The 230,686-nt window shown below is 68.1% G+C and carries 191 protein-coding genes and 2 pseudogenes (2 of these 193 cut by a window edge); 102 read left to right on the top strand and 91 right to left on the bottom strand.

Annotated features, from left to right (window positions below; translation table 11 throughout):
• Window positions 1-284, top strand: partial view of a non-ribosomal peptide synthase/polyketide synthase gene (locus tag OYT95_RS11115; RefSeq protein ID WP_268791471.1) — the 3' portion only. It extends 26,473 nt beyond the left edge of the window; the window shows 284 of its 26,757 coding nt (coding positions 26,474-26,757); the start codon falls outside the window, past its left edge; it ends in the stop codon at window positions 282-284.
• Between the two features lie 164 nt (window positions 285-448).
• Window positions 449-27,031 carry a non-ribosomal peptide synthase/polyketide synthase gene (locus OYT95_RS11110; RefSeq protein ID WP_268791470.1) on the top strand — a complete coding sequence of 8,861 codons (26,583 nt, stop codon included), beginning with the start codon at window positions 449-451 and terminating at the stop codon, window positions 27,029-27,031.
• 6 nt (window positions 27,032-27,037) lie between these two features.
• Here OYT95_RS11110 and OYT95_RS11105 read toward each other — a convergent pair whose 3' ends face one another.
• Window positions 27,038-27,733, bottom strand: coding sequence for a 3'-5' exonuclease (locus OYT95_RS11105; RefSeq protein WP_112301077.1), 696 nt, complete (start codon window positions 27,731-27,733; stop codon window positions 27,038-27,040).
• A 305-nt stretch (window positions 27,734-28,038) separates the two neighbouring features.
• On the opposite strand from OYT95_RS11105, the gene OYT95_RS11100 reads away from it, so the two are divergent.
• Window positions 28,039-29,169: a magnesium and cobalt transport protein CorA gene (locus OYT95_RS11100; RefSeq protein ID WP_112301076.1), complete on the top strand. Its 1,131-nt coding sequence runs from the start codon at window positions 28,039-28,041 to the stop codon at window positions 29,167-29,169.
• A 46-nt stretch (window positions 29,170-29,215) separates the two neighbouring features.
• On the opposite strand, the gene lppU is transcribed toward OYT95_RS11100, so the two are convergent.
• Window positions 29,216-29,812 (bottom strand): LppU family putative lipoprotein, encoded by a 597-nt coding sequence (gene lppU / locus OYT95_RS11095; RefSeq protein ID WP_037232942.1) that lies wholly within the window; start codon window positions 29,810-29,812, stop codon window positions 29,216-29,218.
• Window positions 29,813-29,960: 148 nt separating this feature from the next.
• Between lppU and OYT95_RS11090 the strand changes: the two genes are divergently transcribed.
• From OYT95_RS11090 to OYT95_RS11040, 11 genes are all read left to right on the top strand, one after another.
• Entirely contained in the window at window positions 29,961-31,004 is a 1,044-nt protein-coding gene (locus tag OYT95_RS11090) for an ATP-dependent DNA ligase (protein ID WP_037232780.1), read from the top strand.
• Complete coding sequence (locus OYT95_RS11085; protein WP_037232782.1) at window positions 31,005-32,033, top strand: DNA polymerase domain-containing protein; 1,029 nt, start codon at window positions 31,005-31,007, stop codon at window positions 32,031-32,033. It abuts the gene before it with no gap.
• Between the two features lie 53 nt (window positions 32,034-32,086).
• Window positions 32,087-32,602, top strand: a complete 516-nt coding sequence (locus tag OYT95_RS11080) for a DUF6764 family protein (protein WP_128639792.1) — start codon at window positions 32,087-32,089, stop codon at window positions 32,600-32,602.
• Window positions 32,603-32,695: 93 nt separating this feature from the next.
• Window positions 32,696-33,901 (top strand): serine hydrolase domain-containing protein, encoded by a 1,206-nt coding sequence (locus tag OYT95_RS11075; RefSeq protein ID WP_112301073.1) that lies wholly within the window; start codon window positions 32,696-32,698, stop codon window positions 33,899-33,901.
• Window positions 33,902-33,918: 17 nt separating this feature from the next.
• Complete coding sequence (locus OYT95_RS11070; protein WP_037232790.1) at window positions 33,919-34,140, top strand: dodecin; 222 nt, start codon at window positions 33,919-33,921, stop codon at window positions 34,138-34,140.
• Window positions 34,141-34,233: 93 nt separating this feature from the next.
• Window positions 34,234-35,913, top strand: a complete 1,680-nt coding sequence (locus OYT95_RS11065) for an FAD-dependent oxidoreductase (RefSeq protein WP_037232793.1) — start codon at window positions 34,234-34,236, stop codon at window positions 35,911-35,913.
• Between the two features lie 169 nt (window positions 35,914-36,082).
• Window positions 36,083-37,003: a L,D-transpeptidase gene (locus OYT95_RS11060; RefSeq protein ID WP_105421182.1), complete on the top strand. Its 921-nt coding sequence runs from the start codon at window positions 36,083-36,085 to the stop codon at window positions 37,001-37,003.
• A gap of 57 nt (window positions 37,004-37,060) precedes the next feature.
• Window positions 37,061-38,032 (top strand): carbohydrate ABC transporter permease, encoded by a 972-nt coding sequence (locus OYT95_RS11055; protein ID WP_442972566.1) that lies wholly within the window; start codon window positions 37,061-37,063, stop codon window positions 38,030-38,032.
• Entirely contained in the window at window positions 38,029-38,928 is a 900-nt protein-coding gene (locus tag OYT95_RS11050) for a carbohydrate ABC transporter permease (RefSeq protein WP_128639790.1), read from the top strand. The genes OYT95_RS11055 and OYT95_RS11050 overlap by 4 nt, the downstream gene beginning before the upstream one ends.
• 18 nt (window positions 38,929-38,946) lie before the next feature.
• Window positions 38,947-40,266, top strand: a complete 1,320-nt coding sequence (locus OYT95_RS11045; protein WP_268791469.1) for an ABC transporter substrate-binding protein — start codon at window positions 38,947-38,949, stop codon at window positions 40,264-40,266.
• Window positions 40,267-40,283: 17 nt separating this feature from the next.
• Window positions 40,284-41,348, top strand: a complete 1,065-nt coding sequence (locus OYT95_RS11040) for an ABC transporter ATP-binding protein (protein ID WP_268791468.1) — start codon at window positions 40,284-40,286, stop codon at window positions 41,346-41,348.
• 3 nt (window positions 41,349-41,351) lie between these two features.
• Here the strand turns inward: OYT95_RS11040 and OYT95_RS11035 are convergent, their stop codons facing one another.
• From OYT95_RS11035 to OYT95_RS11025, 3 genes are all read right to left on the bottom strand, one after another.
• On the bottom strand, window positions 41,352-43,301 hold the full coding sequence (locus OYT95_RS11035; protein ID WP_037232814.1) for a M13 family metallopeptidase: 1,950 nt from the start codon (window positions 43,299-43,301) through the stop codon (window positions 41,352-41,354).
• A gap of 76 nt (window positions 43,302-43,377) precedes the next feature.
• Window positions 43,378-44,343, bottom strand: coding sequence for an intradiol ring-cleavage dioxygenase (locus tag OYT95_RS11030; protein ID WP_268791467.1), 966 nt, complete (start codon window positions 44,341-44,343; stop codon window positions 43,378-43,380).
• Window positions 44,344-44,434: 91 nt separating this feature from the next.
• A complete protein-coding gene (locus OYT95_RS11025) occupies window positions 44,435-45,199 on the bottom strand; it encodes a pirin family protein (RefSeq protein ID WP_112301066.1) in 765 nt (254 codons plus the stop codon).
• Window positions 45,200-45,543: 344 nt separating this feature from the next.
• On the opposite strand from OYT95_RS11025, the gene OYT95_RS11020 reads away from it, so the two are divergent.
• The gene (locus tag OYT95_RS11020; protein WP_005243850.1) at window positions 45,544-45,723 is read left to right on the top strand and encodes a hypothetical protein; all 180 of its coding nucleotides are present in this window, start codon (window positions 45,544-45,546) and stop codon (window positions 45,721-45,723) included.
• A 51-nt stretch (window positions 45,724-45,774) separates the two neighbouring features.
• Here the strand turns inward: OYT95_RS11020 and couM are convergent, their stop codons facing one another.
• The 3 genes from couM to couN are packed head-to-tail and all read right to left on the bottom strand — an operon-like array spanning window position 45,775 to window position 48,081.
• Entirely contained in the window at window positions 45,775-46,248 is a 474-nt protein-coding gene (gene couM / locus OYT95_RS11015) for a p-hydroxycinnamoyl-CoA hydratase (RefSeq protein WP_112301065.1), read from the bottom strand.
• A gap of 34 nt (window positions 46,249-46,282) precedes the next feature.
• Window positions 46,283-47,173, bottom strand: a complete 891-nt coding sequence (gene couO / locus OYT95_RS11010; RefSeq protein WP_268791465.1) for a 4-hydroxyphenyl-beta-ketoacyl-CoA hydrolase — start codon at window positions 47,171-47,173, stop codon at window positions 46,283-46,285.
• Window positions 47,170-48,081, bottom strand: coding sequence for a 4-hydroxyphenyl-beta-hydroxyacyl-CoA dehydrogenase (gene couN / locus OYT95_RS11005; protein WP_037232827.1), 912 nt, complete (start codon window positions 48,079-48,081; stop codon window positions 47,170-47,172). Before couN ends, couO begins: the two co-directional genes overlap by 4 nt.
• 114 nt (window positions 48,082-48,195) lie before the next feature.
• Between couN and couR the strand changes: the two genes are divergently transcribed.
• The 5 genes from couR (at window position 48,196) to OYT95_RS10980 (ending at window position 53,298) form a co-directional block, all read left to right on the top strand.
• Window positions 48,196-48,636, top strand: a complete 441-nt coding sequence (gene couR / locus OYT95_RS11000) for a MarR family transcriptional repressor CouR (RefSeq protein ID WP_037232830.1) — start codon at window positions 48,196-48,198, stop codon at window positions 48,634-48,636.
• Between the two features lie 6 nt (window positions 48,637-48,642).
• On the top strand, window positions 48,643-49,119 hold the full coding sequence (locus tag OYT95_RS10995) for a DUF3237 domain-containing protein (protein WP_268791464.1): 477 nt from the start codon (window positions 48,643-48,645) through the stop codon (window positions 49,117-49,119).
• A 6-nt stretch (window positions 49,120-49,125) separates the two neighbouring features.
• A complete protein-coding gene (locus OYT95_RS10990; protein ID WP_037232836.1) occupies window positions 49,126-50,034 on the top strand; it encodes a LysR family transcriptional regulator in 909 nt (302 codons plus the stop codon).
• A gap of 172 nt (window positions 50,035-50,206) precedes the next feature.
• The gene (locus OYT95_RS10985) at window positions 50,207-51,532 is read left to right on the top strand and encodes an MFS transporter (protein WP_268791463.1); all 1,326 of its coding nucleotides are present in this window, start codon (window positions 50,207-50,209) and stop codon (window positions 51,530-51,532) included.
• Window positions 51,529-53,298: a CocE/NonD family hydrolase gene (locus OYT95_RS10980; protein WP_328286544.1), complete on the top strand. Its 1,770-nt coding sequence runs from the start codon at window positions 51,529-51,531 to the stop codon at window positions 53,296-53,298. The genes OYT95_RS10985 and OYT95_RS10980 overlap by 4 nt, the downstream gene beginning before the upstream one ends.
• A gap of 46 nt (window positions 53,299-53,344) precedes the next feature.
• Here OYT95_RS10980 and OYT95_RS10975 read toward each other — a convergent pair.
• The 7 genes and pseudogenes from OYT95_RS10975 to OYT95_RS10945 all read right to left on the bottom strand — a co-directional run.
• Window positions 53,345-53,443, bottom strand: a pseudogene (locus OYT95_RS10975) (DJ-1/PfpI family protein); the annotation flags it as partial.
• 43 nt (window positions 53,444-53,486) lie between these two features.
• Complete coding sequence (gene couL / locus OYT95_RS10970) at window positions 53,487-55,025, bottom strand: p-hydroxycinnamoyl-CoA synthetase (protein WP_268791461.1); 1,539 nt, start codon at window positions 55,023-55,025, stop codon at window positions 53,487-53,489.
• Window positions 55,026-55,083: 58 nt separating this feature from the next.
• Window positions 55,084-56,412 carry a p-hydroxycinnamate MFS transporter gene (gene couT, locus OYT95_RS10965; RefSeq protein ID WP_112301059.1) on the bottom strand — a complete coding sequence of 443 codons (1,329 nt, stop codon included), beginning with the start codon at window positions 56,410-56,412 and terminating at the stop codon, window positions 55,084-55,086.
• A gap of 127 nt (window positions 56,413-56,539) precedes the next feature.
• Window positions 56,540-57,706 (bottom strand): dihydro-p-hydroxycinnamoy-CoA dehydrogenase, encoded by a 1,167-nt coding sequence (gene couH, locus OYT95_RS10960; RefSeq protein ID WP_268791460.1) that lies wholly within the window; start codon window positions 57,704-57,706, stop codon window positions 56,540-56,542.
• 129 nt (window positions 57,707-57,835) lie between these two features.
• Window positions 57,836-57,991 carry a DUF6131 family protein gene (locus OYT95_RS10955; RefSeq protein ID WP_005263616.1) on the bottom strand — a complete coding sequence of 52 codons (156 nt, stop codon included), beginning with the start codon at window positions 57,989-57,991 and terminating at the stop codon, window positions 57,836-57,838.
• Window positions 57,992-58,022: 31 nt separating this feature from the next.
• Window positions 58,023-58,229, bottom strand: a complete 207-nt coding sequence (locus OYT95_RS10950) for a hypothetical protein (RefSeq protein ID WP_037232854.1) — start codon at window positions 58,227-58,229, stop codon at window positions 58,023-58,025.
• Window positions 58,230-58,288: 59 nt separating this feature from the next.
• The gene (locus tag OYT95_RS10945) at window positions 58,289-58,825 is read right to left on the bottom strand and encodes a hypothetical protein (RefSeq protein WP_037232857.1); all 537 of its coding nucleotides are present in this window, start codon (window positions 58,823-58,825) and stop codon (window positions 58,289-58,291) included.
• A gap of 112 nt (window positions 58,826-58,937) precedes the next feature.
• Here OYT95_RS10945 and OYT95_RS10940 point away from each other — a divergent pair, with 112 nt between their 5' ends.
• The 5 genes from OYT95_RS10940 (at window position 58,938) to OYT95_RS10920 (ending at window position 63,893) form a co-directional block, all read left to right on the top strand.
• Complete coding sequence (locus tag OYT95_RS10940; RefSeq protein WP_268791459.1) at window positions 58,938-59,843, top strand: LysR family transcriptional regulator; 906 nt, start codon at window positions 58,938-58,940, stop codon at window positions 59,841-59,843.
• 125 nt (window positions 59,844-59,968) lie between these two features.
• Window positions 59,969-61,315: an MFS transporter gene (locus OYT95_RS10935; RefSeq protein ID WP_268791458.1), complete on the top strand. Its 1,347-nt coding sequence runs from the start codon at window positions 59,969-59,971 to the stop codon at window positions 61,313-61,315.
• A gap of 48 nt (window positions 61,316-61,363) precedes the next feature.
• Complete coding sequence (locus OYT95_RS10930; protein ID WP_268791457.1) at window positions 61,364-62,299, top strand: alpha/beta hydrolase; 936 nt, start codon at window positions 61,364-61,366, stop codon at window positions 62,297-62,299.
• Between the two features lie 26 nt (window positions 62,300-62,325).
• Complete coding sequence (locus OYT95_RS10925) at window positions 62,326-62,955, top strand: alpha/beta hydrolase family protein (RefSeq protein ID WP_442972557.1); 630 nt, start codon at window positions 62,326-62,328, stop codon at window positions 62,953-62,955.
• A gap of 41 nt (window positions 62,956-62,996) precedes the next feature.
• Window positions 62,997-63,893, top strand: a complete 897-nt coding sequence (locus OYT95_RS10920; RefSeq protein WP_112301053.1) for an alpha/beta fold hydrolase — start codon at window positions 62,997-62,999, stop codon at window positions 63,891-63,893.
• 1 nt (window position 63,894) lies between these two features.
• On the opposite strand, the gene OYT95_RS10915 is transcribed toward OYT95_RS10920, so the two are convergent.
• Entirely contained in the window at window positions 63,895-64,482 is a 588-nt protein-coding gene (locus tag OYT95_RS10915) for a phosphoribosylanthranilate isomerase (RefSeq protein WP_037232875.1), read from the bottom strand.
• Between the two features lie 67 nt (window positions 64,483-64,549).
• Here OYT95_RS10915 and OYT95_RS10910 point away from each other — a divergent pair, with 67 nt between their 5' ends.
• The 4 genes from OYT95_RS10910 (at window position 64,550) to OYT95_RS10895 (ending at window position 68,372) form a co-directional block, all read left to right on the top strand.
• Complete coding sequence (locus OYT95_RS10910; RefSeq protein ID WP_037232878.1) at window positions 64,550-65,854, top strand: alpha/beta hydrolase; 1,305 nt, start codon at window positions 64,550-64,552, stop codon at window positions 65,852-65,854.
• 27 nt (window positions 65,855-65,881) lie between these two features.
• On the top strand, window positions 65,882-66,607 hold the full coding sequence (locus OYT95_RS10905) for an ABC transporter substrate-binding protein (protein WP_268791455.1): 726 nt from the start codon (window positions 65,882-65,884) through the stop codon (window positions 66,605-66,607).
• A gap of 77 nt (window positions 66,608-66,684) precedes the next feature.
• Complete coding sequence (locus OYT95_RS10900; protein ID WP_268791454.1) at window positions 66,685-67,923, top strand: acyl-CoA dehydrogenase family protein; 1,239 nt, start codon at window positions 66,685-66,687, stop codon at window positions 67,921-67,923.
• A 71-nt stretch (window positions 67,924-67,994) separates the two neighbouring features.
• Window positions 67,995-68,372, top strand: coding sequence for a VOC family protein (locus tag OYT95_RS10895; protein WP_005263638.1), 378 nt, complete (start codon window positions 67,995-67,997; stop codon window positions 68,370-68,372).
• 3 nt (window positions 68,373-68,375) lie between these two features.
• Here OYT95_RS10895 and OYT95_RS10890 read toward each other — a convergent pair whose 3' ends face one another.
• Genes OYT95_RS10890 through OYT95_RS10880 form a run of 3 tightly spaced genes read right to left on the bottom strand, consistent with a single transcriptional unit; the run spans window position 68,376 to window position 70,624 of the window.
• Window positions 68,376-69,179: an alpha/beta fold hydrolase gene (locus OYT95_RS10890; protein WP_268791452.1), complete on the bottom strand. Its 804-nt coding sequence runs from the start codon at window positions 69,177-69,179 to the stop codon at window positions 68,376-68,378.
• 3 nt (window positions 69,180-69,182) lie between these two features.
• The gene (locus tag OYT95_RS10885) at window positions 69,183-70,196 is read right to left on the bottom strand and encodes an aldo/keto reductase (RefSeq protein ID WP_268791451.1); all 1,014 of its coding nucleotides are present in this window, start codon (window positions 70,194-70,196) and stop codon (window positions 69,183-69,185) included.
• A gap of 17 nt (window positions 70,197-70,213) precedes the next feature.
• Window positions 70,214-70,624, bottom strand: a complete 411-nt coding sequence (locus tag OYT95_RS10880) for a MerR family transcriptional regulator (protein WP_268791450.1) — start codon at window positions 70,622-70,624, stop codon at window positions 70,214-70,216.
• 140 nt (window positions 70,625-70,764) lie between these two features.
• On the opposite strand from OYT95_RS10880, the gene OYT95_RS10875 reads away from it, so the two are divergent.
• The gene (locus OYT95_RS10875; RefSeq protein ID WP_268791449.1) at window positions 70,765-72,189 is read left to right on the top strand and encodes a purine-cytosine permease family protein; all 1,425 of its coding nucleotides are present in this window, start codon (window positions 70,765-70,767) and stop codon (window positions 72,187-72,189) included.
• Here OYT95_RS10875 and OYT95_RS10870 read toward each other — a convergent pair.
• Window positions 72,154-73,683, bottom strand: coding sequence for a PucR family transcriptional regulator (locus OYT95_RS10870; protein ID WP_268791448.1), 1,530 nt, complete (start codon window positions 73,681-73,683; stop codon window positions 72,154-72,156). The two genes, OYT95_RS10875 and OYT95_RS10870, sit on opposite strands and share 36 nt — an antisense overlap.
• A gap of 104 nt (window positions 73,684-73,787) precedes the next feature.
• On the opposite strand from OYT95_RS10870, the gene OYT95_RS10865 reads away from it, so the two are divergent.
• Together OYT95_RS10865 and OYT95_RS10860 are read left to right on the top strand one after the other, a co-directional pair.
• A complete protein-coding gene (locus OYT95_RS10865) occupies window positions 73,788-74,267 on the top strand; it encodes a nucleoside deaminase (protein WP_052024015.1) in 480 nt (159 codons plus the stop codon).
• Window positions 74,264-75,220, top strand: a complete 957-nt coding sequence (locus OYT95_RS10860; protein WP_268791447.1) for an isopenicillin N synthase family dioxygenase — start codon at window positions 74,264-74,266, stop codon at window positions 75,218-75,220. Before OYT95_RS10865 ends, OYT95_RS10860 begins: the two co-directional genes overlap by 4 nt.
• 33 nt (window positions 75,221-75,253) lie before the next feature.
• Here OYT95_RS10860 and OYT95_RS10855 read toward each other — a convergent pair whose 3' ends face one another.
• On the bottom strand, window positions 75,254-76,852 hold the full coding sequence (locus OYT95_RS10855; protein WP_268791446.1) for an ABC-F family ATP-binding cassette domain-containing protein: 1,599 nt from the start codon (window positions 76,850-76,852) through the stop codon (window positions 75,254-75,256).
• A 141-nt stretch (window positions 76,853-76,993) separates the two neighbouring features.
• Window positions 76,994-77,560, bottom strand: a complete 567-nt coding sequence (locus OYT95_RS10850) for a hypothetical protein (RefSeq protein WP_037232898.1) — start codon at window positions 77,558-77,560, stop codon at window positions 76,994-76,996.
• 95 nt (window positions 77,561-77,655) lie between these two features.
• On the opposite strand from OYT95_RS10850, the gene OYT95_RS10845 reads away from it, so the two are divergent.
• The 3 genes from OYT95_RS10845 (at window position 77,656) to OYT95_RS10835 (ending at window position 82,031) form a co-directional block, all read left to right on the top strand.
• On the top strand, window positions 77,656-79,464 hold the full coding sequence (locus OYT95_RS10845) for a penicillin-binding transpeptidase domain-containing protein (RefSeq protein WP_268791445.1): 1,809 nt from the start codon (window positions 77,656-77,658) through the stop codon (window positions 79,462-79,464).
• 96 nt (window positions 79,465-79,560) lie between these two features.
• Complete coding sequence (locus tag OYT95_RS10840) at window positions 79,561-81,240, top strand: NTF2-like N-terminal transpeptidase domain-containing protein (protein ID WP_081792393.1); 1,680 nt, start codon at window positions 79,561-79,563, stop codon at window positions 81,238-81,240.
• A gap of 53 nt (window positions 81,241-81,293) precedes the next feature.
• The gene (locus OYT95_RS10835; protein ID WP_268791444.1) at window positions 81,294-82,031 is read left to right on the top strand and encodes a sulfite exporter TauE/SafE family protein; all 738 of its coding nucleotides are present in this window, start codon (window positions 81,294-81,296) and stop codon (window positions 82,029-82,031) included.
• 3 nt (window positions 82,032-82,034) lie between these two features.
• On the opposite strand, the gene OYT95_RS10830 is transcribed toward OYT95_RS10835, so the two are convergent.
• Both OYT95_RS10830 and OYT95_RS10825 read right to left on the bottom strand, forming a co-directional pair.
• Window positions 82,035-83,507 (bottom strand): peptide MFS transporter, encoded by a 1,473-nt coding sequence (locus tag OYT95_RS10830; RefSeq protein ID WP_268791443.1) that lies wholly within the window; start codon window positions 83,505-83,507, stop codon window positions 82,035-82,037.
• 56 nt (window positions 83,508-83,563) lie between these two features.
• A complete protein-coding gene (locus OYT95_RS10825; RefSeq protein WP_268791442.1) occupies window positions 83,564-83,944 on the bottom strand; it encodes a DUF3054 domain-containing protein in 381 nt (126 codons plus the stop codon).
• Window positions 83,945-84,050: 106 nt separating this feature from the next.
• Here OYT95_RS10825 and OYT95_RS10820 point away from each other — a divergent pair, with 106 nt between their 5' ends.
• Both OYT95_RS10820 and OYT95_RS10815 read left to right on the top strand, forming a co-directional pair.
• The gene (locus OYT95_RS10820) at window positions 84,051-84,686 is read left to right on the top strand and encodes a TetR/AcrR family transcriptional regulator (protein WP_112301039.1); all 636 of its coding nucleotides are present in this window, start codon (window positions 84,051-84,053) and stop codon (window positions 84,684-84,686) included.
• 34 nt (window positions 84,687-84,720) lie between these two features.
• Window positions 84,721-85,704, top strand: a complete 984-nt coding sequence (locus OYT95_RS10815) for a lysylphosphatidylglycerol synthase transmembrane domain-containing protein (protein WP_268791441.1) — start codon at window positions 84,721-84,723, stop codon at window positions 85,702-85,704.
• Window positions 85,705-85,727: 23 nt separating this feature from the next.
• Here the strand turns inward: OYT95_RS10815 and OYT95_RS10810 are convergent, their stop codons facing one another.
• Entirely contained in the window at window positions 85,728-86,282 is a 555-nt protein-coding gene (locus OYT95_RS10810) for a YceI family protein (RefSeq protein ID WP_268791440.1), read from the bottom strand.
• Between the two features lie 148 nt (window positions 86,283-86,430).
• Window positions 86,431-87,009, bottom strand: a complete 579-nt coding sequence (locus OYT95_RS10805) for a TetR/AcrR family transcriptional regulator (RefSeq protein ID WP_128639764.1) — start codon at window positions 87,007-87,009, stop codon at window positions 86,431-86,433.
• A gap of 87 nt (window positions 87,010-87,096) precedes the next feature.
• On the opposite strand from OYT95_RS10805, the gene OYT95_RS10800 reads away from it, so the two are divergent.
• Complete coding sequence (locus OYT95_RS10800; RefSeq protein ID WP_268791439.1) at window positions 87,097-87,927, top strand: alpha/beta fold hydrolase; 831 nt, start codon at window positions 87,097-87,099, stop codon at window positions 87,925-87,927.
• A 21-nt stretch (window positions 87,928-87,948) separates the two neighbouring features.
• On the opposite strand, the gene OYT95_RS10795 is transcribed toward OYT95_RS10800, so the two are convergent.
• A complete protein-coding gene (locus tag OYT95_RS10795; protein WP_268791438.1) occupies window positions 87,949-89,652 on the bottom strand; it encodes a 2-isopropylmalate synthase in 1,704 nt (567 codons plus the stop codon).
• Window positions 89,653-89,819: 167 nt separating this feature from the next.
• On the opposite strand from OYT95_RS10795, the gene OYT95_RS10790 reads away from it, so the two are divergent.
• Complete coding sequence (locus tag OYT95_RS10790; RefSeq protein WP_268791437.1) at window positions 89,820-90,500, top strand: FadR/GntR family transcriptional regulator; 681 nt, start codon at window positions 89,820-89,822, stop codon at window positions 90,498-90,500.
• 7 nt (window positions 90,501-90,507) lie between these two features.
• Here the strand turns inward: OYT95_RS10790 and OYT95_RS10785 are convergent, their stop codons facing one another.
• Both OYT95_RS10785 and OYT95_RS10780 read right to left on the bottom strand, forming a co-directional pair.
• Window positions 90,508-91,641, bottom strand: coding sequence for a lysylphosphatidylglycerol synthase transmembrane domain-containing protein (locus OYT95_RS10785; RefSeq protein WP_128639760.1), 1,134 nt, complete (start codon window positions 91,639-91,641; stop codon window positions 90,508-90,510).
• A 28-nt stretch (window positions 91,642-91,669) separates the two neighbouring features.
• A complete protein-coding gene (locus OYT95_RS10780) occupies window positions 91,670-93,127 on the bottom strand; it encodes an adenylate/guanylate cyclase domain-containing protein (protein WP_005258596.1) in 1,458 nt (485 codons plus the stop codon).
• A gap of 188 nt (window positions 93,128-93,315) precedes the next feature.
• Between OYT95_RS10780 and OYT95_RS10775 the strand changes: the two genes are divergently transcribed.
• The 5 genes from OYT95_RS10775 (at window position 93,316) to OYT95_RS10755 (ending at window position 99,036) form a co-directional block, all read left to right on the top strand.
• Complete coding sequence (locus tag OYT95_RS10775; RefSeq protein WP_128639759.1) at window positions 93,316-94,557, top strand: AI-2E family transporter; 1,242 nt, start codon at window positions 93,316-93,318, stop codon at window positions 94,555-94,557.
• Complete coding sequence (macS, locus tag OYT95_RS10770; RefSeq protein ID WP_112301032.1) at window positions 94,541-95,743, top strand: MacS family sensor histidine kinase; 1,203 nt, start codon at window positions 94,541-94,543, stop codon at window positions 95,741-95,743. The genes OYT95_RS10775 and macS overlap by 17 nt, the downstream gene beginning before the upstream one ends.
• Window positions 95,736-96,404: a response regulator gene (locus OYT95_RS10765; protein ID WP_037232927.1), complete on the top strand. Its 669-nt coding sequence runs from the start codon at window positions 95,736-95,738 to the stop codon at window positions 96,402-96,404. Before macS ends, OYT95_RS10765 begins: the two co-directional genes overlap by 8 nt.
• Before the next feature lie 61 nt (window positions 96,405-96,465).
• Window positions 96,466-97,116: a DUF1707 SHOCT-like domain-containing protein gene (locus OYT95_RS10760; RefSeq protein ID WP_037232929.1), complete on the top strand. Its 651-nt coding sequence runs from the start codon at window positions 96,466-96,468 to the stop codon at window positions 97,114-97,116.
• Window positions 97,117-97,182: 66 nt separating this feature from the next.
• Window positions 97,183-99,036 (top strand): DUF2339 domain-containing protein, encoded by a 1,854-nt coding sequence (locus OYT95_RS10755; protein WP_268791436.1) that lies wholly within the window; start codon window positions 97,183-97,185, stop codon window positions 99,034-99,036.
• Here the strand turns inward: OYT95_RS10755 and OYT95_RS10750 are convergent.
• From OYT95_RS10750 to trmB, 3 genes are read right to left on the bottom strand one after another with little or no spacing between them, the layout of a single operon-like run.
• Window positions 99,011-102,034 (bottom strand): MMPL family transporter, encoded by a 3,024-nt coding sequence (locus tag OYT95_RS10750; protein ID WP_268791435.1) that lies wholly within the window; start codon window positions 102,032-102,034, stop codon window positions 99,011-99,013. The two genes, OYT95_RS10755 and OYT95_RS10750, sit on opposite strands and share 26 nt — an antisense overlap.
• Window positions 102,035-102,044: 10 nt before the next feature.
• Entirely contained in the window at window positions 102,045-102,776 is a 732-nt protein-coding gene (locus OYT95_RS10745) for an NYN domain-containing protein (RefSeq protein ID WP_112301029.1), read from the bottom strand.
• A complete protein-coding gene (gene trmB / locus OYT95_RS10740) occupies window positions 102,773-103,549 on the bottom strand; it encodes a tRNA (guanosine(46)-N7)-methyltransferase TrmB (RefSeq protein ID WP_268791434.1) in 777 nt (258 codons plus the stop codon). The genes OYT95_RS10745 and trmB overlap by 4 nt, the downstream gene beginning before the upstream one ends.
• A gap of 121 nt (window positions 103,550-103,670) precedes the next feature.
• On the opposite strand from trmB, the gene OYT95_RS10735 reads away from it, so the two are divergent.
• The 5 genes from OYT95_RS10735 to OYT95_RS10715 all read left to right on the top strand — a co-directional run bounded on the left by OYT95_RS10735 (window position 103,671) and on the right by OYT95_RS10715 (window position 109,154).
• Window positions 103,671-104,546 carry a hypothetical protein gene (locus tag OYT95_RS10735; RefSeq protein ID WP_268791433.1) on the top strand — a complete coding sequence of 292 codons (876 nt, stop codon included), beginning with the start codon at window positions 103,671-103,673 and terminating at the stop codon, window positions 104,544-104,546.
• The gene (locus tag OYT95_RS10730) at window positions 104,543-105,991 is read left to right on the top strand and encodes a hypothetical protein (protein WP_268791432.1); all 1,449 of its coding nucleotides are present in this window, start codon (window positions 104,543-104,545) and stop codon (window positions 105,989-105,991) included. Before OYT95_RS10735 ends, OYT95_RS10730 begins: the two co-directional genes overlap by 4 nt.
• A gap of 95 nt (window positions 105,992-106,086) precedes the next feature.
• Window positions 106,087-106,398: a DUF6802 family protein gene (locus OYT95_RS10725; RefSeq protein WP_081792402.1), complete on the top strand. Its 312-nt coding sequence runs from the start codon at window positions 106,087-106,089 to the stop codon at window positions 106,396-106,398.
• 274 nt (window positions 106,399-106,672) lie between these two features.
• Window positions 106,673-108,502, top strand: a complete 1,830-nt coding sequence (locus tag OYT95_RS10720; RefSeq protein WP_037232979.1) for a phosphoenolpyruvate carboxykinase (GTP) — start codon at window positions 106,673-106,675, stop codon at window positions 108,500-108,502.
• Between the two features lie 151 nt (window positions 108,503-108,653).
• Window positions 108,654-109,154 (top strand): hypothetical protein, encoded by a 501-nt coding sequence (locus OYT95_RS10715; RefSeq protein WP_037232982.1) that lies wholly within the window; start codon window positions 108,654-108,656, stop codon window positions 109,152-109,154.
• A 34-nt stretch (window positions 109,155-109,188) separates the two neighbouring features.
• Here the strand turns inward: OYT95_RS10715 and OYT95_RS10710 are convergent, their stop codons facing one another.
• The 6 genes from OYT95_RS10710 to OYT95_RS10685 all read right to left on the bottom strand — a co-directional run bounded on the left by OYT95_RS10710 (window position 109,189) and on the right by OYT95_RS10685 (window position 115,737).
• Window positions 109,189-110,148, bottom strand: a complete 960-nt coding sequence (locus OYT95_RS10710; RefSeq protein ID WP_268791431.1) for a cation diffusion facilitator family transporter — start codon at window positions 110,146-110,148, stop codon at window positions 109,189-109,191.
• A gap of 73 nt (window positions 110,149-110,221) precedes the next feature.
• Window positions 110,222-111,670, bottom strand: a complete 1,449-nt coding sequence (locus OYT95_RS10705) for an aldehyde dehydrogenase (protein ID WP_268791430.1) — start codon at window positions 111,668-111,670, stop codon at window positions 110,222-110,224.
• A gap of 29 nt (window positions 111,671-111,699) precedes the next feature.
• Window positions 111,700-112,845 carry a hypothetical protein gene (locus OYT95_RS10700; RefSeq protein ID WP_268791429.1) on the bottom strand — a complete coding sequence of 382 codons (1,146 nt, stop codon included), beginning with the start codon at window positions 112,843-112,845 and terminating at the stop codon, window positions 111,700-111,702.
• A complete protein-coding gene (locus tag OYT95_RS10695) occupies window positions 112,842-114,011 on the bottom strand; it encodes a phosphotransferase family protein (RefSeq protein WP_112301024.1) in 1,170 nt (389 codons plus the stop codon). Before OYT95_RS10695 ends, OYT95_RS10700 begins: the two co-directional genes overlap by 4 nt.
• An 80-nt stretch (window positions 114,012-114,091) precedes the next feature.
• Complete coding sequence (locus OYT95_RS10690) at window positions 114,092-114,979, bottom strand: ROK family protein (RefSeq protein ID WP_037232997.1); 888 nt, start codon at window positions 114,977-114,979, stop codon at window positions 114,092-114,094.
• A 2-nt stretch (window positions 114,980-114,981) separates the two neighbouring features.
• Window positions 114,982-115,737, bottom strand: coding sequence for a class I SAM-dependent methyltransferase (locus OYT95_RS10685; protein ID WP_037232999.1), 756 nt, complete (start codon window positions 115,735-115,737; stop codon window positions 114,982-114,984).
• Between the two features lie 174 nt (window positions 115,738-115,911).
• On the opposite strand from OYT95_RS10685, the gene OYT95_RS10680 reads away from it, so the two are divergent.
• The gene (locus OYT95_RS10680) at window positions 115,912-117,132 is read left to right on the top strand and encodes a glycosyltransferase family 4 protein (protein ID WP_037233268.1); all 1,221 of its coding nucleotides are present in this window, start codon (window positions 115,912-115,914) and stop codon (window positions 117,130-117,132) included.
• Here OYT95_RS10680 and OYT95_RS10675 read toward each other — a convergent pair.
• Window positions 117,073-118,794 (bottom strand): hypothetical protein, encoded by a 1,722-nt coding sequence (locus tag OYT95_RS10675; RefSeq protein WP_268791428.1) that lies wholly within the window; start codon window positions 118,792-118,794, stop codon window positions 117,073-117,075. The genes OYT95_RS10680 and OYT95_RS10675 overlap by 60 nt on opposite strands.
• Before the next feature lie 54 nt (window positions 118,795-118,848).
• Between OYT95_RS10675 and OYT95_RS10670 the strand changes: the two genes are divergently transcribed.
• The gene (locus tag OYT95_RS10670) at window positions 118,849-120,057 is read left to right on the top strand and encodes a polysaccharide biosynthesis protein (protein ID WP_081792394.1); all 1,209 of its coding nucleotides are present in this window, start codon (window positions 118,849-118,851) and stop codon (window positions 120,055-120,057) included.
• A gap of 128 nt (window positions 120,058-120,185) precedes the next feature.
• Here OYT95_RS10670 and OYT95_RS10665 read toward each other — a convergent pair whose 3' ends face one another.
• The gene (locus OYT95_RS10665; RefSeq protein WP_112301019.1) at window positions 120,186-121,340 is read right to left on the bottom strand and encodes a DUF3068 domain-containing protein; all 1,155 of its coding nucleotides are present in this window, start codon (window positions 121,338-121,340) and stop codon (window positions 120,186-120,188) included.
• 220 nt (window positions 121,341-121,560) lie between these two features.
• On the opposite strand from OYT95_RS10665, the pseudogene OYT95_RS10660 reads away from it, so the two are divergent.
• A pseudogene (locus OYT95_RS10660) lies at window positions 121,561-122,559 on the top strand (acyltransferase family protein); the annotation flags it as partial.
• A gap of 71 nt (window positions 122,560-122,630) precedes the next feature.
• Here OYT95_RS10660 and OYT95_RS44430 read toward each other — a convergent pair.
• The 4 genes from OYT95_RS44430 to OYT95_RS10640 form a co-directional block, all read right to left on the bottom strand.
• A complete protein-coding gene (locus OYT95_RS44430) occupies window positions 122,631-126,944 on the bottom strand; it encodes an alpha-(1->3)-arabinofuranosyltransferase (RefSeq protein ID WP_328286543.1) in 4,314 nt (1,437 codons plus the stop codon).
• Window positions 126,945-126,990: 46 nt separating this feature from the next.
• Complete coding sequence (locus tag OYT95_RS10650) at window positions 126,991-127,164, bottom strand: DUF2613 domain-containing protein (protein WP_005258546.1); 174 nt, start codon at window positions 127,162-127,164, stop codon at window positions 126,991-126,993.
• A 127-nt stretch (window positions 127,165-127,291) separates the two neighbouring features.
• Complete coding sequence (locus OYT95_RS10645; RefSeq protein ID WP_112301344.1) at window positions 127,292-128,383, bottom strand: isochorismate synthase; 1,092 nt, start codon at window positions 128,381-128,383, stop codon at window positions 127,292-127,294.
• Between the two features lie 29 nt (window positions 128,384-128,412).
• Complete coding sequence (locus tag OYT95_RS10640; RefSeq protein ID WP_005243718.1) at window positions 128,413-128,880, bottom strand: universal stress protein; 468 nt, start codon at window positions 128,878-128,880, stop codon at window positions 128,413-128,415.
• Window positions 128,881-128,998: 118 nt separating this feature from the next.
• Between OYT95_RS10640 and OYT95_RS10635 the strand changes: the two genes are divergently transcribed.
• Window positions 128,999-130,180: a glycoside hydrolase family 3 N-terminal domain-containing protein gene (locus tag OYT95_RS10635; RefSeq protein ID WP_112301017.1), complete on the top strand. Its 1,182-nt coding sequence runs from the start codon at window positions 128,999-129,001 to the stop codon at window positions 130,178-130,180.
• A gap of 102 nt (window positions 130,181-130,282) precedes the next feature.
• Entirely contained in the window at window positions 130,283-130,882 is a 600-nt protein-coding gene (locus tag OYT95_RS10630; RefSeq protein ID WP_268791426.1) for a TetR/AcrR family transcriptional regulator, read from the top strand.
• Window positions 130,883-130,930: 48 nt separating this feature from the next.
• Here OYT95_RS10630 and OYT95_RS10625 read toward each other — a convergent pair whose 3' ends face one another.
• Together OYT95_RS10625 and OYT95_RS10620 are read right to left on the bottom strand one after the other, a co-directional pair.
• Window positions 130,931-131,794, bottom strand: a complete 864-nt coding sequence (locus OYT95_RS10625; RefSeq protein WP_268791425.1) for a MaoC/PaaZ C-terminal domain-containing protein — start codon at window positions 131,792-131,794, stop codon at window positions 130,931-130,933.
• The gene (locus tag OYT95_RS10620) at window positions 131,794-133,140 is read right to left on the bottom strand and encodes a 3-oxoacyl-ACP reductase (RefSeq protein ID WP_112301015.1); all 1,347 of its coding nucleotides are present in this window, start codon (window positions 133,138-133,140) and stop codon (window positions 131,794-131,796) included. The genes OYT95_RS10625 and OYT95_RS10620 overlap by 1 nt, the downstream gene beginning before the upstream one ends.
• A gap of 130 nt (window positions 133,141-133,270) precedes the next feature.
• Here OYT95_RS10620 and OYT95_RS10615 point away from each other — a divergent pair, with 130 nt between their 5' ends.
• Together OYT95_RS10615 and OYT95_RS10610 are read left to right on the top strand one after the other, a co-directional pair.
• Window positions 133,271-134,605 carry an acetyl-CoA C-acetyltransferase gene (locus OYT95_RS10615; protein ID WP_112301014.1) on the top strand — a complete coding sequence of 445 codons (1,335 nt, stop codon included), beginning with the start codon at window positions 133,271-133,273 and terminating at the stop codon, window positions 134,603-134,605.
• Window positions 134,606-134,935: 330 nt separating this feature from the next.
• Window positions 134,936-137,206, top strand: coding sequence for a VanW family protein (locus tag OYT95_RS10610; RefSeq protein ID WP_268791424.1), 2,271 nt, complete (start codon window positions 134,936-134,938; stop codon window positions 137,204-137,206).
• Between the two features lie 72 nt (window positions 137,207-137,278).
• On the opposite strand, the gene OYT95_RS10605 is transcribed toward OYT95_RS10610, so the two are convergent.
• The 4 genes from OYT95_RS10605 to OYT95_RS10590 form a co-directional block, all read right to left on the bottom strand.
• Window positions 137,279-138,262 (bottom strand): type IV toxin-antitoxin system AbiEi family antitoxin domain-containing protein, encoded by a 984-nt coding sequence (locus tag OYT95_RS10605; protein ID WP_268791423.1) that lies wholly within the window; start codon window positions 138,260-138,262, stop codon window positions 137,279-137,281.
• A 229-nt stretch (window positions 138,263-138,491) separates the two neighbouring features.
• Complete coding sequence (locus OYT95_RS10600; RefSeq protein ID WP_268791422.1) at window positions 138,492-140,327, bottom strand: acyl-CoA dehydrogenase; 1,836 nt, start codon at window positions 140,325-140,327, stop codon at window positions 138,492-138,494.
• Between the two features lie 82 nt (window positions 140,328-140,409).
• Complete coding sequence (locus OYT95_RS10595) at window positions 140,410-141,033, bottom strand: class I SAM-dependent methyltransferase (protein WP_112301012.1); 624 nt, start codon at window positions 141,031-141,033, stop codon at window positions 140,410-140,412.
• A gap of 21 nt (window positions 141,034-141,054) precedes the next feature.
• Window positions 141,055-142,170, bottom strand: coding sequence for a DUF4185 domain-containing protein (locus OYT95_RS10590; RefSeq protein ID WP_037233036.1), 1,116 nt, complete (start codon window positions 142,168-142,170; stop codon window positions 141,055-141,057).
• A gap of 285 nt (window positions 142,171-142,455) precedes the next feature.
• On the opposite strand from OYT95_RS10590, the gene OYT95_RS10585 reads away from it, so the two are divergent.
• Both OYT95_RS10585 and OYT95_RS10580 read left to right on the top strand, forming a co-directional pair.
• Window positions 142,456-143,475 (top strand): beta-ketoacyl-ACP synthase III, encoded by a 1,020-nt coding sequence (locus OYT95_RS10585; RefSeq protein WP_037233040.1) that lies wholly within the window; start codon window positions 142,456-142,458, stop codon window positions 143,473-143,475.
• 34 nt (window positions 143,476-143,509) lie between these two features.
• Window positions 143,510-144,133, top strand: a complete 624-nt coding sequence (locus tag OYT95_RS10580) for a DUF3060 domain-containing protein (protein ID WP_268791421.1) — start codon at window positions 143,510-143,512, stop codon at window positions 144,131-144,133.
• On the opposite strand, the gene OYT95_RS10575 is transcribed toward OYT95_RS10580, so the two are convergent.
• From OYT95_RS10575 to OYT95_RS10565, 3 genes are all read right to left on the bottom strand, one after another.
• Window positions 144,134-144,895, bottom strand: coding sequence for an HNH endonuclease family protein (locus OYT95_RS10575; RefSeq protein ID WP_037233046.1), 762 nt, complete (start codon window positions 144,893-144,895; stop codon window positions 144,134-144,136).
• A gap of 73 nt (window positions 144,896-144,968) precedes the next feature.
• A complete protein-coding gene (locus OYT95_RS10570) occupies window positions 144,969-146,129 on the bottom strand; it encodes an alkaline phosphatase family protein (RefSeq protein ID WP_037233049.1) in 1,161 nt (386 codons plus the stop codon).
• Window positions 146,130-146,201: 72 nt separating this feature from the next.
• Window positions 146,202-147,560 (bottom strand): cytochrome P450, encoded by a 1,359-nt coding sequence (locus tag OYT95_RS10565; protein ID WP_268791420.1) that lies wholly within the window; start codon window positions 147,558-147,560, stop codon window positions 146,202-146,204.
• An 87-nt stretch (window positions 147,561-147,647) separates the two neighbouring features.
• Between OYT95_RS10565 and OYT95_RS10560 the strand changes: the two genes are divergently transcribed.
• Window positions 147,648-148,265, top strand: coding sequence for a TetR/AcrR family transcriptional regulator (locus OYT95_RS10560; RefSeq protein ID WP_112301007.1), 618 nt, complete (start codon window positions 147,648-147,650; stop codon window positions 148,263-148,265).
• Between the two features lie 49 nt (window positions 148,266-148,314).
• Window positions 148,315-149,244 carry an alpha/beta fold hydrolase gene (locus OYT95_RS10555; RefSeq protein WP_011597417.1) on the top strand — a complete coding sequence of 310 codons (930 nt, stop codon included), beginning with the start codon at window positions 148,315-148,317 and terminating at the stop codon, window positions 149,242-149,244.
• Window positions 149,245-149,277: 33 nt separating this feature from the next.
• On the opposite strand, the gene OYT95_RS10550 is transcribed toward OYT95_RS10555, so the two are convergent.
• Window positions 149,278-150,051 (bottom strand): VOC family protein, encoded by a 774-nt coding sequence (locus tag OYT95_RS10550; protein WP_268791419.1) that lies wholly within the window; start codon window positions 150,049-150,051, stop codon window positions 149,278-149,280.
• Between the two features lie 115 nt (window positions 150,052-150,166).
• On the opposite strand from OYT95_RS10550, the gene OYT95_RS10545 reads away from it, so the two are divergent.
• Window positions 150,167-151,453 carry a lactate 2-monooxygenase gene (locus OYT95_RS10545; RefSeq protein ID WP_037233058.1) on the top strand — a complete coding sequence of 429 codons (1,287 nt, stop codon included), beginning with the start codon at window positions 150,167-150,169 and terminating at the stop codon, window positions 151,451-151,453.
• Window positions 151,454-151,457: 4 nt separating this feature from the next.
• Here OYT95_RS10545 and OYT95_RS10540 read toward each other — a convergent pair whose 3' ends face one another.
• Together OYT95_RS10540 and OYT95_RS10535 are read right to left on the bottom strand one after the other, a co-directional pair.
• Window positions 151,458-151,754: a response regulator transcription factor gene (locus OYT95_RS10540; RefSeq protein WP_174233852.1), complete on the bottom strand. Its 297-nt coding sequence runs from the start codon at window positions 151,752-151,754 to the stop codon at window positions 151,458-151,460.
• Window positions 151,755-151,860: 106 nt separating this feature from the next.
• Window positions 151,861-152,949 (bottom strand): GmrSD restriction endonuclease domain-containing protein, encoded by a 1,089-nt coding sequence (locus tag OYT95_RS10535; protein WP_112301005.1) that lies wholly within the window; start codon window positions 152,947-152,949, stop codon window positions 151,861-151,863.
• 855 nt (window positions 152,950-153,804) lie between these two features.
• On the opposite strand from OYT95_RS10535, the gene tnpB reads away from it, so the two are divergent.
• The 4 genes from tnpB to OYT95_RS10515 all read left to right on the top strand — a co-directional run bounded on the left by tnpB (window position 153,805) and on the right by OYT95_RS10515 (window position 157,393).
• Window positions 153,805-155,280 carry an IS607 family element RNA-guided endonuclease TnpB gene (gene tnpB / locus OYT95_RS10530; protein WP_442972565.1) on the top strand — a complete coding sequence of 492 codons (1,476 nt, stop codon included), beginning with the start codon at window positions 153,805-153,807 and terminating at the stop codon, window positions 155,278-155,280.
• Window positions 155,281-155,338: 58 nt separating this feature from the next.
• Window positions 155,339-156,328: an alpha/beta hydrolase gene (locus tag OYT95_RS10525; protein ID WP_268791417.1), complete on the top strand. Its 990-nt coding sequence runs from the start codon at window positions 155,339-155,341 to the stop codon at window positions 156,326-156,328.
• Window positions 156,325-156,786, top strand: coding sequence for an alternative ribosome rescue aminoacyl-tRNA hydrolase ArfB (gene arfB / locus OYT95_RS10520; protein WP_052033224.1), 462 nt, complete (start codon window positions 156,325-156,327; stop codon window positions 156,784-156,786). Before OYT95_RS10525 ends, arfB begins: the two co-directional genes overlap by 4 nt.
• 124 nt (window positions 156,787-156,910) lie before the next feature.
• Window positions 156,911-157,393 (top strand): sigma factor-like helix-turn-helix DNA-binding protein, encoded by a 483-nt coding sequence (locus OYT95_RS10515; protein ID WP_268791416.1) that lies wholly within the window; start codon window positions 156,911-156,913, stop codon window positions 157,391-157,393.
• A gap of 6 nt (window positions 157,394-157,399) precedes the next feature.
• Here OYT95_RS10515 and OYT95_RS10510 read toward each other — a convergent pair whose 3' ends face one another.
• The 4 genes from OYT95_RS10510 to OYT95_RS10495 are packed head-to-tail and all read right to left on the bottom strand — an operon-like array spanning window position 157,400 to window position 159,319.
• Window positions 157,400-157,750, bottom strand: coding sequence for a VOC family protein (locus OYT95_RS10510; protein ID WP_037233068.1), 351 nt, complete (start codon window positions 157,748-157,750; stop codon window positions 157,400-157,402).
• A 40-nt stretch (window positions 157,751-157,790) separates the two neighbouring features.
• The gene (locus OYT95_RS10505) at window positions 157,791-158,354 is read right to left on the bottom strand and encodes an SRPBCC family protein (RefSeq protein WP_037233071.1); all 564 of its coding nucleotides are present in this window, start codon (window positions 158,352-158,354) and stop codon (window positions 157,791-157,793) included.
• Window positions 158,351-158,668, bottom strand: a complete 318-nt coding sequence (locus tag OYT95_RS10500) for an ArsR/SmtB family transcription factor (protein WP_268791415.1) — start codon at window positions 158,666-158,668, stop codon at window positions 158,351-158,353. Before OYT95_RS10500 ends, OYT95_RS10505 begins: the two co-directional genes overlap by 4 nt.
• Before the next feature lie 33 nt (window positions 158,669-158,701).
• Window positions 158,702-159,319, bottom strand: a complete 618-nt coding sequence (locus OYT95_RS10495) for a TetR/AcrR family transcriptional regulator (RefSeq protein WP_268791414.1) — start codon at window positions 159,317-159,319, stop codon at window positions 158,702-158,704.
• 125 nt (window positions 159,320-159,444) lie between these two features.
• Here OYT95_RS10495 and OYT95_RS10490 point away from each other — a divergent pair, with 125 nt between their 5' ends.
• The 10 genes from OYT95_RS10490 (at window position 159,445) to OYT95_RS10445 (ending at window position 171,022) form a co-directional block, all read left to right on the top strand.
• Window positions 159,445-160,371: an AurF N-oxygenase family protein gene (locus OYT95_RS10490; protein WP_268791413.1), complete on the top strand. Its 927-nt coding sequence runs from the start codon at window positions 159,445-159,447 to the stop codon at window positions 160,369-160,371.
• Window positions 160,368-162,179 (top strand): DUF4873 domain-containing protein, encoded by a 1,812-nt coding sequence (locus OYT95_RS10485; RefSeq protein WP_268791412.1) that lies wholly within the window; start codon window positions 160,368-160,370, stop codon window positions 162,177-162,179. The genes OYT95_RS10490 and OYT95_RS10485 overlap by 4 nt, the downstream gene beginning before the upstream one ends.
• A 51-nt stretch (window positions 162,180-162,230) precedes the next feature.
• Entirely contained in the window at window positions 162,231-163,373 is a 1,143-nt protein-coding gene (locus OYT95_RS10480) for an XdhC family protein (protein ID WP_268791411.1), read from the top strand.
• 76 nt (window positions 163,374-163,449) lie between these two features.
• Window positions 163,450-164,355: an FAD binding domain-containing protein gene (locus tag OYT95_RS10475; RefSeq protein WP_268791410.1), complete on the top strand. Its 906-nt coding sequence runs from the start codon at window positions 163,450-163,452 to the stop codon at window positions 164,353-164,355.
• A 2-nt stretch (window positions 164,356-164,357) separates the two neighbouring features.
• The gene (locus OYT95_RS10470; RefSeq protein WP_037233084.1) at window positions 164,358-164,942 is read left to right on the top strand and encodes a (2Fe-2S)-binding protein; all 585 of its coding nucleotides are present in this window, start codon (window positions 164,358-164,360) and stop codon (window positions 164,940-164,942) included.
• Window positions 164,939-167,341, top strand: a complete 2,403-nt coding sequence (locus OYT95_RS10465) for an aerobic carbon-monoxide dehydrogenase large subunit (protein ID WP_268791409.1) — start codon at window positions 164,939-164,941, stop codon at window positions 167,339-167,341. The genes OYT95_RS10470 and OYT95_RS10465 overlap by 4 nt, the downstream gene beginning before the upstream one ends.
• 29 nt (window positions 167,342-167,370) lie before the next feature.
• Window positions 167,371-168,261 carry an XdhC family protein gene (locus OYT95_RS10460; RefSeq protein ID WP_268791408.1) on the top strand — a complete coding sequence of 297 codons (891 nt, stop codon included), beginning with the start codon at window positions 167,371-167,373 and terminating at the stop codon, window positions 168,259-168,261.
• A complete protein-coding gene (locus OYT95_RS10455; protein ID WP_112300998.1) occupies window positions 168,258-169,145 on the top strand; it encodes an AAA family ATPase in 888 nt (295 codons plus the stop codon). The genes OYT95_RS10460 and OYT95_RS10455 overlap by 4 nt, the downstream gene beginning before the upstream one ends.
• A gap of 12 nt (window positions 169,146-169,157) precedes the next feature.
• Complete coding sequence (locus OYT95_RS10450) at window positions 169,158-169,808, top strand: SRPBCC family protein (protein ID WP_268791407.1); 651 nt, start codon at window positions 169,158-169,160, stop codon at window positions 169,806-169,808.
• Window positions 169,805-171,022: a vWA domain-containing protein gene (locus OYT95_RS10445; protein WP_268791406.1), complete on the top strand. Its 1,218-nt coding sequence runs from the start codon at window positions 169,805-169,807 to the stop codon at window positions 171,020-171,022. Before OYT95_RS10450 ends, OYT95_RS10445 begins: the two co-directional genes overlap by 4 nt.
• 398 nt (window positions 171,023-171,420) lie before the next feature.
• Here OYT95_RS10445 and ligD read toward each other — a convergent pair whose 3' ends face one another.
• From ligD to OYT95_RS10405, 8 genes are all read right to left on the bottom strand, one after another.
• Window positions 171,421-172,392 carry a non-homologous end-joining DNA ligase gene (ligD, locus tag OYT95_RS10440; RefSeq protein WP_268791405.1) on the bottom strand — a complete coding sequence of 324 codons (972 nt, stop codon included), beginning with the start codon at window positions 172,390-172,392 and terminating at the stop codon, window positions 171,421-171,423.
• Between the two features lie 113 nt (window positions 172,393-172,505).
• Window positions 172,506-172,940 (bottom strand): PAS domain-containing protein, encoded by a 435-nt coding sequence (locus OYT95_RS10435; protein WP_037233108.1) that lies wholly within the window; start codon window positions 172,938-172,940, stop codon window positions 172,506-172,508.
• 58 nt (window positions 172,941-172,998) lie between these two features.
• The gene (locus OYT95_RS10430) at window positions 172,999-174,600 is read right to left on the bottom strand and encodes a serine/threonine-protein kinase (RefSeq protein WP_268791404.1); all 1,602 of its coding nucleotides are present in this window, start codon (window positions 174,598-174,600) and stop codon (window positions 172,999-173,001) included.
• 98 nt (window positions 174,601-174,698) lie between these two features.
• Window positions 174,699-175,931, bottom strand: coding sequence for a class I SAM-dependent methyltransferase (locus OYT95_RS10425; protein ID WP_268791403.1), 1,233 nt, complete (start codon window positions 175,929-175,931; stop codon window positions 174,699-174,701).
• Window positions 175,915-176,724: a glucose-1-phosphate cytidylyltransferase gene (rfbF, locus tag OYT95_RS10420; protein WP_112300992.1), complete on the bottom strand. Its 810-nt coding sequence runs from the start codon at window positions 176,722-176,724 to the stop codon at window positions 175,915-175,917. Before rfbF ends, OYT95_RS10425 begins: the two co-directional genes overlap by 17 nt.
• Window positions 176,721-177,911, bottom strand: a complete 1,191-nt coding sequence (locus OYT95_RS10415) for a DegT/DnrJ/EryC1/StrS family aminotransferase (RefSeq protein ID WP_268791402.1) — start codon at window positions 177,909-177,911, stop codon at window positions 176,721-176,723. Before OYT95_RS10415 ends, rfbF begins: the two co-directional genes overlap by 4 nt.
• Window positions 177,908-178,936, bottom strand: coding sequence for an NAD-dependent epimerase/dehydratase family protein (locus OYT95_RS10410; protein WP_268792229.1), 1,029 nt, complete (start codon window positions 178,934-178,936; stop codon window positions 177,908-177,910). Before OYT95_RS10410 ends, OYT95_RS10415 begins: the two co-directional genes overlap by 4 nt.
• Before the next feature lie 48 nt (window positions 178,937-178,984).
• Window positions 178,985-179,914, bottom strand: coding sequence for a hypothetical protein (locus tag OYT95_RS10405; RefSeq protein WP_268791401.1), 930 nt, complete (start codon window positions 179,912-179,914; stop codon window positions 178,985-178,987).
• Window positions 179,915-179,967: 53 nt separating this feature from the next.
• On the opposite strand from OYT95_RS10405, the gene OYT95_RS10400 reads away from it, so the two are divergent.
• Window positions 179,968-180,252, top strand: coding sequence for a hypothetical protein (locus OYT95_RS10400; protein WP_268791400.1), 285 nt, complete (start codon window positions 179,968-179,970; stop codon window positions 180,250-180,252).
• Here OYT95_RS10400 and OYT95_RS10395 read toward each other — a convergent pair.
• From OYT95_RS10395 to OYT95_RS10365, 7 genes are all read right to left on the bottom strand, one after another.
• Complete coding sequence (locus OYT95_RS10395; protein WP_268791399.1) at window positions 180,236-182,359, bottom strand: hypothetical protein; 2,124 nt, start codon at window positions 182,357-182,359, stop codon at window positions 180,236-180,238. The genes OYT95_RS10400 and OYT95_RS10395 overlap by 17 nt on opposite strands.
• Window positions 182,352-183,197, bottom strand: coding sequence for a glycoside hydrolase family 16 protein (locus OYT95_RS10390; protein WP_409372722.1), 846 nt, complete (start codon window positions 183,195-183,197; stop codon window positions 182,352-182,354). The genes OYT95_RS10395 and OYT95_RS10390 overlap by 8 nt, the downstream gene beginning before the upstream one ends.
• Window positions 183,181-184,515 carry a lipopolysaccharide biosynthesis protein gene (locus OYT95_RS10385; RefSeq protein WP_268791398.1) on the bottom strand — a complete coding sequence of 445 codons (1,335 nt, stop codon included), beginning with the start codon at window positions 184,513-184,515 and terminating at the stop codon, window positions 183,181-183,183. The genes OYT95_RS10390 and OYT95_RS10385 overlap by 17 nt, the downstream gene beginning before the upstream one ends.
• Window positions 184,512-185,897, bottom strand: a complete 1,386-nt coding sequence (locus tag OYT95_RS10380; protein WP_268791397.1) for a glycosyltransferase family 2 protein — start codon at window positions 185,895-185,897, stop codon at window positions 184,512-184,514. Before OYT95_RS10380 ends, OYT95_RS10385 begins: the two co-directional genes overlap by 4 nt.
• Complete coding sequence (locus OYT95_RS10375; RefSeq protein ID WP_268791396.1) at window positions 185,897-186,901, bottom strand: glycosyltransferase family 2 protein; 1,005 nt, start codon at window positions 186,899-186,901, stop codon at window positions 185,897-185,899. The genes OYT95_RS10380 and OYT95_RS10375 overlap by 1 nt, the downstream gene beginning before the upstream one ends.
• Window positions 186,891-187,745 carry a glycosyltransferase family 2 protein gene (locus OYT95_RS10370; RefSeq protein ID WP_442972564.1) on the bottom strand — a complete coding sequence of 285 codons (855 nt, stop codon included), beginning with the start codon at window positions 187,743-187,745 and terminating at the stop codon, window positions 186,891-186,893. Before OYT95_RS10370 ends, OYT95_RS10375 begins: the two co-directional genes overlap by 11 nt.
• Window positions 187,746-187,891: 146 nt before the next feature.
• On the bottom strand, window positions 187,892-188,848 hold the full coding sequence (locus tag OYT95_RS10365) for a glycosyltransferase family 2 protein (RefSeq protein ID WP_112299019.1): 957 nt from the start codon (window positions 188,846-188,848) through the stop codon (window positions 187,892-187,894).
• Window positions 188,849-189,211: 363 nt separating this feature from the next.
• Between OYT95_RS10365 and OYT95_RS10360 the strand changes: the two genes are divergently transcribed.
• Complete coding sequence (locus tag OYT95_RS10360) at window positions 189,212-189,700, top strand: FBP domain-containing protein (protein ID WP_037233112.1); 489 nt, start codon at window positions 189,212-189,214, stop codon at window positions 189,698-189,700.
• Window positions 189,701-189,904: 204 nt separating this feature from the next.
• Here the strand turns inward: OYT95_RS10360 and OYT95_RS10355 are convergent, their stop codons facing one another.
• The gene (locus OYT95_RS10355) at window positions 189,905-191,011 is read right to left on the bottom strand and encodes an AbrB family transcriptional regulator (RefSeq protein ID WP_268791394.1); all 1,107 of its coding nucleotides are present in this window, start codon (window positions 191,009-191,011) and stop codon (window positions 189,905-189,907) included.
• 93 nt (window positions 191,012-191,104) lie between these two features.
• Here OYT95_RS10355 and OYT95_RS10350 point away from each other — a divergent pair, with 93 nt between their 5' ends.
• Window positions 191,105-191,803, top strand: a complete 699-nt coding sequence (locus OYT95_RS10350; protein ID WP_037233116.1) for a GntR family transcriptional regulator — start codon at window positions 191,105-191,107, stop codon at window positions 191,801-191,803.
• Window positions 191,804-191,812: 9 nt separating this feature from the next.
• On the opposite strand, the gene OYT95_RS10345 is transcribed toward OYT95_RS10350, so the two are convergent.
• The 6 genes from OYT95_RS10345 to OYT95_RS10320 all read right to left on the bottom strand — a co-directional run bounded on the left by OYT95_RS10345 (window position 191,813) and on the right by OYT95_RS10320 (window position 199,610).
• Window positions 191,813-193,192, bottom strand: coding sequence for a tripartite tricarboxylate transporter permease (locus OYT95_RS10345; RefSeq protein WP_268791393.1), 1,380 nt, complete (start codon window positions 193,190-193,192; stop codon window positions 191,813-191,815).
• The gene (locus OYT95_RS10340) at window positions 193,189-193,665 is read right to left on the bottom strand and encodes a hypothetical protein (protein ID WP_112299016.1); all 477 of its coding nucleotides are present in this window, start codon (window positions 193,663-193,665) and stop codon (window positions 193,189-193,191) included. Before OYT95_RS10340 ends, OYT95_RS10345 begins: the two co-directional genes overlap by 4 nt.
• A 32-nt stretch (window positions 193,666-193,697) precedes the next feature.
• Window positions 193,698-194,666, bottom strand: coding sequence for a hydroxymethylglutaryl-CoA lyase (locus OYT95_RS10335; RefSeq protein ID WP_268791392.1), 969 nt, complete (start codon window positions 194,664-194,666; stop codon window positions 193,698-193,700).
• A gap of 1 nt (window position 194,667) precedes the next feature.
• The gene (locus tag OYT95_RS10330) at window positions 194,668-195,942 is read right to left on the bottom strand and encodes a hydroxymethylglutaryl-CoA reductase, degradative (RefSeq protein ID WP_268791391.1); all 1,275 of its coding nucleotides are present in this window, start codon (window positions 195,940-195,942) and stop codon (window positions 194,668-194,670) included.
• A 149-nt stretch (window positions 195,943-196,091) separates the two neighbouring features.
• Window positions 196,092-197,996, bottom strand: coding sequence for a helix-turn-helix domain-containing protein (locus OYT95_RS10325; protein WP_268791390.1), 1,905 nt, complete (start codon window positions 197,994-197,996; stop codon window positions 196,092-196,094).
• A 117-nt stretch (window positions 197,997-198,113) separates the two neighbouring features.
• On the bottom strand, window positions 198,114-199,610 hold the full coding sequence (locus tag OYT95_RS10320) for an aldehyde dehydrogenase family protein (RefSeq protein WP_268791389.1): 1,497 nt from the start codon (window positions 199,608-199,610) through the stop codon (window positions 198,114-198,116).
• Window positions 199,611-199,912: 302 nt separating this feature from the next.
• Here OYT95_RS10320 and OYT95_RS10315 point away from each other — a divergent pair, with 302 nt between their 5' ends.
• Window positions 199,913-200,956: a helix-turn-helix domain-containing protein gene (locus OYT95_RS10315; RefSeq protein WP_128639731.1), complete on the top strand. Its 1,044-nt coding sequence runs from the start codon at window positions 199,913-199,915 to the stop codon at window positions 200,954-200,956.
• On the opposite strand, the gene OYT95_RS10310 is transcribed toward OYT95_RS10315, so the two are convergent.
• Both OYT95_RS10310 and OYT95_RS10305 read right to left on the bottom strand, forming a co-directional pair.
• A complete protein-coding gene (locus OYT95_RS10310) occupies window positions 200,914-202,167 on the bottom strand; it encodes an acyl-CoA dehydrogenase family protein (protein WP_268791388.1) in 1,254 nt (417 codons plus the stop codon). The two genes, OYT95_RS10315 and OYT95_RS10310, sit on opposite strands and share 43 nt — an antisense overlap.
• Window positions 202,168-202,316: 149 nt before the next feature.
• Window positions 202,317-203,243: a LysR family transcriptional regulator gene (locus OYT95_RS10305; RefSeq protein ID WP_268791387.1), complete on the bottom strand. Its 927-nt coding sequence runs from the start codon at window positions 203,241-203,243 to the stop codon at window positions 202,317-202,319.
• Between the two features lie 159 nt (window positions 203,244-203,402).
• Here OYT95_RS10305 and OYT95_RS10300 point away from each other — a divergent pair, with 159 nt between their 5' ends.
• From OYT95_RS10300 to OYT95_RS10290, 3 genes are all read left to right on the top strand, one after another.
• Window positions 203,403-204,464: a PrpF domain-containing protein gene (locus tag OYT95_RS10300; RefSeq protein WP_268791386.1), complete on the top strand. Its 1,062-nt coding sequence runs from the start codon at window positions 203,403-203,405 to the stop codon at window positions 204,462-204,464.
• 39 nt (window positions 204,465-204,503) lie between these two features.
• Entirely contained in the window at window positions 204,504-205,889 is a 1,386-nt protein-coding gene (locus OYT95_RS10295; protein WP_037233139.1) for an SLC13 family permease, read from the top strand.
• 76 nt (window positions 205,890-205,965) lie between these two features.
• Window positions 205,966-207,033 (top strand): LacI family DNA-binding transcriptional regulator, encoded by a 1,068-nt coding sequence (locus tag OYT95_RS10290; protein WP_268791385.1) that lies wholly within the window; start codon window positions 205,966-205,968, stop codon window positions 207,031-207,033.
• Window positions 207,034-207,046: 13 nt separating this feature from the next.
• Here OYT95_RS10290 and OYT95_RS10285 read toward each other — a convergent pair whose 3' ends face one another.
• Window positions 207,047-208,231, bottom strand: coding sequence for an FAD-dependent monooxygenase (locus tag OYT95_RS10285; RefSeq protein WP_268791384.1), 1,185 nt, complete (start codon window positions 208,229-208,231; stop codon window positions 207,047-207,049).
• Window positions 208,232-208,503: 272 nt separating this feature from the next.
• On the opposite strand from OYT95_RS10285, the gene OYT95_RS10280 reads away from it, so the two are divergent.
• Both OYT95_RS10280 and OYT95_RS10275 read left to right on the top strand, forming a co-directional pair.
• Window positions 208,504-209,682: a Gfo/Idh/MocA family protein gene (locus tag OYT95_RS10280; RefSeq protein ID WP_011597451.1), complete on the top strand. Its 1,179-nt coding sequence runs from the start codon at window positions 208,504-208,506 to the stop codon at window positions 209,680-209,682.
• 65 nt (window positions 209,683-209,747) lie between these two features.
• Window positions 209,748-210,749 (top strand): sugar phosphate isomerase/epimerase family protein, encoded by a 1,002-nt coding sequence (locus tag OYT95_RS10275; RefSeq protein ID WP_112299007.1) that lies wholly within the window; start codon window positions 209,748-209,750, stop codon window positions 210,747-210,749.
• Here the strand turns inward: OYT95_RS10275 and OYT95_RS10270 are convergent.
• Window positions 210,746-211,624 (bottom strand): LysR family transcriptional regulator, encoded by an 879-nt coding sequence (locus OYT95_RS10270; protein ID WP_037233150.1) that lies wholly within the window; start codon window positions 211,622-211,624, stop codon window positions 210,746-210,748. The two genes, OYT95_RS10275 and OYT95_RS10270, sit on opposite strands and share 4 nt — an antisense overlap.
• 83 nt (window positions 211,625-211,707) lie before the next feature.
• Between OYT95_RS10270 and OYT95_RS10265 the strand changes: the two genes are divergently transcribed.
• From OYT95_RS10265 to OYT95_RS10235, 7 genes are read left to right on the top strand one after another with little or no spacing between them, the layout of a single operon-like run.
• Complete coding sequence (locus OYT95_RS10265; RefSeq protein ID WP_268791383.1) at window positions 211,708-212,643, top strand: EamA family transporter; 936 nt, start codon at window positions 211,708-211,710, stop codon at window positions 212,641-212,643.
• On the top strand, window positions 212,640-213,224 hold the full coding sequence (locus OYT95_RS10260; RefSeq protein ID WP_112299005.1) for a biotin transporter BioY: 585 nt from the start codon (window positions 212,640-212,642) through the stop codon (window positions 213,222-213,224). The genes OYT95_RS10265 and OYT95_RS10260 overlap by 4 nt, the downstream gene beginning before the upstream one ends.
• Entirely contained in the window at window positions 213,221-214,342 is a 1,122-nt protein-coding gene (locus tag OYT95_RS10255) for a class I adenylate-forming enzyme family protein (protein ID WP_268791382.1), read from the top strand. Before OYT95_RS10260 ends, OYT95_RS10255 begins: the two co-directional genes overlap by 4 nt.
• Window positions 214,339-215,466, top strand: a complete 1,128-nt coding sequence (locus OYT95_RS10250) for a thiolase family protein (protein WP_268791381.1) — start codon at window positions 214,339-214,341, stop codon at window positions 215,464-215,466. Before OYT95_RS10255 ends, OYT95_RS10250 begins: the two co-directional genes overlap by 4 nt.
• Window positions 215,463-216,143 (top strand): energy-coupling factor ABC transporter ATP-binding protein, encoded by a 681-nt coding sequence (locus OYT95_RS10245; RefSeq protein ID WP_037233164.1) that lies wholly within the window; start codon window positions 215,463-215,465, stop codon window positions 216,141-216,143. The genes OYT95_RS10250 and OYT95_RS10245 overlap by 4 nt, the downstream gene beginning before the upstream one ends.
• A complete protein-coding gene (locus OYT95_RS10240; RefSeq protein ID WP_037233166.1) occupies window positions 216,140-216,742 on the top strand; it encodes an energy-coupling factor transporter transmembrane component T family protein in 603 nt (200 codons plus the stop codon). Before OYT95_RS10245 ends, OYT95_RS10240 begins: the two co-directional genes overlap by 4 nt.
• Window positions 216,735-218,129, top strand: a complete 1,395-nt coding sequence (locus tag OYT95_RS10235; RefSeq protein WP_268791380.1) for an AMP-binding protein — start codon at window positions 216,735-216,737, stop codon at window positions 218,127-218,129. The genes OYT95_RS10240 and OYT95_RS10235 overlap by 8 nt, the downstream gene beginning before the upstream one ends.
• A gap of 4 nt (window positions 218,130-218,133) precedes the next feature.
• Here the strand turns inward: OYT95_RS10235 and OYT95_RS10230 are convergent, their stop codons facing one another.
• From OYT95_RS10230 to OYT95_RS10220, 3 genes are all read right to left on the bottom strand, one after another.
• The gene (locus tag OYT95_RS10230; RefSeq protein ID WP_037233170.1) at window positions 218,134-218,454 is read right to left on the bottom strand and encodes an AtuA-related protein; all 321 of its coding nucleotides are present in this window, start codon (window positions 218,452-218,454) and stop codon (window positions 218,134-218,136) included.
• Window positions 218,451-219,824, bottom strand: a complete 1,374-nt coding sequence (locus tag OYT95_RS10225) for an acyclic terpene utilization AtuA family protein (protein ID WP_268791379.1) — start codon at window positions 219,822-219,824, stop codon at window positions 218,451-218,453. The genes OYT95_RS10230 and OYT95_RS10225 overlap by 4 nt, the downstream gene beginning before the upstream one ends.
• A 65-nt stretch (window positions 219,825-219,889) precedes the next feature.
• On the bottom strand, window positions 219,890-221,200 hold the full coding sequence (locus OYT95_RS10220; RefSeq protein ID WP_037233173.1) for a CitMHS family transporter: 1,311 nt from the start codon (window positions 221,198-221,200) through the stop codon (window positions 219,890-219,892).
• A gap of 122 nt (window positions 221,201-221,322) precedes the next feature.
• Here OYT95_RS10220 and OYT95_RS10215 point away from each other — a divergent pair, with 122 nt between their 5' ends.
• From OYT95_RS10215 to OYT95_RS10205, 3 genes are all read left to right on the top strand, one after another.
• Window positions 221,323-222,243, top strand: a complete 921-nt coding sequence (locus OYT95_RS10215) for a LysR family transcriptional regulator (RefSeq protein WP_112298999.1) — start codon at window positions 221,323-221,325, stop codon at window positions 222,241-222,243.
• A gap of 9 nt (window positions 222,244-222,252) precedes the next feature.
• Complete coding sequence (locus OYT95_RS10210) at window positions 222,253-222,618, top strand: VOC family protein (protein ID WP_037233176.1); 366 nt, start codon at window positions 222,253-222,255, stop codon at window positions 222,616-222,618.
• Between the two features lie 81 nt (window positions 222,619-222,699).
• Entirely contained in the window at window positions 222,700-223,080 is a 381-nt protein-coding gene (locus OYT95_RS10205) for a VOC family protein (protein ID WP_112298998.1), read from the top strand.
• Window positions 223,081-223,125: 45 nt separating this feature from the next.
• Here OYT95_RS10205 and OYT95_RS10200 read toward each other — a convergent pair whose 3' ends face one another.
• Complete coding sequence (locus OYT95_RS10200; protein ID WP_268791378.1) at window positions 223,126-224,151, bottom strand: LacI family DNA-binding transcriptional regulator; 1,026 nt, start codon at window positions 224,149-224,151, stop codon at window positions 223,126-223,128.
• Between the two features lie 142 nt (window positions 224,152-224,293).
• Here OYT95_RS10200 and OYT95_RS10195 point away from each other — a divergent pair, with 142 nt between their 5' ends.
• Window positions 224,294-225,349 (top strand): Gfo/Idh/MocA family oxidoreductase, encoded by a 1,056-nt coding sequence (locus OYT95_RS10195; protein WP_128639722.1) that lies wholly within the window; start codon window positions 224,294-224,296, stop codon window positions 225,347-225,349.
• 5 nt (window positions 225,350-225,354) lie between these two features.
• Complete coding sequence (locus OYT95_RS10190) at window positions 225,355-226,137, top strand: TIM barrel protein (protein ID WP_268791377.1); 783 nt, start codon at window positions 225,355-225,357, stop codon at window positions 226,135-226,137.
• A gap of 11 nt (window positions 226,138-226,148) precedes the next feature.
• Here OYT95_RS10190 and OYT95_RS10185 read toward each other — a convergent pair whose 3' ends face one another.
• Window positions 226,149-226,577 carry a hypothetical protein gene (locus OYT95_RS10185; RefSeq protein WP_037233188.1) on the bottom strand — a complete coding sequence of 143 codons (429 nt, stop codon included), beginning with the start codon at window positions 226,575-226,577 and terminating at the stop codon, window positions 226,149-226,151.
• A gap of 16 nt (window positions 226,578-226,593) precedes the next feature.
• Between OYT95_RS10185 and OYT95_RS10180 the strand changes: the two genes are divergently transcribed.
• The 6 genes from OYT95_RS10180 to katG form a co-directional block, all read left to right on the top strand.
• Window positions 226,594-227,934 (top strand): sensor histidine kinase, encoded by a 1,341-nt coding sequence (locus tag OYT95_RS10180; RefSeq protein WP_328286541.1) that lies wholly within the window; start codon window positions 226,594-226,596, stop codon window positions 227,932-227,934.
• A gap of 17 nt (window positions 227,935-227,951) precedes the next feature.
• On the top strand, window positions 227,952-228,620 hold the full coding sequence (locus OYT95_RS10175) for a response regulator transcription factor (protein WP_268792228.1): 669 nt from the start codon (window positions 227,952-227,954) through the stop codon (window positions 228,618-228,620).
• Window positions 228,621-228,676: 56 nt separating this feature from the next.
• Window positions 228,677-228,832 (top strand): hypothetical protein, encoded by a 156-nt coding sequence (locus OYT95_RS10170; protein ID WP_167344037.1) that lies wholly within the window; start codon window positions 228,677-228,679, stop codon window positions 228,830-228,832.
• A 94-nt stretch (window positions 228,833-228,926) separates the two neighbouring features.
• Entirely contained in the window at window positions 228,927-229,538 is a 612-nt protein-coding gene (locus OYT95_RS10165; protein ID WP_268791375.1) for a hypothetical protein, read from the top strand.
• Between the two features lie 115 nt (window positions 229,539-229,653).
• Window positions 229,654-230,097 carry a Fur family transcriptional regulator gene (locus OYT95_RS10160; protein WP_005243590.1) on the top strand — a complete coding sequence of 148 codons (444 nt, stop codon included), beginning with the start codon at window positions 229,654-229,656 and terminating at the stop codon, window positions 230,095-230,097.
• Between the two features lie 36 nt (window positions 230,098-230,133).
• Window positions 230,134-230,686, top strand: the start of a protein-coding gene (gene katG, locus OYT95_RS10155) for a catalase/peroxidase HPI (protein WP_268791374.1). Its footprint extends 1,676 nt past the window's final position; only the first 553 of its 2,229 coding nucleotides appear in the window; its start codon is at window positions 230,134-230,136; its stop codon lies off the right edge, out of view.

Below are 230,686 nucleotides of genomic sequence, written 5' to 3'. Positions count from 1 at the left end.
ACGGCGGATACGAGAATTCACGAAAACTGGTCCACCGGTTCGAGCCGCAGGTTTACGATGGCGAGCTGCTGATCTTCCCCGCGACCGGCGACGACGACGGCACCACGCGCGCCCGGTCGGCGGACGAGTGGAGACCGCTGGTGACCGGTCGAATCGTGGAGCACCGGGTGGACTGCGGACACAACGACATGATCGAGCCACAGTCCCTCGCCGTCATCGGGCCGGTGCTGTCGAGGTATCTCGAAGCCGGTCGCACCCCGCGCCGCGACGACCGAATCCGCTGAACAGAGCCGCGCCGCTGTGCAACGATGGGGTCTGTGCGCCCTGTGGACGGCGAACGAGTTTTCTGGGGGGCGGGGAAAAGCTACCGCCTCCCGCATTCGCGAGCCAGGATTCGGACGCGGACACGCTGTGAGCGGTCGGGGATACCTTATGGGGAGGAACCGCCGTGAAGCCCGTCGACACGCGGAAGCCGGCCACACACGATTCCGAAGGGGAGCCGTTCCCGCTGTCCGCGGCACAGCGTGCCACCTGGTTCGCCCAGCAACTCGATCCCGCGGTGCCGATCTCGGTAGCGCACTACGTGGAACTGCGCGGCGACCTCGACATCGACCTGCTGCGACGGGAGACCATCGCGGTGGCCCGCGAGTTCCAGTCGCCGTTCCTCAAGGTCGTCGAGGTCGACGGCCGACCGATGCAGTACGTCGACCACGCCACCGATACGTCCATCGCCTTCATCGACTTTCGCGGTGAGGACGATCCGGTCGCTGCAGCCCACGCGTGGATGGACCGGGACTACCAGGCCCCACTAGATCTCGACACGGATCGACTGTTCGAGACCTCGATCCTGTGCGTGGGAGAGTCGCACTACCTGTGGTACAGCCGCATTCACCACGTCGCGCTCGACGGATACGGCGCCATGACGCTGATCAATCGCATCGCGCACCGGTACTCGGCCGCGGTGGCCGGTCGCGAACCGGATCCGAATCGCGCCGCGACCCTGCGTGAGCTGTACGACGTCGACGCCCGCTACCGGTCGTCCGACCGCTTCGTGGCGGATCGGGAGTACTGGGCGAAACGAGTCGAGGCAGTCGACGGATCGACCCTGGCCGACGCGCCCGCGCCCGCGCTCGCCAGGAGCAAGGTCGAGAGTGCCCTGCTGTCCGAGGCGGCCGTGTCCGGTATCAACAGCGCCGACAGTCAGGCAAATGCCACCGCGGCCGTCACGATCATCGCCGCCTTCGCCTGCTACCTGTCGCGGATCACGGCGAAAACCGAAGTCCTCGTGAATGTTCCGATGTCCGGCCGGACCACGTCGGTGCTACGCAACTCCGGCGGCATGATGGTCAGTGTCGCACCGTTGCCGATCACGGTCGACGAGGACGAGACGGTCGCGGACCTCGTGTCGCGGGTCCGGCGAGAGCTGATGGGCGCGTTGCGGCATCAGCGGTGCAGTATCGAGGACATCCGCCGCGACGCGGGCACGGGCGGTGGCGCCGAACTCCACGGACCCATGGTCAACGTCATGCTGTTCCACCAGAACGTGCAGCTGGGCCCACTGGTCGGCGAATACCACATCGTCACGTCGGGTCCGGTGGAAGACCTCCTGGTCAACGTGTACCCGAGCGGGACGCCGGCCGACATCTTCGTCGATTTCCGGGCCAACCCGAACCGATACGAGGATCCTGCACTGCGCCTGCATCACCGGCACTTCGTCGCACTGCTGGAAGAGTTCATCTCGGCCGACCCGCAGGCCCGGGTCGCGACGATCCACGAGGACACGGCCCGCGACGGTGAGCGACGGCGCCTCGAGGCGCATCACCTCGAGTACTGGACGGATCGCCTGTCGGGGATGCCCGAAGTGCTGAACCTGCCGTCCGATCGGCCCCGGCCCGTCGCACAATCCGGGCGGGAAGATCGCGTCGACGTTCCGATCGGCGCAGAGACACATGCCGCAGTGGCGGCACTCGCGCGGGAACACGACACCACCACGTTCGCGGTTCTGCACGCAGCCTTCACCGTTCTGCTGAGCCGGCTGTCGGGTGCCTCGGATGTGGCGATCGGAACCACGACCACGGTGGACCACGGCCGGGACCTCGTGGTTCTCCGTACCCGCGTCGAACCGGGCACGTCCTTCGCGCATCTCCTCGGCCACGTCCGCGACGTCGACCGGGAGGCGTTCGAGCACGGCGACGTTTCTTTCGAACAGGTGGCCCGGACGCTCGCCATAGGTGATTCGCCCGCGTACTCGCCGATCGTCCAGGTCCTGCTCGAGTGCCGGGATGCGGCGGAGACGCCCGGGATCGGCCGACTCGACCTACGGGTGACCGCGGCCGAGACCTTCGACGCCGACGGCAACCCGTCCGGCGTCACCACGACTCTCGGGTTCGCGACCGACCTGTTCGACCCCGACTCCGTACGTCGCCTCGGCGAACGGCTCCGCCGAATTCTGGAGTCGGTCACCGGCGACCCCGGGCTCGCCGTCGGCGACATCGACATCCTGTCCCATACCGAACGGGCCACCCTCGTTCCGGTCTCCGGCGTGCCGGGGCGAGCGGGTCGCACACTGCCCGAACTGTTCTCAGCGGCGGCACGAGCCAATCCCACCGGTGTGGCGCTCTCGTATCGCGGTGTCGAGGTGACGTACCGCGAAGTGGACGAGCGCTCGAACCAGCTGGCACACGTCCTCGCCGAACGGGGCATCGGGCCGGAGAACCTCGTGGCACTGGGCATGACTCGCTCGATCGAGTCGGTGGTGTCGATGCTGGCGGTGGCCAAGTCGGGTGCGGCCTACGTGCCGGTGGACCCGAACTACCCGGCCGAACGGATCGAGCACATGCTCGACGATTCGGGCGCCGCCCTGGGCGTGACAGTGTCCGCCGTCCGTTCCCGGCTACCGGACGCGGTTCCGTGGCTGGTGCTCGACGACGAAGAATTCCGGACCCTCTGCGCGAGGCAGCCCGTGTCCGTCGTGACCGATGCCGAGCGGGCGCGGCCGCTCCGCGTGGAGAACCCGTCCTACGTGATCTACACGTCCGGTTCCACGGGCCGGCCCAAAGGCGTCGTGGTCACGCACGGTGGCCTGGACAACTTCGCGGCCGAGCAGCGCTCACGATTCGGAGCGACGCAGGAATCACGGATTCTGCACTTCTCCACACCGAGTTTCGACGCGTCCGTCTCCGAGTACCTGCACGTGTTCGCCGCGGCGGCCACCATGGTGATCGTGCCGCCCACGATCTACGGCGGAACCGAGTTGTCCCAGCTCCTGAAGTCGGAGCGGGTCACTCACGGATTCGTCACCACTGCCGCGCTCGGAACGGTCGAACCGGACGGACTCTCCGACTTTCGGGACGTGGTGTTCGGCGGCGAGGCGTGCCCGCCGGAACTGGTGAAGCGGTGGGCGCCCGATCGCAGATTGTTCAACGCGTACGGGCCCAGCGAGGCCACCGTCATGTCCAACATCAGTGCACCGATGTCACCGGCCGGGGCCATCACGGTGGGCGACCCGCTCCGCGGATTCCACGAGGTCGTCCTCGATGCGCGGTTGATGCCGGTGCCGGCCGGTGTGGCCGGGGAGCTGTACGTCGCGGGCGACGCCCTCGCTCGCGGGTATCACGGAAAATCAGCGCTGACGGCGGAACGGTTCGTGGCCAACCCCTTCGGCGGCCCCGGTGAGCGGATGTATCGAACCGGGGACGTGGTGCGGTGGCGTACCGACCGCACACTGGAGTACCTGGGCCGCAGCGATTTCCAGGTGAAGATACGCGGCTTCCGTATCGAGCTCGGCGAGATCGACTCCGTCCTCCACGCCCATCCGCGCGTGCGGACCGCGGTGACGATGCCGCGAACGGCACCGTCCGGCGACACGGTGCTCGTGTCGTACGTGCTGCCGGCAGCCGGGCACCAGCTCGCGACTGACGAGTTGATCGACTATGCCGCAGAACAATTGCCGACGTACATGGTGCCTGCGGCGATCGTGGTACTGGACGAGATCCCGATGACACCGGTGGGGAAGCTCGATCGTGCGGCATTGCCGGCGCCGGAATTCCTCTCCACGTCCACCGAGTTCCGTGCTCCCGCCACTCCGGTGGAGCGGGCCGTGGCGCGAGTGTTCGCCGACGTGCTGGGCGTGGAGCGCATCGGGCTCGACGACAGCTTCTTCGACCTCGGCGGAAACTCACTGGTCGCGACGAAAGTGGTCGCGCGGGTCAACGCCGCACTCGGCGTCGACCTCGTGGTGCGGACCTTGTTCGAGGCACCGACGGTGGAGGCGTTGGCGGACCGCATCGAGGGTACTCACGCGAGGCGTCTCGACCGCCCGGACCTGGTGGCGCAGACACGTCCCGACCGGATCCCGCTTTCGCTTGCCCAGCAACGTATGTGGTTCGTCAATCAGTACGACACCTCGTCGCCTGCCTACAACATTCCGATGGCGCTGCGCCTGTCCGGAACTCTCGACGTGGAGGCGCTCCGGGCGACGGTGGCGGACGTCCTCGAACGACAAGAATCGCTGCGCACGGTGTATCCGGCGTCGGTGGACGGACCGCATCAAGTGATCCTGCCGCCGGGGGAGGTGCTTCCGGATCTGGTGCCGACGGTCTGCGACGACGAGGACGCGGCGCGCGCGCGAATCGCCGAGTCGACTGCTCGCGGTTTCGACGTGAGCACCGAGGTGCCCGTGCGTGGTGCCCTGTTCCGGACCGGCCACGACGAGCACGTCCTGATGCTGGTGGTGCACCACATTGCGGCGGACGGAGCGTCGCTGGCCCCGCTCGCCCATGACCTGATGGTGGCGTACTCGGCGCGGGTACAGCAGCAGGCGCCGGCCTGGCAGCCACTCCCGGTGCAGTACGCCGACTACAGCCTGTGGCAGCGGGCGGCCCTCGGCAGTGACGACGATCCCGACAGCGTGATGTCGGCGCAGTTGAAGTACTGGAAGCAGACGCTGTCCGGGCTCCCCGACGCCACGGATCTTCCATTGGACCGGCCGAGGCCCGCGGACAGAGCACTCCAGGGTGGGATCGTCCGGTTCTCGGTGTCGGCGGAACGGCATCGGGAGCTTATCCTCCTCGCGCGGCAACACAATTCCACGATGTTCATGGTGATGCACGCGGTGCTGGCCCTGCTGGCGGCGCGGCTGAGTGGTTCCGGAGACATCGCGATCGGAACGCCGATCGCCGGGCGCGGCGAGGAAGCCCTCGACGACGTGGTGGGGATGCTCGTCAACACCCTGGTCTTGCGGACGACCGTCGACCCCGCCGCACCGTTCGCCGAGGTGCTGTCGCGGGCGCGGGAGGCGGATCTGGCGGCGTTCGGCCATGCCGAGGTGCCGTTCGAGAGCGTGGTGGACGCGGTCGCGCCGACCCGCTCGACCGCGTATTCACCGCTGTTCCAGGTTCTGCTGGAGTTCCAGAACACCGCCCCGGCGCACCTCGACCTGCCGGGACTGTCGGTGGAGATCCTCGACGTCGAACCCGGTGTGTCCAAGTTCGATCTGCAGTTGACGCTCGCGGAGCGCTACGACGCGTCCGGGACGGCAGCAGGCATCGACGCGTCGTTCACGTTCGCGTCGGACGTGTTCGATCCGGAGACGGTCACGGGATTCGGGGAACGGTTCCTCCGGATTCTGGCGGGTGTGGTTGCGGATCCGGATGCGCCGGTCGGTGATGTGGAGGTTCTGGGGCCGGGTGAGCGGGTGTTGGTGGTGGGTTCGTGGAATGTGACGGGTCACCCGGTGCCGTACACCACTCTCGTGGACCTGCTCGGCGCGCAGGTGGGGCGGACTCCGGACGCGGTCGCGGTGGTGTGTGGTGATGTGGTGTTGTCGTACGCGGAGTTCGATGCGCGGGTGAATCGGTTGGCGCGGTTCCTGATCGCGGCCGGGGTGGGTCCGGAGTCGTCGGTGGGTGTGGCGGTGCGTCGTTCGGTGGAGATGTTGGTGGGGTTGTATGCGGTGGTGAAGGCGGGTGGGGCGTATGTGCCGATAGATCCGGATCTGCCTGTCGAGCGGGTGGGGTATGTGGTGGGGATTGCGGATCCGGTGCTGGTGTTGACGATGTCCTCGGGTCGGGTGGTGGTGCCTGCGGAGGTCCCGATCGTGGAACTCGACACTGTCGATGTGTCGGCCTTCTCGGCGGATCCGGTGCGGGATGGGGAGCGGCGTGCGCCGTTGCGTCCTGCTCATCCGGCGTATGTGATGTTCACGTCGGGGTCGACGGGTCGGCCGAAGGGGGTGGCGGTGCCGCACGAGGGCATCGTGAATCGGTTGGTGTGGATGCAGGATCGGTATGGGTTGTCGTCGGATGATGTGGTGTTGCAGAAGACGCCGGTGACGTTCGATGTGTCGGTGTGGGAGTTGTTCTGGCCGTTGATCGTCGGTGCGCGGTTGGTGATCGCGGAGCCGGACGGGCACCGCGATCCGGCGTATCTCGAGCGGGTGATCCGCGAGGAGTCGGTCACCACTGTGCATTTCGTGCCGTCGATGCTCGAGGTGTTTCTGGCGGGGGCGAATGTGGAGGGGTGCGGTGCGCTGCGCCGGGTGTTCGCCTCGGGTGAGGCGTTGCCGTCGGCAACGGCGGCACGTCTGCGCGGGGTGAGCGAGGCGGAGCTGCACAACTTGTACGGTCCGACGGAGGCTGCGGTGGATGTGACGTTCCACGAGGTCACCGAGGCGGATCGGGCGGTGGTGCCGATCGGGGTGCCGGTGTGGAATACGCAGACGTTGGTGCTCGATTCCCGTCTGCGGCCGGTGCCGGTGGGGGTGGCGGGGGAGTTGTATCTCGGTGGGGTGCAGTTGGCGCGGGGGTATCAGGGTCGGCCGGATTTGACGGCGGATCGGTTCGTGGCGAATCCGTTCGGTGTGGGTTCGCGGTTGTATCGGTCGGGGGACCGGGTTCGGTGGTTGCCGGGTGGGGAGTTGGAGTATCTGGGGCGTACGGATTTTCAGGTGAAGTTGCGGGGTCAGCGGGTCGAGTTGGGGGAGATCGAGGCGGTGTTGTTGCGCCGGGAGGAGGTGGCGCAGGCGGTGGTGGTGCTGCGCGGGGACGGGTCGTCGGGTGATTATCTGGCGGGGTATGTGGTGCCGGTGGCGGGTGCGGTGGTGGACGAGCGGGCGGTGCGGGAGTCGGCCACGGGGGTGTTGCCGGGGTTCATGGTGCCGTCGGTGGTGGTGGTGCTGGCGGAGTTGCCGGTGACGGTGAACGGCAAACTCGACCGCAAGGCCCTGCCCGAACCGGATTTCGGCAGCGCAACTGTGGGTTTCGTCGCACCCCGGACCCCGATCGAGGAGATAGTGGCCGCCGTGTGCGCAGACCTGCTCGGTCTCCCGAGGGCGGGCGTGAACGACAACTTCTTCGCGCTCGGCGGAAACTCCCTGATCGCCACCAGGTTGGTCGCGCGGATCAATGCGGCCGTCGGAGACAGGATCGGCATTCGCGACGTGTTCGACGCCCCCACCGTGGCCGGTCTGGCGGCGCTGGCGGCGTCGCAGGAAGGGCTGGAGGCCCGGCCACCGCTCAAGCCGAGGGAAGGTACCGCGGAAGTCCCCGTGTCGCCGGCCCAGCAGCGGATGTGGTTCATCAACCAGTTCGACACCTCCTCGTCCGCATACAACGTCGCGTTCGCGCTCCGGCTCGAGGGCCGGCTCGACCTGCATGCGCTCCAGGCGGCGGTTGCCGACGTCATCGAACGGCACGAGGCTGTACGCACCCTCTTCCCACTCACCGAGAACGGGCCGCGCCAGGTGATCCTGCCCGCTGCGAGCGCGGTGCCCGACCTCGTACCGGTCGCGCTGTCGGGGGAAGCCGAGTTCCGTGAACAGTCGCGGAAAGTGCTGTCCGCAGGATTCGACGTGACGACGCAGGTGCCGTTGCGTTCGCGATTGTTCAGCCTCGCCGAGGACGTGCACGTGCTCGCGGTGGTGGTGCATCACATCGCGGCCGACGGTTTCTCGATGGCACCGTTGGCCCGCGACGTCATGGACGCATACGGGGCCCGGGTGAACGGGTCGGCCCCGGACTGGGCCCCGCTCGAGGTGCAGTACGCCGACTACGCGCTGTGGCAGCGCGACTGGCTGGGATCGGAATCCGATGAGAATTCGCCCATTTCGCGACAGCTGGCCTACTGGACCACCACGCTGTCGGACCTGCCCGAAGTGCTGGAGTTGCCCACCGATCGCCCTCGCCCCACCGTGCGGTCACTTCGCGGCGGCCACGTCGAGTTCGTGATCGGGCCGGAGGTTCATGCCGGTGTGGTCAGGCTGGCGCGGCAACACACCACGACGGTGTTCATGACGTTGCATGCCGCGTTGGCGATCATGCTGGCACGCGTGAGCGGTGCGGACGACATCGCCGTCGGAACGCCCATCGCCGGTCGCGGCGAGCGCGAACTCGACAACGTGGTGGGCATGTTCGTCAACACCCTCGTCCTGCGCACCCACGTCGACGGAGGCGCCACCTTCTCCGAGTTCCTGGACAGTGTTCGGGAAACCGATCTCGGCGCCTTCACCCACGCGGAGGTCCCGTTCGAACGTGTGGTGGAAGTGCTGAGTCCGTCCCGGGTGACGGCATACGCGCCGCTCTTCCAAGTGATGCTGGAGTTCCAGGACATCGAGCGCCCCACACTGGAATTGCCGGAACTGCAGGTCCGGAACATCGACCTCGAGATCGACACCACCAACTTCGATCTGCAGTTGACCCTGGCCGAGACCGTCGACGTCGACGGCAACCCGACCGGCATTGCCGCCGGGCTGGGCTACGCGACCGATCTCTTCGACGAGGACACGGTGCTCGGCTTCGCGGAACGGCTCCTGCACATCCTCGAGGCGGTCACGGCCGACCCCGGCGCCCGGGTCGGAGACATCGACATTCTCGGACCGCTGGAACGTGCCGTACTGTCCCCGGTGACGGGCGGTGCGGCGGTAGAAGCACGGACACTGCCGGACCTGATGGCCGAGGCGGCCGCGAACGATCCGGACGCCCCGGCGTTGGTCCTCGACGGGCGTGTCGTGCGCTACGGGGACCTCGACAGGCGGTCGAACCAGTTGGCCCGCATGTTGATCGAGCACGGTGTCGGCCCGGAATCCGTCGTCGCACTGTGTGTGCCGCGGTCCGTCGAATCCGTCCTGGCCGTCTGGGCGGTGGCAAAGTCGGGGGCCGCGTTCCTTCCGGTGGATCCGGACCATCCGGCCGCACGGATCGAATTCATGCTCACCGACTCCGGTGCCGTGTGGGGTGTGACGGGCTCGGCGCAGCGCAGCGCGCTTCCGGAAGCGGTGCCGTGGCTGGTGCTGGATGACCCGGCCTTCGAGGACCGGCTGTCGCACTACCTGTCGTCGCCGGTCACCGATGGCGAGCGGACAGCGACGATCCGGATCGACAATCCCGCCTACCTCATCTACACCTCGGGGTCGACCGGCAGGCCCAAGGGTGTGGTCACCACCCACCGCGGCCTCGCCTCCTTCGCCACCCAGGAGCGGGAGACGTTCGGCACGACGCCCGAATCCAGAACGCTGCACTTCGCATCGCCGAGCTTCGATGCGTCCGTTCTCGAACTGCTGCTGGCGATCGGCGCGGCAGCCACGATGGTGATCGCACCGCCGTCCGTCTACGGCGGTGCCGAATTGGCGCAGTTACTGGAATCCGAGCGGGTCACGCACTGTTTCATCACCCCGGCAGCACTCGCGTCGGTCGATCCCGATGGTCTCACTGCCCTCGAGTGCGTGGTGACGGGCGGCGAGGCGTGTCCGCCCGAACTGGTCGCACGATGGGCGCCGGGCCGTCGCATGTTCGACGCCTACGGGCCGACCGAGTCGACGGTCGTGTCGAGTATCAGCGACGAACTGGTACCGGGGGTTCCGGTCACCATCGGCACACCCACGCTCGGTTTCGCCGAGGTCGTGCTGGACTCGCGACTGCACCCGGTGCCCGCCGGTGTCGTAGGGGAGTTGTATCTCGCAGGCCCGGCCCTCGCACGCGGGTACCGCCTGCGGTTCCCGCTGACCGCCGAACGATTCGTCGCCGATCCCTTCGGCCCGCCGGGAAGCCGGATGTATCGCACCGGCGACCGGGCGCGCTGGCTTCCCGACGGTCAGTTGGAGTACCTCGGGCGCACCGATTCCCAGGTGAAGATCCGGGGCTTCCGGATCGAACTCGGTGAGGTCGAGTCGGCGTTGCTCGCCCACGGCCCCGTGGCCCACGCGGTCGTGAGCGTGTGGAACGGGGACGGCGGCGGCGATCGGTTGATCGGTTACCTGGTGCCCGAACCGGGTGCGACGCTCGATTCGAGGGCAGTCCTCGACTTCGTCGGCGGCCGGTTGGCGTCGTACATGGTGCCGTCGGCGCTCGTGATGCTCGAATCGCTTCCGCTGACGGTGCACGGAAAGCTGGACCGCGCAGCGCTTCCGGCCCCCGACTTTGCGGGTTACGGGAGTCGGCCGCCGCGAACCGAGACCGAGGAGCTTCTCGCCGGACTGTTCGAGGAGGTGCTCGGACTGGACTCGGTGGGTGTGGACGATTCGTTCTTCGCGCTGGGCGGCGACAGCATCATGTCGATACAGTTGGTGGCCCGCGCACGGGCCGCCGGTGTGATCCTCTCTCCCCGAGACGTCTTCGATCACCGGACCGTCGCCGGCCTCGCCGGGTCGGCGCGATTCGACAGCGAGGGCGCAGTCGCTCTCGACGAGCTGCCGGGCGGTGGCGTCGGCCCCCTGCCGCTGACACCCGTCGCGCGCTGGATGGTCGAGCGTAGCGGGGGACGGCTCGACCGGTTCTCTCAGGCGCTGTTGCTGGCGGCGCCCGCCGATCTGACCCGCGCGGTGCTCGTTCGCGCCGTCGAGGCGGTACTGGACCGGCACGACATGCTCCGCGCGCGTGTGTCCGTGGAAGGCATGGACGTGCTGCCTGCGGGCGCGGTGCCGGCGGAAGAACTGGTCCGTCGGGTGCCGGTCGACACGGTGGCGCGAGACAGCTTCACCGCTCTTGCGACCACGGAACTCGATGCTGCGGCCGACCACTTGGACCCCGCCGCGGCCCGCATGGTGCGGGTGGTCTGGTTCGACGTCCCAGGCGACGCCGGGCGACTGCTCGTGGTGGTACACCACCTCGTGGTCGACGGTGTCTCGTGGCGCATCCTCGTCGCGGATCTCGCGTCGGCGTGCGGCCAACTCCGGGCCGGTCTCACACCCGCGCTGCCGGCGGTCGGAACGTCGATGCGGCGGTGGTCGCACGGCCTGTCCGACGCGGTGCGGCACCGGACCGGCGAACTGGCCTCGTGGGAGAAGATCCTCGACGGACCGGACCCGCTGATCGGTTCGCGCCCACTGGATCCCGCGATCGACGTCGACGCGACCGTCGGCACCGTCAGGGTCGACGTATCGTCGGCGACGAGCGGTGCCCTGCTCACCACGCTTCCGGACGCGTTCCACGGGAGTGTGGGCGACGGGTTGCTCGCCGCGCTCGCATTGGCACTGATCAGCTGGCGACGGGAACGGGACGCCCCCGTGTCGGACGCACTGATCACCCTCGAAGGCCACGGCCGCGAGGAGCAGGTCGTCGCCGGCGCGGACCTGTCCCGCACAGTCGGCTGGTTCACCACCGTGTATCCGGCACGGTTGGATCTCGCCGGAATCGATGTCGACGACGCCATGGCAGGTGGTGTCGCGGCAGGGCAGGCGGTCAAGGCCGTCAAGGAGCAGTTGCTCGCGATCCCGGATCACGGGATCGGCTACGGACTATTGCGCTACCGGGGCGATGAGACGTCGGAGTCCCTCAGCCGATTCCCGGCTCCGCAAGTGAGTTTCAACTACCTCGGTCGAGTGACCACCACGGACGGAGCCGAGGACTGGCTGCCGGTGGAGAGCACGCTCGGCGGCACTCGGAATCCCGACATGCCCGTCGCATCCGTGATCGACGTCAACGCCGTCGTCTCCGACAGTCCCGAGGGACCCCGTCTGATGGCGTCGTTCGTCTTTCCGACCGGGGTCCTCCGCGAGGTCGAGGTCGCGGCGTTTGCGGATCTGTGGCGCCGCGCCCTCGACGGACTTGCCGCGCACGCATCACGACCGGATGCGGGCGGGCTGACGCCGTCCGACGTTCCGCTGGTGTCGGCGAACCAGCAGCAGATCGAGCGCTGGGAGGAGCGTTTCCCGGCACTGCGGGACGTGTGGTCGCTGTCTCCACTGCAGTCCGGATTGCTGTTCCATGCTTCCCTGGCCGCGGAGTCGATGGACGTCTACACCGCGCAACTGCGCATCGACCTCGAGGGTGCGGTCGACGCCGAACGTCTGCGCGCCGCCGCGGCGGGGCTGCTCGCGCGTCACCCCAGCCTGCGGACCGCGTTCGTCTACGACGACGGGGTGCCCGCCCAACTGGTGGTCGACACGGTGGACGTGCCGTGGCGGGAGGTAGATCTCGACGGGCCGGCCCCCGACACGGAACTCGCGCGCCTCCTCGACGAGGACCGCAGCGCCCGATTCGACCTCACCCGACCGCCGCTGCTCCGGCTGACCCTGTTCCACACCGCACCGGATCGCTTCGTGCTGGCGGTCACGAATCATCACATCATCCTCGACGGCTGGTCGATACCGCTGCTGGTGCGGGAACTGCTGACTCGCTATGCCGCCGACGGCGACCCCGCCGGAGTGCCGGAGCCGCCCTCGTACCGCACGTATCTGGAATGGGTAGCGACCCGGGACGCGGAGGCGTCGGCGCGGGCCTGGGAACGAGCGCTCGAGGGTGTCGAGGAGCCGACGCTGGTGGCGCCCCACGCCTCCGCGGCGCTCTACGGTGTGCCCCACGAACTCGACGTCGAACTGCCCGCCCCCCTGCTCGATGGACTCGCGGCGGCGGCGGAGCGCGCCGGCGTCACCATGAACACGGTGATCCAGGCGGCGTGGGGGATGCTGCTGTCCCGGTTGCTTTCTCGCGACGACGTGGTCTTCGGTGCCACCGTGTCCGGACGCCCGCCGCAGCTGTCCGGTGTCGAGAACATGCTGGGACTGTTCATCAACACGGTGCCCGTGCGCGTGCGGGTGGACCCGGACGAGAGTGTCGCGCGGCTGCTCGCCCGCCTGCAGGACGAGCAGACGTCCCTGCTCGACCACCATCATCTCGGCCTCGGTGAGATTCAGTCGCGGGTGGGTCGGGGCAATCTGTTCGACACGCTGTCGGTGTTCGAGTCGTTCCCGATCGACACGTCCGGACTGGACGAGAACACCGACATCGGGGGCATGCGGGTGACCGGTCTCGATGCCCGCGACGCCACGCACTATCCGCTCACTCTGCTGTCGATCCTCGAACCACGGCTGCGATTGAGTCTGCGCTACCAACCGGGAGCCGTCGACCGCGGCAGTGCCGGAGCGCTCGCCGACCGCCTCGTCCGGATTCTGGTGACGATCGCCGGTGACGTCGACACCGCGGTCGGTGATGTGGAGGTTCTGGGGCCGGGTGAGCGGGTGTTGGTGGTGGGTTCGTGGAATGTGACGGGTCACCCGGTGCCGTACACCACTCTCGTGGACCTGCTCGGCGCGCAGGTGGGGCGGACTCCGGACGCGGTCGCGGTGGTGTGTGGTGATGTGGTGTTGTCGTACGCGGAGTTCGATGCGCGGGTGAATCGGTTGGCGCGGTTCCTGATCGCGGCCGGGGTGGGTCCGGAGTCGTCGGTGGGTGTGGCGGTGCGTCGTTCGGTGGAGATGTTGGTGGGGTTGTATGCGGTGGTGAAGGCGGGTGGGGCGTATGTGCCGATAGATCCGGATCTGCCTGTCGAGCGGGTGGGGTATGTGGTGGGGATTGCGGATCCGGTGCTGGTGTTGACGATGTCCTCGGGTCGGGTGGTGGTGCCTGCGGAGGTCCCGATCGTGGAACTCGACACTGTCGATGTGTCGGCCTTCTCGGCGGATCCGGTGCGGGATGGGGAGCGGCGTGCGCCGTTGCGTCCTGCTCATCCGGCGTATGTGATGTTCACGTCGGGGTCGACGGGTCGGCCGAAGGGGGTGGCGGTGCCGCACGAGGGCATCGTGAATCGGTTGGTGTGGATGCAGGATCGGTATGGGTTGTCGTCGGATGATGTGGTGTTGCAGAAGACGCCGGTGACGTTCGATGTGTCGGTGTGGGAGTTGTTCTGGCCGTTGATCGTCGGTGCGCGGTTGGTGATCGCGGAGCCGGACGGGCACCGCGATCCGGCGTATCTCGAGCGGGTGATCCGCGAGGAGTCGGTCACCACTGTGCATTTCGTGCCGTCGATGCTCGAGGTGTTTCTGGCGGGGGCGAATGTGGAGGGGTGCGGTGCGCTGCGCCGGGTGTTCGCCTCGGGTGAGGCGTTGCCGTCGGCAACGGCGGGACGTCTGCGCGGGGTGAGCGAGGCGGAGCTGCACAACTTGTACGGTCCGACGGAGGCTGCGGTGGATGTGACGTTCCACGAGGTCACCGAGGCGGATCGGGCGGTGGTGCCGATCGGGGTGCCGGTGTGGAATACGCAGACGTTGGTGCTCGATTCCCGTCTGCGGCCGGTGCCGGTGGGGGTGGCGGGGGAGTTGTATCTCGGTGGGGTGCAGTTGGCGCGGGGGTATCAGGGTCGGCCGGATTTGACGGCGGATCGGTTCGTGGCGAATCCGTTCGGTGTGGGTTCGCGGTTGTATCGGTCGGGGGACCGGGTTCGGTGGTTGCCGGGTGGGGAGTTGGAGTATCTGGGGCGTACGGATTTTCAGGTGAAGTTGCGGGGTCAGCGGGTCGAGTTGGGGGAGATCGAGGCGGTGTTGTTGCGCCGGGAGGAGGTGGCGCAGGCGGTGGTGGTGCTGCGCGGGGATGGGTCGTCGGGTGATTATCTGGCGGGGTATGTGGTGCCGGTGGCGGGTGCGGTGGTGGACGAGCGGGCGGTGCGGGAGTCGGTTGCGGGGGTGTTGCCGGGGTTCATGGTGCCGTCGGTGGTGGTGGTGCTGGCGGAGTTGCCGGTGACGGTGAACGGCAAACTCGACCGCAAGGCCCTGCCGAAGCCCGAATTCGGCACGACCACGGTCGGGTATCGCGTACCCGTCACCCCCGCGGAGGAAGCGATCGCCACGGCCTTCGCCGCCGTCCTCGGTGTCGATCGCGTCGGGGCCGACGACAGCTTCTTCGACCTCGGCGGAGACTCGCTCAGTGCCACCCGAGCGGTCGGACGCATCAACAGCGCGCTCGACACGACTCTGGGCGTCGCGGCGTTGTTCGACGCACCCGTGGTGTCCGATCTGGCCGTCCGGATCGACTCGGACGTGATGACGAGTTCCGCCCCCGCGCTCACCGCGACGGCGCGGCCCGAGCGGATTCCCCTTTCCCTCGCGCAGCAGCGGATGTGGTTCGTCAACCAGTTCGACACCTCCTCGCCTGCCTACAACATCCCGGTCGCCCTGCACCTGGACGGAGTGGTGGACCTGGCTGCACTGCGCGCGGCACTCGGCGACGTCATGGAACGGCACGAGTCGCTGCGGACCGTGTTCCCCGGCTCCGCCGACGGACCCCGGCAGGTGATCGTCGATTCCGCGCCCGCCACCCCTGATCTCGATCCGGTCCCGGTTGCCGAAGGAGACCTGCGCGTCTCGCTCGCCGCATTCTTCGGCGTGGGATTCGATGTCACCGAGGACCTTCCGATCCGGGTGCGGCTGTGGGAACTCGCTCCCGAACGGCACGTCCTCGCCCTCGTCGCGCACCACATCGCGGCCGACGGCTTCTCCATGGCACCCCTGGCGCGGGACGTGATGCTCGCCTACACCGCCCGCGTGCAGCAGCAGGCACCCGGCTGGGCGCCGCTGCCCGTGCAGTACGCCGACTACAGCCTGTGGCAGCGGGAGGTCCTGGGCACCGAAGACCAGCCCGATTCGATGATGTCCGGTCAGCTCGGCTACTGGGCGCGGACGTTGTCCGGCATCCCGGACGTGTTGCCACTGCCTCTGGATCGGCCACGACCCCTCCAGCGGTCGTTCCTCGGGGACGTCGTCCCGCTCGACATCCCACCCTCCGTCCACAAAGCTTTGACCGAGCTTGCACGCCAGCATAATTCGACGCTGTTCATGGTGGTGCACGCCGCGCTGGCCGTGCTGCTCGAGAGAGTGTCGGGATCGGACGACGTGGTGGTGGGAACCCCGATCGCGGGCCGGGGCCACGCGGCACTCGACGACGTCGTGGGAATGTTCGTCAACACATTGGTGCTCCGCACAGCGGTGGCACCAGGATCGTCGTTCGCCCACGTGCTCACCGACGTGCGGTCGGCGGACCTCGGCGCGTTCGAGCACGCAGACCTCCCCTTCGAGCGGCTGGTGGACGAACTCGCACCCGAGCGGTCCACCGCGCACCCACCCCTGTTCCAGGTGTTGCTCGAATTCCAGAACGCCACCCGCACCCATCTGGAACTGCCCGGGTTGACCGCCCGGTCTCTCGACGTCGATCTGGACGTCGCGAAGTTCGATCTGCAGCTGAGCCTGGTGGAGCGAGTCGACGAGCAGGGGGTTCCGGCCGGGATCGGTGCCGGCCTCCGCTACGCGACCGACGTGTTCGATCGTGCGTCGGTGCAGAGTTTCGCGGAGCGCTTCGTGCGCGTGATCGAGGCCGTGACCACCGACCCGGCCACACCCGTCGGGGACATCGACATCCTGCACGCGCGCGAACGCGAACTCCTGCTCACCGCAGCGCATCGGCCGGGGACCGACGTCCCACCGCTGTCGCTGGTGGACGCGTTCGATCGCATGGTGGCATCCGCGGGCGACGCCGTCGCGGTGCGCTGCGACGGCGCGTCGACGACATACCGCGAACTCGACGACCGGGCCAACCGACTTGCGAGGCTGCTCGTGGCCCAGGAAGTAGGTGCGGAAACGCTGGTGGCGGTGGGAATGACGCGGTCGATCGACCTCGTCGTGGCACTGCTGGCGGTGGTGAAGTCGGGTGCCGGTTACCTTCCCGTGGACGTGGCCTCTCCCGCCGAGCGGTTGGCCTTCCTGCTCGGCGACGCCCAGCCGAAGTGTGTGCTCACCACGACCGCGGACGCCGAGACCTTCCGCGGCGCCGGGATTCCGGTGGTTGTCGTGGACGACCCCGAGATCGTGACTGCGCTGCAGCGGTTCTCGTCGCTGCCGGTGACCGACGACGACCGCCGTGCTCCACTGCACCTGGACTCGGTGGCGTACGTGATCTACACGTCGGGCTCCACCGGCCGGCCGAAGGGCGTGCAGGTCTCGCACCGCAACGTGATCACGTTGCTGGCGAACACCCAGACGCTGTTCGGATTCGGACCGGGCGACGTGTGGACCATGTTCCATTCCGCCGCGTTCGACTTCTCGGTGTGGGAAATGTGGGGAGCGCTCGCACACGGCGGCCGACTGGTGCTGGTGGACTACTTCACGGCGCGCTCACCCGAGAAGTTCCTCGAACTCCTCCGCGACGAAACAGTGACGGTCCTGAATCAAACCCCCACCGCCTTCTACCAATTGGCGGAGGCCGATCGCCTCGCCGGTGGTCCCGGACTGTCGCTGCGGTACGTCATCTTCGGCGGGGAGGCCCTCGAATTCGGACAGTTGCGGCGCTGGTACGCCCGCCGGGGCGACACCGCGCCGGTCCTGGTCAACATGTACGGCATCACGGAAACGACCGTGCACGTCAGCCACCTGCCGATCGACCGGGACCTCGTCGAGGAGGAGTCCGCATCGGTGATCGGCCGGGGACTGCCCGGACTGCGCGTGTACGTGCTCGACGGACGACTCCATCCGGTGCCGCCGGGGGTGCTCGGGGAGATGTACGTCTCCGGGCCGCAGGTCTCGCGCGGGTACCTCGGCCGGTCCGCCCTCACATCCGGTCGATTCGTCGCCGACCCCTTCACTCCCGGGGCCCGGATGTACCGGTCGGGCGACCTGGGCAGGTGGAACGGGAACGGCCAGTTGGAGTATCTCGGCCGCAACGACCTCCAGGTGCAGGTGAAGGGCTACCGGATCGAACTCGGTGAGGTGGAAGCGGCGCTGCTCGCGTGCGAGGGGGTGGCGCAGTCGGCCGTCGCGGCCCGCGGGGACCGGTTGGTGGGGTACGTGGTGCCGGAGACCGGCGCCGCGATCGACCCGGCGGCGATCATCGATGTGGCCGCGGTGCGATTGGCATCGCACATGGTGCCGGTCGCGGTGGTGGTTCTCGACGAGTTGCCGCGGACGGTGAACGGCAAACTCGATCGGAAAGCGCTGCCCGAGCCGGACTTCGGACAGCGAGTGACCGCGGGCCGCGGCCCGGTCACCGAGACCGAACGGATCCTCGCCGACCTGTTCGCGGAGGTTCTCGGCCTCGACTCGGTGGGGGTCGACGACTCGTTCTTCACACTCGGCGGGGATTCGATCATGTCCATCCAACTGGTCACCCGCGCCAAGGGCGCCGGGATCCTGATCTCACCGCGCGAGGTGTTCGAGCGCAAAACCGTTGCCGGGCTGGCCGCGGCGGCCGGGACGGAAGACGAGACCGCTGTTCTCGACGAACTGCCGGGAGGCGGGATCGGCGAGATTCCACTGACTCCGATCGTGCGGTGGATGCTCGCCCGGGGTGGGGATTTCCGTCGCTACTCGCAGTCCGCACTGTTCACGCTGCCCGCCACGGTGGACGAACGCACCCTGACGGAAGCTCTGCAGGCCGTGCTGGATCGGCACGACCTGTTGCGGGCGCGGTTGTACCGCACGTCCCGCACCGAAGAGGGCTGGTCGATGGAGGTGCAGGCGGAAGGGTCGGTGCGGTCGGCGACCCTTCTCCGCCGGGGACTGATGGACGATGTCGGCGCCGAACTGGACAGTGCCCTCGACCGGCTGGACCCGGAGTCGGGCGTGATGATGCAGGCGGTCTGGCTGGACGGGGCCGACCATCCGGGGCGCGTGCTGATCGTCGTCCATCATCTGGCGATGGACGGTGTGTCCTGGCGGATCCTGATCCCCGACCTCGCGGCGGCGTGCGCGCACCTGCAGTCCGGCGCGGCACCGGCGCTGGAGCCATCGGGGACGTCGATGCGCCGGTGGGCGCACGCACTCGCCGACGCCGCGCGTGAACCCCGGCGCACCGCCGAGGTCGAACTGTGGCAGGGAATGCTGAACGCACCCGACCCGCTGCTGGGGTCGCGCCCGGTGACCGACTCGGACACCGCTGCCACCGTCGCGGATGTCGAGGTTCACGTGCCTGCCGGGTTGACCGAGACGCTCCTGACGACCGTGCCGCGGGCCTTCCACGGCGGCGTGGGCGACGCGCTGCTGACGGCACTGGCCATGGCGCTGACGAGCTGGCGGCGGCGCCGCGGGATCGAACTCTCCGGCGCGCTGGTGGGTCTCGAGGGACACGGTCGTGAGGAGCAGGTGGTGCCCGGCGCCGATCTCGCGCGCACCATCGGCTGGTTCACGACCCTCTTCCCGGTGCGACTCGATCTGAGCGGGGTCGACCTCGACGACGCGTTCGCCGCGGGCCCGTCCGCGGGGGCCGCGATGAAGACCGTGAAGGAGCAACTCCTCGCCGTTCCCGACCACGGCATCGGTTTCGGACTTCTCCGGTACCTGAACAACGAGACGGCGCAGGTTCTTTCGCGGCTGCCGATGCCTCAGGTCAGTTTCAACTATCTCGGGAGAATGGGCCGGACCGCCACGAAGACCGACCAGGGGTGGGTGCCGGTCGACGAACCCGGACTGCGCGAGAAGTCGGCGGTGCCCGTCGCGGCCGTCGTCGACGTCAACGCGATGACCGTCGACTCGGGCGACGGCCCCCAGCTGAACTCCACGTGGACCTACCCTCCGGGCGTCCTCACCCGCGAAGAGGTCGAGGAACTCGCACAGCTGTGGGTGCAGGCACTCGCCGCTCTCGGCGCTTACGCGGAGTCGGGTGGCACCGGGTTCACGCCGTCGGATTTCGATCTCGTCGAACTCCGGCAGGAAGCCATCGAGGACCTCGAACACGCCTGCCCGGACCTGACGGACGTATGGCCGCTGTCACCCCTGCAGTCCGGCATGCTCTTCCACTCCGAACTCGCCGACGACTCCCTCGACGCCTACCTGGTGCAGGTGAGCATCGAACTCGACGGCGCCGTGGATCCGCGTCGACTGTGCCGCGCGGCCGATGCCCTGCTGGACCGCCACGCCAATCTGCGCGCCGGCTTCGTGCACGACGCCGAGGGCAACGCCGTCCACGTGATCCGGCGACGGGTGGCCGCGCCCTGGCGCGAGATCGATCTTCTGGACGACGACGACGCGGCGTCCGCGGTCGCGCGACTGCTGGCCGAGGACCGGGTCCGCCCGTTCGACATGACACGTGCCCCGCTGATCCGGTTCATGCTGATCGCGACCGCGCCGAACCGCTACCGGCTGGTGTCGACCAACCACCACATCCTCCTCGACGGCTGGTCGATGCCGTTGCTGGTCCGGGAGTTGCTGACGCTCTACGCCACCGACGGGGACCCGTCGCCGCTGCCGCGCGTACGCGGATACCGCGACTACCTGGCGTGGATGGGCCGCCGGGATCAGGGCGCCTCCCGCGAGGTGTGGGCGCGGGCCCTCGCCGGGATGGACGGACCGACGTTGCTGGCCCGCTCGGACGTGGGACGGCGACTGTCCACGATGTCCGACGAGTTCGTCTTCGACCTGGACGAGGACCACACCACCCGCCTGCGCGACGTCGCGCGTTCTCGTGGACTGACCGTCAACACGCTCGTTCAGGCCTCGTGGGGAATTGTGCTGGGTACGTTGACCGCCCGGGACGACGTGCTGTTCGGCGCCACCGTCTCGGGGCGGCCGCCCGAACTGGCCGGCATCGAGACGATGGTCGGACTGTTCATCAACACCCTGCCCGTCCGGGTGAGGCTGCGCCCCGACGACACGGTGGGTGCTCTGCTGGAACGGGTGCAGGCCGAGCAGGCGGCGTTGCTGGATCACCACTACCTCGGGCTGGCCGAGATTCAGAGTGCCGCCGGCCCGGAGGTCGGATTCGACACGCTGACAGTGTTCGAGTCGTATCCCGTCGACCGCGCCGGGCTCTCCACCGAGACCGACATCGCCGGAATGCGCGTCACCGGAGTGGATGCGCGCGATGCGGCCCATTATCCGCTGAGTCTCGTGGCATCCGTCGACTCCCGTCTGCGCCTGAAATTCGAGTACCTGCCGGACGTCTTCGACGCGGACACCATCGACGACATCGCCGGGCGCGTGCTGCGGGTGCTCGACGCCTGCACTCGTCCGGACCAGCCGCTGGCCGCGTTGTCGCTGTTGACCGACCGGGAGCGCGCCGATCTGGTGCCGGTCCGCGGCCGCCCGGGCGGATCGACCCGCACCCTGCCGCAGATCCTCGAAGAGGGGGCCGCGCTGGATCCGGGCGCAATCGCACTCTCCTATGGGGACGACGACGTGCGCTACGGCGATCTGGACGAGCGGTCGAATCGCCTGGCGCGCGCACTCATCGCCCGTGGGGCGGGCCCGGAGACGTTCGTGGCCATCGGCATACCGCGGTCCCTCGACTCGATACTGTCGGTGTGGGCGGTGGCGAAGACCGGTGCGGCGTTCGTGCCGATCGACCCGAACTACCCCGACGAGCGCATCACCCACATGCTCGCCGATTCCGGAGTCACCCTCGGCGTGACCACATCCGCACACCGAGACCGGCTCCCGGGCACCGCACACTGGCTGGCCCTCGACGAACCCGGCTTCGCGACGGAGTGCGCCGAGCGCCCGGGGGCACCCGTGACCGACGCCGACCGGAGCGGTCCGGTCACGTTGGACACCGCCGCGTACGCCGTCTACACGTCCGGGTCCACGGGTGTCCCCAAGGGCGTCGTGGTCGCCCATCGCGGACTCGACAACTTCGCACTCGACCAGCTCGAACGATTCGGGGCGACACCGCAGTCCCGGACTCTGCACTTCTCCACACCGAGTTTCGACGGGTCGGTGTTCGAGTACCTGCAGGCCTTCGGTGCCGGCGCGACGATGGTGATCGCGGCGCCCACCGTCTTCGGCGGCGAGGAACTCGCGAGGCTGCTGGCCGACCGGAGCGTCACCCACGCGTTCATCACGACCGCCGCGCTGGCGTCACTCGATCCGGCCGGGCTGGTGCATCTCACGGACCTGGTGTTCGGCGGCGAGGCATGCCCACCCGAACTCGTCGCCCGCTGGGCACCGGGCCGTCGGCTGTACAACGCGTACGGACCGACCGAGACGACGATCATGTCGAACATCAGCGACCCGATGGTTCCCGGGGACCCGATCACCATCGGCGGCCCGATCCGCGGGGTGACGGAACTGGTGCTCGACTCCCGGCTGCAGCCGGTCCCCGTGGGAGTTCCCGGTGAGTTGTATCTCGCCGGCGCCGGCCTGGCCCGCGGCTACCACCGCCGACCGGCACTGACCGCCGAACGGTTCGTCGCCCACCCCGTCCGCCCCGGCGAGAGGATGTACCGCACCGGCGACATCGTGCGGTGGACGGCAGACCACAGCATCGAGTACGTGGGCCGCAGCGACTTCCAGGTGAAGGTGCGCGGGTTCCGCATCGAACTCGGCGAGATCGACTCTGCCCTCATGTCGGAGCCGGACGTCGGATTCGCCGCCACGCTCGCGCACCGCGGTCCCGCGGGGGACACCCTGCTGGTGTCGTACGTCGTTCCGGCGTCGGGGCGCTCCCTCGACCCGGTCGTACTCACCCGGCATCTGGCGGACCGCCTGCCGTCCCACATGGTGCCCACCTCGATCACGGTGCTGGAGAGCATTCCGCTGACGGCGGTCGGCAAGCTGGACCGCACGGCACTGCCCGAGCCCGACCTGCTGTCCGGGCCAGGGCACGACCGGGTGCCGGTCGGTCCGATCGAGGATGCGGTGGCCGTCGTCTTCGCGGAGGTGCTCGGACTGGCGCGCGTCGGCGCCGACGCCGGTTTCTTCGACATCGGTGGCAACTCCCTGAGCGCCACCCGGGTGATGGCACGGCTGCGCGCGCTGCTCGGCACCGAGTGTGGGGTGCGGGATCTGTTCGAGGCGCCGACGGTCGCCGCGCTCGCGGCGCGGATCGAGCACGCCGGTGCCGGGCTGTCCGGACGTCCGGTGCTCGCGGCCCGCACCCGGCCCGAGGACATCCCGCTGTCGTACGCGCAGCAGCGGATGTGGTTCGTCAACCAGCTCGACACCACCTCGGCTGCCTACAACATCCCGGTCGTGGTGACACTCGGCGGGGACCTCGATGTGGACGCGCTGAACTCGGCGCTCACCGATGTCGTCGCCCGGCACGAGTCGCTGCGCACGATGTTCCCGGTCCGCGGGGACTGGCCGGTTCAGCAGATCCTGCCCGCCGAGGGTGCGGTGCCCACTCTGACCCCGGTCCCTGTCGCGGACGAGCACAGCCTGCGGGAGGAGCTGACCCGGCTGGTCTCGGCGGGTTTCGATGTCACCGAGCGGATCCCGCTGCGGGCCGGGCTGTATTCGCTGAGCGCCACCGAGCACGTATTCGCCGTGGTGGTGCATCACATCTCGGCGGACGGGTTCTCGATGGTTCCGCTGGTGCGCGACGTGATGACGGCGTACGGCGCCCGCATCGGCGGCGGCGCGCCCGACTGGGCGCCCCTGCCGGTGCAGTACGCCGATTACGCCCTGTGGCAACGGGAGTCGCTGGGTTCGGACGACGATCCCCGTTCGTTGCTCTCACGGCAACTCGACTACTGGACGACCGCGCTCGCGGGCGCCCCCGATCTCCTGGAACTCCCCACGGATCGGGATCGGCCGTCCCAGCAGTCCTTCCGCGGCGCGCGCGTCCACTTCTCCGTCGGCAGCGACCTGCACCGTCGCATCGGCGAGCTGTCGCGACGTCTCGGCTGCACCGAATTCATGACCGTGCACGCCGCCCTGGCGGTGTTGCTCAGTCGTCTCGGTGGAACCCCGGACGTCGCCGTCGGCACCCCGATCGCCGGGCGGGGAGAGCTCGCACTCGACGATCTGGTGGGCATGTTCGTGGGCACGCTCGCCCTGCGCACGCAGGTGGATGCGGCCGAGTCGTTCACCGCCCTGGCCGCGCACTGTCGCGATGTCGACCTCGGAGCCTTCGCCCATGCCGACGTTCCGTTCGAGCGGGTGGTGGAGGCGGTCGGCCCGACCCGATCCACGGCGTATGCGCCGCTCGTCCAGGTCTCACTGGAGTTCCAGAACAACGAACGACCGGTCCTGACACTGCCGGGACTGGAAGTCCGTGGAATCGATCCCGGGCTCGCCGTGGTCAAGGTGGATCTCGAATTCCTCCTGGCGGAGGAGTTCGACGCGAACGGTGCTCCGGCCGGGATGAACGGCGCCGTCGACTTCGCCACCGATCTCTTCGACCCCGACACGGTCCGCGGCTTCGCCGACCGCTTCGTGCGCATCCTCGACGCCGTCACCGAGAATCCGGACCGGCCGATCGGCGACCTGCCCCTCCTCGACGAGGAGGAGTTGCGGGCGATGGTGCCTGCCCGCGGCGAGCCGGAGGTGCGCCCAGCACTGTGGCCCGATCTGCTGACGGCGGCCGCCGCACTCGACCCGGACTCGGTGGCCCTGTCGTTCGAGGACCGGCGGGTCAGCTACCGCGAACTCGACGAGTGGTCGAACCGGGTGGCCCGGGTCCTGCGCCGCCGCGGGGTGGGACCGGAGACGTTCGTGGCAGTCGGAATGCCCCGGTCGATCGAGTCGGTGGTCTCGATCTGGTCGATCACCAAGGCCGGCGCGGCGTTCGTTCCCGTCGACCCCACGTACCCGCGCGATCGTCTCGACTACATGCTCACCGATTGCCGGGCCGCGCTCGGCCTCACGGTGAGAAGTCGCCGGAGCACCCTGCCCGACACCGTTCCGTGGCTGATGCTCGACGACGAGGACTTCGCCGCCCAGGCGGCGGACGTGTCGTCCGCACCGATCACCGACGGGGATCGGACGAGTCCGTTGCACCTCGCCCACCCGGCCTACCTCATCTACACGTCGGGGTCGACGGGAAGGCCGAAGGGCGTGACCGTCACACACCGGGGCATGGCCGATTTCACCGCGGAGACGCACGAACGGTTCCAGGTCACGCACGAGTCCCGGGTCTCGCAGCTGGCGTCCCCGAGTTTCGACGCGTCGGTGTTCGAGCTGATGATGGCGTTCAGCGCGTCGGCGCGGGTGGTGATCGTGCCGCCTGCCGTCGTCGGGGGCAGCGAACTGGCGGATCTGTTCCGTCGCGAGCAGGTGACCCATGCGACCATCACGCCGACCGCGCTTTCCGCCCTCGACAACGACGGACTCGATTCGCTCCGGGTCCTGGACCTGGTGGGCGAGGCGTGCCCGCCGGAGGTGGTGGCGCGGTGGGCGCCGGGGCGGAGCCTGCACAGCGGGTACGGGCCCACCGAGACCACGATCCAGGCGAGCGTCAGTGCCGCGATGCGTCCCGGCGAGGGTGTGAACATCGGGTCACCCGCACGGGGATTCGCGTTCCTGGTCCTCGATGAGCGGCTGCAGCCGGTCCCGGTCGGTGTGCCCGGCGAGTTGTACATCGCCGGACCGGGTACGGCACGGGGGTACCACAACCGGTCGGCGCTCACCTCGGAACGATTCGTGGCCTGTAACTTCGGGGAACCGGGCACCCGGATGTACCGGACCGGTGACGTGGTGCGCTGGCAGAAGTCGGCGAGCGCGGCGACGGGGAATGTCGCACGCGACGGCACGCTCGAGTACGTCGGGCGCAGTGACTTCCAGGTGAAGGTCCGTGGTTTCCGCATCGAACTCGGGGAGATCGACGCCGTGCTCGCCGGTCACCCGGCGGTTGCCTTCGCCGCCACCATCGGTCACACCGGCCCGTCCGGCGACACCGTGCTCGCCTCGTATGTGCGGGCTCAGGACGGGCAGGAGGTGGAGCCGGCGGGGCTGCGCACCTACGCGTCCGAGCGCCTGCCCGCCCACATGGTGCCGTCCGCGGTGGTCGTACTCGATCGGATTCCGATGACGCCGGTGGGCAAACTCGACCGGAAGGCGTTGCCCGCCCCGGAGTTCGGGTCGACCGCTGCGGCGTTCCGGGCACCGGCCACGGAAAACGAGCGCATCGTCGTGGACGCCTTCGCGGAGGTTCTCGGGGTGGACCGGGTGGGCACCGCGGACAGCTTCTTCGATCTCGGCGGAAATTCCCTCCTCGCCACCAGGATCGTCAGCGCCCTGCAGGCAGAACTGGACCGGAGGGTTCCGCTGCAATGGATGTTCCTCGACCCGACACCGGCGGGGATCGCCCGTCGCCTCGACCTGCCACACCGGAGCGCCGGAATGGAAGAGGCATTCGCCGTGGTGATTCCGCTGCGCGCGCAGGGAGGCGGGCGACCCTTGTTCTGCGTGCATCCGGGGATCGGCCTGTCCTGGGGGTACGCCGGTCTGGTGCAGTATCTCCCTCCCGACCGACCGGCCTACGGACTGCAGCTGCCCACGATCAGCGGTGACGGCGATTACCGGACGATCGAGCAGCTGGCCCACCGCTACATCGAGGAAATGCAGGCCATCCAGCCCACCGGCCCGTACGACCTGCTCGGCTGGTCGCTCGGCGGAGTCATCGCGCACGCCATGGCCGTCGAACTGCAGAGAGCCGGCGAAGAGGTCGCCACCCTCGCCGTCATGGACAGCTACCCCGTCGGCGGCGAGGACCCGCTGGCGGGCAGGCTGGAGATCCGGGACCTCCTGCGCGGGCTGGGACTCCAGACCGAGGGCGACGGCGAGATGACCTACGAACATGCCGCGCGGTTGATCGACGAATCGTTCGGGACCGAGACCGGAGTGCGAGGGCACGACCTCGAACGGATCGCCGCGGGATACGAGAATTCGAGGTGGCTCGCCCACCACTTCGTGCCCCGGGTATACGACGGTGACCTGCTCATCTTCCCCGCCACACGCGACGGGGACGGGGCGACGCGTGCCCGGTCGACGGACGAGTGGCGGCCGCTCGTGACCGGCCGGATCGACGCGCGGCCCGTGGACTGCGGGCACAACGAGATGATCGAGCCGCAGTCCCTCGCCGTCATCGGGCCGCTGCTGTCGCGCGTGCTCTCCGAACGGCCGTGAATCGGATCAGGCGATGCGGAACTGCGCGAGACCGCGAATCGGCCACTCGCCGTTGACGTCCGATGCGTCGCGACCCTGCCGGACGAGGTAGTCGGCGAAGTCGCGTTGCCGTTCGGCGTGCCAGCCGGCCTGATGCGTCATGATGTCGAGGGCCCGCAGATTCGGGTACTCCTGCGCGAGGGTCCGGGCGAGGTGTGCGGCGGCGATCGCGTCGGCCTCGGCCTCGTGGGCGTCCTCCAGCGCGATGCCGTAGTGCTCGCACACCGCGCCGAGTGTGCGCCTGCCCTTCCGGTACCGGTCCATCTCGCGATCGATGACGTAGGGGTCGACCACGATGCCGGTGACGAGTTCGGTCAGCCCGAGGCGCAGTCCCTCGGTGTGCATGACGGTCAGGTCGTAGGAGGCGTTGAACGCGACGACGGCATGGTCGCGGGTCCATGCATCGTGCAATGCCTCACGGATCTCGCCGTATCCGGTGGCGTAGTCCTGTCCGTGGGCCCGGGCGTACTCCGTGGAGATTCCGTGCACGTCCGAGGCCTCCTGCGGGATGGGGACCTCCGGGTCGAGCAGCCAGGTTCGCGACTCGAAGTGGTGAGCGTCGACGACGGCGATACACGCGGAGACGATGCGGGCATCGGTGGGGTCGGGTCCCGTCGTCTCCAGGTCGAACGCGCAGATCGGTCTGTCCGACCAGCTGGTCATGGGGCCCTCTCGGTGGTGATTCGGTGCCCGCCCAGTATCTGCCGCGGGACCCGCCGGATCCGGGACCGACACGGCGGGGATGCCAGGTTGTCGTGGCCGGTCGCCGGGGGTATCGTGTCCTCCGGTCTGCAGTTCGCCGAGGTCGTGAACTGCCCTTTCGAGAGAGCAAGGAGGTGTGGCATCCGAATGAGAAGCCAACCTCCGAGTACCAACTGAAACCGTTCCACCGGTAGGTGCGCGGTTTCACGGTCCGTGTTCCTCAGCGCCGTTCCGCGCTGCCCACTTTCCCTCGAAAGCCCCGTGTCATGCCTCAGCTGCGTCCGATCCGTTCCCTCCTCCCCAGCCGTTCCGCCGGTCTGTCCGACGCCGACGCCGGTCACGCGGTGACCCGCCGGCCCGTCGAACCGACGCCTGCAGAGGAAACGGTGGTCAACAGCGCCGTCTACCGCGACGGCCGGAAGACGGCCACCCCGGCCACCCTGTCGGAGGCCCTCGCGAGCCTGCCGGACGCGTCGTCGATGGCGTGGATCGGGATGTACCGGCCGAACGACACCCAGTTGTATGCGGCAGCAAAGCAATTCGACCTCCACGAGCTGGCCGTCGAGGACGCGATCGTCGCCCACCAGCGGCCCAAGCTGGAGCGCTACGGCAAGACGCTGTTCGTGGTCCTGCGCGCCGCGCGGTACTGCGACGAGACCGAGCGCGTCGAATTCGGTGAGCTGCACGTCTTCTGCGGTCCGACGTTCGTGCTCACGGTCCGGCACAGCGAATCCCCCGACCTGTCGGCGGTCCGCCGCCGGATGGAGAGCAACCCGGACCTGCTCCGGCTCGGACCCGAGGCAGTCCTCTACGCCATCCTCGACGCGGTGGTCGACGGGTACGCACCGGTGGTGGCCGGACTGCAGAACGACATCGACGAGATCGAGACCGAGGTGTTCAGCGGAGCACCGGGCGTGTCACGGCGCATCTACGAACTCACCCGCGAGGTCATCGAATTCCAGAGGGCCACAAGGCCGCTGCTCGGGATGCTGCGCGGGTTGTCGGCGGGATTCGAGAAGTACAACACCGACGAGGAACTGCAGCGTTATCTGCGTGACGTCACCGACCATGCGACGGTCGTCGTGGAGCGGGCCGACAACTTTCGTCAGCTGCTCGGGAACATCCTCACCGTCAACGCCACCCTGGTGTCGCAGGAACAGAACGAGGAGATGCGCAACCTGACCCAGGCCAGCTATGCGCAGAACGAGGAGATCAAGAAGGTGTCGGCGTGGGCGGCGATCCTCTTCGCGCCCACCCTGATCGGGACCGTGTACGGCATGAACTTCGACCACATGCCCGAACTGCACTGGGTCGGTGGGTATCCGTTCGCCCTGTCGCTGATGATGCTCACCTGTGCCGGCCTGTACACGATCTTCAAACGCCGCGGCTGGTTGTGAGCGGGGCCGGCTGCGGGCGGTGCCCGCAGCCGGCCGGCGCCTGCCGTCAGAGTTCGTCGACGCAGACGACGAACTTGCGCTCGGAGTATTCGTAGCCGTTGGACGACGTGCTGCACGAGTCCACGGACGTGGCGCCCTGCACGATCTCCGTCACCTTCACACCGTCGACGGCCGTGGTGTCGCCGCAGTCGATGCGCGCGGGATCCTCGCCACCGACGTCCATGCACCCGCCGACGACCCAGTCCACGTCGAGGCAGATCGCGCCCTGCTCGACGCCGCCGAGGGTTTCGTAGTAGTACGAGTCGGCGTCGCTGATGCACTGGCTGTTCTTCGCGGCCTTGGCGATCACCTTGTAGTTCGAATCGGCGCTGCCGCACACCGCCTTGTCGATCTCGGCGTCCGTGACGGTGCCGCCGAGCTTCACGCACTCACCGATCGCGACCTCGAAGTCGACGTCGCCGCCGGCGTCCTCGCCTTCCTGCCCATCGATCACGGTGGTCGATTCGCTGGACGTGGTGGCCGCGGAGGCACCCGACTCCGGCACCGCGGTGGGCGTCGTGTCCGAACCGCACCCGGCCACCAGAACTGCCGTCGCCGACAACGCGACGACTGCGGTACACACCCGCCGAACTAACCCTGTCATGTCTGACCCCTCCGTCAGGTGACCGTCCGCCACCCGTTCCTCCGAGATGACCGCTGCCACCTCGATCGTGTCCACCGCGATTGCCGTGTCGCGCATTATTTGATTACATCGCTGTCCGATTTGCCAATCGTGGTGACAGTATGGACGGGTGGATCTCCCCGTGATGCCTCCGTTACAGCCGATGCTCGCGAAGGCTGCGTCGTCCGTTCCGGCGCAACCGGAGTCCGGGCTCGCCTGGTCCTACGAACCGAAATGGGACGGTTTCCGCACCCTCGTCTTCCGCGACGGCGACGAGGTGGTGCTCGGGTCCCGCGGCGGAAAGGATCTGGCCAGGTACTTTCCCGAACTCGTCCGGGCGGTGAAGGACGAACTGCCGGAGCGGTGCGTGGTGGACGGCGAACTCGTCGTCCCACGCAGCATCGACGGCCGCACCCGGCTCGACTGGGAGTCGTTGTCCGAGCGCATTCATCCGGCCGAGAGCCGGGTGACGATGTTGTCGGAGAAGACCCCGGCCCAGTTCGTCGCGTTCGATCTGCTCGCCCTGGGCGACCGCGACCTCAGCCGGGAGGACTTCTCCGTGCGCCGTGCGCAGCTCGTCGACACCATCGGCGGCGGACCCAGCTGCCACGTCACCGCGGCCACCGAATCCAGTGCGACGGCCACCGAGTGGTTCGAGGCGTTCGAGGGGGCCGGCCTCGACGGGGTGGTGGCGAAGAAGCTGGTCGGCCCGTACCTGCCGAACAAGCGGGAAATGGTGAAGGTGAAGCACGCCCGCACCGCCGACTGCGTCGTCATCGGATACCGGCCGCACAAGAGTCAGCCGGGGATCGGGTCGATGCTGCTCGGACTGTACGACGGCGACCAGATGGCGATGGTCGGCGGTGCATCGGCGTTCACGGCGGCGCGACGGATCGAACTGCTCGCCGAACTCGACGAGCTACGCGTCGGCGACGACGTCGTCGCGGACGGGGCGCCGACGCGGTGGCAGTCGGGCAACGACCGAACCTGGGTGCCGTTGCGCCCCGAACGCGTCGTCGAGGTGGCGTACGACCAGATGGAGGGTGCCCGGTTCCGGCACGCCGCGCGGTTCCTGCGCTGGCGCCCGGACCGGACGCCCGACGAGTGCACGTTCCAACAATTGGAGGTCCCGGTGCGATACGACCTTGCCGACGTCCTGGCCGGAGGTTCCTAGATGGCGAGTCCTGCCGAAGAACTCGACGTCGACGGCGTCGCCGTGCGGCTGTCGAATCCCGACAAGATCTACTACCCGAAACTCGGCGCCGAGGGTGGCACGAAACGGCACCTGGTGGAGTACTACCGGACCGTGGCTCTCAACGGTGCGCTGCTGACCGCCCTGTTCGATCGGCCGACGCATCTGCAACGGTTCCCGGACGGGATCGAAGGCGAGGAGATCTACCAGAAGCGGGTTCCCGCGAAGCGCCCCGACCACGTCGACTCGTGCGAGGTCACGTTCCCGTCCGGCCGCAAGGCCGACGTGCTCCGCGTGCGTAGCGCCGCGAACATCGTGTGGGCGGCGAACCTCGGCAACATCACGTTCCATCCGTGGGCGGTCCGGTGCCCCGACGTCGATCACCCCGACGAACTGCGCATCGACCTGGACCCGCAGCCGGGGACCGGATTCGACGACGCCCGGGCGGTCGCGCTGGACGTGCTCCGGCCGCTGCTGGACGAACTCGGCCTCGTCGGCTACCCCAAGACCTCGGGCGGCCGCGGGCTGCACGTGTATCTCCGCATCGAACCGCGCTGGGACTTCATCGAAGTGCGGCGTGCCGGCATCGCCCTCGCGCGGGAGATCGAGCGGCGCAGCGGCGACCGGGCCACCACGTCCTGGTGGAAGGAGGAACGCGGCGAACGCATCTTCCTCGACTTCAACCAGAACGCCAGGGACAAGACGATCGCGTCCGCCTACTCGGCCCGCAAGACGCCGATCGCGACCGTGTCGACACCGGTCACCTGGGAGGAACTCGTCGACGTCGACCCCGACGACTTCACCATCGCGACCGTGCCCGCGTTGCTCGAGAAGCGCGGCGATCCCATGGCGACCATGGGTGACGTGGCGCAATCGCTGGACGTGCTGCTGGAGATGGCGGAGCGGGACGCCGCGAACGGTCTCGGCGATCTCCCGTACCCACCCAATTACCCGAAAATGCCGGGGGAACCCAAGCGGGTACAACCGAGTCGGGACCGAGACCGCAAATAGCCGGCGCTCACGTAGGCTCGGGACGGTCGGGTCGGGAACAATGTGAGGTCGCCATGGAACGTACGACAGTCGGTACTGCCGGACTGGTCCTCGGTGTCGTCGCGACGGCACTCGGGACTCTGATGATCGCGCCGGCCACCGCGTCGGCCGTCTCCCTGTCCTGTGTGTCACCACCGGGCCGGGGTGACACCACGGTCGTCGACCGCACCGCGTGCGGGGCCAACGCCGACACGAGCAGTAATTCGGCGGCGTTCGGCACGGACGGTGTCGGTTTCGCCGATGCAGCGCACGCGGGTGCGGCGCTCGGCGCCGGACTGGGCGGCGGTGTCGGTGCGGCCGAGGCGCGTCGTGGCGCCGTCGCCGCGGTGGCGGTCGGGCCAAAGAGCGTCGCGATCGGAACGGTCGACACCGCCGGTCCCGCGCTGGTGCTGAGCGGTCCGGGAGGGCAGGCGCTCGTCGCGGATCCGGCGAAGGGCGTGGTGTGCGCCGGTGGACCGTCGCTCGCGATCAATTTCCTTGCAGGTCAAGCGTGTCTGAGCGACGGCATAACAGTGTGGCGGCTTCCCTGAACGACACCCCGGTCCGCGTCGTATGGTGACGGTAGTCACAATGGGCTGACGCAACTGCCGTAGGACATACGGCAGCGAGATCGGAGGTGGTCGATGACGACCAGCGTTCGAGTTCCCCGGCCCGCGTCCGCACCGCGGACGGAGCTGCACGTCGACCCGCGGTTCCTGCCGCTCGCCGACCGGTTCTTCGCGATGTACCGGCAACCTCAGCACGGCGGCGGGGCGCTCACCGCGTACTTCCGGGGTGAGAAAGTCCTCGACATCTGGGCGGGCTGGGCAGACCGCGACCGCCGGTGGGACCGCGACACCGTCGCCCTGTCGTTCTCGACGGGAAAGGGCGTGGCCAGCACGGTCGTCCACCGGCTCGCCGAGCGTCGGCTGATCGACTACGACGCGCCCGTCGCGCGCTACTGGCCCGAGTTCGGCGCCGCAGGCAAGGACGGCATCACCGTCCGCGAACTGCTCACCCACCGGGCCGGGCTGCACAAGGTCCGGGGTCTGATGCGGAGCCCGCTCGATCTCCTCGACTACGACGCCGTCGTCCGGGCCCTGGCTGCCACCCCGGCGGATCCGCGCAGGCTCCGCGGTCCCGGGTATCACGCCGTCACCTACGGGTGGCTGGTGGCCGAACTGATCGCACGCGTCACCGGAAAGCCGTTCGTCCAGGTCGTGCAGGACGAAATCGCAGGCCCGCTCGGCGTCGACGACTTCTGGTATCAGGTTCCCGGACAGCACCGTCCGCGGATCGCGAAGCTGTTTCCGCACATCAACCCGGCCGGACTCAACTGGGAGCTCACGTCGAACGTGCTCTCGCTCGTCGGTCCCACCCGCGGCCTCGCCGAGGCGGCGATGCCGCAGGGGTTCGACGTGCTGGTCCGGAATCCCGCGGTGCACGACGCGGTGATGCCCGGCTGGAACGGCGTGTTCAGCGCGCGGGCGCTCGCGCGCATGTACGGCGCCATCGCCAACGGGGGCAGGCTGGACGGGCACCGGTTCCTGCGCAAGTCCACCATCGCGCAGATGTCGCAGGTGCAGACACACGACCGCGACTACGTCCTCGGTATCCGGCCGCAGTGGTCCCTCGGCTACCACCGGCCGATCCTCGCGTCCCGGGAACAGCCGCGGAACGCGATCGGGCACTACGGCGTCGGCGGGTCCGGTGCCTACGCAGACCTCGACAGCGGACTGTCCCTGGGCTTCGTCACCAACCGCCTCGGCAGTTCCCTCACGGCTCTCGGTGATCTTCGTCTGGCCCGGCTCGGTGTCGAGGCGCAGGCGATCGTCCGGAACGGCAAGTAACCACGAAAGGAATCCTGATGAGTGATCACGTGTACCGAGTTGTCGAGGTCGTCGGTTCGTCGAGCGACAGCACCGACGCGGCCATCAAGAACGCCATCGCGCGGACCAACGAGACCGTGCGCAACGTCGAGTGGTTCGAGGTCGTCGAGACCCGGGGTCACGTCGAGAACGGCGCCGTCGCGCACTACCAGGTCACAGTGAAGGTCGGATTCCGTGTGGAGCCGGGCGACGCGGTCTGACATCGCGCACGGTTCTCGCGCAAAATTGGAACACGTTATAGTCTGGTGTCACATCTCGACGTTGGACTGCGCGTACTCAGGTAGGGGAGAACCGTGGCTTATGTGATCACGCAGCCGTGCTGCAACGACGCATCGTGCGTCGATGTCTGTCCGGTCAATTGCATCCATCCCACACCGGACGAGAAGCCGTTCGCCACCACGGAAATGCTGTACATCGACCCGGACACCTGCATCGACTGCGGGGCCTGCGTCGAGGAGTGCCCGGTGGAGGCCATCTACGCGGAGAACGACCTCGACGAGGTCGACGAGCCGTACCTCGACATCAACGCGCAGTACTACACCAAACACCCCATCGGCCCCGACTGGCCCGAGCCGCTGAAGCTGCCTCAGATCGACGCAGCCCTCGGCACGCTCCATGTCGCGGTCGTGGGGTCGGGTCCGGCCGCCTGCTACGCCGCGATGGAACTGACCGCGAAGCCGCGCATCGAGGTCGACATCTTCGACCGCCTGCCCACCCCGTACGGGCTGGTGCGCGCCGGTGTCGCGCCGGACCATCCGGGCACCAAGGGCGTCACGGACCAGTTCCGCTCCGTCGTCGGCAAGCGCACGGTGCACTGTCACTTCAACGTCGAAGTGGGCCGGGACGTGAGCCACGAGGAACTGCTCGCACACCATCACGCCGTCATCTACGCGGTCGGCGCGGCGGGCGACCGCGCGCTGGGCATTCCCGGCGAGGATCTGGTCGGCAGCCACGCCGCCACCGAGTTCGTGGCCTGGTACAACGGTCACCCCGATTACGCCGACCGCACGTTCGACCTGTCGGGGGAGCGGGCCGTCATCGTCGGCAACGGCAACGTGGCGCTCGACGTGGCCCGCATCCTCGTCACCGATCCGGAGATCCTGGCCAAGACGGACCTCGCGGACCACGCCCTCGAGGCCCTGCGGGCGAGCAACATCCGTGAGGTCGTCATTCTCGGGCGACGGGGCCCCGCCCAGGCCGCCTACACCAATCCCGAACTCCTGGCGCTCGGGCGCATGCCGAACGTGGACATCGTCGTCGACCCGGAGGAAGCGGTGCTCGACCCGGCGAGCCGCGCGTTCGTCGACGGTGACGAGGCCGAGCCGTCGCACCGCCACAAGGTGCGGCAGGTCGAGGAGTTCGCCCGGCGCACCGCCGATCCGGCGAAGAAGCGGATCGTGCTGCGTTTCCTGACGTCACCCGTGGAGATTCTCGGCACCGACGCCGTCGAATCGGTGCGCGTCGCGAAGAACGAGTTGGTCGCGGACGCGTCCGGCAGGCTCAGCGCCAAACCGTCCGACGTCACCTCGACCCTGGACACCGGCCTGGTGCTGCGCTCGATCGGCTACCGCGGTCAGCCCGTGGCCGGTATCCCCTTCGACGACCGTCGCGGCGTCGTCCCCAACGAGAACGGCCGGGTGATCGATCCGGAGACCGGCGCGCCGGTGCCCGGCGTGTACGTGGCGGGCTGGATCAAGCGCGGACCGACGGGCGTGATCGGCACCAACAAGTACTGCTCCGCGGAGACGGTCACGATGCTGATCGACGACTTCTCCGCCGGGCGGCTCGACGCGCCCGCCGAACGTGAGGCCCTCGACCGGCTGATCGCCGAGCGTGCGCCCGACGCCGTCGACTACCAGGGCTGGCAGCGGATCGACAAGACCGAGCGTGCCGGGGGCAGGGCGGCCGGTCGGACGCGCACCAAGTTGATCACCATCGAGAGCATGCTCGCCGCCGCTCGTGCCGAGACCTGATCGTGAGCGCTTCTTGACCACTCGGTGACACCACCACCCCGCAGGCCGCGGAGCGGCAACGATTGCGGGCAAATTGCTCGCGGCCGGATGATGTGTGTTAATGGCAGTGCGCGATTGGTAGGTCCGTCGGGGACGCGCGTTGCACACGTCGTCGAACGAGAGTGGTCATATGGGCAAGTCAGGAATCGGTTTTTCCAGGAACAAGCACTGGTCTTCGCGCGTTGCTGTCGCACTGACCGGGGCCGTCGTCTCCGGAACTGCGCTGGTCGGGGCCGCACAGGCCGCACCGCTCTTTCCCGGTGGACCGGAGATTCCGAGTCTTCCCACCCTGCCCGGACTGCCCGGCGCGCCGCAGCTGCCGCTTCCCGAACCGGCACCCGCGCCCGCGAACTTCTCGGCTCCGTCCCTCAACCCGGGTGCGGGCGAGGTCGTCGGTGTCGCGCAACCGGTGATCATCCGCTTCAACGAGGCGATCGGCGACCGCGCCGCCGCCGAGCGTGCGATCAAGGTCACCACCAGCCAGCCCGTCGAGGGTGGTTTCTACTGGATCAACGACAGTCAGGTCCGCTGGAAGCCCACCGAGTTCTGGCCCGCGAACACCGAGGTGACCGTGGACGCCGGCGACTCGCACTCCACGTTCACCATCGGCGACGCACTGGTGGCGACCGCGGACGACAACACCAAGCAGATCACCGTCACCCGGAACGGCGAAGTGGTCAAGACCATGCCGACGTCGATGGGTAAGACCGATCACGAGACGCCGAACGGCACGTACATCATCGGCGACAAGTTCCGTGACATGTACATGGATTCGTCCACGTACGGGGTCCCGGTCGACTCGGCCGAGGGGTACCGCACGTACGTCGAGTACGCCACCCGCATGTCGTACAGCGGCATCTTCGTCCACGCCGCACCGTGGTCGGTGGACGCCCAGGGCAACACCAACGTGAGCCACGGCTGCCTCAACGTGAGCACCGAAGACGCCAAGTGGTTCTACGAGAACTCGAAGAAGGGCGACGCCGTGGTCGTGCAGAACACCGCGGGCGGCGTGCTGAGCGGCTCCGACGGTCTCGGCGACTGGAACCGCTGACCCGATCCGACCACGTTCTTCCCGTAGCCCGCACAGTTCAATGTGCGGGCTACGGCAATTTACCGGCTATTCGTAAACGGTCGTCAGACTGCCGCAGTGAGATCGAGTCCGGAACGAACCCTGCCGTCGCCGGGAAAGCAGGGATTGCTCGGGCGTCCGTGGCGGGACTACGCGCTGTTCGCAGCGCTGGTGGGTCCCAATCTGGTTCTGCTCGTTCTGTTCACCTACCGGCCCCTGGTCGACAACATCCGGCTGTCGTTCTTCGACTGGAACATCGCCGACCCTGTCGCCACATTCGTCGGCTGGGGCAACTACCGCGAGTGGTGGAGTCGTCCCGACACCTGGCAGATCGTCGGGAACACCGTGGTGTTCACCGTCGCGACCGTGGCGGGATCGATGGTCGCCGGTCTCGCGCTCGCCATGCTGCTGGACCGTAACCTGCACGGCCGCAACCTCGTCCGCTCGGCTATCTTCGCGCCGTTCGTCATCTCCGGCGCCGCGATCGGCGTGGCGTTCCAGTTCGTGTTCGATCCCCGGTTCGGGTTGATCCAGGATCTGCTGCACCGTGCCGGGGTCGGCTCCGTCCCCGACTTCTATCAGGATCCGCACTGGGCGCTGTTCATGGTGACGGTCACCTACATGTGGAAGAACCTCGGCTACACATTCGTGATCTACCTTGCGGCACTGCAGGGTACGCGACGTGAGCTGACGGAGGCCGCGGAGATCGACGGGGCGGGCCGGTGGACGACGTTCCGCCGGGTCATCCTCCCGCAGCTGCGTCCGACCACCTACTTCCTCTCGATCACGGTGATGCTGGGCTCCCTTCAGGTGTTCGACATCATCAACGTGATGACCCGGGGCGGTCCACTCGGTACCGGAACCACCACCATGGTGTACCAGGTCTACAACGAGTCGTTCCGCAACTTCCGGGCCGGTTACGGCGCCACCGTGGCCACGATCATGTTCCTGGTCCTGCTCGGGATCACCGTCTACCAGGTGCGGATCATGGATCGCGGTGACGGCCGGTGACCGCGGACACGGTGCGCGATCAGCGCACCGCGGATGTGCCGGTGACGGAAGACCCGGCCCGTGACCATCGCCGGCGGGAAGCGCTCGCGACGGCGCTGGGATACGCCGCGATGGTGGCGGTGCTGGTCATGGTGGCCCTGCCGCTGTACTGGATCGTGATGACGTCCTTCAAGGATCGCCCGGACGTCTACACCATGCCGGTCACCTGGTGGCCCGGAACGTTCCATCCCGAGAACTACTCGGAGGCCACCACGTCGGTGCCGTTCTGGACGTTCCTGCGTAACTCGGTGATCATCACCGGGGTGCTGGCCGTCGTGAAGTTCGGGCTCGGCGTGTTCAGCGCCTACGGGCTGGTGTTCCTGCGGTTCCCGGGCAAGAACCTCGTCTTCCTCGGCATCATCGCCGCATTGATGGTGCCCAACCAGATCACGGTCATCTCCAACTACGCACTCGTCGCCGAATGGGGCTGGCGGAACAGCTTTCACGGCATCATCGTCCCGCTGGCCGGGGTCGCGTTCGGAACGTTCCTGATGCGCAACCACTTCCTGTCGATACCCACCGAGATCATCGAGGCCGCACGGATGGACGGCGCAGGCCACTTCCGGCTGCTGTGGCGGGTGGTCCTGCCGGTGTCGGGCCCCACCATGGTGGCGTTCGCGATCATCACCGTCGTCACCGAATGGAACGAATACCTGTGGCCGTTCCTGATGGCCGACGACGCCTCCGTCGCGCCGCTGCCGATCGGGCTGACCCAACTCCAGAACAACGACGGGCTCACCAACTGGGGTCCGGTCATGGCGGGAACGGTACTCACGATGCTGCCGATTCTCGTGGTTTTCCTTGTGCTGCAACGGCACATGATCAAGGGCCTCACGTCGGGTGCGGTCAAGGGATAGCGGAGAACGAGGAGAGACATGAATCGGATGAACCGTCGGGGATTCCTCGGGCTGGCGGGTGCGGTGGCCGCCGGTGCCGCGCTGACGGCGTGCGCCGGGTCGGGGTCGGGCACGTCGGCGCCGTCCGGTGCGGCGGGCGACGCGAACACCATCACGTTCTGGTCCAACCACCCCGGCAAGTCGCAGGACGTCGAACGTGAACTGATCAACCGGTTCCAGGCGAAATACCCCGACCTCACCGTGAACCTCGTCGACGGCGGAAAGAACTACGAGGAGGTGTCGCAGAAGTTCAACGCGGCCCTGTCGGGTGGCGAACTGCCCGACGTCGTGGTCCTGTCGGACGTCTGGTGGTTCAACTACGCCCTGACCGGCGCCATCGAACCGCTCGACGGACTGTTCGGGGAGGTCGGTGTCGACTCCGCCGACTACGTCGACTCGCTGCTCGCCGACTACCTGTTCGAGGGCAAGCACTTTGCCCTCCCGTACGCACGGTCGACGCCGCTGTTCTACTACAACAAGCAGGTGTGGGCGCAGGCCGGTCTGCCCGATCGCGGGCCCGCCACCTGGCAGGAGTTCGACGAGTGGGGTCCCGAACTGCAGCGGGTGATGGGCGGCGGCAAGCTGGCCCACGGCTGGGGTGACGCCAAGAACTACCTCGGCTGGACGTTCGAGGGACCGGTCTGGACGTTCGGCGGGGCGTACTCGGACCAGTGGGACCTGAAGTTCGGCGACGAGAAGACGCTCGCCGCGGGGACGTTCCTGAAGGACATGATCCACACGAAGAAGTACGCGGCCGTGTCGAGCGACATCGCCAACGAGTTCGGCGCCGGCATCCTCGCCTCGACCATCGCGTCGACCGGTGACCTGTCGGGGATCACCAAGTCGGCCGCGTTCGACTTCGGCACCGCGTTCCTCCCCGCGTCGGGCGCGCCGGGCTGCCCGACCGGCGGCGCGGGCCTCGCGATTCCGGCGCGGATCTCCGACGAGCGCAAGAAGAACGCGCTGACGTTCATCGACTTCGTGACCAACGGCGAGAACACCGCGTACTTCTCCCAGAACGTCGGGTACATGCCCGTCCGCAAATCCGCTGTCGAGGACCCGGCCATGAAGGCGTACCTCGACGCGAACCCCGACGCGCGCACCGCCGTCGACCAACTCGCGAAGACCCGGTCGCAGGACTACGCCCGTGTGTTCGTCCCCGGCGGCGACCAGATCATCGGTACCGGACTCGAACAGATCGCGCTGCAGAACGCGGACGTGGCGACGACGTTCGCGGGCGTCGGGACGCAACTCCAGCAGATCATCGACCGCCAGATCACACCCAAGTTGCCTCAGTAGGAGGAGAAGGAACATTCATGGCCCACGTGCAGTTCGCAGGTGTCACCCACCGCTATTCCGGAGCGGATCGACCCGCCGTCGATCGACTGGACCTCGACATCGCGGACGGCGAGTTCCTCGTCCTCGTGGGTCCGTCCGGGTGCGGTAAGTCGACCAGCCTGCGGATGCTGGCCGGCCTCGAGGCCGTCGAGGCGGGCCGCATCGAGATCGGCGGCACCGACGTCACCGCGCTGCCGCCCCGGGCGCGGGACGTGGCCATGGTGTTCCAGAGTTACGCGCTCTACCCGAACATGACCGTCGCCGACAACATGGGTTTCGCGCTCCGCAACGCCGGCGTCGGGAAGGTGGACCGCACCGCGCGGGTGCTGGAAGCGGCACGGATGCTCGAACTGGAACCGCTGCTGGATCGCAAACCGGCGAAACTGTCCGGCGGGCAACGTCAACGGGTCGCGATGGGCCGGGCCATCGTGCGGCACCCCAAGGTGTTCTGCATGGACGAACCGCTGAGCAATCTCGACGCGAAGCTGCGGGTGAGCACCCGCTCGCAGATCGCGGGCCTGCAGCGCCGGCTCGGCACGACCACCGTGTACGTCACCCACGACCAGGTGGAGGCCATGACGATGGGCGACCGGGTGGCGGTCATGCAGGGCGGCCGCCTCCAGCAGGTCGCCCGGCCCCGCGATCTGTACGACAACCCGGTCAACACGTTCGTCGCCGGGTTCATCGGTTCGCCCGGAATGAACCTCATGGACACCCCGATCCGCGACGGCGTCGCCGAACTGGGCGACTTGCGTATTCCCGTGCCGCGCTCGGCGATCGGAGACGGTTCCGTGATCGTCGGAGTGCGCCCGGAGTCGTGGACGCTGGTGGGGTCTTGGCGCAAGGACTCGTACACGGTCGATACCGACCTGCTCGAGGAACTCGGGGCGGAGTCCTTCGTGTACGCCTCCGGGACATCCGGGAAGGTGGTGGTGCGGGTGGACCGCACCCGCACCGTCGCCGCGGGGGAGAGGGTGCACCTGCAGCCGAAGCCCGGCGAGGTGTACTTCTTCTCCGCGGCGACGGGGAACCGTCTGCGGTAGTCGCTACCAGATCTTGACGCGCTCCTCCGGATCGAGGTACAGCGCGTCACCGGGCTGGACGTCGAACGCGTCGTGGAACGTGTCGAGGTTGCGGACCACACCGTTGCAGCGGAACTCCGGCGGCGAGTGCGGATCGACGGCGAGCCTACGGAGCGCCTCGGCGTCCCGGGCCTTGGTGCGCCACACCTGCGCCCAGCCGAAGAACACCCGCTGGAGACCGGTGAGACCGTCGAGAACCTCGGGGTCGGACCCTTCCGTCGCGATCCGGTACGCCGCGATGGCGATGGACAGGCCACCGAGGTCGCCGATGTTCTCACCGATGGTGAACTCACCGTTCACTGCGTGGCCGGGCAGCGCCTTCGGCTCGAACTCGTTGTACTGCTCGATCAGCGCCTTCGTGCGCTTGCCGAACTCGGTCCGGTCGTCGTCGGTCCACCAGTCGACCATGTTGCCGTCGCCGTCGTACTTGGCGCCCTGATCGTCGAAGCCGTGGCCGATCTCGTGACCGATGACGGCACCGATTCCGCCGTAGTTGGCGGCGTCGTCGGCTGCGGCGTCGAAGAACGGCGGCTGCAGAATGGCTGCGGGAAAGACGATTTCGTTCATACCCGGGTTGTAGTAGGCGTTGACCGTCTGGGGTGTCATGAACCACTCGTCGCGGTCGACGGGGCCACCGAGCTTCGCGAGGTCGCGGTCGTACTCCGCGGCGTAGCCGCTGCGGTAGTTGCCGACCAGGTCGTCGCGGGAGATGGTGACGGCCGAGTAGTCGCGCCACTTGTCGGGGTAGCCGATCTTGGGCGTGAACTTCTCCAGCTTGCGCAACGCGGCCTGCCGCGTCTCCGGGCTCATCCAGTCCAGGTCGGAGATGTTGCGCCGGTACGCCTCCTGCAGGTTGGCGACGAGTTCCTGCATGCGGGCCTTCGCGTCCGCCGGGAAGTGGCGTTCGACGTAGAGCTTGCCGACCGCTTCGCCCAGCAGATCCTGAACCAGGGACACGCCGCGCTTCCAGCGCTCACGGATCTCCTCGGCGCCGGTCAGCGTCTTCCCGTAGAACGCGAAATTCTCGTCGACCAGGGCCTGCGTGAGGTACGGGGCGCGGGAGCGGATGACGTTCCACGTCGCCCACGCCTTCCAGTCGTCGAGATCCTCGGACGTCCACAGCTCGGTCAGGGTAGTGAGGAAGTCGGGCTGGCGGACCACGATCTCGGCGAACTGCTCGGACGTGCCGCCGAGTGCGCCGATCCACGACGACCAGTCCAGCCCGGCCGGGAGCTGGTCGAGGGTGAGCAGGTTGTAGCTCAGCTCGGCGTCGCGACGCTTCACGACGTCCCAATGACCTGCCGCGATCTTGGTTTCCAGTTCGAACACGCGCTGCGCGTCGTAATCGACGCCGGCGAGGGCGAACATCTTCGCGATGTGCTTCACGTACGCGGTGCGGATCTCCGCGTAGTCGTCCTGACGGTAGTACGACTCGTCGGGCAGGCCGATGCCCGACTGACTGAAGTGGACGAGGTAACGCTCGGAGTTCTTGGCGTCCGTGTCGACGTAGTGACCGACCGCCCCGCCGACCCCCGTGCGCTGCTGGCGGCCGATGACGGCGGCGAGCGCGGAGAGGTCGGCGGCCGAGGCCACGTCGGCGAGCTCACCGGCGATCGGTGCGAGCCCCGCGGCCTCGACCACGTCCGCGTCCATGAAGCTGCCGTACAGGTCGCCGATGCGCTGGGCGTCGGTCCCCGGCGCCGCGCCGGAGTCCGCCGCCTCCTCGATGATGGTCTGGACGTCGACCTCGGCCTTGTCGTACAGCGTTCGGAACGCGCCGTCGATCGCCCGATCCGCGGGAATCTCGTAGTCGTCGATCCACTTGCCGTTCACGTGGACGAAGAGGTCGTCCTGGGCGCGGGTGTCGTTGTCGAGGTGAGTGAGGTCGATGCCGGAGCGCTGAGCCGTGGTCATGCGTTCCATCCTTACACCGTTCCGCGCCGGGAGGTCCACCACTGCGCTCAGGGCGAAACCAAGGGCCGGGGATCGATCAGACGTCGATGCCGAGGTTGATCGCCGCGAGGTAGCCGTCCGACTGCTTGGCGACGGTCAGCAGGCCGGCGTCGTCGTAGATGCTGTCGGTGGAGTTGTTCACGTTGTTCTCCCGTCCGGTGTGATCGGAGTACGGCGCGGTCGCGTACACCTCGTCGAGCAGGGCCTCGTCGAAGAACAGCTGGGTGGTGAGCACCGTCTTCTTGTCGATGTGCACCTTGAGGTGGATGTGGGTGGTCCGGCTGATGTACCAGCCGGGGAAGACGGTGGTGAACTGGGCGATGCCGTTCGCGTCCGTGGTCTGGGCGCCGCGCAGGTAGGTGCCGTCGTCCGTGGTGGTGGCCTCGCTGTCGCCGACGCTGTAGGACCCGTCGGACGTCTCACCGGAACCGCCGGACATGTCGCCGCCGGGGCCACCCGCACCGGGACCACCGGGACCACCGGCCGGGGGCTGGCCGCCACCGGGTCCGCCTGCCGGCGGCGCGCCTGCGGGGGCGCCGTTGCCGCTGAGGTCCGCGGCCTTGGAACCCGACTCGAAGCCGGAGTACACGCCGCCCGCGTCGCAGTGCCAGATCTCCACGACGGCATTGCTCACCACCGCGGCGGAGCCGTCCGCGGAACAGTTCGTCAGGTCCTGCACCCGCAGTGCAAGCTGCAGGTCCGTGCCCGGCCGGTCTTCGCGGATGTCGCTGCGGATGGAGTCGACGTCGAACCAGTACGGTCCCTGCGTCTCCTCGACGGCCAGGACGCACTGCGGTGCCTGGTCGAGCAGGGCGGTCACCGTGTCGGCGCTCGTCGTCGTGGCACTGGATGCGGTTGCGGTCGACGTGGCCGATGCCGACGTGCTGCTGCTCCCGTTTCCGGTGCAGGCGGCGATGAGCCCACCCAGACTCACCGTTCCACCGACCGCCAGCGCGCGGCGGCGGCTGATGCGCAGACGGCTCTTCTCGACGTCCTTGTTCACTATGCGTACCTCTCCATGATCGGGCTGTGACCCGATCGTGGCGCACGAACCTGCGCGCAGCGTGCCGTCCGGCTGTGAACTTGCTGGGAACTCACCCGCCGAGGCGGGCGTGCATCTCCCAGACGAGGACCTCGGCGCCGGAGTGCGAGGTGACCTGCTGGCCACCGGAGGCGCTCAAACGGACGGCGTCCCCCTCGTACAGGGTGCCGACACCCTCCATCTCGGCGGTGCCCCGGGCCACGAAGACATGGAGGAACGGCGCTTCGGGAAGCGTCACCGATGCGCCGGGGAAAAGTCGCGCGACATGCAGAGCCGCGTGCTTGTTGCTGATCCGGATCGCCGAATTATCCTTGTATTCCGGCATTCCGGACGCAACGGGCACGAGCCCGCCCTTGAGGATCTCGTCCTCGATCTCGAGTTGTTCGTAACCCGGAGTGAGGCCGGCTTCGTCGGGTACCACCCACATCTGGACGAAATGCACCGGCTCGTGGTGCTGCTCACCGTCGAGGCGCCAGCTGTCGTTCTTCTCGGAATGCATGATGCCCTTGCCTGCGCTCATGCGTTGCGCAAGGCCGGGATAGATGATGCCGGAGTGGCCGATCGAGTCCTGGTGCACGAGCGAGCCGCGCAGCACCCACGTGACGATCTCCATGTCCTTGTGCGGATGCGTGTCGAATCCCTGACCGGGGAGCACGGTGTCGTCGTTGTTCACGAGAAGCAGACCGTGGTGTGTGTTGTCGGGGTCGTAGTGCTGGCCGAAGGAGAACGAATGCTTCGAATCCAACCAGGAAATCTTGGTTTTCAGCCGATCGCCGGCGCGATGAACATAGACGTGAGGGGTGGTGACTGCTGGCATATCGGTCCTCCTTCGGGTGGTACCCGGTCCAGAGTACGAGGTGCCGGCTGCGGGTACTCGCAAGACGGTGTCGATTGTGCATCGAATTCATCGCCTACCGGCAGCGGTGGAGGACCCGCGTCGAAGGCGAAATGAGGTTGCGCAGTGCGACATTGGAGTACCGAGCGCTCGTAAGGCGATGTTCGGCAACAGCTTTCGCCGACGGTGGGAAAAGCGTGAAAGACGGGCGTCCAGTTCGTGCCGCCGCGAATGCCCGCTTCGGCCGGGCCCGCGGCGTACAGTTCGAATTGTGCGTCCGGAAGTCGCAGGATTTCCGGTTCGTCGCAGACAGCGGAAGGAGCGTGATGAAGGCGAATTCGGATCGACACGATCAGCACCTCCCCGAGCACCAGCGGATCGCAGACCTCGTCGACGACATGGAAGACCGGCTGGTGGCCGAGCGTGAGGCGAAGGGAATCGCGGGCAACGCGTCCGAGCGGAAGCAGGCGGAACAGGTCGAGCCCGACGACCAGGCTCCCGAATAACACCCGTGAGTACTTGTTAACCGCGGGCGGTTGACAAGTACTCACAGGGGGTTACTCGAAGAAGCGGTACACGGCCTCGACGACTACCGCGGGACGTTCGCTGCCCTCGAGTTCGATCTGTCCGGCGACGGTCACCTGGACGCCGCCCTTGGGCAGCTCCTCGACGGACTGCAGCGTGGCGTTCAGCCGGACGCGTCCCTCGGCGGGCACGGGGTTGGTGAATCGGACCTTGTTGAGACCGTAGTTGACGGCCATGGTCACGCTGTCGACGGTCAGGACCTCGTCCCACATGGGGATGATCAGCGACAACGTGAGGTAGCCGTGCGCGATGGGCCCGCCGAACGGGCTCTCCGCGTTGGCGCGCTCGGGGTCGACGTGGATCCACTGGTGATCGTCGGTGGCGTCGGCGAACGTGTTGATCCGCTGCTGGGGGATGTCGATCCACGAGCTGGTGCCCAGCGGCCGGCCCTCGAGTGCGGCCAGGTCGGCGAGGGTGGCGACGCGGGTGGTGGTTGCGGTGGTCACGATAAGTCTCCTGGTGGTTCGGTGGGGCCGGGGGTCAGTGCTTGATGCCGAGGACGCGCAGCGCGTTCTGCTTGAAGATCAGCGGCGCGACCTCAGGTTTGATGTCGAGGTTCTCGAAGTCCTTCATCCAGCGGTCGACCTGGATGACGGGGAAGTCGGAGCCGAACAGCACCTTGCCGCGGAGCATGCTGTTCGCGGCCTTGACCAGCTGCGGCGGGAAGTACTTCGGCGACCACCCGGACAGGTCGATGAAGACGTTGGCCTTGTGGGTGGCGATGGAGATCTGCGAGTCGACCCACGGCACCGACGGGTGGGCCATGATCACGGTGAGGTCCGGGAAGTCGGCGGCGACGTCGTCGAGCAGCATCGGGTCGGAGTAGCGCAGTTTGATGCCGTGGCCGCCGGGCAGCCCGGCGCCGATCCCGGTCTGACCGGTGTGGAACAGGGCGGGGACCCCGGCCTCGGTGATGGCCTCGTAGAGCGGGTAGAACTTCCGGTCGTTCGGTTCGAATCCCTGCATGCTGGGGTGGAACTTGAACCCCTTCACGCCGTAGTCGTCGACGAGCCGGTGGACGCGCCGCACAGCGGCCTTGCCCTGCCAGGGGTCGACGGACCCGAATGGGATCAGGACGTCGTTGTGGCGGGCCGCGCCCTCGGCGATCTCCTCGACGGAGTTGGTCGAGTGTCCGCTGGCCGAGGCCGCGTCGACCGTGAACACGACGGCGGCCATGTTGCGCGAGCGGTAGTGGTCGGCGATCGCGTCGATGGACGGGGTGCGTTCCTCCCCGGACTTGAAGTACTTCTCCGAAGCGGCCATGAGTTCGTCGTCGAGGGACCGGTGGCCGCAGCCGTCGATCTCGACGTGGGTGTGGATGTCGATGGCATCGATCGTGTCGAAGTCGATGCCGTACTCGTAGCGGCTCACTTCGCCATCAGCTCCTCGGGGAATTCCTCGCCGACGGACTGGACGGCGTCGCCGAACGTGCCAGTCCACTGAGCCGCGATGTCGTCGGCCGACCAGCCACCGTCGTGGTACTCGACCGCGGTCAGGTCGGGGTGCGACCACAACGCGAGGCGGTCGCCACCGACGGCGAAGGCCTGGCCGGTGATCTCGGCTGCCGCGTCGGACGCGAGGAACGAGATGATGCCAGCGGCGTCCTCGGGGGTGCCCAGGCCCACCTCGCGGCGGATGATGTCGGGCAGCGGCTCGCCGTTCTTCATGCCCTCGATGTAGGGGGCGAGGAAGGGGACGGTCTCGGTCATCGCGGTCGCGGCGACGGGGCAGACGGCGTTCGCGGTGATGCCCGCACGCTGCAGTTCCATCGCCCAGGTGCGGACCATGCCGACGATGCCGGACTTGGCGCCCGAGTAGTTGGTCTGCCCGAAGTTGCCGCGCTGGCCGGCGGGGGAGCCGATGCAGATGATGCGACCACCGTCGCCCTGCTCGCGGAACTTCAGGACCGCTTCTCGGACGCAGGTGAACGTGCCGCGCAGGTGCACGTTGATGACGGCGTCGAAGTCGTCGTCGGTCATCTTCCACAGCACTTTGTCGCGGAGGATGCCGGCGTTGGTGACCATGACGTCGAGGCGTCCGAACGCGTCGATCGCGCCGGCGACCAGCTTCTGGGCGGTTTCGGTGCTGCCGACCGGGGCGACGACGGCGACGGCCCTGCCGCCCGCGGCGGTGATCTCGGCGACGGCGGCGTCGGCGGTGGCCTGGTTGACGTCGTTGATCACGACCGCGGCGCCGTGGCGCACGAGGTCCTTGGCGTACGCCAGTCCGAGGCCCTGTCCGCTGCCGGTGACTACGGCGACTTTGTTGCTGAGGTCCATGTCGGGATTCTCCTAAGGTCGTGTTCGCTGAATCACACGTAATCATTGATGATTGAGAATGTCAATGATTAAGGTCTGCTACTCTACCGACAATCATCAGAAGGGGGTCGTCGCATGGCAGAGTCGCAGGCGTTATCGGACGACATCGGGTTCCTGCTCTCGCGCGTCGGCGGAATGGTGCTGGGCGCGGTGAACAAAGCCCTCGTACCCACGGGCCTGCGGGTGCGTTCCTACTCGGTCCTGGTCCTCGCCTGCGAACAGGCCGAGGGCGTCAACCAGCGCGGGGTGGCCGCCACCATGGGTCTCGACCCCAGTCAGATCGTGGGGCTGGTCGACGAGCTCGAAGAACGCGGACTCGTCGTGCGCACCCTCGACCCCTCGGATCGCCGCAACAAACTGATCGCTGCCACCGACGAGGGACGCCGGCTCCGCGACGACGCCAAGGCGCGGGTCGACGCCGCGCACGGACGCTACTTCGTGGGCATCCCCGACACGGTCGTGAATCAGATGCGGGACACGTTGCAGAGCATCGCCTTTCCCACCCTCGTCGAGTAGGGCGCAATGACCGAGCTCCTCGCCCCGGCCCCGCCCGGCATGTCGTTCCTCGCCACGTTCGTCGTGGAGGTGGCCGAGCCGGTGGAGATCGGTTCCACGCCCGAAGGCACACGGCGCATCATTCCCATCGTCGGTGGTCGAGTGGAGGGCCCCGAGCTGCGGGGCACCGTGTTGCCGGTCGGGGCGGACTTCCAGTTGCTCAGCTCGTCCACGCTCACCGAACTCGAGGCCAAGTACGCCATCGAGACCGACGAGGGCGACCGCATCTACGTCACCAACTTCGGGCTCCGCTCGGGTACCGCCGAAGACATCGCCCGGTTGGTCGACGGCAAGCCCGTCCCACCCGAGCGCATCTACTTCCGCTGCACACCACGGCTCACCGCCCCCGAGGGCCGATGGTCGTGGCTGCGCTCGCGGATCCTCGTCGGCACCGGGGAACGCCTCCCCGGCGAGGTGCGTCTCACGGTGTTCGTGGTGGACTGACCGGCCGTGGAGATCCGCTGGATGAAGTCGTTCGTCGCCGTCGCCGAGGAACTCAACTACGGCCGGGCCGCCGAGGTCCTGCACATCGCGCAACCAGCGGTGAGCCAGCAGGTCCAGCAGCTCGAGAAACGCCTCGGCGTGAAACTGTTCGACCGCACCACGCGGTCGGTCCGGCTCACCGCGGCGGGGGAGCGCTTCCTGCAGCCGTGCAAGGACGCGCTCGCCGGGATCGATCGGGCCGTCGATGCCGCGGTGATCGCGGATCCGGCGGTCGAGGGTCGCGTCCGGGTCGGTTTCAGCGGCGCCTACGGGCAGACCGAATTGTCCTCTCTGGCAAGGTCGGTGCGCCGTCGGTACCCCCTGATCGATCTCGTCCTCGAGGGAGCGACGGTCAGCGGGCAGATCCTCGACGAAATCTGGGAGGGACAACTCGACCTCGGCATCGTCTCGGACGCGGTGTCCCACCCCCACGTGCTCACGCGGCAGATCTCGGTGGAGTACCTCAGTGCACTGCTCCCGAGCGATCACCCACTCGCCGACCGGAAGTCGATCGACCTCGCGGAACTGCGCGACGAAACATTCGTCGCGAATCCCGCCGCCACCGGATCCACGCTCCGCCGCGATCTGCTCGCCGCGTGCCGGGATGCCGGGTACACGCCGAACATCGTGCAGGAGACCACCGACGGCATCGTGCTGACCGCCCTCGTCGCGGCGGGGGTCGGTGTGGCGCTCGTTCCGGGTGACGTGCAGACGTATCCCAATCGGGTGGTGCTCGTTCCCCTCGATACCGGACGATACGAAGTCCGGGCCGCGCTGGCCTGGTCGGACCGTCCCGTGTCGCCCGTAGTGCAGACGGTTCTCGACCTCGCCGCCGAGGTGCTGCCGTCGCCGGATGCCGTCCGCGACGAGCAATAACGATCGCTTATCAATCGGTGCCGATACTGCTCTTGGACGGTGATCGGTTTCTTTGGCAGAGTCTCCCTCGGCGGCAGCGGATGTGACCTGGACAACTCCGATCCCCGGTGCCGCACCCGCCTCGAGGCCTCTCCGAACTCCCGGATGCCCTTCACATTCAGGTAGGAACCACATGACTTCCACATTCGACGGCCGCGCCGTACGCGCCGACACGAGCGTCCGGTCGCCCCACGCGCGCCGGGCAGCCCTGGCCTCCTTCGTGGGCAGCACACTCGAGTACTACGACTTCTTCATCTACGCCTCCTTCTCCGCGCTCGCGTTCAACAGCCTGTTCTTCCCGGATCTCGGTTCGTTCTGGGGGACCATCGTGTCGATGGCCACCATCGGGATCGGTTACGTCGTCCGGCCTCTCGCGGCCCTCGTCTTCGGGCACTTCGGGGACACGCTCGGCCGTAAGCGGATGCTGGTGGTGACACTCGTGATGATGGGCGTGGCCACGTCGCTCATCGGCTGCCTGCCGACGTACGGGGCGATCGGCGTCGCGGCGCCGATCCTGCTCGTGCTGCTCCGGGCCGTCCAGGGTGCGTCGGCGGCGGGCGAGTCGGCGGGCGCTGCGTCCCTGGCGCTCGAACACGCACCCGCCCACCGCCGGGCGCTCGCGGCCAGCTGGGTGAACACCGGCGCCGCCGCGGGAATGCTGCTGGCATCGCTGGTCGTTCTCGTGTTCTCCGGACTGCCCGAAGACGCCTTCCTCAGCTGGGGATGGCGTATCCCGTTCCTGCTCAGCATCTTCGTCGCACTCGCCGGGCTGGTGATCCGCCGGATGCTGCCCGAGAGTGAGGTGTTCGAGGACGCCGTGTCGAGCGACGAGCCGAAGGAGATGCCGGCGAAGGTGATCTTCCGCGACCATTGGCCGAGCGTGCTGCGGGTCGTGGGTTGCGGACTGTTCGCCGTGGTGTCCACCATCTTCAGTGCCTTCGCCCTGTCGTGGGGCACCCACGAGGCCGGTGTGTCCCGGACGGTCATGGTCGGCGCGACCGTGCTCACCGCCGCCCTCGCGCTCGTGGCCCAGCCCGCCGCGGGGATCCTCGCCGACCGGATCGGGCGCAAACCGATCTTCATCACCGGCAATCTCGTCTGCGCCGTCGCCATCTCCGGATTCTTCTGGGCGGTCAGCCAGCGTTCGACGGCCCTGATCCTGGTCACGGCGTGCATCGTGATGGTGGCCGGCTATTCGCTCGTCAACGCCGTCGGTCCCGCGCTGTACGCCGAGATGTTCGAGACGCGCATCCGGTATTCGGGCATGGCGATCTCCGGGCAGTTGGCGCTGGTGGCCACCGGATTCGCCCCCACCATCGCCGCGGCCCTCGTCCGGCCCGGACCGAACGGCTGGATCCCGGTGGCCGTGTTCACCGCGTGCTGCTGCCTGGTCAGCGCGCTCACCACGCTCACGGTCCGCGAAACCTACCGGACCAGCACCACCGACCTCGGCAAATGACCGATCTCCCATCGAAAGTGACCGAAACTGTGAAACACGATGTACTGATCGAGAACGACGTCGAGGCGACGATGCGGGACGGGATGGTCCTGCGCTCGACCGTGTACCGCCCGAACGGATCCGGACGCTTCCCGGTACTGCTCACCCGCACCCCGTACGGCCGCGACCTGTCCGTGAACTCGGGCTACCTCAACCCCACCACCGTCGCGGCTGCCGGATTCGTCGTGATCATGCAGGACGTCCGCGGCAGATTCGGCTCGGACGGCGAGTTCGTGCCGTCCGAGAACGAAGGTCCGGACGGCTACGACACGGTGCAGTGGGCCGCCGAACTGCCGTACTCGACCGGCGCCGTGGGCATGTGGGGACGGTCGTACTTCGCCGAAACCCAGTGGCGTGCAGCCCAGGAGAAGCCGCCCGCCCTGCGCGGCATCGCCCCCGGCATCTCCGCAGGCGGCAATGCGCGGTCCGGTGGGCTCGTGCGCGGCGGCGCCGTGGAGTTCGGTGCCCGGCTCGGGTGGGGGCACCACTCGGCCGGACCGCCCGAGATCGCGAAACTGTCCCGCACCGACCCGGTCCGCGCGGAACGCGAATGGGCGTCGTGGGCGCGGATCGATCGGGCGATGTCCGAGGACACGTTCTTCGACGTCCTGCCCGTCCGCGACATGGCCGTGGACGCCCCGGCGTTCTTCGCGTCGCCGATCGTCGAATCGCTCGGATTCCCGATCGATCACCCCACCCGCGACCTGTGGGACAGCGCGAGCGACCGGGCCGTCGACCTCCCCTCGCTGCACATCGGCGGGTGGTACGACATCTTCGTGAACAGCACCCTCGACCAGTACTTCGGCCAACTGGCGCACAGCGATTCCGGGGCGGCCCCCGCTCCGTACCTGATCGTGGGCCCGTGGAGTCACACCAACTTCTCCGGGCTCGGTGGGTCGGTCGTATTCGGCAGTCCCGCCAACCAGGCGGTGCTCGACTCGGGCCAGGACCTGTCGTCGGTCCACGCGCAGTGGTACACGTCGGTGCTCGGCGACGAGGAACCCGACATGCCCCGGGTCCGGATCTTCGTGATGGGGGAGAACCGGTGGCGGACGTACGACCGTTTCCCGGAGCCCGCGCGGACGGCCGAACTCTTCCTCGCACCCGGCGGAACCCTCGTCGCGGAAGCCGAGGAGACCGACGGGTGCGTCGATTACGACTACGACCCGGCGGATCCTGTGCCGACGGTCGGTGGGGCGACGATGATGCCGGGAACGTTCGCGCCGGGCGCACTGGAACAGAGCCGCGTCGAATCCCGCGACGACGTCCTCGTGTTCACCGGTGAGGCACTCACCGAGCCGTTGACGGTGATCGGCCGGGTGTCCGCGACGCTGTTCGCGTCGTCGAGTGCGGTCGACACCGATTTCGTCGTGCGACTGTGCCGGGTGACCGCGGACGGTACGTCGATCACGCTCACCGACGGCATGGTCCGGGCCCGCTACCGCGACGCCTACCGGACCCCCGGGACGTATATGTCCGCCGAACCGAGCCTGCTCGTGCCCGGGGAGGTGTACGAGTACGCGATCGACCTGTGGTCCACGGCTGTCACCTTCCAGCCGGGTGAGCGGATCCGGATCCACGTGACGTCCAGCAGCCATCCCCGCTGGGACCGCAACCTCAACACCGGCGAATCCGCCTACGAATCATCGGAATTCGTGGTCGCTCACCAGACCGTGCACACAGGTCTGCGTCACCCCAGCCGCGTGTCGCTGTCCGTGGTGCGCTGACGCGCCCGTGAGTACTTGTTAACCGCCGGAGGTTAATAAGTACTCACGGGTCGCGAAGCGGCAAGGACGCCCAATGCGTTGTAGCCGGCCTGCCTTTCAGCAGGCCGGCTTTCGCGTAGACCAGGGAGCCCGTGCACACGCTGGTCATCAACGGAACGTCGATGCGCTGACGCGCCCGTGAGTACTTGTTAACCGCCCGCGGTTAACAAGTACTCACGGGCGGAGGTTCGCAGGTCGGGTTTGCGGATCTTGCCGGTGGCGGTGCGGGGGAGTGCCTCCGCGATCTGGATGAACGTGGGAATCTTGAACCCCGCGAGCTTTTCTCGCAGCCGGGCACGTACCGTCTCCGCGTCGAGTGTCGTGCCGTCGGCGGCGACGACGAAGGCCATCCCGGTCTCACCCCACTTCTCGTGGGGGACGCCGATCACCGCCGCCTCCCGGATGCCGTCCAGTCTCAGCAGGGCCGCCTCGACCTCGGCGGGGTAGACGTTCTCGCCGCCGGAGATGTACATGTCCTTGTAGCGGTCGCAGATGAAGAGGAAGCCTTCGTCGTCGAAGTAGCCGGCGTCGCCGGTGTGCAGCCAGCCGTCGACGATGGTGCGGGCGGTCGCCTCGGGCTGATTCAGGTAGCCGAGCATCACGTTCGGGCCCTTGGCGACGATCTCGCCGATCTCGTTCGGTTCGGCGCTCGACCCGTCCGGGCGTACGACGTCGACGTCGGTGAAGAACGTCCGCTTTCCGGCGGAACCGATCTTGGTGCGCACGTCGGCACTCGACAGCATCGTCACCGAGGGCGCGGTTTCCGTCAGCCCGTATGCCTGCGTGATCGCGACGTCACGGTCCTGCCACGGGGAGATCAACGCTTCGGGCAGCGGAGCCCCGGCGACGCAGATGGCCCGCAGGCTGGACAGGTCGGCGTCCGCGAACCGGGGGTGGTGCCAGAGTTCCTGGATCATCGTGGGGACCGCGAAGAACGTGGTGATGCGTTCCTTCTCGATCGTGTCGAGGACGACGCCGGCATCGAACTTGCGCAGCAGCACCACGGTGCCGCCGTTGAGCAGTGTCGGTGTGACGGCGCCGCCGATGCCGCCGATGTGGAACAGCGGCGCCACCGACAGCGTGCGTTCCTTCGACGTCATGTCCTGGGCGAGAAGCTGGTTCAGCGCGTTCCACAGCATGTTGCCGTGGCTGAGCATGACGCCCTTCGGTGCGCCGGTGGTGCCCGACGAGTACATCAGCACGGACAGGTCGTCGAGGCCGACCTGCTCGTCGATGCGGGTGTCCGGCTGCCCGGCGCGCACGCCCTCGTACGTGTGGCTGGACCACGAGTCGCCCAGGCCGATCCAGGTGGTGACCGGGGTGTCCGACTGCGCCAGCTCCTGCGCGACGTCGGCCTGCTGATCACCGAAGATCACTGTGGTGCACCGTGAATCGCCCAGCACGTAGCGCGCTTCCTCGGCGGTGAGGCGTGCGTTGAGCGGGAGATATGTGGCGCCGAGCAGCCCGGCCGCGAACATCACCTCGAGCGCCGCCGGGTCGTTGAACCCGAAGAAGCCGACGCAGTCACCCTTCTCGACGCCGAGGGCGCGCAGGCCGTGGGCGAGTCGGCGGGTCCGCAGGGCCATCTCCTCGTAAGTGACGGCTCGTCCGTCGAAGACGAGCGCCTCGTTCTTCGGCGTCATGGCGATGCGGCGCTCGAGCCACGAGCCGATGCCTTCGTTGTCCATGGTGACTCCTCGTTCTCTTTCGAAACTACTCTCGAGCTTGTGGCGGGATGGGTGTGTGTCAGGCAGACGGGGTCTCGGCGCTCAGGTCGTTGTCCTTGCTCTCCTTTGTCGCGACGAGGAAGACGGCGCTGACCACGCACAGTGCGATGATGAACAACCCGACCGGGATGATCGATTTGCCGGACGACGCGAACAGCGACGCCAGGATGACGGGGGTGAATCCCGCGCCGATGAGGGTGGCGAGCTGGTATCCGAGCGACGCCCCGGTGTAGCGCGCCCGGGTGCCGAATTGTTCGGAGATGAACGCCGCCATCGGACCGTAGGTCGCCGAGTGGCAGATGGTGTATCCGACGAAGGCGAGCGCGATGAACAGGAACTGTCCCGTGCTCAGCAGTAGGAACAGTGGGTAGACGCTGAGGATCATCGCGCCGAGACCCGCGAGCATGACCGGCCGGCGGCCGATCCGGTCGGACAGTCGCGCAGATCCGAGAACCAGGAAGATCGCGCAGAACTGGCAGAAGGAGAACGCCAGCAGCGCGTCGGACCGCTGGGCGCCGCTCGCCACGGCGTAGGTGATGGCGAACGTGGTGAACGCGGTCTGCATTCCGAAGCTCGCGATGCAGCTCATGGACGCCACGACGACCGCGCGGGGCCGCTTCAGGATGGTGACGATCGGCGGGGCGGTCTCCTTCTTCGCCGATTCCTTCAGCGCCGCCGTGAACAGCGGGCTCTCCGACACCTTGGACCGGATGAACAGGCCGAGGGCCAGCATGAACGCGGAGATCAGGAACGGGATGCGCCACCCCCACGTCAGGAACTGCTCGTCGGGGAGGAGCGATACGGCCGCCAGTGCGAGGGTGCCGAGCAGTGCGCCGGTCGGGGCGCCCGCGTTGGTGAACGCCGCGGCGAAACCGCGCTTGCCGGATTCCGCGTGTTCCAGCGACATCAGCGCTGCGCCACCCCATTCGCCGCCGACGGCGAGTCCCTGGCAGACGCGGAGGAGGACGAGGATCACCGCGGCCCAGGACCCGATCATCTCCGGCGGCGGAATGAGCCCGATCGCGAACGACGCGATGCCCATGACGGTCATCGAGATCAGCAGCATGGCCTTGCGGCCGACGGTGTCCCCGAAGTGACCGAAGACGATTCCGCCCAGTGGGCGCGCGACATAGCCGGCGGCGAACGTTCCCATCGACGCGATGCTCGCGGCCAGGGGGTCCAGATCGGCGAAGAACACCGGACCGAAGACGAGGGACGCTGCGGTGGCGTAGAGCAGGAAGTCGTAGAACTCGATGGTGCTGCCCAGGTAGCTCGACAGGATCACCCTGCGAACTTCCGTCTTGCGTTGGGTGGCCGACATGGTGCCGGCGGTGGCGGTGACCGTCATCGATACTCCTTGGCCGAGCGTGGGACAACAGAGCGGTTCGCGTGTGTAGCGCGGATCACAATTAAACATTAATCATTGAACTTGTCAATGGAAGAGATCGCCAACGCTTCTGCGGTTATCGCGCCCGTCACGCACGTGTGAGCTTGCGCCCGATGATTTCCTTCATGATCTCGGTGGTGCCGGCGTAGATCGGCCCGCCGCGGCAGTCGAGATAGTCCTGGGCGACGTCGTACTCGCGCATGTATCCGTAGCCGCCGTGCAGTTGGACCGCGCGCTGCACGACCCGTTGCTGCAGCTCGGTGATCCACCATTTGGCCATCGCCGCGGTCACCTCGTCGAGCGTGCCGTGTGCGGCGTCGAGGATGCAGCGGTCGGTGAAGCACTGCGCGATCTCGATCTCGGTGGCGAGTTCCGCGAGGTAGAACCGGTTGGCCTGGAAGTCGGCCACCCTCTGGCTGAATGCCGTGCGGTCGCAGCTGTACGTCAGGGCCTGGTCGAACGTGCGTCGCATCGACGCCATGGACGTGACGGCAACGCTGAGGCGTTCCTGGGGCAGATTGTGGCGCAGGTAGCCGAAGCCGTCGTTCAGCTCGCCCAGGACGTTCTCGCGGGGGACGCGGACGTCGTCGAACACGAGCTCGGCGGTGTCCTGGGCGGTCAGGCCGACCTTGTGCAGCGGTCCGTTGCGGGTGAATCCGGCCGTCCCGTCTTCGACCACCAGCAGGCTGACGCCCTGCTTGCCCGCTGCCGGATCCGTCTTGGCCACGACGATCACGAAGTCGGCGAGCATTCCGTTGCTGATGAAGATCTTGGTGCCGTTGAGGAGCAGATCGTCCCCGTCCGGGAGAGCGGTCGTGGAGATCGCGGCCAGGTCGCTACCTGCGCCCGGCTCGGTCATGGCGATGGCGCCGATCTTCTCGCCGGTGCACAAGGGTGTCAGGAACCGATGCTTCTGCTCCTCGTTCGCCAGCGAGACGAGGTAGGGCGTGACGAGGTCGTTGATGCCCGCCAGGCCCATCACGACGGCGGGGGCGCCGACGCGGCAGAGCTCTTCGATGACGATGGCGTTGAAACGGAAGTCGTCGATTCCGCCGCCGGCGAATCGTTCGTCGACGTTGATCCCGAGTAGCCCGAGCTTGCCGGCCTGACGGTAGACGTCACGGTCGACCTGTCCCGCATCGGCCCAGTCGCGAAGATGCGGGGCCACGTCCCGTTCGGCGAACCGGCGCACCGTTTCCCGGAACGCATCGTGATCGGCGTCGAAGATGGTCCGTTCCAGTGCAACCGAAGACATGCAAGGTTCCTTTCGTCGGCACACGTGCGACGCACGCGTGCATACCCGAAAGGAACCTATCTATCAATCATTGATAATGTCAATGGTTGAGGATGTCCGACAACTGGGCGCCGGTGTCAAAGGCTGGTGTCAATACCAGTACTTCCGCCCGCCGACCGCGCGACCCGTCGTGCCCAGCAGCAGTAGCACGAGGCCGATGACGAGAAGGATGATTCCGATCGTCGTGAGGATCGAGATCCCCGCGACGAGGCCGATGACGAGCAGGATGATTCCGAGAACGATCACGGTCTTCCCTCTTTCGGTTGACGGTCTGGAACTACTGACTCGGTTGCGGCACTTCACAATCGATCTTCGGGTTCACGCCCGCGTAATTGAGTGGGCCGGCGATCACGGTGACCGCGATCGTCCCGGCGCTGGCGCAATCAGCCGTCGCGTCCTTGAAGTAACCGCGCTGCCACACGGCAATGGCGCCGATGATCAGCCAGATGATCACGATGAGCGTCACGAGTCGTCCGATACGCATTTCCGACCTCCCGTGTGGGCACCGGCGCCGAGCCGGTGCGCGTGACGTAATCTCGAACGCTATGTCGACGACGTGTCGGTCGGCTTCGCGTGCGCTCCATGGGTATTGGTGGAGTCCGTGCCGTTGGGGCGAGCGTTGGCGGGCCCCGTTCCGGTGGTTCGAGCGTCGGTGACGCGAGCGTTCGTGGGTCCCGCTCCCGTGGTTCGAGCGTCGGTGGCCCTGGCGTCGTTCGTCGGAGTGTCCGTCGTCTTGACGTCGGGATCGAGCTCGTCGGCCCGCTGCCACTCGTGCTTCAGGTCGTCACGAGACGTGGTCGCCGTGTTCTGGTGCGTCTGTGCATCGACCTGCAGCCTCTTGGCCTCTGCCGCCTTGGCCTCGGCTTCTGCTTGAGCCCTTCTGGCGTTGGCCGCAGTTTCCTCCGCGATCGCCTCGCGCTTCTCGACGACGGACGTCTGCTCCTGCGCCTTCGCGCGGATGCTGTCGGCCTGCTGACGGTTGCGCTCGTTGCGCTTGCGTGATGCCGCAACGGCCAGCGCGATCAGGGCGAGAACGACGACGATCGCGACGATGATCCAGATGACAGTCATGGTGTCCATTGGTTACTCCCAGCGGTTGTGTTGTTAAAGTACCCCGCGTCGAAACCCGGCAAACAGACCGAGAGCCAATCGCAATCAACCGTCGAATTTCGGCACGACATAGGGTGCGGGCATGGAGATCCGCTGGATGCGCGCGTTCCTCGCCGTGGCCGAGGTGTCGAACTACGGCCGGGCCGCCGAGTCGTTGCGCATAGCCCAGCCGGCGGTCAGCCAGCAGATCCAGCAGCTCGAGAGGCATCTCGGAGTGAGGCTGTTCGACCGGGGTACGAGACCCATTCGGCTGACTTCCGCGGGCGAGCAATTTCTCGAGCCGTGCCGGGCCGCGCTGAAAGCCGTTGCCTGGGCCGAGCAGTCGGCGTCCGCGGGCAATCCCGCGGAAGAGGGTCGCGTGCGTGTCGGATTCAGCGGCGCCTACGGACAGTCGAAGCTGCCTCTGTTCGCCCGCACCGTGCGCAAGAGATATCCGAAACTCGAGTTGGTTCTCGACGGGGCGAGACCGAGCGGGCTGATCCTCGACGACATCTATTCCGGCAAGCTCGATCTCGGTTTCGTCTCGGCGGCGCTGTCGCATCCCGAAGTTTCGACGAGGCTGATCTCGGTCGAGCCTCTGGGTGCGCTGCTCTACGCCGACCACCCACTGGCGACACGCTCGGAGATCTCGCTGTCCGAACTGCGCGACGATCCGTTCGTCACCAACCCGGCGGCGTCCGGATCGACTCTGCGTCTGGACGTGCTGGCTGCATGCCACGACGCGGGATTCACGCCGGAGATCGCGCAGGAGACGTCCGATGGAACGACGCTGACCTCGCTCGTGGCGGCGGGTGTGGGCGTCTCGCTCATCCCCGTCAGTTCCCATCGCACCGGAGCCGTCGACGCCGTCGTCGTGCCCACGGACGGCGGACGCCACCGAATCCGCGGTGCGCTGGCGTGGGCCGACAGGCCCCGGACACCGTTGCTCGAGACCGTCCTCGCGGTCGCGGAGGAGCTCATGCCGACGATCGACGAGTTCGATAAGTAATTCTTATCGAAAGTATGCCAAGTTGATCTTGGACTGTGATGAAGGCGTTTGGCAGAGTCGTCGGCGCAGCGGTGGTGTGATCCGCGGCACCTCATCATCCTCACTCCGGTCCGAAAGGTCCTCCCATGAGCGTACGAGCTGGTTCGGCTGCGCCCCCGAACTCGCAGCAGCCTGTCGGCACCCCGGCGAGCGTGCCCGCGCGTCAGCCCTGCAAGGCGGCTTTCGCAAGTTTCCTCGGCAGCCTCGTCGAGTACTACGACTTCTTCATCTACGGGTCGGCGGCCGCCCTGATCTTCCCGACGGTCTTCTTCCCGTCGGAGAGTCCGGCGACCGGCACGTTGGCGGCACTGGCGACCTTCGGCGTCGGATATATCGCCCGCCCGATCGGGGCCGTCGCGCTCGGACACTACGGCGACCGCATCGGACGCAAACGTGTGCTCGTCTTCACGCTGGTCCTGATGGGAGTCTCGACGTTCCTCATCGGATGCCTGCCGGGCTTCGGGAGCATCGGGATCGCGGCGCCGATCCTGCTGGTGGTCCTGCGGCTCATGCAGGGTGCTTCGGCGGCGGGCGAGCAGAGTGGCGCGAACTCGCTGACCCTCGAGCATTCGCCGGAGGGTTCCAGGGCGTTCTACACCAGCTTCACGATGAGCGGCACCCAGGCGGGGCAGCTCGTCGCGACCCTGGTGTTCATTCCCGTCGCCGCGCTGCCCGAGGACATGCTGATCACCTGGGGTTGGCGAATCCCGTTCCTCGTCAGCGGAATCCTGACGATCGTCGCGCTGTTCGTCCGCCGGACGATGGAGGAGACACCGGTGTTCCGGGAGGCGGAACGCGACAACGATCTGGTGGAGATACCCGTCGTCGAACTGTTCAAGAACTATCGGCTGCAGATGCTCCGGGTGATCGCGTGCTCGCTCTTCGCCGTGTCGGGCACGATCATGACGGTCTTCGCGCTCGCCTACGGAACCGGTGAGGCCGGTCTCGAACGCCAGATCCTGCTGTGGGCGGGCGTCATCGCAAACATCATGCAGCTGTTCGCCATTCCGCTCTGGGCGATGCTGGGCGACAAGATCGGCCGCCGCCCCGTGTATCTCGCCGGAATCGTCGGCGCCATCGCCGCGTTCTTCTTCTACTTCGAGGCGATGAGCACAGGTTCCGTTCCCCTGATCTTCGCGGTGTCGGCCTTCTTCGGTGCCGCCGCATCCGGTGTCAGCGGGGTCGGTCCGACGTTCTTCGCGGAAATGTTCGACACCCGAGTGCGGTTCTCCGGCATCGCCATCTCGACACAGATCGGGTTCGCCTTCGCGGGCTTCGCCCCGAGCATCGGCTACGCGCTGCTCGGAACCGGCACGCACGGGTGGATACCGGTGGCGGCTTTCGGCTCCGTCTGCCTGCTGGTGGCCGGTCTCTCGGCGGTGACCGCTCCGGAGACGCGCAGCGTCGCGATCACCGATCTGGGCAAGAAGTAAATCGACCCCCGAACCGCCTCGGTGCGGTACCCCATCACGAGGAGAATCATGAAGCTCGACCCCGACATGTCCGTCCTGCTGGACAAGCTGAACGACTGGGACGCCGCCGCAGGTCCCCAGACGACGATCGAAGGCGCCCGCAAGCGCATCGAGGAGATGCGTGCCCTCTACTTCGAGCCCGAACTGCTCGAGGTACGAGAAGTCGAGAACGTCACCATCCCGTGCCCGGCCGGTGACATCCCCGCCCGGATCTACCGGCCCGACACGGAGGAGCGGACTCTCTCGACCGTCCTGTACCTGCACGGTGGCGGCTGGGTGATGGGCGGCCTCGACTCGCACGAGTCGCACGCTCGACGCGTCTGCGCCCGCACCGGCTCCGTCGTCGTCGCCGTCGACTACCGGCTCGCGCCGGAACACCCGTTCCCCGCCGGCTACGACGACTGCCTCGCATCACTCCACTGGATCCACGACACCATCGAACAGCTGGGCGGCGACGCGTCCCGAGTCGCCGTCGCCGGAGACAGCGCGGGCGCCAATCTCGCGGCGTCGGTGGCCTTGGCGGCCCGCGACGCGGAACTTCCTGTGCGGGCACAGCTGCTGCTGTACGTGCCGGTGCATCTCGCGAAGCGTTACCCGTCGATGGACGAACTCGCCGAAGGGTATTTCCTCAGGGTGCCGGCGGATGAGGACATGGGTGCCGGCTACCTCGAAGATCGCAGCCTGGCCCTCGACCCCCGTGTCTCGCCGATCGAGGGTGACCTGAAGGGGGTGGCACCCGCCATCGTGTGCGGGGCCGAATGTGATCCGCTCCGCGATCACGCCCCCGCGTACGCCGCTGCGCTGGAGGCCGCCGGCGTGCCGGTTCGACTCCGGATCTCCCCGGGCATGCTGCACGGGTACTGGAGCATGGGCGTCGTGCCTCGTGCCAACGAACTCGCGAACCAGCTGTGCGAAGAACTGGCGGAACTGCTCGCGCCGGAGTAGCTCGACATTCCACTACCGTGAACCGCATGAGCGAGTTGCTGGAACGTGACGGTGTGCGCGGACATCTCCACCGCCCTGCGGGTGACGGGGTGGCGGGGCTGGTCCTGACTCATGGAGCGGGAAGTGACTGCAACACAAAGCTGTTGCGCGCCGTGACCGACGGGTTCGTGGAACGCGGCATCGTCGTCCTGCGGTTCGATCTCCCGTTCCGTCAGCGCCGCGCGTCGGGCCCGCCGCACCCGTCGAAGGCGGCGGAGGATCGGGACGGTGTCGCGGCCGCGGTGGCAGTGATGCGGGAGTTGGTGTCGGTGCCGGTGTGGGCCGGCGGGCACTCGTACGGCGGGCGGCAGGCGTCCATGCTCGCTTCGGAGCGTCCGGGTCTCGTCGACGCCCTCTTGTTGCTGTCGTACCCGCTGCATCCGCCGGCCAAGCCGGAGAAGCTCCGCACCGAGCATCTGCCTGGTCTCCGCACCCCCTCCGTGGTGGTGCACGGTTCGAAGGACCCGTTCGCGACCACCGACGAGATGCGGTCGGCACTCGAACTGATCCCCGCGCCGACCACGCTCGTCGAACTCGAGGGCGCCCGCCACGATCTGGCCCCGGACAAGTTCCCGGTGGTCGAACGGGCGGTCACCGCCATGCTCGACCTTCTGTAGGGCGAGCGGGGACGGCCACACGTGGTCGGTATGTTCGGTGAATGAGCAACGTGCAGATGGACGCGCCCCACTGGTTCACCACGGCGTTGGCGTCCCCCGTGGACACCGGCCGGGTCGACGTCGCCGGTGCGCAGGTCCACTACCGTGCATGGGGGCCGTCGGGCTCACCCGGCATCGTGCTCGTTCACGGCGGCGCGGCCCACAGCCGGTGGTGGGACCATGTGGCACCCATGCTGGCCACGGGCCGTCGCGTCGTCGCACTCGACCTGACCGGGCACGGCGACAGCGACCGGCGCGCGGAGTACGGCCTGGAGCAGTGGGCGGAGGAAGCCCTGGCCGTGGCGAAGCCCGCAGGGATTTCGGGGCCGCCGCTGTTCGTCGGGCACAGCATGGGCGGCATGGTGTCCTACGTGGGCGCGCAGCTGTTCGGCGAGGATCTGGCCGGCGTCCAGCTGATCGATTCGCCCGTCCTCGCCCGCACACCGGAAGAGGAGGAGGCACGCAAGCAGCGGGCTTTCGGTCCGAAGAAGGTCTACCCGTCCAGGGCCGAGGCCCTCGAGCGGTTCCGGTTCGTCCCGCCGCAGGACACCGCGGTGCCCGCGGTCCTGCGTCACGTGGCCGAGAATTCGATGGCGGAGGTGGACGGCGGCTGGTCGTGGAAGTTCGATTCCACGTTCTTCGCGCGCCACGGCAGCGATCACCTGGGCGGATCCGACCCACGCTGCCGCATCGCCTACTTCCGCGCCGAGAACGGCATCGTCACCGACGACATGATGGACAGCATGCGCCGCCGATTCGGACCCACCGCTGTGGTCGTCGAGATCCCCGACGCCGGACACCATGTGATGATCGACCAGCCGCTCGCACTGGTCGTGGGCATCCGGACGGTGCTCGCGTCGTGGGACGTGGAAGATTCCGTGGCCGGGATGCCGGGCTGAGTCAGTCGCCGGATCGGACGGCGGCGACGAACTGTTCGATCAGCGCCGCATCCTTCACACCCCGTGAGGATTCGACGCCGCTCGACACGTCGACACCCCACGCGCCGGTCGCGTCGACGGCGGCCCGGACATTGTCCGGGTGAAGTCCGCCGGCGAGGATCCATTCGCCGTCGGGTCGGCTCTGGTTCGCCCAGTCCCAGGGCACGCCTGCCCCGGCGGTCGCCCCGTCGACGAGGATGCGGTCGGCGCCGAAATCGCCCGACGTGTCACCGGCGACCACAGCACGGATCACGCCGAGGCCCGCCTCCCGCAACCGCGCCACGTCGTCGGCGGACTTCAGGTCGTGCACCTGGACCGTTCCGAGACCTGCCGCGGCGGCGACCTCGATCACCTCCGGCACGGGGCTCCCCTTGAAGACGCCCACCGCGACGGTGTGACCGGTGACCCGGCGGACCAGCGGCGCGGCATCCTCGGGGGAGATCCGGCGGACGCTGTCGGCGAACACGAAACCCACGGCGTCGACGCCGAGGCGCACGGCCAGATCGACGGAGGCCTCGTCTCGCAGACCGCACACCTTGATGAATGTCACCCCCGCAATTTTACCGGTCGCTCCGAGTCGCCGACGCAGCGCGGGTTCGCGCTCTAGGCTTCGTGACGTGGAATGGCTCAGCGACCTCAGCGTGATCTCAGGGCCTCTGCCCTGGATCCTCACGGTGATCGGCGCGCTCGGCGGCGTGTGGCTGCTCGCCGCCCGCGCCCCCTGGTACCGCAGGAAGGCGATTCCGATCTGCCTGGCCGTGTCGGTGGTCGTCACCGTCGCCCTCTACGTGATGGTCGAGAAGGTTCTCCGGCCGTTCCCCGACCCCATCGAGATTTCCATCTACGTGTGGATCGGTCTGGGGCTCTTCGCGATCGTCCTGCTCGTGCCGAGGATCCGCGCCGGCCGGACGGTGAAAGCCGCCGTCGTGTCGGTTCTCGCGGCACTCGCCGTGATACTCGCGTCGGCGACGCAGATCAACCTGGTGTTCGACGCCTATCCCACGGTGGGCACGGCATTCGGGGCGGAGCCGTTCGACCGGGTTCAGATGAACGACGTCGGCAGCGCCACCGGGAACGTGGTGACGGGAACGCCTCTCGACGCGTCGTGGACCGCCCCGCCCGGAATGCCGAGCGAGGGGCGGGTCCTGACGGCAGCCGTCCCCGGAACGGCGTCGGGGTTCGCCGCCCGCGACGCCGAGATCTACCTCCCGCCCGCCTACTTCGCCAACCCGCGCCCACTGCTGCCGGTGCTCGTGATGCTGGCCGGTCAGCCCGGTTCGCCGGAGGACTGGTTCGCCGGAGGCAAGCTCGCCACCACGATGAACGAGTTCGCCGCGAAACATGGGGGACTGGCCCCGATCGTGGTGGTGGCGGACGGCACCGGCTCGCAGATCGCGAACCCCCTGTGTGTCGATTCGAAGCTGGGGAACGTGGCCACGTATCTGGCGAAGGACGTTCCGTCCTGGGTGAAGTCGAACCTGCAGGTGAACCCGGATCCCCAGGCGTGGGCCATCGGCGGCCTCTCCTACGGCGGCACCTGTTCACTGCAGATGGCCACCAACTATCCCGACGTGTACCCGACGTTCCTCGACATCTCGGGTCAGGAGGAACCCACGCTCGGCGACCACCAGCGCACCCTCGACGAAGGATTCGGCGGTGACGAGGCGGCGTTCAAACGGGTCAACCCGCTCGATCTGATGGCGTCGAAGAAGTACCCGGACTCGGCCGGGGTCTTCGTGATCGGCAGCGACGACGACGCCTACAAGCCGGGGGCGCAGAAGGTCTATCAGGCCGCGAAGGACGCGGGCATGGACGTCCAGTACGTCGAGGTGCCGGGCGGGCACAGCTTCGCCGTGTGGTCTGCCGGACTGGAGAAGGAATTGCCCTGGCTGGCACAGCGGTTGGGGCTGATCGGTTCGTAGGCACTCGTCACGGCGGAGAGGAACGACATGACGACGGCAGCGCGGTCACTGCGGGTGGGTTCGGCCTTGCCCGACCCGCCGTTCGAGTTCCGGGACGGTGAGACACCGGCGGGTTTCGATGTCGAGTTCACCCGGGCCGTCGCGCAGGTCCTCGGCCTCGAGTGGTCGCTGGTTCCATACCGGGGCACCGACTTCAACGGCATCTTCGATGCGCTGGCCGGCGATGAATTCGACTGCATCGCTTCGGGAACCACCGTGACGCCGGAGCGGAGGACGCGCGCGGACTTCTGCGCTCCGTACCTGGTGTCGGGTCAGTCCCTCGCCGTCGACACGTCGCGGCATCCGGGAGTGCGCGGGGTGGACGACCTGGGCGGCCTGACCGTCGGTGTCCAGCACGGCAACACCAGTCAGCCGATCGTGGAGAGGCTGGTCGCGGAGGGCCGAGCGGGCGCGATCCGGGTGTATGCGTACGACCGGATCGGGCAGGCCCTCGACGACCTGTCCTCGGGCGGGTGCGACGCCGTCATGAAACTCGCTCCTGTCCTCACCTGGCTCGTTCGGGACCGCCCGCACGTGGAGGTGGTCGAACGGGGAATCTCCCGCGAGGAGATCGCCGTCGCGGTCCGCACGGGGGATCACGCGCTGCGCGAACGCATCGAGTCGGCGCAGCGCACCCTGGCCGCGGACGGCACCCTCGACCGGCTGAGGTCGAGGTGGCTCGGGATCGGCGAACCGGAAGGCGGCTCGTACTGACCGGCACACCTGTCCAAGAATAGGAACGTGTTCTATATTTGCGGCAACCCTTTCTCTCAGTGACTGGAGTGCCCGGCATGTATGAGTGGTCAGATACCGACCTGATGTTCCGCGACGCGATCCGCGGGTTCATCGACAAGGAGATTCGACCGCACGTCGACAAGTTGGAGACCGGCGAGCTGCCGCCGTTCGACATCATCCGCAAACTCTTCGCGACCTTCGGCCTGGACGAGATGGCTCGTGACGCGCTGACGAAGTCCCTGGACCGCGAGCGCAGTGGGGATGCCGCGTCCGGCGCGAAGGAGGAGAAGTCCGGCGGCCTCGGCGGTGCGGGCAGCATGGGTGTCATCATGAACGCCGAACTGGCCGGCGTCAGCCTCGGCCTCGTCGCCTCGCTCGGGGTGAGCCTCGGGCTGGCGGCGGGCACCATCCGCAGCCGCGGGACGCTGGCGCAGAAGGAGCGTTGGCTGCCCGGCCTGGTCACGTTCGAGAAGGTCGGAGCGTGGGCCATCACCGAGCCCGACTCCGGCTCGGATGCGTTCGGCGGCATGAAGTCGTACGTGCGCCGCGACGGCGACGACTACATCCTGAACGGGCAGAAGACGTTCATCACCAACGGTCCCTACGCCGACGTCATCATCGTCTACGCGAAGCTCGACGAGGGGACCTCGTCCGTCGACCGCCGCGACCGGAAGGTTCTCGCCTTCGTCCTCGACGCGGGCATGGAGGGGCTCACCCAGGGTGCGCCGTTCAAGAAGATGGGCATGAACTCCTCGCCGACGGGAGAACTGTTCTTCGACAACGTGCGCGTCACCCGCGACCGTCTGCTCGGCGAGACGGAGGACGGCGGCAAGTCCGACGGCAAGACCAGCGCGAAGGAGAGCTTCGCGGCCGAACGGATCGGCATCGCGTCGCTGTCGCTGGGCATCATCAACGAGTGTCACCGGCTGTGCATCGATTACGCCAAGTCCCGCAAGCTGTGGGGCAAGGAGATCGCCCAGTTCCAGCTCATCCAGCTCAAGCTCGCGGAGATGGAGATCGCCCGCATCAACGTGCAGAACATGGTCTTCAACGCCATCGAGCGCACCGCGGCGGGCGATCAGGTGAGCCTCGCGGAGGCGTCGGCGATGAAGCTCTACTCCTCACGGGCGGCCACGGAGGTGGCGATGGAGGCGGTGCAGTTGTTCGGCGGCAACGGGTACATGGCCGAGTACCGGGTCGAGCAACTGGCGCGCGACGCGAAGTCGCTGATGATCTACGCAGGCAGCAACGAGATCCAGGTGACGCACATCGCGAAGGGTCTGCTGGCGATGTGAGGTGTGGCCCCCCGGGAACAAATGTCGTACGGCGTACGTTAGTGGGGTGTCGTCAACGAAAGGACACCACCGTGAAGGTCACCGCGAGCGCACTGTCGCTCAACGTCGCGGACCCCAGTGCGTCGGCCGAGTTCGCCAAGTCCCACCTGGGCTTCGTCGAGGAGATGGCCGCCGAGGGCTTCGTGTCACTGAAGCGCGCGGACGTCGGCTTCAATCTGGTCTTCCTGAAGACCGGACTGGAGACCTTCAAGCCCGCGCGGATCGCCGGTGACGCCGGCCAGGGGTTGCTGATCGCGCTCGTCGTCGACGGCATCGACGGCGAATACGAGCGACTGCAGGCGGAGGGCGTCCCGATCGTGACGCCCATCGAAACCGAGCCCTGGGGCGAACGCTACTTCCAGATGAGCGACCCCAACGGGGTGATCATCCAGCTGGTCGAATGGATGTAGCGGTCACACCGAAGCGAGGAACGGCTCGACGGCCGCGAGCACTTCGGTGCTCGCGGCCACGGCCGTCGAGTGGTCGAAACCGGGCAGGATCGTCAGCGACGTACCGGGAATCAGTGCTGCCACCCGCTGGGTGTCGCCGATCCGCTCGGCGTCGTCCGAGCCGACGAACAGCAGGGTGGGGACGGCGATCCCGCGCAGGACGTCGTCGTCCACTCCCGGCTCCACACCGGAACGCCGCATGTACGCGGCGAGCGCCTTTGCGTCGTTCGCCATGAACGCCGCCCGGGTGCCGGCGTCGATCGGCCACGCGCGCCGGGCATTCCACTGACCCAGGAACGCATCCATGCCGTCCCGTTCGAGGACGTCGATGCAGCCCGGGAAGAACAGGCGGTCGAACGCGCCGGCCTGCGGTCGGCTGCTGCCGCCCCCGACGATCAGGCTCTCCAGGCGTTCTGGCGCCCCGACTGCCAAGGCCAGCGCGACCCGGCCGCCGAGCGAATACCCCAAGACGTGCGCGCTGGGAAGATCCAGGTGGTCGAGGACTGCCAGGACGTCGCCGCTGACCAGATCCATCGCGTACGCGCTCTCGTCGTGCGGCTTGTCGCTGCGCCCGTGGCCCCGCAGATCGACCAGGATCAGCCGGTATCGGTCACGCAACGCGGCGACGTAACCGAAACCGCGCCAGATCGCGTGGGAGAGCGCCGTGCCGTGGATGAGAACGAGGGGCTCGCCGTCGCCGACCGTCTTGTACGCGATCCGGACACCGTCGACGGGGTTGGTAGCGTGCTGCACCCGCCCAGTCTGCATCACTCAGAAGTCGCGGCCCTCCGACACCCACTGCAGATCCTCCGAACGCGCACCCTCCACGTGCTCCCCGGCCGAGTTCAGCACCGCCAGCTGCGCCGCATCGAGTTCGATACCGAGAGCACCGGCGTTCTCCGTCACCCGTTCCGCACTGCGGGTTCCGGGGATGGGTACGACCGGAAGTCCGAACTCGCGGCCTTGCGCGTAGAGCCACGCCAGCGCAACCTGTGCGGGTGTGGCACCCAGCACGTGTGCGACCGAATTCACCGCGTCCACCACGCCGAGGTTCCGCCGCAGCGTGCCCGCCGCGAACCGGGGGAGAGTCCGCCGGAAGTCGTTGGGCGCCAGGGTGCCGACGTCGGTGACGGTCCCGGTGAGGAACCCCCGGCCGAGCGGCGAGTAGGGGACGAACCCGACACCCAGTGCGGCCGCCGCCGGCACGATTCGCGCCTCGACGTCGCGGCTCCAGATGCTCCATTCCGACTGGATCGCCGTGATGGGATGCACCGCGTGCGCGGCTGTCAATTCCCCGGCCGTCACCTCCGACAGTCCGAGGTGCCGCACCTTGCCCGCCGCCACCAGTTCGGCCATCGCACCGACGGTGTCCTCGACCGGAACCGACGGGTCGGGGCGGTGCAGGTAGTAGAGGTCGATCGTGTCGATACCGAGCCGGCGCAAGCTGGCGTCCACCGCCTCGTGGACGTAGGCGCGGTCGCCGCGGATCGAGGCGCCACCCTCGCTCCGTTTCCTCGGATCCCCCAGAATTCCGAACTTGGTTGCCAGCGTGACTTCCTCGCGCCGACCCTTCAGCAACTGCGCGATCAACCGTTCGTTGTCGCCGGCGCCGTACACGTCGGCGGTGTCGAGGAAACTCACTCCGAGATCCACCGCGTGATGCAGTGTGGCGAGCGCCTTCCCCGGTTCGACCCCGCCGTAGACGGGTGTGAGAGCCATTCCTCCGAAACCCATGTCGGAGACGGTGAGCGAGTCACCCAGGGTTGTCGTACCGATACCGGTCATGCTTCTCCTCGTCGTTGTCAGGTGCGGTTGTCGTCGGTCCCTGCGATGAGGGCCCGGTAGTGATCGACCTTCGTGCCGAGGGCCGCCAGGGCGTCGTCGAGCCTCGCCTGCTGAGCGCGGATGCGTTCGCGGTGCTCGAGGAGCAACGACAACCGCCGCCCGTAGGTCTCGGTGCCGCCGGCCAGCAGCACCGCGAATCGCTGCATGTCACTGGTCGGCATGCCCGTGGTCCGCAGCTTCACCAGCAGTTCGATCAGCCGCACGTCCCGCTCGCTGTAACGGCGGCGACGGTCCGAACCCCGCGCGATTGTGGGAATCATGCCCTCGCGCTCGTACCAGCGCAGGGTGTCCTGTGTGAGGCCCGTGATCGCCGCGACCTCCGAGATGCTCGCGAACGCTCCGGTCGACTGCTCCAACTGGGTGGCCATGACTGAACCGTACGACCTGGAGTGCACTCCAGCGCAAGACCTGGGGGCGCCCCCGTCTCGTCGATCTGTCCGCACCGGGAGCCCGTTTGCCGGACACATTGTCGGTTGTCGCTGCCGGCCTGGGCGAACACAGTGCTTCTATGGCAATCACCGAGGGCACCACGAGCGACGCGACCGCTGCCGAACTCGAGTACGGCGACCGTGTCCTGGCCGTCGAACCGGGCGGAAACGAATTCATCCCGCACGAGGTCCGGCACGGGACTCCACGTCAGCTGTTCTGGACGTGGATGTCGCCGAACCTGGAGTTCGCCACGATCTTCATCGGGGTCCTGTCCGTGTCGGTGTTCGGGATGACGTTCTGGCAGGCGACGCTCGGGCTCGTCCTCGGGACGGGCCTCGGGGCTGCCGCGCACTACATTCTGTCCGCGCGAGGTCCCCTGCACGGCGTTCCGCAGATGGTGCTCGGACGCCTCGGCTTCGGCTACTGGGGCAACGCCCTTCCGTCGGCGTTCATGTCGATCATGTGCGGCGTCGGCTGGTTCGCCACCAACAGCGTCAGTGGAGCGTTCGCACTCAACACACTGACCGGTCTGGCGCCCCTGCCCTCACTGCTCGTGATCGTCGTCATCCAGACCGTGTTCGCGTTCTTCGGGCACAACCTGGTCCAGGCGTTCGAGCGTTATGCGTTCCCCGTGCTGGCCGTGATCTTTGCGATCACCGCCGTGGTCGTGCTCGCGAAGTCGAACCCGGGGGCACCCGCGGTCGAGGGCGGTGTCGGCGGAATGGGCGGGTTCCTCCTCACCGTCGGAACGGCGTTCGGCTACGCCGCCGGGTGGACGCCCTACGCCGCCGACTACACGCGCTATCTGCCCGCTACCGTCTCGACGGTCCGCACCGGGCTGTTCGCCTCGGCCGGACTGTTCGTCTCCTGCGTCGCACTGTCGGTCGTCGGCGCCGCCTCCGTGACGATCGGCGCACCGGCATCCGACAACCCGACCGACGCCTTCACCGCGAATTTTCCCTCGGCGCTGGCGAACCTGACGCTGCTCGCCATCGCACTCGGGGCAGTCGCGGCCAACGCCCTCAACGTGTATTCCGGGTCGATGGCCTTCGTGACCATCGGGCTGAAGTTGCCGCTGAAGACGCAGCGGGCAGTGGTCACCATGATGTTCGGAGTCGTCGGATTCCTCGTGGCGTGGTGGGCGCTCGCCGACGCCGCCGCGAGCTACGAGGCCTTCCTGCTCATCGTCGCCTACTGGATCGGACCGTGGCTGGGCATCATGTTCGCCGACCAGTACCTGCGCCGCGGACAGCGGATCGACAACCTCCTGTACAACCGCGAGTACCGCAACCGGGGTGGTCTGACCGCGTTCGTGATCGCCCTCGTCGGATCCGTCCTGTTGTTCTCCAATCAGGAGAAGTTCGTCGGCTACGTCGTGCGCGCGGTACCCGAACTCGGCGACATCACGTTCTTCGTCGGCTTCGTGCTTGCCGGAGCGCTCTACTTCGCGATCAACGGTGCCAGGATCTCACGTGGCCAACCTGTTGGCGCACAGGGCAAGTAGCAGCGAACCGTACATCGACGGCGAACCCGGGTCGTATCCGAGCAACGCCCGGATACGCTCGAGACGCTGATACAGCGATTGCCGGCCGAGATGCAGCGCCGACGCCGAACTGGTGGCGCTGCACCCGTGCCGAAGATGCACCTCCAGCGTACGGACCAGGTCGCTCGAATGGGTGCGATCCCACTCCACCAGCGGCGCAATGGTTGTCGCGACCATCCGCTCCCTGACGTCGGGAGGTAGCCGGTCGAGCGTGAGTTCCGGGGCGAGTTCGCGCGTCGTCGTCACCACCCGTCCTGCCAGCCACGACCGCCGGGCAGCCATGGCGAGGCGCAGTCCCGAGCGGGCGGTGTGCAGCGCGGCACCGACGTCTCCGGGAGCGAAGTCGCACGGATCGCCGACCACCACCGTCACCCCGTCGGTGATGTTGGACGCCAACGATTCCTGAAAACAACCGGTGACCGTACCCACCGCGTCGACCGCAGATGCGGGTAACGCGATCAGACCGAACGTGCTCGCGTGGACCTCCGCACGCAGGCACGGCTGTCCGAGCAGTTTCGCGGCCGAATCCAGCAACCGGGTGGCGATGCGCGAACCCGGCGAATCGATGGCGATCGCGACCACCCGGTTGCCCGGCGCGGGATGGAACCCGGCAGCGGCGGACCGCACCGTGAGGTCGACCTGCCGGACGTCGCTGCGATCCAGCAGATCCGACACCAGCGCGGCCGCGGCACGCTGAGGACGTCCGGCGAGGCTGCCCGAGTAGGTGAGTGCCAACCCCAGCGACGCCGTGGACCGTTCGAGCAGCGCACGCAACACGGAAGAGTCCATGGTGGAACCCGGCCCGGCCGTCAACGTCCCCCACGCGCCGTCCCGCGAATGGATGGTGGCCGTGACGGTTCCGGCGTCGGCTGCCGCCCAGGCCGCACGGTCGTCGTCGACGCCGTGCGCCGCGACCAGCGCCCCGCTGCCGCTGGTGACGATCAGCGGGCAACCGCTCGGCTCACTGATGCGCTCGAGCAACCGGGCCACCCCGTTGCCTGCCATCAGTTCGGCGTCGAGGACGCGGGACAGTTCGTTCTGGGTCCGCAGGGCCGACACCTCCCGGGAGATGATCTCGGTGTTGGCGTTCTGGCAGAGTTCGATGAACGGGACCACCGTCCGGAGCGCGATCAGCGGCAGGTCCAGGGCGGCCGCCTCCTCGATCATGTCGCCCGGAACGGCGTCGAACGTCCGGCCCAACTCGATCGCCACGCCCGCGACGTTGCGTTCCCCGACCTCGCGGAGATAGTGCCTGCGCGTGCCGGGATCCACACCGGACAGACCCAGCCCGGTGGTCAGCAGCAACTCGTCCCCGGACAGCAGCGGGCTGATCTCGTAGATCTCACTGGAGTGCACCCAGCGCACCGTGCGGCCGAGCTGCGACTTCCCGGCCAGGACCTGCGGGTTCGCACCGAGGAACTGATTACGGAGCAACTCGCGCACGGTCAACGACATCGTCGAACCCTCCTCCGGAGGCGGACAGTCTGTACAGGTTAAGTCCTGTTCGTTACCACAGTGTGTCCGTTGTGGTCGCAGCGTCCGAGACGGAAGGTAGAGGCATGTCGATCTCTGTGAACTCTGCGCGGATGGCCCTCGACCCCGAGGAACTGCTGACCGTCGCGATCGCCGAAGCCGAACTCGGCAAACGCGAGGGCGGGATACCGATCGGGGCTGCACTCTTCGCCGGTGACGGAACCCTGCTGGGCAGCGGCCGCAACCGACGGGTCCAGCACGCCGATCCGTCCGTCCACGGTGAGACGGACGCGTTCCGGGCCGCCGGGCGCCAGCGCGACTACCGCTCGACGATCATGGTGACGACCCTGTCCCCGTGCTGGTACTGCAGCGGTCTCGTCCGGCAGTTCAACATCGGCGCGATCGTCGTGGGGGAGAGCGTCACGTTCACCGGCGGCCACGAATGGCTCCGCGAGAACGGCGTGGACGTGACCGTGCTGCGCGATCAACACTGCATCGACCTCATGACCGAATTCATCGAGAACCAGCCCGAACTCTGGAACGAAGACATTGGAGTAGCCGAATGACCCCGATCGCCACCGTCGACATCGCACTCTGGCGGGCGGGCGGACCCTCCGCCGCGGCCGTCGCCCGGGACGTCGACGAGGGACTGCAGCGCGCCGGTTTCCTCCTCGTCCGGGGCCACGGGGTGACGCGCGACCTGGCCGCGGACGTACGGGCCGCCGCGCGCCGGTTCTTCGCACTCCCCGAAGAGGTGAAGGCGCGGTACTCGGCGATCGTGGGCGAACGCGGCTGGATCGGGCCCGGGATGGAGGCCAACGGCTATGCCGAAGGCACCGAGACGCCTCCGGACCTCAAGGAGACGTTCGCCATCGGGGCCGAGACGTGCACCGGGGATCCCGTCGTCGACGACGTGTGGTTCAAGCCCAACGTGTGGCCCACCGAAGTGGTGGAACTGCGCGACCTACTCACCACCTACACCGAGGCGATGCGCCGGCTCTCCGACGACCTCCTCGCCCTGTTCTCGGCGGCACTCACACTGCCCGCCAACCCCTTCGACGGACTCGCGGACCGCCCGACGTGGACATGCAACATCAACCACTACCCACCGATGTCATCGGTAGGGGAGCCCGAGCCGGGCCAGTTCCGCATCGGGCCGCACACCGACTTCGGCACCGTCACCGTCCTCGACCGGGAACCCGGCGCGGGCGGACTCCAGGTGTACACCGACGAAGGCGGCTGGGAGGACGCGCCGTACGACCCCGACGCTCTCACCGTCAACATCGGTGACCTCCTCGAGTACTGGAGCGGCAAGCGCTGGCCGTCGGGCCGGCACCGTGTGCTGCCGCCGCAGGCCGATGCCCCCGAAGAAGACCTGGTGTCGCTCATCTACTTCTACGAGCTCAACCACGACGCGCAGGTGACACCGCTCGAGCCGCCGATCGGAACCGTCGCCGGGCTCGGGCCCGTCACGTCGGCAGACTTCATCAAGACCCGTCTCGACGCGATCACGCTATAGGCCCCGCCCGTGCGCCATTTTTGGTAGCCGGGGCTACCCGAAAGGCGCACGGGCGCGAAGCGCCTCGTCGGTCAGCTCCAGCCACCGGGTGACACCGATGTCGGAGAGGAACTGCCGGTCGTGGCTGACCACGATCAGAGCGCCGCGGTAGCTGCGGAGCGCCTGAGTGAGGTGCGCGAGGCTCGGCAGGTCGAGGTTGTTGGTCGGCTCGTCCAGCAACAACAGCCGCGGGGCGGGTTCGGCCAGCAGGATGGTCGCGAGCGCCGCCCGCAACCGTTCCCCACCCGACAACGCGGATGCGAGCACGTCGGAATCGTTGCCGCGGAACAGGAACCGTGCCAGCTGGGCGCGGATCTGTTCCTGCGACGCGTGGGGCGCCGCCACGGCCACGTTCTCCGCCACCGTGAGCGATTCGTCGAACACGTCGAGGCGCTGCGGCAGGGCCTTGAACGGAACCCGCGGTCCCGCGGCCACGACGGCGTCGAGCAGGGTCGTCTTCCCGACGCCGTTGCGTCCGACGAGGGCGATCCGCTCGGGACCGACGACGTCCAGCGACACCTGCTGCCCGCCGAGCAGGCTCACGTCCCGGACGGAGACCACCTCCTGACCCGAGTGCACCTCGGTGGCCGGGAGATCGATCCGCACCTCGCGGTCGTCCCGCAGTGCACTCTCCGCCTCCGTCAACGACACCCGCGCTTCGTCGACCTTCGCGATGTGGTTGTTCCGCAGCTTCCCCGCGGATTCCTGCGCCTGACGCTTCCGCAGCCCCATCACGATCTTCGGCTCGCGCTTGTTCTCGAACATCTTCTGCCCGTACCGCTTACGACGGTCGATCTTGATGCGGGCCTCGACGAGTTCCCGCTTCTGCTTCTGCACATCGCTCCGGGCATCACGCACCGCCGCCCGCGCGGCCTCCTGCTCCGCCTCGACGATCTCCTGGTAGGCACTGAAGTTGCCGCCGAACATGCGGACCTCGCCACCACGCAACTCCGCGACGGAACTCATGAGATCGAGCAGGTCGCGGTCGTGGCTGACCACCAGCAGGGTGCCCGGAAACTGCTGCACCACCTCGTAGAGCTTGCTGCGGGACGCGCTGTCGAGGTTGTTGGTGGGCTCGTCGAGGAGCAGCACCTCCGGTTCCTTCAACAGTTGCGCGGTGAGGCCGAGCAGCACCGTCTCGCCGCCGGACAGGGTGCCGACGGTGCGATCGAGGTCGGACGTGCTGCCGAGCACGCGTTCGAGACCGAGCCGGTGCAGGGTCGAGACGGCTCGTTCCTCGATGTCCCAGCGGCCGGTCGCCGCATCGAAATCCTCGGGTGTGCCGTCGCCGGACTCGATGCGGTGCAACGCCGCCCGGAGGTCGGCGATGCCGAGGATCCGGTCGACCGTCAGCGTGGGATCGAGTGTGATGTCCTGCGGCAGATACGCCACCTCACCCTGAGCCGTCACCGACCCGCGGTCGGGGTGCAGGCGCCCGGCGATCAGCCGGAGCAGCGTGGATTTACCGGAACCGTTGAGACCGACCACGCCGGTGCGTCCGGGTCCGAAGACGGCGTCGAGGCCGTCGAAGACCGGCTCGCCGTCGGGCCAGGTGAACGTGAGGTCGGACAGGGACAGATATGACTGGGCCATGGGGTACTCCCGAGGTGTGTGCGGATGAAGACTCGCGTGACTACCTCGTCAGGAGCAATGGACCGTTCCCCTCTGTCTGACGCGCCCGGTGCGCATCGGTGACGTTCACGATAGGACGCCGCCGATGCCCGCGCAATCGAATTAAATCTGGGGGCCGTCGGCCCTGAGTTCGTCCACCTTCGCCATGGCTTCGCGGAGTTCGGCGAGCCACTGTTCGCTGTGCTGGCCGGCCAGGCGCACCGTCCACATCAGGGCGTCCGACCGCGACCGTGCCACACCGGCGTCGACGAGCGTGTCGAGAACCTTGCGTTCGGGTTGGCGGAGCCGGGTCATCACCGGAACGGCGAGGTGAGTGAACAGCGTCTTGTGGCCGTCGAGGCTCACGCCCCACGCGACCTTGCGCCCGTATCGCCTCTCGGCCTCGTCAGCGATGCGCATCCGATCGCCCCGGGTGGTTTCGCGGAACCGGGAGATGCGTCCGTCGATGGCGGCCTCGGAACCGGAGTCGGCGGATTCGACGGGCGGCAGTTCGCCGACCACCACGATCTCCTCGCGGTCGACCTCGACGGTCGCGGGGCCGGTGAACCAGTCGTCGGGAAGACGGCCGGCGAACCATTCGGCCGCATCGGTCGCATCGGGGACATCCGCCTGCTGCCATCCACCGGGCCGGCCGAAGCGGCGGGGGCCCGGACCTTGTGTGTTCCTCATGGCGTCCTCCTGGGGACCCTGGTGCCGCGATCACTGTGATGCAGCACTGATTACATGATTACACCGATTATTCGAAGCGCGCCACCACGTCAGGCATGATCGAGTCCGTGCGCACCTCAACCGTTCGTCACAGCCCCATCCGTCCCACCCCCACCCGGAAGGCAGCGGCCGGAATCGCAGTCCTCGCGTCCGTGCTCTCCGCCTGCGGACTCTTCGGGCCGGACCAGCCCGACACCGTCTCGCAGCAGTTCGCCGACGCCCTGAACAGTGATGACGTGCAGGCCGCTGCCGAACTCACCACCGATCCGGCCACGGCCACCGCCGCGATCACGGCGATGTACGACGGGCTCGGAAACAAGGACGGAACGTTCACCCGCACCGACGTGCAGGAGTCGGGCGACGACGGCGGAACGTTCACGATGGACGTGTCGTGGCCGTTCGCCCCGGGGCAGGAGTGGAAGTACAGCACCACCGGCAACGCCACCAAGGATGGCGACGACTGGAAGATCGTCTGGGACCCGGCGGTGCTCGCACCCGGTCTCACCGACGACACCACCGTCCGGTACACCACCACGACCGGGGCGCCGCCGAAAGTCCTCGCCGCGGGTGGTGCACCGATCCTCGAGCAACAGGTCGTGACGCTCGTCAACCTCGAACAGGGTGCGGACACCGCGGCGGTGGCCTCGTTTCTGTCGCCCATCGCCCCGACGATCACCGCAGCCTCGCTCCAGCAGGATCTGGCCGGCGCCCAGGGCAAGCCGGTCACGGCCATCTCGCTGCGCGCCGAGGACCTGGCGCCGATCGAACCGCAGTTGCGGCAACTCGCCGGAGTGACACTGGCCCCGCAGACCAGGCTGCTCAGCACCGACAAGGCGCTGGCCTCACCCACCCTGGCGGGCCTCGGCGACCTGTGGCAGGAGGGGCAGGACGCCTCCGCCGGCTGGGCGGTGCAGCTGGTCGGTCAGGACGGCGCGGCGAAGAGCATCGCCGGTGAGCAGGGACCCGACGCCCCCGACATCGCGACGACCCTCGACCTCCCGATGCAGATGGCTGCCGAGCGGGCGCTCGCCGATGTGCCGCAGCAGGCCGCGATCGTCGCCCTGCGACCCTCCACCGGCGAGGTGCTGGCGGTGGCGCAGAACGCGCCGGCCGACGCACTCGGGCCGATCGCGCTGACCGGCCTCTACCCGCCGGGATCCACGTTCAAGACCGTGACGACGTCCGCGGCCCTGCAGGCCGGTGCCGCCACACCGGACACTGTTCTGCCCTGCCCCGGCACCGAGAACATCGAGGGCAGGCAGATCCCCAACGACGACGAATTCGACCTGGGCGCGGTCCCGCTGCACACCGCCTTCGCGCGGTCGTGCAACACCACCATGGGACGGTTGGCGGTCGGCTTGCCGCCCGACGCCCTGCAGCAGGCCGCGCTGCAGTTCGGGCTCGGCGTCGACTACGTGACGCCCGGGCTCACGACCGTGACCGGCAACGTGCCCGTCGCCGACAGTCTGGCGGCCCGTGTCGAGTCCGGGATCGGGCAGGGGCAGGTGACCGCGACGCCGTTCGGGATGGCCATGGTGGCCGCCTCCATCGCGAACGGTTCGACGCCGTCGCCTATGATCGTGCAAGGCCAACCGGGAACAGCCGACAAGACGGCACCCACCGTGCCTGCGAACGTCACCTCCGACCTCCGGACGATGATGCGTGAAACTGTGACGGGCGGTACCGCTACTGCGCTGCAGGACATTCCGGGACTGCTCGGCAAAACGGGCACGGCCGAGTCGGGAAATGGTCCCGCGCACGGCTGGTTCGTCGGAATCAAGGACGACCTAGCATTTGCCGTATTTATAGCAACAGGTGACAGTTCGGCCCCTGCTGTGCAGGCTGCGGGGCGTTTTCTTCGATAAACCCGTTCGCGCGTTGCTGTTCGGGGATAAGTTGTGGCTCAACCGTAACTCCTTCGTAGGCAAATGGTGCTTGTTACGCATGTGACTGAAAGCAAGATGGTGGACATGGGGAATGGACGATCGCTTGGCCGCCGCAACAGATACGTGATCGCCCTGACGTCGGCTGTCGTTCTGGCGGTGATTCTGGCGTCGTGTGTGCTGTCGAAAGAGGAGGCGACCGCTCAGTCGGTCGTCGACGACTTCGTCAACGCACTGAACGAGGGCGACGCCGCTGCCGCGGCAGCGCAGACCTCTTATCCCAACGCCGCGGAGACGGCGATTCAGCAGATGTTCGACGGACTCAAACCCGAGGACGCCAAGTTCGACCTGACCCAGTTCATGGATCTCGGCTCGGACTCCGGCTTCTTCACCGTCGGTGCCGCTTGGCATTTCGGTGAGGGCAAGGATTGGACCTACCAGGTTCAGGGTGGTGTGCGGAACCTGTCCGTCGGCTGGCGCATCTCCTGGGATCCGTCGATCCTCGCGCCCGACCTGGGCAACGGGCGTATCGTCCGCTACGACCGGACGGACGCCGCTCCGCCGCGGGTCTTCGACGCGTTCGGTGCGTTGCTCATGAACGAGCAGACCATCAACTCGGTCACCCTCGATCCCGCCACGATGCCCGATCCTGTCGCGACCACCCGGCGTCTCGCGGAGGTCCTCGAGCCGGTGGCGCCCCTCGTGACGTCCGACACGATGATGGCGGAGATGGCCGAGAAGCCCGGCCAGCAGGTCACCGCCGTGCTGCTGCGCGACCAGGACTGGGAGTTCCTCGAGGAGGATCTCGCGATCCCCGGCGTCGTCACCATCAAGACGCCGAAGCTCATCACAGCGGATCGGCGCATCACGACACCGCTGCTGGATCCGCTGCGCAAGGTGTGGCAGGCGAACCGGGACGCCACGGCCGGCTGGGCCGTCCACCTCGTGGACCCCGACGGCACGCTCATTCCGCAGGCAGGATTCCAGGGCCCGCCCGGACCGGACATCGTCGCGACCATGGACTCCCGCCTGCAGCTGGCAGCCGAGGAAGCCGTGGTCAGTGTCGGCACCCCCGCGACGATCGTCGCGATCCAGCCGTCGTCCGGCGCCGTGCTGGCCGCCGCGCAGAACAATCAGGCGATGGAGCAGGGGCCGATCGCGTTCCAGGGGCTCTACCCCGCCGGATCGAACCTCGACCTGGTGAAGAAGGCCGCCGGACTGCAGAAGGGCGTCGACCCGTCCTCGCTGTCGATCGAGGACATCGAGAAGGCGGGCAATCAGCTCGGGCTCGGCATGAACTACAAGATCCCGGGCCTCGACCATCAGACCGCCGTCTTCACCGCCGACCAGTCGGGCATGAACCAGGTGATGAACCGTAAGGACAGCGACCTGCCCGCCGTGACACCATTCGGGATGGCCATGCTGGCCGCGTCGATCGCGCGGGGCAGCGCGCCCGCGCCGATGATCGTCCAGGGACAGCCGGGCACCACGGACGTGGCCGCTCAGCCGCTTCCGGCGAACGTCAACGACCAGCTCCGTGGCATGATGCGCGACAACGTGGTGCGGGGCGGGGCGTCGTTCCTCAACGGCTACCCGGACCTCATGGGCATGAACGGTGCGAGCGGCGACGACCGCTGGTTCTACGGCTCGCGCGGCGACCTGGCCTTCGCGGTCTTCGTCGCCGACGCCGACGGTGGCGACCGCGCGGTGAAGATGACCGACATGCTCTTCCGTGAGATGGCGAAGCCGGCGAACTGAGGGCGGGCCGTCCGCGCTGAGGGAGTAAGTGAGCAAGGGTAAGTTTCTACCTTGTGTCCCTGCTTGATATCGGTCTTCTCGTCGTAGCGGGGTTCTTCGCGGGACTGGTCGGCTTCGTCACCGGCCTGGCGTCCATCGTGTCGTATCCCGCACTCCTCGCGGTCGGTCTGCCGCCGGTCACCGCGAACGTCACCAACACGGTCGCGATGGTGGCGGTCGGCGTCGGCGCCCTGTCCAACTCGACGCGGGAGGTCGCCGACACCGGTCCCAAGCTGTGGCGCTGGGCGCTGTACTCGGCTGCGGGCGGCCTGGTGGGCGCGGGAATCCTGTTGGTGGCTCCGGCGGGATCGTTCGAGGTGATCGTTCCGTTCATGGTGGCGTTCGCGGCGCTGGCATTGCTGCTGCAACCCCGACTCCGCGCGCTGGCGGGCGGGCGGGACATGCCACGCGCGTACTCGGTGTCGTTGTTCGTCGTCGCCATCTACGGCGGTTACTTCGGCGCGGGTGCCGGCGTGATCTTTCTGGCGATCGCTTTGATCCTCACCTCGGAGAAGATCTGGCGCGCGACCATCCTGAAGAGCTTTCTCCTGGGCGTCGCGAACCTGGTGGCGGCGATCGGGTTCGCGGTCTTCGGTCCCGTCCACTGGGGCGCCGCCGCAGCGATGGCGATCGGCGCCCTGGCCGGTGGGTGGTGCGGCCCGCCCGTCGTCAGGCGGATACCACCGTCCGTCCTCCGCGTCGTCATCGCGATCGCGGGATTCGGGTTGGCCGTGTGGTTGTGGGTGCGCTGACGCTCAGTGCACGCCCTTCATCAGACGCCGGATCCACGGTGAGCCGACGGCGAGAAGCACACCGACGGCGATCGAACCCAGCCCGACCGCGGTGAAGTACGGGACTTCGTTGTTCTCGTCGTAGTAGCCGGCCAGCGTGCCCGCCATGGCGGTGCCCAGGGCGACGGACAGGAAGAACAACGCCACCATCTGGGTGTGGAAGGCCTCGGGCGCCAGCTTGGTCGACAGCGACAGCCCGACCGGGGACAGCAGCAGTTCGGCGAACGTGAACAGCAGCAGGATGCCGGCCAGACCCAGCAGCGGTGCGCTGTTCGCACCGCCACCCGACATCGGGATGAACGCCAGGAACGCGATACCCATGATGACGGTGCCCGCCGCGAACTTGATCGGCGAGGACGGCTGACGAGGTCCGAGCTTCGTCCAGGCGGCCGCGAAGACGCCCGCGAAGATGATGATGAAGACCGGGTTGATGGACTGCACCCACGACGGCGGGAAGTCCCAGCCGAACAGGTTGCGGTCGAGTCGTTTGTCGGAGTACACCGCGACGGTGGTGAACTGCTGCTGGAACAGCGACCAGAACACCGCGCTGGCGATGAACATCGGGATGAACGCGTAGACGCGGCTGCGCTCGACGGCCGTGATGCGGCGGCTCGACAACATGATCGCGAAGTAGCCGATCGCTGCGACGATGGTGAGGCCGACCACGATGTCCGACATGTTGGCTGCGGTGATCACCCCGGTCAGGGAAAGGGCTGCAATCACCACGACCGCGGCGGCGCCGATCGCGATCCATTTGGGTCGCTGCGCGCGGGGGAGGGGATTGGGCGGTTCCGCCCCGATGCCCCGGAGGCGCTTGCGGCCGAGCGTGTACTGGATCAGTCCGAGCGCCATGCCGATTGCGGCGAGCGCGAAGCCGGCGTGGAATCCGATGGCGTCTTGCGCCCAGCCCGTCAGCAGTGGGCCGACGAGGGCACCGAGGTTGATACCCATGTAGAAGATGGAGAATCCGGCGTCGCGGCGTTCGTCGTCCGCGTCGTAGAGATCGCCGACGAGCGAGGTGGCATTGGCCTTGAGCCCACCGCTACCGAACGCGACGCAGACCAGGCCGATGCCCACACCCCTCAGGCCCGGGAACACGGCCAGGGCGATGTGGCCGAGCATGACGAGGATGGCGCTGTAGAACAGGGTTCGTTCGGAGCCGAGGAGCCGGTCGGCGATCCAGGCGCCGAGGATGGTGGACAGGTACACCGTGCCGCCGTAGGCACCGACGATGCTGGTCGCGGACGATTCTGCGATTCCGAGTCCGCCGTCGGCGGCCGAATAGTAGAGGTAGTAGATCAGGATGCCCTGCATCCCGTAGAAGGAGAATCGCTCCCACATCTCGACGCCGAACAGGTTCGCGAGGGCGAACGGCTGGCCGAAGAAGCCGCGGTCGGACCGCTTCTCGTCCCGGGCCGGATCGATGGTGTCACTCATGGGAAAACTGTCTCACCTCGAGCGGAAGTTCGTGTGCCGTCGGGGCGGATTCGCCGCTATCGGGTGGCGGCGCGCGACTTAGTCACGATCTTGGCGACGGCACGCCAACCGAGGAGGAATACGGCGAGCACGGTGCCGGCCACGATGACGAAACTGAACGCCGTTCCCTGGCCGCTGACCACGCGCAACAGCATGCCCACCACGAGCGTCGAGAGCCACACCACGATGCCCGTCGGGACGAGGAGGAATCCGTCGAACTTGTCGCGGTAGAGCGCGACGGTGGCGAGCCAGCCGACCGCGAGGCCGGTCAGAAACGGCCACGCCGTGGTGGCCAGACCCGTCAGGGCGTTGGCTTCGTCGTGGCTGCGGCGGCCGAACGCGCAGAACACGATCACGAGAACGACGTCCAGGGCGAGCGCGGGGAAGTACTTCTTCACACGGTCAGCCTAGAGGGGCCGCCTTCGCGACAATAGGTGGACTCGCGCCAACAGTGGACCGGGAAGAAAATTGTACTCGGTCCAAGTTGGAGTTAAGGTTCGATTCATGGCGACGGACAGCGGATCAGGTCTTCGCGTCTCGAAGAAGCACGAGACCTGGCGGACGCTGCATGCGTGCGCCCTCGACCTGGTGGACACGCGCGGATACGACGACGTCAGCGTCGAAGAGATCGCGGCAGCGGCACGGGTGTCCAAGAGCACGCTGTTCAACTATTTCGACTCCAAGGAAGCGCTGCTCTTCGACCCCGGACCGGGTGACCGTGAGCGGTGGCAGAAGCTGGCGGACGAGCGTCCCGACGGCGAACCGATGTGGGCGTCGGTCCGCGAGATCATCCGCGCGAACATCGCCCACAACGCCGCCACCCTCACGGTGCAACGCCGGATTCTGGACGCCGCCCCCCACCTCGCGCAGTCGACGAAGGCCGCCGGAGAGCGATTTCAGCAGTTCGTCCAGGAGTGGGTCGACGCCCGGGTCCGACCAGATCGGGTCGACCCGCTCTGCAGTGCGCTGCTCGTCAACACGGCGTTCGCCGTACTGCGCACCGCGTATCTGCAGTGGCGGCCCGGCGACGACGCGCAGCGGTTCCTGGGGTTGCTGGATTCGGCTTTCGCGGAGATCGAGGCCGGGGTCCTCGACCTTCCCCGGTCGCGGACCGGCGTCGCGTCCGACGAACGTCACTGACGTGTGGCGTGGGCGGACGGTACCCAGGACGGCATTGGCGATCGCCGCGGCCGGAGCGCTGGTCGTCGAGGTTCTGGTGTTGGGTCCGTACATCGCGCGAGCGTCGGGCACGTTGCTGCACCCGCGGTGGCGGTGGCTCGTGCTGGCGGTGATCGCCGAGATCGCGTCGATGACGACGTTCGCGCGACTGCAGCGGCAATTGCTCGCGGCAGGCGGTCTGCGGGTGGCACTCCATCGTTCGATCGCACTGACTTTCGCGTCCAACGCGCTGTCCGTCACGCTCCCCGCCGGCCATCTGGTGTCCGCCGGATTCACGTTTCGGAGGTTGCGCACGTGGGGTGCGAGCACCCCGCTGGTCGCCTGGACGATGCTCGCGTCGGGGATCATCAGCTCCCTCGCGCTCGGGGCCCTCGGAATTCTCGGCGCAACCGTCGGCGTCCGGGCGCATGCCGATCCCATCACCGTCGGCGGCGAGATCGTGGGAGTCCTCGGACTCGCCTTCGCGATCCGGGAGCTGGTGCGCCGTCCGGAACTGCTCGTGTCTGCGGGGGAGCGGGTGCTCGGCTGGGCCAACGCGTTTCTCCGGAGACCCGCGGCGTCGGGCGTCGAACGCGTCCGTGCGCTCGTCGAGCAACTGGCCCTCGTCCGGCCCCGCCCGCGTGACTGGGTGCTCGGCGGCGTGTTCGCGGGGTTGAACTGGATCGGCGACCTGCTGTGTCTGGTCGCCGCGTGCCGCGCGGTGGGCGTCACCGACGTCGGGATCGGCCTCGCGATGACGGCCTACGTCGCGGGCATGGCCGCGTCGAGCATCCCTTTGATTCCCGGCGGGATCGGCGTCGTCGACGGCGCCCTGATCGTGGCGTTCGTCGCCGGCGGGCTGGGCACGGACGAGGCGACTGCCGCCGTGATGCTGTACCGGCTGATCAGTTTCGCGCTGATCGGCGCGATCGGGTGGGCAGTGCTGTTCGCCGCCCGGTATGCCCGCGGCACGACCGCGCCCCGTCGTCCGGGTGGATGACGGGGCGCGGGGTGCGGGTGGGGTCAGGCCTGGAGGCCGGCCTCGATCTCGAGGGTGATGGTGATCTTGTCGCCGACGACGGCTCCGCCGCCTTCGAGGGGCATGTCGATGGTGATGCCGAAGTCCTTGCGGTTGAGGACGGTGGTGGCTTCGAAGCCGGCGACCGGGCCGTTGCCCATGCCGGGGTTGACGCCGTTGAACTCGAGGGCGAGCTCGACGGGGCGGGTCACGCCGTGGAGGGTGAATTCGCCCTCGACCACGTAGTCGTCGCCCTTGGCGCGTACGGCGGTGGAGGTGAAGGTGGCGGTCGGGTACTGCTCGGCGTCGAAGAAGTCGGCGGACTTGATGTGGGCGTCGCGGTCGGTGTTCTTGGTGTCGATGGACGCGACCTGGATTTCGGCGTTGACGGCGGCGGTGCCGTCCTCGGCGACGGTGATCGCGCCGGTGAAGTCGTTGAACGTGCCGCGGACCTTGCTGACCATGAGGTGGCGGACGGAGAAGCCGACGGTGGAGTGGACGGTGTCGATGGCCCAGGTTCCGGCGGTGAGGTTGGGCAGGGTGGCGGTGGCGGTGGTCATGAAAACTCCTCGGATCGTCGACTCAAGTAGTTGAATCTTTAAGTTCTCCTGGCTTCAACTATGGGTCCGGTGAATTTCTTCCGCAACCCGAATGTGATGCCCGTCACATACCGCACGTGAGTGGCGAAGTGTGCCCGGGGGCGCTTTCTCACTCACGTGGGGGGAGGCAGGCCCGCGCCGCGGCGAGGACCGTGGCGCCGGCCGCGTCGAGCGGTTCGGTACTGCGCAGCGCGCGGGCGAGGACGAACGCGCCCTCCAGGCTGGTGACGAAGCCCAGGATCAGGCGCCTCGCATCGGCCTCGTCGAATCCGCGCTGGCGCAGGAGGGCGCTGCCCGAGTCGATCCAGCTCGTGAACACGTCCGCCGTGGCAATGCGGAGCACCTCGTTGGTGCTCGCGACCTCGAGTGCGACCGTGGCGATGGGGCAGGCGTCCGCGTAGTCGGTGGCCACCAGGGTCTCGCCGGCCAGCCGGAACCCGACCTCGATCCCCTCGAGGATGTCGGGATGCGCGTCGAGAATGGAAAAGACCAGCCGGGCGTACTCCTCGCCCGACGATCGGATGACCTCCTCGCCGAGCTGCTGCTTGCCGCCGGGGAAGAAGTGGTAGATCGACCCGAACGGGGCGCGCGCCTCCGTGGCGACCTGCTTGAGTCCGGTCCCGGTGTAGCCGTTGCGGCGGAAGAGGTCGCTGCTGGTGCCGAGAATGCGGGCCTTCGTGTCGTTCACTTTGCTGCCCTCCGACCGTTGCGCTCGGTGCGTACCTCATCGTAACGTGATTCTCAGTAGAACGATCTATCAAATGGAGTGAGTGCCATGAAGCAGATCGAGCTCTCCGCAGGCACCGTCGAGTACCGGGACACCGGGGGTGACGGCCCCGTTCTCGTGTTCATCTCCGGGCTGACGATCGGTGGCACCGTATGGCGACACGTCGTGGAGCAACTTGCCCCGGACTTCCGCTGCATCGTCCCGAACCTCCCGCTCGGCGCGCACCGCATTCCGATGCGTGAGGACGCCGACCTCTCGCTACGCGGTCTCGGCCTGCTCATCGGCGAGTTCCTCGAACGACTCGATCTCGCGGACGTCACCCTCGTGCAGAACGATTGGGGCGGCACACAGGTGCTGATCGCGCTCGGCGACACCAGCCGCGTCGGGGCTCTCGTCCTCACCCCGTGTGAGGCGTTCGACAACTATCCGCCCGGAATTCCCGGTCGCGCAATAGGTCTCGCGGTGGCGATCCCCGGCGGTCTCGCGTTGACCATGCAGGCGCTGCGATTCCGGGCCATGCGCCGGGCACCCGCGGGGTGGGGCTGGATGAGCAAGCGGCCCGTACCGAAGTCGGTGATGGACGGATGGTTCCGGCCCGCGACCACCGACCGCCGGGTGCGACGAGACCTGCGCAAGTACACGACGTCGCTGCCGCCGAAGTCGACGCTGCGGGAGTGGGCGGAAGCGAACCGGAGTTTCGACCGGCCGGTCCTCGTGCTGTGGGCCGTCGAGGACAAGGTGATGCCCCGCGACCACGGCCGGCGCCTGGCCGAGCTGTACCCGCACGCCGAACTGCAGGAGGTCGAGGACAGTTACACGTTGATGCCCGAGGACCGTCCGGACGTGGTCGCGGAGGCTTTGCGGCTTCGCCGCCCGTGAGTACTTGTTAACGTCCCGCGGTTAACAAGTACTCACGGCTCGGTACACCGCCCGGATCGCGGAGGCCGTCACCGACTGATGCGAGCCCATGCCCCACACCGTCCGATCGCCGACGCGGCACTCGGCCAACGTGATCGCCGCGCTGTCGCTACCCGGCCGCTGCGAGTGCTGCGTCAGGGAGAGGACGTCCACGTCCACGCCCTTCGACATGAGGACGCGGGTCATCGCCTCGACGGGGCCGGAGGCCACCGCCTCGCCCGACACTTCCACGCCGTCGACGTCGAACACGACGAACAGCCGGTCGCCGTCCGTGCCGTGCTCGACGGACCATCGGCCGAGCCCGCCCCGGTAGCCGTACTCGGCGCAGAACAGCGTCCACAATTCCTCGGCGGTGATCTCGAGCCCCGACGAGTCCGCCGCCTCCTGCACCTTCGCGGCGAAGTCGATCTGGAGCCGCCGCGGCAGCGTGATGCCGTGTTCGCTCTGCAGGAGATGCGCGATGCCGCCCTTGCCGGATTGGCTGTTGATGCGGATGACGGCCTGGTAGTCGCGTCCCACGTCCGCCGGGTCGATCGGCAGGTACGGCACCGCCCACGGCGCGCTCGCCGCATCCAGCCCGGCTGCCGCCGCGGACGCCCGATGCTCCGCGAATCCCTTCTTGATCGCATCCTGGTGGGTGCCGGAGAACGCCGTGTACACGAGGTCGCCGCCGTAGGGGTGGCGCTCGTGGACGGGAATCCTGTTGCAGTACTCGACGGTTCGCCGCACCGCGTCGATGTCGGAGAGGTCGATCATCGGGTCGACGCCCTGCGCGTGCAGATTCAGGGCCAGCGTCACCAGATCGACGTTGCCGGTCCGCTCACCGTTGCCGAAGAGGCAGCCCTCGACCCGCTGCGCACCCGCCAGCACCGCCAGTTCGGCGCAGGCGACCCCGGTGCCGCGGTCGTTGTGCGGGTGCACCGACAGGATGACCGACTCCCTCCGCTCCAGATGCCGGTGCATGTGCTCGATCTGGTCGGCATACACGTTGGGTGTCGAAACCTCCACCGTGGCAGGCAGATTGTGGATCACCGGACGGTCGGGGCTCGCGTCCCACAACCGGGTGAGGCTGTTGCACACGTCGAGCACGAAGTCCGGCTCGGTCAGGTTGAACACCTCGGGCGAGAACTCGAAACGCCGTCCCGGATGGTCACCGGCGCCGCGTGCCACCTCCTGCGCGGCATCGAAGATCAACCGGTGCAGCTCTTTCCGATCCTTGCCGAGAACGACGGAGCGCCACGTCGGCGCCGTCGCGGTGTACATGTGCACCACGACGTTCGGCAGTCCCTCGACCGACTCGTACGTCCGGGCGATCAGATCGTCGCGGGCAGCGGTGAAGACGACGATCGTCACGTCCTCGGGCACCAGGTCCAGACGCACGAGGTCGCGGACGAAGTCGAAATCGGTCTGGCTCGCGGACGGGTATCCGACCTCGATCTCCTTGTAGCCGATCGAGATCAGCAGTTCGAAGAACCTGCGTTTGCGCTCCGGACCCATCGGCTCGGCGAGGGCCTGGTTGCCGTCGCGCAGATCGACGGGCACCCACAGCGGGGCGGTGGTGGTGCGCCGCGCCGGCCAGGTGCGGTCGAGGTCGGGGACGGGAACGCGGTCCCAGATCGCGCGGTAGCGATCGGAGGGCATCGGCGACGGTTGCTGGTTGTTCCACGTGGGGACGGTGCTGGTCATGACGGTCTTCTCCTCGGAAGGGGGTACACGAGTCGACCGACGCGGCGAAACCCCGCGGCAGGGTGCCGGCCTTCAGGCCCCGCCGCGGCAGTGGAGGAGAAGTCCACGGAACGCCACGGCGCTAGACTAGGAGAAAATCACTCATCAGACAACCTGAGGAGCTGTGCGTGACCTCGTCGATACGACGCCACCTGCTGACGGACCAGGCGGCGGACCTGCTGCGCTCACGGATCGCGAGCGGTGAGTGGGAGGTCGGCGCCAAGCTGCCCGGCGAGACGACGCTGGCGGCCGAACTGGGCGTCGGACGGTCGACCGTCCGCGAGGCCGTCCGGATGCTCGCGGGTCTCGGCATGGTCGAGTCACGGCAGGGGGCCGGCGTGTTCCTCCGCAGGTCGACGCCGCGGCAGGACTGGGACCGGGTGCTCCGGACCGAGGAGATCCGGCACGTCGTCGAGGTGCGCCACACCGTCGAGATCGAGGCGGCCCGGCTGGCGGCGGCCCGGCGCGACGAGGCCGATGTCGCGGCGCTGCGCCAGGCGCTGCACGCGCGGTCCGCGGCGTCCGGGACCGGTGCCGCCGCGTTCGTCGACGCAGACATCGCGCTGCATCGCGCAGTGGTGGTCGCGGCGCACAACCCGGTGCTGACCGAATTGTTCGAGACGTTCGTCCCGCGGCTGCGCGAAGCGCTGCTCGACCTGACGGCGGCGCTGGACCTGAGGGTGGGCAGCGAGCCCGAGGCCGACGCCCACCGGCTTCTGGTGGAGGCGATCGCCGACGGCGACGCCGAGGAGGCCGTCACCTCATGCGGCTTCGCCGCCCGTGAGTACTTGTTAACGTCCGGCGGTTAAGAAGTACTCACGGCTGGGAGTCGGGCTCGGGGTCCCCGGTGTGTGGCGTGCGCTTCGTGGTCGGTGAGGTCTGCTCCCGGCGCTCGAACTCGAGGTCCATCTCCAGGTCTTCGTGCTGGTTGTGCCGGAACAGGATGAGGAAGACCACCCATCCGACGAGCGCGACGAGGATGTAGCTCACCATGCGGTAGACGAACACGGCCGCGAGGGCCTGCGACGCGGTGGCCCCCGCCGCCGTCAGCGTGGCGATCAGGGTGCCGTCGACGAACCCCAGCCCGCCCGGGGCCAGCGGAATGCTGCCCACGGCCTTGGCTGCGGCGAACGCGATCAGCAGACCGGCGAACGACGGTTCCGCGCCCACCGCCCAGCACGCGAAACCGAGGCACGCGACGTCGGCGAGCCGGTGCACCGCCGACCACCCGAACGTGATGACGGAATCCTTGCGGCTCAGCTCGACCGAATCGAGCTGGCTCAGGATTTCCTTCCACCGCTCGACGCCGGTCTCGGGGGGATTCTTGCGGAACTTGTTGTATCGGGTGAGTACCCAATGCCCGATCGACTCGATCGAGTCGGGGTTACGTGAGATGTATCGCAGCCCGTAGAACAGGCCGAACGCGGCCACCAGCGACAGTGCCAGCGTGACCGGACTCACCTTGGTGCCGACGGCGAACGCGCCTGCGGCGCCGAGCAGTGCGAGGCTGCCCGCGGCGATCACTCCGGAGATCGCCAGCTGCCAGGACGCGACGATGGGGGTGGCACCCCACTTGCGGGTCTGCTTGTAAGTGAAGGCGGTGGAGAACACCTGACCGGCAGGCAGGCTCACGGCCATCGCGGTGCTCGCGTAGATCACCGACACCGACTTCAGCTGGCTGACGACGACACCACCCGCCTGCAGCAGTCGCTGCTGGACCGCGCCGTACCCGCTCAGGGAGACGGCCTGGGCTGCGATACATGCCGCGACCCACCCCCAGTGGATCTCGGTGAGTGCTTTCCACGAGTCGCTGAGCGTGGGCCACAGGTAGATTCCCTCGACGGTCAGCAGGGCAAGGAGGCCGGCGCCGAGTAGCCATTTGATCCACCAGTATCGGCTTCGCTGCCGAGGAGGCTCGGCAGTGGGCGGGTCGGATCGAGGCTGGGCCACCTGGCCAGCGTAACCAACGGGTAGCGGATTACTCCGGATAGTCCTCCGGCCAAGCCAGATGGGTGTTGCGGCGACGCCCCCGCAACTGGACCTGTTCGCCGAGTTCCCAGTGCGCCTGTTCGTCGTCGTCCGCGAAATACAGGGCACTCGTCGATGCCAGCACGCGGCTGGGGTGCAGCTTGGCGAGTTCGGTGAGCCGCGACGCCTCGTTGACGGGGTCGCCGATCACCGTGTATTCGAAGCGTTCGGCGGCGCCGATGTTGCCGGCGACGGCGAGGCCTGCGGAGACGCCGATGCCGACGTCGAGGCCGGTGATCTCGTTCAACGCGAACCGCAGCTCCCGGGCCGCCGCCAGCGCCGCCGTCGGCGCGTCGGGGCGGTCGAGGGGGGCACCGAAGATCGCGAGAGCCGCGTCACCCATGAACTTGTTGACGAACCCGTGGTGCCGGTCGATCACGTCGACGACGACGCGGAAGAACTCGTTGAGCAGGTTCACGACCTCGCCCGGGGGACGCTCCGCGGCGGCGCCGGTGGAGCCGACCATGTCGACGAACAGCACCGCGACGAACCTCGTCTCCCCGCCGAGTTCGGTACCGAACTGCAGTGCCCGCCGCGCGACGTCCTCGCCGACGTGCTGGCCGAACAGTTCGCGCAGCAGCCGCCGTTCGTCCGATTCGCGCATCATGCGGTTGAACCCGACCTGCAGTCGCCCGATCTCGCTGCCGTCGAACACTTCGACGCGGACGTCGGTGGCACCGCGCTGGACGCGTTCGATGGCCCGCCGCAGCTGTTTGATCGGGTCGGAGATCTGGCTGGCCGTCAGCATCGACAGCGCGAACGCCTGCGCGATCGCGATGATCGACAGCAACATGATCGCCCACGCGAGCGCGTTCGGGGAGAACACCAGGTCGGTGGTTATCTGCGTCACGCACAGCAGGATGATGCCGATGACGGGCATCAGTGTTCCGAGCCCCCACGTCATGGCCATCCGGGTGCCGACGCCGGGTGCCATGGTCCGGTCGAACTCGCCCTCGCTGAGCGCGCGGGCGGCCACCGGTCGCAGGATGCGCTCGCCGAGCATGTACGTGAAACCGAACGTCGTGGTCGCGGCCATGCAGACGGTGACGATCACCGCGACCGCGAGTTCCGGCATCTCGGTGATGGTGAGCAGCACGAAGATGATGCCGCCGAGGATCCACAGCACCAGGTGCACGATCGCCTGTCGCAGCGGTGCGTGCAGCGCCGACATCTGTTCGCTGCGCGTCGGCGGACCCCCACGCAACTGCCAGCGCACGACCGACCGCAGCATCATCGCCGCGGCCGTGAGACTCACCACGGCGGCGAACGCGAGATAGCCGCCGAAGATCGCGACGTTGCGGACCCGGTCGGCGATGATTTCCTGCGATTCGGGGATCGGCACGCCGTACCGCACGAACGCGAAAACGAGGATGGCGCCGATGAAATTGGCGAGGAGCATCGACACCATATAGAGCGGCCATCTGCTGCGGACCGTCGCCGCGATCGCTCTATAGGATTTCCGCACGCCGTTCAATTTAGCGGGGGGTGTATCGGGTGGCGTAGGACACGTCCCCCTAACGGCTCATATGCGTGCCCTGCGCGCGTGTTTCCCGCGCGGATCGCCCGGCACTGCCCGAACCTCGATACGCTCCGCAGGTGAACGCGAACGAGCAACGCTCGGACACTGCCGCGGTAACACAGGGCGGAAGTCACCCCTCGGCGTCTGTGCATCCGGTGGTGCGGGTTGCGGCCGAGTGGACGTGGCGGCTCCTCGTCATCTTCGCGGGCCTGCTGACCCTCGGATACATCGTGACCAGGCTCGACACCGTCCTCATCCCGGTGGGTCTGGCGCTGCTGTCGTCGGCGCTGCTGGTGCCGCTCGTCGACTGGCTGCAGGGCAAGGGCGTGCCGCGGTCTGCTGCCGTCCTGGTCGTCCTCATCGGTTCGATCGGCATCGTCGCCGGGATCATGACGTTCGTCGTCGAGCAGTTCATCGAGGGTCTTCCCGGCCTCACCGAACAGTTCGAGGCGAGCGTCACACAGATCCAGGGGTGGCTCACCGACGGCCCGTTGCACTTCAGCGAGGATCAGATCCGGCAGGCCGGCGACTCGGTGGTGAAGTCCATCCAGGACAACCGCCAGCAGCTGACGAGTGGGGCACTGACCACCGCCACGGTCGTCGGCGAGATCTTCACCGGTGCCCTGCTGACACTGTTCACCCTCATCTTCTTCCTCTACGGCGGAACTCAGATCTGGGAGTTCGTCACCCGCCTCGTCCCCACCGCGTCACGGCGGCGGGTCCGGCTGGCGGGGAGCCAGGGGTTCGGCTCGCTGATCGGATACGTCCGGGCCACGGTGGCGGTGGCCGCCGCGGACGCCGTCGGTATCGGCGCGGGACTGGCGATCCTGGGGGTTCCGCTCGCCCTGCCTCTGGCGTCGCTCGTGTTCATCGGTGCGTTCATCCCGATCGTCGGTGCGTTCCTCACCGGGTTCCTCGCGGTGCTCGTTGCCCTCGTCACCAAGGGATTCCTCACCGCGCTGATCGTGCTCGGCATCATCATCGGGGTGATGCAGCTCGAGGCCCATGTGCTGCAACCCCTGCTGCTCGGGCGTGCGGTCCGGTTGCACCCGCTCGCAGTGGTGCTGGCCATCACCACCGGCATCGTGCTCGCCGGGATCGTCGGTGGCCTCCTGGCGGTGCCGATCGTCGCGCTGCTCAACACGGCGGTGCGCTCGCTGCTGTCCACGGATCCCGAAGCCACCTACGACGCACTCGAGGTCGACGATCCGGCGGTCCCGCTCTATCCGGCCGAGGCCGACGGCCCGCACCCCGGCGGCCCGCACCCCGGCGGCCCGCACCTCGACGACACTGCGCAGACCCATGACCGACCGGAATGAGCACCGCACCCGACTGCACTACCGCCCGCGAGCGACGACCGAGCTCGACACCCAGCCGGACGCACCGCTGTGGCGGGCGGCGCAGGCATTCCGCCTCGTCACACTGGTGTACGCGATCAGCTATCAGTTCGTGTCGGTGCAGTACTACACCCATCAGCGGCTGAGCTGGTTCCTCGTCGCCCTGATGGCGGTGTGGTCGGGACTCTCGGCGGTCCTGTTGTCCCACGGGAAGGTCCCGCGCTACCAGGTGGTGATCGCCGACCAGCTGATCGTCATCGCGCTGATGGCGTCGACTCGTGTTGTCTCCGATCATGATTGGTACAACAATCATCAGACTCTGCCGACGACGCTGTGGGTCACCAACGCGGTGATCTCCGCCGCCGTCTTCGGTGGACCCTGGCTCGGGATGGCGTCCGGTGTGCTGATGGCGACGGTGAGCGCGGTGGTGCGCGACCAGGTCAACCTCGACCTGTGGCGGGACGCGACGGCGCCGGTCCTGGTGTCGGTGGGTCTGGCGCTCGGGCTCGCCACCACCACCGCGCGGCGCGCACAGGCCCAGCTGGAGCAGGCGGTGCGGTTGGCCGCCGCCACCGAGGAACGGGAACGACTGGCCCGAGAGGTACACGACGGAGTCCTGCAGGTGCTCGCGCTCGTCCGCCGCCGCGGCAACGAGATCGGGGGACCCGCAGCCGAACTCGCGGATCTCGCCGGCGAGCAGGAGGTGGCGCTGCGCATGCTCATCTCCGAGCAGGGTGCGGGCGTGGCGTCGGATCTGGGTGGGAGCGCGATCGACCTGCGACTGCTGCTGGGCACGCGGGCGAGCACCACCGTGTCGGTGTCGACCCCGGCGGATCCGGTGACGATCGAACGCGGCCGGGCGACGGAACTCGTCGCGATCGTCGACACGGCACTGTCCAACGTCGCACTGCACGCGGGGACCGGCGCCAGGGCCTACGTGCTGCTGGAGGATCTGGGCGACGAGGTGATCGTCAGTGTCCGCGACGACGGCAGCGGAATCGCTCCGGGACGGTTGGCCGAAGCGGAGGCGGAGGGTCGCATGGGAGTATCGAAATCCATTCTGGGCCGCGTCGGTGCGCTCGGCGGCACCGCCGAACTCGACACCGAACCCGGGCAGGGCACGGAGTGGGAGATCCGCGTGCCGAAGGGAGACGAAACGCATGGGTGACACGGAGACCGACGAGCAGATCACCGTGATGGTCGTCGACGACCACCCGATGTGGCGGGACGCCGTGGCCCGCGACCTCGAAGGCGCCGGGTTCACCGTGGTCGCCACGGCCGACGGCGTCGCCACCGCGGGACGCCGGGCGGCCGCGACCCGTCCCGGAGTGGTGCTCATGGACATGCAACTGCCCGATGGAAACGGCGCCGCGGCCACCGCCGCCGTCCTCGAGGTGTCGCCGGACAGCCGGGTGCTGGTGCTGTCGGCGTCGTCCGAACGGGACGACGTCCTCGACGCGGTCAAGGCCGGTGCGTCCGGGTACCTCGTGAAGAGCGCGTCCGTGGAGGAACTGCTGGACGCGGTGCGGGCCACCGCGGCGGGGCAGGCGGTGTTCACACCGGGTCTCGCCGGACTCGTGCTGGGGGAGTACCGCCGGATGTCGAGTGCGCCCGCCGACGAGCAGGGCCCCGCCGTTCCCCAACTCACGGAACGGGAAACCGAGGTCCTGCGGTTCGTCGCGAAGGGGCTCAGCGCCAAGCAGATCGCGACCAAACTGTCGCTGAGTCACCGCACCGTCGAAAACCACGTCCAGGCGACCCTCCGCAAGCTGCAGCTGGCCAACCGCGTCGAGCTCACCAGGTACGCCATCGAGCAGGGTCTCGAGTAGCCGTGAGTACTTGTTAACCACGGGCGGTTAATAAGTACTCACGGGCGCTAACCTGGTCGGTATGGAGGCACGGGACCTACGCGTATCGGATGCGGAGCGCGAACACGTCGGCGAATTGTTGCAGCGGGCGGTCGGCCAGGGGATGCTCTCGCTCGGTGAGTTCACCGAACGGATGGACACGGCACTCGCCGCGAAGACGCGGGCGGAGCTGAACGTCGTCCTGGTGGATCTGCCGGGAATCCAGCTGATCTCCGAGTTCACGCCGCCGCCGTACCCCGACCAGCCGTACGTGTCTCGTCCGGCGCCCCCGGTTCCGCCGGTCGCGCACCGGTCGCCCGCGCCGCCGCCGGGCGACGTCATCCGGGGCCGGATGTCGTCGGTCAGCCGCACCGGCTCGTGGAACGTTCCCCCCGCACTCGAGGTGAACACCCGGCTGTCGACGGTGACGCTCGACTTCACGCGGGCCGTCATGACCACGCAGGTGGTGCACGTGACGATCGACGACTACGCGAGCACGATCTCGCTGGTCGTGCCGGAAGAGGCGACGGTCGACCTCAACGGCGTCGAAACGGTCGGCGGTTCCGCGACCAACAAGGTGCGGACCGGCCCTCCCATCGGCCCGCTGCACGTCGTCGTCCGGGGCAAGGTCAGGTTCGGGAACGTGACCGCCAAACACCCTTTCGGCACCTCGATTCGGCGAATGTTCGGGTAGCACGACCCAGGCCTCTCGAGTAGGCCTACTCATGTGTGGGGGCCGTTGCCGCAGGACGATTGATCCATGTCCACACCTGGTACTCCTTCGATCGACCCGCGGCTGGTCGCGCAGCTTTCCGTCGACTTCTCGGCGCTCGGGCAGCAGATGCGCCACGTGGGTGAGAACCTCGCGGTCCTGCAGGCGCAGCTCGCGAGCATCCCGCAGCCCCAGCCCCAACCGCAGCCGCAGCCGCAGCCGATGTACCGACCGCCGGTGCCGCAGGCACCCCCGCCGCCCGCACCGGCCGTCCCGTACCGCCCCGTTCCGACGCCCCCTCCCCGGGTAGTTCGCGAACCCTGGTGGCAACGCGACGGGGTGATCAGCCGCGTGCTGGCCGTCGCGGGTGTCGCCGTCACCCTGATCGGTGTCGTGATGCTGCTGGTGCTGGCGGCGCAGGCCGGATTCTTCGGTCCGGAACTGCGCGTCGTGGCGGGCGGGTTGTTCTCGGCCGGTCTCGTCTACACCGGTGCCCGTGTCTTCGGGCGGCCCGGCGGCCGGGTCGGCGGGATCGCGCTCGCGGCAACGGGTATCGCCGGCGCCTACCTCGACGTCGTGGCCGTTGCGGTCGTCTATCACTGGTTGCTGCCGGTGCTCGCGATGGTCGTGGCACTCGGGATCGCGGGAGCCGGTGTCGCACTCGCGGTGAGGTGGGGTTCGCAGCCCCTCTCGCTGCTCGTGGTGACCGGCGCCGCCGTGCTCGCACCCGTCCTCACCGAGGGCATCACGCTGACCCTCATCGGGTTCCTGTTCGTCATCCAGGTCGCCAGCTTCCCCGCGCAACTCGGTCGCGACTGGCTGTACCTGGGGATCGCGCGGACGTGCCCGGTGGTGATCGCGTTGCTGATCGCGATCGCGAGTTCCGGACTGTCCGACCGGCCGGAGCGGTTCTGGCTGCTCGCGTCCGCCGCACTGGTCGCGCTGTTCGGACTCGTCTCGTCGATCATCCTGTTGCGCAGCAATTCTCGTGACGTCACCGCGACCGCGATGATCGTCACCACGGCCGTCCCGACGCTGGTGATCGGCCACCTCTTCGACCGACTCGGGTCCACGCTCATCGCGCTGGCACTAGCGGCCGCGATGTTCGCCGCGTTCGCGGCGGCGCGGACGTTGCCGCGACACGCACGGTTCGCACTCGCGGGCATGGGTACCCTCGCCCTCCTCGAGGCCTGCCTCATCGGATCGAGCGAAGACCTCGCGCCGCTCGTCCTGCTCGGGGTGGCGGCACTGTTCCTCACCATCGGCGGGCAGGCGGACTCGCGGATCGCGTATGCCGTCGGCGCGGTCTTCACCGTCGTCGGCGGGTTCGCCTTCGTGATCACGGCGCCGCCGTTCGTCCTCGTCGACGAGTACAGCGCGCTCGACTCACTCAGGGTGACCACGGTGCTGTCCTCGCTGGTGCTGGCGGGAACCGTGTTCCTGTTCGTCTGGTACGCGCACACGCTGAAACTGTTGAGCGACACCACCGCCCAGCCGTGGTGGGTGCTTGCCGGGCTGGTGATCCTGTACGCCGTCACCACGGCGACGGTGTCCGCGGGCACGGCGCTCACCGGGACGTCGGCAGGATTCATCGCCGGGCATTGCGCCGCGACCATCGCGTGGATGGCGGCGGCGACGGCGGCACTGGTGTTCGGACTGGCCCGCCGCGACTACGCGCACACGGCACTCGGGGTCGGACTGGGATTGACCGCCGCGGCGCTGGCGAAACTGTTCCTGTTCGACCTGGCCACCCTCGACGGCCTGTTCCGCGTCCTCGCGTTCCTCGTGGTCGGGCTGCTGTTGCTCCTCGCCGGCACCCGCTACGCGCGTGAATTCGCGGAGCGGGAGGCCGGACGGGGAATGCCGAACGGCTCCGTCAGCGCCGGTTCTGCCGAGCGATGAGTTCGCTGACGCTGACGGCGTTGCCGTCGTCCGCGCGGTGCCTGCCGCTCGAGGCGTCGTCCGGATCGACGGGCGGCTCCTCGACGCTGCGGCGACGCGAGCCGTTGGCCGGCGTTCCGTTGGGAGGTGCGCCGTTGGCCGGAGCTCCGTTGGCAGGTGTGCCGTTGGTGCGCCTGCCGCCGTTCACGGGTTCCGAAGGCTCGGCGGCGCGACGCCTCGACGGGATCGGCGGCACCGGGCGGGCAGGGGACGACTGGGGGGTCTCCTGCTCGTACGGTGCGGGCACCGAACGCGGTGAGCGGGTCGGCAGTGACGGCGCCGACGCACTGGGTCGCGGTTCGGCGGGCGAGGAGATCGGTCGCGGTTCGGCGGCCGATGTGGACCGCAGGTCCGCGAGCCAACTCTCGATGGGACGTGACTCGGTTGCCGGACCCGGGGCGGGGGCCGCCGGACGGGGCTGCGGTGCGGGGGCCGCCGGACGGGGCCGCGGCGCGGCGCGCGACGGCGGTGCGGGGCGCGACGGCGGTGCGGGGCGCGACTGCGTCGGCGCCGGACGCGGCGGAGCAGGCTGCGGCAGCACGGTGGTCTGCGGTTCCGCGGGCGGAGTGTCCTCGATCTCCTCCGGTGCCCGGGCGGGACGGCCGGTCGCCGACCGGCGGGCCTCGTTCTGCGCCCGGCGCGCCTTCGCGTCGTCCTCGGACATCTTCGCGGCCAGCGCCCGCGCGGTGACCAACGGGATCGGTTCTGTGAGCGGTTCCGGTTTGCGGGGTGCGGGCGGCGCCGCGAGCTTGCGCTGCGGCGGGACGGCACCGATCGGGGTGAGCTCCGGGACGTCGGTAGGCATCAGCTCGTTGTCGAGGATGGGCTCACCGAGACCCGTCTTCTCCTGGATTCGCTTCATCCACGCAGGCGCCCACCAGCAGTCGTCGCCGAGGAGTTTCATCGTGGCGGGCACGAGGAACATACGGATGAGGGTCGCGTCGATGACGAGCGCGGCGATCATGCCGTAGGAGATGTACTTCATCATCACGAGTTCCGAGAATCCGAACGCACCCGTGACGACGATGAGGATGAGCGCGGCCGCGGTGATGATGCGGCCCGTGTGCGCCGTGCCGATGCGGATCGACTCCGTCGTACTCGCCCCCTGCGCCCGTGCCTCGACCATGCGCGAGAGCAGGAACACCTCGTAGTCGGTGGACAGGCCGTAGACGATCGCGATGATCAGCACCAGCACCGGCGACATGATCGGGCCGGGGGTGAAGTTCAACCACTCCGAACCGTGACCGTCGATGAAGATCCACGTCAGGATGCCGAGCGTGGACCCGAGGCCGAGCGCGCTCATCAACGCCGCCTTGATCGGCAGCACCAGCGAGCCGAACGTCAGGAACATCAGCAGCGTCGTCAGGACGAGGACGGAGATCACCATCGTGGGCAGGTGGTCGAGCAGCGCGGCGATACTGTCCTGCTCGATCGCGGGGGTGCCGCCCACCAGCACCTGCACGCCGTCCGGGCTGTCCATGGCGCGCAGATAGTCGATGGTCGGCTTCGACTCGTTGCGGTCGACGAGGCCGGCCTTGAGGACGACCACACCGTCCTTGGCCGCGCCCTCCGGGGTGAAGCGCTCGATCAGCCCCGGCGCGCCGCTGGCTTCCTTGATGATCTGGCCGAGCGCCTTGTTGTCGGCGTCGGACACGACGAGCTTGACCGGTTCGGTGCGCAGGTTCGGGAAGATCTCGTCGAACTGTTCCTGCGCGGCTCGGGTCGAGCTGTCCGGGGGGAGGTAGGTCTCGTTGATGCCACCGAACTTGATGCCCGTCAGCGGCACGATGAGGAGGAGCAGACCCACGACGATCGGGATGGTGACCTTGAGCGGGTTACGCATCACCCAGCGGGTGAGCCGGCCCCAGATGCTCGCCTCGATCTCCTCGGTGTTCTTGGTCTGACGGAAACGGTCGAGGCTGAGGGCGTCGACGCGCTTGCCGAGGATGCCGAGGATCGCGGGCAGGATCGTGACCGACGTCAGCGCCGCCAGGCCGACCGTGGCGATGGCGCCGTAGGCGACGGACTTCAGGAAGCCCTGCGGGAACAGCAGCAGACCGCCGAGGCTGGCGACGATCATCGTCGCCGAGAAGACCACGGTGCGGCCCGAGGTCATCACCGTTCGGCGGACGGCGGAGCGGGTGTCGTACCCCTCCGCCATCTCTTCTCGGAATCGGCTGACGATGAACAACCCGTAGTCGATGGCCAGACCCAGCCCCACGAGGGAGACGACGGGCGCGACGAACGAGTTGACCTCGGTGAAGTTGGTGATCAACCGGACGACCCCGTTGGCCCCGACCACGGTCAGGCCGCCGATGATCAGCGGCAGCGCCGCCGCGACGACACCACCGAACACGAAGAACAGCAGGATGCCGACGGCCGGGATCGCAAGGAGCTCCATTCGCCTGATGTCCGTGGCCATCGTGTCGTTGAGCGCACCCGACACGGGCTGGAGGCCGGCGAGTTGCACGTCGACGCCGTCGATGTAGAACTCGTCCTTGACGTCGCGGAAATTCGCGGTGACCTCGGTGTCGTTGTCGCCGACGATAGCGATGCTCTCGATCGCGTGCTGCTTGTCGGCGTCCGCGGCGGACGCCAGCTGCGGTGCGCTGCCGACCTTGAAGTAACCGCCGTTGATCTTGAGGATCTTGTCCGGGTGTTCCGCGGCCAGCCGCTCGAGGTTCTCGACGACCTTCGCCTGGAACTCGGGGTCCTCGATCGTCTTGCCCTCGGGCGCCGTGTAGAGCGCCACGACGTCGCTGTTGGTGTCGCGACCGAAGGTGCCGTCAGCCAGCTTGGCCGCGGCGACCGACTCCGAGCCCGGATCGTCCCAGCCGCTCTGGCTGAGATGCTTCTCGAGGCCCAGGCCGTACGCGGCCGAACCGAGCAACAAGGCAACCATGATGCCGATGACGGTGAATCGGGCCCGGTAGACGACGCTTCCCCAGCTCGCGAACACTGATCAACTCCTACTCGGCAGCACTCTTCCGCCCGACGAGCAGGGCGGAAAGCGGTCGGAACGGCTGCAACCAGGCACCCTCGTCGGGCAGTGTGTCGAGGCTGACCCGAGGGAGTGGCTCCCGGAACACGCCGGGGATGTCCTCGAGATCGACGAAGTCCAGAAGGTCGGACGCGACCGCCCAGCTGGCGTGCTCGCGGAACCCGAGTATCTGGACCGGAATGCCGGTCGCGGCGATGTCCTCCAACGGTTCGCGAAACGCTTGACCGTCGGCGGAGGCGACCATGACACCGGCCAGCCCCTCGCCGTGACGAAGCGCGATGTGGTCCAGCATGTCGGAATCGACGTCGCTGTCCTCATCGATCTTCGGCTTGGCGAACACCGCGAAGCCCACATTACGCAAGGCTTCGACCCACGGTCTCACGACATCGGCGCTGCCAGCCGCGATGTTGGTGAAGACCGTCGCCTCGGGTTCGAGTGTGTCGGTGCCGGACGCGGACAGTTCCGCGGTCCGGGAGAGCAGCCAGCGGCCGAGCGCGTCGAATCGTGGCCGGTAGGCAGCCGTGGGCCGGCCACCGAGGATGGCGCCGAGACCCATGTCGAGGTTGGGTGCGTCCCAGACGAGAAGGACCCGCTTCTGGTGGCGTCCGTCACGTGCACCCGCCGCGGGAGATCCTGACGACACCGCGGTGCCTGCCGGGACCGCGCCGGCTATGTCGGAGTACTGCTCGCTGACGCTCATGACCTGATCTTCCCCCAAATCAACTCGGTGATCGCACTGCCGACCTGGTGGGCCTTGTCTTCGAACTTCGTCACCGGACGCTCGTGCGTCATCGGCGATTCCCAGTCGAGGGAGGTCAGGAGGGGTTCCGCGTTGCCTGCTTCGGCGATGGCCTCGGCGTACTCGGCATGGTCTGTTGCGACATGCAACACACCGCCGGCCTGCAGGCGGCTCGCGATCAGGGCGAAAGTGGGGGACTGCAACAGGCGCCGCTTGTGATGACGGGCCTTCGGCCACGGGTCCGGGAAGAAGACACGGACTCCGGTGAGCGATTCCGGTTCGATCATGTTCTCCAGGACATCCATCGCGTCGCCGCGCAGGACCCGGATGTTCGGGATCTCGTCCCGTTCGATCTGTTGAAGCAACTGTGCGAGCCCGGGCCGGTAGACCTCGACGGCCATGAGGTTCACGTGGGGTTCGGCCTTCGCCATCGCCGCGGTGGCGGTGCCCGTGCCCGAGCCGATCTCGAGGATCAGAGGTGCGTCGCGGCCGAACCACGACGGCGCATCCAGGCGATTGTCCGAGACGTCCGCGCCGATCCGGGGCCATTGCCGGTCCCACGACTCCTGCTGCGCCGCGGTCAGAGCGCCCCTGCGTGAGCGGAAACTTGTCACCCTCGGGTGGAGACGGGACCCCTTCGAGTCCTTCGTCTGCCCCTCCTCGGGGACGGCGGGTGCATCCTGATCAGCGTGGTTCACCGGACCATTGTCACGCATGAGGGGCGTTTCTGGCATACGGGTCTGAAGTTCACCTTGAGACTTTTTCGGTAATCCGGTGCCCAGCCTGCACGGTTGCGCACGCCGATTCGGGGTGAGTCTGACAGAATCGGCGCGGGACGAAGGGGGTGACTGCGTCATGGGCACTGCAGACGCCGGGGGCGAGGAATTGGCGGATCTCGCCGAACGCGTGACGGCACTGGACGGGTTTGCCGGCGACCGTGTGCGCGGTGCGGTGGCCGCGTTCCGGGCGCCGATCAGGGTTCAGACCGCCGGTCGAGCGGGTGTGGGCAGGTCGACCGTGGCCGCGGCGCTGACCGCGAACGGGATCGCCGACGCCGTCGTGGAGGAATCGGACGCCGTCGACGTGCCCGGCGCACCCGACCCCACACTGGACGGCGACGTCGTGGTCTACGTCCTCGTCGAGTCGGTGCGCGACGCCGACCGGGACGCCGTGCGGACGCTGGATCCGGCGCAGGCTCTATTCGTTCTCAACAAGTCGGACACGTTGGGCGCGTCGCGCGCGGCAGCCGACGCCTGGGCGACGGCGACCGCGCGTGCCGCCGAGTGCTCGGACGAAGGTGGCCTCCCGGCTCTGCCCCTCATCGGAACACTCGCGATCGCAGGAAGGTCTCCGGAGTCCGGAATCGACGCGGTGTCGGCCGCAGTCTCCGGCCGGATCGCACGAACCCGGGCGCGCCGAGCCGAGACCCTGCTGAACACACTGCGGTCGCAGGCGGCGCGGACCCCGGCGTCCCGCGACGTGCTGGAGCGGTATCTCGCCGGCGACCACGCCGTCGCGCTCGCCGCCTCCGCGGCCCGGCTGCATCTCGCAGACCGCATCGCGGAGGCGCCGGAGCCACCGCGCAGCGCCGCGGACGCCGCCCGGTGCGCCGACTGGTGGCGGGCGCAACTCGCCCGGCAACCGACGGCCCGCCGGCGCCGCGCGGTCGTCGACGTCCGGCGCCATTACGTTCGCGTCTGGCAGCAGCTGAGCGGCAGCCCCGGAACGTGACGACGCAACAGCTGTCCGATCTCCCTGCGGAGACCGTCGACGCGGTGACGCGGTGGAACCCCGACGGCGTCGCCCGGCTGAAGTCCGGCGAAGCCCCGCAGCGAGGTGTGTTCGTGGCGGGGCCGCGGCGCGCCGGGAAGACCACCCTCGTCGGCGGGCTCCGCGCGCTCGACGCGTCCGCGCTCACATTCGTGGAGGACCCGATCGACGCCCGGGTGGTCCTGATGGTGCTCGACGCCGCGGCACCACTCGGACGGGAGGAGCTGTCCGTCCTCGACGTCGTCGCGCGACCGGCCGTTCCCGTGGTCTTCGCCCTCACCAAGACCGATGTCCACCGCAACTGGGCAGGGGTGAGCGAACGCAACCGGGCCCTCCTCGCCCGGCATGCGGCACGATTCGCCGACGCGGAGATCCACCCGGTGGCGGCGGGTGGCTCCGGGGTCGAGGCGCTGCTTTCGGCACTCCTGCGTGCCGCCCGAGCCCAGGCCCCCGACCCGCGCTCCGCCACCCTGACCGTGCTCGAGCAGACCCGGCGCATGATCGTGGCCACCGCCCGGTCCGTGCGGGAGACCGAGCCCGGCGCGGAACTGCGCGCCGAGCGGGTTCGCGCGCTGACGCTGCGGGACGGCCGGCGCACCGAACGGGTCGCGCAGCTCCGCGGTCAGGTCCAGCTCGCGAAGGTCGAGTTGATGCACGAGGTGGCCGCCCAGTGTCGCGCGGCCGGAACCACTGCACGCGCCGAGATCGACCGCGCCGGCCGCGGGACTCTTGCGGGCTACCCCGACCGGCTGGCCGAGATGGTGCGCGAGAAAAGCGGTGCGGTCGATGCCGCGGTGACCGCGCGCCTCGACGACCTGCGGTCGCGGGTCGGCGTCACCGTGTCCGCGCCCGAGACCGCCGTTCCGTTGCCGGAGCCGGTTGTGCCGGACGGACCCGAACCGCGACACCGCGGACTCGAAGACCGGATGACGATCCTGATCGGTGCGTCCGCCGGGCTCGGACTGGGCAGACTGGTGGTCTCGCCGTTGTCGATGGTGCCCGCGCTCGACATCGCGACCATCCCGCTGACCCTCGCGCTGGGGGCCGTCGCGGCGTGGTGGCTGACGCGGGCGCGCGGGCACGTCGCCGAGCGTGCCCACGTGCGGCAGTGGGCCACCGAGGCGTTGGTGCACGTGCGGTCCCAGTGGGAGCAGTTCGTCCTCGGCCGGTTGCTGGCGGCCGAAGCTCAGGTGAGCGAGGCGATCATCGCCGAGAGCCGGGTCTGCGCCCGGGACGTGGACGAGCGGGTCGCGCAGATCGACGTCGAACTCCGGCGCCTGGTCGCGAGGCGCAACGGTCAGCTGTCGTCCTGCGAACGCGACCTCGGGGCCGTCGATCGTGGGCTGCAGGAGGTCCGCCTGCAGTTGGGGGAACCGAATCGCCGCGTCGAACGTCTGAATACATAGGTGTCTGACCGATGTTCGCCCGCTTTCGTGTGGGATCGTGTTGATATGTCTTGATTTGTGCGGGAAACTGGTCCGAAATGCGAAGGGAGACCGCGGTGGCGACGACTGAGAGTTTTCTGGTCCCGGACGTGCCGGACCTCGATCCGAACACTTTCGGTCCCGATTCCGGCGCGGTCGCGCTCACCGATCCGACCCACGACATCGACGGAGACGGCGTCCTGGACACGCAGACCTTCGACGCAGGCGACGCCGTCGTCATCGCCTCCGACCTCGACTCGGACGGCGACGCAGACCATCTGACGATGATCCACGAGGACGGCGCGTACGCGTCCTGGGAGTTTCGCCGCGACGGCGACGGCGTCGTGCACTGGCAGCAGACCGATGGTGGGACTCTCGGTAACGGCTGAACACCTCCGAAATCCGCACTCCAGACCCGGGAAAGGCCCCTGGCAGCGCTACTGAATCGTTTCTGTGACCATTCCAACCGCACCCGATTCCCCGAGATGGGACTCGCGGCGTTAACCTCTAGGGATAGGACACCCGGCGCCCGCGTCTTCCATGTGGCATGGACGGCCTGGCTGGACCCCGCCGAGAGGGGAAATCGGACCGTCTGGCACTCGCTGCGAGGTTCTCTCAGCGGACGGCAGATGGTCCGGTTCCGGCTCACCCCAGGAGAGTTTGATGACCTCAGCGACCATTCCCGGTCTGAACGGAACTGACGGCACGCCCCCCACGGAGCACAGTGAGCTGCTCGCCTGGGTTCGAGAGGTTGCCGAACTCACTCAGCCCGACCGCGTCGTCTTCGCCGACGGCTCGGACGCAGAATGGGATCGACTGACCGAGCAGCTCGTCGAGGCCGGTACGTTCACGCGACTCAACGACGAGAAGAAGCCGAATTCGTTCGTCGGCAACTCGGACCCGTCGGACGTCGCACGCGTCGAGTCCCGCACCTACATCTGCTCGCGTGAAGAAATCGACGCCGGGCCCACCAACAACTGGATGGACCCGACCGAGATGCGGTCGCTCATGACCGACCTCTACCGCGGCAGCATGCGCGGACGCACCATGTACGTGGTGCCGTTCTGCATGGGCCCCCTCGGTGCCGACGACCCGAAGCTGGGTGTCGAGATCACCGACTCCGAGTACGTCGTCGTGTCCATGCGCATCATGACGCGCATGGGTACCGCCGCGATGGAGAAGCTCGGCACCGACAAGCCGTTCGTGAAGGCGCTGCACTCGGTCGGCGCACCTCTCGAAGAGGGCCAGGCGGACGTCCCGTGGCCGTGCAACGACACCAAGTACATCACCCACTTCCCCGAGGATCGCGAGATCTGGAGCTACGGTTCCGGCTACGGCGGAAACGCCCTCCTCGGCAAGAAGTGCTACTCGCTGCGCATCGCGTCGGCGATGGCCCACGACGAGGGCTGGCTGGCCGAGCACATGCTGATCCTCAAGCTGATCTCCCCGGAGGACAAGCCGTACTACATCGCGGCCGCGTTCCCGAGCGCCTGCGGCAAGACCAACCTCGCGATGATCCAGCCGACCATCCCCGGATGGCGCGCCGAGACCCTCGGCGACGACATCGCGTGGATGCGCTTCGGTGAGGACGGCCGCCTGTACGCCGTCAACCCGGAGTACGGCTTCTTCGGTGTCGCGCCGGGCACGAACTACGGGTCGAACCCGAACGCGATGAAGACGCTCGAGGCCGGCAACTCGCTGTACACGAACGTCGCGCAGACCGACGACGGCGACGTCTGGTGGGAGGGACTCGAGGGCGACCCGCAGCACCTCACCGACTGGAAGGGCAACGAGTGGACGCCCGAGTCGGGCGAGAAGGCCGCGCACCCCAACTCGCGCTACTGCACCCCGATGTCGCAGTGCCCGATCCTCGCTCCCGAGTGGGACGACCCGCAGGGTGTTCCGATCTCCGCGATTCTGTTCGGTGGACGCCGTAAGACCACGGTTCCGCTGGTCAGCGAGTCCTTCGACTGGCAGCACGGCACGTTCCTCGGTGCGACGCTGTCGTCCGAGCAGACCGCGGCCGCCGAGGGTGCCGTCGGCACCGTCCGCCGCGACCCGATGGCCATGATCCCGTTCATCGGCTACAACGCCGGCGACTACCTGAACCACTGGATCAACCTCGGCAAGCACGCGGATTCCGAGAAGTTGCCGAAGATCTTCTACGTCAACTGGTTCCGTCGCGGCGACGACGGCCGCTTCCTGTGGCCCGGTTTCGGCGAGAACTCCCGCGTGCTGAAGTGGATCGTCGACCGCATCGAGCACAAGGCCGGCGCCGAGTCCACCCCGATCGGATTCGTTCCGACCGCAGCCGATCTGGAGCTGGGCGGCCTGGACGTCAACGCCGACGATGTCGACGAGGCCCTGAAGGTCGACGTCGACGAGTGGAAGCAGGAGCTGCCGCTCATCGAGGAATGGTTCGAGTTCCTCGGCGAGAAGGTCCCCTCCGGCATCCGTGACGAGTTCGAGGCTCTGAAGCAGCGCCTGAGCTAGTCTCTCCCCGGTGACCGAATGTCACAGTGGTTCAGTTCGACTGAACCACTGTGACATTCGTCGTTTCAGGGGAGATGTCTGCAGTAAACGCATACCATTCGGTTTGTAAAGCCTCGATTCTCGAAGCTCGCACCCGACGAAAGGATTGCAGATGCAGACAGGGACCACCAGGGGCATGAAACGACTCGCCGGAGGTGCCGCACTCGCTGCCGCAGCCGCCGCCACCGTAGCCATGACCATGCCGGCGACCGCTTCCGCAGCACCGGAAGTCCAGCCTCCCACCGTGGTGACCGCGGTCGACGGAAACACCCTCGGCATCACCGTCACCAACCCCAACGTCCTGAATCTGCTGGACGCCCAGTCCTGCGGTGCGGTGGCATTCGACGCCACCAAGCTGCCCGCCGTGCTCGCCGATCCCACCGTCGTTCTCGAACCGGGATTCGTCGCGTGGGCCACCAACCCGATCGAGCGCGTCGTCGCGAACGCGGCAGGCAACGCGGTCAAGACGTTCACCACACCGGAACTTCCGGATGGCGCGTACGCGGTCCTCGGCGAATGCCTGTCGCTGACCACCGTCGCCAACCCTCAGACCACGCTGCCGCAGATCGTCCTGGTCGGCGGCCCGCTGGGTGGGGTCCAGTTCGGCAGCTAGCTAGACCCGCAGAACCGGCGGCGAGCCGGCGATCTCACACCATGATCGTCGGCTCGTCCTCTGTCGACAGGGTGAGTATCGCGCGGACCACGTGGGAGTTCCGTTCCAGCCGGGCCTCGAGGTCGCGGAGGGTGTGGGCGACACGAGACTCCGCGTAGTCGCCGACGAGGTCGACACTCGCCACCAAGTACGCCTGCCGCGGTCCCAGGTACTCCATGCGGAGAAACGTCACCCGGTCGACCTCGGGCAGCGCCTCGAGGGCCTCGATGCCGGCCTGGCGCAGGGCAGGAGACGCCTCCTCGCCGATCAGGAATCGGCGATTGCGGTCGATCAGGATCAGCGCGATGACCCCGAGCAGGATCCCGACCAGGATGGAGCCTATTGCGTCGGGGATCGCCGATCCCGTGATCTGGTGCAGCAGAACGCCCAGGAACGCGATGACCAAACCGATGAGCGCCGCGGCGTCCTCCGCGAACACGGCCCGCGTGGTGGGGTCCGACGTGCGCAGCGCGTGGGCCAGGACGTCGCGGTCGATGGCGATGGCCTCGGCGCGCAACTGCCGGTACGCCTGTTGGAACGAGATGGACTCGAGCACGAACGAGACACCGAGCACGACATATGCGACGGCGAAGTTCGTGGCAGGCTCGGCGTGCACGAGTTCCTGGATGCCGTGCGTGACGGACACCCCCGCACCCAGGGCGAACAGCCCGAGCGCCGCGAACATCGACCACACGTAGGCTTCCCGCCCGTACCCGAGCGGATGGATGCGGTCCGGCGAGCGCTTGGCCCGGGAATTGGCGATCAGGAGCAGGATCTCGTTGCCCGAGTCGGCCCACGAGTGCGCGGCCTCCGCCACCATCGACGCCGAGTCGGTGACCACGGCGGCGACGGTCTTGGCCAGTGCGATCAGTATGTTCGCGCCGAACGCGAGGACGACGGTGAGTGCGCTCTCGCCTTCGGCGTCTCGGGTGGCGTCCGGAGTCGATGCGGTCACCCGATCACGCTAACGCCTGTGCGTGGTTGAGGAGTCCAGAGACTCGCCAACCACGCACGGGCGGCGAAGCCGCCTACCCCGTGTAACCGGGCGGCATCAGGACGGACTTGGTCTCGCAGAACGCATCGAGCCCCTCCGGTCCGTTCTCGCGACCGATCCCGGAGGCCTTGTAGCCGCCGAACGGTGATCCCGGGTCGAACGCGTACCAGTTGATGGCGTACGTGCCGGTGCGGATCTGCTTCGCGACGGCGAGACCGTGGTCGATGTCGGTGGTGTACACCGAGCCGGCGAGTCCGTAGTCGGAGTCGTTGGCGATCTTGATCGCCTCGTCCTCGGAGTCGTAGGGAATCACGGACAGGACAGGTCCGAAGATCTCCTCGCGGGCGATCGTCATCGAATTGTCGACGTCCGCGAAGATCGTCGGCTCCACGTACCAGCCCTTGTCGAGGCCTTCCGGACGGCCACCACCGAGCACCACGCGGGCACCCTGTTCCTTGCCCTTGGCGATGTAGCCCTCGACGCGGTCGCGCTGCTTCTCGGAGATCAGGGGCCCGAGTTGCGCGGCGGGGTCGGACGGATCACCGACGGTCATGAATCCGGCACCCGCCACGAGGGCGTCCAGGACCTCGTCGTAGCGGGACCGCGGGGCGAGGATCCGGGTCTGCGCGACGCACGCCTGACCGGTGTTCATGAGCCCGGACATCACCAGCATCGGCATGGTGGACGCGAGGTCGGCGTCCTCGAGGATGATGGCCGCCGACTTGCCGCCCAATTCGAGGGAGCAGCGCTTGAGGTTCTGCGCGGCGATGGCCCCGATCTTGCGGCCGACGGGACTGCTGCCGGTGAACGTGATCTTGTCGATCCCGGGATGCGACACCAGGTATTCACCGGTTTCGGCGCCGCCGGGCAGAACGGAGATGACGCCCTCGGGAACCCCCGCCTCGGCGAAGATCTCGGCGAGAAGGTGTGTGGAGAGCGGAGATTCGGGTGCCGGTTTCAGCAGGACTGTGCAGCCCGCGAGCAGCGCCGGGGACAGCTTGTTGACCGCCAGGAACAGTGGAACGTTCCACGCGAGGACCGCGGCAACCACACCGACGGGCTCCCGCAGCACCTTCGTCTGCCCGAACGCACCGGTGCGGGTCTGCTCCCACTCGAACTCGTTCGCGAGTCCGGCGTAGAAGTTGAGGGTCGCGAGCGACGGCGTCTGCTGCATCATCCCGACCATCGCGGGCGGCTGACCCATCTCGGACGAGATCAGCGCGTTGAGGGCGTCGCCGCGCTCCTCGATGAGTTTCGCCGCCTTCGCGAGGATCTCCCCGCGCTCGGCGGGAGTCGTCTGCGGCCACGGACCTTCGTCGAAGGCCCGCCGGGCCACGGCGACGGCGTCGTCGATGTCGGCCGGCGACGCGACGGGACAGCTGCCGACGCGTTCCTCGGTTGCCGGAGAGAACACTTCGAGCACCTGATCGGTGGCCGGGGCCACCCACTTGCCGCCGATGTAGAGCTTGTCGTAGTCGGTCATGAGTCCATTCCTCGTGTCGTTCCCCCCGGTCAGGAGGCGGTGTCGGTGAAACTGTCGAATCCGTACCGTGCGTGTGGGCCGATCGCCGCGACCTCGAACAGCCCGGTCCCGACGACCGTCTCGCCGTCGTCCTCGAGCCGGAAGCGGGTGAGATTGTCGACGGGGCAGAACATCCGGAGTCCCGGTTCGATCTCGGACGCTCGTTTGCGCAGTCCCTGCACCACGAGTTCGCCCTGCCACATGCCGTGACGCCAATCGGCTTCGAGGCCGTACCCCGTGCCGATACCGATGTAGTTGGGAACCAGCAGGTCGCAGGTGACGGTGACGACCTCGCCGGTCGGGCGGTGGAAACTCAGCGACGCCGACGTGACGTCCCGCGTCCCCGGTTCCAACTTCAGCTCGTGTTCGGGTCGGCCCAGCCATTCGGGTTCGCGGTCGGCGTCCGGCCAGATGCGGACGGCTTCCTCGACGATGCGCCTGCCGAGTTCGTCCTCCTGCAGGACGACGGAGACGGAGTAGTCCTCGAACTGCATCACCGAGTAGATCCAGAAGAAGTTCTGGATCCCGTCGACCGCCCGCCGTCCGGGGGGCTCGGACTCGCCGACCGGGCGCACTCCCCACGACCGGTCACGGTTGCCGCGCCAGGTGTCGGGGGTGACGGGGCGGCGCTGCCCGTCGATCGTGAGTTCGCCTGCCCAGGTGCCGGTCTGGACGAAGCGGCTCGTGTCGAACGTGACGCGCTCGAGTTGCCTGCGGAAGTGGCGGGGCTCCAGCGTCGCGGGGATCGCGCCGTCGAAGGTGAGGTCGAAGGAGAGGTCGTAGTCGCCGGGCTCGAGCACGACGCGCAGGCGTTGCAGACCCTCGAGGACCTCGACGCGGAACGGTCCGACGGTGCTGTCGGAGCGGTCGTGACCCAGGGCCGCCGACCCGCGGACGACGATGTGGTCGTCGCCGCGGCGGAGCACCGCGAACGCGTCCGTCACGCCGAGGTTGGGGTACTGCCCGAGTCCGATGATGAGGAAGAGGTCGGACTCGGCCGACGGATAGCAGTTGAAGTAGTAGCGGTCGTAGAAGTTGCGGTCGGACGTGGCGACGCGCCGAATCGGTTCGGCCACCTGATGAATGGGGTAATCGTCCATCGGGGAGAGCGGGTTTCCGGCGTAGTCGGCGGTCATCGGATCTTCTCCCAGTACGTGCCGTCCAGCATCGCCTCGAGCGACGCGCGGTGCATGATCATGTCGTCCGGATCCTCCGGAGCGACGGCCTGCCCGAAGTGGATGGCGCGCTCCTGGATCCGCAGCATGATGGTGGCCTGCCGCAGCGCCGCGTAGGCGGTGTAGTACTCGAGATCGCGGGGCGTGTGGCCCGTCAGTTCCTCGTAGAGGGCGGCGAGGTCGTCGAGTCGCAGGAAGTCGGGCATCCCGTCGAGTCCGGCCGACGCGGCGATGTCCTCGAAGAACCGGTGCAGGTACGTCATCCAGCCCAGGTCGAGTTCGCGGGGCCCGAGTGCGGCCATCTCCCAGTCGAGTACGGCCACGGGCCGGAAGTCCTCGAACATCATGTTGCCGATCCGGGCGTCGCCCCAGCAGAAGACGGCGGGGGAGGGGTCGTCCGGGAGATTGTCTTCCATCCATGCGAAACCGCGTTCGATCAACGGGGACCGGGGACCGGACTGCGTCGTCCACTCGTAGTACCCGCGTTGCTGCCGGATGTGCGCGGCGAGCGCCTCGGTGACGGTGGGACCCGAGCCGGGCAGTCGCAGGAACGCGAACCGCTCCCACGGCCGGTCGATGTCGTGCAGTTGCGCAAGCACATTCACCGCACTGTGCTGCAGCAGCGCGCGCTGCTCCTCGGTCGCCTCCGTCACCCACGACCCGAAGTTGTAGGGCATCACGTCCGGCGGGACCTGCCCGGAGACGCGGGCCATGACGAAGAACGGGGCGCCCAGCGGACCGGGATCGGATTCGGACCAGTAGACGACCGGGACCGGGACGGCGGAGTGCTCCCGGACCTGCGCCATCACCTGGAACTGTCCGTCGAGGTCGTACTCCGGGAAGACGGGCATCGTCGTGTCGGCAGGCGCGACCCGCGCGACCAGCGGGTGAACCTCGCCGGACCAGGCGGCGTCGAAGAGGATCGTCTCGCTCGACATGCCGTTCGCGTCGGGGAGATGGACGTGCGTGACCTCGGGTGCGGCGTCGGCGGGCAACTGGGCGGCGAGCCAGCGGTGCAGCGCGTCTCGCAGCACCTCCGGATCGCGGCGGGAATCAGTGGGCCGGGCGACTTCGGACGAGTGATCGGAGTCGTCGGCGGATCGGGCAGTGCTCGTGCTCACGGTCACCTCCTCTCCTGAACGTGGTGTGACCCTGAACACTAGAACACGTTACAGAATTTCGGAACAGGTGAGGAGATCCCGCTGTGTCAGCCCTCGCCGACGGCCAGGACTCCCGCCCCGACGAGCGTTCCGGAGGCGCCGAGTTCCGCCGGGACCACCCGCAGACCCGCGACGAACGACAACCGGGCGTGCCGGGCGGCGGCCGTGCGCATCGGGTCCCACAACGCGGGCCCGGCCTGCGCGAATCCGCCACCGATCACCGCGAGGTCGACGTCGAGGAGGGCTGCGGCGGACGCGATTGCCTGCCCCAGTGCGGTCCCTGCGCGGTCGAGGGCGGCCACGGCGACGTCGTCACCGTCCGCGGCGGACCTCGCCAGCGCGACGCCCGTCGTCCCGCGCCATCCCTGGGACCGGGCCCACCGCACGGACGACGGCCCGCTCGCCACCGTCTCCAGGCACCCCACCCCGCCGCACGTGCACGGCTCGGTTCCGCCAGGGACCACCAGGTGACCGATGTGTCCCGCGTTGCCGGTCCGGCCGGTGGCGATGCGGCCGCCGAGGACAACTCCGCCGCCGATGCCGGTGGACACGACGAGGCTCAGCAGGTCGGGGACACCGCGCCCGGCACCGTGGTGGTGCTCGCCGAGAGCGGCGGCGGCGCCGTCCATCGCCAGCCTCGCAGGGACGCCGGGAAAAAGTTCGTGCACGAGGCCGACCAGGCCGAACCTGCCCGCCCACTCGTCGATGTTGATGGGTGACGCGGTGCCGGCGACCGTGTCGACCGGTCCCGCGCAGGCGATGCCGACCGACGTGATTTTCGCCGCTCCCGCGACCTCCCGCAGCAGGGCGGCGCACGCGTCCGCGACTCCGGTCGCCGGCGTCGGGGTGGTCGCCGGGTGGGGCACAGTGCCGTCCGCATCGACGATCCCGGCAGCCATCTTGGTGCCGCCGATGTCCAGAGCCAGCGCGACCACGGTCAGTGCTTCCGCATCACGAGAACGAGGTTGCTCACCAGGAACTCCCGCAGTCCGGGGACCCGCACCATCCACCACGCCCAGCGCGGGTGGTAGCGGGGGAAGGCCGCCAGGAAGTCCGCGTCCGGGGCCCGCCGGGCCCACCGAAGCCCGTCGGCCGCACCCACTTTGAACAGGGAGACGCCGTACCGGTTCTTGGGTTCGCGGCCGTTCTTGCGCAGGTAGCGGCGGGCGGCGTACTCACCGCCCAGCGCGTGCCACGGCCCGGTCTCGTGGCCGCCGAACGGGCCCCACCACAACGTGTAGGACAGCACGATCAGGCCGCCGGGTTTCGTCACCCGGACCATCTCGTCCGCCATTGCCCACGGTTCGCTGACGTGCTCGGCGACGTTGGAGGAGAAGCAGATGTCCACCGAGGACGTCCGGAACGGCAGCGCCAACCCCGACCCGCGCACCGCGCCGCCCACGGCGAGGCCCGCGGCATGCATCTCCGACGGATCCGGCTCCACCGGGACGTACCGGGCGCCGGCCTGCTGGAACACGTCCGCGAAGTAACCGGGTCCGCCGCCGACGTCCAGGACCGTCGTCCCCGTGAGATCCGATTCGGTCAGACCGCCGTACAGGTCGCCGATCAGCTCGACGGAGTCGCGGGCGAGGGTGCCGTAGAACAGGTCGGGTGCGGTCTGTTCGTGCCGGAAGTCGCTGAGCAGGCCGAACGACCGCTTCAGGGTTGCCCGTCGACCGAATCGCCGGGTCACGGGAGGCGTCGTCACGAGACTGAACCTTAGCGAGTGCAGCCGCCGGGCCCCCAATCCGTTCGCGGTGGCTGCAACATCCCGTGGAATGCGACCGATAGGGTGTTCGGGGACTACCGCGCGGAACGTCCCGCCCCGAGACCACATGTACCGCACCGACCACAGGAGTATATGAACGTGCGAGAGGTTCTGCTGCTCTGCTGGCGCGACACCGGTCACCCGCAGGGTGGCGGCAGTGAGCGGTACCTCGAGGAGGTCGGCGCCCAGCTCGCGGCGCGGGGAATCAAGGTCACCCTCCGCACCGCCGGTTACCGCGGCGCGGCCAAGAAGGAGACCGTCGACGGCATCGAGATCAGCCGGGCGGGCGGGCGGTACAGCGTCTACCCCCGCGCCCTCGCCGCGATCGCCGCGGGCCGGCTCGGGTTCGGACCGCTGCGAGGGATCCGCCCCGACGCCGTCATCGACACCCAGAACGGCATCCCGTTCTTCTCCCGCGTCGTCGCCGGCGCACCCGTGACGCTGCTCGTGCACCACTGCCACCGCGAGCAGTGGCCCGTGGCAGGCCGGTTGATGGGCAAGATCGGCTGGTGGGTGGAATCCCGGTTGTCGCCGCGCACCCACCGGGACGACCAGTACCTCACCGTGTCGCTGCCGTCCGCCGACGAACTCGTCGAACTCGGCGTCGAGCGCGAACGGATCGCGGTGGTACGCAACGGCGCCGACGACATCCCGGTCGGCGTGGACATCGGCGGCGCCGACACCCGGACCGCGCACCCCAGCGTGTGCGTCCTGTCCCGGCTGGTGCCGCACAAGCAGATCGAGGACGCCCTCGAGGCCGTCGCGGCGCTGCGTCCCACGATCGCCGACGTGCACCTCGACGTCATCGGTGGCGGCTGGTGGGAGCAGAATCTCCGCGACCGCGCGCACGAACTGGGCATCGGCGACGCCGTCACGTTCCACGGGCACGTCGACGAAACCCGTAAGCACCAGTTGCTGTCGCAGTCCTGGGTGCACGTGATGCCGTCCCGCAAGGAGGGGTGGGGTCTGGCCGTCATCGAGGCCGCCCAGCACGGGGTCCCGACCGTCGGTTACCGCAGCTCCAAGGGGCTGACGGATTCGATCGTCGACGGCGTGACCGGTGTTCTGGTCGGCAGCGCGGAAGCGGCGACGGCCGACGTCGGCGAACTGACCGCGGCCGTCAACACCCTCCTGCTCGACCCCGAGACGCGCATGGTCCTCGGCGAGAAGGCGCGGGTCCGCGCGGGTGAGTTCTCCTGGAAGCACACCGGGAACGGCGTCCACGAGGTGCTGGCGGGCACGGCCGCGGGCCTGCGGACGTCAGGGCTGGTGTCGCCGGCGCTGGCGCGTCCGGGCCTCGAGCACGCCCGCGCCGAGTAGACCACCGGTCAGCAGCAGCGCCCAGAGCACGTGGGCCGCGATCACCGTCGCGCGCGCCCGGTCGGACGCCTCGTGCCGTGCGACGTCGCCGTCGACGCGGTACAGCTCCAGATGCTCGTCCGAGAACTGTCGCACCAGACCGGCCAGGGTGGTCGCGGATTCGCCGCGCGGTCCGGGCGTGTCGCGCTCGACCAGGACCCACCGGACACCCAGCGACGCGAGATCGGCGGCGGAACCGCCGGTGAGCAGCACCCGTTCCACCTGCTGAGCCCGGGACCCCTCACCCTTCACCGTGCCACCGGCCACCACCAGCTCGCCCGTCTGCAGGGCGTCCTCGGGCAGCATCCTCGGGGCGGGGTCCAGGACGGGCGCGGACCCGCTGTAGGAGAACTTGCGGAACATGCCGGTGGGCAGCACGGCGACGTCCCCGCTGTGCGCGTCGCGCTCCACCTCGGCGGCCACCTGCTGCCACGACGGCGGATAGTGAACCGGGCGCAGCGCGCCACCGACTCCCCACGCGAGGTCGGGGAGGGCGAGCAGCACGACCAGGACGGCCGAGACGGACCACGTGGCGGGGCGTCGCAGCACCGCGGCCGCGGCGGCGAGCGCATACAGCGGCGCCGCGAGCGCCACCCACTTCTGCGCGTCCCGCAGCAACCCCGCGCCGGGGACGTTCTGCACCAGCCAGCGGCCGATGTCGAGACCCCACGCGGTCGCGCCGAGTGCGGGCAGCAGCACCGCCACCAGCGCGATCGCCGTCAGTGCGGCGACCACGGGATGCCGTCGCCGCCGCCACAGCGCCGGCAGTCCGCACAAGACGACCGCGAGCAGCAGGACCGTTCCGACGAGTGCGAACAGCGTGGTCCGGGTCTCGGGGACGGCGGTCTCGTTCCACACGCCGCCGAGTCCGGCGAGACTGCCGAGAGTCGCCAGCCCCGGCTCGGCGCGCGCCGCGAACGCCGCGACCCCGGCGGGATCGGAGCCGTCCCCGCCGCCGCCGCCCAGGGCCGTGGCGACCAGCCACGGCGCGCTCGCGACGACGAACAGGCCCAGCGCGCCCGTCACCCGGAGCCACGCGGCGGATCGTCCGCCGGGGAGCGCGAGGACGGCCACCGCCGTCACCGCGGCGAGCAAAACCCCGGTGGGCGTCAGACCGGCCGCGGCGAGGCAGGCCGCGAGGGCGAACCATCCCCGGCGGTGACCCCGTCGAATCGCGACCGCCGCACACACCGTCCACGGCAACGCCGCGTAGCCGGTCAGCAGGCTCCAGTGACCCTGCAGCAGTCGCTCGGCGACGTACGGGTTCCACACCGTCACCGTCACGGCCACGAGCTGAGGTCCGAGCCCCGCCGTCGGCAGGACGGTGCGGACCATCCGGGCCGCGCCCCAGCCGGCCGCCCACAGCGCGAGCAGCAGGATCGCCTTCACCACCAGGCCGCCGTCGACGACGGCGCTCAGCGTCGCGAGGAGAGCGTCCTGCGGCACGGCCCGTGCGGCGGCGTCCGTGAGACCGAGCGCCGAGTCCGTCGGATACGAGCGGGGGGTGCTGACCGCGTCCCGCAACAGCAGGTAGCCCGGACCGAGCAGCGGCCCGAGGATCAGCAACGCCAGAAGGAGGCTGTAGACCGCCGCGACGAACGATGCTCGGCGCCGGGCGGTCATGGGCCGTCACGATACGTGGTGCATCGACCCGGCTCGCACGGCACGTAGTGCATCATGGGGCGCATGCCACGCCCGACCCTCACCAGCTCGGCGGTCGCCGGGGTGACGATGGTGACGGCGGGCTCGATGATCGCGAACATCGCGTCCTACCTGCTGCATCTGCCGGCGAGCCGCTGGCTCGGTCCGGCGGGCTACGGGGAGTTCGCGAGTCTCCTGGCGGCCCAACTCGTCCTCGCCGTCCCCGCTCTCGCACTGCAGACCGTCGTCGCCCGCGAGGTGGTCCGGGGCAAGGGCGCCCACGCGGTCCGGGTGCTGGGGTACCGCTGCGCGGTGATCGTCGCGGTCGCGGCGATGCTGCTCGCACCCCTCGTGTCCTGGGCCCTCGACACCGGCGTGCTCGCCACGTTCTCGGCGCTGATCACGGCGCCCGTCCTGGTCCTGCTCGCCACCGAACAGGGACTGCTGCAGGGCGCGGCACGGTTCGGCCCGCTCAGCGTCGTCCTCGCGGCAGCCGGTGTCGCGAAGGTCGTTCCCGCGGTCGTGGTGCTGGCCGTCGGCGCCGGGCCTGGGCTCGCCCTCGCCGCCAGCGCGGTCGGCACCGGGCTGGTGGCCCTGTGTGCGCGCCTGTTCGCCGATTCCGGGATCACCGGGGAGTCGAGCACCCGGATCGGCGTCGCGGCTGTGCTGAAGGCGTCGCAGGTGCAGTTGGCGCTGATCGCGTTGTCGTCGATGGACCTGGTGATCGCCCGGATCGTGCTCAGCAACGACGACGCCGGCCTGTACGCGCTGGGCGCTGTCGCCACCAAGGCCGCGTTCTGGCTACCGCAGGCCGTCGGGGTGGTGCTCTATCCGCGGATGGCGAATCCCGCGCACTCCGCGCAGGCGATCCGGTCGGCGCTCGCCGTCCTCGTCGGACTCGGTGCGGTCCTCGTGGCAGGCGTCGCGGTGGCCGCCCCGCTCGTCCCGCTCCTCGTCGGCGACGCGTATCAGCCCGTCCAGTCGCTGCTGTGGCTGTTCGCGCTCCACGGTGCCTGCCTGGCCGTCCTGCAGGGCGCCCTGCTGTCCGCCATCGCGGGGGAGCGGACGCACCTCGCTGTGATCGCCTGGATCGGCTTCGCCGTCGAGATGACCGCGATGCTGACCCTCGCCTCCACGATCGGGCAGTTCATCGCCGTCGCCGTGACGGTCGCGTCGAGCACCGCGCTGGTCGTCAGCGTCCTCGCCGTGCGCAGCGCGCGGCGTGATGCCCCGCGCCCGATGTGACATCCGTTCGGTCCGACGAGCCGCCTGTGACACCGCACAGTCCACCCCCGGAATCGACGAAGGGGACCTCGGTGTGCACTACCGAGGTCCCCTTCGGGCCGGACTACGTGGCGTCCGGCTGTACTGCTCTATCGCTCGTCGTACCGGCGCGGATCTTGCACGGGAATCTCTTCCGTCTTGTCCGTGGTCCAGTCGTGCTGCTCGGTGGGAGCCTCCGACTTGTCCAGGTCGACGTGCCGGCCACCGTCGCTCGGCGGGTAGTCGTCGCCGGCGGTGTGCGCGGGCTGCCTGCCCTTGCCTCCGCGCAGACCCAGGACGAGACCTGCGATCAGCGCGATGACACCGAGGATGCCGGCGATGATCGGCACGGTGCGACCGAACGTGCTGATCTTGTCCATGCCGTCCTTGGCCTGCTGGACCTGGTATTCGATGGTCTGCTCGTTGAAGGGCAGTTCCACCTTCAGGACGTCGATCTCCGGCTTGTCCTTGTTGCGGGCGTAGTACTGGTGCAGCTGCTCCTGGCCCTTGACGACGACACCGGTCTCGGGCTCGACCCACAGGTCGCGCACGTTGGTGTACCAGCGTGTCATCGTGACGGGGAGGGTGCCGCCGGGGACGCCCCACGCCTCGGCGGGCAGCGTCAGCTTGTTGGTGGGCGAGCTGACCACCTTCGACAGGTCGACCGGGTCGATCGTCTGGTTGTAGTGGTACACCTTCAGGCCGTTGATCTCCGTCTCCTCGACGAAGTTGATGTCCTGGGTGGCGCGCGCGTTCAGGTCGAAGTAGGGGTAGCTCTGCTTCTCCGAGTTGAACGGGAACTTGTACTGCAGTCCGTCGCGCGAAACTTCCTCGGCAGGCTGGTTGGGCTGCGTCTGGATGGTGCCCACCGGATCGTTGGTCGGCATCGACGTCTTGCGGTCGACGGTGTTGCGGTCGACGATCGCGGACAGCAGTCCGGTGTCGCCCTGCTTGTCGGTGCGCCGCAGCGTCTGCCCCGCCTGGAGAGTGACGACGTCCGCGTCCGCGGGGTCTTCGGTGGTGACGTAGCGCTGTGACACCAGTGGAACGTTCGTGTTGACTTCGGCCTTGCCTGCGAGAAGAGCCTGCGAGTTGAGCACGCTGCCGGAACCTTCGGCGATCGTGGTCACTTCGAGGTCCAAGGGCGTCTTCTCCAATTTGCCCACCGTGTAGGTGGGAATGAGAATAGCGACGGCCAAGAGGAAGGCACCGAGGCCCACCAGAATGCAAGCAAGTATCCGGCTCGGCCCTGAGCGCTCCGCCATGCTTTCTCTCCTAACCCAATTCTGTCGATTGAGATTCCCCCACCGGCAGCACGGCTGCACGGATCGCATGGAGCCCACATCGACACCACGTGAGGCAAAACACTAACAGTCTCGAATGCGCATTTGCCCCATCGGATAGTAAACGCATCGGCCGTTCGCCAGCGAAGTGACTCGAACGGAGTTTTCCGTCACAGCCCCCGGACCAGGCACACTGTTGGTGATGAGCACCTCGGCCACCACCACGAGCACGACCGCACCGCCGCGCAGTTTCATTCCCGCACTCGAGGGAATGCGCGGTCTCGCGGCGCTGGGGGTGCTCGTGACGCACGTCGCGTTCCAGACCGGTGCGACGCACGTGCCCATTCTCGGGCGCATCTGGGGACGATTCGATCTGGCGGTGGCGGTCTTCTTCGCGCTGTCCGGATTCCTGTTGTGGCGCAGCCATGCCGGGGCGGCGCGGGGGATGGGCCCCGCCCAGGGAATCGTCCGGTACTGGATCTCGCGGGCGACGCGCATCCTGCCCGCGTACTGGGTCGCCGTGGCGGTGGTGTTGACGTTCCTGCCCACCGCGAACGCGAGTTACCGCACGTGGTGGGCGAATCTCGGTCTCGTGCAGGTGTTCGTGCCCCTCACGCTCACCGACGGTCTGACCCAGATGTGGAGCCTGTCCGTGGAGGTGGCCTTCTACCTGGTGCTTCCGTTGCTGGCGTTCGCGCTGGTCCGGTTGCGGGGTCCGGCTGCGCGGCTGCGGGTTCCGGCGATTCTCGCGTTGATCGCGGTGAGTCTGACGTGGGCATTCGTCCCGGTGTCGACGCCGGGTGGCATTCATCACGACAACTGGCTGCCCGGGTACCTGCCCTGGTTCGGAGCCGGGATGTTGCTCGCCGAACTGGCGGTGAGTCCGCCCGGCCGGATGCACCGCTGGGCGCATCATCGCGTCCGGATGTTTCTCGTCGCCGCAGTGGCATTCACGCTCACCGCGACCGACCTCGCCGGCCCGGAGGGGCTGGTGCGTCCCGAACCGTGGCAGTACGCCGTCAAGATGGCGCTCGGCGCCGTCATCAGCTTCGCGCTGATGGCCCCGCTGGTGCTGTCCGACACGTCCACCCACCGCTACCTCGCGAGTCCGCTCGCTCTCGCCGTGGGCCGCTGGTCGTACGGCATCTTCATCTGGCACCTCGCGGTGCTGTCGATCGTCTTTCCGGTGTTCGGGCTCGTTCCGTTCACCGGCCACTTCGTCTACATCCTCTTCCTGACGACGGTGATGAGCGTCGCGGTCGCGTCGGCCAGCTACGCGTTGGTGGAGGAACCCGCTCGTCGCGCCGTCAAGTGCTGGGAGGCGCGCGCCAGGAGCGCCGACCGTCCGAGTGGCAGCACGGCCAGCCCGGTGGCGACGAGCGCCAGCAGCAGCGGGAACTGAACGAGGAACGAGTGCCCCACGTACCCGCCGGGCGCGCGCCACGGGCCGGTGGAGAGCATCGCCATGCCGAGCATCGTCGCCGCTCCGGCGACACCCACCAGCACGCGCGCGGCGGTGGCGGTTCCGCGTAGCCGGACGAGGGTCACTGCCAGCAGCGTCACCACGACCGTCGTCGCCGCGCCGACGGGACCGCCGATCACGGTGGCGGCAGCGAGGATTCCCAGCCACCCGACCGTCGCGCTGCCCCAGGTCCGGGGTGCCGGGCCGGGATCGCGCTCGCGTCCGCGGCGCGGCCACAATGCGGCGGCGATCAGCGGAATCAGCAGCAGCAGACCGCCGAAGATCCCCAGGCGGTACCAGTGGTCGGTGGGGAAGTCGAGGGTCACCGTCCCCTCGGTTCCCGCGGGCAGGATCCACCCCTGCTGCCAGCCGTCCACGACGATCGGAGTCAGCTCGCTGCCGTCCGGTGCCGTGGCCACCCAGCCGACGTTGGTGCTCTCGGGGACGACGACGACCCGCTCCGTGTCCGAGCGCGGCACCGTGAGTTCCCGATGGTTCTCCGTCCACGCGGTGGTCGACACCTGCTCCGTCGGAACGGCCTGGGCCTGCGGTCCGGCGTCGAGGCGGAGACTGTCGACGAAGAACGCCGACCCCGGGTCGACGGTCACGTCCTGGGATCCGGCTCCCAGCGGAACGGGGCCGGCCGTGTCGCAGAGGGTCGCGGGAACCGGGCCACCGGAGAGTACTTGCCCGACGGTTGCCGTGACGCTCGTGCGCACCGGCTGCCCGCCGATCGACACGACCGGTCCCTCCTCGCAGGGCACCGTCACGTCGCGGGCGCCGGCGTCTTCGGCCGGACCCGACCCGGGCAGCAGGACACCGTCCTCGCCCAGCACCCCGACCTCGGCGAGGCCCGCGGGCTGCAGTTGCGCGAATCCCAGCGCGTTCTGATCGAGGGTGCTCTTCCAGGACACGAGGCTGAGTACGATCCGGTCGGTCACCCGGGGTTCGACCGTGACGGTCCCGTCGTCCTCGTCGACGTCGCGCACCTGCGGTCCGTTCCCGAGGTCGACGGCGACGCGGTCGGGGGCGGCGGGCACGGCACCCAGGCTGGGTGTCAGTTGCAGGCCGGTGACCAGCGTGGGTTCGGGAAGGTCGATCGTGAGGGTCGGTTTCGCGCCCTTGCCGCCGGTGGTGTCCTGCTTCGCCGACCAACTGGTGCGCGGATCGTTGTCGGTGGCGGCGAACGCCGACCCGCGAAGGTCGGTGATGTTGCTGGTCCCGTGGGCGGACGGCCGATCCCTTTGCGTGAGAAGCTCTTCCAGTGGTGCGCCGTGCCGTGCCCGCAGCACGAGTTGCGGCGTGACCGCGGTGGGTTCGGGCACCGACAACGTTCGCTCGAACGTGCCGACCTCCTCGGGCGGCAGGATGAAGGCGTTGCTGCACCGCACCCGGTCCGGGGACTCGGCGCACGAGTTGCGGCCGGGGAGTTCCTGGCTGAGATCCCAGCCCGAGACGGATGCGCCCTCGGGGGTGGGAGGCAACACCGTGCGGTACCGGATCGGCACGGTGACCGGGGCGTCACGCTGGGAGAAGTCCTCGACCGACACCTCGCTGATGCCGAACTGTGTTCCCGCGGAACCGTTCTCGGTTCGAGTAGCGGTGATCCGCACCCACGGGGTGACGCCGCCGGGTACGGACACGGCGATCGGTTTGCCCGGGGCGTCCACCTTCACGGCGGTGCTGCCGTTGGGCGTCGACACCTCCATCCAGCGGACGGGGGCGCCGATCGCGGCCGGGCTCGTCGTGATGTGCAGCAGTGAGCTGGTGAGCGGGGTGTCGAAGTCGATCTGGAGCCACTGGCCCAGCGCCCGCTCGATGCCGTTGCTGAACCAGCCCGTCGCCGGGTCGCCGTCGACGGTCGCGGCGGCGCTGCTGGCGGGGGAGGTGCCGCCGAGTTGCGTGGCGTCGGAGGCCGCACTCGACACGCTCAGCGTCGCGCCCTCCCACCGCCCCTCCACCAGCGGGGTGTCCGCCACCGGATAGTCGGGGACGAGGTTGAACGTGCGGCGCGCGTCGTCCGGGGTGCGCAGCGCCGAACTGTGATTGTCGACCTGGCCGTAGTCGGTTTCCCGGTTCCGGGGCGTGTCCGTGACGGTGACGTCGTCGACCGGCAGTCCGGCGCGCTTCGCGTCCGCGGCCAGCAACACCGGTCCGGCTCCGGGCAGGGCGCCGTTCTCCCGCAGGCGTTGCAGCGATTCCGGCCCGCCCTGCACCCGGGGGATGCCGTCGAGGGTCGCGGTGTACGGCCCGCTCGTCGTCGGCGAACCGTCCGGCATCGACACCTCGAAGATCTCGATCGCCGGGTACCGGGGCCGCAGGTCGCTGTCGATCACCAGGCCCTCGACGTCTCCGGGACCGATGTCCTCGCCGAACTCCGCGACCTGCGTGAATCCGGGCGAGCCGGTGACCGCCTGGTGCGCGAGCAGCGGGCGCGTCGACCGCGACGTCTCGGGGTCGAGGTCGTTGCGGAGCACGAGATAGTGGATGCCCTGCCCGAGCAGGGTCTGCGCCATGCCGTCCGAGGGGCGGCCGTCCGTGATGAGCCGCTGGATCGAGTCCATGGCCCGGATCGTGCCGGGCGGTGTCAGCGGGACGGCGTCGCGGGACGCCCACGGCGTGGACGCCAGCGCCTGCATCGGCTCGTCGCGGGTCAGACCCCAGAGCTGGCTGCCGAACGGTGCGCCGGGCACCACGAGCGCTCGCTCCGCGTCGGAACCGTCGGGGCTGGCGCCCCCGGCGTTGTCCTGCAGCCACGAGGCGGCCTGCTGCCAGTAGTCGGGGACCTCGGAGTACGTGCCCCGCGGTGCCAGCTTGCCCGTCCACGCCAGCGACGTCGCCAGGGTGAGGGCGACCAGCACCAGGCTGGTCACCGCGACCATCGGTTCGCGCTCGGGGTGCGCGAACGCGCTGCGCCACCGGGCGACCGGCACGGAACCGGGCAGCGGCACCTTCGCCAGCAGGTGCGCCAGCCCGAGCACGAGGGGCAGTCGAACGAGCGGCTCGAGTTTGTGCACGTTCCGGAGGGGTGCCCCGGTGGAGTCGAGGAACAGTCGCACCTGCTCGGCGAACGGGGAGCCCAATTCCCCGATGTACCCGGCCGCGAGTCCGGCGACGCCGACGAACAGGATCAGAGTGAGGCGCCCGCGGGCCGGCATCGACCGCATGCACAGTCCGGCGAGACCGGCGGCGGCGATCAGGCCGGTCGCCGCAACCGCGGCGGGCTGGGTGACGAGGACCGCGCCTGCGATGCGCTCGGGGGAGACGAACGGCGTCCAGCTGTCGGTGCCGCGGAGGATCTCGGCGAGGGACGTCCATTGCGTGGTCACCCCGGACGATTCGATGTAGTCGAGGAACGGCGGGCTCACCTTGCCGAGCAGCAGCAACGGCACGATCCACCACAACGTGGCCAGCGTCAGGAACGGGAACCACCACGCGGTGAACACCCACCACCGACGGTTCGGCCGGTGCGCGATCCACCACAGGCCTGCGACGAGGCACGCGGCTACGGTCGCGACGGCGTTGACCGCACCCATCAACGCGACGGCCAGCGCCGACTGGGCCGCCAACCGTGCAGGTGAGTGCCACCGTGTGTCCCGGGACGCCTTGCCACTCACGTGGGAGAGGGCGACGACCACGGGCAGAAGGACCCACGGCGCCAGCATCATCGGGAGGGTTTCCGACGAGATCGAACCCAGGGTGGTGAGGACACGGGGGGAGAACGCGAACGCGACACCGGCGATGATCCGGGACGAGCGGCTGCCGACGCCGAGTGCTTCGGCGAGACGGACGACGCCCCAGAAACCGGCGACGAGGAGCAGGGCCCACCAGACCCTTTGGGTGATCCATGGCGGGACGCTCAGGACGTCGCCGAGCGCGAAGAACGCGCCGTGCGGGAAGAAGTAACCGTAGGCCTGGTTCTGCACCTGGCCCATGGGGGCCTGGCTGCTCCACTGATGCGCGGCCCGTTCCAGGAATCCGATCGGATTCTGGGACAGGTCGTACTTGGTGTCAGCGGCGAGCCGGCCGGGGGTTTGGAGGAACGCGAGAAGAAACGCTACGACAGAGGCGCCGAACAGCCACCGCCGTGACAGAGGCTCCGCCGAGGGCGCCATGGACGACATGGCCGCCGACTCGGGGGAAGTGCGGGAACTTGTTGAGCCGGCGCTCTCAGCGGCTGCCGTACTCAACCTGGTTCAGGAGCGAGGAATCCGCGTTGCCGCTGCGGTCGATCTCGGGACGCGTGTTGTCCTGTGCGGCTGCGGTGATGCCGAGCGTCGCCACGGTGCCGAGAGCGACACCGACCACGGCGCTGACCACACCGGGCACAAGGAACTTCCCCATCAGACATCTCCCACCGTCGTGCCATCGACGCACACGGCTACTCCCGCGTACGAATTGCTCGGGTCAAGGTATCACCCGCGGGCCGCCGAACTGCTGATTGGTGCTCGCGGGCCACTGTTTCTGCAGTTCACGGGCTTTGCTGCACCCCGAGCGCCCGGAGTAGCGTGCGCAGTTTGGTGGTCGTCTCGTCGAGTTCGGACTCCGGGTCGGACTCGGCGACGATGCCCCCGCCCGCCGTCGCCAGTGCCTCGAGTCCGTCCGCGGCGATCTCGGCGCAGCGGATGGCCACCACCCAGTCGCCGTCGCCGTCCCCGTCGCACCATCCGACGGCGCCGCCGTAGAACCGCCGATCCTCCTCGACGTCCCGGATGGTCGCGAGGGCGAGGTCGGTGGGGGTGCCGCACACGGCGGGGGTCGGGTGCAACAGGGCGGCCAGGCTCAAAGCACTGGTCGACGGGTCGCGCAGCACTCCTTCGATGGGGGTCGCGAGATGCCACACCTCGTGCGTGCTGGTCAGGACCGGGGAATCCGGGACGGTCAGCTCGGTGCAGAGCGGCGCCAGGACCTCCCTGATCCAGGCCGTGACGAACGCGTGCTCGGCCAGGTTCTTCGTCGACTCCAGGAGGCCGCGACCTTCCTTCTCGTCGGCCTCCGGATCGGCGCGACGCGGGGCTGTTCCGGCGAGGGGACGGCAGGTGACGCGTCGCCCGCGTCGGCTGAGCAGCACTTCGGGGCTGGCGCCGACGAGGCTGCGTCCGCGGAAGCTCTCGCCGGCCGCGGAGAGGTCGACGGCGAACCCGTTGGCGGTGGGATTCTGGTGAATCATTCTCGCGGCCAATGCTTCTGCCGAGATGGGATTGTCCGCGCGGAGGGTGACGCTGCGGGCGGCCACCACCTTGCCGAGCGTTCCCTCGCGCAGCCGGTCGACGAGGGACCGCACCCGGGCCACGTGCTCGGCGGGGTCGGGGATTTCCCGCGTGAGGTGTACGGACGGGAGGTCGGGAACGCTGCCGGGCCGCCACGGGCCGTCCGTGAACTCCCACGACTCCGGGGCGGTCAGCGCGGCGGGACGTTCGGGATCGAACGGCAGCGCTCCGACGATCAGTTCGGTGCCACCGTTCGCGAGGGCCGTGACAGCGGCTGACGCGGTGTCGTACCCGTGCCGCACACCGGACGTACGCAGCGTCCGGTCGGCGCGGGAGAGAAGGAAGCCGTCCATGGTCACCCGACAGTAGTCGGGCGTCCGGACTACTTCCCGGGAGGCACGATCAGCACCGGGCGGTGGCTGTGGCGCAACACGTGGTCGGCGACGCTGCTCTGCAGCAACGACCGCAGACCGGTGGTGCCGCGGGTTCCGGTGACGATGATGTCGACCGCGAGTTCGTCGGACGTCTCCACGATGGCCGTCCAGATCGTGCTGGTGCACTCGATGCAGCGACCCTCGGTGGCGAGCCCAGCGGCCTCGGCGAGTTGGACGCCCTCTTCGTTGGTGACCTTGGCGTCGGAGAATGCGACGTCCTCGGTCTCCTCGTCGGGCACCCACTCGGGTTGCATCACACCGGACAGGCCCGACATCCGCGCGGCCTGACGGACCATCGGCTCCCACACCGTCACCAGCACAGCGCGATTGGAGGCGAGGAAACGACCTGCGCACTCCACCGCACGCTTGGCGTTGTCGGATCCGTCGTAGGCGATCAACATCAAACCACCGGGCACTACGACCTCCTGAGTACGGGTTTCCTCTGTGTCCAGATTACCAAGACGGGCGGCAGCGGTCGCCGATTCGGGGCCTGCCACGGGGGCGCCGGTGGCGAACTGGGCTACCGTCGAACCCATGCGGATCAAGTATGCACTCGCGCTCGCTGCCTGTACCGGCCTCGTCGCCGGGTGTTCGTCGGGTGGTGGCGAGACGGTCGCGGAATCGTCGTCGGCGACAGCGACGCCGTCGCCGTCCTCGGTCGAGCCGGCGTCGCACACCGGCACCGCAGCGCCCGCGGCCGCACCGGCGTCGTGCGAGACGGAGTTCCTGCAGTCGTTGCCGTTGCGGCGCAAGCTCGCTCAGCTGCTGAACGTGGGAGTGACCGGCACCGCGGATGCGGCTCAGGTGGTCCGCGACGAGCAGATCGGCGGCATCTTCGTCGGGAGCTGGACCGACGAGGCCATGCTCGCGAACCGTGAGATTCCCCAGGTGGCGTCGGCGTCGTCGCTGCCCCTGATGGTGACGATCGACGAGGAGGGTGGGCGCGTGTCGCGTGTCGAGAACCTGCTCGGAGCCGATCCGTCCGCCCGGCAGACCGCGGCCACGATGACGGAGGAGCAGACGTATCAGATGGCGCTCGAGCGCGGTCGCGGACTGAAGGACCTCGGTGTCACCGTGAACTTCGCCCCCGACGTGGACGTGAGCAGCCAGCCCGACGACAGCGTCATCGGCGACCGCTCCTACTCCGACGATCCCGCCGTCGTCACCCGCTACGCCGACGCCTACGCGCGCGGGATGCGGGACGCGGGAATCCTGCCCGTCATCAAGCACTTCCCCGGCCACGGATCGGCGTCCGGCGACTCGCACACCGGGGCCGTCACCACCCCGCCGCTCGAGCAGTTGCAGACGAAGGACCTCGTCCCGTTCCGGAACCTGGTGTCCACCGGTGTCGGCGTCATGCTCGGCCACCTCGAGGTGCCGGGTCTGACCGCACCCGGGATCCCCGCCAGCATCAGCCCCGACGCCGTGGCGCTGCTGCGCGGCGGCACCGGATACGGCGCTCCGCCGTTCACCGGCCCGATCTTCACCGACGACCTCAGCGGCATGCAGGCGATCACCGACCGCTACGACATCACGGTCGCCGTCGAGACCGCGCTGGAATCCGGTGTCGACGTCGCCCTGTGGCTCACCACCGACGACGTCCCGCGGGTCCTCGATCACCTCGAAAGCGTTGTGGCCTCGGGCAAGCTGCCGCAGCAGCGTGTCGACGAGGCGGTGCTGACCGTCGCACGAGCCAAGGGCGTGCTGGCCTGCTAGTGCGCGGTCCGCGACAGCGTGCTGGTATTCTTCTCGTCCGCCGGTCGGGCCCGCTTTATTACCGTAGAGTAAGATAGCGGGTTCGACGATGATGGAGGACGAATGGCCGGCGGCACCAAGCGACTGCCGCGCGCAGTGCGCGAGCAGCAGATGCTCGACGCTGCTGTCGACGTCTTCTCCGACAGAGGTTTTCACGAGACGTCCATGGACGCGATCGCGGCCAAGGCGGAAATCTCCAAGCCGATGCTGTACCTGTACTACGGCTCCAAGGACGAACTGTTCGCGGCATGCATCCAGCGGGAAGGTCTGCGCTTCGTCGAGGCGCTCGCTCCGGCGGGCGACCCGGGGCTGAGCCCGCGCGAACAGCTGCGCCGGGCCCTCGAGGGGTTTCTCGGGTTCGTGGGCAAGCACCGCAAGTCGTGGATGGTGCTGTATCGCCAGGCGATGGGGCAGCAGGCGTTCGTGGGGTCGGTGCAATCGAGCCGCGACCGGCTGGTCGAGCTGACCGCGCACCTGCTCGAGTCCAGCACCAAGGATCCGGAGCCGGGGCAGGATTTCGAACTGATCGCCATCGCCCTGGTCGGTGCGGGTGAGGCCGTGGCCGACCGCGTCGCCGGCGGCGAGATCGAGGTCGACGCCGCCGCCGATCTGCTGGAATCCCTGGCGTGGCGCGGTCTCGCGGGTAAGAAGAAGCCGGAGTGAACGGGACGTTCGTTCGATCAGATCGAACGAACGTCCCGTTCGTCCCCGTCAGCGCAGCGTCGCGGTGAGGTGCGGGTACCCCTTCTTCGGGTGCTTGATCGACAGATCCCAGCCGTCGCCGGTCTGATCGGCGTACACGTTCAGCGTGGACGGCAGCAGGATCGGCTTGCCGAAGCGCACGCTGTACGTGACGGCGTCCGGGATCCGGCCCTCGACCGTCCCGAGGACGGCGGCCGCACTCCACATGCCGTGCGCAATGGTCCTGGGGAATCCGAAAGCCTTGGCGCCCAACGTCGACACGTGAATCGGGTTCCGGTCACCGGAGACCGCGGCGTACTTGCCGATCGTCTTCTGATTGACCCGCAGTGTCCGCAGCGGACGCGGCGGCTCCTCCTCGGCCTTGGGCTCGGGGCCCGGCTGACCGGACAGCGACGTCTTCTGCTGACGCAGGAATGTCGACGTCTGCTTCCACACCAATTCGCGTCCGACCCTGATCTCGCTGATCACGTCGATCAGGAGTCCCTTGCGGTGCTCGCGCAGATTCTCCGCGTGCACCGACACGTCCAGGGGCTCGATCACCGAGATGGGACGGAACTGCTCGATGACGTTCTCCGCGTGCACGGAACCGATGGCGGGGAAGGGGAAACCGTCGGACACCATCAGCTTCATCACGACCGGGAACACCAGCGTGAACGGGTACGTGAGCGGCAGGTGGTCGCCGAACCGCAGCCCGGTCACCCGGTCGTACGCCGCCAGGTTGTCGGGGTCCACCCGCACCCCGTTCAGGACCAGCGTCGTGTCCGGGGCGCTGTGCCCGCTCGCGCCGATGACCGGCAGCGCGCTGCGCACGGCACGGGTGTAGATGTCGAGCGTGCCCGGCTTCTCCGTGAGTTGCACGACCTTCCCGGACATCAGGCGCCCAGCAGGCTCTGGCCGCAGACACGGACGATCTGCCCGGTGACGGCGTTGGACGCGGGGCTCGCGAAGTAGGCGACGGTCTCGGCGACGTCGACGGTCTCGCCGCCCTGCAGCAGGGAGCTCATGCGACGTCCGGCCTCGCGGGTGGCGAAGGGGATCGCCGCGGTCATCGCCGTCTCGATGAAGCCCGGTGCGACGGCGTTGATCGTGATCTTCTTCGTCGCGAGCACCGGTGCGGAGGCCTGCACGAGCCCGATGACACCGGCCTTGGAGGTGCCGTAGTTGGTCTGGCCCCGGTTGCCCGCGATGCCGGCGATGGAGGAGACGTCGATGACGCGGCCGCCTTCCTTCAGGGCGCCCTTCGCGACGAGGACATCGGTGATGCGCTGCGGCGCAAGAAGGTTGACGCCGATCACCATGTTCCAGCGGCCCTCGTCCATGTTGGCGAGGGTCTTGTCGCGGGTGATGCCTGCGTTGTGGACGATGATGTCCGCGCCGCCGTGCCGTTCGAGGACGAACTCGGCGAGCTTGTCGGCCGCGTCGTCCGCGGTCACGTCCAGGGCGAGGGACGTGCCACCGACCTTGTTGGCCGTCTCCGACAGCGCCTCACCGGCGGCCGGAATGTCGGCGCAGATGACGTGCGCGCCGTCGCGGGAGAGGACCTCGGCGATGGTCGCGCCGATGCCGCGGGCCGCACCGGTGACGATGGCGACCTTCCCGTCGAGCGGCTTGTCCCAGTCGGCGGGTGCGACGGAATCCTCGGCGCCGACACGGATGACCTGGCCGCTGACGAACGCGGACTTGGCCGACAGCAGGAAGCGCAGCGTGGATTCGAGACCCGACAGGCCGGCGGACGCCTTCGGCGAGACGTAGACGAGCTGAGCCGTGGCGCCGCGCTTGACCTCCTTGCCGACGCTGCGGGTGAAGCCCTCGAGCGCGCGCTGGGCGATGTGCTCGTCGACGCCGGACGTCTCTTCGGGGGTGGTGCCGATGACGACGACCCGCGCGGACGGCGCGAGGTTGCGGACGACCGGCTGGAAGAACTCGAACAGCTGCTCGAGCTCGGTGACCGAACCGATGCCTGTGGCGTCGAACACCAATGCGCCGTAGCTGTCGTCACCCGCTCCCGCAGCGGGGTAGTCGGACAGCAGTTCGCGCAACGGCTCGACGAGACGGCCCTTGCCGCCGATCAGGACCGGACCGGCGAGCGGCGGTTCGCCGTGCTTGTATCGCCGCAGGTTCTCGGGTCGCGGCAGTCCTGCTTTCGCGGCGATGAACGCGCCGGGTGCGGATGAGAGGAACTGGGAATAGAGGTCGGGAGCTCCCTTGCTGGCTGCCACGGTCCTACCTTCTGTCGTCGTTTGGCGGTCAGTCACCGAGCACCGGGTGAAGTGCGGTGTCGACAAGTAACTTACTCCTGAGTAAGAATAGTAGCCAACAGGTAATCGCACCAGATCCTTGGAGACGTCAGTGACCAGCAAAGCTCGCACCAATTCGAACTCCGCAGCGGCGCCGAAGCCACGCGGAAAGCAGCAGCGTCCCGTCGCGATCGTCGGCGGAAACCGCATTCCGTTCGCCCGCTCCGACCGGAAGTACGCGCAGGCGTCCAACCAGGACATGTTCACCGCCACCCTCGACGGACTGGTGAGCCGCTTCAACCTCCAGGGCGAGAAGCTGGGCCTCGTCGCAGGCGGCGCCGTGCTCAAGCACAGCCGCGACTTCAACCTGATGCGCGAATGCGTCCTCGGCAGCGCCCTGAGCCCGTACACCCCGGCGTTCGACCTGCAGCAGGCGTGCGGCACCGGACTGCAGTCGATCGTCGCCGTCGGTGACGCGATCGCGGCCGGCCGCATCGACGCGGGCGTCGGCGGCGGCGTCGACACCACGTCGGACGCGCCGATCGGCGTCAACGACGAACTCCGCGAGTTCCTGCTGTCGCTGAACCGCGCGAAGAGCACCGGCGACCGCATCAAGCTCCTCGGCAACGTCCGCCCGTCCATGCTCGGCATCGAGATCCCCCGCAACGGCGAGCCCCGCACCGGGCTGTCCATGGGCGAGCACGCCGCCATCACGGCAAAGGAATTCGGCGTCCGCCGCGAGGACCAGGACGAACTGGCCGCTGCCAGCCACCAGAACATGGCCGCCGCCTACGACCGCGGATTCTTCGACGACCTGGTGACGCCGTTCCTCGGGCTCACCCGCGACGACAACCTGCGGCCCGACTCCAGCGCCGAGAAGCTGGCCAAGCTCAGGCCGGTCTTCGGGGTGAAGGCGGGCGACGCCACGATGACGGCGGGTAACTCCACCCCGCTCACCGACGGCGCGTCCGCGGTCCTGCTGTCCACCGACGAATGGGCCGCCGAGCGCAAGCTTCCGGTGCTCGCGCATCTCGTCGACTCCGAGACCGCGGCCGTCGACTACATCCACGGCACGGACGGGCTCCTGATGGCTCCGACGTACGCCATCCCGCGCCTGCTGGCCCGCAATGGCCTCACCCTGCAGGATTTCGACTACTACGAGATCCACGAGGCGTTCGCGTCCGTCGTGCTGGCGACGCTGCAGGCGTTCGAATCGGACGAGTACTGCAAGGAACGCCTGGGTCTCGACGGTGCTCTGGGGTCCATCGACCGCAGCAAGCTGAACGTCAACGGGTCCTCGCTGGCGGCGGGCCACCCGTTCGCCGCGACCGGCGGCCGCATCGTCGCCTCGCTCGCCAAGATGCTGGCGGAGAAGGGCTCGGGCCGCGGCCTGATCTCGATTTGCGCCGCCGGCGGCCAGGGTGTGACGGCAATCATAGAGGCGTGATCCGACTGGCCTTTCCGGTAGCTGGGAGACCGGAAAGGCCAGCGTGCGCGCAGTGCGAGCGGGGATCCGGCAACGAGGGGTGGCCGGATCCCCGAAATCTTTTCCGACAGGTGTAACGCTGGAGATTAGCTGGCGATATCCCTGTCAGCCCCGTGTTGCTGCCTGACCCCCGACCTGGCAGCAGCGCGGGGCTCTTGCATTTCCGGCGGCCGGTACGCTGACGTGGGGGTCTCGACCGGGCCTCGCTCGGATCGGATCGCGCTTGAAATGCAACGAGCACCGACGGCAAGCTGAGGCCCGCACGAAGGACAACTCGGTGAGAGGGCCACGGTGAACGACGAAGACGGCGACAAGGGGAGCAAGGCACCCGAACGGTCGACGCCGGACCCTTCCGCGACGCCCGAGAGTGTCGAACCCGAGACCGTGGCCGATCCGCCCGCTCCGGAACCGGACGAGGTCCCGGCTCCCGACGAGGCTCCGGCTCCCGACGCTTCCGTTCCCGAGGCTCCGGCGCAACAGCCGAGTGCCGACGATGCCCCGACAACGCAGCTGAACCTCGGTGACCTGGGGGAACGCTCCGAGGAGCAGGCTCCCGACGCGCCGTTGTGGGTGGAGCCGCCGGCGAACGAGGACGTCACTCAGGTGATCCCCGCGATTCCGCCGGGTCCCGTTCCCGGGCCGACGCAGGCGTACACCCCACCGGCCGACGACCCGACCGTGGTGGCTCCGGCCGCCGCGGCGCAGGTCCCGCCGCAGCCGGCACCGGAACCTTCCCCGCCCGCCGAGCCGTCCGCAGAACAGACCGCTCCGTCGCGTGCTCCCTGGGTGAAGATCGCAGCAGTCACCGGCGGTGTGATCGCCCTGATCGGCATCGCCTACGCCGCGGACCTCGCGGTGTCTTCCGGGAAGGTCCCGCGCGGGGTGACCGTGGCCGGCGTCGACGTGGGCGGTTCGTCCCGCGAGGAGGCGGAGGCCACGTTGCAGGCGCAGGTCGGCCCACGCGTCGATCAGCCGCTGACGGTGACGGCCGGCGACGTGTCGACGCAACTCGTTCCGTCGGCCGCCGGGCTCGGTGTCGACTGGGAGGCCACGCTCGACCGGGCCCATTCGCAGCCGCTCAACCCGTTCACGAGGCTCACCTCGTTCTTCACGACCGACGAGATCGGTGTGGTGTCGACTCGCGACGAGGCCGCGCTGGCCTCCGCCGTCGACGGTCTTCGCGGTGAGACCGATCGTGCGTCCCGCGAGGGGACCGTCGTGTTCGAGGGCCCGACCCCGGTGCCGGTGGACCCGTCGACCGGGCAGAACCTGAACGGTGAGGGCGCCGAGGCGGCGTTGACCGAGGAATGGGCGTTCGGCCGGCCGGTGGAACTGCCCGTCGACGTCGTGCCCGTGACGGTGACGAAGGAAGGCGTCCAGAGGGCGCTCGACGAGGTGGCGACGCCCGCTGCCTCCGCCGATCTGGTGGTCACCGGTCGCGACGGCAAGGTCGCGACCGCGGCGCGGCAGCAGATCGGTGCGATCGTCGGCTTCGAACCGGACGGCAACGGCGGGCTGAAGCCCACCTACAACATCGAGGCTGCGACCGGCATCCTGGCGCCGCAACTCGTCTCGACGGAGATCGTGCCCAAGGACGCGACGATCACGCTCGACGGGGGATCGCCCACGGTCGTCCCCGCGGTCGTCGGCGATCTGGTGCAGTGGCCCAAGACGTTGGAGACGCTGCCCGAGTTGTTGCGCGGCAACGGTTCTCACACCACCGCCGCAGTGTACGGGCCCGTCCCGCCCGCCCTCACCACGGAGGCCGCGCAGGCGCTCGGTGTGAAGGAAGTGATCGGCGAGTTCACGACCGGCGGCTTCTCGGCGGCATCGGGTACCAACATCCGGCTCGCCGCCAGTGAGATCAACGGGGCGCTGATCAAGCCGGGCGACACGTTCTCCCTCAACGGGTACACCGGCCCGCGGGGCACGGCTCAGGGATATGTGGAGTCGGGCATCATCAACAACGGTCGCCCGGACACCGCCGTCGGCGGCGGTGTGAGCCAGGTGGCGACGACGCTGTACAACGCCGCATATTTCGCCGGCATGGAGGACGTCGCGCACACCGAGCACTCGTACTACATCTCGCGTTACCCCGAGGCGCGCGAGGCCACCGTCTTCGAAGGTGCCATCGACCTGCAGTTCCGCAACACCGCCAAGACGGGTGTGATGATCCAGGCCATCGGCGGCGCCTCGGACCTGACCATCCGGTTCTGGGGAACCAAGTCGGTCGACGTCGAGTCGATCACCGGCAACCGGACCAAGCCGACGGAGCCCGACACGGTCACCCTGCCCGCCGGCGATCACTGCATCGCCTCCAGCGGCGCACCGGGATTCACCGCCAGCGACACCCGGGTGATCTCCGACCACGCCACCGGCCAAGAAATCTCCCGGGACACCAGAACCGTCCGGTACGACCCCGTCCCGATCGTCAAGTGTGAGGCACCCGCGGCCCCACCCAAACCCGACGAGCGCACGCCCGCCGCCTCACCGGCCCCGCCCGCCCCGGCGGAAAGCCCGAAACCCACGACCCCGAAGCCGAATCCGAACGACGGCGAGTAGCCGCACTCGTTCTCGGTTCGCGCACCGCTTTTCGAGCCCGAAAAGATGAGTGCGAACCGAGAAAGGGTGCGACTACAGCGCCCGCACGGTAAGTCGCTGGGCGGAGGGGAGCGGCGCCTGCGTCACCCAGCCTCGTGGCGACGCGGCACGCGCGATCGCGCGACGGACACGCTCCGCCACCCGCTCCGGCGACTCGAGGTCGTCCCAGGTCCACCGCACCACCTGGAAACCGAGGTCGCGCAGCGCATCCTCGCGTTGCTTCTCGGCGAAGACCGCGTCGCCGGGGGATTGCCCGGGTTTCAGCAGCCGTCCGTACTTGACGCGTCCGTCGAACTCCCCGAGCACGATGCCGTCGAAGTGGAAGTCGACGCGTCCGATTCGGCGCCCGCCGGGTTCGAACACCTCGCCTTGCTGGAGCGGGACGGGGAGCCCGGCACTCGCCAACTTCACCCGGCTTCGCGATTCACCGACACTTTCGCTGTGCCCGCTCACGAAACGGACGACCCTCCGCGCCGCATCGACGCCGTGACGACGCGCAGCGCGGGCGAGTTCGGCGTCCAGGTCCTCTCGGCTGATGCCGAACCTCCGGACGGCCGCGTCACCCACCACGACGGCCTGCTCGAACGGCAGTGTTCTCGCGAGGTCGATCACGGTCCGCGCCGGGAGGGTCAGCGAATGCCCGTCCACCACTGCCACGTGCTCTCCGATGGGCGCGCAGTGAACCGTGACCCGCCGCTTGATCCGGCCACCCCCGCGTCGGTTTCTGGTGACGTGCACGCGGTCGAGGGGCTTCTTCCACAGTGGCAGCCCGTAGATGACCGCTGCGGATTGGTGACTCAGCACCGCGTCGTCCGACGCGGCGTGAACTGTCGAGTCGATCAGGAAGCGATGACGTTCCTCCTCGTCCAGCGCGGCGTACGTCGACGCGGAGAGGTACGCGCCGCGGCTGATGCGGTGCCAGTCGCCGCGCGTGTACATACGCCGGATCTCGTCGTCGCTGTAGCCGCGGTCCAACGCCTCCTGGCGCCGCAGCATCGCCCCCGGGCCATATTTCATGGGAACGATTCTCGCCGGGATGGCGTCGAGAAAAGGGGTCCGAGCGACCCGGCTGTGGATGGACCGGGTCTTGTGGACAACTCCCGCACTCTTTCTCGGCTCGCGCACTGCCTGTGGGGGCCGAAAAGGGGTGCGTCGACTGAGAAGGAGTGCCAGAGGTCAGAGGGCCGGGAGACGAACAAGCCCGGCGGCCGGGAAGAATCCCAGCCGCCGGGCCGTGTGAAACCGATCAGAACGCTGCTTCGTCGAGCTCCATGATGTCGTTGTCGATGTTGGCGACGATGCTGCGGGTGGCGGTCAGCTCCGGCAGCACGTTCTTCGCGAAGAAGGACGCGATGGCGACCTTGCCCTCGTAGAACGCCTTGTCCTTGTCGGAGGCACCCTCGTCGAGGGCCTTGATCGCGATCTCGGACTGGCGGAGGAGCTGCCAGCCGATGAGCAGGTCGCCGACGGACATCAGGAAGCGGACGGATCCGAGGCCGACCTTGTACAGCTCGGACGGCTGCTCCTGCGCACCCATGAGGTACCCGGTGAGGGTGGCGGCCATGGTCTGGACGTCCTCGAGTGCGGTGGCGAGCAGGGCGCGCTCGGCCTTGAGGCGACCGTTGCCTGCCTCGCTGTCGATGAACTTCTTGACCTCGCCTGCGACGTGGGCGAGCGCCACACCGCGGTCGCGGGCGATCTTGCGGAAGAAGAAGTCCTGCGCCTGGATGGCGGTGGTGCCCTCGTACAGCGAGTCGATCTTGGCGTCGCGGATGTACTGCTCGATCGGGTAGTCCTGCAGGAAGCCGGAGCCGCCGAAGGTCTGCAGGCTGTCCGTCAGGTACTGGTACGCCCGCTCGGAGCCGACACCCTTGACGATGGGGAGCAGCAGGTCGTTGACGCGGAACGCGAGGTCCTTGTCGGCGCCGGACACCAGCTTGGCGGTCGCCTCGTCCTGGTGCGCCGCGGTGTACAGGTACACGGCGCGCAGGCCCTCCGCGTACGCCTTCTGCATGGCGAGGGCGCGACGGACGTCGGGGTGGTGGGTGATGGTGACGCGCGGGGCGGCCTTGTCCGTCATCTGCGTGAGGTCTGCGCCCTGGACGCGTTCCTTCGCGTAGTCGAGGGCGTTGAGGTAGCCGGTGGACAGGGTGGCGATGGCCTTGGTGCCGACCATCATCCGGGCGTGTTCGATGACGTCGAACATCTGCGCGATGCCGTTGTGGACCTCGCCGACGAGCCAGCCCTGGGCGGGAATGCCGTGGCCGCCGAAGGTGACCTCACACGTGGCGGAGACCTTCAGGCCCATCTTGTGCTCGACGTTGGTGACGAAGACGCCGTTGCGCTCGCCCAGTTCGTTGGTCTCGAAGTTGAAGTGCGTCTTCGGGACGAAGAACAGCGACAGTCCCTTGGTGCCGGGGCCTGCGCCCTCGGGGCGGGCCAGGACCAGGTGGAAGATGTTCTCGAACAGGTCGTCGGAGTCGGCGGACGTGATGAACCGCTTGACGCCCTCGATGTGCCAGGAGCCGTCGTCCTGCTTGATGGCCTTGGTGCGGCCTGCGCCGACGTCGGAGCCGGCGTCGGGTTCGGTGAGGACCATGGTGGCACCCCAACCGCGCTCGACGCAGGTGGCGGCCCACTTCTTCTGCTCTTCGGTGCCGTTGTGGAACAGCACGTCCGCGAACGCGGGTCCGGCCTGGTACATGTGTGCGGCCGGCTGGGCGCCGAGGATCAGCTCACCGATGGCCCACACGACGGATCGGGGGACGGGAACGCCGCCGATCTCCTCGGAGAGTCCCATGCGGTACCACTCGGCGTCCCACAGCGCGCGGAACGACTTCTTGAAGGATTCCGGCAGGGTGACGGTGTGGTTCTCGGGGTCGAAGACCGGAGGGTTGCGGTCGGCGTCGGCGAAGGACTCGCTCAGCGGTCCCTCGGCGAGGCGGGCAACTTCGCTGAGCATGTTGCGGACGGTGTCGGCGTCGAGATCGCCCCACACGCCTTCACTCAGCGGCTGCTCGAGACCGAGTACCTCGAAGAGGTTGAACTCCAGGTCGCGGACGTTGCTCTTGTAATGGCCCATGTCTTCTGTCTCTCCCAGTGAGATGGTGCGGTCTATCCGTTAGTACCGCCCAAGTTATTACTCGTCGGTAACATCAGCGATATTACGCCCCATTTACCTGACTGCCAAGACTCGAGCGGTGCGCGACGACGAGCGCGTCGATCGCCGTTCCGGCGTCCGTCTCGCGGAAGCGCCGTTCGGCGACGTCGACGGCAAGCCGCCCGTCGAACGAATTCACCAAATCATCTGGCGTGTACAGGATTTCAGGGTCCTGAGGACCCCCCACTCCTTGCGACAAGTTAACGGCGTCATGCCCCAAAATCATGAGGATTCCGTCAGGTTTCAGCGCAGATATGGCGCGGTTCACAACCTGCAGACGCTCCTCGGGGGCGAGATGGAGGTAGATCATGAGCACGAGGTCGTACTCGCCGCCGAGGTCCGAATCGGTGACGTCGGCGACGCGGTAGTCGAGCCGTTCCCGGACCGAGCGGGGTGCTTCGGCGGCCACCCGGCGGGCCTTGTCGAGGGCCACGGCCGAGTAGTCGAGCCCCGTCACCTCCCAGCCGCGGGTGGCGAGCCAGTGCGCGTTGCGGCCCTCCCCGCACGCGAGATCGAGTGCGCGACCGCGGGGGAGCGAGGTGACCCGCTCGACCACGACGGCGTTGGGTGGCGCGCCCCACACCAGTTCGCTCTGTGAATACCGTTCGTCCCAGGCAGCTGCATCCATGCCCCGACGCTAGTACGCGGGCTACGGAGTGAGCGTGGTCCGCATGAGGAGCACGTTGTAGTTGTTGTGCACCGTCGTGAGGAAGTAGAGATCGCGCCCGGACGACCACGGGTGGATGTAGGCGCCGTACGCGGTGGGCAGCTCCCGGGTGTCGACGAGCACCTCCGGTGGGCCCCACGGTCCGGTGACCGACGGTGAGCGTCGCATGACCACGGAGTTGTACTGGTCGGTGGTCAGCATGAGGTATTGGCCGAGGTACTCGTTGTACGCGACGGACAACTCGCCGACCCCGCCCGGCATGATCGGCTTGGCGACGTCGGGATTGCCCTTGATCCACTTGGCGCCGTCGAAGTACTCGTACGCGCCGAGATCCATGATCTGGGGTTCCGGGACCCGCGCGATGTGGACGAGTCCACCGCGGCCTGCGGGCGTGCCGTATTGGTAGACGAAGCCGTCGGCCTTCACGAACGCACTCATCTGGAAGTTGGCGTTGCCGCCGACGTTCGGGCGCTGCGTCTCGGGCGCGACGGTCCAGTTTTCGCCGTTGTCCTGGGAGTAGACGAGACCGGAGTAGTTGGTGTCCCACGTTCCTGCCGGTCCCCAGTTCTTCACCGACATCATGCTGAGGACCTGGGTGTTGCCGACGGCGACGCCGGCGGTGGGGATACGGCTGATCTCGACGAACGGGATCTTCGGGCTCGGGACGAGCTCCTTGGACTGGCCGAAGATGTCGCGGGGTGAGCTGTCGAAGTTCATCCCGTCCGCGAGGATGCCGTCCGAGCTGCGGAACAGTGTGCTGCTGCGCCAGGCCCACAGGCTGCCCGACAGCAGGTTGGGCAGTCCGAGCCCGGCAGAGTCGCCGAACGCCGTGAGGACCTGGCCCTGGCCGTTGTCCCACATGATGCCGAGGTCGGTGCCGAGGACGTTGGCGTCCTGGGTGCGGTTCGGGCTGAGCATGCCGGTCTGCTGTGCGACCGCCTGGGTGCGTCCGGTGAGGTGTGGAATCCCGTTGGTGCCGTTGAGTCCGGGGATCGGATTGATGGCGTTGGGATTCGCGGCGGCCGGGCCGGCGAATGCGATCAACGTCACGGCCGCGCCGACGAGCGACGCTGCTGCAAGAGCTCTGGTTCGCTTCACGAAGGACACTCCATCTCTAGCAGCAGGCGGCACTGCGTGGCCCGAAGAGACCACTCCCCCTACCGGTGATCAACTGCTGGAAATCGCCAGAAGTCTAACAAGTCTGTTCTTACGAAAGTGTCGGTTTGACCGCCGTGTTCGTTTCATCGGCGGCCCTGCCGAACCGATATTACCGACGAGTAACAGGAACCGGTGCTACCCGCTGGGCGGTCGCCGACGTAACGTGTGCTGGCGACAAGTCCACACTGCGCGTAACCACGCGGGACCTGATGAGGAGATCGATCGATGGGAAAGCAGATTGCCACCGTGGCTGGAGGTCGGCAGTCCGCCCTTCTCGGGCTCGGCGTGTACCGGCCCGAACGGGTCGTCACCAACGACGAGATCTGTGAACTGATCGACTCGAACGACGAGTGGATCCAGTCGCGCTCGGGAATCCGCAACCGGCGGTTCGCGGCGGAGGACGAGAACGTCGTCACGATGTCCATCGCCGCCGGGCGCAAGGCGATCGAAGCGAGCGGGATCGATCCCGAGCAGATCGGCTGCGTCATCGTCGCCACGTCGACGTACCTCCTGCTGACGCCGCCCGCCGCGGCGGTGGTGGCCGACGCCCTGGGCACCAACGGGCCCGGAGCCTTCGATCTCGGCGGTGGATGCGCGGGCTTCTGCACCGCGCTGACGGTGGCGTCGGATCTGGTTCGCGGAGGATCCGTCGACTACGCCCTCGTCGTGGGTGTCGAGAAGATGAGCATCACCACCGACCCGACCGACCGCTCGACGCGGTTCATCTTCGGTGACGGCGCCGGCGCCGTGGTCGTGGGCAAGAGCGACGTCGCGGGCATCGGGCCGGTGGAGTGGGGTTCGGACGGCGCCCAGGCCGACGCCATCGTGCAGGATCTGGATTGGTACGAATACATCACGACGCCGGGTGCCACGCGCCCGTACATCAAGATGGCCGGTACCGCGGTGTTCCGCTGGGCCGCCTTCGAGATGGGCAAGGTGGCACTGCGGGCGATCGAGAAGGCCGGCATGTCGGTCGACGATCTCGACGCGTTCGTCCCGCACCAGGCCAACTCGCGGATCACCGAGGTGATCGCCCGCAGCATGAAACTCCCCGAGAACGTGCCCGTGTCCGACGACATCGCCGAGAGCGGCAACACGTCGGCGGCGTCCGTGCCGCTCGCCATGGAGGAGATGCTGCAGTCCGGCGCCACCAAGCCCGGCGACACCGCCCTGCTGCTCGCCTTCGGCGCCGGGCTGTCCTACGCGGCCCAGGTCGTGACGATGCCGGTACTCGCGAAGGACTGACCCGGCCCCGTCGGGGACAGGAAAGCAGGGGTCGATGAGCGTCACCCGGCAGTCGGTCGCCGTCGCCGTGCTGATGTCCTGCGCCGTCGCCCTCGCTGGCTGCGGCGGCGGGAGCACCGGCGGCGGAAGCACCTCGACGGTGTCCGGCGCTGCGGTGGAACTGAACTCGGGCGGTGACTGCGCGGGCCGCGACGTCACCGTCAACAGGGACGGTGCCGGGGTCGTCCTCGACGGCGAGTGCGGCACCGTCACCATCGAGGCCAACGGTGTCTCGGCGACCATCGCCACGTCGAACGCGGTCATCGTGCGCGGTCAGGACACCAACGTCGTCGGTGGGCAGACCGGAACGCTCACCCTCTCGGGTCGCAGCAACAGTTCCACCATCGACGTCGTCGAGTCGATCGACGTGCAGGGCAACGCCGTCACCGTGCTCGGAAAGCAGGCGGAGCGGATCTCGATCAGCGGAAGCGGGAATTCCGTGAACGTGGACGACTCCGGCGCGATGACGGTGAGTGGCAACGACAACGTCGTGCGCGCCGTGTCCCTCGACTCCCTCGAACTCACCGGGTCCAACAACTCCGTCGACTGGGATTCCGGTGCGACGGCCCCGGCCGTCGACACGGGCTCCGAGAACCGGCTCACCCCTCCGGGCGCGTGATCACCGGGCTCCGCAGCCGGTGAGCACCGCGGCCATCGCATCGCGCTCGGGCGGGGTCACCCAGAGGCGGTACGCCACTTTCACTTCCACCTGACGCGCCACGTAGGTGCAGCGGTACGCCGCCAGCGGGGGCAGCCACGTCGACGCGTCGGCATCGCTCTTGCGCTGATTGGTGGGTCCGTCCACGGCCTGCAGGTTGCGGGGATCGTTCGCGAGGTCCGCCCGCGTCTGCGCGTCGAGGAGCTGAGCCCCCTTCTGCCACGCGTCCGACAGCGCCACCACGTGATCGATCTGCACGGCGTCCGACGTCTTCGTGCCCCGGGTGAACGCAATGATGGTGCCCGTGTAGAGATCCCGCAACGTGCCCGACTGCACCACGCAGTTGCGGGTACGGTCGCGTGAGGTGATGTCGACGAGGTCGCGTCGCAGGATGTCGTTGCGGGTGTCGCAGCCGTTGCGTCCGAGTTCGACCGACACGTTGTCGGTCCAGCTGGCGCCGAACAGTTCCCGGTCGTACCCCGTCTTGGGTGCCCGGCCCTTCACCTCGAGGGTGGACAGTTGGGTGAACGCCGTCTGTATCTGTTGTGCGTCAGTGACTTCCGAGGGCGCGGCCGGTCCGGTTCCGGCGGCGAGGGTGTCGTCGGGGTCCGGGGAGAGCATCGTGACGAGCACGACGACGAGCAGCCCGGCGAGGATCCAGGGCCACTTGGTGCGGATTGTCGTGATGATGGACCCGGTGTTCGGTACCGCAGAGCGGGGCATGAATCTCTCCTGAAATCAACGCTGTTCGTAATTTCTATCAGGAGTGGCCCCGCGGGCCGGGATCGGTCCGGGTTTACGTGATGGTGCCCTGCAGTAGGGGAATCAGCAACTCGTCGTCGGTGAGTGCGCCGTGCTGCCCGGGGAGCGCGGACAACCTCGACTCCGCCTTGCGCCGGACCACTGCGACGCCACCTTGTGCGATGGCGACGACGTCTCCGATGCGGCCCTGCACCTCGGATCGCACGGCAGGGCCGAACAGTCCTGCGGTGACGGCCTCGTCTCGCGTGCCGATCCACATGCGGTGTCCCAGTTCGTTCCTCCACCGGGCGGCGACGTCGTGCCCGGCTCCGGCTCGGGTGTGGACGTGCCTGCACCGGGGTTCGCCGGCGAGCGCCACCACGTCGTCCGACAGGGCGGGAGTGGCGTCGAAGTCGATCTTGTCGGCATCGTCCACGGTGACCATGCCGTGGTCGGCGGTGACGTACAGCGTGGTGTCGGGTTGTGCCGCCGCGAGTCCCGCGGCGAGCCTCTCGACGAGCCGGTCGACGAGGGCGACCTGATGTAGCCAGGATTCGGATCCCGGTCCGTAAACGTGCCCGAGCGTGTCGATTTCGCTGAGGTAGCAGTAGGTGAGGGTCCGTTCGCCTGAACGGGCCGCGGTGACGACGTGCGCGATCAGGTCACCGTACGCGTGTATTCCTGCGAACGTGCCGCCGCGGAGGACGGCGCGGGTGAGCCCGGACCCGTCGAACTTTGCGGGCACCACGGTCGTGCACGTGATACCGGCTGCCGCGGCGCGTTCGAACACGGTCGGTGCGGGCTGGACGACCTCGGGCACCAGCCGGGTGAGTTCGTCGCCCTTGTGGCCCGCGCGCCACGACAACCAGTTGAGCGTGCCGCGAACCTCACGAACGTATGACTGGTAGCCGGTGATTCCGTGACCGCCGGACGGCAACCCCGTGCCGAACGACGCGATGCTGGTGGCGGTCGTGGTCGGGAAGCCCGCCCGGATCGGCCGTCCGGTCAGGCTGTCGAGAAACGGGGCGTGTTCGCGGTGGCGCCGCAGCAGCGTCCAGCCGAGTCCGTCTATCAAGAACACCACGGTGTGCCTGCTGTCCGGCAGGTGCAGCCGGTTGGGTTCGCCGGCAACACCCAGTGAGGCGAGGACTGACGGCATGAGGGTGGACAGCGTGGGCTGCGAATACACGTCGAGCGGGGGTGCCGAAACGGTCATGACTCCCACTATGGTGGATCGGCTCGGCCTGCACTACGCGGAATCGGCCGAGACTGCGCTCTGGGTACCGGCTCAGCCGACTCGGTGGTACAGGTCCACGGGCTGGCCGTCGGAAGGGAACGGCAGCGAGGTGTAGTTGAGCGGGGCGACGTAGCCGGGGCTCACCTGCCAGTCGAATCGTTGCAGCAGGTGGTGCATGACCGCCTTGATCTCGGCGCCCGCGAAGTGCATTCCCAGGCATTTGTGCACGCCACCGCCGAACGGCTCCCACGCGAACCGGTGGACCTTGTCCTCACGGCGTTCGGGTGAAAACCGCTCGGGGTCGAACCGCTCCGGATCGGGCCAGTACTCGGGCATGTGATGGGTGAAGTGCACGACAACCGACATGTACGTGCCCCGGGGGATGTAGTGGCCGAGCACCTCGGTGTCCTCGACCGCACGGCGAGCGACCACCGGGACCGGCGGAACGAGACGCAGGCATTCCTTCATGACGAGGTCGAGGTCGGTCAGTTCGTCGAGTTGATCGTACGTCGGGGTGGACGTGCCCAGCGCCGCCGACTGCCGCCTGCAGCGCTCCCGCCAGTCGGGGTGCTGACCGAGATACTGCATCATCGTCGACAGCGTGATGGTGGACGTGTCGTGGGCGGCCATCAGCAGGAAGATCATGTGATTGACGACGTCGTCGTCGCTGAAGCGTTGCCCCTCTTCGGATTCGATGTGGCACAGCGCGGAGAACAGGTCGTCGCCGGTGCTCGCTCGTCGCGCGGGCAGGTAGCGGCGGAAGAACTCCTCGAGTCGTGTGCGCCCGTCGATGCCGCGCTTCCATCGCGTTCCGGGCAGGGGGTAGCGCACCACCGACGTGGCGGCCTGCACGCAGTCGATGAAGGCCTTGTTGATCTCTGCCATCTCCTGGGGCGTCGACCCCTCGGCGCCGCCCATGAAGATGCTCGTGGCGAGATCGAGTGTCAGCTCCTTCAGCGCGGGGTACGCGGCGAAGCCCGGGGTGGGCTGCCAGGCGTCGAGCCCCTTGTCGATCGCGGGATGGAGTGCCTCGGTATAGCGCGACAGCCGGTCCCGGGTGAAGGCCTGCTGCATGATTCGCCGGTGGGCGAGGTGTTCGTCGCCGTCGAGGAGCATCAGCCCACGGTGGAAGAACGGCCCGATCAGCACGCTCCATCCGTCGCTGTTGACGAAGGCTCGGTCCTTGTTCTGCAGCACCGTCTGGCAGCCGTCCGGTCCGAGTACGGTGACCCACCGCTTGCCCGCCATGCTCAGCCACGACACGGGGCCGTAGCGCTCCCAGCGGCTCTGCAGCAGTCCCATCGGGTCGCGGAAGTATTCCAGCGAGTGTCCGATGACGGGGAACCCGGCATTGCCCGAGATGGGGTGCAGTGCGCTTTCGGGTGGGGGAGCAGCGAGAACTTTGGGCATCGGCCCTCCTCGTCGGCATATGTGACAGGACCCTCTGTCAGATGTGTGTAGTGTGCGTCACGCCTGCGGGTCTGTCAACATCGAGTCATGAGTCAACCGGCGCGCCAGTACCGCGGTCGAAGTTCCGAGGAACGCGCCGCGGACCGTCGCGCGCGACTGCTCGAGGCGGGACTGCAGGTGTTCGGCACCGTCGGCGGCGAGAAAGCGACGATGACCGCGATCTGCGCCGAGGCGAAACTCACGGAACGCTATTTCTACGAGAGCTTCAGCAGCCGGGACGACCTGCTGGTTCAGGTGATCGAGGGCATCGCCGCGGAGATCGGGGAGGCCGCGCGGGTCACTCTCCAGACGGTGACCGGTGACCCCGAAGTGCGGGCGCGGGCGGCGATCGCAACCTTCGTCGACATCCTGACGGCGGACCCGAGGAAGGGGCGGGTGTCGATCATCGAATCGGCGGGCGCCGAACCGCTGCGGACGCGACGACGTGAGTTGTTGCGGGCGTTCGCCCTGCTGGTCGCGGAGGAATCGAAGGAACTCTACGGCGACCGGGCGTGGTCGTCGCCGCAGGACGAGATCACCGCGCTGCTGTTCGTGGGTGGGCTCGCGGAACTCATGACGGCGTGGCTGAACGGCGAGATCGAGGTGTCTCCCGAGCAGATCGTCGACGCCGCGACCTACCAGTTCACGTCCACCGCGCACCGCTGAGCGGGTCCCGGGCGGAAACGTGACGGGTGTCACGTGCGAAGCTGTGGGCATGGTGGATATCGCACGCCCGCAGTTGGAGGGCACGGTCGCGGTAGGCGAGGGGCGTCGGCTCGGCTTCGCGGAGTTCGGTTCGGCACAGGGCAGGGCGGTGTTCTGGCTGCACGGCACGCCCGGAGCGCGGCGTCAGGTGCCGATGGAGGCGCGCGCGTTCGCCGAACGCGAGCACGTCCGGCTGATCGGGATCGACCGGCCGGGAGTCGGCTCGTCGACGCCGCACCGCTACGGCGCCGTGATCGACTTCGCCGAAGATCTGCGCACCGTCGCCGACACGCTGGGCGTCGATCAGATGGCCGTGGTCGGCCTGTCCGGCGGCGGCCCCTACACGCTGGCCGCGGCGTACGCGATGCCCGACCGCGTGGTCGCGACCGGCATCCTCGGGGGTGTCGCGCCGACGAAGGGTCCCGACGCGATCCGCAGCGGGCTGATGGATCTCGCCGTCCTGGCGGCTCCGGTGCTGTCGGCGGGCGGTGTCCCCGTCGGGTTGGCGGCGAGTTCCGTGATCAGGCTGGCGAGGCCGTTCGCGTCGCCGATCATCGACCTGTACGGGCGGCTGTCTCCGGAGGGCGACCGCCGTCTGCTCGCGCGCCCGGAGTTCAAGGCGATGTTCCTCGACGATCTGCTCAACGGCGGTCGCAAGCAGCTCAGTGCACCGTTCGCCGATCTCGTCCTGTTCGCGCGGGACTGGGGATTCCGGGTGAACGCGGTGAAGACCCCGGTGCGCTGGTGGCACGGCGACTGCGACCACATCATTCCGCTCCGGCACGGGCAGCACATGGTGTCGCTTCTTCCCGACGCCGAGTTCCACACGATGCACGGGGAAAGCCATCTCGGGGGACTGGGCATGTCGGAGGAGATTCTCCGTTCACTCCTCGACATCTGGGACGCCAAGGAGGCGCAGGCACCGTTCGGTCCGGTGTGACGGTGGCGTGATCTGCGCGCCACCGTCGCCGGGTCAGGACTGCAGGGTCGTGATCTGGAACGTGGCGCCCAGGGGATCGGCAACGGACGCGAGCCGCCCGAACGGTGTGTCCTCCGGTTCGCGCCGGACGCTGCCGCCCAGGTCGGTCACCTTCGCGACCGCCGCATCCGTGTCCTCGACACCGATGTAGAACTGCCAGAACGAGGGGACGCCTTCCGGCAGGAACGAGTCGGCGTCCATGACTCCGGCGACGGTGCGGTCGCCGAGGTTCGCCTGCGAGTACCGGAATTCGTCTGTGTCGCCGAGGGTCTGATAGGTCCAGCCGAAGACGTCCGCGTAGAAGGGGAGCGCCGCCGCATAGTTCCGCGACAGCGTTTCGTGCCAGACGGGCGCTCCGGGCTCGTCCACGAGACCGAAGCCGTCGTGCCGATCGGCCTGCCACACGCCGATGACGGCGCCGGCGGGATCGCCGAGGATGGCCATCGTGCCCTGGTCGCCCACGACCATTGCGGGCATCATCACCTGGCCGCCCGCCTCGGCGGCCTGCGCGGCGGTGGCCTCCGCGTCCTCGGACGCGATGTACGTGGTCCACACGTTGCCGTACGGGTTGCCCTGCTGCTGGGGGCCAAGGCCCGCAATGGGTTTACCGCTCTTGCTGAAGATGGAGTAGCCGCCGTACTGCGGATCCTCGTTGGTGTCGGACCTCCACCCGAACAGCCCGGTGTAGAACGGGATGACCTGTCGTGGGTCGGAACTGGTGAGATCGATCCAGCAGGGAGCGCCGGTGAGGGACGGACGGTCGGGCATCGCGGTCTCCTAGGACGTTGGTGGTCGGGGTAGCGCGCGGTGTGGTGCCGGTCACAAACCTACGCGTCCCGGCGACCTGCCGTCGGTTCGTGATGCGCTGTGGAAGACTCGGCGCATGTCTGCGAGCGAGAATCAGGACAGCCCGGGCCGGGCCCGCCAGAATGTGATCTATCGCGACGGCGTCCTCGGCCGCACACCCTCCGTTCCCACCGACTTCGACACGCTGGAGCGACGCGCGCGGCGGAAGATGAGCGCGAAGGGGTGGGCGTACGTCCACGGCGGCGCAGGCCTGGGTCGCACGATGCAGGCCAACCGCGATGCGTTCGACAAGTGGCAGATCGTTCCCCGGGTGCTGCGCGACGTCTCCAAGCGCGACATCGGGGTCGAGTTGTTCGGGCGCAGGATTCCGGCCCCGGTGCTGCTCGCCCCGGTGGGCGCGGCCGAACTGGCCAGGCCCGAGGCGGATGTGGCGATCGCCGCCGCGGCCGCCGAACTGGGTGTGCCGTACATCTTCTCCAACCAGGGCTGCGCACCGATGGAGGAGAGTGCGGCGGCGATGGGCGACGCTCCCCGGTGGTTCCAGCTGTACTGGAGCACCGACGACGATCTCGTCGACAGCCTGCTCCAGCGCGCCGAGAACATTCGCGCGGACGCCGTCGTCGTCACCCTCGACACGACCATGCTCGGCTGGCGCCCGGAAGATCTCAACCTCGGCTCGCTGCCCTTCGCGCAGGGGCAGGGAATCGCGCAGTACACGTCCGATCCGGTGTTCCGCCGCATCGTGCACGAGCGGATCAAGACCGCCGCGAGCAAGGCGGACGTCGAGGTGACACTCGGCGCGATCCGGTCACTGGTGTCGATGACCCGGCGCTTCCCGGGCCGCTTCCTCGACAACCTGCGGTCGCCGGAACCGCGGGCCGCCGTGGAGACGTTCCTCGACATCTACTCCCGGCCGTCGCTGAGCTGGTCCGACATCGAGACCCTCCGCAGCAGGACGTCGCTGCCGATCCTCCTCAAGGGCGTGCTCCATCCGGACGACGCCAGGCGGGCGCTCGACGCCGGCGTGGACGGCATCGTCGTCTCGAATCACGGTGGGCGCCAGGTGGACGGCAGCGTGTCGTCGCTGGACGCCCTCGTGGACATCGCGCCCGTCGTCGACGGCAGGCTGACGCTGCTCCTCGACAGCGGAATCCGCACGGGAGCAGACGTCTTCAAGGCCCTCGCCTTGGGTGCGGACGCCGTGACGCTCGGCCGGCCGCACCTGTACGGACTGGCCCTCGCCGGTCAGGCCGGTGCGCGGGACGCCACGGCCAACGTGATCGCCGAGTTCGATCTCACGATGGGTCTCAGCGGCCTGACATCGGTGGCCGAGATCGACCGGGACGCCCTGCGCAGGGCATAGGCCGTCAGAGTTCCGCGATCGTGATGATCCCGTCCTGAAGGGCCCGGACCAGCAGCGTCGTCTTGGTGGACGCGTCACGTCCGACCAGCGCGTACTTCTCGCGGATACGGGTCAGATGGGTGTTGACCGTTCCGAGAGCGATGTGGAGGTCGGCGGCGACGGCGAGCTTGGAGTCGCCCCGCAACCAGTGGCGGAGAACCTCGATTTCGCGCGCCGACAACGCCGGCTTCTGATAAGTGCGGGCGACTGGCGGTTCGTCCGTATGTGGGGGGTGCCCGAGTGCGTCGGGTGCAGTGGTCATGCCGATCTCATCTTTCTGACATGTACAGAGAGCTACAGGTACCCGACGTCCCTGCAGGCAGTTCAGATTAACTGGTGGTGGCGGCGCGTGTCGCGCCAGGCCCGGATCAGCTCTCACAGCCGACGCCGTCGCCGTCGCGATCGAGATGGGTGCCGTAGCCCGGCTCGCCGATGTGAACCGGCGCGGCACCGGCCGCCTTGGCCGCCGAACAGTTCTTGTAGTAGACGTCGCTCGGCGGTGCCGTGTCGACGAACGGGACGGGCGCGGGTGCCGGAGCGGGAACGGGAGTGGGCGCAGGTGCCGCTTCCGGCACCGTGGCGGTACTCGGAGCGGGCGCGACGGCAGGCGTCGCCGCCCCGCAGTCCTGCAGAACCCGGGCGATCGCATCGTGTTCGGCCTGGGTCACCCACAGTCCGTACGCGGCCTTCACCTCCACCTGATCGGTCACGTAGGTGCACCGGTAGCTCTTGTTCGGGGGCAGCCAGGTTGCGGCGTCTCCGTCCGATTTCTGCTGGTTGGTGGGGCCGTCGACGGCTTTCAGGTTCCGCGGATCGTTGGCGAAGTTCACCCGGGTCGCGGTGTCGAGCTGCTGGGCTCCCTTCTGCCAGGCGTCGGACAGCGCGACGACGTGATCGATCTGCACGGCGTTCGACGTGCCCTCACCGCGGACGAAGGAGATGGTGTTGCCCGTGTACGGGTCGAGGAGCGTTCCGGTCTGTACCGCGCAGTCGCGCGTGCCCGGCTTGAACACGATCTGTTCGAGGTCGCGCCCGAGAATGTCGTTCCGCGTGTCGCATCCGTTGTGGCCGCCCTCGACCATGACGTCGTCGGTCCACGCCTGACCGAAGAGATCCCGGTCGTAGCCGGTTTTCGGTGCGCGTCCCTTGATCTCGAGGCCGGCGAGTTGCTGCAGCGCGGCGGTCGCGTCGGCGGCGCCGACCGCGGCGGGTTCGGCCGGCGAAAGGGCGAGGGCAGACGAAACCGGCACCGTTGTCGACGAATTCGACGCGGCATGCACGGTCGTCGAATCGGCGAGCGTCGGCGTCACAGACGCGGATACCGCTGTGGCCTGGGCCGATTGGTCGTCCCGTCCGGGGCTGAGGAACGAGACCGCGGCCACGGCTACGACGATCCCGCCGGTGATCCAGGGCCACTTCTTGCGTACGGCAGATGGTGAGGGCGGGGGAAACGTCATGCCGGTCCTTCAATGAACGTGGGGGGTCGGATGTTCATCGCGCGGAAGGTCGCTTCCGTTACTCGGCATCGGGAACTGTTAGCATGCCCGGGACCGGAATTCGTGCGGGTAGAGGGTTGCGTACGGTTTGCGTGATCGAACTGTGTGATGTTGTTTTAGTGTGGTTTAGCGCCGTGATGTTGAAGGGTTGGGCGGCGAACACGTGAAGTATCGGATCGCGTTGGCGTGGTTCCACGCGGGGCGCTGCCGATCCAGGCTCGGCGGTTGCCGTCGGGCACGATTCCGGTAGGGGATCCGAACGGGCGGCATCTCATTCGGCGGGTTCTGTGGGCGCGGTGGTGGCGTAGCGCTCGGTGTCGCCCTCTGATCAGAGCCGATGTGGGACGCCAGACCGGGTGGGGCGTGTGGTAACCGAAATGCGGAAAGCATGGCCTGAGTGTGCCGGAGGCGGTCACCGAGATCGGTTCCGGCCGAGGCGGGAAACGCACCGCACTTCACAGGCTACTGGCTGATTGGAGTGTGTCGACGATCGCGTCGAGCATCGGAACCGCCTCGCCGGGTTCGAGTTCGGGTTCGGGTTCGAGTGCATCGGCCCAGTGTTGTCGGTGCCCTGTCGTACGCTGCTCGTGTTGACCGACGACGGGGTGGTTGGTGGTGGGGGTGCGATATGACCGAGGTGATAACCGCGTTGTGCGCTCGCTGGTGCGGGAAGTGTGGTGCACGCCGCAATGCCGCGGCTGATGTGACCGCTGCGGCGGACCTGGCGTGACGTCCACCGCTGGGCTGATCGATCCCGGTGCCCAGGTCACCGCACCGACTCCCGGCCGGACTCTGGACGCGACTGTCGAACAGGGCGTGGACTCATCTCGGGTGGTGATCCGTGCTTTCGTGTACGTCCTCGATCCGACCCCCGAGCAGGCGTCGGCGTTGCGGTCGCACTGTGGGGCGCAGCGTTTCGCCTACAACTGGGCACTGTCGCAGATCAAGGCGAACCTCGACCAACGCGCTGCGGAACGATCCTACGAGATCCCTGACGCGGAGTTGACGCCGCCGGTGTCGTGGTCTGCGTACAGTCTGCGCAAACACTGGAATATCGTCAAGAACGACGTCGCCGTCAACGCCGTCACTGGGCAGGTGTGGTGGCCGGAGAATTCGAAAGAGGCCTACAGTTCCGGACTCGCGAACTGCGCGGCCGCCCTATCGAACTGGTCCGACGCCCGATCCGGAAAACGCAAAGGTCCGATGGGATTTCCCCGTTTCAAGAGCAAACGGGCGGTGCTGTCGTGCCGGTTCACCACCGGCAGTTTCGGGTTGGTCACCGACAGCGGGGATCGACGCCACATCCAACTCCCACGGATCGGCGTGGTCCGGTCTGCCGAATCGACCCGCAAATTGGCACGAAAGACGATCGCCGGGACGGCGCGGATTCGGTCGGCGACCCTCTCGTTTCGTCGGGGCCGGTGGCAGGTGTCGTTCTCGGTCGAAATCGCTCTCCCCGCGCGGGCACTGCCACCCGCCACCACCGGTACCTCCGCCGCGGTCGGCGATTGCGGTGTGGTGGTCGGAGTCGATGTGGGGGTCAAACACCTCGCAGTCCTCTCGAACGGGGAGATGATTGAGAATCCGACGCACGCACGCAAGCAAGCGAAACAACTTCGTAGCCTCGGGCGCCGTGCGTCCCGCCGTGTCGGCCCGGATCGTCGCACCGGTCAACAACCCTCCCGGCGCTGGCTGCGCACCCAGGAACAGATCCGGGCGGTGCGCATCCGCATCGCGAACAGTCGCCGCGATCACCTGCACAAACTCACCACCCGACTGGTGCGGGACTTCGATACCGTCGTCGTCGAAGACCTCAACGTCGCGGGAATGACCCGCTCCGGTGGCACCTACAAGCGGGGGTTGAACCGGGCTCTGCAGGATGCGGCGTTCGCCGAGATCCGGCGACAACTGACCTATAAGTGCGAATGGGCTGGCACCGGTCTGCAGGTGGCAGACCGGTGGTATCCGTCGAGTAAGACCTGCTCGAACTGTCAGGTAGTGAAAGCCAAACTACCGTTGAATGTTCGGGTGTTCAGCTGCGATGCGTGCGGATTTCGCGCTGATCGTGATCACAATGCTGCTCTCAACCTCGCTGCACTCGCAGCGGTTGTTGACGGTGGTGCGTCTTCGGCGAGTTGCGGACGAGACGTAAAAGACGCCCGACAGAAACCAACCATAAGACCCGCCACTCGGTGGGCTGACGGTATCGCTGCGGGAACACCACCTGGTGGTGAACGTGACCGGGGTAACCCGGATACTCATGCAGACGGCACTAAACGACACTCAGCATGAACGGCGGTACACGGTCGTGACACGACACAATTTTCGGGGGAAATTGCGAACAGCGGCCGTGACGGCCGTGACCGTGGTCTCTCTCTGCCTCGGCGGCACCGTCGCGGCCGCCGATCCGATCGTCGACACCGGTCGGGCGCTCGGCTCCGCGGTGGCGCCGAACGGGTCGAAGCTCGATCACGTCACCGTGATCGATCCGAGACACCTGACGTTGCACGTCTTCTCGGCGTCGATGCAGAAGGTGGTGCCCGTATACGTGCAGCGGCCCGCCGACACGAGCGTGCCGAGGCCCACGCTGTACTTCCTCGACGGTCAGGTTCGTCGGGAGAAGACCGACGTCGAAGAGTTCCTGGCCGACCAGAACGTGAACATCGTCAGCCCTTCCGGCGGCGAGAACGCGTATTGGACCGACTGGAAGAGCCCCGACCCGGCGATGGGGGTGAACAAGTGGAAGACCTTTATGACTCAGGAACTTCCGCCGGTCGTCGACGAGGCCCTCGGCACCAACGGAGTCAACGCGCTCGCCGGCATGTCACGGGTCGGCACCGCAGCGCTGCAGTTGGCGATCGCCGCCCCCGGACTGTTCCGTGGTGTGGCCGCGTACAGCGGTTGTGCCCTGACCAGTGATCCGCTCGGGCAGCTCCTCATCAAGATCACCATGGACAACTACGGTTACGGCAATCCGGTCAACATGTACGGCAAGGCGGACGATCCGGCGTGGGCGGCGAACGATCCCTACGTGCACGCGGCCGAACTGCGCGGAACGGAACTGTTCCTCTCCAACGGCAACGGTCTGCCGGGCCGCCACGAGACTCTGGACGGCCCCGGGATCGACGGGAACGTCGCTACACTCGCGCGGCAGATCTACGCGGGTGGCCCCATCGAAGCGGTGACCAACTACTGCACCCATCGATTCACGGATCGCCTGGGCGAGCTGGGAATACCTGCAGCCGCAAGTTTCCGTAACTCGGGCACACACTCATGGGGATACTGGCAGGACGACCTGCACGATTCCTGGCCGGTGCTGGCCCGGGCGCTGGGAGTGTGAGCGAAGTTCCTCCGGTGTTTCCCGGCGGCGAGGTCACCGACGACCTCGAGATCACGCGGTCGCTCGTCGTTCCGGCCGCCGAGTTGCAGTGGCGGTTCTCTCGAGCCGGCGGCCCCGGGGGTCAGGGAGTCAACACCACGGACTCGCGGGTGGAGTTGCGGGTGAACCTGTGGACGTTGTCGACGCTGTCGCCTGCACAGCTCGAGCGCATGCAGGTTCAGCTGGGGCACAGGCTCGTTGACGGGGTGGTCGCTGTGACGGCGTCCGAAACCCGTTCACAGCTGCGTAATCGGCGCGCGGCGCGGGCCCGGATGGCGGCGCTGTTGCGCGCGGCTGTTCTGGCCGAACCCCGCACCAGGCGTCCGACCAAGGCGACCAAGGGTTCGCACCGACGAAGACTCGACGCCAAGAAGCAACGCGGCCAGACCAAGAACCTGCGGAGGAAGCCGGACATGTAGGTGGTTTCACGCACCGGGAAATGGGGAACTTCCCGGATGTGTTGACCCCTCGTGTGCCGGAAGATGAGTACGGAAGCGCCGTGACGGATGACCGGAGGCGGCGAGGTCGGGGGATCGAGGTCACATGAGTGTGCTTGACGAGGAATTACATTCGGCAGCGTCGGCTGCCGCGGCGGGGGATCTCAGGGCCGTCGAGCGGGTGATGACGACGTTGTGGCCGCAGGTGGTGCGCTATTGCCGCACCCGCGTGGGGAATTCCACGCAGGTCACGCGGCCGGCGGACGAGGTGGCTCAGGAAGCGCTGCTCGCGGTGGCGCGGGACCTTCCGGCTCTCGCTCGCAGTGACCATCCCGTCCGCGCGGTGTATCGCATCGTGAGCCGGACCGTTGCGGACGTGCACGGCGGCGCGGCCGGAAGCCCCGACATTCCGGCGGAAGTCGCCGGGTTGCTGCACCATCTCGACGCCACCGCCCGGGAGATCGTGCTGCTGCGGGTCATCGACGGGCTGTCCGTGCACGACACCGCGGGCGTCCTCGGGCTCCCGGTGGGCAGGGTCCTCGTCGTGCAGCACGAGGCGCTGAAGACACTGCGGACGAAGGTGGCCTGAGCGGTGTCAGCGCCGGTCGGACAGGACGCAGAACTCGTTGCCCTCCGGATCGGCGAGCACCACCCAACTCTGCTCGCCCTGACCGACATCCGCGTGCCGGGCGCCGAGCCCGAGAAGTCGTGCGACCTCGGCCTGCTGATCGTCGGGCCGGAAGTCGAGATGCAGCCGGTTCGGTAGCTGCTTCCGGTCCGGAACGGCCACGAACAGGATTTCGGGGTGACTGTCGGCCCGGGGCCGGATGTGGACGTCGCCGTCGGAATCGGTCACGGCGCCCCAACCCAGAGCCTCGGCCCACCAGCGTCCCAGGGCCGCCGGGTCGACGGCGTTGACCACCACGGCTTCCCATTGCAGTCCCATGCGTCAACGGTACGGGGAGCGGCGGACGCCCGTCACCGATTCACTGCAGCGTCGGATCGATCGGTTCGACGCCGAGGCGTTCGGAGTATTGCTCGTTGAGTTCGCGCCAGCCGTAGTCCATCGCTTCGGCGCCGACGATCGGTCCGATCGGATTGCCGTCGAGCAGGGCCTCGGCGACGTCCAGGCACATGTGCCACCCGGCGGCCGTCATCGCCGCGGTTCGCTGGTCGTCGAGCGTGTGGCGCAAGGTCAGTCGCGTGCCCGCGTCGGTTTCCTCGATCGTCCAGAGCAGGAGGTCGTCGCCCCAGGTGTGTTCGAGGACGTGAGGTGCTTCGGCCCGGGTCACGGTGCCGTCGAGTTCGGTGCGGTCCTGCCCGTCGACCATGATCAGGGTGGCGGGACCGACTGTTCCGAGGTTCCGGTCCGCGGTGTACGGCGCCCACTGCGGAAGTTCGCCGGGGTCGGTGAGCGCGGTCCACAGCGCCGACGGCGAGTGGGTGAAGTCGCGGACGAAGGTCAGGGTCCAGCGGGTGCCGTCGGGTCGTGCTTCGACGTGCCGCAGTGGGCCGGGGCGGAAGTCGCGCCGTGCGTCTGGCTCGGTCATGAGGGAGTCTCCTTCGAATCGAGGTGCCGCTCGAGGGCGTCGAAGTGATGCGTCCACAGCAGGCGGTAGGGCTGCAGCCACGCGTCGAACTCGTCGAAGGGTTCGCGGTGCAGGCTGTAGATGCGATGCTGGGCGGCGGTGCGGCAGGTGACGAATCCGGCCTGGCGCAGCACCCGCAGGTGCTTGGACACGGTCGGCTGCGGCAGTGCGAGCTGGTCGACGAGTTCGCCGACGCTGGCGTGGCCGGACCGCAGCCGTTCGAGGATCCTGCGCCTCTGCGGTTCGGCGACCACGGTGAACACGTCCGGTGCCATGCTCCCGAGTATGCGCGTACGCGTATATACGCGTCAAGGAATATGAATGTCCGGTTGCGGCATGAACGCGATCGACAGCAGGGACCGGACGAACTCGCGCAGAGCCCGCTCGTCGGACGTGTCCACGATCCCCTTCGTGGTGATGAGCGAGCCGATGATGCGGAACGCCCACTCGGAGATGGCGGTGGAGCTCACGCCCGACAGCTGCTCGCGGGAGAACAGGCGCTCGAAGTGGGGGGCAAGCAGTTGCGCCCCGAGTTCGATCATCGGCTTCGCCTTGACCGTGAACCAGGGCAGCACCACCTCGGGGTCGTCGCGCAAACCCTTCTGCAGCAACCGGTGTCCGCGTGCGTACTGGACGGCGAACACGACGGCGTCGACGAATCGCACCTGGAGTTGGCTCTGCCGTCCCCGCAACACCGGGTCCAGCACGACGAAGAACCGGGAGATCTCCCGCTGGAAGAGGGCCTCGAGGATGGCGGACTGGTCGCCGACGTGTTTGTAGAGCGTGGGCCGGGACAGTCCCGCCCGCTCGGCGATGACCGCGTGGAGCCGGGTGCTGTACCCGAGTTCGATCAGGCACTCTTCGGCCGCATCGAGGATCCGTTCCCGGAGTTCGCCGGGGGTCGGTGTCGTCGGCCGCGTCCTCACGGCCCTGATTGTGCTGGTCGGGTGGGGTGGGCGCAAACAGAAGCCGCAAATGTGAATTCGAGTCACAGATAACCATTGACCTACGTCACACCCGGGTTTACGTTTTACCTATAAACGGCAACGAGATGGAATCGCGCTCGACGAAGGGAACAGCGATGTCTCAGCGTTCACACACGATCGACCGGGAGGAAGTCGCCGGCAGGCTCCTCGCAGGCTCCGTCAAGCGCTCGTACGCTCCCGTCGTCGACATCGACTGGGACGCGCCCCTCCAGGACGGCAAGTACTTCCTGCCGCCGCAGGTCCTGTCCCTGTGGGGAACCGAGATGTGGGACCGGATGAGCGAGGCGCAGCGTATCGAGCTGTCCCGGCAGGAGTCGGCCAACATCCTCAGCGTCGGAATCTGGTTCGAGAACATCCTCAACCAGGCGCTCCTACGCGCGCTGCTGCACAACGATCCGAGCTCGCTGCACACCCGGTACGTGCTCACCGAGATGGGTGACGAGTGCAGGCACATGACGATGTTCGGACGTGCCATCGAGCAGATGGGCGCCAAGCCGTTCCAGCTCCGGTGGTATCAGGCTGTCGTCGTCAACGTGCTGCCCAAGACATTTCGCGGAACCATGCTGTGGGTGGCCGCGCTCATCGGCGAGGAGATCTTCGACGCCACGCAGCGGCGCGTCCTCGAGGACCCGCAGTTGCAGCCGATGATTTCCCGGCTGATGCGGATCCACGTCACCGAGGAATCCCGGCACATCCGATTCGCGCGCGAGGGGGTGCGTCGCCGCGTCGCGGAAGGCCACCGGATCGACAGGCTGTGGGTCGGAACGCTGCAGGGGGTCGGCGGCCCGCTGTTCCAGCGGCTGTTCACCAACCCGGCCATGTACGAGCGGGCCGGACTGGATGCGAAGGAGGCGCGTCGACAGGCACTGGCAAACCCGAATTTTCGCGAAAATCAACGCCGCGGGTTCGAGTCGCTGGCCGCGTTCCTCGAGGAGAACGGCCTGATGCGAGCGACCTCCCGCGCGCTGTGGCGGCGCGGGGGATTCCTGTGACACCGGGGACCTCCGAGCCGGACGTCCTCGTCGTCGGCACCGGATTCGCCGGATTGTGTATGGCGATCAAGCTGAAGGAGGCGGGGGAGGAGAACTTCGTCGTTCTCGAGAAGACCGATCGGGTGGGCGGAACGTGGCGGGAGAACACGTATCCGGGATGTGCCTGCGACGTGATGTCGCTGATGTATTCGTTCTCCTTCGCGCCCAACCGTAAATGGACCCGGATGTACGCGCGGCAGCCCGAGATTCTCGACTACATCGAGAGGGTGGTCCGCGACTACGATCTGGCATCACGCATCCGGTTCGGCTCCGAGGTGATCTCCTACGACTTCGACGAGGGAACGGACCGGTGGCGGGTGGAGACTCGGTCGGGTTCCGTCTATCACCCGCGAATCGTCGTCGCGGGTCCGGGACCGCTGCACAAACCCAGCATTCCCGACTTCCCCGGCCGGGAGTCGTTTTCCGGACCGGCATTCCATTCCGCCGAGTGGGATCACGCGGTCGACCTGACCGGCAAGCGGGTGGCGGTCGTCGGCACCGGGGCGAGCGCCGTGCAGTTCGTTCCCGAGGTGGCGAAGGAGGCGGCGCACGTCGACGTCTTCCAGCGGACACCCCACTGGATCCTGCCGAAGCTGGACCGCCCGATCACCGCAGGTGAGAAGGCGGTGTTCCACGCAGTGCCCGGTGCCCAGAAGGCCTACCGCGGCGCGATCTACTGGAGCCACGAATCGTTGATCGCCGGTTTCCTGCACCCACGACTGATGACGGTGCTGGAGTCGGCTGCCCGGGGGCTGCTGCGCAGACAGGTGCGCGACCCCGCACTGCGTGCCACCCTGACTCCCGACTACACCATCGGGTGCAAGCGAATTCTGGTGTCCAGCAATTTCTACCCCGCCCTGCAGCGTGAAGACGTCGAACTGGTCACCTCGGGTATCTCGGAGATCACCGAGTGCGGGATCCGCACCGAGGACGGAACGGTGCACGAGGCGGACGTCATCGTCTACGGCACGGGGTTCGCGGTCGGCGACCGGTTCGAGAACGAGCACATCGTCGGCCGGCGCGGGCTGACGATCCACCGGGCCTGGCGCGACGGCATGGAGGCGTACCTGGGTGTCGCGGTCGCGGGGTTTCCGAACTTCTTCCTCATGATGGGGCCGAATTCCGGTGGCGGCAATCAGTCGATCGTCTTCGTCATCGAGGCCCAGGCGCATTACATCACCCGATGCCTGGCACTGATGAAGAAGCGCGACGCGACGCGGATCGAGGTGCGTGCGGGCGCGCAGCGCGAATTCAACCGGGTGGTCCACCGCAAACTCGCGGGCTCGGTGTGGAATTCGGGTGGGTGCGACAGCTGGTACCTCGATTCCACCGGCCACAATCGTGCTGCGTGGCCGGGGTCGAGCGTGTCCTACTGGCGGCGGATGCGCACCCCCGACGACCGGCACTTCGAGCTGAGTTCGTTCGCGGAGCGCGAGGACGACACCGAGTACAGCGGGCCCGGCGTGCTCACGTCCGGCGACCTGACCGTGCCCGTCGAGGTCTTCCTGAACGGTCACATCGAACCGCTGGACGGTCTCTACCACTGGTACGGCCGCGTCGTCGGCGACGGCGTCGACGCGGCGAAGCAGCGCAACCGCACCCCGCTGTTCCTCACGATCGGGGACGGTCCCGAAGTGCCCGCCGCCCTCGCCGAGCGCGACCCGTGGGGCCACTACCGGATAGCCGGGGTGGGCACGCCCCCGTTCCCGCTGGCGCCGGTCGAGGTCGAGGTTCCCGTCTCCCGGGCCAAACTCGCCTCGGCGGAATAAGCTTGTAGCTGAGCGTGTATCACACGTCGGACTCGAGCGGGAAGGGTGCTGATGCGCGACGTGCTGGCTGACCTGGTGGCGGTGTGGACCGCGGGTGGGACGGCGGGTGTCGGAACCGTGGTCCGCACGTTCCGTTCCGCGCCGCGACCGCCGGGGGCGTCGATGGTCGTGGCGCCCGACGGCAGCGCGTCCGGTTCGGTGTCCGGCGGGTGCGTCGAGGGAGCGGTCTACGAACTCGCATCCGAGGTCACGGCGTCCGGCACGCCGGTGCTGCAGCGGTACGGGATCAGCGACGAGAACGCGTTCGAGGTGGGTCTCACCTGCGGTGGAATCATCGACATCTTCGTCGAGCCCGTCTCGCGGGACAATTTTCCGGAACTCGGTGAGATCGCCCGGGACATCGAGAACCACCGGCCGGTCGCGGTGGCCACCGTCGTGGCGCATCCCGATGCGGCTCGGGTGGGGCGGCGGCTGGTCGTCCGGCACGAGCACGTGAGCGGTTCGCTCGGCTCGGACCGTGCCGATTCCGCGGTCACCGACGACGCCCGGGGCCTCCTCGCGGCGGGCGGCAGCACGGTGCTGACGTACGGCACCGACGGTCAGCGTCGCGGCGAGGGCATGGAGGTGTTCGTCGCCAGTTACGCGCCGAGACCGCGCATGCTCGTGTTCGGGGCCATCGACTTCGCCGCCGCGGTGGCCCGGCAGGGCGCCTTCATGGGATACCGGGTGACGGTCTGCGACGCCCGTCCGGTGTTCGCGACGCACGCCCGATTCCCGACGGCCGACGAGGTGGTGGTGGACTGGCCGCACCGGTATCTCGCCGCCCAGGCCGAGGCCCGGGCCATCGACGGCCGGACCGTGATCTGTGTGCTCACCCACGACCCCAAGTTCGACGTCCCTCTCCTCGAGACGGCGCTGCGCCTCCCGGACGTCGCGTACATCGGCGCCATGGGATCACGCAGAACGGACCTGGATCGGCGCGAACGCCTGCGCGAGGTCGGCCTGACCGACACCGAGCTCGACCGGTTGTCGAGTCCCATCGGCCTGGACATCGGCGCCCGGACACCCGAAGAGACGGCGGTGTCCATCGCCGCCGAGATCATCGCCCGCCGGTGGGGTGGCACGGGGCGCCCGCTCGCGGAGTCGAGCGGTCGGATCCACCACGAGGAACCCGTCGATTCCTGCGTCGACTAGGGCGGTTCACCCGGGGTTGACGGACCACCGGTTCTTGCGGAGGCTGAGAGCATCCACATTTGTGAGGTAGGTCACAATGCAAGTACCAGGATCCTTCGAATACGAGAGGGCCACGGGCGTCGAGGACGCCATCGCCCTGCTCGACCGGCTGGGCGACGAAGCCCGACTCGTCGCAGGCGGCCACAGCCTGCTCCCCATGATGAAACTTCGCCTCGCCAACCCCGAGTACCTCATCGACATCAACGACCTCGAGGGCGAACTCGGCTACATCACGACCGAGCGGTCGAGGCTGCGGATCGGTGCGATGACACGGCACCGCCGGCTTCTCGAATCGGATGAACTCGCGGCGGCGTTCCCCCTCTTCCGCGACGCGGAGAAGGTGATCGCCGACCCGGTGGTCCGCAACCGCGGAACCATCGGCGGATCGCTGTGCCAGGCGGATCCGGCCGAGGACCTCACCACTGTCTGCGCTGTTCTCGACGCCACCTGCGTGGTGCGCGGGCCGGGCGGACGCCGCGAGATCCCCATGTCCGAGTTCCTCGTCGGACCGTACGAGACGGCGCTCGCGCACAACGAGATGCTCATCGAGATCGTGATACCGGTCCACGGCCACAGCTCCAGCGCGTACGCCAAGGTCGAACGGCGGACCGGAGATTGGGCGGTCACCGCGGCCGGAGCGGCCGTCACGGTGGAGGGCGGCGAGATCGCCCGGGCAGCGGTCGGTCTGACCGCCGTCAACCCGGATCCGTCCGGACTCTCGGATGTCGCCGACTACCTGACCGGACGGCCTCCGTCCGAGGAGGCGTTCGCCCAGGCCGGGCGGATGGCCGCGCGGGCCTGCGAGCCCCTCGCCGACGCACGCGGCACCGTCGACTACAAACGCCATCTCGCATCCGAACTCACGATCCGCACACTCCGTACAGCGGTCGACCGGGTGCTCCGCAGCGACGTGGAGCACGAGCCGACCGGAGAAGAGGCATAGCCATGCAGGTGAACATGACCGTCAACGGTGAAGCAGTGAGCGCCGAGGTGGAACCGCGCATGCTGCTGGTCCATTTCCTCCGCGACCAGCTGGGCCTGACCGGGACCCATTGGGGCTGCGACACCAGCAACTGCGGTACCTGCGTCGTCACCGTGGACGGCGATCCGGTGAAGTCGTGCACGATGCTCGCCGCGATGGCGGGCGGGCACGACGTCCGCACGGTCGAGGGCCTCGAACACGACGGCGAACTCGATCCCGTCCAGCAGGGCTTCATGCAGTGCCACGGACTACAGTGCGGGTTCTGCACCCCCGGCATGATGATGACGGCGCGAGCACTGCTCGACCGGGAGGAGAGCCCGGACGAGGCCACCATCCGGGAAGCGATCTCCGGGCAGATCTGCCGCTGCACCGGGTACACCACGATCGTGCGCTCGATCCAGTGGGCGGCGGATCATCGGGCGGGCGAGGCCGCCGAGCCGGAACCGGCCGGCGACTTCGACGCGGAGGTCCAGGAGGACAAGACACGGGGCGCCGAGGGCGCACCGATGACAGTCGAGGAACACGCGACCACCGGAAGTGCATCATGACCACCGTCGAATCCCGTCCGCCGTCGGGCGACGCCGACGTCGTCGACAACGACAAGAAACCCTGCGGCCACGGCCGCATGCTGCGCAAGGAGGATCCCCGCTTCATCCGGGGGCTCGGAAATTACGTCGACGACATCACGCTCCCCGGCATGCTGCACCTGGCGATCCTGCGGTCGCCGGTCGCGCACGCGCGGATCGTGAGCATCGATACCACTGCGGCACAGGAACACCCGAAGGTGACAGCAGTGGTGACGGGGGCCGACCTCGCCGCGAAGAACCTCGCATGGATGCCGACGCTGTCCAACGACGTGCAGGCCGTGCTGGCCACCGACAAGGTGCGGTTCCAGGGCCAGGAGGTCGCGTTCGTCATCGCCGAGGACCGTTATTCGGCCCGCGACGCGCTGGAACTGATCGACGTCGAGTACGACATGCTCGATCCCGTCGTCGACGCGCGCGCCGCGCTCTCGCCCGATGCGCCGGTGATCCGCGACGACCTCGAAGGCAAGACGGACAATCACTGCTTCGACTGGGAGACAGGCGATGCCGCCGCGACCGATGCCGTGTTCGCGAAGGCGGACGTGGTGGCGAAGCAGGAGATCGCCTACCCCCGGGTGCATCCCGCACCGATGGAGACGTGCGGTGCGATCGCGGACGTCGACCGGGTGTCCGGCAAGCTGACGCTGTACTCCACCTCGCAGGCCCCGCACGCACACCGGACGGTCTACGCCCTGGTCTCGGGGATCCCGGAGCACAAGATCCGGGTGGTGTCCCCGGACATCGGCGGGGGCTTCGGCAACAAGGTCCCGATCTACCCGGGATACGTGTGCGCCATCGTCGCGTCACTGGTGACCGGCAAACCGGTGAAGTGGATGGAGGACCGCAGCGAGAACCTGATGAGCACCGGGTTCGCCCGCGACTACATCATGGTCGGTGAGATCGCCGCCACCAAAGAGGGCAAGATACTCGCGATCCGCACGAAGGTGCTGGCCGATCACGGAGCCTTCAACGGCACGGCAGCCCCGGTGAAGTATCCGGCCGGTTTCTTCGGCGTCTTCACCGGCAGCTACGACATCGAGGCCGCGCACTGCGCGATGACAGCCGTCTACACCAACAAGGCGCCCGGCGGGGTGGCGTACGCCTGCTCGTTCCGCATCACCGAGGCGGTGTATCTGGTCGAGCGGCTCGTCGACTGCCTGGCGTTCGATCTGAAGATGGATCCGGCGGAGCTTCGGCTGAAGAATCTGCTGAGGCCGGAACAGTTCCCGTACACCAGCAAGACGGGGTGGGTGTACGACTCGGGTGACTACGAGACCACCATGCGCAAGGCCATGGACATGATCGGCTACCAGCAGTTGCGGGAGGAGCAGCGGGAACGCCGCGAGCGCGGGGAGCTGATGGGGATCGGTATGTCGTTCTTCACCGAGGCCGTCGGCGCGGGCCCCCGGAAGGACATGGACATCCTCGGCCTGGGCATGGCCGACGGGTGCGAACTGCGCGTGCATCCCACCGGGAAAGCTGTCCTCCGGTTGTCGGTGCAGACCCAGGGGCAGGGTCACGAGACGACGTTCGCGCAGATCGTGGCGGAGGAACTCGGGATTCCGCCGGACGACATCGACGTCGTGCACGGCGACACCGACAACACGCCGTTCGGGCTCGGCACGTATGGCAGCCGGTCGACGCCGGTGTCGGGGGCGGCCGCGGCGCTGGTGGCCCGCAAGGTGCGGGACAAGGCGAAGATCATCGCGTCCGGGATGCTCGAGGCCTCGGTCGCGGATCTGGAATGGGAGAAGGGCGAATTCCATGTGAAGGGTGACCCCACGGCGAAGGTGACCATCCAGGACATCGCGATGCGGGCTCACGGCGCGGGCGACCTGCCGGAGGGCATCGAGGGTGGACTCGACGCGCAGATCTGCTACAACCCTGAGAATCTGACGTACCCCTACGGCGCGTACTTCTGCGTCGTCGACGTCGACCCCGGCACCGCAGTGGTGAAGGTGCGGCGGTTCCTCGCCGTCGACGACTGCGGCACGCGCATCAACCCGATGATCATCGAGGGGCAGGTCCACGGTGGCATCGTCGACGGCATCGGTATGGCGCTCATGGAGATCATCGAGTTCGACGAGGACGGCAACTGCCTCGGCGGGTCACTGATGGACTACCTGATCCCCACCGCGCTCGAGGTCCCGAAGCTCGAGACCGGCTTCACCGTGACCCCGTCGCCGCATCACCCCATCGGCGCGAAGGGCATCGGGGAGTCCGCGACGGTCGGATCGCCCGCGGCCGTGGTGAACGCGGTCGTGGATGCGCTCGCCCCGTTCGGGGTCCGGCACGCTGACATGCCGCTCACCCCGTCCCGGGTGTGGGAGGCCATGCAGGGCCGCGCGACACCCCCGATCTGAATGTCGCCCGTCGGCTGCGAGGAGGCTTGATGGATCTGAAAGAGCGTGCGGCGCAACTGACACGCGACCGCAGGCCGTTCGTCCATGCGACCGTCGTGCGGGCGCAGCCGCCCACGTCCAGTCATACCGGCGACGAGGCGATCCTCCTGCAGGACGGGACGATCGAGGGGTTCGTCGGCGGTCAGTGCGCGCAGAATTCGGTGCGCACGGCCGCCCTGGGCGCGCTGGCGACCAACGAGAGCGTGCTGTTGCGGGTCCTTCCCGACGGGGCCGTGCAGTTCCCCGAGACTCCGGGCGCGTCGGTCGTGGTGAATCCGTGTCTGTCCGGCGGCGCCATGGAGATTTTCCTGGAGCCGCAACTGCCACCGCCGTTGGTGCGGATCTTCGGCACCACTCCGATCGCGCAGGCGTTGGCGGGCATAGCGGGACTGCTGGGCTTCACCGTCGAGCACGACGACGCCGGGATCGAACAGTTCTCCGGCACGACGGCGGTGGTGCTCGCCGGGCACGGCGGGCCCGAAGCCGAGGTCATCCGTGCGGCGCTCGACGCGGGGGTCGGGTACGTCGGGCTCGTCGCCAGCCGTACACGTGGCGGGGCCATCCTCGACACCCTGGGTCTGACCGAGTCCGAACGGGCACGGGTGCACACCCCCGTCGGCCTGAACATCGGGGCGCGGACGTCGGCGGAGATCGCGGTGTCGATCGCGGCCGAATTGGTGCAGGAATTGCGGACCGCGGGACTTCGCGCGCCCGAGGACGATTCGTCGCCGCGGGCGGCGGTGGCGGAGGTGATCGATCCCGTGTGCGGGATGCGCGTCGTGGTGGGGCCGGATACCGCCCACCTACGGCGGGACGGCAACGACTTCTGGTTCTGCGGGCCGGGTTGCCGGGCATCGTTCGCGCAGGAGACGGCGGTATGACGGCGGCGTTCGAGGATGTGGCGGACGTGGTCCGGCGCTTCGATGCGGAGGACTACCTTCTGGACTTCGGCACCGCGTCGGCCCTGTATCTCGCGGCGGCCCTGCGTCGCCCGCTCCTGCTCGAAGGCGAACCCGGGGTCGGCAAGACCACCGCGGCGAAGGCTCTCGCGACCGTCCTCGGCGCCCCGCTGATCCGGTTGCAGTGCTACGAGGGCCTCACCGCGAACGAGGCCCTCTACGACTGGAATTATCAGCGTCAGTTGCTCACCATCCGGCTGGCCGAATCGCGGGGCGACGGCCTGACCGAGGACGACCTGTTCACCGAGGAATTCCTGCTGGAACGTCCCATCCTTCACTGTGTGCGATATCGGGGACCGACTCCGCCCGTCCTGCTGATCGACGAAATAGACCGAGCCGACGACGAGTTCGAGGCACTACTCCTCGAATTCCTGGGGGAGGCGTCCGTCACCGTTCCCGAACTGGGAACGTTCACGGCCGAACATCACCCCGTCGTCGTGCTGACGTCCAACCGGAGTCGCGACCTCCACGACGCGCTGCGCAGGCGGTGCCTCTACCACTGGATCGACTATCCGGAGCCGGCGCGGGCGGCCGCCATCGTGCGTCGCACGGTGCCCGCGGCGGCGGCGCCCCTCATCGAGCACGCCACCCGGTTCGTCGGCCGGGCCCGCGAACTCGACCTCGACAAGCCGCCCGGAATCGCCGAGACGATCGACTGGGTGTCCGCACTCGCGGCGCTGGGTGTGGCAGATCTGGTTCGCGACGACGCGATCCAGAGCCTGAGTGCCCTCGCGAAGACCCCCGACGACCGCACAATAGTTCAGGACGCATTCGCCGACTACGCGCACGGCCTGGCCACCGGATGAGAGGTTACTGCCATGAAGATCGCCAACGAGTTCACCGTCAGCGCCCCGATCGAGCAGGCGTGGGAGGTGCTCAGCGACCTCGAAGAGGTGGCCCCCCTGCTACCCGGAGCGCAGATGACCGGGCGGGAGGGTGACGACTACCTGGGGAAGGTGAAGGTCAAGGTCGGCCCGGTGACGAGTGAATTCAAAGGCAAGGCCGCCTTCGTCGTGCGTGACGCCAAGGAGCATCGTGCCGTGATCGATGCCCGCGGGAGGGACTCGCGCGGTTCCGGCAATGCGTCCGCGACGATCACCGCCCAGTTGCACGAGGTGGGCGACCGCACCCGCGTCACCGTGGACACCGACATGAAGATCGTCGGCAAACTCGCGCAGTTCGGCAGTGGGATGATCCAGCAGGTGTCGGAGAAACTCATGGGGCAGTTCGCGGAGTCACTGGAAGCGAAGCTCGCCGGGGGGCCCGCCGACCAGGCCGCGGCCGAGCCCGAGGCGGCCGACTCCACCGGCACCACGACGCTGTCCGTGGCCCGGCCTACCGCCGAACCGGCGCCGCTGGACCTGCTGGCGCTGTCCGGTGCGGGTGCATGGAAGCGGTACGCCCCGATCCTCGCTGCCATCCTCGCGGGAATCGTGGTCGTGCTCGTGGTGGGCCGCCGCAGGCGATGAGCACGTCGGGCGTCCTGCGGGGTGTCGATCTCGCGGCGTTCGCGGTGGCACTGGTCGCCCGGTTGCGTTCCCGTGGTGTCGTCGTCTCGGCGAGTGGCCCCGCGGTGTTCGTGCAGGCGCTTCATCTGTCGCCGCCGAGCTCGCGGTCGCGGTTGTACTGGTCGGCGCGTCTGACGCTGGTCAACCGCGTCGACGACCTCGCGCCGTTCGACGCGGTGTTCTCCGCGGTCTTCGACGACGCCGTGCTGTCCGTGGACCCGCACGCACGGCGCGCCGCGGCGGGACGGGAGGCGGCCCTCGCCGGTGTCCGCGACGGTCGCGACCGGCCCGGTGACGCGCAGGACGTCGACGGCGTGCCGTGGGTGACACGACCGATGATGACCGGCGGCGACGACAGCGGCGAGGACGACATCCACGACACGCTCACCGCCGTGCCGGACACCCTGCCGAGCAGACTCGTGGCTCGCGCCGACGAACCCTTCGCCCGATTCGACGCCGGCGACCTCCGGCTCCTCGGATCCTGGCTGGAGAAGGCCACCGCCGCGTGGCCGTCCCGCCGCACCCGGCGACGCGAAGTGCATCGCCGCGGCCGGCGTATCGACCTGCGGGCCACCATGAACCGGTCGAGGGCCACGGGCTGGGAGCCGGTGGTCCTCACGAAAAGCCGCCCGCGGCACCGTCCGCGACGCATCGTGATGCTGTGCGACGTGAGCCGGTCGATGCAGCCGTACGCCGCGATCTATCTCCATCTGATGCGGGCGGCGGTGCAACGACAGACCGCGGGCAGGCCGGAGGTGTTCGCGTTCTCCACGTCGCTGACGAGACTCACGCCGGTGCTCGCCCACCGCAGCGCCGAGACCGCGGTCCGCAAGGCGAACGACAAGGTCGTCGACAGATTCGGCGGCACCCACATCGCCGGCAGCGTGAGCGAACTGCTCGCGTCCCCGCACGGCAACGCGCTGCGCGGCGCAGTCGTGGTCATCGCGTCCGACGGCTGGGACAGCGACGACCCGAAGAGCTTGGCGCATGCCCTCACCCGGGTTCGTCGCCGGGCTCACCGACTGGTGTGGCTCAACCCCCGGGCCGGTGACCCCGACTTCCGGCCGCTGGCCGGATCGATGGCGGCTGCGCTGCCGTTCTGCGATGCCTTCCTCCCCGCGCACTCCGTGTCCGCGCTCCGCGACGTGCTGGACACGATCAGCCGGATGCGGTAGTGGGTGGCGCGATTTCACCCCCAGGGTGCCTGGCCGTCGTCGCGTCCTTCCCCGAAGCTCTTGGGACGGTGCACACCGCTCTTCAGCTCACAGGAGGAACCCACATGTCGACTACCAGAACTCCCGCCAAAATCGTGGCGGCCATCGGGGCGATCCTCGCAGCCCTCTCGATTTCCCTGGTGGGAACGGCCGAATTCGCCGGCGCCAGACCATGTCAGAACGATTGTCACGCACCGGTTCCCAAACCACCGGTCGACGGCTGTCAACTCTGCAACCCCAACCCCCCACCGCCTCCGCCGCCACCGCCCCCGCCGCCACGGTAGGGAAGAGTCCGGCATGCCAGACACGCGCCTCGGCCGCACGGTCGGGGCGCGTGTCGCGTCACGGGGACGCCTCGACTAGTCGTCCGCGCCACCGGGATCCGACACGCCGTCGGCCTCGTCGCGGTCGGCCCACTCGAGCAGCGGTTCGAGCGAGAACACGGCGTCGTCGATTCCGGCATGCAGGTCACCGAGTTTCGCGAAGCGGTCGGGGACGGTGGCGATGGTGAACTCGTGCGGGTCCACGTCGTCGATCTCGTCCCACGTCACCGGTGTCGACACCGTCGCGTCGGGCACACCCCGCACCGAGTACGCGCTGGCGATGGTGTGATCGCGGGCGTTCTGGTTGTAGTCGACGAACAGCTTGCGAGGATCCCGGTCCTTCCGCCACCAGGTGGTGGTGACGTCCTGCGGTGCCCGGCGCTCCACTTCTCGGGCGAAGGCCAGCGCGGCCCGCCGGACGTCGCCGAATCCCCAGTCGGGCCGGATCCGGACGTAGACGTGCATGCCGCTACCGCCGGACGTCTTCGGCCAGCCCGTCGCACCCAGTTCGTCGAGCACCTCGTGCACCACACCGGCCACGCGCCGCACCGTGTCGAATCCGCATTCGGGCATCGGGTCGAGATCGATCCGCCACTCGTCGGGACGTTCGACGTCTGCGCGGCGCGAGTTCCACGGATGGAACTCGACCGTGGACATCTGCACCGCCCAGATCACGTCCGCCGGGTGCGTCACGCACAGTTCGTCGGCGTGACGGTTGTACCGCGGAAACGTCACCCGCACCGTCTGGACCCAGTCCGGCGCACCGTGCGGCAACCGCTTCTGGTGCACCTTCTCGCCGCTCAGGCCGTCCGGAAAGCGGTGCATCATGCAGGGGCGTTCGCGCAGTGCGCGAACGATCCCGTCGCCGACGCTCAGGTAGTAGTTCGCGAGGTCGAGTTTCGTGGCACCGGTGGCGGGGAAGTAGACGCGTTCCGGGTGCGAGATCCGCACGGTCCGGTCGCCGACCTCCAGTTCGACAGCGGGAGCCTTGCTCTTGCCGGTCGCCATGCAGTCAACCTAACCCGCGTTCGATCCCTCCCGCGCTGTTTGCCGACGGTTTCGCTGGAATCCCCGGCAATTGCGCGAGAATCCGGCCAATGTCCGTGCGTCTGTGGGGCGGGTCAGAAGCCCGGCGCCCGGCCGCCGTTCCAGAGTTGTTCGGTGACGTCGTGGAAGCAGACGAGGGTCACCGGATCGTCCTGCCGACGCAGGATGGGCCGGCTGACGAGTGCGCGCACTCGGGATCCGTCCTGATGTGCGAGGTCGATGGGTGTGGTGGCGGACTCGCGGAGGTGCTCGACCGCGTCGGCACCCGTCGGCGCGTCGTCCAGGTCGAGGAGTTCGGACACCGGGCGTCCGCGCAGTGACGCGACGGGATGACCCAGCATCTCCTCGAAAGCACTGTTCGCGTGGACGACGGTGCCGTCGTTCTCGACCGCCAGGACGGGAACCGGAAGGCGTTCGAGCAGGACGAGGGCGGGTAGCTGCTCGAGGTAGCCCAGGGGAGTTTCCGGGGTCGGGCGACGTCTCTCCTCATACTCTGCCTGTGCGCTCACAGCCCTAATACTCTCACCGATTCCGACCGCCCGTCCCGTTGTCGACGTAGACGGCGGTTCAGCGGTGTGCCGACTCGACCATCGGTTCGGTCGCGAGGATCCGTCCGTCGCCGCTGACGATGGTCAGGGCGGACGGGGTGAGCCGGTATTCGGTGCCACCGTCGCCGGTGGCGACGAAGCCCGAACCGCTCGACATCGGGTCGTCGACGGAGATGGCGGCGCCGTCGCTGATGCGCACACCCTGGTAGTAGTAGCGCCCCACTCCCGTCTCGCAGACCACGACCAGAGACTTCGTGGTGCGGCCGATGAACACGGCCGGGTTGGTGTAGTTGCACCGTGCATCGGACGGGGCCAGGAAGCCCTGCCCGTCGGCGCCCGACACCTCGCCGACGATCGGCGGCGCGGGAGCGGTGGTCGTTCTGGGTGTCGTCACCGCAGGCGGGATCGTCGCCGGGGCCGCGGACGCGACGGGTACGTCCTCCGTGGCCGGGATGCGCACCTGACTGCTCGTGGCTGCGGCGACAGTGGGCGCGTCCGGGTTGTTCCGATCCAGCACGAGCCATCCGACCACCCCGCCGAGTGTCAGCAGCGCGATCATCAGCAGGGTGACCGTCACGGGCACGGCCACCGATCGTCGTGCCGGCGGCGGGGCCACGTAGGGGGGTGCGGGGTAGTACGGAGCCGCCGGGGGCTGCGCGGGCGGCCCGCTGCGGAACGCGGTCGGCGGGTAGACGGGGGGACGGCCGCGGTCGTCGACGCGCGTCGGTTCGGATCGCATGCCCGGCGAAGGTTGCGGGCGGGTCGCGATGTCGGTTTCGGTCTTCCGCTCACGGGCGGTCAACGCGGACCGGGCAGCGGCCGCGAAGTCGCCGGCCGTCGAGTACCGGTCACGGGGGTCCTTGGCCAGGCCTCGGGCGATCACCTCGTCGAACGTGGGGGGCACGTCGGGTCGAATCGAGCTGGGGCGGGGTACCGGCGTCGTGAGGTGGGCGCGGATCGCGCTGCTGATGCTGGTGGACGGGAACGGGATGGACCCGGTGAGGCACTCGTAGAGGACGCAGGCCAGCGAGTAGACGTCCGCGCGCGCATCGACAGGAGCATTGTCGAACCGCTCGGGCGCCATGTACGCGTACGAACCGACGGCGCTGCCGAGGGTGGTGAGGCGGAGGTCGGAGCTCGAGTGCGCGATACCGAAGTCGACGAGGTACGCAAATTCACCGGCCGTGACGAGGATGTTCTCCGGCTTCACGTCGCGGTGGATGAGCCCGTCGGTGTGCGCGGCGTCGAGCGCCGCCGCGATCTGGTCGACGATCGCGACTGCGTGTGCGGGGCCCATCGGGCCGCGTGCCCGGAGCAGCGAACGGAGATCCTGACCCACGACCAGGCGCATGTCGATGTAGAGCACACCGTCGATCTCGCCCCAGTCGTGAATCGGAATGACGTGCGGCTCCTGCAACCGGGCCGCGGCGTGCGATTCACGACGGAACCGCTGCTGGTAGGTGGGGTCTTTCGCGAGGTCGACGTCGAGGATCTTGAGTGCGACGGTGCGATCCTTGGTGGTGTCGTACGCCTCGTACACCTCACCCATTCCACCTCGGCCGAGCAGAGCCCGGAGATGGTAGTGCCCGAACTGCGAGCCGACCCGTGCACCTGCCGCCATTCCATTCCCCTCGAAGCCGGAATCAGCACGATACACGCGGTTGGCGCGCTGTCCGGTCCGGGGTGACGAATTCGTTTCCTGCAGTGGGGGATCTGGGCTCAGTCGAGTACGGCCAGTTCGGGGACGGGGACGACGAATCTGCCACCCCAGTCGCGGATGTACGACATCTCCCGAATCACCTCGTCCCGCAGGTTCCACGGGAGGATCAGAAGGTAGTCGGGGCGGGTGTCGCGGATGTGGTCGGGCGCGTGGATGGGAAGGTGGGTTCCCGGCAGGAACCTGCCCTGCTTGTGGGGGCTCCGGTCGACGGTGTAGTCGAGTAGGTCGTCTCGGATCCCGCAGTAGTTGAGCAGGGTGTTGCCCTTGGCCGGCGCGCCGTAGGCGGCCGTCGACAGCCCGCGGTTGCGTGCACCGATGAGGAATTCGAGCAACGCGCGTTTGGTGCGCTTCACCCGCTCCGGGAAGGCGGTGTAACCCTCCGGAAGGTGGAGACCCGCGACTTGTTCGAGCTCGCCCAGCTCCCGCAGTCGCCGGGACGTGATGTGACGGGGATACTCGGCGTGACAGGCGTAGATCCGCAGGGACCCACCGTGGGTGGGGAGTTGTTCGACGTCGAACAGCCGCAGGCCGTGGGCCGCGAACACGCGCGTGACGGTCAGCAGCGAGAAGTAGGAGAAGTGCTCGTGGTAGATCGTGTCGAACTGGTTGTGCTCGATCAGCTGGAGCAGGTGAGGGAACTCCATGGTGATCACGCCGTCCGCCGCGAGCACGGTTGCCATTCCGGCGACGAAGTCGTTCAGGTCGGGAACGTGCGCCAGGACGTTGTTGCCGATCAGGAGGTCTGCGCGGATGTCCTCCCCGACGAGTTTGCTCGCCATCGATGTTCCGAAAAATCCTACCCGGGTGTCGATCCCGCGCCGTATGGCCACCTCCGCCACGTTCTCGGCCGGCTCGATGCCGAGCGACGGGATGCCGGACTCCACGAAGTACTGGAGCAGATACCCGTCGTTGCTGGCGATCTCGACTACCTGCTTCGAACTGTCGAGGTGGAACCGCGCCGTCGTGTCCCGGACATACGCATGGGCATGATCGAGCCAGCTCTGCGAATACGACGAGAAGTAGAGGTAGTCGGTGAAGATGAACTCCGCCGATTCGAACTCGGCGAGCTGGACGAGAAGGCACTTCGAGCACACGTACGCATGCAACGGGTAGAACACTTCTCGTCGATCCAGTTGATCGGCAGCGAGATACGAGTTGGCGAGTGGCGACATCCCGAGATCGCAGAACGACTGCTCCAGAGGGGTACCGCAGTGCCTACAGGGAGTACTCATGATCGTCCCCCTCGGAGCCCAGTCCGTCGTTCCAGATCTTCCACGGGGCCTTGTCGTTGTCCCAGAGTTCGTTGAGGTAGATCTTGTCCCACAACGTGTCCATCCCGCGCCAGAAACCGGGGTGCTGATACGCGGAGAGTTCGCCGTCGGACGAAAGCCGCTCCAGCGGGGCCCCTTCGAAGACGGTGTCGTCGCCGTCGATGTAATCGAGGACGGACGGTTGGGCCACGAAGAATCCGCCGTTGACCCAGCCGCTGCTGCCACGCGGCTTCTCCTCGAACTGCACCCGGTCTTCCTCCATCCGCAGTGCGCCGTAGCGGCCGGGCGGTTGCACGGCGGTGACCGTCGCGATCGAACCGGACTGCCGATGGAACTCGGCGACCCGGCGAATGTCCACGTCGGTGACGCCGTCGCCGTACGTGAACGAGAAGACGTCGTCGCCGATGTGCTCCTTGGCCCGCAGCAGGCGCCCACCGGTCATGGTCGAGGCGCCCGTGTCGAGCAGTGTGACGGTCCACGGTTCGGTCTTGGACGAGAGCGTCTTGGTCGTGTCGGTGGCCAGGTCGATCGTCACGTCGGACATGTGCAGGAAGTAGTTGGCGAAGTACTCCTTGATCATGTAGCCCTTGTAGCCGAGCAGGATGATGAATTCGGTGACGCCTGCTTCGCCGTAGATCTTCATGATGTGCCAGAGGATCGGTCGCCCACCGATCTCGACCATGGGCTTGGGCCGGCTCTGCGACTCCTCGCTGATTCGAGTGCCGCGTCCACCGGCGAGAATGACGGCCTTCATGAGAGTTCCTTACCTGGTCGAAGAATGGTGTGTAGTACGTCGCACACCCGGTCGACCTGCGCTTCGGTCAGCATGAGTGCCGACGGCAGATTGATCGAGCGCAAGGCGATGTCGTAGGCGGTCTTGTTTCGACGCGCCGCTGTCGCCGCCGTGTGATATCCCGCGAACGCGGGCAGTGAACTCAGGGGAGGCAGGAAGGGGCGGGTGTCCACCGAGTGCAGATCGAACAGCTCCATCATCCGGCGGGCACGCAGACGGTAGTCGGGGTGGAGAACGGCGGTGACCATCCAGAACGTGTTCGTGAGGCCGTTCCGCCGGTGGTTCAGCTCCAGTCCGGGAACGTCCGCGAGACGCTCTTCGTACCATTCGAAGATCTGCCGCTTCTTGTCCAGGAGTTCGTCGATGCGGGCCAGCTGGGCCCGTCCGAAGGCGGCCTGCAGACTGCTCATCTTGTATTTGAAACCCAGCTCCTCGGTGGTGAAGAACCGGTGGTCCGCCGGAGTGCGACCGTGATCGCGTAACCGTTGGATCCGTTCCGCGAGGTCGCTCCGATCCGTCACGACCATTCCGCCCTCACCGGTCGTCAACGTCTTCGTGCCGTGGAAGCTGAAGGTTCCGATGTCGCCCAGCGCGCCGGCGAAGCGACCGTTCAGCTTTCCGCCGATGGCCTGGGCGGCATCCTCGATGATGGGAATGCCGGCCGCGACGGACCGGACGGCCGCCATGTCCGGTATTCCGCCGTACAGGTCGACAGTGACGATGGCCGCGGTCCGGGAGGTGATACACCGCGCGAGCGAATCGGGTGACAGGCACCAGGTCTCGGCGTCGATGTCGGTGAAGACGGGGGTCGCGCCGACGTAGGTGACGGGGGCGGCCGTCGCCACCCACGTCGATTCCGGCACGATCACCTCGTCGCCGGGGCCCAGGCCGAGAGCGAGCATCGCGAGATGCAGCGCGGAGGTGCAGTGCGGCACGGCCGCGGCGAACTCGGTTCCGAGGTAGTCGGCGAACTCGCGCTCGAAGAGGCCGACCGATTCGCCGGCGTGGGTGTACCAGTCGTTCGCCGCGGCCTCGGCGACGTACCGGACCTCGAGGTCCGTCACCCACGGCCCGGCAACGGGGATTCGGTCCCGCTCGTGCAGTGCCGCTCGCTCTTCGACGTCCGGGACCGTCCTCGGCCCGATCATGTTGCTGACCAGCGCAGGTCGCTGTCGAGCCGGCCCCGGTCGAGGTGCTGCTGGATGGTCCTCAGCCGGAAGAAACGCGGTCCCTCGAAATGCTCCGCGGTCATGCCGCCATCGGAGTACGCCACCCACAACTCCTCGATTCCCTGGCGCAGGGTCCACTGGGGGCGGTAACCCGGCAGCTCTCTCTCGATCTTGGAGAAGTCGACGCGGTAGTCACGGATGTCGGACGTGGCACCTTCGGAATGTCCGACAACGCAATCGGGCACGACGTCGGCGACGAGTCGCGCGATGTCGAGCACCTGATAGTTCTCGCCGACCCGCCCGACGTTGAAAGCCTGATCGTGGACGACCTGTCTCGGCGCTGCAAGTACCTGAGCGAATGCGTGTGCGATGTCGAGGACGTGGACGAGGGGCCGCCACGGGGTGCCGTCGCTCTGCAGCAGCACCTTGCCTGTGGTCACCGCGTGCCCGAGCAGGTTGTTGACGACGACGTCCGCACGCAGGCGGCGTGAGAAGCCGTACGCCGTGGCGTTCCGCAGATACACGGGTGAGAAGTCGTCGTCCGCGAGCCGGGACAATACCTGCTCGACTCGCACCTTCGATTCCCCGTACGGCGTCACGGGGTTGAAGGCTGCCCCTTCGTCCAGCTCGAGATCGCTGCCCGCGCCGTACAGGCTGCACGAGGACGAGAACACGAACCGGCCGACGCCGGCCGCCTTTGCCGCCTTCGCGAGCCGGACGGATGCGGCGAGGTTGATGTCGTACGTCAGGCTCGGATCGATGTCGGACAGTGGATCGTTCGACAGTGCGGCGAGGTGGACGACGGCGTCGAAGCCTTCGAGGTCCGTCGGGGTGACGTCCCGGACGTCGATATCCAGCATCGGTAGCGGATCGGGAGGCGCGAGGAAGTCGCAACCGTCGAAGTAGCCGGTGTCGAGGCCGACGACCTCGTGTCCGAGGCGGACGAGCAGCGGAGTCATCTCGACGCCCAGGTAGCCCAGGTGTCCGGTGACCAGAATTCTCATGGGTGATGATGTGCTGTCGGTCATTCCACCGGCTCCTCGGTGATCGTTCTACGTGACTTCGAGTACGGACGGGTCGAACACGAGGACGCCGTCGGTGCTGCCGCCCTGGTCGTACTGCGCAACGATCTCCTCGGGCACCCGGTCGTAGGTGTCGGCGCGCAGGTAGTCGCGGACGGAGGTGCCGGTCGAATGGGAATCGACGTTCGAGGGGCCCGCTTTCGCGATCAGATCGTCGAGGCTGATCGTGCGGAAATCGAAACTGAATCGGGCCTGACCGGTCGTGTTCGGCACCGTTGCGTGTAGTTGGGCGCCGGAGAACGACAGGATCGATCCGACCTCGCCGACGATCCGGACTTCGCTGCCGGGATCCTGTCCGCTGAGCCGCGGGTGCGGTCGCGGGTCCTCCTTGATGTAGAGCGCGGCGTCGCGGCGGGAGGATCGATTCCATTCGTAGGCGTCGAACTCGGCGCTCGAATTGTCGGTCGGCCGCTGCCAGTATTCGGGATGGAACGCCATGCAGCTCTTGTCGGTCACCCCGAGAATCGGTGCCCACCAGTTGTTCTGACACTGCGGTGAGGAGTACCAGGTGTCGCGGTGCGGCGTGTAGTTGTATCCCAGACCCGCGGTGAGATAGGAGGCCGGGGGCACGGCGCGCAGTTTGGGCACGTCGAAGTACGTCCGGGTGATGTCGGCCCCGAGGTCCACGAGGACATTGCGCAGGAGTTCCTTGGAATGGGGATGGTGGGTGAAGCCGGTCTTCAGTGGCCCGAGGATGCGCACGTATTCCTCGACCGGAAGGTCGTCGTGCGCGGTCAGCGGATTGTGCGCACCGAAGGCGGCTTCGATCAACTCCCAGGCGAATTCACTGAAAGCGCGGATCGAGTCGCGAGGCGGGAAGCAGAACACCTCGCCCGAGAAGATTCGCTCGCGTCGGGCCTCGTCCGTGACATCGGACTCGGTGGAAATAACGAATGCCATGGGTCTGTCCTCACATCTTGTCGATACTCGGTAACTGTCGGAGGCCGCGTCGAATGTCGCTCGACGGCATCGCCGTCCGCCTGGTGTGCTGTGGCGCGGACTGGCCCGCAATCATCAGGGTCTCGCGCTTCGCTGTGAGCGCGGCATCCGAATTCGCCATCGTGTTGATCTCCCGCCCCGGCCCCCACCGGCCGACTCGCCTCGAAGGCGACGGTGCCGGCTCAGGTTCCGATCAGACCAGTCTTCCACATTTGGGGATTAAAACAAACCTCTTCCCCGTTATAAACGAACTATTTGTTCTCGAAACTCGTTTCTGGTTTGTCAGCCGCCGGTACTGACGGCACCCGAACCGGTGCGGTCGAATTGATAGACGATCGTGTGGTCGTCCTGCAGCCGGATCGACCACTGCGGGCTGTGCCGGAACTGACTCTCGAATCTCGCTACCGCCTCCGGAGTGAAGTACCGGTAGTAGTCGATGGCGTCTAGTGCCTGCGTCGTGAACACGAAAAAGGTTTCTGCACTGCTCGATTCCGCAACCAGTGTGATGTCCTCGAACTGGCGGGCATCGGGAAAATCCTTCGGGAACTCCGGCCAGCGGTCGACGATCGGCGTGTCGAAGTCCTGATCGTGCTTGGCCAGATCGGCGTAGTCGGCGGTGGCGCGGCTGGGGAATCCCGCCGAATCCAGGCTGGTGATCATGGCGGGGCCGTGGATGTCTGCGGTCAAGTCGTCGAAAAGGGTGACCTGGGACCGATACTCCACGACGAGCGACCACAGACCGTAATAGCCTTGCAGCCCGGCGACGGCCGCGCCGCTGAGGGCGACCGCAGCAACCAACGCGGTCGCCCGTCGGAGCGCGACATGACGACCGGTGCGGGTGATCGCAGCGACGAACAGGGGAGCGATCAGGATCGCGCACCCGGGTAGTGCATACAGGTACACCCGGAAGATGGCCTCGCCGCCGTAGTTCTGCAGAAAGAGCAGGGAGAACGAGCTGAAGGCGATGATCACCGGTGCGAGGAACGGCCGGCCCTGACGCCACCACACGATGATCCCGACGACGGCGAGCACGATCACCGCGGCGGACAGTCCCCGGCACACCGTGGACGTGACGAGCTTGCCGAGGGAACCCGCGTACTCGACGTTGCTGGATCCGTTGGCCACGGGGTTGGCGCCCGAGAACAATCCGTGCGGGAGCACGACGTACATGCGCGGCACGAGATAGCCGACGAGCATCGCGAGATACGGGATAGGGAGCCACCACGGCCGGATCTGCCGAGTCACGACCAGCGCCATGATGACCCCGAGCAGCCAGTACGGCGTGAGCTGATGCGTCGGGATGAGGGCGGCGAACGCAAGAAGAGCGATGTACCCCGCATGGTGGGAGGTCCGGGAGGCGATGAGCAGCGCCAGGATCCCGACCGCCATGAGCAGTGCGAACGCCTGGGGGGCGAAGTAGTCCTGCCCGACCCAGTTCACCAGTTCGACGATCATCGCCGCGGCGAGCGCATGCCGGATTCCCAGCCCCAGCAACATCGCCAGGGCGCCGACGAGTAACGCCAGCAGGGCATGGATCACCGGGGCGAACCATTGTGCGACCAGCAGTGAATCGACGGACGTGATCTCGCCGAACCACGCGAATGCCGTGAAGAAGGCAGGCCATTCGCCGTACACGTCGATACCGCGTGGCGGAAGCGTCTGATGCTGCTGGAGATAGTCGACGACGCCGATGTGCTTGTACGTCCAGGTGTAGATCGGTGCTTCGGTGATCAGGCTGACGGTCGCACGCTGGACGACGATCACGGCGCCGATGATCGACGCGGCGGTGACGAAGTGGTTCCTCCGCAGCGCCCAGACGAACGCCCCGACCAGCGATGCGACGACGAGGACGAGTCCCGGCCCGGTGCCGACGGCCAGCAGGCCGAACTCGGAGTAGGGCACGTCGATCAACCCCGGCAGGACGGCCAGCCAGGCTCCCAGCATCGCCAGCGTCCAGAGCAGGGGTGCGTTGCCGCGCACTGCAGTTGACCGGGGAATGGCCGGGACGAGAGTGGCGAGTCCTCCCGAGTGCCGCGCGTGGAGAACGGCCGAGAGGGCGACGCCGGCGACGAGGGTCAGCAGGAACGGAACGGGAACCCAGCGATTCGCCCACCCGAGGACCGCGGTGAAACCCGTCATCATCGACAGACCGGTCACGGGTATCGCGGCGGCGACGGCGGGCGCCTGGAGCCGCATCCATGTCACCACGGCCAGTCCCGGCCCCGTGAGGACGAACGTCGCGAGCAGGATCGCGCGCAATTCCGGTGACAGCGGAGCCAGTGCGAGCGCACCGACCGCCGCCGACATCAGGGCGAGGCTGTCGTACCGACCGGACTCCACTGCGTCGGTCGTGGTCGCGACTGCCGCGGGCCGGGGTACGTCGAGCTGAGGCGCGGACCTAGTCACCGGTAACACGTACCCAGTCGACGACCATCGCGGCCGGGAACGGCGTGCTGCTGTCGGGAGGGCCGGGCCATTCTCCGCCGACGGCCACGTTGAGCAGGAGGAAGAAGGGCTTGTCGAACACCCACCGTTCGTCCGGCGGGAGGCCGGCCGCGGTGACGGCGCCGGTGATCTGGCCGTCCACCCCGAACGTCACCCTGCCGGGGGCCTTCTCCACCCAGTACGTGTGGAAATCGTCCACGAAGGTGTTCGCCACGTCGGTGGTCGGGCCGGCCTGCCAGTCGCCGCCGGTCGTCCTCGGCCCGATCACGCTGCTGTACAGCTGGCCGGCACCGCTGATCGTCTCGACCACGTCGATCTCGCCGCTGTCCGGCCAGCCGACGACGCCGAGGTCCGTGCCGAGAAGCCAGAAGGCCGGGTGCATTCCCGCTCCGCGGGGGAGCTTGGCACGAGCCTCGGCGCGACCGTAGAGGAGGGACGTGCGTCCCTGCGTCGTCACGCGGGCGGACGTGTATTCACCGCCGTCGTTACGGGCCTCGATCACCAGGTGCCCGGCACCGTCCAGTCGGACGTTAGAGGTTGCGGACGTGTAGGTCTGGGACTCGCCGTTGCCCCAGCCGCCGCCGCCCGTGTCGTACGACCACCACTGAGGGTTCGGTGGCGTCCAGGCGGGGCCGTTGAAGTCGTCGAACATGAGAGCCTGCTGCTTCTGGTACGACGAGACCGACTGCACTGCAAGGTCGGTGGGCGGAGCCGCCGCCTGCGCGATCAGCACGGCGCTCACGCCGATCAGCGACGCACGGGCCGCTCGAACCCACGATCGTCTACTCAACTCGCTCACCTCCCGGATCGTCTGCGGGAACCTCGTCGTACCCGCCTTCGTGTGGGGCCCGCCGAAGCCAGAGGATCACCGGGCCGATCAGAACCAGCGCCGACACCGCCTCGGCGGCAAGGTAAGCCCAGCCGACGCCGACGACACCGATCGCCCGGGTGCCGATCAGGGAGCCGGCGACGATGATCAACGTGGAGAGGCCGCGGACGACCAGTGCCAACGTCAGCCTGCGGTGCACCCGCGCCAGTCCCTCGTAGACGGCGCCCACCACGGACAGGGGAATGAACACGCCGGCGAGGTAGAGCAGACCGGTGCTGTGTGTCCGGTACTCGGCGCCGACGACCCCGAGGAGGAGGGGGCCGACGACCACCAGTCCCACCCCGCCGGCACACGCCACCACGGCGAGGGTGCGCACCAGTCGGCGGGACAGCGACGCGACCCTGCCCGGGTGGGCGGCGACTTCCGCGACGTACGGGCTGACCACCAGGTGCACCATCAGATACAACGCGCTGATCATCGCCCACGCGATCGCGAAGTACGCATTCGCCTCGGCGCCGACCTGCGTGACCACGATCAGCGGCACCACGAGAGGCCCGATCGCCCACAGCGCCGTGATGCCGAAGGACGACCCGAAGTACGACCACAGTTCACGGCGCGGCGGCAGGTTCGGTGCCGCGAGGAACCGGGGGTGGGAGCGGGATCGTCGGTGCAGCGCAACCAGAATGCACGCTGCCGCCGCCGCCGCGGTCGCACCCCACGCGGAGACGATGGACACGGCCACGTCGGTGCCGGCCAATGCGAGCAGCACGATGAGTTTTGCCGCCGCATGGAACGAGTTCTTCGCGGCCGACCACCGCGCCACCCCGAGTCCGGCGGTGGCCTTGTCCTGCAGCGTGAACACTCCGAGAACCATCACGAAGACGGGGAAACAGACCATCGCCCAGCCGGATTCGAACAGTGGGTCGCGGGGACCGAACACCACCAGCGCCGTCCCCGACAGCAGGGACGTGGCGGAAACCAGGAGGAAGCCGTGCTTGAGCAGAGCTCCGGTGTGGGTGCCCGCCAACGGCAGGAACCGCTCGTACATCGTGTCGATGCTGAGTATCGACAAGGTCGACAGCATCACGGCGGACGTGATCAGTGCCGAGGCCACCCCCACTTCGTGGGCGGGGAACAGCCGGGCGGCCGCGGCCCAGAAGGCGAGTCCGAGCACCCCCGCCAGGACGTTGGCGAGAATCAGGGAGTTGGTGTTGAGGCGCAGGTTCCGCTCGGCCGGGTGCTCGGAGTCGACCCGGCTCGCCTCGATACGTGGAATGCCGGGAGTCACGGCTCGACCATCGGATGGTGGGGGACCGCAGTCGGCTGTTGCGGGGTCCGTTTCCGCAGCGGCGCAGGCGACCGGCCTTCCCGACGCGCCGACCGATAGGCCCAGGGGCCCTTCATGATCGATCGGACGGTGGTAGAGCCGAGGCCCGCCGGCAGGAGTTCCGCGAGATCCGCCGGTGGAGCCGTCTCCTTCGACGAGGCACGGAGGTGGCGGACGAGCGCGCCGCCGCGGCGGGCCGCTGTCGTCGCCGCGAGCGTGGCCATCTCGGGATCGCCCGCGATCTTCGCGAGCCACGCTCCGAGTCCGAGTCCGTAGCCGCGGGACTGGACGAGAAGGCCTTCGCTGTCGTCGCGGTGCCGGTGCCACACGATCGCCGCCGGGTCGTGAACGAGCTGGCGCCCCGAGCGCAGAATCCGGAAGAACATGTCGATGTCCTCGCCCCCGCCCGTCGGAGCGCCCGCGCCGAGCGCCTCGTCGAAACCGCCGAGGCGGCGAACCACGTCGCGCTCCACCGCGAAGTTGGCGCCCGTGCCGTAACAGCGAACGGTGAAGGGAAACAGGGGAACGTCGGCGGGTGGTTTCGCCCAGTCGAAGACGCGGGCATCGGTGGAGTCCGACCAGCCGACCCGCCGATCGAAGTAGGCCTGCGCCGGTGTCCGGATCTCACCGGCAGGCACCATCCCGGATACGCACGACACCGACGGGCCCCGGCCGAAACCGTCGACCAGCGCCGAGAGCCAGTGCCGATCGACGACCACGTCGTCGTCGGTGTACGCGACGATGTCGCCGGTGGCCGCCGACAGTCCGGTGTTGCGTGCCCGGGACAGCCCCGGGAGAGGCTCACGGATCAGGCGCACCCTCGGATCCGCGAGACCGAGGACGTACTGCCGGGTGGCGTCGGTTCTGGGGGCGTTGTCGACGACGAGTACGTCGAACGACGGATAGTCCACCGCGAGGACGGATCGGAGGGCCGCTCGCAGCATCGACACCCGGTCGCGGGTGCATACGACGACCGTCACCGGCACGGCATTGCCCTCGGCCACGCGAGCCGGACCGGCCCGCACAGGGCGGTCCGGCTCGGTGACCCGCAGTCCCGCGACTCGGCGCCTGAGCTCGCCGAAATTCACGGAACTCTCCGACACCTCGATCTCGACGAACCCGAGCGGGCGTCCGTCGGCGCGGACGAGCAGTCGCGCCCGGCCGTAGCCCTCCGCGCCCGCCAACCGGCAGCGGACCGGAATTCCCGCCGCACGCCCGGCCCGGTCGGCGTCCTCGATCGCGCCGACCCACACTTCGCCTATCCACACCGCACCGTCCCAGTCCGGCCGCTCGGGACTGTCCAGGGCGGGGCGGAGAGTGAGAGCGGGTGCGGCGGGATCCATCAGGACCTCCCGGTGTGCAGCCGGATGGCGGCCCTGCCCTGAAGGTATCCGGCGGTCGTGACCGCCAGGCCCAACAGCACGACCGCTGCCCGCGCGAGTCCGTCTCGCCGCATCGAGAGGCCTTCACGCAGCACCGCTCGCGGTAGGACATGCAGGGTGTAGGTGCGTTCGCTGCTCAGCGCATCAGATGCGGTGGTCAGTTCCGCGACGACAGCCTTCGACAGTCCTTCGTGATGGCATCTCCGCACGAAATACCGCAGGGTGGCCCGGTCCGCCGACACATGGTGCTGTACCCGCATGTCCGGATCGAACAGGATCTGGTTGGAAGTCCGGTTCGCCCGGATGCGGATACAGAGTTCGGTCTCCTCACCGCCGACGGGAACGGAGCCGACGCGGCCCACTTCGGATCTGAATCCGCCGACGGCGTACAGAACCGAGCGGCGCATCGACATGTTGCAGCCGATGGGGTTGCGGACGGGCGCGACCCGCGTCGGCTGGCCGACGTAGCTGCAGCCGACCACCCAGTCGAACTCCTCCGGCAGCCACGGGGGACGAACCCCGGACCAGCTCGGGACCGCATACCCGCCCACGCCGGCAATTCCGCGATTCCGGTAATGATGTATGAGGGCCTGCGTCCACCCCGGCTCGGCGCGGGCATCGTCGTCGACGAACGCGACCACGTCGCCGTGGGCGGCTCGGACACCGGTGTTGCGTGCCCCGGACAGTCCCCGGGTATCCGCGTTCGCCAGGACCGTCACCCGCTCGTCCTCACGGAATCGGTTGCACGCACGCACATACAGCTCGTCGCAATGATCGATCACCAGGATGAGTTCGGGATCGGGCCCGTCCTGCGACAGCACCGACTCCACCGACCGGCACAGGTCGAACCAACGCCGAGTGGTGTAGGCGCAGATGACGACCGAGAGGGATTCGGCTGGGCCCGTATCGAATTCGTCGGTCGCGTCCAGGACTGAATGCCCGGTGGCCGGGACCTCATCGGGCAACGTAATCACCGCGATCGCGGGACCGCCACGAGTAGACGGATCGGCGGGTGAGCGAAGTGGGCCGCTCGATCGACTTCGCAGTCATCTTCGTGCCGTTGCGGTGTTCCATCCGGACGGTCCGCAGCACCCGGAAACCGTCGCGCACCACGTTGAGATTGCTCTTGCCACTGATCCGCCGCCGCTCGAAGCTCGGTATCTCGACGATGCCGAGGCCGGATGTCGCCATCCGGACGTTGATCAGCGTCTCGATCTCGAAGCCGTCACCCCAGTGGGCGTCGGGGCGGTCCGTCGCGGGCAGTGACATCACACTGACGTGCCGCCGCCAGAACGCGTTGTAGCCGTAGCAGAGGTCGGTGAACGCGACAGCGAATTCCATGTTGACGAAGGAATTCAGCATCCGATTGCCCAGACGGCGGGTGAACGTGATGTCGGCGCTTCCACCGCCGGCGATGAACCGGCTTCCCTTCGCGAAGTCTGCGCCGCGGACCAGCGCGTCGACGAACGCCGGGATCTCGGCGGGGTCGGTGGATCCGTCGGCGTCGATCATCACCACGATGTCGGACGTGGCGTGTAGGAAACCGCAGGCCAGCGCATTGCCCTTACCCTTACGGGTCTGCGTCAGGATCTTCGCGCCGGGCCACAACCGTCGCGCGACGGCGACGGTGTCGTCGACGGAATTGCCGTCGACGAACACGAGCTCGTCGATGCCGGTCGGCATCCGGGCCGCGACGAACGGTAGATTTTTCGCTTCGTTCAGTGCCGGCATCACCACCGACACGGTCGGTCTCGGCGTGGTTTTCCTCGGATTGTCGTTGGGGTGTATCTCGGTCACGTGTGCATCCATCGCCTTCACGTCCGTTGCGTCATAGGGGCTGTCGAGTGCCCGCGTCCTGCTGATGTCTGGGTTCACTCCGGACGAGTGCGGGGGTCCGGAGGCTGTTCGTTGCGGTGATCTGTTCGTTGCGGCGATCTGTTCGTGTCCAGACGGATTCACCCCGGCCGTTCCCGGCCCTTCTCCGATCCGAGTGCACGCCGGCGTCTCGATGCACGGAGCGCGCTGAGTGCGAACAGCAGACTTCGCCGCATCTGCATGTCGTACGAATTGATCCGGCCGAGTACTCGGTCGGACAGGGGGATCTGCCATTCGGGATCGTGGATCAATCGACTCGTGAACTCGAGCTGCTGGGCGAGTTGCGAACGTGCCGAGGTCAATGCGGTATTCGAATCGCTGCCGATCCGGAACGATGCCAGCGTGCGCGGCACACCGACGAAGTCGCCTTTTCGAACGAGTCGCGACCACAGGTCGAGCTCCATCGGAAAGAGAAGCTCGCCCCGGAACCCGCCGCACCGATCGAAATCGACCCGGCGGAACATCCCGGCCACCGGGGGCCCGATGGGGTTGCTTCCACTCCGGACGATTCGCCGGACCACAGTTTGTCCCGAATTGCGCCCGACGATTCCCCCGAGCCCCCGTGCCGGCCGGAGCAGCGTGCCCTCGTCGTCGATGAAATCGGTCCGCACGGATACGAGCGCCACGCCGTCGTCCGCCGCGAGCACAGCGGCTTGTGTTGCGACGCAATCGGGCTCGATGGTGTCGTCGGCGCAGATCAGTTTGACGAATCGTCCTCGGCTCTCGCGTATCGCGAGATTGAAATTGTCCACCATCGGCACCGTCGCCTCGTTCCGGATGATCCGGACACGGTCGTCGTGGAGGTTCTCCAGGATGTCGGGGGTGCCGTCCGAACTGTGGTTGTCGACGATCACGATTTCCAGGTCGGTGAAGGTCTGCGCCAGAACGCTGTCGAGCGTTGTCTGCAGATGACGCTCCGCCTGATAGGCAGGAATGCACAGAGAGACGGTCGGTGGTCGCTCCCGGTCCCGGCCCGGTACAGACCCTGTTTCGGCCTCGCGCCTCGACGTGTGCGCGGCGTCCGAATTCGTCACCATGCTGTTCTCCCACCCCGGCCCCGCACCCGCCGATTCGCACGGACCACGGCGTCACTCAGGTTGCGCTCTCGTCCCGGCCGCACGTCCATGCGCTGCCGTGAAGAGTGCCGTGGTTACAGCGTTCTCGGCTTGGGTTCCGATCAGACCAGTGTTCCACATTCAATGTCAGAAACATACCTTTCCCCCGTTATTGGAAGAATTACTCGACCGTGTGTGGGTTTTTCTGAATATGGTTCTCGTTGCCTGCGCGGGCGGGCCAGTCCTTCGAAACGTGGACCGTCGAAAATCCGTTGCTCGACCTCGCTGCTGTCCGTATTGTCACGTGGCTTTGTCAACCCGTCGACAGAAGGAGTTCATCTCGTCATGGAACCCGTCACCGAACGTGACATCAGGTCGTCGTTCATCAACTGCTCCAAAGGCGACGCCAAGCGCCTACCCGTCCCTCGTGACCTGGACGATCGGCCCTGGGACGACCTCGACTTCCTCGGCTGGAGCGACCCGTCGTTTCCCGGCCGCTGTTATGTCGTCGTACCGCGGGACGGCGGTCTCGTCGGCGTCGCGTTGCGCTACGAAACGGGCGGTTACCGCCGGGCGCAAATGTGCACGGTCTGCATGACGACGCACGCCAATGGCGGCGTCTCGCTGATGACCGCGCGCAAATCGGGTGAATCCGGACGCCGGGGCAACTCGATCGGCACGTACATGTGCGCCGATCTCGCCTGCTCGCTCTACGCGCGCCGGAAGAAATCGCCCGCACTCGGCAGGCAGTACCGCGAGGATCTCGAGCCCGAGGAGAGAATCGAGCGGGTCCGCGACAATCTCAACGCCTTTGTCGCGAGGGTCTACGGCTGACCCACCCCACACCGGCCCACCCTGCAGCCCGGTAGCTGCTCACAAGAATCGGAGGTAGATGCCATGCGCCGACATTCGAGGACCCCAATTCCCGACGCACCCCGAGTTCGGAGACACTGCAACGAAACTCGGGGTGGGCGGGACTCCTCTCCGGTCGAGACGGCCCGGACGCGACCGGACCGTGCCGTCCGGAGAGGATTTCCGCTACGCTCGGCGGCGCCGAGAACTGAAGTGGGCAAACGCCTTCGCCATGAGCGGGGTGGTGACGAGCATGATGACCAGGCGCAACACCTGAGCGGCCGCGACGAACGTGACGTTCGAGGCGGTGGATGCCGATACGGCCAGCACCGCAGCCAGACCCCCGGGCGTGGTGGCGAGATAGGCCTCGAGCAGGCTTGCGCCGGTGAGGTGGGAGAGTAGGACGCCCAGGCCGGCGCAGGCCGCCCCGACCAGCAGGGTGAGCAGCGCGGCGTACGGCAGGATTCGTCCGATCGCCCGATCGAACGCAAGCCCGGCCTGCCAGCCGATGAGGATCAACGCGGCGGTCATCAGCATCGGCGGGACGGTGACCGCGTCGCTCCAGCCCCCGAGTTCGACCCCGGCACTCACGGCCAGCGGACCCAGCGTCGCGGGTGCGGGCAGTCGAACGAGTGACGCGACGGCGGTTCCGCCCACGATGAACAGTGCCAGGACCGGCAGGCTTACATACCATTCGGACCCGCCGCCATCGGTGGTCGTCACGGTCTCCGCACCGGTATCGGCGCGGAAGCCGAACGTGACGATCATCGGCATCGACACGACGACGAGCGCCACCCTCAGGTACTGCACCACGGCGACGATGCGGTCGTCGCCGCCGAGTTCGCGGGCCATCGCGACGAGTCCGGTGGCGCCGCCCGCGGTCATGGCGAGGGATCCCGTCACCGCGTCCACGTCACGATGCAGCGCGAGGAGTGCTCCGGCCGCCACGCTGAGCACCAGGGTCGCGGCCGCGATCGAGACCACCGGCACCCACATCGAGCCCAGGGCGGCGATCGTGTCCCGGTGCACCATCAGTCCGACTGCGCTCGCCAGCACACCCTGCGCAAGCTTTCCCAGCGGCCGGGGCACTCGGGACGGGCCCCGTCCGGTGACGGCCAGGGTCGCCGCGACGATCAGGGCCGAGAAGAGACCCGCCGCCGTCAGTCCGACGCTCTCACCGAGGGCCAAGCCGCCGACCGAAAGTGCGATCAGTGCAGCCCAACGGAGTCCGCGACTGCGCAGGTCGGACGCGCGCGTCGGCACGGATCGTTCGGTGGTGTGCACGTCGTTCACGTGTTGACGCCTACTCCGGGATGCTGTCCCTGTTCTATGGTGCGCATTAGTGTATACCGTAGCTCATACCACTGCGAACGTTAGGATGTATGCATGGCGGGCGAGAGCAAGAGCGAACAGGTATACGAGCAGCTCAAGCAGGACATCTTGACCGGGACCCTGTCCCCGGGTCAGTCGCTGAGCGCCATCGACGTGGGCACGCGGTTCTCGGCGTCGCGCACCCCGGTTCGCCAGGCCTTCCTTCGCCTCGAGGGGGAGGGGCTGGTCTCCCTCATCGACCGGCAGGGCGCGCGGGTCGCTCCCATCTCGATCAAGAGCGTTCGGGACCTGTTCGAGCTACGCATCCTGCTCGAGGCGGCCGCGGCGCGGATGGTCGCCGAGGCCGTCACCCGGGACACCGCGGCCCGGCAGCAATTCGACGAGGTAGCGGCGGCACTCGAGGCGATCTCCGAGGAGACCCCGTCCGAATCCCGGCGGGATCGCTTCTACGCACTCACGGAGACCTTCGACCAGGCCGTGATCGCGCACACCCGGAATTCGCAACTCGCCCGATCGATCGCCGAACTCCGGCCGCACACCGAGAGGCTCCGCAACATAGCCCACTCCCACCCGGACCGTCTGGACGTCTCGCTGGCGGAGCACCTGTCGATGTGCCGTGCGATCCTCGCCGGCGACGGACCGGCGGCGGCCGCGGCCTGTACCGAGCATCTGACCCAGACGCAGAAGACCATCCTCGACGCGGTCGTCAATCCGCAGGGATCGGCCGTCGCCATCGACCTGGTCACCGCGTAGTCGGCGCGGTCAGAGTGCGAGGATGGCGGGGACGCTGAGGACTGCCACGTAATACCCCATGAACAGGACGCCGGCGTGGATCTTGAACGCCCGCGACAGCAGACCGCCGACGAGTCCGACGGTGAGGGTGACGGCGAGGCCGAGGATGCCGCCCTCCCAGATGCTGATGACGACGACCAGGCCGGTGAACGTGGCGATGATCGCCTCGTGGCTGACGTACCGGACGACGAGCGTGGCCGCGCGGTGGGCGAAGTTCATCGCGAACGGGTACGCGATGATCGCGGCGATCACCACTGCGCCGAGACCGTAGAGCAGGAACTCCCAGTTCGTCAGTGCCGTGGACAGGTTGCGGATCTGCCCGGTGCCGTCGTCGGTGGTGAAGACCGGTGGCGCGTTGAACAGGGGTGCGGCCGGCCCTGCGGCGACCGGGCTCAGCGGCAGACCGAACGCGATGAGTGGAATGAGCGCCTCGGCGATGTAGGTGGATTCGGTGGTTCCGTTGCGGGCGGCGATCACCGACGTCAGCCGGTGGTAGCCCTGCTTGACCCGTGAGCCGACGACCTCACCCATGAGCACGGTCATCGCGACCGGGCTGAAGACGAACGTGGCGCTCGAGACGGTCGCGGTCGCCGCGACCTGTGCGGTCTGTCTGCTGTCGAGCATCCGGAAGGGGTTCGGGAAGTATCCCTTCCACCCCTTGATCTCCGGGGCGAGCCACACCGTCGCCGGTTCGGTGCGGGCCATGTCCTTGCGTCCCGGCGCACCGAGCACGAGGAACAGGTCCGCGATGAGGGGGCCGACCGCGATGCCGAGGAAGTAGCTGATGTTCAGGGAGATGTCGTAGCTCTGCGTCAGCGACTTGAGGGCGAGGATGAGCACGACGAACGGCACGAGCGCGGCCACCCCGGACCACTTGCCCGGCGACGTGTAGGCGATCGCGACGGCGGCGACGAGGAACAACCACGGTGCCACCGACTGGACGGTGTCGGCGACCGGTGCGAGCAGGGTGGCGAACAGCACCGCCACCGGGACGGCGATGAACGCGGAGATGATCGCACCCGAGATCGCCTTACGCAGGGCGATGTGCGGCACACCGAGGCTGCGCAGCAACCGCGCCTCACGCATCAGCGGAACGGCCATCGTGTCGCCGGGGATGCCGAGCAACGTGGTGGGCACCGCGTGGGTCATGTGCTTGGCGACGGCGCCGGCGAGGAAGAAGGTGAACACCGCCGCGGGCGGGGCGCCGAGCAGGATGACCAGCAGGGTCAGCGGGGCGATGGTGGCCGTCTCGTCGGTCCCGGACACCAGCCCGATCAGGGAAAACACGACGGCGCCGATGACGCCGAGCGCGATCGCGATCAGGACGTCGTTGGTGAACAGCACGCTCATGATCGTCCGCCCGTCTCGGGCGTCTGCGTCTCCGCCTCGACGAACCGGTCGTAGAGGTCGAGTTCCTTCAACTCCCGGACCGTCTGTGCGGGCAGGTCGCTGACCGACCCCAGCCCCTGGCGCTCTTCCTGCAGAACCCGGATGACGTCGCCGACCGTGTCGCCCTCGGACGAGTCGACGGCGATGTTCCGCTTGGGGCGGAACAACTTCCCGCTGACGACGCCCGCGACGAGGCAGGCGGCGATCCCGACCAGAAGTGCATATGCCTCTGCCAGAGACGAATCCGTGACGAAGGAGTTGAAGAGTGCGGTCGCGCCGAGGAGCGCGCAGACGCTCACGACGATACCGATGACGACGGAGGCGGCGAGATCTCGCCCGGCCACCGTGTCGCCCCACACCTCGAGATAACGAGGCCGAGTCTGATCGTCGGTGGGCGGGGGAGCCTGCGGTGCGGGCTGGCTTTCGATGGACATCGTCTGTACTTCCGTGTGAGGGGTGTCGTGCGCTAGGAGCGGGCGGCGGTCAGTGCGGTCGCCACCCGCGACGGGCTGGGATGGCCGATGTGTCCGGCCATCCAGCGGGAGGTGTCGGTCAGTGCGTCGAGATCGATGCCCGTGTCGATGCCGAGGCCGTGCAACATCCACACCAGGTCCTCGGTGGCGAGGTTCCCGGTGGCACCCTTCGCGTAGGGGCATCTGCCGAGGCCTCCTGCCGCGGTGTCGAATTCGGTGACTCCCGCGATCAGTGCGGCGTGCACGTTGGACAGCGCCTGGCCGTACGTGTCGTGGAAGTGTCCTGCGATGGAGTCGATCGGAACACCGGCGGCCTGCACGGCGTCGAGCACGGCGCGGACGTGTCCGGGGGTGGCGACGCCGATGGTGTCACCGAGTGAGATCGACGAGCATCCCATGCCCGTCAGTTCCGCGGCGATGTCGGCGACACGGCCGGGGTCGACCCGCCCCTCCCACGGATCACCGAAGCACATCGAGATGTAGCCACGGGTGCCGATGCCTTCGGCGGACGCACCGTCGATGACCGGCCGGGCGTTGTCGAGCGCCCCGGCGATGGTGGTGTTCAGGTTCTTCCGGGCGAACGCCGCGGTGGCGCTGACGAAGACGGCGATCTCCCGGGCGCCCGCGGTGAGCGCCCGCTCCAGTCCCCGCTCGTTGGGGGCCAGCACGACCTGGCGGACGGTGTCGGGGAGGTCGAGTTCGGCCACGAGCGCTGCGGCGTCGGCGAGCTGCGGAATCCATTTCGGGGAAACGAAACTCGTCACCTCGAGCGCTCGGACCCCGGCGGACACGAGCCGACGGCAGAACTCCGCCTTGACCGCGGTGGGAACCAGGGTCGACTCGGCCTGGAGCCCGTCGCGCGGTCCCACCTCGTAGACGCGAACCGTCGAGGGTAGGGAGGGATCGGCGAATTCGTGGGGCGCCGGACGCCACACCGGTGCGAGATCCGCGGGGGTGGTCATGTCAGTGTCCGGAACGAAGGTCGGCGAGCACCTTTTCCGCGTGCTCGACCCGGATGCGCTGGTCGTCGATGAGCCGCTTGACCACGACGTCGAGTTCGTCGCTGGTGGCGCCGGCCGAGGCGGCGATGGTGCGGGCGTGCAGACTCATGTGGCCGCGCTGGATGCCCTCGGCGGCCAGGGCGCGGCAGGCGCCCAGGTTCTGCGCGAGTCCCACCGCGACGATCACGTCCGCCAGTTCCGAGGCGGTGGACACGCCGAGCATCTTCACCGCGGCCTGCGCGACGGGGTGGACCTTGGTGGCGCCGCCGACCAGTCCGACGGCCATCGGCACCTCGAGGGTGCCGGAAAGGTGACCGTCCGCGGTCTTCTCGAAGTGCGAGAGCGCCGCATACCGGCCGTCCGCGGCGATCGCGTGCGAGTGGCAGCCCGCCTCGACGGCGCGGGTGTCGTTGCCGGTGGCCAGGACGGCGGCGGTGATGCCGTTCATGATGCCCTTGTTGTGGGTGGCGGCGCGGTAGGGGTCGGATTCGGCGAGCGCGGAGGCATGCACGATGTTGTCGACCACCTCGTCGCCGCCGAGCAGGTCCTTGTCGAACACGGCCCGGGCCCGGGTTATGCGCAGGTCCGCCTTGTTCGTCAGGATCCGCAGCAGGGTGCGCCCGCCGGAGATCTCGGCGAGTCGCGGTGCGATGGCCTCGGCCATGGTGTTGACGGCGTTGGCGCCCATGGCATCTCGCACGTCGACGTGAATGTGCACCACGACGTGGACGCCGGTGCGCGTCGGGACGAGTCGGACGGTGAGGTCGCGGGCGCCGCCGCCGAATCGCACGAGCATCGGGTCCTGGGCGTTGGCCAGTTCGAGGATCTCCGTGCGTGCCTCGAGCACCCGCAGCCGGGACGCCTCGGGGTCGGGGCAGTCGAGGATCTGGATCTGGGCCTGCATCACCGGGTCGGTGCTCGAGGTGTGGAAGCCCCCGTGCACCCGGGCCATCCGGGCGGCGTTGCTGGCCGCGGCCACCACGGACGGCTCCTCGGTGGCCATCGGAACGAGGTAGTCACGCCCGTTGACCGTGAAGTTGGTCGCGACACCCACCGGGATCCCCATCACCCCGACGACGTTCTCGATCATGTGATCGGCCTGCTCGACGCCGAGACCCCGCTCGGGATCGAACACGGCGACGTCGAGGTCGGACAGGCCGGTCCTCTCGGCGACCACCGTGCGGCGCTGCTGCGCGCTGGAATCCTTCAGACCGGGGATGCGGCTGTTGACGGGCACTGTGTTCCTCCACGTACTCACGGGCGGCCGGACGTGTGGTGCGCCCCGACGACAACCCTGTCATGTGCTTCGGTTCACACGGTATGGGCACTCCGCCGACTTCGACATGTATCGATCGCACATGTATTTGCTCCAGGAATGTGTGACTGTCACTGTCCGCGTAGTTCGTCGAGTCGGACCGCAGCCGAGATTCGGAACAGGTGTTCGTCGCTCCGCCACTCGGGCCCCAGCAGCATCTCCAGTCGGTGGAGGCGCTGCAAGATCGTGTTGGTGTGGTAGTTGAGAGCCCGCGCCGTCTTCGTCGGGCTGCCCTCGTTGCGGACGAATGCGCGCAAGGTGGCGAGCAGGTCTGTGCCCTTACTGTCGTCGTACGCGCGCACCGGACCGATGGTCTCGTCGATGAACGCGTTCAGCGTCCGCGCGTCGGTGTCGAACAGCAGCGCATACGGCAGATACGCATCGGTGCTGACCGCCGCGTCGGTGGTGTCGAGCGCCGCCAGCAGCCGAGCGGTGCGGAGCCCGGACTCGAATCGGGCGGGGAGCGTGTCCGGAGACTCCGCCCGCGGCGTCGTGATCGCGAGGACCGGGCCGTGCAACGTTTCGCGCAGGTAGTTGCGCAGTTCCGCGACGAGTTCGGGTGGGGCGGTGGTGGTGAGAACGGCCACGACGACGCCCGCGTGTTCCCCGACCAGGCCGTGGCCGCCGACGAAGGCGCTGGCCGCGCGGGCGGCGGTGGCACGGTTCTCAGCCGGGACCGAGATCAGCACGACAGTGTCGAGGGCGGCGAGGGTGACTCGCTGGGCGCGTACCCGTCGTTCCAGATCGCGGCGCCGTTCGGGTGCCGGGTCGAGCAGGTCCGCGACCAACTCGACGCGGGCCCGCAGGTCTGTGTCGGCCACCGCGTTCTGCTGCAGTACCAGCAGTGCGCCGACCTGCGCGGCACGTTCGATGGTGCGCTCGTCGACCGGTCCGAGTTCGATGTCCCCGGACCCGACCAGCACTGCGCCGAAATACAGTTCGCCCGCGATGACAGCGGCCACGATTGGCGTCACGGGGTCGTCGACGCGAACGCAACGGCCGGTGGTCCGGCTCGTCGTGATGGCATCGAGCACCACCGGCGGCAACTGGACCGATACCTGCCCGGCAGGCGTGGGGTGGGAGGCGACGGGGTGCAGATCCCGGTCGACGATCGTGACCGTCCGCCCGAGTGCCGTCGAGAGAGTGCCTGCCACCTGCTCGAATCCGCCCCCGACCAGGACGGCCTCGATGAGTTCCTGGTGCACCACAGTGGACCGGTCGCGGACCTGCAGGTAGTCGGTAAGCCGGTCGAGTGCCGTGCGTGCCTCGTCCTCGGACCTGCGAACCTGCTCGAGGGTACTGGCGGTCTGCAGCACCACCGACGCGTGATCGGCGAGCGCGGACAGCACGGCGATCTCGTCCGGCGTGAAGGCGTACTCCTGGCGGGTGGCGGCGAACAGCACACCGAGCACGTGACCGTCCGACAGCATCGGTACCCCGAGAATCGACACGATCCCCTCCGCCGCAACCGCATCGTCGATGAGTTCCTCGTGCGGTCCTTCCGCGTAGTCCTGATAGCGCAGAACCCATTGCGCGGCACGAGAATCGGCGATCTGACTCGCCAGCCCCATTCCCGGGGGAACGCGGAGGTGCTGGAACTGCGGTGTCACCGATCCGGCGGTCTTGCGGACGTTCAGTTCCCGCGTCGACGGGTCGAACTCGGACAGGTACGTGACGTCGGTGCCCATCATCTCGTGGGCGCGGCTCACCAACCGTCCGAGGAGGGCGTCGATGTCACGGAGTTCGGCGAGTTCGCGGGCACTCGAGAACAACACCCCGAGTTCGCGCTCCCGTCGCCGCAAACGGCTCAGCTCGACCTGGTGCCGGCGCACCTTCTCCGCGAACGCCGCCCGGTCGGCCGGACCGGCAGCGACACGGTCGAGCGCATCGCGCACTGCGGCCGAGTCGACCGTCAGTTCGCCGACCATCGCGTCGGCGAGTATCCCCAGCGCGTCTCCGCTCTCGAGTGAATCCATGCGTACAGCCTGCCCTGACCACCGGAGAAGTCCCTACTGATCGAGATCAGCGCCCGCACGAATCCCGGCAAACGGGCAGATGCCGCCGTCGGAGCGGCGGCATCTGCCCGTGCGGGATCATCCCTTCTTGAGGATCACGGTCTTCGTCTCGGTGTATGCGTCGAGGACCGCCGCACCGTGCTCACGTCCCCAACCGGACTGCTTGTAACCGCCGAACGGCAGGGCGGGGTCGAGCACGTGGTAGCTGTTGATCCACACCGTCCCGGCTTTGATGCCCGCCGCGACGTTGTGGGCCTTCGACACATCCGACGTCCAAATGCCCGCGGCGAGACCGTACTCGGTGTCGTTGGCGGTCCGGACGATGTCGTCGATGTCGTCGAACGGTATCGCGGTGACGACGGGTCCGAAGATCTCTTCCTTCACCACCCGCATGTTCGGTGTGGTGTCGACGAGGACTGTCGGCTCGACGAAGTAGCCGACGTCGCCCTTCCGGCCCCCACCGGTCACGGCGGTGGCACCTTCGGCCCTGCCGCTGTTCAGGTATCCGAGAACGGTGTCGAGTTGTTTCTCGGACACGACGGGACCCATCTGGGTGTCCGGGTCGAGGCTGTCGCCGACCTTCAACGTGGACGCGATCTCGGCGACCCCTTCGACGACCCGGTCGTACACCGTGGACTGCACGAACAGCCGTGACCCGGCCTCGCAGGCCTCACCCTGATTGAAGAAGATGGCCATTGCCGCACCCTCGATGGCGGCGTCGATGTCGGCGTCGCCGAAGACGATGTTGGGGGATTTGCCGCCGAGTTCGAGGGTCACCTTCTTCAGGTTGCCGCGCGCGGCACCGACGATGTGCCGTCCCACCTCGGTCGACCCCGTGAACGAGACCTTGTCGACGCCGGGATGAGCGCTGAGTGCGGCGCCGACGTTCTCACCGTCGCCTTGCACGATGTTTACCACGCCGTCCGGGATACCGGCCTCGCGGAGCACCTCGCCTAGTAGCGCTGCGCTGAGCGGGGTCTGTTCCGCCGGCTTGAGGATGACGGTGTTGCCCGCGGCGAGCGCGGGGCTCAGCTTCCAGGCCGCCAGGAGCAGCGGGAAGTTCCAGGCGACGATCGCGGCGACGACGCCCACCGGCTCGCGCACGGTGTACGCGAGGTAGTCGCCTGGCGCTGCGGTGGAGGTGACCGGAATTGTGCTGCCCTCCAATTTCGTGGGCCACCCCGCCATGTAGCGGAACCAGTCGGCGGACAGGGGGACATCGACGAGACGTGCGTAGGTCAGTGGCTTTCCGTTGTCGAGCGCTTCGACGAGCGCGAATTCCTCGACCCGTTCCTCCAGCAGATCGCCGACCCGCCAGAGAATCTTGCTTCGCTGTGCCGGAGTCATGCGTCCCCACGGTCCGTCGAGTGCTCGGCGAGCAGCCGACACCGCCCGGTTGACGTCCTCGTCGCCGCCGAACGCGACTTGCGCCAGAGTTTCACCATTGCACGGATTGACAGTGGGGAAGACTTCGCCGGATGCGGAGGGAACATTCCGGCCGTCGATCAGGTGGAGAACGGGGCTCGCCAGGAAGTCGGAGACCTCGGGTGACGGGGCGGGTGCTGTCGTTGTCATGGTGTGCTCCTCGATGGTGTATTCGGCCTGTCGGCCGAGGGTGGGCAGAGATGTGGACGGTGGTCCGCGCAACGGGGCGCGGCTCTCGCTCTGCGCGGAAGATCGTCAATTGCCCGGAACCGCAGTGCAGTTCGTCATCCGACGGCTCGTGGACGACGCTAGCCTCCCGCGCCGAACGTCATCTGTGTGGAAACCGGACAGTTTCTTGACAACCCCGTCGGAATGCGCAGAATTTGGAGTGCGACAGGCACCGGTTCCGAGTACCCGGCACCGGTGACCCTGCCCAGAAACCGGGAGGTGTCATGCCCTATTGGTCCACCTCGGGTCTGAGCACTCGCGATCAGGCGAGTTACTGGGGTGACGTCGTGTGTGAGGCCTTCACTCCACTGGCGCCGCAGCGTGGGCGTGCCCAGACTGCCCGTAGCGCGACCCCGGACGGGATTCCCGGATGGGTGCGCTCGGAGGTGCTGGTCGAGACGAACTGCGCCGAGATCTCCTCGTGCACACAGCTACTGACTCACGGACCCAGGGAAGTTCGCCGTGCGCCCCTGGATGCTGTGTTCGTGAATCTGCAGTTGGAGGGAACGTGTTACGGAGAGCAGGATGGACGTCGCTGCATCGTCCGTCCGGGCAGCTATGCAGTGTTCGATACGACGCGCCCGTACTCCCTCGAGTTCCGGGAGCCGGACGACGCGGCCAGTTGGAGGGTGCTGTCATTTCGCATTCCTCGGGATCGGTGGAGCGCGAACGTGCGGGGCGACGGGGCGACGGCGCGCGCCATCGACACCACGAGCGGACCGGGAAACGTCGTCGGGGCAATGATGTCTTCCCTCTGGCGGGAGCGCCCCGCCTTCGACCAGACCACTGTGAGAGCCCTCGAGCGTTCCTTCACGGATGTTCTCGCCGCGGTGACCGAGCCCCCGGCCGGAGGAACCCGCACCGAAGATCGTGATGCGGCGCTCCGCCAGGTCGTCCGCCACTACATTCGCGCAGCAGTCCCTCTCGGTCGGGTGACCGCGGAGGCTGCCGCGCGCGAAGCCGCCGTCTCGGTGCGAACGCTGCACCGCCTGTTCCAGGCGGTCGGCGCCACGTTCGCGGAGTGCGTTCGCGACGAGCGCCTACAGGGGGCGATGCAGGACCTGGCGGTGGCGCCCGACTCGGTGACCGTGAGTGAGATTGCTGGGCGGTGGGGTTTCTACGACAGCTCGCATCTCACCCGCACGTTTCAGAGTTGTCTCGGTTGCACGCCCACGGAGTTTCGCGTCACGAGCAGAGCGTCGGGTGGCCGACCGGTCGTACGGGGTCACCCTCCCACGATTCCCGCGGCGGACAGCATCGGATCGTAGTCCGGCCGCTTCATCAGGGCGTGGAGCTGCCGGCGCCGAACGCCCATGTTGCCCCCGTCGTAGAGCGGGAAGCACAGGACGTCTTCCATGATTCCGGCGATCGGAGTCTGGTCTCCGTAGGAGTTCACTCCCACCACACGCATCGTGTCGTACACCACCTGTACCGCAAGTTCGGACGCGTAGATCTTGACCATGTGGCCGAGCTCTTCGTCGGCGCCGCCCGTCTTGTCGTAGAGATCGCACGCTTTCCAGGTGAAGTATCGAGCGGCTTCGATCCGGGTCTTGATGTCGACCAGCATGTACCCGACGTTCTGGTAGTCGATGATCGGGACCGGACCCGAACGCCTGTCGCTCTTCGCGAACGCGAACGCGAAGTCGAACGCCGCCCGCATTCGGCCGACACATGCGGCCCCGATGATCGACGAGGTCCAGTTGAACGTCTTCCGGACGATCTCGATGCCGTCACCGGGCTTTCCGATGATGTTTGCGGCAGGCACGCGCACGTCGGTGAAGGTGATGCGAGGTGATGCCGTGGCACGGTGCCCCATGGTGTCGATATAGGACTCGACAGCGACGCCGGGCGTGTCCCCGGGCACGACGATCACGGCCATCGACTCGTTCAGGGGAAGTGTCGGATCCGTACGGCAGAGAACGCTGATCAGTGCGGCACCGTTGCCGTCCCAGCCCGAACCGTTGGTGGTGAAGTGTTTGTCCCCGTTGATCACCCATTCGTCGCCGTCCAGGCGCGCGAATGTTTGCACACCTGCCGAGGCATCCGCATTGTCGAAGTTCGCGCCGCCTGCGGTCTCGGTGAACGCCCACGCCGCGAGCAGCGGTTCACTGCCGGCGAAGGGCGGCAGGAATCGGGCCTTCTGATCCGCGGTTCCGAAGTGGATGATGGGCTGCAGCCCCAATCCGGTGCCGAGCAGCGCACTCGGGACGTTGATGTCGGCACGGGTGAGTTCTTCTGCTGCCAAGGCGAAATCGAGCGAAGGCATAGCCGTTCCGCCGTACTCGACCGGCAGCAGTGCTTTGAGGAATCCGGCATGCACCATGTCCTGATAGAACGGTTCGATCGCCGCGAAGCGTGCTTCGGGCGTCGGAAGCGTGGCGATGACGCCTTCGACGAGACTGAGCCGCTCGTCGGCGAATGCTCGCGCCGTCTTCTGCAGGGCTGCCTGGTCTGGGCTCAGGTCGAAGTCGATTGTCATTGGGATCAGATCCTCCGTCGATTGTGTGACCCCGGACACGTCCGGGTGTGACACATCAATGGTGGTCCTGCGACGGCCCTCGGAATTGGACGGTTGCGACAGGACTCTGGGATGGCTGTGCCAGGACCTGATCGCTCACCGCTGTCAGATCAGTCGGCAGCGCCGGCGATCCGCTGCGCCGCTTCGTGCAGCGCTCGGGAGATCGCGTACATGCTGGGCGTGTACTCCCGGCGCGCCAGCGACGCGATGTAGATCGACCGGGTGGGAACTCGGTCCTCGGCCCGGAACCGGACTGCTCGGACGTCGGGCCGATGATGCGCGACCGCGAGACGCGGGACCATCGCGATGCCCATGCCCGCGGCGACCATCGCTTCGATCTCCTGATAGTCATGGGCCTCATAGGCGACGTCCGGGGTGAAGCCCGCGCCTTCGCAACTGCGGTAGAGCACCTCGGCCGCCGGGTGGTCGGCGTTGCGGATGATCCACCGAGCACCGCGCAGCGAGGCGACGGCGACGTCGTCCTGGGCGAGTTCGCCGTCCGCCGGCACGAGGAGCTGTGTCTGGTCCTCCATCAACGGGACCAGCGACAGCGACTTCTCGGTTTCCTCGGTCCACGCGTAGCTCCACAGCAGCGCGAGTTCCACCTCGCTCGAGCGCAGCATGTCCAGCAGGCGGGGGCGAACGGCGGAGTGGACACGGACGTCGATGCCTGGCCATCGGGCGTGGCAGTCCTTGAGGGCATCCGACAGCAGTGACGCGCTGACGGTGGGGAAGGACCCGAGCCGGACCGTGCCGCTCTCGAGTCCCCGGAGGGCTTCGAGATCCCCACGCGCGGCCCGCATCTCGCGACGGAACAGGCGTGCCCGGGCGGCGAGGATTTCGCCCGCTTCGGTCAGCCGGACGCCTCGGGGCAGGCGGGTGAGCACCGGCTGCCGGATGTTCTGTTCGAGCTTCGCGATGCGCTGGGACGCGGCCGACGGCGTCATGTTCGCCTGCTCGGCGCCGCCGGTGAGTGAACCCGCGTCGGCGATGTCGAGCAGCAGGAAGAGCGTGACGACGTCGAACGTGTTCTGCATGCCATCTCCCAGCGTTCAGTTGTGCTAAACGAAATGGTAGCAAAACGGCATTGTTCTGAACGCAGGCCGTCCATAACGTGATGTGGGACACGACCAACAGAAGGATGTACCGTGCAAACACCAGCAACTCTCATGCGAGGCGGAACCAGCAAGTGTTGGTTGTTCGATCACCGAGACGTTCCCGATGACCGGGTTCGTCTCGAGGACCTGCTCATCGAACTGTTCGGCGCCGAAGATCCTCGCCAGCTCGACGGGGTGGGTGGGGGCACCTCCGTCACGTCCAAGGCTGCCGTCGTGATGCCGAGCGCGGATCCCGACGTCGACGTCGATTTCCTGTTCGCGCAGGTGGCGATCGGCGCCCACCGGGTGGAATGGGGCAGCAACTGCGGGAACTGCGCCACCGCGGTCGCGCTCTGGGCCGTCGACAAGCTCGGACTCTCCCGTGGGGAGTCGCACACCGAGGTGCGGATGCGCAATCTCAACACGAACGCCGTCATCCACGCGCGGGTTGCCACACCGTCGGCGTCGTCCCCGGCCCGCTTCGACAGCGTCAGCGTTCCGGGAGTCCGGGGGACCGGGACGGCCGTCGATCTGGCCTTCGTCGACCCCGCGGGCAGCACCACCGGCAGCCTGTGGCCGACGGGGAAGCACCGGGACAGCATCGTGGTGGACGGTATCCGTGTCGACATCTCGATGGCCGACGCCGGCGCCCCCGTCGCCCTGGTACGCGCCGATTCGCTGGGAGTCTCCGCCGCGGCGACGGAAGAACAACTGCAGCAGTACGTTCCGATGCTGCGCCACATCAGGGTGCGCGCCGCCGTCGCGATGGGTTTGGCAACGTCGATCGAGACCGCACCGGACGCCATCCCGAAGGTGGGTCTCGTCGGACCGGCCGTGCCCTACTGCACGACACTCGGCGAAGACGTCGACGCTGCGGACTACGACATCTCCGTCCGCATGTTGTCGATGAACGCCCCGCATCCCACGATCGGTCTCACCAGCGCGGTGGCCGTCGCCCTCGCGGCGCGTTCGGGTGACTCGACCGTCGGCTTCGCAGGCGCAGCGGCCCCGGCGAACTTCGCCGTCACGATCGGCACCCTCGGTGGGCGAGTGCGATGCACCGTCGAGAGGGACGGTGGGCACGAACGGGTGCTCCTGCAGCGAGCCGCACGACGCATCGCCGAATCCACTCTGTACTCCCGCGACCGGCTTTCCGCCTGACTTCGACCAGCACGCACACAGCGAACCGAAAGAACGACTATGACGTCCATCGAGATTCTGCCACTCATCGCGCTGGTCGCGATGTTCGTGACAGCAACCATCTTTCCGATCAACATCGGCATTCTGGGCTTCATCGGGGCCTTCGTCGTGGGGGCGTTCGCGCTCGGTTACGACGACAAGGAGATTCTGGCCGAGTTCCCCAGCTCGATCGTCCTCACCATCATCGGTGTCACGTACTTCTTCGGAATGGCGAAGCGGAACGGAACCATCGATCTTCTGGTCAACGCCTGTATCCGGGCCGTCCGCGGCCGTGTGACCGTCGTTCCGTGGGTCTTCTTCTTCTCGGCGTCGGTGCTGACCGCACTCGGCACGTTCAGTCCGGCCGCCGTCGCCCTGATCGCGCCGGCCGCGATGGCCTTCGCTGCCCGCACGCGAATGAGTCCCCTCGTGATGGGCATCATGACCATCAACGGGGCGCACGCCGGTGCGTTCTCGCCGATCTCGGTTTCCGGTGTCCTCGTCCGTGACATCGTCGAATCCAACGGCCTCACGATCGCGCCCTGGACGTTGTTCTTCGCCAGCTACGGGATCAACACGCTGCTCTCCGTGTTCACCATCGCCGGTTATGCGGTCCTCGCCCGGGTACGCGACCTCGACTACTCGGCCATGGGCGCGACGACCGGCGACGGAGGCGATGGCGGCGCGAGCGGTACGCGCGGCGACGGGCCGTGGACGCCGTCCACGGGCGGTTCCGCGGCGGGCACCCAGGTACTGACCCGCGTGCACCGCCCGTCGACGGACATCGCGCCCGCGATCGAACCCGTCACCAGGGTGCAGAAGCTGACACTCGTCCTCATCGCCGCGGTACTCGTGCTGGTGCTCGTGCTGCACCTGCCCATCAGCTTCGTCGCCATCGCCGCCGGTGCGATCCTGGCGTTCACCGACCTCTCGAAGCAGAACGAGGCGATCGCGGGCATCAGCTGGTCGACGGTGCTTCTCGTCGCGGGCATGGTCACCTACATCTCCCTCCTGCAGGAGCTGGGCACGATCGACCACCTCGCGCAGATGGCGATCAAGGTCGGTGCACCGCTGCTGGTGGCGCTCGTGCTCTGCTACGTCATCGGCGTGACGTCGGCCTTCGCCTCGTCGACGGCGTTGCTGACGGCGGTCATTCCGCTCGCACTTCCCCTCCTGGAAACCGGTGCACTCCCGGTCGTCGGGGTCGTGGCTGCACTGGCCATCTCCGCCACCGTCGTCGACGTGTCACCGTTCTCGACGAACGGAGCGCTCGTGCTGGCCAGTGCCCAGAACATCGAACGACGGGCGTTCTACCGCCAGCTCCTCCTCAACGCCGCCGTGGTCGTCGCGGTTGCGCCCGCGCTCTGCTGGCTGATTCTCGTCGTGGCGCCCGGACTGTTCGGGTAGGTAGCCCGGTCTAGTACTTCGGTCTATGTCGGATACTCTGGGTGTGCCTCGGCTCGGCGAGCGAAAGGGTCTGCACATGCGAAGCGACGACGACGCCCGGAGCGGCGGCTCCGTTCCGATGCCCCGGCAGGCCGTCACCATGCAGGACATCGCCGATCGCGTGGGCGTGTCGAAGGCATTGGTCTCCATGGTGTTTCGGCGCGTTCCCGGACCGAGTGCCGAGACGCGGAAACGGGTTCTCGACGTCGCGGACGAGCTCGGGTACCGACCGAACCGTACGGCCGCACTGATGTCGCTCCGGCGGACCCACCTCGTGGGTGTGATGGCGGATATCCGCAACAGCTTCCACGCCGAGATGGTCGAGTACATCGTGGCCGCGGCCGACGATCACGGGTACGAGGTGGTGCTCGGTGCGCTGACTCCCACGCACGCCGAACCGAAAGTCGTCGAAACACTGCTCGATTTCCGCTGCGAGGCCCTGATCCTGCTCGGCACCGAACTGAGCACCGACGTTCTCGACACGCTCGGGGAGCGGGTACCGGTCGTCGTGGTCGGTCGGCGCGTCGGAGACGGTGCGGTCGACGTCGTGCGGACCGCGGACGGCAAGGGTATCGGCACCGTCGTCGACCATCTCGTGGACCTGGGGCATCGCCGGATCACGCACCTCAGCGGTGGTCCGGGCACGATTGCGGCCGACCGGAGGTCGGGATACACCCGGGCAATGCGTCGTCACGGACTCGAGATCGACGTCGTCGAGGGCGACTTCACCGACAGCGCCGGAACCGTGGCCGCGGAGACTCTGCTCGGGCGGTCGAAGCTTCCCACCGCGGTGATCGCGGCCAACGACCGGAGTGCCATCGGGCTGATCGGCGAACTGCGGAGCCGGGGTGTGCGGATTCCCGAAGACGTCTCCGTCTCCGGATACGACGACAGCGTGCTCGCCCAGCTCGCGCACATCGATCTGACATCGGTCAATCAGCAACCGCGGGAGCAGGCCGCCACCGCGGTCGACGCGGTCATCCAACGGTTGGACCGGGGGAGGACCGAATCGGTGGCGACCGTCCTCCGGCCGCGGCTCGTCGCGCGTCGTACCACCGGACCCGCGCCGGCACCGGTGGAAGGATCCCAGTCGGGCGTGTCCTGACCTGCGGCGGCCGTCAGCGTTCGGCGGGCCGGGGTTGCTCGGCCGGCGCGGGCAGCGTGCCCAGATCGTGGGTGTAGAGCCAGGTGGTGGCCTTTTCGTAGAAGTGCCCGAAGGCGATCGGCATGACGAGGTCGCGGAGCCGGCGAGCGAGCGGGCCGCGGGTCTTGGCGTCGCGGTTGATGCGGGCCGCCTTGGCCATCTTCCCGATCCGGGCGCGGCGGAGCCGGTCGTACTCGGCGAGACCTTCTCCGGTCGAGTCGGCCTTTGCGAGTGCCCGAGCCAGGACCACGGCATCTTCGATGGCCATGGAGGCGCCTTGCCCCGCGCCGACCGGGTGGGCGGCGTCGCCGACGAGGACGATGCGTTCGTCATGCCGGACCGGGACTTCGGCCAGTGTGTGCATGAGCGTCGGACGGTGCAATTGCGTGGTCGCCCTGATGATCTCGAGCGGCCGCGGCTCGAACCGGTACAGCTCGGCGAGTCGATCGAGCCACCGGTCCTCGCCGACATCTGTCAGTTTCGGAGGCCGGGGATCGGCAACCTGCGCGGACCACCACACGGTTCCGTCCGGCGCCGGGATGTGGAGAAAGGCGCCGCTGCGCGCGAAGACCATGTTGAACGTGCCGGTCTCGGCCGGGACGCCGGCGGCGATGCCCGAGACGCTGTAGAGCCCGCCGTATGCGGGTCGGGGCGCGCCGGGATCGAGGACCGAGCGGGTAGCTGACCAGAGACCGTCGGCGCCGATCAACAGATCGGCGCGTGCGCTGGAACCGTCGGCGAACTGCGCGCGGATACCGTCGCCCGCGGGCTCGGCGCCTGCCAGCCGGCGGCCGGTGACGATCCGTACACCGGCCTGCTCGGCGCATTCACGCAGCACCTCGACCAGGGAACCGCGCATCAGGGTCGTGCTGTGCAGCGGATCCCCCGACAGCCGTCCACGCGGAACTTCTGCCAGCAGCCTGCCCGTACCGGACCACATCCGCTGAGTGGGCACCGCGAAACCGGCCTCCTGGACTTGGTCCAGGCAGCCGAGGGTCTTCAGCCCGCGCAGACCGTTGGATGCCAGACTCAGAAATGAGCCCACCTGTCCTGCCGGGTCGGGGTGAGTTTCGTAGAGGGTGACGTCGGAGCCGATGCGGCGCAATGCGATTGCAGTCGCGGCCCCGGACACACCTCCTCCTGCAACGATGACCTCCATGCGTCCTCCTGAACTATCATTCACTGAATCCCTCCTCAGTGAAAGTGTATTCAGTGTGCGCAGGGAGAGGGCGTTCGTCAAGGGGTGCGGCCCGTTTGCAGGCCCGCCGGGCCGGGGCTTGACAGGGCGCCGTGACTCAGCTCATAGTAGTCGTACTAGACCGGTTAAATAGACCGAACTAGCCGGAGGGCGTCTTCACTCTCGTGCGGGTGTCTGCGGGTAGCCGACGTGCACTCCCGCCGGGTCAACATCACACCGAAAGGCTTCCACTCATGACTTCCAACTCGATCGGTGTCGCCGTCATCGGCGGCGGCATGGCCGGACGAGCACACGCCGCCGGATATCGCATGGCGTCGACGCTGTTCGGAACCGACCGCCCCGACGTGCGTCTGGTCGCGATCGCCGACACCAACCAGGCCGTCGCCGACGACACCGCGAAGCGGTACGGGTACGAGCGGGCCGAGTACAGCTGGCAGGCCATTGCCGAATCGCCGGACATCGACGCCGTGAGCGTCGTCGTCGCCAACCAGTTGCACCGGGAGATCGTCGAAGGCCTCCTCGCTGCCGGGAAGCACGTGCTGTGCGAGAAGCCCCTGGCCGGGTCCATCGCGGACGCCGAGGCCATGGTCGCCGCCGCCGCGGACGCCGACACGATCGCGACTGTCGGGTACACCTACCGCCGGTCGCCGGCCATCCAGGCGATCCGGGACGAACTCGCGACGGGCCGTCTCGGCGACATCATTCACTTCAACGGGCACTACTGGTGCGACTACGGCCTGGACCCGGCCTCGCCGATCACCTGGCGGTACCGCGGGGGTCCCGGAACCGGTGCGCTGGCGGACGTCGGCAGTCACCTGCTCGACATGGCCGAATTCGTGTGCGGTCCGATCGTCGAGATCAGCGGCGCGACCTTCGCCACGGTGATCACGGAGCGTCCGGTGCCCGCCGGGGTCACCTACGGCCACACCAAGGCCGAGACCACCGGTGAGATGGCACCCGTCGAGAACGAGGACCTCGCGACGTTCACGGCGCGCTTCGAGAACGGCGCGGTCGGCACGTTCTCCGCTTCCCGTGTCGCGCACCAGCTTCCGGACGGGCTCGGTTTCGAGCTGTTCGGGACGTCCGGCTCCGCGGCGTTCGACCTGGCTCGCGCCGCCGAATTCTCGGTGTCCAGCGAGGGCCTCGACCGCACCGTGAACGGTCAGCGTCGGGTGATCATCGGACCGCAGCACCCGTACATCCAGGGTGGCCTGCCGATGGATGCCGGCGGTGTCGGCCACGGCAAGGCGGAGTTCTTCGCGTACCAGGCCCGTGCCTTCCTCGACCAGATCGCCGGCATCGACGTCCTCGGCCCGTTGCCGTCCTTCGCCCACGCGCTGCGCGGCATGCAGATCGTCACCGCCGTCGCGGAGTCCGCCCGCGCCGACGGAGCGGCCGTCAAGATCGGCTGAACCGCACCACCCCGAACCGCAAAAACTCTGAACCGCAACTTCTTCCCACGACGCAAGGATCCCTCATGAAACTCGGTGTGTACACCGCCGTCCTGCACGACCGCAGCCTGCGCGAGGCGCTGGAGACCATCGCGTCCCTCGGACTCGAGGGTGCGGAGATCAACGCGGGCGGATTCCTGCCCACCCCGCACCTGCCCGTCAAGGAACTCCTCTCGGGCGAGGTGTCACCGCAGGAGTACCTGAAGGTCTTCGACGAGACCGGTGTCTCCATCGCCGGCCTGAACTGCAACGGCAACCCGCTGCACGCGGATCCCGAGGTGGGCCCCGAGGACGCCGAGGACCTGCGCAACGCGATCAAGGTGGCCGGCCTGCTCGGTGTGGACCGGGTGGTCACGATGTCCGGGCTGCCCGCCGCGCACGCCGGCGGCCAGTGGCCGGCATGGCACGTGAACACCTGGGACAGTGGCTATCTCGACTCCCTCGACTACCAGTGGGATCAGGTCGCGGTGCCGTTCTGGAAGGAGATCGACGCGCTCGCCCGGGAGAACGGCGTCAAGGTCGCGATCGAGATGCACCCGCAGAACCTGGTGTTCAACCCGCCGACCCTCGCGCGTCTGGTCGAGAAGACCGGTGCGACGAACGTCGGCGCCGAGATGGACCCGTCGCACCTGTTCTGGCAGGGCATCGACCCGGTCGCCGCGGTCGACTGGCTCGGCGACCTCGTGTTCCACGCCGCGGCGAAGGACACCCGGATCAACGAGAACTGCAAGATCTACGGTGTTCTCGACGACCGGTTCACCCGCATCCCGGCCGACCAGAACCCCACCGGACTCGGTGGCAAGCATGTGGTCAACAAGTGGCCCGAGGACTCGGCGTGGGACTTCGTCGCCGTCGGCCGCGGGCACGACGTCGATTTCTGGTCCCGTTTCCTCGCTGCGCTGCAGCGGGTCGACCCCGACATGGCGGTCAACATCGAACACGAGGACGTCGAACTGGGACAGCTCGAGGGACTGCAGGTCGCGGCCCGCACCCTGAAGGACGCGGCTTCCGCGGTAGCCTCGCGCTAGAAGCCGGTGACGGCGGCCAGCCGGTCGAGGACCAGGCGCAGCGGCGGCCACGTCGACCTCCCGCGGCGGGTCACCGCGTATGCCGTCAGCACGACCTTCGGGTCGGCGAGCGGGAGGACGGTGACTTCGGTGCGGGTGGGACGGTCGGCGGGCAGAAGGCCGACGCCGTAGCCGGCGGCGATGAGGTCCTCGACGAGGTCGAGGCTGTCGATCTGGTGGGCGATGTGTGGTGTGAAACCCGCGAGCGAGGCGAGCGTGCGGACGGCGTCCTCGTCGGCGGTGTTGCGGGAGTTCACGATCCAGGGCGAATCGGCGTAGGCGGCGACGTCGGCGGGCTTGTCGTCGGCGGGCGCGGGCACGCCGAGTCCCCAGGGGGTCGACCACAACGGGACGGCCTCGAGCGCGGCGCCGGGGGACGCCGGTGCCAGGTTGTAGTCGTAGGTCAGGGCGAGATCGAGTTCGTCGTCGGCGAGCAGCGCGAACGCCTCGACCGGTTCGTATTCGCTGATCACCACGTCCACCTGCGAGTGGGTGCGTGCCAGTTCGGCGACGACCGGGAGCAGCGACACCCGGATGCCCGTCGCGAAACCCCCGACGCGCAGGGTGCCGACCGGCTCGGCGTGGGGGTCGAGGTCGAGCCGGGCGGCGTCGACGGCCGCCAGGATCGTGACGGCGTGGTCGGCCAGCCGGCGACCGGCCGGAGTGAGCCGCACCCGGCGGCCGGTCGGTTCGACGAGCTGCGCACCCGTCTCCTTCGCGAGTGCGGCGATCTGCTGGGAGACGGTCGAGGTGGTCAGCCGGTGTGTCTCGGCGACCTCACGCATGGAGCCGAGACGGGAGAGCTCGAGCAGAAGATGCAGGCGTCGGGTATCCACCCACATATTGTTCGCGATATCCGAACGGTTTGTCCATGAAAGTCACGTGGACGTGAACGGTCCACGTGTCATTCAATGCAGACATGACCAGGAACTCGACCCACGTCGGCGCGACGATGGCGCTGACCTCGATGCTGTGCGTGCAGAGCGGACTCGCGATCTCCGTCGGCGTGTCCGAGCGCGTCGGCGCCGAGGGCGCCGCCTGGTTGCGCCTGGCCTGGGCAGGGGTGTTGCTGGCCGTGATCGTGCGGCCTCGTCCGAAGGCGTTCACCCGTTCGTCCCTCGGCGCGTGTGTTCTGCTCGGGGTGGTCACGGCGGCGGTCACCCTGCTGTTCATGGCCGCGGTGGACCGGATCCCGCTGGGAACCGCCAGTGCACTGGAGTTCCTCGGACCCCTCGGCGTCGCCGTCCTGCACGGACGAGGTCGCCTGAAGTGGCCGGCGCTGGCGGCCGTGGGGGTGCTGCTGCTGACGCAGCCCTGGGCCGGCGGCGTCGACCCGGTCGGAATCCTGTTCGCGCTGGGCGCGGCCGCATGCTGGGCGCTCTACATCGTGCTCACCCAGCGCGTGGGCGACGAGGTGGCCGGTCTCAACGGGCTCGCGGTCTCCATGCCGGTCGCCGGGTTGGTCGCGACCGCCGTGGGCGGGCCGTCGATGCTCGGAAAGATGACGCCGGACCTGTTGATCATCGGGCTGGGTTTGGCGATACTGCTGCCGGTCGTGCCGTTCACGCTGGAGATGCTCGCCCTGCGGCGGCTGAACACCGCGGCGTTCGGGACCCTGATGAGTCTGGAACCGGCGTTCGCGTTGATCATCGGGCTCGTGGTGTTGCATCAGGTTCCGGACCACGCGGCCGTTGCCGGGATCTGTTTCGTGGTCGCGGCCGGGATCGGAGCAGCGCGGGCCGGGGCGCGGACGGTGCCCGACGAGGGTGAGGTCGTGGAGTCTGCCACACCGTTGTCCGCGTCGACCTGCTACCTTGAACGTCGTTCAAGTTTGCAGCAAGAGGAGTCGTCATGACAGAGGTCGGGAGTGCTCGGGTGTCGAGGCTCGGTATTTCAGCGCGGGACATGGCGCAGATCGCGGTATTCGCCGCGCTGATCGCGGCGCTCGGACTGCCCGGCGCCATCACGGTCGGCTTCAGCGGGGTGCCGATCACGTTGCAGACGCTCGGCGTCATCCTCGCCGGCGCGGTGCTCGGGGCTCGCAAGGGCACAGCCGCCGTCGCGGTCTTCATCGCCCTGACCCTGATCGGCCTGCCCCTGCTGTCCGGTGGCCGCACCGGACTGACCGCGCTCGCAGGCCCCAGCGCCGGATACCTCATCGGCTGGATTCCCGCGACGCTGATCATCGGCCTCCTCACCGCCCGGATCCTGCCGAAGTACCCGGTCGTGCTCGGCCTGCTGATCAACGCGCTCGGCGGGATCGTCGTCATCTACATCTTCGGCACCGTCGGACTCCTGCTCCGCACCGACCTGGGCGTCGGCGCCGCCATCACCACCAACTTCGCCTTCATCCCCGGCGACCTGCTCAAGGTTGTCGTCGCGACCGTGGTCGCCAAGAGCGTGCATCGCGCATACCCCGGCCTGATCCGTACGTGAGTTCCGAACTCGGCGGCTCCGGCGATCAGCCTGCCCTCGACTTCGACGGCCGCACCTACACGTACGCCCAACTCGACCGCGCCATCGACCGATGGATCCTCGAGCACGGCCCGGGTGCCCCTGCCTACGACGCGTCGACGCTGCCGGTCCCGGACGCCCTGATCTGCGTCTGCGCCGCGGCGCGGCAGGGGACGGCGGTGATCGTCGAGAACCCCGAGGCGCGTCCCGACCGCGCGGTGGTCCCGCCGTCCGCGTTTCTGCTGGTGGCGACGTCCGGCTCCACCGGAAGGCCCCGTCCGCTCGCGCGCACAGCGGCCTCCTGGTTCGACAGCTTTCCCGCGTTCACCGCGATCACCGGCATCGACGCCACGGACCACGTGCTGATCACCGGCCCGTTGCACGCCACGATGCACCTGTTCGGCGCAGTGCACGCACTGTGGCGAGGCGCGTGCGTCACCGACGACCCGTCCCGGGCGACAGTGGTGCACGCCGTCCCCGCCGTTCTCCGTGAGGTGGTGGGGAAGGCCCCGAAGCTGCGCACGGCGGTCGTCGCGGGCACCGCCCTGGACGACGGCGCCCGCGCGGTGGCCGACGGCATCGAGATCGTCGAGTACTACGGCGCCGCGGAACTCTCCCTCGTCGCGGCGCGCCGGGTACCCGAGCCGCTCCGGCTGCTGGACGGTGTCGACGCGGACATCCGCGACGGCCTGCTGTACGTCCGGTCGCCGTACAGCGTCATCGGAGTCCCGGAGTGGTTCGGCGTCGGTGACCTTGCGGAAATCGGTGACGACGGCGAGCTGACGGTGCACGGCCGGGGCGACTCCGCGATCAACGTCGGCGGCACCACGGTGATCGCCGAGGACGTCGAGCGCATCCTCGAGACGCTCGACGGTGTCGCCGCGGCCGCCGTCGTCGGATCGCCGCATTCGGTGCTCGGCGAGACCGTCACCGCCGTGGTGGAGCTCGACGGCACCGCGGAGATCGCTGAGGTCCGTTCGCACGCGCGCCGGACGCTGACGAAGGAAGCGCTGCCCCGCCGCTGGGTGCCGATCGAGTCGATGCCGCGGACCGCCAGTGGCAAGGTCGCCCGAGGCCGAGTGAGAGACTGGCTGGCATGAGCTCTGTCCCTGTTCTGGTGGCGCCGCGTCGGACGCCGATCGGCAATGCCGGGCACGGGTTCGCCGATCTGACCACCACCGATCTGGCCGCCCCGGTGCTATGCGAGGTCCTGACGTCGCTGCGGGGCTCGGGCCTCGGTGCCGAGGTCGACGACGTCGTCCTCGGCAACTGCCTCGGACCGGGCGGCGATCCGGCACGGGTCGCTGCCCTGCAGGCGGGGATGGGTGTGGAGGTTCCCGGTGTCACCGTCGACCGGCAGTGCGGTTCCGGCCTCGACGCGGTGATGCAGGCCGCGCTCCGTGTACGCAGCGGCTCCGACGAGCTGATCCTGGCGGGTGGTGTCGAATCGGCGAGCACCGCGCCGTGGCGGTTCTGGCCGCCGGTGCCGGGCGCCGATCCGGTGCGCTACACCCGCGCTCCCTTTGCGCCGCACGGCTTCCCCGACCCCGACATGGGGGCGGCCGCGGACGATCTCGCGCGGGCTCGCGGCATCAGCCGAGAGCGGCAGGATGCGTACGCGGCGCGGTCGCACACGCTCGCGGCCGCCGCCGACTTCTCGTCGGAGATCGTGCCGATCGGTGCGATCGAGCGGGACCAGCGCATTCGCACAGGCATGACCGAGGCCAGGCTGGCGCGGTTACGCCCCAGTTTCGGTGCCGGCGGGACGGCCACGGCGGGGAACTCCTGCGGCATCTCGGACGGCGCCGCGGTGCTGGCGGTGACGACCGAGTCGCTGGCCGCCGGACTGCCCGCGTTGCGGGTCCTCGGCTCCGCCGTCGCGGGATCGGACCCGGCTCTGCCCGGACTCGGACCGGTTCCCGCGATCCGCAAAGTCCTGAAGCGAACCGGACACGACGTGGCGGATCTGGGCGTCGTCGAGATCACCGAGGCCTTCGCGTCGGTGGTGCTGGCGGTGTCGGACGAACTCGGCCTGGACGAATCCGTGATCTGCCCACAGGGCGGCGCCATCGCCATGGGACATCCGTGGGGGGCATCGGGGGCGATCCTGCTGGTGCGCTTGGCAAGTCAGATGCTGCGCGAGGACGGACCCGCGCTCGGGCTCGCGGCCTGCGCCATCGGCGGCGGGCAGGGCATCGCGATGCTCGTGGAGCGTGTGTCGTGAGTGAGATCGTCTTCGATTCGGTGACGCATGCCTTCGGGGACCGCCCGGTCCTGCGCGGCGTCGACCTGCGTTTCTCGGAGCGACGTGTCGGCATCATCGGTTCCAACGGTTCCGGAAAGTCGACTCTGGCGCGCATGATCAACGGCTTGCTGAAGCCGACCTCCGGCACCGTCACGGTCGACGGTGTCGACGCCGCGAGGAAGGGCGCGCAGGTGCGCCGCAAGGTCGGGTTCGTGTTCACCGACCCCGACACCCAGATCGTCATGCCCACGGTGTCCGAGGACCTGGCGTTCTCGCTGCGCCGGTCCGGTCTGAGCAAGCAGGAGATCGCCGCCCGCGTCGAGGAGATCCTGGTGCGGTTCCGGCTCGACCAGCACGCCGATCACCCCGCGCACCTGCTGTCCGGGGGCCAGAAGCAGTTGCTCGCCATCGGCGCCGTCCTCATCCGCAGGCCCGAGGTGGTCATCGCCGACGAGCCGACCACGCTGCTGGATCTGCGGAACGCCCGCGTCGTCTCCGAAGCACTCGATTCGATGGACCAGCAGGTGATCGTCGTGACCCACCAACTGGCACTGCTGGAGAGTTTCGAGCGGGTCATCGTCATCGACGACGGTCTCGTCGCGTTCGACGGCAGCCCGGACGACGCCGTCCCCGCGTACCGGCAGTTGGTCGAATGATCGGCCTGTACCGTCCGGGTGACTCCCTCCTGCACAGGATGCCCGCCGGGCTGAAACTGCTGCTGTTGATCGCGTCGATCGTCACGGCCACCGTGTTCGTGCGCACGCCGCTCGAGGTCGGTGTCGTCGTCGTCGTGGTGGGGCTGCTGTTCGCGGTGGCCTCCATTCCGTGGCGGGTCGCCGTGGCGCAGTTGCGTCCGGTGGTGTGGATGTTGTTGATCATCGCCGTGTTCCAGGTGCTGATCACGTCGCCAGCGCGAGCGGTCGTCGTGTGCGGGGTGCTGCTGATCTCGGTGGCGCTCGCCGCGTTGGTCACGCTCACCACCCGGGTCACCGACATGCTCGACACGGTGTCGCGCGCACTCGGGCCGTTGCGGAGGTTCGGGGTCGACCCGGATCGGATCGGACTCCTGCTCGCGTTGGCGATCCGGTGTATCCCGCTGCTGACCGGGATCGTGCAGGAAGTGGCGCAGGCGCGGAAGGCGCGCGGGTTGCAATGGTCGATGACGGCGCTGGCCACCCCCGTGCTGGTCCGTGCCCTCCGGACTGCGGATGCGATGGGCGACGCCCTCGTCGCACGGGGAGTGGACGATGACTGAGCTGCTCGCCGAGCGTGTCGCCAGACGTGCCGCCGAGAACCCGGAGACGACCGCGGTCGTGTCCGCACGCGAGACCGTCGACTACGGCCGGTTCTGGTCGCGGGTCGCTCGCACCGCAGCCGGGCTCGACGGCATGAACCGGGTCGCAGTGCTGCCGACGTCGGACGTCGGGTCGCTGGTCGTCGTGACGGCGGCGATGCACGCGGGAGTCAGTGTCGTGCTGCTGCACCGGCACCTCCTGCCGGCGCAGTTGACGCGGGTGCTCGAGCTCGCGAAACCCGGCGCCGTGGTGGCCGCGTCGCACCAGCACACCAGGCTACGGAGACTGGGGTTCGACGGGACCGTCGAGACGGCGGACAGTCTCGAATCCGACGGCGCCGCGGACCGGGCGCGTCCCGACACCGAACTGCTGGTCGGCATCACGTCCGGCACGACCGGTGAGCCGAAGCTGTTCGTGCGCAACCAGCGATCGTGGGCGACGACCCTCGACCGCTCGGACGCGACGTTCGACATCGGCAGCGGGGACCGCGTGGCGGTGCCCGGAGTTCTCGACCACACGCATTTCCTGTACGGCGCGCTGCACGGGCTCACTCGCGGTGCGACGGTGGATCTGCGACCGGTCACGCACTCGCTGCGCGACGCGGCCACACATCTGTACTCGGTCCCCACCATCGCCTGGGACGTGGTGCGGTCGGGGATCGGGCCGGCCGGCAGCGTCCGCGAGGTGCTGTCCTCGGCGGCCCGGTGGCCGCGGACGGGGCGTGAGGCGTTGCAGGAGGTGCTGCCGAATGCGTCGCTCGTGCACTTCTACGGCGCCTCCGAACTGAGCTTCGTGTCCTTCGACCGGGGTCTCGGCACCGTCGACGAGCATGCGGCGGGCGAACTGTTCGACGGCGTCGACGCGGAGATTCGCGAGGGCCTCGTTCACGTGCGCAGCGACATGCTGTTCGACGGCTACCTCACCGAGGACGGCGTGGTGAACGGCCCCGCCGACGGGTGGATGACGGTGGGCGACCGGGGCCGCGTGGTCGGCAACAGCCTGCAGTTGTTCGGCCGCGACAGCGACACGGTGATCCGGGCGGGACTCAATGTGGAACCGGCCGCCATCGAGGCGGCGTTGACCGCACTGTCGGGGATCTCGGAGGCGGCGTGCATCGGCGTGCCGGACAGCCGGATGGGCGAGGCACCGGCCGCCGCGATCGTGGTGGACGGCGACGGGCCGAGTTCCAGCGAGATCTGGCGGCATCTGCGCGCCACGTTACCCAGCCCGAGCATGCCGGTTCAGGTACTCGCGGTCGACAGTTTGCCGCGCACACCGCGCGGCAAACTCGACCGTCAGGCGCTCGCCGTCACCCTGGCAGCGTCTCGGAACCGGAATCCCGCGTAGCGCGTCAGATTTCGAGGCTCAGCAGGTGATAGCTCAGCGTCTTGCCGTGTCCGTCGAGTGCGGGTGAACCCGTGACGCCGCCGCCGAGGACGCCGGGCAACTCGAACACCATCGCCATCAGGTTCGGCTGGCACGTGCGCCGGGCCGGGCCGGTAATCAGTGCACCGTAATGGGCGGCGACGACGTCCTCGGTCAGTCTCAGCGCGAGATGGCGGTAGGCGGCGTCGTCGCGGGCCAGCACGGCGACGATGAGGGTGTCTCCCTTGTCGCCCGCACGAACGTCGGCGAGTGCGTCGATCTTCTGAGCAGTTGCGGGCGTGGTCATTTCGTCACCTCCGTGAGATGCACCCGGGTGGGCACGAGATCGCGAGGGAGGGTGCACGAGCGGATCGCGAGTACCTCGGTCGCCGAGCGCCGGGCGCCGCCGCCGCCGGCCGGTCCGTTGGTGTACAGGCTTTCCACCTCCCAGCCGACGAGGTCGGCCTCCTCGCGGGTCCGTGCGCGGGCAGTGACCCGCAGTCGCACCTCGTGCGCATCGGTGTCCGTGTCGAGGCCGCGGAAAGCCGCACCGGCGCCGATGTATTCGACGGAGACGGCGTCCTCGGTGAAACCGTGCACGTCGACGAGTCGTTCGGTCACGATGTCCGCGGCGAGCCGGGCGCGGGGGTAGGCACGTGGGCCCGCGTAGCTGATCTGCCCCTCACCGAGCCAGCCGCCGCGGAAGCCGAGGGTGACCTTCAGCTGCTGCGGGCGGGGGCGCCCCGTCGCACCGGCGATGGCGACCCGGTCGGGTCCGACGCTGGTGAACGACACGTTGCCGAAGTCCGCGGTGACGTCCGGGGTCAGATACGAGGTGGGATCTCCCACCTCGTACAGCAGTTGCTCGGCGCAGGTTCGTTCGGTGAGAATGCCGCCGGATCCGTCGAGCTTGCCGAATGTCGCCGATCCGTCGGCGAGGACGTCGGCGAACGGGAAGCCGAGATCGGCCATGCCCTTCACCGGTTTGGTGACGGGATCCGCGTAGTACCCACCCGTGAGTTGTCCGGCGCACTCGAGCAGGTGCCCGATCGCGGTTGCGGCGCCGATGGTGTCGTGATCGGCCAGGTCCCACCCGAAATGGTGGGCGAGCGGGGCGACGTAGAGGGAGGGGTCGGCCAGACGTCCGGTGACGACGACGTCGGCGTCCAGTTCGAGCGCGGGGGTCACGGCCTCCGCCCCGATGTACGCGTTCGCGGAGACGAGTTCCTCGTCGTGCTCCGCCAGGCGTTTCCCGGTCTCCCACACGACGGGGTCGTGGCGTAGCACCTGCTCGAGCACCGCGTCGCCCGTGATGGCGGCGACGCGCACCTGCCGGTCGGCGGACCGGGACGCGATGCCGGCGACCAGGTCGGCAGCGGCGAGAGGGTTCGCCGCACCGGCATTGGTGATCACCGTGGTCCCGGACGCGAGCGTGTGCGGGAGAACCGCGCGCATGCGTGCGGCGAGGAGCGGATCGTAGCCTTGGTCCGGGTTCTCGAGACGGCGCGCGTTGCCGGCGGCGACGGTGCGTTCACCGAGGCATTCGAAGATCAGGTAGTCGAGGTCGGCATGCCGGGCGAGTTTCTCGGCGGGGTCGATGCGATCCCCGGAGAACCCGGATCCGGCGCCGAGTCGCACGCTCCGCGAGGCTGTGTCGCGGGTGCTCGATGGTGTCACGGGCTCGAAGTCCTTTGCTTGTTCGACGTGTGGTGGGTGGGCCGGCCTGCGGTGGTCGCGGCCGATCACAGTGAGATGGCTCCGGTGAGCAGCGCCACGACGGTCATCACGATCGTGGTCCCGAAGGCCCAGCCGAAGATGAACCGCTGGTGCTTGCCGAGGTCCACCTTGCTCAGCCCGATCAGGATGAACGTCGCCGCGGTCAGCGGGCTGAGCGGGAATCCGGTGGTCATCTGGCCGAGGATGGCGGCGCGGCCGATCTCCGCGGGGTCGCCTCCGAACGATGCCGTGGTTTCCGCGAGCACCGGGACGACGCCGAAGTAGTAGGCGTCCGGGGTGAAGACCAGACTGAGCGGCATCGACGTGACGGCGGTGATGACGGGGATCAGGGAGCCGGCGGACTGCGGAATCCAGGAGACGAAGGTCTGCGCCATCGCGGTGATCATCCCGGTGCCGTTGAGGATTCCGGTGAGCACGCCTGCCGCGAGGATCATCGCCACCACCATGGTGACGTTGCCGCCGTGCTTCGCGAACAGGGCCTGCTGGTCGTCCCACTTCGGGCGGTTGACGGCGAGCGCGAGTGCGAATGCGATGGCGAAGGCCACCTCCAGCGGCACGAGCTGGAACAGCAGGATCACGATCAGAACGAGGGTGAGCACGGTATTGAACGCCATCACCGCCCGTTGGCGTCCGGTGCGCACCGGCGCGTCGGAGACGTGCGGCGTGCCGGGACCACCGCCGCCGGGAGATGCCAGTTCGGTGACGCCGAGCCGTTTACGTTCCGTGCGGCCGATCATGTAGGCGGCGAACAGGACCCACAGGATTCCGGCGCCCATCGCGGGCAGGACCGGCGTGAAGATGTCGGCGCTGGTCAGGTCGAGCGCGGCCATGGCGCGGACGGTCGGTCCGCCCCACGGAATCATGTTCATCAGTCCCGCAGCCAGGCACACGATGCCGGTCAGCACGACCGGGCGCATCCCGAGTTTCTGGTAGATGGGCAGCAACGCCGAAATGGTGATCAGGAAGGTCGAGGTTCCGTCGCCGTCGAGCGCGACGAGCAGGGTCAGCACCGCGGTTCCGACGGCGATCTTGGTGGGATTGCCCCCTGCCCACCGGACGATCCGGCGGATCGCCGGGTCGAACAGTCCCACGTCGACCATCAGGCTGAAATACAGGACGGCGAAGGCGATCATGATGGCGACGGGCGCGACCTTCAGTAGGCCGTCGCCGACCATCTCCCCGAGGTCGGGTGCCCATCCGCCCACGATTGCGAACGCGACGGGAACGAGGATCAGTGCGACGAGCACCGAGACCCGTCGGCTGAACGCGAGCGCCAGGAAACAAGCGATGGTGGCGAACCCGAGCGCGGCAACCATGTGACCTCCTTCGAAATGGAGTCTCAGTGTCGCGCGCCTCACAAATGTGCGTCAAATATCAATGAACGATCGATTCATGAGTTCAAGTCATGAATCGATCGCGCAGGATACCGGCCATACTGATGCGCATGAGCATCAATCTCGGGATTTCACACCTGAGGAGCATCGTCGCCATCGCCGACTACGCGAGCTTCACCGCGGCGGCACACGCACTCGACGTGTCTCAGTCCTCGCTGAGCCGCTCGGTCGCCGAGGCCGAGCGCAGACTCGACGTCACGCTGTTCGAACGCACCACTCGCCGCGTCGAGCTGACCACGCACGGGCACGAGATCATCGAGCACGCCCGGCGGATGCTCCACGACTTCGACGACGGGCTCACGCAGATCGAACGATTCGTCACCGGTGACCGCGGAATCGTGACGGTGGCCTGCCTGCCCTCGCTCGCGGCCACGTTCCTTCCTCCCTACGTGGTGAGCTTCCGCGAGCAGCACCCCGACGTGCGGCTCCAGATACGGGACGGACTACGGCAGGAGGTTCTCGACGCCGTGTACTCGGGCACGGTCGACCTCGCCCTGGTCACCACCTCGGGGCTTCTGCCCGGACTGCAACAGGACGTCCTGACGAGCGACTCCTTCTATTGCGCCGTCGCGCCGACACATCCGTTCGCCGATCGGCCGGTACTGCGGTGGTCGGATCTCGCCGGACAGCCGTTCATCGCGTTCGGACCCGAGAGCAGCATCGCGGCGCCCGTCCGCCGGGCCGTCGAGGACGCACGCATCGAACTCGGGCCCGTCATGCAGGCTCAGAACATCGGCGCGGTAGCGGGATTGGCGGCGGCCGGGCTCGGTGTCACCGCGGTACCCGAACTCGTGCTTCCCATGATCTCGTTCGCCGGTCTCGTCCACATACCGCTGCAGCCGACGGTCGAACGCACCATTTCACTCGTCCAGGTCGCCGGCCGACCCCAGACGGCGAGCACCCGCGGTTTCGTGAACATGCTTCTCGCCGACCGAACTCCTGATCGAGGAGCCGATTCCGGCTAGAGTTCCGGCATGTCACCTTCAGCCCCAGATCACCATCGACTGAACTACGTGGAGTTGTCGGTCACGGACCTCGCGGACGCGGAAGCGTTCTACCGCTCGGCATTCGGCTGGGAGTTCAACTCCTACGGCCCGCAGTACGCGGGCATCGTCGGTGCGGACGGTGAGGAGGTCGGCGGCCTGCTGCAGGTGCCGGAACGGAAACCGGCAGGCGGACCGCTGGTGTTGCTGTACTCGGTGGATCTCGACGCTTCGGTGGATGCGGTGCGGGCGGCGGGCGGCACCGTCGTCAACGGCCCGTACGACTTTCCCGGCGGGCGCCGCTTCCACTTCACCGATCCGAGTGGCAACGAACTCGGTGTCTGGTCGTCGGCCTAGTGTCCGGCAGATCTATGTCGTGTCTCGAAAACGGTTTCCCTACTGCATGGCCAACGGCCGTGCTGAGAGCAGGTGTCGCTCATGGCATGTCGTATCAGTGAGCTCGTGCTCGGCTGCCGCGACCCTGAGGTGCTGGCGCGGTTCTGGTGCGAGGTCCTCGACTTCGTCGTGCTCGATCGCGAGGACGACGGATCGCTGGAGATCGGACCGCGCGAAGGGTTCGGCGGTCCGCAGCCGACGATCATCCTCAGTCGCAGGGATGACCCGGAGAAGGGGAAATCCCGGCTGCACATCGACGTCAACGCCACCGACCGCGATCAGGACGCCGAGCTCGACCGCCTTCTGAAGCTCGGTGCGCGCCCGGCCGACATCGGCCAGACGGGGCAGGAGCAGTGGCATGTCCTGGCCGACCCCGAAGGCAATGAGTTCTGCCTGCTCAGGGCCCGCTTGGGCCCACTCTGATGCTCATCGGTCGCATCTCGACACCAGTTACGCAGGCTCCTGACCTCAGTCGTGGTGTGCGACAGGGCCGGTGGTCGCGCGGCGGACGAGGTGCGGCGCGAGCACGAGGTCGACCGCCTTGTCGCCGGCGATCTGAGCCAGCGCTCCGTCGACGGCGGCCTCGGCCATGTGCGTGGCGTCCTGCGAGATGGTCGTCATCTGCACGTGCGGAATCCTCGCCAGGCGGGAGTCGTCGTAGCCCACGACGGAGATGTCCGCGGGCACGTCCCGGCCACGGCGGACCAGTAGGTCGAGTACGCCGGTGGCGCACCGGTCGTTGAAGGCGACGACGGCGGTCGGGGGAGTGGCCATCTCCAGAAGTGTGTGCATGCCTTCTGCGCCTTCGGTTTCCGTCGTACCGCCGGCCACAACCGTAGCCGAAGCCGACAGTCCGTGCCGGTCCATCGCGGCCAGGAAGCCGGCCCGCCGGTCGGCGCCGCCGGGAGCGTCGGCGCCGTCGATGTGGGCGATGTTCCGGTGCCCGAGCTCGGTGAGATGGTCGACGGCCAGGGTGATGCCTGCGACGTCGTCGCCCCGTACGGCGCCGACTCCGGGCAGGCCGCTTGCGCGCGCCACGACGAGGGAGGGCACGCGGTCGGCCAGCGCGCCGAGTTCATCGGTGTCGAACCGGGTGCCGAGGAGGATCGCGGCCTCGCAGCGCTCGCGCATGAGCGCCTGGACGGCGACCTTCTCTGCGCGACTCGGGGCAACCGCGCTGAGCATCACGTCGTAACCCCGGCGGGTGGCCGCCGCGTAGATCTGTTCGACGAGATCGCCGTGGAACGGCTGCTGCAGTTCGAATACGACTCCGAGCAATCGGGAACTGGCCTGGCGCAGTTTCTGTGCGCGACGATCGGGGACGTAGCCCATCTCGTCGGCGATGTCGAGCACCCGCCTGCGAGTGGCCTCGCTGGCGCCGGGGACGCCGCGCATCACGATCGAGACGAGCGCTGTGGAGACTCCTGCCGCGCGCGCGACGTCGCCCATCGTCGGGCGGGCGCCACCGGTCGATCCCGCCACCGGTTCGACCACGTGCACGGCTCCTGTCTTCCCGGCCCCGCGCTGTTCCGCTCGAAGCTGCTCTTGACCAATGATCGCACGAGATCTACGGTCTGAAACTAGAACGTACTAGTTCGCCTCGACCTCCACCCTTCCTCTGCACTGGAGCGCACCCATGTCACTCACTGAAGCCGCAACCGTCCACCCGACGGCGCCCGCTTCCCACCCGGTCCGCATCGCGACGATCGGTGCCGGACGCATCGGCTCGAATCACGCGGAGATCGTGGCCCGCCTGGTCCCGGGGGCGTCGCTCGTCGCGGTCAGCGACCCGGTCGGTGAGTCCGCGCAGCGTCTCGCCACCACGTTGGGGGCGCCGCTCGCCACCACGATCGTCGACGACGTCCTCACCAGCGACGAGGTCGATGCGGTGCTGATCACCGCCCCCGCGCGGAGTCATACGGACCTGGTCGTCGCGGCCGCGGCCGCCGGCAAGCACGTGTTCGTCGAGAAGCCGATGGCAGTCACTCTCGACGACGCCGACCGCGCCATCGCGGCGGCCGCCGACGCAGGCATCGTCCTGCAGGTCGGCTTCAATCGCCGATTCGCTCCCGGATTCGCCGCCGCCCGCGCCGCGATCGACGCGCAGAAAGTCGGGACCCCGCACCTGCTGCGTTCCCTGACCCGCGATCCCGGACCGTATACCGCCGACCCGGCACGGGTTCCGCAGTGGACGATCTTCCTGGAAACGCTCATTCACGACTTCGACACTCTCTGCTTCCTCAACCCCGGCGCACGCCCGGTGCGGGTGCAGGCGGTCGCCGACGCCCTGGTGCGACCGGACGCCAAGAGCGCAGGGCACCTCGACACCGCGGTGGTGACCGTCCAATTCGACAACGGTGCCATCGCCACCGCGGAGGCAAGCTTCAGCGCGCTGTACGGATACGACGTGCGCGCCGAGGTATTCGGCTCCGGCGGCATGGTCACCGCAGGCAGTGGGCTCAGCACCGACATGACCTATTACGGACCCGACGGGCTGCACGCCGACACCGCGCGCCGCGACACCGACCTCCTGCACTCCGCGTACGTGGGGGAACTGACCGCTTTCGTCGACGCGATCCGCACTCACACACCGGCCGTCGTCACAGGTCAGGACGCCCGCACCGCGCTGTCGATCGCACTCGCCGCCATCCGCAGCGTAGAGACCGGCTCCGCCGTCGACCTGGACCGGTGACACCGATGGCCACGTACGCGCTCGCTGCCAGCGCCGAAATGCTCTACCTCGACCTGCCGTTCCTGGACCGCGTGCACCGCATCGCCGAACGCGGACTGCAGGTCGAGATCTGGGACTGGTCCACCAAGGACATCGACGCGCTCGCCGCCAGCGGTGCCGAATTCTCCTCGATGACCGGCTATCTGGAGGGCGACCTCACCGAACCCGACGGCATCGAGGCGCTGCTCACCACGGCGCAGCAGTCCCTCGACGTCGCGAAACGGCTCGACTGCCCGCGGTTGAACCTGCACGGAACCGGACTCGACAACCGGGGACTGCCGGTCCGACCGGTCGAAACAGTCACGCCCGCAATGTGGCTCACCGCCGCCGGCACCCTGCGGAAGATCGCCGAACTCGGCGAACAGGCGGGGCGGGTGTTCACGCTCGAGAACCTCAACCTCGCCGTCGATCATCCCGGCACCCCGTTCGCGACCGCGGCCGACACTCTCGCTCTCGTCCAGGCGGTCGACAGCCCCCACCTGCGCATGAATCTCGATCTCTATCACGCCCAGATCGGCGAGGGAAACCTCATCGAACTCGTCCGAAAGGCGCTGCCCTACATCGGGGAGATCCAGGTCGCCGACGTCCCGGGGCGCTGCGAACCCGGAACCGGCGAAATCCACTACCCGGCTGTCGGCGCCGCCCTCCGCGACATCGGCAATACCGGCGTCGTCGGACTCGAAGGGTGGGCGAAGAACGATTCGGACGACGCGCTCGACGCGTTCGAGGCGGCATTCGGTCGGCCGTAGCAGTCCGCCTGTCACACGTGGGTCATCGTCGGCGTTCGCGCGCCGATCGGCCGCTGCTCGATCGCGTGGCCGGACAGTCGTCCGGTGTGGTGGGCCTCGATCATCCGCTGCTCCGCGCGCTGGGACCCGCGCAACAGCAGGGAGGAGGCGGCCGCGGTGTCGAGGAGCGCGCGCAACGCCGGTTGCTCGGCGGCCAACGCCCGCCACGCCGCATTCAAGGGGGTGCCGTCCTCGACCGCCTGGTCGAGGCGGGCCGCGAGGTGGTTGCTCCAGCGGTGCTGAAGTGCGAGCAGGATGTTGTCCGCCGAGCCGAAAAGCTCGATCGCGCCGGGTACTTCGCCGAACCGCAACGCCGGCACGGGGTCGACGTGCGCCCGCGCCAGGATCTCTTCCAGTACCGCCCGGCGTGCACGGAAATCGTTCCACGACATCTCGGCCACCTCCGTAGTTCCGTTGATGACGGCAACGCTACGGATCCGCGGCAGCGGTTTCGCCGTGCCACGGTCGCGTTCTCGTCTCCTACCGTGGGCGGAGGGGGTCTCCGCTCCGGAGACGACGCGGTGCGGGTGGGTCTTCGCCTACGCTGGTCGTGTGCAGGTGACGACATTTTTTCGTCGACGCGTGGCGGAGAGTGAGTACGACTATCCGCTCGCTGTGCCGGTGTTCGCGCACATCGCCGTCGTCGTCATCGCCGGTGCCGCTGTCGCGCAACGCGACGGCTTCGTTCCGCCGGGGTGGGTCCTGCTGTGTGGCCTGGTCGCCGCGGTGACCCCCGTTGCGGGAGACATGATCAGACCGGGGGTGGTGCTTCCGCGTCCGTTCCTGGCCGTCGTCGTCATCGCGGCGGCCGCACTGTTGCTCCTGCAGCAGCCTGACACCGCGTTCGACTTCGCTCCGCTCATCCTGGTGATCCTGACCGCCGAGGTCGCGGCAACGGCGTCACTGGCCGTCAGCCTCGCCACCTTGGCCGCCGCGATGGCAGTCCTGTCTGCGTTTGCACTGACGGGCCGACTCGACGGTGCGCCGTACGCTCTCGCCGGCGTCGTGCTGGGCTGGGCCTTCGGTTACCTGATGCTCACGCAGTTGCGTCTCCTTCACCAGGAGCGGGCCTCGAAGGCGATCCAATCCGAGCAGGCCGCCACACGTGAGCGCCAGCGAATCGCTCGCGAGGTTCACGACGTCATCGCCCACTCGCTGAGCATCACGCTGCTGCATCTGACCGCGGCCCGTCGCGCGCTCGAGCAGGACCGCGACGTCGACGACGCGGTGGATGCGCTCTCCGACGCCGAGCGACTCGGGCGGCAGGCGATGGCCGACATCCGGCGTACCGTCGGGTTGCTCGACGCAGGCCCGGCCGGCACCCGTCCCGAGCCGAGTGCCGCCGATCTTCCCGATCTGGTCGACGACTTCCGCCGTGCGGGTCTGCCGGTGGCCTTCGACATGCGCGGAAACCTCTCCGCGGTGACCGGCACGGTCGGACTCGGCATCTACCGCATCACGCAGGAGTCGCTGGCGAACGTCGCCAAACATGCACCCGGTGCGAGCGCCGACATCCGGCTCACGATCGAGCCGGAACGTGTGATCCTGGAGATCCGCAACCCGACCCGAGGTCGGGTAGCACCACCGAACGGCTCACCCGGTTCCGGCCTGCGGGGCATGCGCGAGCGCGCCGCGCTGCTCGGCGGCAAGCTCCGCGCCGGCCCAGACGGCAGGGGATGGTCGGTGCACGCCGCGGTTCCGTTGCCCCGGGACTCCTGCCGGCCGGCGATCCTCCGTCACATCCCGGGGCTGTCGTGACGGGCCCGGAGATCAGGGTGCTGCTGGTCGACGACCAGGAACTGGTGCGGTCGGGGCTGCGCCGGATCCTGCGGCGAAAGGACGGTTTCGTGATCGTCGGTGAATGCGCCGACGGCTCGGAGGTGCCGGGCGCGGTGGCGGAGCACACCCCGGACGTCGTGCTCATGGACCTCCGGATGAAGAAAGTCGACGGCATTCGCGCGACCCGCGATCTCCGGTCGGGCGCTGCGCCGCCGCCGGTGCTGGTGCTCACCACGTTCGACGACGACGAACTGCTGTCCGGATCGCTCCGCGCAGGTGCGGCGGGGTTCATCCTCAAGGATTCGCCGGCCGAGGACCTGATTCGTGCCGTACGTACCGTCGCCGAGGGCGGCGCCTGCCTCGACCCCGCAGTGACGGGACGCGTTCTCGCCACGTACCGCACCGTCGCCCCGTCGTCCGACGGGGGCCGGAGCCGCCTCTCCGAGTTGACCGCGCGGGAACTCGATGTGTTCGCGCTCATCGGGCGTGGGCACAGCAACAGTGAGATCGGGCGGGAGCTGGGGATCTCGGGCGTGACGGTGAAGAGCCACGTCGGGCACATCTTCCTCAAACTCGATCTCCGCGACCGCGCGGCCGCCATCGTGTACGCCTTCGATCACCGCATCGTTTCCCCGGGCGACACCGGCCCGGATCGAGTTTCCTGACGCCGGGCCGCATTCTGCGTTTACTATTCGTCCACCCCCCCACGAAGGAATCGATCATGATCGCAATCGGTGTGGTTCTCATCGTCATCGGCTTGGTCGTCAAGATCTCGTCACTGTGGATCGCGGGCCTCGTCGTCGGCGTCGTCGGTCTCGTTCTCCTGCTCGTCGGATTGCGGGGCCGCAAGGTGGGCGGACGACAGTACTGGTACTGACGGCCCGCACGAGGCCGCACATCCGGCCAACGAATCGAGTCTCCCGGCCGACGGCCCAGTCACGTTGCGGCCGTGTCGTATCGAAGGATCGTGCGTGAGATTCCGTGCGCGGTTGGAGTCGAAGCGCGGTATCCGCGGTGTGCCGCTGACGATTCCCGACGGCGTCTGGACGGTGCACATCGAGGCGGTCGGCGGTCGCGGCGGTGACAGCTGTTGCGGCACGGTCGCTCCCGGTGGCAGGGGAGCGGTCGCCGGTGGTGACGCGTGGCTCGTTCCGGGATCGACGGTGTACGTCCGGGTCGGCGAGAACGGTCACGGCGGCGGGTCGGACGCTCTGACGCAGGTCGAGGGCGGCGGGGGCAGCGGCGGCACCACCGACTGGCGCCGCCACACCACTCCGCCGAACGTCAACGGCGGTGACGGGGGCGGTCTTTCGTCCTTCGTCCTCGATACCGGAAGGTCGAGCGTGCTGGTTCCGCATCGTATCGACCTGCCGCTGGTCATCGCGGCCGGGGGTGGAGGCGGAGCCGGCTGGTACGGCGGTGGTGGAGGTGCCGCCGGGGGACGGATCGGCGGCACCGACGAGGCGGACGAGCCGCCGGGAGGCGGAGGCGGCGGACTTTCCCTCGTGCCGTCGGGCGGCACCATCGGACTGTTTGCGCCGGATTCGGTGCCCTCCGTCGTCGTCACCTTCGAGCTTCCCTGAAGGGTTTGCCGGAGCCGCGGGCAGCCGACCCGAGGTTATGCGTGAGTCGGAGTCACGGCAAATTGTTTTCCGCAAAGTCTTGGCTGAGTCCAGAAAAGTAAGTCATAGTGGGTGGGTGCCGTCGATGCCGGATTACGCAGCGCTGCTGCGCGGGGCTGAGCTTCGCGTGACCCGCCCGCGGGTCGCGGTGTTGGAGGCCGTGCACGCGCGTCCACACGCTGACACGGAGACGATTTTCGGAGCGGTGCGCACCGTTCTGGAAGGGGTGTCCCGGCAGGCCGTGTACGACGTGCTGCACGCAGTGACCGCTGTGGGACTGGTGCGGCGGATTCAGCCGCCCGGCTCCGTTGCTCGTTACGAGTCGCGGGTCGGAGACAATCACCACCACGTCATCTGCCGGTCGTGTGGGGTCATTGCGGACGTCGACTGTGCCGTCGGCGAGGCACCCTGTCTGACCGCGTCCGACGACAACGGTTTCCTCGTCGAGGAGGCCGAGGTCATCTACTGGGGTCTGTGCCCCGACTGCTCGACATCACAGACTTCTCGATCGAACCCATGACCACAGCCCAATTTGGTCTCTCCCGGAAGGAATGTTGTGTCCGATAGCTGCCCGGTCGCTCATGAGGGAAACACTCAGAGCACCAGTGAAAGTGAAAACCCCGTAATCCCGTCTCCCACTCCGGCGGCGAACCGCCCGAGATCGAACCGCGACTGGTGGCCGAACCAGCCGGAGCCGTCGGTGTTGCACGCCCACACGTCCAAGTCGAACCCGATGGGCGAGGACTTCGTCTACGCCGAGGAGTTCGCCAAGCTCGACGTCGAGGCACTCAAGCGCGACGTCATCGATCTGATGACGACCTCGCAGGACTGGTGGCCCGCCGACTACGGCCACTACGGCGGCCTCTTCATCCGGCTGAGCTGGCACGCCGCCGGCACCTACCGCATCGCGGACGGTCGCGGCGGTGGTGGTCAGGGCGCCCAGCGTTTCGCCCCCCTCAACAGCTGGCCCGACAACGCGAGCCTCGACAAGGCCCGCCGGCTGCTCTGGCCGGTGAAGCAGAAGTACGGCAAGCAGATTTCCTGGGCGGACCTCCTCGTCTTCGTCGGCAACTGTGCCCTGGAGTCGATGGGGTTCAAGACCTTCGGGT

Source organism: Rhodococcus sp. JS3073 (genome assembly GCF_026810085.1).
GTDB classification, from domain to species: Bacteria; Actinomycetota; Actinomycetes; order Mycobacteriales; family Mycobacteriaceae; genus Rhodococcus_F; species Rhodococcus_F wratislaviensis.
This window is presented reverse-complemented; position numbering and strand designations above follow the sequence as displayed.

Bases quoted from the DNA above. Each gene is read 5' to 3' on its own strand.
- couR (WP_037232830.1), top strand. From the start codon at position 48,196: ATGGCAGAGTCGCAGGCGTTATCGGACGACATCGGGTTCCTGCTCTCG.
- OYT95_RS10665 (WP_112301019.1), bottom strand. From the start codon at position 121,340: ATGGCGGAGCGCTCAGGGCCGAGCCGGATACTTGCTTGCATTCTGGTG.
- OYT95_RS10550 (WP_268791419.1), bottom strand. From the start codon at position 150,051: ATGCCCGACCGTCCGTCCCTCACCGGCGCTCCCTGCTGGATCGATCTC.
- OYT95_RS10235 (WP_268791380.1), top strand. From the start codon at position 216,735: ATGACTGAGCTGCTCGCCGAGCGTGTCGCCAGACGTGCCGCCGAGAAC.
- OYT95_RS10935 (WP_268791458.1), top strand. From the start codon at position 59,969: ATGAGCGTACGAGCTGGTTCGGCTGCGCCCCCGAACTCGCAGCAGCCT.
- OYT95_RS10880 (WP_268791450.1), bottom strand. From the start codon at position 70,624: ATGGCCACCCAGTTGGAGCAGTCGACCGGAGCGTTCGCGAGCATCTCG.
- OYT95_RS10345 (WP_268791393.1), bottom strand. From the start codon at position 193,192: ATGAGCGTGCTGTTCACCAACGACGTCCTGATCGCGATCGCGCTCGGC.
- macS (WP_112301032.1), top strand. From the start codon at position 94,541: ATGACCGACCGGAATGAGCACCGCACCCGACTGCACTACCGCCCGCGA.
- OYT95_RS10310 (WP_268791388.1), bottom strand. From the start codon at position 202,167: ATGACAATCGACTTCGACCTGAGCCCAGACCAGGCAGCCCTGCAGAAG.
- OYT95_RS10275 (WP_112299007.1), top strand. From the start codon at position 209,748: ATGAAACTCGGTGTGTACACCGCCGTCCTGCACGACCGCAGCCTGCGC.
- OYT95_RS11060 (WP_105421182.1), top strand. From the start codon at position 36,083: ATGGGCAAGTCAGGAATCGGTTTTTCCAGGAACAAGCACTGGTCTTCG.
- OYT95_RS10675 (WP_268791428.1), bottom strand. From the start codon at position 118,794: ATGACCGCCCGGCGCCGAGCATCGTTCGTCGCGGCGGTCTACAGCCTC.
- OYT95_RS10735 (WP_268791433.1), top strand. From the start codon at position 103,671: ATGGGCACTGCAGACGCCGGGGGCGAGGAATTGGCGGATCTCGCCGAA.
- OYT95_RS10745 (WP_112301029.1), bottom strand. From the start codon at position 102,776: ATGAGCGTCAGCGAGCAGTACTCCGACATAGCCGGCGCGGTCCCGGCA.
- OYT95_RS10475 (WP_268791410.1), top strand. From the start codon at position 163,450: ATGCAAGTACCAGGATCCTTCGAATACGAGAGGGCCACGGGCGTCGAG.
- OYT95_RS10295 (WP_037233139.1), top strand. From the start codon at position 204,504: ATGACGTCCATCGAGATTCTGCCACTCATCGCGCTGGTCGCGATGTTC.
- OYT95_RS10885 (WP_268791451.1), bottom strand. From the start codon at position 70,196: ATGACCGGTATCGGTACGACAACCCTGGGTGACTCGCTCACCGTCTCC.
- OYT95_RS10755 (WP_268791436.1), top strand. From the start codon at position 97,183: ATGTCCACACCTGGTACTCCTTCGATCGACCCGCGGCTGGTCGCGCAG.
- OYT95_RS10570 (WP_037233049.1), bottom strand. From the start codon at position 146,129: ATGACCGTTTCGGCACCCCCGCTCGACGTGTATTCGCAGCCCACGCTG.
- OYT95_RS11080 (WP_128639792.1), top strand. From the start codon at position 32,087: ATGGAACGTACGACAGTCGGTACTGCCGGACTGGTCCTCGGTGTCGTC.
- OYT95_RS10845 (WP_268791445.1), top strand. From the start codon at position 77,656: ATGATCGAGTCCGTGCGCACCTCAACCGTTCGTCACAGCCCCATCCGT.
- OYT95_RS10400 (WP_268791400.1), top strand. From the start codon at position 179,968: ATGTCGCTCGACGGCATCGCCGTCCGCCTGGTGTGCTGTGGCGCGGAC.
- OYT95_RS10380 (WP_268791397.1), bottom strand. From the start codon at position 185,897: ATGGATCCCGCCGCACCCGCTCTCACTCTCCGCCCCGCCCTGGACAGT.
- OYT95_RS10180 (WP_328286541.1), top strand. From the start codon at position 226,594: ATGACGGCAACGCTACGGATCCGCGGCAGCGGTTTCGCCGTGCCACGG.
- OYT95_RS10920 (WP_112301053.1), top strand. From the start codon at position 62,997: ATGAGCAACGTGCAGATGGACGCGCCCCACTGGTTCACCACGGCGTTG.
- OYT95_RS10335 (WP_268791392.1), bottom strand. From the start codon at position 194,666: ATGACCACCCCCGCGGATCTCGCACCGGTGTGGCGTCCGGCGCCCCAC.
- OYT95_RS10945 (WP_037232857.1), bottom strand. From the start codon at position 58,825: ATGGACACCATGACTGTCATCTGGATCATCGTCGCGATCGTCGTCGTT.
- rfbF (WP_112300992.1), bottom strand. From the start codon at position 176,724: ATGAAGGCCGTCATTCTCGCCGGTGGACGCGGCACTCGAATCAGCGAG.
- OYT95_RS10260 (WP_112299005.1), top strand. From the start codon at position 212,640: ATGACAGAGGTCGGGAGTGCTCGGGTGTCGAGGCTCGGTATTTCAGCG.
- OYT95_RS10250 (WP_268791381.1), top strand. From the start codon at position 214,339: ATGAGCTCTGTCCCTGTTCTGGTGGCGCCGCGTCGGACGCCGATCGGC.
- OYT95_RS10760 (WP_037232929.1), top strand. From the start codon at position 96,466: ATGGAGGCACGGGACCTACGCGTATCGGATGCGGAGCGCGAACACGTC.
- OYT95_RS10535 (WP_112301005.1), bottom strand. From the start codon at position 152,949: ATGACGTTTCCCCCGCCCTCACCATCTGCCGTACGCAAGAAGTGGCCC.
- OYT95_RS10370 (WP_442972564.1), bottom strand. From the start codon at position 187,745: ATGGATGCACACGTGACCGAGATACACCCCAACGACAATCCGAGGAAA.
- OYT95_RS10560 (WP_112301007.1), top strand. From the start codon at position 147,648: ATGAGTCAACCGGCGCGCCAGTACCGCGGTCGAAGTTCCGAGGAACGC.
- OYT95_RS10450 (WP_268791407.1), top strand. From the start codon at position 169,158: ATGAAGATCGCCAACGAGTTCACCGTCAGCGCCCCGATCGAGCAGGCG.
- OYT95_RS10650 (WP_005258546.1), bottom strand. From the start codon at position 127,164: ATGGGGAAGTTCCTTGTGCCCGGTGTGGTCAGCGCCGTGGTCGGTGTC.
- OYT95_RS10580 (WP_268791421.1), top strand. From the start codon at position 143,510: ATGAGCGTCACCCGGCAGTCGGTCGCCGTCGCCGTGCTGATGTCCTGC.
- OYT95_RS10820 (WP_112301039.1), top strand. From the start codon at position 84,051: ATGGCGACGGACAGCGGATCAGGTCTTCGCGTCTCGAAGAAGCACGAG.
- OYT95_RS10930 (WP_268791457.1), top strand. From the start codon at position 61,364: ATGAAGCTCGACCCCGACATGTCCGTCCTGCTGGACAAGCTGAACGAC.
- OYT95_RS10190 (WP_268791377.1), top strand. From the start codon at position 225,355: ATGGCCACGTACGCGCTCGCTGCCAGCGCCGAAATGCTCTACCTCGAC.
- OYT95_RS10795 (WP_268791438.1), bottom strand. From the start codon at position 89,652: ATGACCAGCACCGTCCCCACGTGGAACAACCAGCAACCGTCGCCGATG.
- trmB (WP_268791434.1), bottom strand. From the start codon at position 103,549: ATGCCAGAAACGCCCCTCATGCGTGACAATGGTCCGGTGAACCACGCT.
- OYT95_RS10585 (WP_037233040.1), top strand. From the start codon at position 142,456: ATGGGAAAGCAGATTGCCACCGTGGCTGGAGGTCGGCAGTCCGCCCTT.
- OYT95_RS10305 (WP_268791387.1), bottom strand. From the start codon at position 203,243: ATGCAGAACACGTTCGACGTCGTCACGCTCTTCCTGCTGCTCGACATC.
- OYT95_RS10630 (WP_268791426.1), top strand. From the start codon at position 130,283: ATGGCCGGCGGCACCAAGCGACTGCCGCGCGCAGTGCGCGAGCAGCAG.
- OYT95_RS10280 (WP_011597451.1), top strand. From the start codon at position 208,504: ATGACTTCCAACTCGATCGGTGTCGCCGTCATCGGCGGCGGCATGGCC.
- OYT95_RS10765 (WP_037232927.1), top strand. From the start codon at position 95,736: ATGGGTGACACGGAGACCGACGAGCAGATCACCGTGATGGTCGTCGAC.
- OYT95_RS10985 (WP_268791463.1), top strand. From the start codon at position 50,207: ATGACTTCCACATTCGACGGCCGCGCCGTACGCGCCGACACGAGCGTC.
- OYT95_RS10240 (WP_037233166.1), top strand. From the start codon at position 216,140: ATGATCGGCCTGTACCGTCCGGGTGACTCCCTCCTGCACAGGATGCCC.
- OYT95_RS11100 (WP_112301076.1), top strand. From the start codon at position 28,039: ATGCCTCAGCTGCGTCCGATCCGTTCCCTCCTCCCCAGCCGTTCCGCC.
- OYT95_RS10575 (WP_037233046.1), bottom strand. From the start codon at position 144,895: ATGCCCCGCTCTGCGGTACCGAACACCGGGTCCATCATCACGACAATC.
- OYT95_RS10315 (WP_128639731.1), top strand. From the start codon at position 199,913: ATGCCCTATTGGTCCACCTCGGGTCTGAGCACTCGCGATCAGGCGAGT.
- OYT95_RS10220 (WP_037233173.1), bottom strand. From the start codon at position 221,200: ATGGTTGCCGCGCTCGGGTTCGCCACCATCGCTTGTTTCCTGGCGCTC.
- OYT95_RS11025 (WP_112301066.1), bottom strand. From the start codon at position 45,199: ATGCCAGCAGTCACCACCCCTCACGTCTATGTTCATCGCGCCGGCGAT.
- OYT95_RS10890 (WP_268791452.1), bottom strand. From the start codon at position 69,179: ATGCAGACTGGGCGGGTGCAGCACGCTACCAACCCCGTCGACGGTGTC.
- OYT95_RS10705 (WP_268791430.1), bottom strand. From the start codon at position 111,670: ATGACCGACTACGACAAGCTCTACATCGGCGGCAAGTGGGTGGCCCCG.
- OYT95_RS10780 (WP_005258596.1), bottom strand. From the start codon at position 93,127: ATGGTGTCGATGCTCCTCGCCAATTTCATCGGCGCCATCCTCGTTTTC.
- OYT95_RS10210 (WP_037233176.1), top strand. From the start codon at position 222,253: ATGTCACCTTCAGCCCCAGATCACCATCGACTGAACTACGTGGAGTTG.
- OYT95_RS11045 (WP_268791469.1), top strand. From the start codon at position 38,947: ATGAATCGGATGAACCGTCGGGGATTCCTCGGGCTGGCGGGTGCGGTG.
- OYT95_RS11040 (WP_268791468.1), top strand. From the start codon at position 40,284: ATGGCCCACGTGCAGTTCGCAGGTGTCACCCACCGCTATTCCGGAGCG.
- OYT95_RS10285 (WP_268791384.1), bottom strand. From the start codon at position 208,231: ATGGAGGTCATCGTTGCAGGAGGAGGTGTGTCCGGGGCCGCGACTGCA.
- lppU (WP_037232942.1), bottom strand. From the start codon at position 29,812: ATGACAGGGTTAGTTCGGCGGGTGTGTACCGCAGTCGTCGCGTTGTCG.
- OYT95_RS10995 (WP_268791464.1), top strand. From the start codon at position 48,643: ATGACCGAGCTCCTCGCCCCGGCCCCGCCCGGCATGTCGTTCCTCGCC.
- couT (WP_112301059.1), bottom strand. From the start codon at position 56,412: ATGACGGTCACCGCCACCGCCGGCACCATGTCGGCCACCCAACGCAAG.
- OYT95_RS10800 (WP_268791439.1), top strand. From the start codon at position 87,097: ATGAAGCAGATCGAGCTCTCCGCAGGCACCGTCGAGTACCGGGACACC.
- OYT95_RS10540 (WP_174233852.1), bottom strand. From the start codon at position 151,754: ATGACCACTGCACCCGACGCACTCGGGCACCCCCCACATACGGACGAA.
- OYT95_RS10860 (WP_268791447.1), top strand. From the start codon at position 74,264: ATGACCCCGATCGCCACCGTCGACATCGCACTCTGGCGGGCGGGCGGA.
- OYT95_RS10195 (WP_128639722.1), top strand. From the start codon at position 224,294: ATGTCACTCACTGAAGCCGCAACCGTCCACCCGACGGCGCCCGCTTCC.
- OYT95_RS10840 (WP_081792393.1), top strand. From the start codon at position 79,561: ATGGTGGACATGGGGAATGGACGATCGCTTGGCCGCCGCAACAGATAC.
- OYT95_RS10265 (WP_268791383.1), top strand. From the start codon at position 211,708: ATGACCAGGAACTCGACCCACGTCGGCGCGACGATGGCGCTGACCTCG.
- OYT95_RS10460 (WP_268791408.1), top strand. From the start codon at position 167,371: ATGGATCTGAAAGAGCGTGCGGCGCAACTGACACGCGACCGCAGGCCG.
- OYT95_RS10715 (WP_037232982.1), top strand. From the start codon at position 108,654: ATGCAGACAGGGACCACCAGGGGCATGAAACGACTCGCCGGAGGTGCC.
- OYT95_RS10810 (WP_268791440.1), bottom strand. From the start codon at position 86,282: ATGACCACCGCCACCGCCACCCTGCCCAACCTCACCGCCGGAACCTGG.
- OYT95_RS10905 (WP_268791455.1), top strand. From the start codon at position 65,882: ATGACGACGGCAGCGCGGTCACTGCGGGTGGGTTCGGCCTTGCCCGAC.
- OYT95_RS10320 (WP_268791389.1), bottom strand. From the start codon at position 199,610: ATGACAACGACAGCACCCGCCCCGTCACCCGAGGTCTCCGACTTCCTG.
- OYT95_RS10980 (WP_328286544.1), top strand. From the start codon at position 51,529: ATGACCGATCTCCCATCGAAAGTGACCGAAACTGTGAAACACGATGTA.
- OYT95_RS10455 (WP_112300998.1), top strand. From the start codon at position 168,258: ATGACGGCGGCGTTCGAGGATGTGGCGGACGTGGTCCGGCGCTTCGAT.
- OYT95_RS11035 (WP_037232814.1), bottom strand. From the start codon at position 43,301: ATGACCACGGCTCAGCGCTCCGGCATCGACCTCACTCACCTCGACAAC.
- OYT95_RS10350 (WP_037233116.1), top strand. From the start codon at position 191,105: ATGGCGGGCGAGAGCAAGAGCGAACAGGTATACGAGCAGCTCAAGCAG.
- OYT95_RS10635 (WP_112301017.1), top strand. From the start codon at position 128,999: ATGCGGATCAAGTATGCACTCGCGCTCGCTGCCTGTACCGGCCTCGTC.
- OYT95_RS11075 (WP_112301073.1), top strand. From the start codon at position 32,696: ATGACGACCAGCGTTCGAGTTCCCCGGCCCGCGTCCGCACCGCGGACG.
- OYT95_RS10405 (WP_268791401.1), bottom strand. From the start codon at position 179,914: ATGGCATTCGTTATTTCCACCGAGTCCGATGTCACGGACGAGGCCCGA.
- OYT95_RS11020 (WP_005243850.1), top strand. From the start codon at position 45,544: ATGAAGGCGAATTCGGATCGACACGATCAGCACCTCCCCGAGCACCAG.
- couH (WP_268791460.1), bottom strand. From the start codon at position 57,706: ATGTCTTCGGTTGCACTGGAACGGACCATCTTCGACGCCGATCACGAT.
- OYT95_RS11105 (WP_112301077.1), bottom strand. From the start codon at position 27,733: ATGACCAGCTGGTCGGACAGACCGATCTGCGCGTTCGACCTGGAGACG.
- OYT95_RS10490 (WP_268791413.1), top strand. From the start codon at position 159,445: ATGGAATCGCGCTCGACGAAGGGAACAGCGATGTCTCAGCGTTCACAC.
- OYT95_RS10645 (WP_112301344.1), bottom strand. From the start codon at position 128,383: ATGGACGGCTTCCTTCTCTCCCGCGCCGACCGGACGCTGCGTACGTCC.
- OYT95_RS10360 (WP_037233112.1), top strand. From the start codon at position 189,212: ATGGAACCCGTCACCGAACGTGACATCAGGTCGTCGTTCATCAACTGC.
- OYT95_RS10170 (WP_167344037.1), top strand. From the start codon at position 228,677: ATGATCGCAATCGGTGTGGTTCTCATCGTCATCGGCTTGGTCGTCAAG.
- OYT95_RS10430 (WP_268791404.1), bottom strand. From the start codon at position 174,600: ATGGCGGCAGGTGCACGGGTCGGCTCGCAGTTCGGGCACTACCATCTC.
- OYT95_RS10855 (WP_268791446.1), bottom strand. From the start codon at position 76,852: ATGGCCCAGTCATATCTGTCCCTGTCCGACCTCACGTTCACCTGGCCC.
- couL (WP_268791461.1), bottom strand. From the start codon at position 55,025: ATGGACAACGAAGGCATCGGCTCGTGGCTCGAGCGCCGCATCGCCATG.
- OYT95_RS10230 (WP_037233170.1), bottom strand. From the start codon at position 218,454: ATGACCACGCCCGCAACTGCTCAGAAGATCGACGCACTCGCCGACGTT.
- OYT95_RS44430 (WP_328286543.1), bottom strand. From the start codon at position 126,944: ATGTCGTCCATGGCGCCCTCGGCGGAGCCTCTGTCACGGCGGTGGCTG.
- OYT95_RS10410 (WP_268792229.1), bottom strand. From the start codon at position 178,936: ATGAGAATTCTGGTCACCGGACACCTGGGCTACCTGGGCGTCGAGATG.
- OYT95_RS10865 (WP_052024015.1), top strand. From the start codon at position 73,788: ATGTCGATCTCTGTGAACTCTGCGCGGATGGCCCTCGACCCCGAGGAA.
- OYT95_RS10595 (WP_112301012.1), bottom strand. From the start codon at position 141,033: ATGGATGCAGCTGCCTGGGACGAACGGTATTCACAGAGCGAACTGGTG.
- OYT95_RS11070 (WP_037232790.1), top strand. From the start codon at position 33,919: ATGAGTGATCACGTGTACCGAGTTGTCGAGGTCGTCGGTTCGTCGAGC.
- OYT95_RS10500 (WP_268791415.1), bottom strand. From the start codon at position 158,668: ATGGCACCGGACGTGTTCACCGTGGTCGCCGAACCGCAGAGGCGCAGG.
- OYT95_RS10925 (WP_442972557.1), top strand. From the start codon at position 62,326: ATGAGCGAGTTGCTGGAACGTGACGGTGTGCGCGGACATCTCCACCGC.
- OYT95_RS10875 (WP_268791449.1), top strand. From the start codon at position 70,765: ATGGCAATCACCGAGGGCACCACGAGCGACGCGACCGCTGCCGAACTC.
- OYT95_RS10850 (WP_037232898.1), bottom strand. From the start codon at position 77,560: ATGAGGAACACACAAGGTCCGGGCCCCCGCCGCTTCGGCCGGCCCGGT.
- OYT95_RS10700 (WP_268791429.1), bottom strand. From the start codon at position 112,845: ATGACCGCCGACTACGCCGGAAACCCGCTCTCCCCGATGGACGATTAC.
- OYT95_RS10720 (WP_037232979.1), top strand. From the start codon at position 106,673: ATGACCTCAGCGACCATTCCCGGTCTGAACGGAACTGACGGCACGCCC.
- OYT95_RS10940 (WP_268791459.1), top strand. From the start codon at position 58,938: ATGGAGATCCGCTGGATGCGCGCGTTCCTCGCCGTGGCCGAGGTGTCG.
- OYT95_RS10870 (WP_268791448.1), bottom strand. From the start codon at position 73,683: ATGTCGTTGACCGTGCGCGAGTTGCTCCGTAATCAGTTCCTCGGTGCG.
- OYT95_RS10605 (WP_268791423.1), bottom strand. From the start codon at position 138,262: ATGAAATATGGCCCGGGGGCGATGCTGCGGCGCCAGGAGGCGTTGGAC.
- OYT95_RS11085 (WP_037232782.1), top strand. From the start codon at position 31,005: ATGGCGAGTCCTGCCGAAGAACTCGACGTCGACGGCGTCGCCGTGCGG.
- OYT95_RS10900 (WP_268791454.1), top strand. From the start codon at position 66,685: ATGTATGAGTGGTCAGATACCGACCTGATGTTCCGCGACGCGATCCGC.
- OYT95_RS10600 (WP_268791422.1), bottom strand. From the start codon at position 140,327: ATGGGCCATTACAAGAGCAACGTCCGCGACCTGGAGTTCAACCTCTTC.
- OYT95_RS10565 (WP_268791420.1), bottom strand. From the start codon at position 147,560: ATGCCCAAAGTTCTCGCTGCTCCCCCACCCGAAAGCGCACTGCACCCC.
- OYT95_RS10365 (WP_112299019.1), bottom strand. From the start codon at position 188,848: ATGGTGACGAATTCGGACGCCGCGCACACGTCGAGGCGCGAGGCCGAA.
- ligD (WP_268791405.1), bottom strand. From the start codon at position 172,392: ATGGCGACCGGCAAGAGCAAGGCTCCCGCTGTCGAACTGGAGGTCGGC.
- OYT95_RS10205 (WP_112298998.1), top strand. From the start codon at position 222,700: ATGGCATGTCGTATCAGTGAGCTCGTGCTCGGCTGCCGCGACCCTGAG.
- OYT95_RS10510 (WP_037233068.1), bottom strand. From the start codon at position 157,750: ATGGGACTGCAATGGGAAGCCGTGGTGGTCAACGCCGTCGACCCGGCG.
- OYT95_RS10215 (WP_112298999.1), top strand. From the start codon at position 221,323: ATGCGCATGAGCATCAATCTCGGGATTTCACACCTGAGGAGCATCGTC.
- OYT95_RS10425 (WP_268791403.1), bottom strand. From the start codon at position 175,931: ATGAGTACTCCCTGTAGGCACTGCGGTACCCCTCTGGAGCAGTCGTTC.
- OYT95_RS10445 (WP_268791406.1), top strand. From the start codon at position 169,805: ATGAGCACGTCGGGCGTCCTGCGGGGTGTCGATCTCGCGGCGTTCGCG.
- OYT95_RS10325 (WP_268791390.1), bottom strand. From the start codon at position 197,996: ATGGATTCACTCGAGAGCGGAGACGCGCTGGGGATACTCGCCGACGCG.
- OYT95_RS10555 (WP_011597417.1), top strand. From the start codon at position 148,315: ATGGTGGATATCGCACGCCCGCAGTTGGAGGGCACGGTCGCGGTAGGC.
- OYT95_RS10625 (WP_268791425.1), bottom strand. From the start codon at position 131,794: ATGTCCGGGAAGGTCGTGCAACTCACGGAGAAGCCGGGCACGCTCGAC.
- OYT95_RS10505 (WP_037233071.1), bottom strand. From the start codon at position 158,354: ATGACCGAGCCAGACGCACGGCGCGACTTCCGCCCCGGCCCACTGCGG.
- OYT95_RS10415 (WP_268791402.1), bottom strand. From the start codon at position 177,911: ATGATCGGGCCGAGGACGGTCCCGGACGTCGAAGAGCGAGCGGCACTG.
- OYT95_RS10470 (WP_037233084.1), top strand. From the start codon at position 164,358: ATGCAGGTGAACATGACCGTCAACGGTGAAGCAGTGAGCGCCGAGGTG.
- OYT95_RS10290 (WP_268791385.1), top strand. From the start codon at position 205,966: ATGCGAAGCGACGACGACGCCCGGAGCGGCGGCTCCGTTCCGATGCCC.
- OYT95_RS10670 (WP_081792394.1), top strand. From the start codon at position 118,849: ATGGGGCGCATGCCACGCCCGACCCTCACCAGCTCGGCGGTCGCCGGG.
- OYT95_RS10830 (WP_268791443.1), bottom strand. From the start codon at position 83,507: ATGAGTGACACCATCGATCCGGCCCGGGACGAGAAGCGGTCCGACCGC.
- OYT95_RS10465 (WP_268791409.1), top strand. From the start codon at position 164,939: ATGACCACCGTCGAATCCCGTCCGCCGTCGGGCGACGCCGACGTCGTC.
- OYT95_RS10340 (WP_112299016.1), bottom strand. From the start codon at position 193,665: ATGTCCATCGAAAGCCAGCCCGCACCGCAGGCTCCCCCGCCCACCGAC.
- OYT95_RS10515 (WP_268791416.1), top strand. From the start codon at position 156,911: ATGAGTGTGCTTGACGAGGAATTACATTCGGCAGCGTCGGCTGCCGCG.
- couN (WP_037232827.1), bottom strand. From the start codon at position 48,081: ATGGACCTCAGCAACAAAGTCGCCGTAGTCACCGGCAGCGGACAGGGC.
- OYT95_RS10950 (WP_037232854.1), bottom strand. From the start codon at position 58,229: ATGCGTATCGGACGACTCGTGACGCTCATCGTGATCATCTGGCTGATC.
- OYT95_RS10480 (WP_268791411.1), top strand. From the start codon at position 162,231: ATGCGCGACGTGCTGGCTGACCTGGTGGCGGTGTGGACCGCGGGTGGG.
- OYT95_RS10545 (WP_037233058.1), top strand. From the start codon at position 150,167: ATGTCTGCGAGCGAGAATCAGGACAGCCCGGGCCGGGCCCGCCAGAAT.